The sequence below is a fragment of the Streptomyces sp. NBC_00670 genome (assembly GCF_036226765.1).
Taxonomy (GTDB): Bacteria; Actinomycetota; Actinomycetes; order Streptomycetales; family Streptomycetaceae; genus Streptomyces.
This window is the reverse complement of record NZ_CP109017.1, coordinates 7,298,197-7,520,497: the sequence shown is the minus strand read 5'-3', so window position 1 is coordinate 7,520,497 and position 222,301 is coordinate 7,298,197. Positions and strand designations below refer to the sequence as shown.

Genomic DNA, 222,301 nt, shown 5'->3' with positions numbered 1-222,301 from the left:
AACCCGCGGAGCGTTCCGCCGGCGCCGGAGGAACGGGCGTCGACGATCGCCGCGGCGACGTCGAACAGGGGATAGAGAACGAGCAGGGTGATGCCGAGGGCGCCGAGGTGCGACATGTCGGCGAACAGCAGGGCCGCCCAGACGACGGCGAAGCCGAACCGTACGAGGTAGAGCCGGCGCAGGGCCGGCGCGAAGCTGCCGACGGCCGCGGTGGGGCCGGCGGCCGGCACGTCCAAGGAGGGCACGGTGATCCTTTCGGGCTGTGACGGAGGGGGAATCGATACTGAACGTTCTGTCTTGACACAGCTTCATGGTTCGACTCCCACCTGTCAAGACCGAACGTTCTCCCCTCTTTCCGCGAAGACCGCCAGGGTGCCCCGGTGTGCCAGTTGGCCAGGTCTCCCCCGGCGGAGACCTGGTAGGCGCCCAGGACGCGGATGTCCAGGTGTCCGCCGCGCATCATGGCGAAGGAGTCCGCGTGGTGGAAGTACGCCGCCCCGGGCAGCTCGGTGACGGGCACCTTCCCGGCGTCGGTCAGGTCCGGGTCGATGTCGTCGCCCGTGGCGGCCGGGCCCATGTTGAGCATGCCGTTCTCGGTGTGCAGCACGACGCCCGAGCCGGGTCGCAGGTGGTCGGCGACGAGGGTGGGCCGGCCCATGCCCAGATTCACGTACGCCCCGGCGGGGATGTCCCGGGCCACCAGGGCCGCGATGTCATGCGTGCCCAGCGGGGCGTCACCGCGCGTGGGACGCGTGGTCGGATTCATGCCCGCTCCCCCTCCGGTACCACTCGGTCGACGTAGATGCTCGGGGTGACGACGGTCTCGGGGTCGAGCGCGCCGGTCTCGACGATCTCGCGGACCCGCGCGATCACCGTGGCCACCGCGGTCGCCATGACCGGGCCGAAGTTGCGCGCGGTCCTGCGGTAGACGAGGTTGCCCATGCGGTCGGCACGCTGGGCGCCGATGAGCGCCGCGTCGGCCGTGATCGGGTACTCCAGGACGTGGGTGCGTCCGTCGATCTCGCGCGTCTCCTTGCCCTCGGCCAGCAGGGTGCCCGCCTGGTGGAGGTCAGCGAGACGGCGACCCTGGTCGTGTTCGTCGCGGCGGGGCACGGTGTGGCGGTCGTCCCGCGGTCGGTGCGGAGCCTCAGCCTGGAGGGCGTGACCTATGTGCCGCTGACGGACGCCGAGACGGTCGGCCTCCTCCTGGCCCGCCGCACGGACCGCGTCTCCCCGGCGACGAGCCGCGTCGCGGCCCTGATCGAGGAGTGCGTGCGGGACTGAGCCCGCAGATCGGCGGCAGCAGGTCCTCCCGTGTCACCCATCACCGTGCTCAAGCGCCGGCTCAACGAGGTCTTCGGAGAGCTCCTCGACCGCGCACACGACGACCGCGCACACGACGCGGGCGCGGCCGACCTGGAACTTCCTGGCGGCGGACGTCTCGCCCGCGCCGATGCCGGTGGCGCTGGTCCACGGGACCGTACACGGTGCACGGGGCGGACGCACCGTCCCCGGCCGGCGCCGCGCGGCCCGGCGGTGCCGAAGGGGTGTCCGGGAGGACTTGATGCTGTTGACTTAACGCCGTCAAGTCAGGAGGCTTCCCCATGCCCATCACCGCGGCCGACATCTACGCGCTGGCTCCGTACGCCAAGACCCTGGGAGTCGCATTCGGAAGACTGGAAGCCGAGTTGGTGGAGGCGCGTCTCGGTCACGCCGTCGCGCTGTCGACCGGCGGCGGGGCGATGCACGGCGGGGCGCTGATGGGGCTGGCCGATGTGGCCGCCGCGTCTGCGCGGCGCTCAACGGCGGGGAGGGCGCCGTGCCGGTCCCGGCGACCATGGAGTCCGGCACGCACTTCCTCCGCCCGGTGCTCGGCGCCGGGGCGTTCGCGACGGCACGCCCCCTGCACGTCGGCAGATCGACCGTGACGGTCGACGTGGACATCCACGACGACCAGGGCCGTCTGTGCACACGCGTCACCCAGCTCGTCGCGCTCAAGAGGCCCTGATGACCGGATCCGGTGACTCCGGCCCCCCTCGCCCACGGCGCCGTCCACGGGCCCGGCGCGGCGAGGGAGGCAGGCTGTACGAGGAGATTCTCGACGCCGCGGAGACCCTGCTCGACACGTCGGGGGAGAGTGCCGTCACCATCCGCGCCGTGGCGCAGCGGGTGGGCGTCAGCAACCCCGCCGTGTATCTCCACTTCGCCGACCGCTCGGCCCTGCTGAGCACCGTCTGCCTCCGCGTCTGGGACCGGCTCGACACCTATATGACGGATGCCGGCTCGACCGCGACGGACCCCGCCGGCGATCTCAAGAACCGCTGCGTCGCCTACGTCAGGTTCGGCCTCGACCATCCGCTCCGCTACCGGCTCGTCGCCTCCGGACCTGCGACGGAGGCCACGGCCCGGGTGGCGGACGCCTGCTTCCGCAGCCTGCGGCACGCGGTGCGCAGGACGGCGGACGACGGTGTGCCGGACAGCGAGGTGACGGCGCTGACCCGCGCCGTCTGCGCCTGCCTGCACGGCGCCGTCTCCCTGCTCCTGCTGCAACCGGCGTCCGTATGGCCGGACGACCTGGACCGGTACGTGGACGACGTGGCGTCCCTGGCGACCAGCGGAGCCCTGCACCGGCTGGGCCGGTGGCCGGCAGCGTCGGCGTGACCGCTCAAGACTGAACGTTCTACCGTTTGGTAAGGTGGCGGGCATGAGTCGGAGTACTGAAGGCGGCGGCACCGTATCCGTGGCGAGGGCGCGGTTGCTCGACACGGCGACCCGGATCTTCTACGCCGAGGGCATCCACTCCGTCGGCATCGACCGGATCGTCGCCGAGGCGAAGGTGACTCGAGCCACCCTCTACCGGCACTTCGCGAGCAAGGAAGACCTCGTCCTGGCCTACCTCGACCAGGCCGACCGGGCCATACGGGAGCAGGTCGAGGCCGCTCGGGCGAGCAGCGCGTCCCCGACCGACCAGGTGCGGGCCGTGGCCAAGACGATCACCGAAGGAATCCAGTCCACCGGGTTCCGCGGCTGCGCCTTCCTCAACGCGGCCGCCGAATACTCCGATCCCACGCACCCGATCCACCAGGCCGTCCTCGCCCACCGGCAGTGGTTCCTCAACACCGTCACCGAACTGCTGGCCCAGACCAGCGAGGCGACGGCCGACGCCGCCGGCCGTCATTTCGTCATGCTGCGCGACGGCGCCATGTCCGCCGGCTGCCTCTTCGACCCGAAGCTCATCTCCGACACCTTCCTCCACGGCGTCGAAGGCATCATCAAGGCCCGCACCATTCCCGAACTCACCAACGCGTCCGGGTCCTGATCCCGTTCCTGGCTCAGCGGACCTGCAGCACGGTCCTGCCGCGCAGCCGCGCGGCCGGGAGGTCGCCGGTGAGGGCTCGTGGTACTTCCGAGAGGGGAAGCGTCGTGCCGATGACAGGCCGGATGCTGCCTGCGGTGACGAGTTCCATGAGTTCGCCGAGTCGCCCGGGCTTGCGGTCGAGCGAGTAGTGCGCGGCCTGGATGCGTGCGTCGGCCATGAGTTGGTCGTCGAGACCGAAGGCGGTCGACAGCAGTACACCGCCGTCCTTCACCATGCCGGCCAGGCCGCTGGTGAGTGAGCGGTCGCCGACGAGGTCGAGGACCGCGTCGAGGCCCTCGGGGGCGAGCCGGCGCAGAGCCCGGTCGAGGGGCCGCGCCGCGCGGTCGACGATTCCGGTGGCGCCGAGGCGCGTACCTGGTCGGCGTGCTGGGCGGACGCCGTGGCGAGGGTTCGGATTCCGCGGGCTGCCGCGGCCTGCACGGCGAACGTGCCGACGCCTCCCGTGGCGCCGATGACGAGGAGCGTGCCGCCCTCGGGCACCTGTGTGTGCTCGATCGCGCCGAGCGCGGTCATGCCGGCGGTCGGCAGCGCGGGCCAGCGGGTTGATTGCCGCCGCCTCGATGGCGACCTGTATCCGGCCGGGGCCGGGTTCGGGCCCGGGCAGCTCGCTGAGTTGCGGGGTGTCGCCGAAGCGCTCGATGCTGAGGGCTCGCACGTCTCTCTCCGTTCCGCCGTGGGCCGTTCGTCCCGCGGCGACACCAGCGTGCGGTCAGGGCGAGACGCGGGGGAACGACCGGTCCGGCAGCCATTGGGAACGAAAAGGCAGCAATCCTGATGCCGGGCGATCCGCACCCTTGAGCGCGAGCTCGGCGTACGCCTCCTGGAGTGGTCCACACGCGTGGTGGAGCTGACCGAACCCGGCGCGGTACTGCTGACCCATGCGCGACCCGCCCTGGAGGGGCCTGCTCGAACCCCTCGTCGCCGCGGTGGCCGCCGAGCCCGAGACCGGGCCGGTCGACGTGCGCCTGTGCGGCCGGCGGTGGAACCGTACGTGGCGGCGCTGCCCGCCGGCCATCCGCTTGCCGGAGCCGGCCGGGTACGGCTCGCCGACCTCGCGGTCGCCCCGGCGGACGTCCACGAACGGGTGGAGCGCGACATCGGCGAGCACGGCGTCGAAGGCCTCGCGCAACTGCTCGCGCTCATCGGCCTCGGCCGGACGACGACCGTGCTGCCGCGATCGGTCGCGGCCCGGTAACCGCGAGTCGCGCGGTCGCAGGGCATCGGTGCCGCGTCGGAGCGGACGACCGGACACCTCGCATCCCGCGGTGGCGCCCCACCGACCGAGCCATGACGGCCGCGCGGCGGCCGCTGTCAGAGGTGGAACAGGTCGGCCGCGTTGTCGTGGCACACGGCTCTTAGCCAGTCGTCGCCGAGACCCAGCCGTTCCAAAGACTGGAGTTGGTGGAGGTAGGGGTAGGGGATGTTGGGGAAGTCGGTGCCGAGCAGGATGCGGTCGCCGAGGGCGGCGAGGCGGGGCAGGGCCTTGTGGGGGAAGGGCATGAAGCCCTCGGTGAAGTCGGTGAACGCCATCGTCGTGTCGAGGCGGACCTGGTCGTGGCGTTCGGCGAGGTCGAGGAAGTCCTCGTACTCGGGCATGCCCATGTGGGCGACGATCAGGCGCAGTCGGGGGTGGCGGGCGAGGACGCGGGCGACGGGTTCGGGGCCGGTGTGCTTGCCGGGCGCGGGTCCGGAACCGCAGTGCATGACCACGGGAGTCCCGGTCTCGGCCAGCAGCCCCCATGCCGGTTGGAGGCGTTCGTCGGCCGGGTCGTAACCGCCCACCTGGACGTGGGCCTTGAAGATCCGGGCGCCGGCTTCGATGGCCTCGTGGACGTAGGCGGCGGTGTCGGGTTCGGGGTGGAGGGTGGCGGTGTGCAGGCAGTCGGGGGTACGGCGGGCGAAGTCGGCCGCCCAGTCGTTCAGCCACCGGGCCATGCCGGGCTTGTGCGGATAGAGCATGGACGTGAAGGCCCGCACGCCGAAGTCGCGCAGCAGCGCGGCACGTTCGGCCTCCTCCCGCCGGTAGGTGATGGGCCAGGCCAGACCGCCGATCAGAGGGCCGCTGGTGTCGAAGTAGTCCCAGACCTTGTGCAGGACCCGCTCGGGCATGAAGTGGGTGTGGACGTCGATCAGCCCGGGCAGACCCAGCCCGGTCCAGAAGCCGCGGATCTCGCCGGCCTCGTCTCGCCCGGCCTCGCACGGGGTGGTGCTCATCGGGTACTGCCTCCTACCGGTACGGCCCGCGATCGTTGGTGCTCGTTCCTGATCGATGAAGCCTGCCCGCTTTTCGTTCTCCGTAGCCGCCGCCGGGCGTTCACCAGGACCTCCGGCCGCTCGCGGGGACAGGCGGCCGGAGGTTTTGGTGGGTGCCGTGTCGTTCAGACGGCGAGGCGGCCGCCGTCGGCCACGAAGACCTTGCCGGTGACGAAGCCGGCGCGCTCGCTCGGCACGAACGTGATGACCTCGGCGAGTTCCTCGGGTGTAGCGTTGCGCTTGAGCGGATTGCCCCCGGACCAGGTCGTGAACCGGTCGGCGCCGATGAAGTCGACCACGTTGTCGCTGCTCACGTTGCCGGGGGCCACCGCGTTGACGCGAATGCCGTACTGGCCCCACTCCGCGGCCCAGCCTGGAAGAGGTCTCTGACGCGCACGCCGAGATCGGTCGGCGGCTTTCCGGCCCGCGTGGCCGTGCTGGCCGTGCTGGACGTGCTGGACGTGCTGGACGTGCACCACGGTAGGAGCGGCCTCGCATAGAGGCACCCGCACCCCGAGCGGGGTGACGGTGACCATGGCAGGGCGGGCGTTCCTCGAAGAGGCGAAGATCGCGACGACCGCGTCCCGGCGTGCCGTCACGGCCGTCCGCGCCGCCGACGGGGAGCTGGCGGGCGAGCTCTTCATGGCCGTCCACATGGGCCTGGGAGCACACCAGTTGCCCCACGTGCTGGGGCAACGGCGCGCCCGTCACCCCCAGTTGCAGGTGACCCTCTACGAGGAGCCCGACCCCGCGGAGCTGGAACGGCTGCTCCGTCAGGGAACCCTCGACATGTTCCTCGTGCACCGTCTCCCCGCCGGGTGCGCCTTCGACGTCCACACGCTGGGCGAGGAGGCCTGCGTCGCCGTCCTGCCGAAGGGGCACCCGCTTCTCGCCGGCGGCGGTGCCCTGCGCCTGGAGGACCTGGCCTGCCCGCTCCGGCCGTCCCCGACCGAGCCCGTCCTTGTCGGCGGGCGGCGCGGTCCGGGCCCGGCGGAGGCGGCCATGCTCGACCACCTCGGCCGGCAGAACTGGTGCGGCACGGCACTCCTGGGCCGGTCCGCGACCGACTGAGCGCGCGCCCGGCGCGTACGACCAGCGGCTGTCCGACCAGTGGCTGCTGGGCTTCCAGCAGCCACCCCACGGGGTTGTTGTCCACGCGGTCCGTGGCGGACCGCATGGCACGGCCCAGGCTGAGCTTCTCGGCTCCCTGCCCGGACCACCCCGCGCGTGCCACCGCCGGTAAGGACGTCACAGAAAGCGCGAACTCGGCACCGGACCCGCCGACGACAGGCCCGCCCTGTCGCCCCGCAGCCAGGTGTCGCGGACCGCGGAGACGAAGCCGGTCAGCCCTTCGAGCGGGTCGGCGGGCGTCGCGCCGTCCCCCTCGTCGGGCGCGGCGTCGGCGGCCAGGACGTCCGCGGCGATCTCCTCCTCCGGCCTGCCGTCGGGCGCACCGCGCTCCACCTCGCCGTTCTCTCCGACGCGCATACGCGCCTCCCAGGGCGCCGTCACCGACTGGTGCAGCACGGTGACGCTGTCGGCGGTGACCACCGGCGGGTCGGTCCAGTTGCTCGCGTGCTCGTGCAGGATCTGGCCCGGCGTCCGTTCGAGGAGCCGGCCGAGGATCTCCGGGCCCTGGTCCGCACCGGCCACCTCGTTCAGGTCGTAGGCGACGACGATCGTGTCCTCGCGGTCGGGCGCGAAGGGCTTTGCCGGCAGGTCCAGCAGCCGGGCCGCCGCGAGGCCGAGGATGCGGCTGCCGCGGTCGGGCAGCAGGGACACCGACGTGGGGTGCGCCCCGGCGGCGTCGAGGACCGCCTTCAGCCGCGTCAGTCCGCGCAGGCACTGGTCGTGGCTGTCCTGGAGCCAGGCGAACCGCCCGGTCATCCCCGCGTCGAACCCGTACGGGGACAGGGTGGTGAGCACGGTGCCGCCGATGACGTACTGCCATCCCCGCAGATCACCGGCGTCCAGCGGGCTCACCTCCCCGGCCTTGGCCGCCCGCTCCAGCAGCGCGCGCTGGCGGGCCCGCGCGGGCAGCCACACCGCGTCCTGCGGATCCGGCAGCCGCGCGTCGTGACGGCGGGCCAGGGCGAGGTCCCCGGCCATGACGGCGTTGAAGACCAGCAGATAGCGGTCCGGCCAGTCGGCGAGCCCGCTCTCGTGCGCGGTGAGCACCTCGACGGCCTCGCGGTGCCGGCCCTCGCGCTCGTACGCCGACACCAGTTCCCGCAGGATCCCCGCGGAGTCCGGCGCCTGCCGCAGCGCCGCGCGCAGAGCGGGTATCGCCAGGTAGGGCACGCCGCGCTCGACGCAGGCGTACCCGAAGTCGTAGCGCGCGCGGGTCCGTTCGGGGCGGGCGTTCAGGGCGTCGGCGGCGGTGCGCAAGTCGTCGAAGCCGGCGCTCCCGGCGGCCCGGGCGACCACGAGGGCCAGCTCGTCGAGCGGCAGGTCGTCGGCGCCCTGTCGCAACTGACGCAGGGCACCTGGGATGTCACCCTCGTCGAGGGCCGACCACGCCTTGAGGAGTTCCGGATTCTTCGGACGGCGACTTCTGCGCGAGAACATGCCGAAGATCCTCACCGATGAGGTCCGCCCCCCTCAACTGCATTGTTGGCCCAACCGTGTCGTGCCCGCTCAACCGCAGTGCCGGGAAGGCGTGTGCCGGACGTAGACGGTGACGCGTGCCCCGCTGACGCCGGTCGTCGCCCGCGCCCGGAAGTGACAGCGCAGGGTGTCCGTCTTCGCTTCCTGCCGCGGGCCGGACGGGACGGGCGCGCCCGCCGGGTCGCGGACGACGACGATCCGGTGGAAGCGCAGCATGCGTGCCGCGATGTCCCGGGCGGGGCGCTCGACGCCGGTGAGCGTGTCGGAGGAGACGGGGTCCCGGGCCAGGGCGAGGTCGGTCAGGGAGCGGGTGTCCTCGGGGTAGGCGGCGGTCCAGAGGCGGTGCTTGCCGGAGAGGTAGAGCAGTCCGTCGCCGGGACGGCCCGCCTCGCGGACGGCGGTGGCGAGGGCGGTGACGTCGTTGGTCCGGCTGCGCGGCGTCCGCAGCGACAGACTCGCCGGGACGAGCGCGGCCAGCACGGCACCCGCGGCCAGCACGGCGACCACCGGTATCCACGCACCGCGCGAGGAGCGCCACAGCCGGTGCACCCAGTCCACGCAGGCGCCCAGCAGCAGGGCGATGCCCAGGTTGCTGTAGAGCACGTACCGGTCGACGAAGAGGGGCTTGACCAGGGAGGCGGTCAGCAGCAGACAGCACGGGAGCACGGTCATCGGCACGGCCAGCGCGCGAAGCCGTACCGGCCCCCTCCCGCGCACGGGCGCCAGGGCGCAGACCATGCCCGCGGCCGCCATGGCCAGGAATCCGGGCAGCCGCACCGGCGACTCGATCCACGACACCTGCCCCGACTGCCCCGTGCTGCACAGGGCCAGGGGCAACAGCCCGGCCACCACCCCGGCGGCCGTCGCCGCCCACGCCCGCAGCACCGGTCGCGGCACACGGGAGACGGCCAGTGTGACGCCGTGGGCGACCAGGGCGAGGACCGCGAACTCATGGAGGAGACAGGCCAGGAGCATGACACAGCCGTAGACCGCCCACCGCCACCGGGCACGGTGCGTGACGCCGGCGACGAGCGCGTAGGTGGCCCAGGTGACCAGGGCGCAGACCATGGCGTAGGAGCGGCCCTCCTGCGCGTACTTCTGCACCTGTGGGAGGAGCGGGAACACCAGCCCGGCCAACAGTCCGGTCCGGGCGCCCGCCAGCCGCAGCCCCAGCATCCCGACTCCGGCCGCCGCCACGGCCGTCGCCAGCACCGAGGGCAGTCGCAGGGCCGGCAGCCCCGTGCCGAAGAGGGCGAAGATCTCGTGCATCACGGCGTAGTAGAGGGCATGGACCAGATCGACGTGCTGGACGGTGCGCCATATCTGCGACCAGTCGCGCTGCGCGAGCTGTTGGGTGACGGCCTCGTCCCCCCACATGGTGTTCCGTCTGCGGATGCCCCAGAGCCCCACGGCCAGGGTCAGCAGTGCGGGCGCGAGGGCGACGACGGCCGCGGCCCGGCCCGGTGCCTGCCGGCGGGCGGACGCCGGAGCCGGGAGCGCATCGGCGACGACTCCGGCGGCGGGGGCACGTTGATCGAGGGACATCGGTGGCAGGGCCCTTCCGGTGGCGGCGGAGAAACCCCGCCAGCCTGCCCGGGCCATGGTGACCGGACGCTGATCCAACCTGACCGGCCGATCAGGAAGGCGGCCCGGCGCTGTGCGAGGCTGCACCCCATGCGCATCCTGGTCGTCGAGGACGAAGTGGACCTCGCCCACACCCTGCACACCGGTCTGACCGCCGAGGGCTACAGCGTCGACCTCGCCCATGACGGCCGGCAGGGGCTGTGGATGGCCCGCGCCGGTGAATACGCCGTGGTCGTCCTGGACTTGATGCTGCCCGGGCTCAACGGCTACAAGGTGTGCGCCCAGTTGCGCCGGGAGGGCAACACGACGCCCATCCTGGTGCTGACCGCCAAGGACGGGGACTGGGACCAGGCCGAGGCGTTGGACACGGGGGCCGACGACTACCTGGCCAAGCCCTTCTCCTATCTGGTGCTCGTCGCCCGGCTGCGGGCGCTGGTCAGGCGGGCCGGCACCCTCGCCCCGCCCGTCCTCGCCGTGGGCGATCTCTCGCTGGACGTCGCCGGGCGGGTCTGCCGCCGGGCCGGGACCCGGATAGACCTCACGCCCCGGGAGTTCGCCGTGCTGGAGCTGCTGGCCCGCCGGGCGGGCCAGGCGGTCTCCAAGGCGGATCTGCTGTATCACGCGTGGCCCGACGAGGCCGAGGACCCCAATCTGGTGGAGGCGCGCGTCAGCGCGCTGCGCAAGAAGGTGGACGCCGCGTTCCAGCGGCAGTCCCTGCAGACGGTGCGGGGCACCGGCTACCGGCTGGTGGACGACCGTGAACGCGACTGAGCGGCGGCGCCATTGGCGGAGCCCCGCGAACGAGACGACGCACCCCACCGCGAACGGCACCGCGAACCCCACACGACCGCGCCGCCGCCTGCGGCCGCGTTCGGTACGTGCTCGCGCGGCGCTGGCCGCCGCCTCGGTCACCGCGGTCGCCCTGGCCTGCGTCGGCTGGTGGGTGCACCGCGACGTCCACCAGGAGGGCATGCGGATCGCCGAGGAGAAGGCCGAGACGCAGCTGAGGTCTCTCGCCGACCAGCTCGACCAGGGCGTCGTTCCGCTGAGCAAGGGGGCCGACGCGCCGTACGAGGTCGTCGCCACGGGCCGGCGCGCCGCCCTCTCCTACGGCGGGGGCATGGAGGAGTTCCGTCCCGGCTCCCGCCATGTGCTGCCCTCCCCCACCGACGCGTTGCACTCCGGCGTCCTGGCGACCCGTCCCCTGCGCATACCGGTGCGCCGCGACAGCACCGGAGACCGGCTCGGCATGGCCGGCCACACCTACCTGGTGATGTTCACCGATGTCGGCGCCGGCCGGCTCGGCCGCGCTAAGGCCGCCGCGCTGGGTCTCACCACCGGCGCCCACATCCGGGTGTACGTGGTGGTACTCCCCCGCACCGCCGACACCCTCACCGAGGTCACCAACCCCCTGCTGCTGCGGGCCGGGCTCCTCACGCTCGTGCTGACCGCCGCCATCGTCTACGTCGCCGTCCTCCTCGTGCTGCGGCCGGTCGAGGCCATCCGCCGCCTCACCGCCTCGGTCACCCCCAACGATCCCCGCGAACGCGTCACCGTTCCCGCCACGGGACACGAGATCACCGCCCTGGCCACCACTCTCAACACCACCCTCCAGCGCCTGGACGACGCCGCCGCCCGGCAGCGCCGCTTCGTGGCGGACGCCGCCCACGAACTGCGCAGTCCCCTGACCACGCTGCTGGCCAGTCTGGAGGTCGCGCTCGCCTACCCGGAACGCACCGACTGGCCCGCCGCGGCCACCACCGCCGCCCGGCAGACCCGCCGTCTCCAGGCCCTCGCCGAGGATCTGCTGCTCCTCGCCCGCCTGGACACCCGCGCCCCCGTGGCCGCCCCCGAGACCGTCGACCTGACGGCCCTCGCCTCCCGGCTGACCGAGCAGTACCCGCTCGACGGCAGGCCGTTGACCCTGGCGTGCGACAGCGACGCCCCCGCGTACGTCCGGGGAGACCCGGACGCGTATGAACGGCTGTTGCGCAACCTCCTGGACAACGCCGCCCGTCATGCCGCCCACCGCATTCAGGTCACCCTCCGGAACCAGGACGACCGGGTCGTGCTGACCGTGCACGACGACGGTCCCGGTGTGCCCCCGGAGGACGCCGAGCGGATCTTCGAACGGTTCGTCCGGCTCGACGACGCCCGCTCCCGCGACCAGGGCGGCACCGGTCTGGGCCTCGCCATCGCCCGCGACCTCGCCCACCGTCACGGCGGCACCCTCACCCTCACGCCCCGGACGCTGGGGGCGTGCTTCGAGCTACGCCTGCCCCGCGCCCCCGCCAAGGCGTGACGTGCCGGCGAGCGCGGTGGCGGTGTCGACGATGGTCTGTTCGGTGGGGCGGGGCTGCCGGCCGAGCGCGCGTGCCTTGCCGCTGTCGACGAGCCGCTCGCGGCCGAGTTCGGAACGCACCATCGCCAGCTGGGGGTCGACCGCGACTTCCTGTGGTAGGTGCCCGAAGCGAGGTAGCGCTGCCCCGCGGCGGGGCTCGTCATGGCGAACAGGTGCAGTGCGGCGACGTCACGGACGTCGACGACGTTCCAGCCGATGCGCGGGAGGGCGGGCATCTCGCGGGCGAGCAGACGGCGGACGATCACGGCCGTTCCCGTCCTGCTCGGCGACGTGGACCTCCTCGAAGGCCCGGTCCCAGCCCTCGTCGACGTGGGACACTCCGCGGGCGCCGTCGTGGCCCCAGGTCCTCGGGGAGTACGGGGTGCCGGCCTCCGTCACCGGCACGCTGTGGGCGCTCGCGCCGGGGACCGCCGACGATGCGAGAGGTGGCGGCCCGGTTCCGCTGCGATCCCCCGACCGTCAGCCTCGCCGCCGACAAGCTCCAGAGCGTGGGGCTCATCGCCCGCCGGCCCCACCCCTCCGACGGCCGCGAACGCACCCTGGTCCTGACGACCGCGGGCACGAACTGTGGGAGGCGCTCAGGGCACGGCTGCACGCCTCCGGCCTCTTCACCGGCCTCGACGCGGAGGAGCAGCGCACCCTGCCGGCGCTGCTCACCAGGATGCGGCCGCCGCGGTAGGGCGACTCCCCCGCCGGCCGTCCCCTCTTTCGGGAACCCCTTCCTCCGCAAGGGCGTTGACACGAGTTGCGGGCAGGGGCGAGGGGAGTGGCACTGTGACACAAGTGAACACGCGAGATCCTCAACGACTACTACTCGTCGAGGACGACCGGGAGCTGGTCGACATGCTCTCGGGGATACTGCGTGACGAGGGGTACGCGGTCGATGTCGCGACCGACGGTCAGCGGGGCCTGCACCTCGGCCTGTCCCGGCAGTACGACGTGCTCGTCGTCGACCGGCGCCTCCCGGCGCTCGACGGCCTGGATCTGCTGGGCCGATTACGGTCCCGCGCCGTCCGTACGCCGGTACTGCTGCTGACCGCGATGGGTACCGTGCACGACCGGGTCGACGGGCTGGACGCCGGCGCCGACGACTATCTGGTCAAACCGTTCGACCTCGACGAACTGAGCGCCCGGCTGCGGGCGCTGTGCCGAAGAGGGCTCGACGCCGCCGACGTGCTCCGGATCGGCTCGGGCTGCCTGTTCGTCGGCCGCCGTGAGGTCGAGCTGGCCAGCGGCGAGCAGATCGCCCTGGCCGCGCGGGAGTTCGCCCTGCTGTGGGTGCTCGCCTCGCGCCCCGACGCCGTGTACTCGCGGGCACAGCTGCGCCGGCTGGTGTTCCAGGAGGCGCCGGCCTCGTCCATCGTCGACACCTATGTGTACTACCTGCGGCGCAAGCTGGGGCGGCAGGTCGTGTGCACGGTCCGCGGGCTCGGTTACCGCCTGGGGGCGCTGTGAGGACGTCGTCCGGCGAGTGGGCGGCGGTGCGCCGGGCGCGGCTGCGGATCGCCGTGATCACCGGGGCGATCATCACGCTGCTGGTCACGGTCGTCGGCGTCGTCGCGCACACGGTGATGGTGCACGCGCAGGACGGCCAGGTGTGGCGCGAGGTGCGCTACAGCGCCGAGTACGGCGATCTGACCAGTCCCCCGGTGTGCACCTGGCTGTACGCGTCCGGGGTGACGCCCCTGGCCAACGCCCCGCGCGGCTTCCCGTTGCGCGCCGACGTGGACCGGGTGGACGCCACGCACCGGGCCGTGGAGCGCACGGTGCGGCGCGACGGCACGGTCTACGTGGTGCGGACACAGATCCGCACGGACGGCACCGTGGTGCAGGCGGTGTTCGACACCCGTTTCCAGCTGGCCGACCGCGACCACCTGTGGTTCGCGCTGGCCGTCGCCGAACTGGTGGGGCTGCTCGCCGCGGCCGTCACCGGGGTGGTGCTGGGGCGGCGGGCCGTGGCCCCGCTGGTGGAGGCGCTGACCCGGCAGGAGCGGTTCGTGACGGACGCCAGTCACGAGTTGCGCACGCCGATCACCCAGGTGTACACGCGGGCGCAGGTACTGGCCCGGCAGGCGGCCGCCCAGGAGATGCCGGACCCGCACCGCGACGGGCTGGCCCGACTGGCCGCGTCGGCCGGCCGGCTGGGCGAGGTGCTGGACGATCTGCTGCTGTCGGCGAGCCTCGCGGCGGACCCGGCGCGGCCCTCGGAGCGCCGGCCGGTCGATCTGGTCGCGCTGGCCCGGTCGGTGGTGGCCGAGGAGGCGGACCGGATACGGGCCCGCCGCCTCACCGTCGTCGTGGACGGACCGCCGCGGCCCCTCGTCGTCGACGGCATCGAGTCCGCGCTGCGCCGCGCCGTCGGCGAGGTGCTGTCCAACGCGATCAGCCACACCCCGGCCGGGGGCCGGATCGAGGTGGTCCTGTCGCACTCGGCCGGCATGGTGCAGTTGGCCGTCACGGACACCGGGCCCGGCTTCGACCCGGCCGCCGTCGACCAGTTGTTCCAGCGGTTCCACCGGGGCAGCGGCGACGGCGGCCGGTACGGGCTGGGTCTTGCGCTGCTGCGTGAGGTCGTCACGCGGCACGGCGGCACGGTCGCCGCCGCGGGCCGTCCGGGGCGCGGCGCCCGGCTCACCATCCGGCTGCCGGAGCACGTGCCCGCCGCACCCGTGCCGGCGCGTGCGGTCGCGGCACGTCCGCTCACGGCGCGTCCGCTCGCGGCGGCTCACGCGTGGCGAGCAGTCGGGCCGCGGCGCGGACGTCCGCGTCCAGCGGACGGTCCGGCTCCACCGGGGGGATCGTCTCGATGAGGGCGTCGAGGAGGTCCGCGCACCGGGGCGCGGTGGGCCGCCGGGCGCCGACGTGGACCGCCTGGCGCAGCCCGAGTGCGAGCGATCCGCACAGCAGGCCGAGGAGTTCGGCCATGTCGTAGGAGCGCAGGGCGGCCTGGGTGCCGAACGGGACGACGTCCTGGTTGTGCAGGTTCGTCGGCAGGCTCTGCATGCTCGCCGGTGTCGCGTTGCGGCGGATCTCCGCCACGAACGCGGTGCCGGCGAGCTGCACGCCCTGGAGTCCGTGCTGCTGCCCCGGCGCGGTGGCGAGCATCGGCGGCAGTCCGCCGTTGCGTGCCGGGTCCGTCAGCAGGTCGAGCTGGCGTTCGGCGAGGTTGCCGAGCTGGGCGGTGACGGAGGCGAGGAGGTCGGCGGCGAACGCGGCGGGCTGTCCGAAGAAGTTCCCGCCGTGCACCACCTTCCCCTTCCGGGCCCCCCGTGCGTCGCCGTCGCCGCCCTCGGGGAAGAACAGCGGGTTGTCGCTGATGCCGCCGAGGTCCGCGGCGACCACGCCGTCGACGTACCGCAGCGCGTCCTCGGCGGCGCCGAGCAGCTGCGGGGCGCACCGGATGCTGTAGGGCTCCTGCAGCGGCCGGGTGCCGGAGGGGGTGAGGCCGGTGAGCGTCTCTCTCATGCGTGCGCCGACGTCGCGCGCGCCGGGGTGGCCGTAGGCGCGCAGCAGGTCCGCGTCGAGGAAGCCGGGGTCGCAGCCGAGGAGGTCGGCCAGCAGACAGGTGAGGGCCGCCAGTGAGCGGTGTGCCGAGCGGACGGCGTCGCGGGCCAGGGCGGTGGCCGCGGTGGTGACGGAGGTGCCGTTGACGAGGGCGAGCGCGTCGCGGCCGTCGAGGGTGAGCGGGCGCAGTCCGGCGGCGGCGAGCGCCTCGCCGGCCGGCCTGCGGCGGCCGTCGAGGTAGGCGTGTCCCCGGCCGCGCAGTGCCTGGGTGGCGTAGGCGAGCGGGATGAGGTCGCCGCTCGCCCCGACGGAGCCGTAGCGCGGGACGGCGGGCGAGAACGTCGTGGCGAACATCGCGGCGAGCCGGTCGACGACCTCGGCACAGACGCCGGAGTAGCCCTGGGCGAGGGACCAGGTGCGCAGCAGCAGGGCGGCGCGGCAGATCTCGTGCGGCAGGTCCGGGCCCTGGCCCGCGCCGAGGTGGGCCAGGGTGTTGTCGCACTGGTCGGCCTCGTCGGAGCGGCCGGCGTACCCCACGAGGGCGCCGAAGCCGGTGGTGGCGCCGTAGATGCGAGGCGTTTCCCCGTCGCCGTGCCGCAGGTCGTGGAAGAAGCGGCGGCCGCGGTCCAGGCGTGCCCGGGCCTCGTCGTCCACGGTGACGGTGAGCGGGGCCGCCGCGCGGCGCAGGACGGCGGAGTCCGGGGGGCCGGTGAGGAGGACGGTGTCCGTGGTGGTGAGCACGTGACGAAACGTAGGCGGGGAATCTCAGAGCGCTCTGAAAACCGCCGGCTAGCTTCCGGAACATGACCCATGACCAGCTGACGCATCATGGCCGTCCGGCGACACCCGACCACCTGACGACCCATGACTATCTGATCATCGGCGCGGGCCCCGCCGGGCTGCAGCTCGCCGCCCTCCTGGAGCGGGACGGCGCGGACTACGTCGTCCTGGAGCGTGGCAGTGGTCCGGGTACGTTCTTCACGCGGTTCCCCCGCCACCGCTATCTGATCTCGAACAACAAGGTGCACACGGGGTACGACGACCCGGAGCTGCGGCTGCGGATGGACTGGAACTCCCTGCTCAGCGACGACCCCGAGCTGGTCTTCACCCGGTACAGCCCCCGCTACTTCCCGCCGGCCGACGACCTGGTGCGCTATCTGACGGACTTCGCCTCCCGCACCGGGGTCCGCGTGCGGTACGACACCGCCGTCGCACACGTCACCCGCGACGCCGGGGGCTTCACCGTCACCGACCACACCGGCACGGCCCGGCGGGCCCGGCACCTGGTGGTCGCCACCGGGATGCCCGTGCCGAACCTGCCGTCGGTGCCGGGCGTCGAACTGGCCGAACGCTACGACACGATCGACACCGACCCGCAGTCCTTCACCGATCAGCGGGTGCTCATCATCGGCCGCGGCAACTCCGCCTTCGAGACGGCCGAGAACCTGATGGAGACCGCGGCGGTCATCCACGTCGTCGGCTCGGGCTCGTTGAAGATGGCCTGGCGGACGCATTACGTGGGTCATCTGCGCGCGGTCTACAACAACTTCCTGGACAGCTACCAGCTCAAGTCGCAGAACGCCCTTCTGGACGGCCGGGTGCTCGCCATCGAACGGGGGCCGGACGGTTTCCGCGTCCAGGTCTCCTTCGAACGGGTCGACGAGGTCGTCAAGGAGATCCGCTACGACCGGGTGATCGTCGCGACCGGGTTCCGGTTCGACGGTTCGATCTTCGACGACACCTGCACGCCGGACCTGATCGTCGACGACCGCTTCCCGGCGCTGACGCCGCTCGGCGAGTCGGTCAACGTGCCCGGGCTGTACTTCGCGGGGACGCTGATGCAGGGCCGCGACTTCCGCAAGGCCACGACCGGCTTCATCCACGGCTTCCGCTACACGGTGCGGGCCCTGCACCGCGGGCTGCGGCAGCGTCACGACGGGGTGCCCTGGCCGACGACGGTGCTCGGGGACGACACCGAGCGGGCCGTCGACGCGGTGATCACCCGCGTCAACCGGTCCTCCGCGCTGTGGCAGCAGTTCGCCGTCCTCGGCGACCTGCTGCTGCTCGCCCCGGACGGCCGCCTGCGCTACGCCGAGGAGGTGCCCGTCGCCCATGTGCCGGGCGCCGTGCGCGCCGGGGACTTCGGCGAGGTGGCCGCCCACGCGGTGATCACCCTGGAGTACGGCGAGGACCACGATCTGGTGGACCCCTTCGACGTCTCCGCGGGCCGCAAGTCCCAGCAGGACGTGTCGGGTCTGGACGGCCGCTATCTGCATCCGGTCGTGCGCTGGTACCGGGACGGCGAGTTCGTCGCCGAGCACCATCTCACCGAGAACCTGGAGAACGAGTGGGACAGCGAGGAGGTCCACCGCGCCCCGCTGCGCGCCTTCCTCGCCGCGCACCGCAGCCCGGTCACCCCGGTGGCGCCGTGACCCTCCGCGAACTGCACGACAGCGCGCGCAAGACGCTGGATCCGGTCGTCTACGACTACGTGGCGGGCGGCGCCGACGAGGAGCGCGTGCTCGCCGACAACGAGCGGGCGTTCGACCGGTACGCGCTGCTGCCGAGGGTGCTGCGCGGCGGCGGCGCGCGGGACACCGCCGTCGACCTGCCCGGCGCACCGCGGACGGCACCGGTCTTCGTCGCACCCACCGCCTTCCACCGGCTGGTGCACCCGGGCGGCGAGCGGGCCACCGCCCGGGCCGCCGCGGCCGAGGGCGCCGTCCTAGTGACGGGGACGGCCGCGACCACCGCCGTCGCCGACGTCGCCGCCGCGGCGCGCGAGGCGGCCCCGGACGCGGCCGTGTGGTTCCAGCTGTATCCGCACCCGCGCGCGGAGGTCACCGCCGCGCTCGTCCGGCGCGCCGAGGACGCGGGCTGCACGGCGCTGGTGGTCACCGTCGACTCGCCGGTGTTCGGCCGGCACGCCAGGGACCTGCGCAACGGGTTCACCGATCTGCCGCCCGGCTACGCCGCGGAGAACATGCGCGACCTGCCCGGCGCCCCGCCGGGCGGTCTCACCGACATCCCCATGTCCTCGGAGCCGCGCTGGCAGGACCTGGCGGAGACGGTGCGCGGCACCTCACTGCCCGTACTGGTCAAGGGAGTCCTGCATCCGGACGACGCCCTGCTCGCCGTCGAGCACGGCGCGGCCGGGGTGCTCGTGTCCAACCACGGGGGCCGCCAGTGCGACGCCGTCCCGGCGGCCCTGGACTGCCTGCCCGCGATCGCCGGCGCGGTCGCGGGCCGGGTGCCCGTCCTGCTCGACGGAGGGGTGCGCCGGGGCAGCGACGTCGCGGTGGCGCTCGCCCTGGGCGCGAGCGCCGTCGGCGTCGGACGTCCCGTGGTGTGGGGACTGGCCGCCGAGGGGGAGGCGGGGGTGCGGCGGGTCCTCGCGACGCTGCGGGACGAGTACGACCACACGCTCGCCCTGTGCGGCGGGCGCCGGAACACCGATCTGACGGCCGGCATGGCCGTACGGAAGGGCGGGGCGTGGTGAGCGGCCGGACGGAGACGTGGTGGCTGCCGCGCACGGTGGTAGACCTGCGCGTCCGCATCTTCGAGAAGGTCAACGGCGACCGCGCGGTGACCCTGCCCAACGCCACCCACGGCCCGGAGGTGTTCGAGCGGGTCTACGCCCACCCGGCCGCGAGCGGGCGCAGCGAGGGGGCGGGCCTCTCCGACCTGTTCTGGTACTGGCTGGCGCCGGGCCCCGAGGTGCACCAGGAGCACCTGGAGCCCGGCGAGCGCTACGAGGACGTCGCCGCGACCACCCGGCGCATCGTCGCCGGAAGCGCGGCCGACCTCACGGCGGCCGCCGCCCGGGCCGTCGCCGGGGTCCTGGACACCCTGCCGGACTCACGTGTCAGCCTCGTCAGGCTGCGGGACCTGGTGATGCCCGCCTGGGCGGCGTTCGCCTACGAGCTGGTCTTCCAGGAGCCGTGCCCGCCGCGCGCCCGCGAGCTGATCGTCGCGCACGCCGACGACGTGATCACCGCCCTGAAGTGCACCGGACTGCGCCACCCGCGCCGCCGGGCCCGGCTGACGGCGTATCTGCGCGAGCGGGTCGCGGCCGGCGACGTGCCGCACCGCCTCCCGGCCTCCCTGTCGCTCCCCGAGCAGGTGCACTACCTCCAGGGGACCTTCTTCAACACGGCCGTCGTACAGCTCTCCGAGGCCACCGCGCACGTCCTGCTCGCCCTCGCCCACCACCCGCACGTGCAGGAACGCGTCGCGGCGGATCCGGCGGACGACCGGTACCTGACGCAGGTGCTCGACGAGACGATGCGGCGCTACCCGCTGTTCGGCATCGCCCACCGCATCACCACCGGCGAGATCCCCCTCGACGACGACACGGTGCTGCCGGCCGGCTCCGTGGTGTGCTTCAGCTACCCCGACTACCACGCCACCGGCTACGAACGGCCCGACGAGTTCGACCCCGACCGCTGGGCCCGGCCGGCCGCCAAGGACGCGCACCACATCCCGTACGGCGTGGCGAGGAACCGCCCCTGCCCGGCCTGGCGGCTCTCGCCGCTCGTGCTGCGCGCGGCGGTCCGCGAGGTGCTCGGCCGGTTCCGGCTGGACTCGACGGCCTCGCACACCCGCTCCATCCCGCACCGGGCGCCCTGCCTGCTGATCCCGCGCGGCCTGCCCGTCCGGCGCCGCGGGCTGGACGCCCTGCGGTACTTCGTGCGGCTGCGGGACGGGGTGGAGGACGTCACCCGGGGCGTACGCCAGCTGGTGCTCGGCACGGTCATGGTGCTGCACGCCCGCCGACTGCGCCCGGCGGCACGGTACTTCGACGAACGGCGGGCCGGCGGCTGCCCGGTCCCCCCTCCGGAAAGAGGTAACGCATGACTCCCACGGAGTTCGCTCCGGCGGTGGGCGGGGTGGGGAATTGACCCTGCCCGTCCAGCCGGTTTCGCTGATACCCAGGCCGCTGCTGTTCTGGACCGGTGTCGCCCTCACCTGCGCGGGCGTCGGCCAGCACGTGTGGATGTTCGTCGACTCCGCGTCCATGGACTTCCACATGGCCATGATGGGGATGTCATGGGTGATGTGGCTCGGCATGGCCGCCATCGTCGTGGGCGTCGTCATCTCCGGGTACTCCGTCGTGCAGCCGCCCGGCACGGGCCCCGCGGCCGCCCCCGCCCCGCCCCCGGCGGAGGTGAGCCGGGCGAGCAGCCACCGCCTCATCGGCGTGCTGAGCTTCGCCCTGATGGTGGACCAGATGAAACCGGCCACCCTCGCCTTCATCCAGCCCGGCATGCGCACCGAGTTCGGCCTCGGCGCCGCCGAGATCGCCTGGCTGCCCACCGTGGCGTTGAGCGGCACGGTACTGGGCTCGCTCGCCGGGGGCCGCGCCGCGGACCGCGTCGGCCGCAGGGCCACCATCCTCGTCGCGTCCCTGCTGTTCCTCGGTACCACGGTGTGCGGCGCCATGCCGACCTTCGCCGGGGTCCTGGTCATGTGCGCGCTGATGGGGATGGCGGCGGGCGGCATGCTGCCCGTCGTCTACGCCCTGATGACCGAGAGCCTGCCGCCCGGCCGGCGCGCCGCCATCATGGTGCTCCAGGCCGGACTCACCACCACCGGCGGCTACATGGCGGCCGCCGGCCTTGCCGCGGTGCTCATCCCGCTCACCGGGTGGCGCATCGCGTGGTTCGCCCAGCTCCCGCTGGTGCTGATCCTGATCGGGCTGAACCGCTGGATACCGGAGTCGGCCGCCTTCACCGCCCAGCGTGCACGCACCCGGCGGGTGCCCGCCTCGACCCTGTTCAAGCGCTCTCACCGGGTGAAGACACTGGTCGTCAGCGGCTACGCGCTCGCCTGGGGCCTCGTCTACTGGGGGTTCATCACCTTCCTGCCCAGCCAGTTGGAGGCCTCGCACACGCACGGCATGTCCGCCGCCACGCTGCTCTTCCTGTCCTCGCTGCTGTCGATTCCCACGTGCGTGGTGGCCGCGTGGCTCTACATGCGCTGGTCGGCGCGGGGCACCATGGTCGCCTACGCGGCGCTCACCGTCGTGGCCCTGCTCGCGCTGGCCGCCGTCGGGATGGACGGCGGCCGGACCGTGCTGCTGACCGCCGTGATGCTGCTGTTCGCCGGGACGGCCGGGGTCATCGCGCTCATCGGCCCCTACACGGCCGAGGTCTACCCGCTGGCCATCCGGGGCACCGCCGGCGGCTGGGCCGCGGCGGTCGGGAAGTCCGGCGGGGCCTTCGGTCCCCCGCTCGTCGCGCTGATCCTCTCCGCCCCGGGCGGCATGCGCACCGCCGCGGTGCTCGTCGCGCTCCCCACGGCCCTGGCCGGAATCGCCGTGGCCCTGCGCGGGAGCGACCCGCGCGCCGCGGGCCCGGGGCCCGAGGACGTCACGGTCCGGCTGGACGACGAACTCGACGAGCTGGTGCGGGACGAGGCGGTCGCGGCCGAGAAGAACGCGGCGGCACCGGGCGGGCCGGCGGCGCCCGCACCGCCCGCACCGGGAACGGGGGACGCTCCGGGAGGCGGCCCGGCCCACTGACGGCTGTGGGGGGAGTCCCGTCGGGCGCCCTTCGGGCGGACGACGGGACTCCCCCCACAGGCCCTAACTCCCGGCCACCAGACGCCGCTTGTCCGGCTTCCCGGCGGCCGTGAGCGGGACCTCGCCGATGACGGTGAGCCGCGTCGGCGCGCAGGCCTCCCCCAGGTCCGCCGTCACCAGCGCGCGCAGTTCGCCGAGGTCCGGGACGTGACCGTGCGCGGGGACGACGAAGGCGTGGACGGCCTCGCCCGTGGCGTCGTCGGGCACGGCGACGACGTATGCCTCCGCCACCGAGGGATGACCGGCGAGCAGCCGCTCGACGGGCCCGGCGTAGTACACGTTGGCGTTGACGATGATCACGTCCCGGATCCGCCCCGTGAGCCACAGCCGGCCCGACGCGTCGAACCGGCCGAGGTCGCGGGTGCGTACCCACCCGTCGGTGAACACCTCGGCGGTGAGGGCGGGTTCCTTCCAGTAGCCGGAGCTCTGCGACGGGGTGCGGACGAACAGTTCGCCGTCGGTGCCGGGCGGGACCGGGCGGCCGGCGGGGTCGCGGACCTCCACGTCGACGGGCGGCACCCCGAGGGAGCCGGCCGGCTCCTCCGGGGTGGCCATGGAGATCATGCCGGTCTCGGTCTGCCCGTAGCCGTGGAAGACGACCGGCCCGAGCACCTCGGCGGCCTCCCGCAGCCGCCCCGGTTCCAGCGGCGATCCGGACACCATCAGCGCCCGCAGTCCGCCGAGGTCCACCGGCGACGCGCGCTGGTGGGCCACGAGCGCGGTCAGCCGGGCGACCGTGATGACGCTGGCGGTCGCCCGGTGCCGCACCAGGGCGCCGGGGAGGTCCGGCGGGTCGGCGGTGACGAGGGTGCCGCCGGCGGCGAGGGCCAGCAGCCCGTACTCCATCATCACCTGGCTGGCCAGGGTGCCGAAGACCAGGAACCGGCCCAGGCGGCCGGCGAGTGCGCGCACGGCGGGCGGCCAGGCGTCCGGCCGGTGCGCCCAGCCCGCGGTCATCGACGCGTAGGTCTGGGCGCACGCCTTGGGTACGCCGGTGCTGCCGCTGGTGTGCAGCAGCCGGGCGACGTCCCCGGGCCGGGCCGAGATCCGCGGCCGGACGCCGTCGTCCGGGGCCGACAGCAGGTCGTCGAGCGCGAGGACGAGCCCAACCCCCGGGATGTCACCGGGCCGGTCGGTGACCCGCACGTCGACGTCCCGCAGCAGGTGCTCCCGCTGCCGCTCCGTCAGTCCGGGCCGTACGCCGACGACACGTGCCCCGACGACATGGGCGGCGAGGATCGCGGCGAACGCCCCCGGGCCGACGCCCAGCAGCATGGCGACGCCGTCGCCGGGCCCCACGCCGTGTTCCCGCAGACCGTGCGCCGCGCGTCGCACCATGCCGAGGAGCCGGGCCCCCGAGACCTCCCGACCGGCGTGTTCGAACACCGTCCGGTCGCCCGCCGCGTCCAGGAGGTCGAGTACGGGGCCGGGGAACTGCTCAGCCACGGCTCTTCCTCACGAAGGCGATGAGCGGCGTCCGGTGGATCGTCGGCAGGTTCCACTCGTTCTCCAGGTTCTCCGCCATGTGGTGCGTCCCGGCGAGCACGCCGTCCCGGTAGTGGCGGACGACGGGGTGGAGGTACGTGGACTCGCCGGCGTGGTCGACGTCGTTCTCCAGGACGCGCGGGACGTTCACGTCGAACGGGTCGGCCTCGTCGTGTTCGCCGTACTCCAGGTCGACGACGAACCGGTGCGGGGCGGGCCCGAGGCCGCCGTCGGCCACGTAGTCGAGCGGTACCTCTTCCTGGTACACGGCCCGGTTGCCGTCCACGCCGACCACGTCGCCGAGGAACGCGAACTGCTGCCACAGACCGGACGAGCGGTTGACGCGGCCGATGACGGCGTCGGCGATCGCCTCCGGTGTCGCCTCGAGCGTCCGGGCCGGCCAGGGCGTGTCGAGGTGGCGGGCGCTCAGGATGCGGTGCAGGGCGCGCGTGGCGTAGCGGAAGCCGTGGATGAAGCCGTTGGTGGACTTCTTGAAGTCCCGCTGCTGCATCAGGGTGCCGGCGAAGTACAGGTCCGGCACGTTGACCGACTCGAAGGACGACGTCTGCTCGGGGAACCGGTCCTTGATGACGAGGGCGGGGCGGCAGGACTCGTCGAAGACGGAGGCGTCGAAGCGGAAGCCGGTGCACGCGATGATCCGGTCGTAGCGCAGCTCACGCAGGGGTTCCGTGGTCCGTGTGTAGCGCAGCAGCACCCGGAAGCCGCCGCCGTCGGCCTTCTCGATGCTCTCCACGGTGCCGTCGAGGACCGCGTTCTGCGACTTGAGCTGGTAGGTGTCCAGGAAGTTGTTGTTCACCGCGCGCAGATGCCCGAGGTAGTGCGTCTTCCACGAGAGCTTGACCGAGTGGGGTCCGGCGACGTGGATGACCGCGGCCTTCTCGATGAGACTGTCGGCGGTCTCGAACGCCGAGTTCCCCTTGCCGATGACGAGCACCCGCTGGTTGGTGAACGACACCGGGTCGGTGTCGAAGGTGTCGTACCGTTCGGCGAGTTCGAACCCCGGGACGGGCGGCTCGTAGAGCCGGGAGACACCGGTCGCCATGACCAGCCGCCTGGACTGCCAGGTACGCCCGTCGCCGTCGCGGACGGTGAAGACACCGTCCGCGCGGGAGACCCACACGACCTCCGTCCCGTACTCGACGCGTATGCCGGTGCGTTCCGCGAAGTCTTTGAGATAGCGCACGAAGTCGTCCGCGGGCGGGAAGTAGCGCTCGCTGTACCGGGTGAAGAGCAGGTCCGGGTCGTCACTGAGCAGCGAGTTCCAGTCCATGCGCAGGTTGAGTTCCGGGTCGGTGAAACCCGTGTTGACCTTGTTGTTCGAGATCAGCTGCCGATGGCGGGGATACCGGGTGAAGGACGTCCCCGGCGCACCTCCCCGCTCCAGGACGACGTAGTCGCGCCCGTCGCGCTCCAGCAGAGCGGCAAGTTGAAGTCCGGCCGGTCCGGCCCCGACGATGAGGTAGTCGCGCACCATGGGCCGGACGCTAGTGACGCGAATTCAGAGGGCTTTGAGATTCGGACGGCTGTTCAGACGGCTGCGGAGTTCGACGGGACTGGCCGCGATGTGGGCCCGGGTGTGACCGCCTGGGGGATGGCGTGGACCTCGCGCAGCCGGTTCCGTCTGCGGTCGACGTGCGCGCGGTCGGTGAACTGGTGCCAGTAGGAGTGGTACTGGACGACGCCGACGGCGGAGCGGTGCGGGAAGGCGGTGGCGTGCGCGGGGCGGTCGGCGACCGCGCCGCCGAGGGCGCAGGTCGGCCAGGTGGAAGCGCTCGCCGGTGGTGACCGCGTGCGGGTAGCCGGTGGCCTGGGCGTACAGGACCCAACGGCCAGAAGGTGGACCGTGGTGTAGGTGGGCAGCCCCTGGGCGGGCATCGGGGCGGGAGTGTCCTCGCCGGTGAGGCGCAGGCCGCCCAGGAGGTGCAGCACCGCGTGCGGCATGCTCCGCTTGAGCCGGCCACGGCCGCCGACGCCGGTGCCTTCCGCTTCGCTGCCGGCGGTCTCGACGCCGACCGTCCCGAGACCGGCCGTTTTGAGGCCGGCCGTCCCCGTGCCCGGCCCGCCGGTCACGGTGCGGGCCGCGGTGGCCGCGTCCGCCAGCAGCGTGTGGGGGCGCAGGCAGCAGTCGATCAGCAGGCCGTCGAGCGGGTCGGCGCCCTCGCGCCTGCCGTCCAGCCAGGCGGTCAGCTCGCGCTGCTCCTCGGGGTGCCTGCCGCGCACCCGGAGCAGGGCCGGCAGCAGTGCCGTCTCCAGCACCAGGCCGGCGCGGTAGCGTCCGCTCTCGTGCTGCCAGGCGACCGCGCCGTACAGGAAGGTGCGGACCCGGTCGATCCGCGCACGGACGTCCTCCGCGTGCGCGTGACGGGCCGTCAGCCGTCCGGCGGCCCTCTCGAAGTCGTCCAGCCGCTCCGCGGTCATCTCCCGGACGAGCGCCGCCGCCTCTCCGCGGCCGAGGGTGCGCTCCCGGGCCAGCACGTCGACCAGCGTCGCCTCGCCCGCCGCCGGCCGCGGCCCGGCGTCCCTCAGGTCGTTCGTCCAGGCCACGACGTCCGCGCACACCTCGTGCAGGACGTCCGCCGGGGGCCACGCGCCGCGCAGCCGTTCGGCCACCAGCAGCAGCGGAGCGACGGTGAGGTTGCCCGCGCAGGTGGACGCACTCCTCCGTCGACGGCTCGTGGCCCGTCTCCCGCCACCGCGCCTGCTGGACGGTCGCCTCCGCGAAGGACGCGTAGACCGCCGCGAGCGCTTGCGCCACGCCGGATCGGTGCCGACGCAGTTCCGTTCCCACAGGTCCGCCAGCGCGGCGACGACCGGTGTGCCGCTCGCCTCTCCTCCGCTCGCGCCCGCGCCCGTGCCGGTGCCGGTGCCGGTGCCGGTGACGATTGCGACGCGGAGGGCACGGTCAGCCCGGCCATTCGTCCGTGTCCCGTACGGGCCAGCCGCCGCACCCGACAGGTAATGTGCCGCCGCGCCGCATCTCGCGCCCGCTGGAGCGAGCCACGGAACGACGTGCGCCGGGCGCCGCCCCCCTCCTTCCACTCACGGTGTCCGGGGGCCGCATGAGTGGGGCGAGTCGGGTTACCTGAGGGGCAGGCCGGAACGGCGGCGTTCCCCGAGGGGGCCGGGCCGGCTCAGGTTCCCCCGGTTCGGACAACGAGCCGGGGGAACCGCGAGGTCGCCGGTCCGCCGGTCCGCGGGCCTGCGATGCCTCTAAAGGGCGCCCTGCTCGCTGACGCGCCGGGCGACCTCGCGGAGTTTGACGTTGTTCTCCTGCGAGTAGCGGCGCAGTACGTCGAAGGCCTGCTCCTCGGTGAGGCGGCGGCTGCCCATCAGGACCCCCATGGCCTCACCGATGAGGTGGCGGGTGCTGATGGCCTGCTCCATCTGGGCGTGGGTGCGGGCGTTGGAGAAGGCGACCGCGGCGTGCGAGGCCAGCAGCCAGCCGGCCGTCTCCGCGTCCTCGGTGAACGCGCCGGGCCTGCGCGAGTACAGGTCGAGGGCCCCGAGCTCCTCGTCGTCCGTGTAGAGCAGGAAACCCATCATGCTGCCCACGCCCAGTTCATGGGCCCGGGGTGCGTAGGAGGGCCAGCGGGGCTGCTCCTTGGTGAAGTCCTGGATGCGGTACACCCGCTCCCCCGTTTTCGTGCGGGCGGCGTCGAAACAGGGCCCCTGGCCCAGCCGCTCCTGCAACCGGTCGCTGTCGACGACCAGTTGTCCCGTCGGGGCGAGCGAGTCCACCTTCTTTCCGCGCAGGCGGAGGATCCCCGCCTCGTCGCACTCCTCCACCAGTTCGGTGGCCGCCCCGGTGATCCGCGCGAGCGTGTCCTCCACGGACTTCTGCGCCAGCAGATCCCGCGCCAACGACGCCATCCGCTGTGCGAATACCCGCCAGTCCATGCCGGCCTCCACCTCCGCGCGCCCGGGAACGAGATCCTCCACCCAGCGTCGCACACACGGACCGTGCGACACCGTCACGGCGGGGAAGCGGCCGGTCATCTCGCCCCGTCCGTCGCCTCGAACATGCCCGGCCGCTGACGGAGACTGAGCCGCACACCCGGAACCCCGCACCCGCGCACTCACCCCGGAGGCCGGCCATGGTCACTGCCGACGAGCGGCACGTTCTGCTCTTCGACGTCAACGAGACACTGCTCGACCTCACCGCGCTGCGGCCCCGGTTCCGGGCCGTCGGCGCCCCGGAGCATCTGCTGCCGGTCTGGTTCGCGGGGGTGCTGCGGGACGGTTTCGCCCTCACGTCCACCGGCGCGCACGCCCCGTTCGCCGAGGTCGCCGAGGACGGACTGCGCGCACTGCTGACCGGGCTCGACGGTCTGCACGGCGACCCCGCGGCCGCCGCCCGGGAGATCCTGGCCGGCCTGCCGGAACTGCCACCGCACCCGGACGTCGCCGACGGCGTCCGCGCCCTGCACGCCGCCGGGCACCGCATGCTGACCCTGACCAACGGCTCCCGCTCCACCGCCGAGGCCGTGCTCGGCCGGGCCGGTCTGGCCGGCTGTTTCCAGGCCCATCTGGACGTCGAGGGACCGCGCTGCTGGAAACCGGGCCGTGCCTCCTACGCGTACGCCGTGGGGCGGGCCGGGGTGGAGGCGGCGCGGCTGATGCTCGTCTCGGTGCACCCCTGGGACATCGACGGCGCCGATCGCGCCGGACTCTCCACCGCCTGGATCAGTCGCGGGTCCACCGCCCCGTACCCCCGGGCGATGCGCCCGCCGACCTGCCGGGCCGACTCCCTCACCGGCCTGCTCCCGGCACTGGACGAGGCCCGCTGAGCCGCCCAGCCGTACCGGTTCACCGCGGAGGCCGAGCCGCCCTCCCTACGGGTCCACCGCGGCCGGTGCGCACCGCCGTCGGCCACCGCGGCGTGGCGCGCGCACGGGACCCGTCGGCTCATCTCGACGCGCGGCCGACCGCGTCCCCGTCCGGATTCTCGGCCGGCGCGACGGTCACGGTGATCCGCCTGCCCATCGGCTCCCGGCACACCTCGAAGCTGCGGCACGCGGCCGGCACGAGTTCCAGCGTGTGCCGGCCCATCCGACGCGGTTCCGAGCCCGGCACCGTGCGACTGCTGTCCCACACGGTGACCCGGACCGCCTCCGCACGGATCTCCACCGTCAGCAGACACGGCCCCGGAGCGCGGGCGTGGGCGCCGGTGACCAGCTCGGCCGCCGGCGACCGGACGAGCTCTCCCACGCGTTCCGGCACCGGAACACCACGCACGGTCCGCAACGACGTCAACAGATCCCCGGCCAGGGCACCCGCCTCGGCGAACCCCCCGCCGCCGGCGAAGACCGCGGAGGCCGTCCGCGAGGGCCCCCGGAGAGGATGCCGGCCCTCGCCCCGCCCAGTCGGTTCCCTACGCTCCACCTCGCTGCCCGGGAGCCCTCACGCACCACCGCCAGTGTCCCGGGAACTCCCCCGCGGTCCTACACACCAACGGGTGAATCACCCCGGTCCGCTTCTCTCCTCTCCCTGCTCGCCGTCGTCCCCGCCGATGAGCCATCCGGCCCAGGAGACCGACGAGGGCGTACCGCGGGCCCCACTCGCGGGGGCCCAGCCGGCTCCGCGAAGGGGTGCACGCCCGGCAGGACGGCAACGCCTCCCGATCACCGTGGGTGCACCGGCGTGCACGTGTCGTACGCGCGGTGTTCTCTGAGGGGGTACCGGGCCGTGCGGTGTCCGGCCCCTCGTGCTCCCCGTACGCGGGGCGGCCGGGCCGTCGGCGGCCGTCGTCGGCGCACCGACCGGGCCCGGCCCAACGAAGGAGTCACTGTCATGACGGATCACCCAGGACAGCAGCCGCCGTCCGGTCGCCCCGGGCAGCAGCCGCCGTCCGGATCGTCGGCCATACCCGGGCGGGACCCGGCCTCCCGGCCACCGTCCGGGCCGCCCACGTCGTACGGCCCCACGTCGAACGCACCGGGATCGAACGGACCGGGATCCGGCGGACCGGAACCGGAGGACGGACCGGAGGGCTACGAGGCCTGGCTCGGCCGCAGCCGTATGGTGCTCACGCCGATCGCCGCGCCGTCGATCCTTGGCCTGTTCGGCTTCGCCTCCTCGACGTTCATGGTGGCGTCCAACCTGGCCGAGTGGTGGGGGGACACCCTCGTGTCCCCGGTCCTCCTCGCGCCCCTGGTCATCTTCTTCGGCGGTCTCGCCCAGCTGGCGGCCGGCATGTGGGCCTACCGGGCGCGCGACGGCGTGGCCACCGCCATGCACGGCACCTGGGGGGCCTTCTGGCTCGCCTGGGGGATGATGCAGCTCATGGTCGCCAACGGCCTGCTGCCCCTGAGCGCCCCGCTCAGCCAGGCCTTCGGCTTCTGGTGGATCGTGCTCGCCGTGACCACGCTGTTCGGGGCGCTCGCCTCGCTGGGGCAGAACTTCGGGATGTTCCTCGTGCTGATCCTGCTCGCCGCCGGGTCGGCGCTGCTCGCGGCCGGGCTCCTCGGCACCACGCACAGCCTGGTGCTGGCGGCGGGCTGGGTACTGGTCGCCTCCTCGGCCGCCGCCTGGTACACGGCGGGCGCGATGATGCTGGAGCAGTCCTACGGCGGCCGGGTCATCCTGCCGCTGGGCCGGTGGAGTCTGCGCGGCAACCTGCCCGGGCACAAGCAGACCCGGCCCATCGAGTACCCGGGCGGCCTGCCCGGCGCCAAGGCCGGCCAGTAGCGCCCACGGCCGCCGGCACCGGCGGCGCTTCCCGGCGGAGGCACAGGCACAGACGGGGCGCATCGGCACCGACCGTTTAGGCGGTCGGCCATCGGTTCACCCCCCATGCATGGACCAGCGCGACATGACGGCGCGGGGCCCCGCCTGCTCGGTCGATCTCTCGCACCGCGTGCGCGGCCACTGCCCCGTCGGCAAGGGACCGGAGGCGGTCGTCGTCGACCCCGAGCGGCGGCGCGCCTTCGTGGCCTGCTCGCGCGGCAACGCGGTCGTGGCACTCGACCTCGACCGGGCCGCCCCGGTATGGCGGGCCCCGGTCGGCCGGGAGCCGATCCCGGTCGTCCTGGACCTGCCGACCCGGCGGCTGTTCTCGGCGGACGCCCGCTCCGACACGGTGACCGTGCTCGACGCCGGCACCGGGGCCCGCCTCGCCCGGATCGCCGTCGGCAGCTATCCCGCCGGACTGGGCCATGATCCGGCCGCGCGCCGGGTGTACGCGGGCAACACCGCCGACGGCACGGTGACCGCGATCGACGCGGACCGTCTGGAGGTGGTGGGAACGGTACCCGCCGAGCTGGGCGCGGGCAGCATCGCCGTCGACGCGGGGCGCGGGCGCGGGTACTGCGCCAACTTCATGGCGGGCTCGGTGACCGTCTTCGACACCGTCACCCTGCGCCCGCTGAGGACCGTCGCGGTGCGCGAGGGCCCCTGCAAGGTCGTGGCCGACCCGGCCGCCGGGCAGCTGTACGTGGCCAGTTCCCTGCACGGCACGATCAGCAGGGTCCCCCTCGACCTCGACGGCGGCACCGTGCGCGACGAGATACCGGTGGAGCGGGCCCCGGTCGGCATGTGCGCGGACCCCGCCGGCGGCCGGCTCTACGTCTGCAACCGGGGGGCCGGCACCGTCAGCGTCCTGGACACCGCGGCCGGCCGGGAGACGCACCGCATCACGGTGGGCAACGCCCCCGGCGACTGCGCGCTGGACCCCGTCACCGACACCCTCCTGGTGACCAACGCGGGCAGCGGGACACTGACCTTCGTCCACCGGCCCGCGCTCCCCGGCCCGGTACGGCCGCTCGTGCACCCCTTGGTGGGCAGGCCGCTGCCCGGCTTCGCGCTGCCGGACCTGCGCGGCGGCCGGCTCCGTACCTCCCGGGAGTGGGCCGAGAAGAAGTACGTGATCAACTTCTTCGCGAGCTGGTGAGGCCCGTGCAACGCGGAGGCGCCGGTCCTCGAGGGACTGCGCCGCCGTACGGCCCGGTCCGGGCTGGAAGTGATCATGATCAACGTGTGGGAGAACACCGATCCGCGCGAGGAGGCCGCGAACTTCGCCGCGATCTGGGACATCGGCGCGACCGTGCTCCTGGACGGCACGGGCGAGTACGCCGACCGCCTCGGCATCCGCGGCGTACCGACCAATGTCCTCGTCGACGCGGACGGCATCGTACGGACGGTCGGCGGCACCACGCCCGCCGAACTGCACACGGCCGTACGGTCGCTGCTGGCGCGGGGCTGAACCGTTCCCCGGCGGACGGGACGCGGGGCCGAGCCGGTCGCGGCGACGCGGCGGACGCGGGACCGAACTGGTCCGTGACGGAAGCGATCATCATTCTTTCGCGTGGGCGGCGCGCGCTCCCGGGGACACGGCGGCGCGGCTGCTTGGCTGGGCCGTCACCCGTCCAACCGGACATTTCCCCCACCGCGGTGAAGGAGTTCGCATGCCCACATCCACCGAGGCCCCGCCGCCGTCCGCGCTGAACGCGATGTTCGAGACGGTGCTGCGCGAGACCGTGCGGCCGCTCGCCGACGAGGTGGACCGCACCGGCCGGTTCCCCCGCGAGGGAGTCGACGCCCTGGCCGGCGCCGGGCTGCTGGGGCTGCTCAGCTCCCCGGAGCACGGCGGCGCCGGCGCGGATCTGCGGGAGGCCGCCGGCGTGGTGGAGCGGCTGGCCGGGGCTTGCGGCTCCACCGCGATGGTGCTGCTGATGCACTACGCGGCCGTCGCCGTCGTGGACGGTCACGGGCCGCAGGCGGTACGGCGGGACATCGCGCGGGGTCGGCACCTGAGCACGCTGGCCTTCTCCGAGAAGGGCTCGCGCAGCCACTTCTGGGCGTCCCGCGGAACCGCGTCCCCCGAGGACGGGGAGACGGTGCGGCTGGACGCGGAGAAGTCGTGGATCACCTCGGCCGGAGAGGCCGACAGCTATGTGTGGTCGAGCAAACCGCTGGCGGCCGACGGCGCCATGTCGCTGTGGCTGGTTCCGGCGGACAGCGCCGGCCTGGAGGTGCGGGGGGACTACGACGGCTTCGGGCTGCGCGGCAACGCCTCCAGCCCCGTCACCGCCAAGGGCGTCTCGGTGCCGCGGACCGCGCTGCTCGGCGCCGACGGCTCGGGTTTGGACGCGGCCCTGTCCCTGGTGCTCCCCCGCTTCCTCGTCCTCGGCGCGGCCTTCTCCCTCGGCGTGACCGAGGCTCTGCTGGACCTGGCCTCGGCGCAGCTGCGCGGCGCCCGGCTCGAGCACCTGGACCAGAGCCTGGCCGAGCAGCCGCTGCCCCGGCAGCAGTACGCGCGGCTGCGGCTGCGGGCCGACGCCGTACGGGCGTTCCTGGACGACACCCTCACCGCCCTGGCCACCGGCCGCGCGGATGCGCAGTTGCGGGTGTTGCAGGTCAAGGCGCTGGCGGGCGAGAGTGCCGCCGAGGTCGGGGACGGTGTCATGCGGCTGTGCGGCGGGTCGGCGTTCCGCCGGGAGCTGGGCGTGGAGCGGCGGTTCCGGGACGCGCTGGCGGCCCGGGTGATGGCACCGACCACCGAGGCCCTGTACGACTTCTGCGGCCGGGCCGGACTGGGCCTGCCGCTGTTCGAGGAGGGCCGGTGAAGCGGGAGGAGACCGGGGGCGCGGTGCTTCTGGGCGCCGTCGCCTACGACCCGAAGGTCGTCACCATCTGGAGCGGGTTCCGCTCCTGGCTGCTGCGCCACGGGCTGCCGTTCGACTTCGTGCTCTACGCCCACTACGAGCGGCAGGCCGAGGACCTCGTGCGCGGCCGGATCGACGTCGCCTGGCACTCGCCGCTGGCCTGGCTGCGCAGCGGCCGACTGGCGCGGGCGGCGGGGGTGGAGATCCGGCCGCTCGTCATGCGCGACACCGACCGCGACCTCACCTCGGTCGTGGTCGTCCGGACGGACGGACCGGCCGGCGTCACCGACCTGAAGGGGCGCACGGTCGCCGTCGGCGCGGTCGACTCCCCGCAGGCGACCCTGCTGCCGCTGCACCATCTGCGGGAGCAGGGCCTTCAGCCGGACACCGACTTCGAGGTCGCGCGCCACGACACCGGGGTCGGCCTGCACGGCGACCACATCGGCGGCGAGCGGGAGGCCGCCCGCGCCCTCATGGCCGGCGAGGTCGCGGCGGCCTGCATGACCGACGCCAACCATCTGCTGTTCGGCCAGGAGGGCACCCTCCTGCCGGGCGCCACCCGGCTGCTGGCACGCACCGCCCCCTTCGACCACTGCGTGCTGGCGGCGGGCCCGTCCCTGGAACCGCGACTCGGCGGCCTGCTCACCTCGCTGCTGCTGTCGATGTCCACGGCCGACCCCGAGGTGCGTCATCTGCTGGACCTCGAAGGGCTCACGCGGTGGCTGCCCGGCCGGGAGAGCGGGTACGCCGCCCTCGCGGCGGCGGTGGACGGGGCCGGGTTCTACGACGCCGACGGCCGCGTGACGGCCACCGAGTACCGGCCGTGACGCAGGACGTCTCCCGGCCTCCCGTCCCGTCGGATGCCGCGCCCGGGTCGCCGTCCGGCGTCCCGCTGCTCGACCTGGCCGGGCTCGGTTTCGACGAGGGCGCCCATCTGCTGCTGCACCGGGCGCTGCACCAGGTGGCGCCCGGCGAACGGGTGGCCGTCACCGGCACCGATCCGGCGCTGTTCACCCACCTCGCCGCCTGGTGCCGCCGCGAGGGACACACCGTGTGGCCCACGGCGTCCGACGGCACTCCGGTGCGGGCGCACGTGGCGCGCGGTGCGGCGGGCCCGGCCCGCGGGCAGGGCGCCGAACGGGCCGGGGACCCCCGGTCCGGTCGGGTGGCCGACCGGGCGCCGCTGCACTGGGGACTGGCGGCGCGCGGCGCGCTGGTGGAGGCCGGCGGTCCCGAGGTGCCGTTCCCGGTCACCGGCCGGGACACGGCCTGGAGTGCTCTCGCGCCCCGGCTGTACCGCCAGGCCGCCGCCGCCCAGTGGGACCCGCTGACCGCCATCGCATGGGACACCCCGTTCACCCTTCCGGACGAGGTGGAGGCAGCGGTCGTCCAGGTCATGACGTACCTGGTGGAGAACGAACAGGCGGCCCTGGTGGTGCCCGCCCGGCTGCTGGTCCAGGTGCACCCCCACTTCCGCGAGGTGCTCCAACTGCTCGCCGTCCAGGCCGCCGACGAGGCCCGGCACGTGGAGGTCTTCACCCGGCGGGCGCTGCTGCGGGGCGGCGCGATGGGCACCTCCTCGGCGGGCGGCCGGGCGTCCCTGGCGACGCTGCTCACCGAACCGGACTTCTCGATCGCGTCGTTCCTGCTGTCGGTGCTCGGCGAGGGCAGCTTCCTCAATCTGCTGACGTTCCTGGAGCGGCACGCGCCGGACCCGGTGACGCGCCGGATCTGCCATCTGGTGCGCCAGGACGAGGCCCGGCACGTCGCCTTCGGCCTCGGCCACCTCGAGCACCACGCGGGCGCGCAGCCACGGCTGCGCGGCCGGCTGCGGGCCGCCGTGGAGCGCCGGCACGACGTCCTGGCCGACACGGCGGGCCTGAACCGGGACGTGTTCGACGCGCTCGTCCTGCTCGCCGCCGGGTCGTGGGCGCCGGAGGCGATCGCCCGCGGCTGGCGGGCGGTGCGCCGGCTGCAAGCGGACATGGACGAGGGACGTCGGCACCGGCTGTCCCGGCTGGGCTTCTCCGACGGCGAGGCCGCCGGCCTGTCGGCGCTGCACACCCGCAACTTCATGTGACCGCGCCGGCCCCGGCGACCGGATGCCGGTCCGGCTCCCCGCCGGGCGCGCGCCGTCCGGGCTTCCGTGCGACGCTCGTCGCAGGCAACGGTGCGGGCGGGGGTGAGAACCGGACGAGGAGGTCGGAGCATGGCCGAGGGCGACACGACCGCGGTGCACACGGCGGGCGGCGATCCGCCGCCCCCGTCCGGCAACCTGCTGTCCGGGCCGCAGCCCAACGTGGCGCGGGCGGCCGGCTACCCCGACGCACCACCGCGCATGGGCTTCTTCACCGACACCTCCGTCTGCATCGGCTGCAAGGCGTGCGAGGTGGCGTGCAAGGAGTGGAACTCGGTTCCGGAGGACGGCCTGGAGCTGACCGGCATGTCCTACGACAACACCCAGGGGCTGGGCGCGGACACCTGGCGGCATGTGGCCTTCATCGAGCAGCGCAAGCCGCTGGGCGGCCAGGAACCCGGCGTCGACCACAGCGGTTTCGACGTGTTCGAGGCCGCCCGGAGCCTTGGCGACTCCCCCTCCTCCCCCGGCCCCGGCGCCACCGCTCCCGCGCCGCAGGCGGCCCCCGCCGGGGCGCCGGCCGGGGAGATCTCGCCGCTCTCGCCCGACGGGCGGACCGAGCTGCGCTGGCTGATGGCCTCCGACGTGTGCAAGCACTGCACGCACGCCGCCTGTCTGGACGTGTGCCCCACGGGGGCCCTGTTCCGCACGGAGTTCGGCACGGTCGTGGTGCAGGAGGACGTGTGCAACGGCTGCGGGTACTGCGTGCCCGCCTGCCCGTACGGCGTCATCGACCAGCGCAAGGAGGACGGCCGGGTCTGGAAGTGCACGCTGTGCTACGACCGGCTCGGCGTCGGGATGGAACCGGCCTGCGCCAAGTCCTGCCCCACCGACTCCATCCAGTTCGGCCCGCTGGACGAACTGCGCGAGCGGGCGGCGGCCCGGGTGGCGCGGCTGCACGCGGCCGGTGTCACCGACGCCCGGCTGTACGGCGAGAGTCCCGAGGACGGCGTCGGCGGCGACGGCGCGTTCTTCCTGCTGCTCGACGAACCCGAGGTCTACGGCCTGCCGCCGGACCCGGTGGTCACCACCCGGGACCTGCCCGCGATGTGGAAGCACGCGGGGATCGCGGCCGTCTCGCTCGCCGCGCTGGGCGTCGCCGGTTTCGTCAGGAGGCCGCGATGAGCGGGTCGGACGTCACCCGCGAGGGTGTACAGGGGGCGCGTCCGGGGCGCGACGCGCCGACGGGTGCCCGGGCGGGGCGTCACCGGCGGCGCCGCGGCCGGGGCGAGCAGCCGATGGTCCCCGACGCCCGGTTCTCGTCGTACTACGGCAAACCGGTCCTGAACAAGCCGACCTGGGAGCCCCTCGACATCGCCGGCTATCTCTACCTCGGCGGTCTGGCCGGCGCCTCCTCGCTCCTCGCGGCGGGCGCGCACACCACCGGGCGGCCGGGCCTCGGGCGGGTGGCGAAGCTGGGCGCGGCGGGCGCCATCACCCTGTCGCTGGCCGCGCTGGTGCACGACCTGGGGCGGCCCGCGCGGTTCCTCAACATGCTCCGCGTCTTCAAGCCCACCTCGCCGATGAACATGGGGTCATGGCTGCTGGCCGGGTACGCGCCACTGACCATGGCCGCCGCGGCCGCCGACGTCGCGGGCCGCCACCGCCTCGTCGGCACGGCCGCCACGGGGGCCGCCGCCGTACTGGGCCCGGCGGTCGCCACCTACACCGCCGTGCTGCTCTCCGACACGGCGGTGCCCTCCTGGCACGACGGCTACCGCGAGCTGCCGTTCGTCTTCGCCGGCTCCGCCGCGACGGCGGCGGCCGGGCTGGCGCTCGCCTGCACGCCGTCCGCGCAGGCGGGCCCCGCGCGCCGCATGGCGGTCGGCGGGGCCGCGCTGGAGCTGGGCACCTTTCAGCTGATGAAACACCGGATGGGGCTGACGGCCGAGCCCTACGAACACGGCAAGCCGCACCGGCTGCTGCGCGCCGCCGAACTGCTCACGGGCGGCGGCGCCGTGCTGGCGGCCTGTGCGGGCCGGTGGCGCGGGCGGACGCCGGCCGCGGTGGCCGGCGCGGCACTGCTGGCCGGCTCGGCGGCACTGCGGTTCGCGGTGTTCCACGCCGGGGTCCACTCGGCCGAGGACCCCAAGTACACCGTGGTCCCCCAGCGGGAACGGCTGGCGGCCCGCGACGGCTGACCCGCGACGCCGGTTCCCCCCTCCCGTCAACTGGTCCGAGCGGCACCACGCGTGCTCGTCCGAAAGGTCATGTCATGGGCGTACGTACCTGGATCGACTCCTGGCCGGTCTACCGGCAGCTCAAGGGCACCGACCCACTGGGCCGCGGGGCCGCCGCCAAGAGCGGGCCCACCGCGCGGCTCACCCCCCGGGTGGCCTCGGCCGAACGGGTCGTCAAGTCGATCTGCCCGTACTGCGCCGTGGGCTGCGGCCAGAACGTGTACGTGGAGGACGACCGGGTCACCCAGATCGAGGGCGACCCCGACTCCCCCGTCTCACGCGGCCGGCTGTGTCCCAAGGGCGCCGCCAGTCTGCAGCTGACCACGGGCGGCGCGCGTGAACAGCACGTCCTGTACCGGCGTCCGCACGGCACCGAGTGGGAGCGGCTCGGCCTGGACACGGCGATGGACATGATCGCCGACCGGGTCGTCAAGGCCCGTCGGGCCGGCTGGCAGTGGGAGGTCGACGGCACCCGCACCCGGCGCACGCTGGGTGTCGCCAGTCTGGGCGGGGCGACGCTGGACAACGAGGAGAACTACCTCATCAAGAAGCTGTTCACCGCGCTCGGTGCCGTGCAGATCGAGAACCAGGCGCGTGTTTGACACTCCTCCACCGTTCCCAGTCTGGGAACCTCGTTCGGCCGCGGCGGCGCGACCACCTTCCAGCAGGACCTGCAGAACTCCGACTGCATCGTCATCGAGGGTTCCAACATGGCCGAGTGCCATCCGGTCGGGTTCCAGTGGGTGATGGAGGCCAAGGCGCGCGGCGCCAAGGTGATCCACGTCGACCCGCGGTTCACCCGCACCAGCGCGCTGGCCGATCTGCATGTGCCGCTGCGCGCGGGCACCGACATCGCCTTCCTCGGCGGGATCATCAACTACGTCCTGGGCAACGACAAGTACTTCCGTGACTACGTGGTGGCGTACACCAACGGCCCCGTCGTGCTGACCGAGGAGTTCGAGGACACCGAGGACCTCGACGGCGTGTTCTCCGGTCTCGACCGGGACGGCCGCAGCTACGACAACGGCACCTGGCAGTACGAGGGCATGGAGGTGCAGGCGGCCTCCGGCCAGCGGGACGAGGAGTACGAAAAGCGCACCGGCGGCGGGTCCTCGGTGTCGGAGGCGGCGGGCGGCGAGTCGCACGGGTCCGGCGGTGCCTCCCTCGGCGAGGGCGAGCCCGAGCGCGACGAGAGCATGACGCACCCGCGCTGTGTGTTCCAGGTGCTCAAGCGGCACTACGCCCGCTACACGCCCCGGATGGTGGAGGAGATCTGCGGGGTGCCGCAGGAGCTGTTCCGGCAGGTGTGCGAGCTGGTCACGGAGAACTCCGGCCGGGAGCGCACCACCGCCTTCGCCTACGCGGTCGGCTGGACGCAGCACACGGTGGGCGTGCAGTACATCCGCGCGGCGGCCGTGCTGCAGACCCTGCTCGGCAACATCGGCCGGCCCGGCGGCGGCATCCTCGCCCTGCGCGGACACGCCTCCATCCAGGGCTCCACCGACATCCCGACCCTGTTCAACCTGCTGCCGGGCTACATCCCGATGCCGCACGCGCACAAGCAGGAAAACCTGGACAGCTTCGTGAAGGCGGAGGCCGCGGAGAAGGGCTTCTGGGGCGACATGCGCTCCTACCTGGTCAGCCTGCTCAAGGCGTACTGGGGCGACGCGGCCCGCCCGGACAACGACTTCTGCTTCGACTACCTGCCGCGGCTGACCGGCTCGCACTCCACCTACGAGACGGTCATGGCCCAGCTCGAGGGGACGTGCAAGGGCTACTTCCTGATCGGCGAGAACCCGGCGGTCGGCTCGGCCAACGCGAAGATGCAGCGGCTGGGCATGGCGAACCTGGACTGGCTGGTCGTACGGGACTTCTCCCTCATCGAGTCGGCCACCTGGTGGAAGGACGGCCCGGAGATCGAGACCGGCGAGCTGCGCACCGAGGACATCGCCACCGAGGTGTTCTTCCTGCCGGCCGCCGCGCACACCGAGAAGGACGGCAGCTTCACCAACACCCAGCGGCTGCTGCAGTGGCACCACAAGGCCGTCGACCCGCCCGGCGAGGCGCGCAGCGACCTGTGGTTCACCTACCACCTGGGCCGGCTGATCCGGCAGAAGCTCGCCGGGTCGGCGGATCCGATGGACCGGCCGGTGCTCGACCTGACCTGGGACTACCCCACCAAGGGCGAGGAGGCGGAGCCGGACGCGGAGACGGTGCTCGCCGAGATCAACGGCTACAACGCCGACGGCGAGCCGCTGACCTCCTACGAGCAGCTCGAGCCGGACGGCTCCACCGCGTGCGGCTGCTGGATCTACTGCGGCGTCCACACCGACGGCGTCAACCAGGCCGCCCGCCGCAAGCCGGGCAAGGAGCAGAACTGGGTGGCCAACGAGTGGGGCTGGGCGTGGCCCGCCAACCGGCGCATCCTGTACAACCGTGCCTCGGCCGACCCGGACGGCAGACCGTGGAGCGAGCGCAAGGCGCTGGTGTGGTGGGACGAGGAGAAGGCGGAGTGGACCGGCCACGACATCGCCGACTTCTCCAAGGACAAGTCCCCCCACCATCAACCGCCGCCGGACGCGAAGGGCCCCGAGGCCCTGTCGGGCACCGACGCGTTCGTGATGCAGGCCGACGGCAAGGCCTGGCTGTACGTGCCCGCAGGGCTCACCGACGGCCCGCTGCCGGCCCACTACGAGCCGCAGGACTCGCCGTTCCCGAACCTTCTCTACGGGCAACAGCGCAACCCCGTGCGGCAGTTGATGCCGCCGCATCCGGACAACCGCTATCAGCCCAGCGGGGGCGAGCCGGGTACGGAGGTGTTCCCGTACGTGGCCACCACCTACCGGCTCACCGAGCACCACACGGCGGGCGGTATGTCGCGCTGGCAGCCGTATCTCGCGGAGCTGCAGCCGGAGTTCTTCTGCGAGGTGTCGCCGGAACTCGCCACCGAGCGGGGTCTGGAGCACACCGGCTGGGCGACGATCGTCAGTGCCCGGGGCGTGGTGGAGGCGCGGGTGCTGGTCACCGACCGGATGGCACCACTGACGGTGCACGGCCGCACCCTGCACCAGGTGGGCCTGCCCTACCACTGGGGGCCCAACGGGTACACCACGGGGGACGCGGCCAACGAGCTGACCCATCTGTCCCTCGACCCCAACACCCACATCCAGGAGACGAAGGCGTTCGCGGTGGACATCCGCCCGGGCCGCCGCCCCCGGGGCCCGGCCTCGGTGGAGCTGGTCCGCTCCTACCGGGCACGGGCGGGCATCGACGAACACACGGGTACCGAGCCGTGATCCGCGGGCGGCGCCCGGCGCGTGGGCCTCACTTCAGGACGATCGAGTGGGGCCCGCGCGGGATCAGTTCGCCGATCACGGGGGCGCCCGGGATCTCCCCGGCGACGAGCAGGCCGCCGGAGGTCTGGGCGTCGGCCAGCAGCAGCCGGGTGTCGGCGTCCGTCCCCCCGAAGTCGGTGAACGGCGCCACCCAGTCCAGGTTCCGCCGGGTGCCGCCGCTGACGTAGCCGTCCCGGACGGCCTCGCGTGCCCCGTCCAGGTAGGGCACGGCGGCGGTGTCGAGCACCGCGCTCACGCCGGACGCCCGCGCGAGTTTGTGCAGATGGCCGAGGAGCCCGAACCCGGTGACGTCCGTGGCGCAGGCCGCCCCGGCGGCCAGGGCCGCCTCGGACGCCTCCCGGTTGAGGGCCGTCATGGTGGCCACGGCCTGCGCGAACCGCTCGCCGGTGGCCTTGTGCCGGTTGTTCAGTACACCGAGGCCGAGGGGCTTGGTGAGGGAGAGGGGCTGGCCGGGCCGGCCGGCGTCGTTGCGCAGCAGCCGCGCCGGGTCGGCGAGCCCGGTGACGGCCATCCCGTACTTGGGTTCGGGATCGTCCACACTGTGCCCGCCCCCGACATGGCACCCGGCCTCCGCGGCGGTCTCCAGACCGCCGCGCAGCACCTCGCGGGCCAGGTCGAGCGGGAGCAGGTCGCGCGGCCAGGCCAGGAGGTTGACGGCGAGGACGGGACGGCCGCCCATGGCGTACACGTCGGACAGGGCGTTGGCCGCGGCGACGCGCCCCCAGTCGTAGGGGTCGTCGACTACCGGGGTGAAGAAGTCGGCGGTGGACACCATCGCCTGCGCGGGCCCGCCGCCGGGCGTGGGGAGGAGGACGACGGCGGCGTCGTCCCCGGTGGCCGCACCGACCAGCAGGGGCGTGCCGGCCGGAAGCGGCACGGACAACCCGCCGAGCATGTCCTCCAGTTCACCGGGCGGGATCTTGCAGGCGCAGCCGCCGCCGTGGGCGAACTGGGTGAGCCGTACGGGGGTTTCGCGGGTGGTGGTCATGCCGGGGCTCCTCGGGGGACGGGTCGTGCGGGGCCGGTGGGGCGCGGCACGCGGGGCGGCGGGCGATACCGGGACATACAAGACCTTCCAGTACCGTGGCGGGAGGTGGAGGCGTGTGGGTGCCTGGTGGCCCTCCCGGTCTTCAAAACCGAGGTGCCCGAGGATCTCGGGCAGGCGGGTTCGATTCCCGTCCGCCTCCGTCCGCCTTCTCCTCCCCCTCCTCCATTTCCGTCCGCCCCTCCCTTTCCGGCCCTTCCAGCCCTTCCGGCTCTTCCGTTCCTTCCGGCCGGCAGCGTCTGCGCTGGTCGTCCACCCGTTCGGTGAGCCGGCGGGCGTCGAGGAACTCCAGGAGCGGCACGGCGACCCGGCGGGTGGTGTCGAGGGCCTTGCGGGCCTCGCTGAGCGTGAAGGGCCCCGGCAGCCGGCGCAGTACCGCCGCGGCCCGCTCGTCCGCCCCCGGCAGCAGCACGACGGCCTCGGCGATCCGCAGCAGCGCGCCCGCCCGCACGGCGGCGGCCAACGCCTTGCGGGTGAGCCCCAGTTGGGCGAGCCGATCGGCCTCGGGAGCGCGGAAGGGCGCCTTCTCCAGCTCGTGCCGCAGGGCGTCCACGGCGGCCCGCAGCGGCGGCGGCAGGGCGGGGCCTGCACTCTCGGGGCCGTACAACCTCCCGTCCCGGCACAGCAGTTCCTCCGTGCCGGGGGTGCGGGCGAGGGCGTCCACGAGGGCCCGGTCGGGCAGGTCGAGGAGCCGTCGGGCGGCTTCGGTGGGCAGGCCGGGCTCCATGGGGTGCCGGCGCGCGTGGCGTTCGGTCTCGACGGCCAGTCGTTCACGCAGCCGCGCCCAGTGGGAGTCGTCGGCCAGCCAGTCGCCGGTGACGGGCTCGACGGGCGCGGGCACGCCCATCGCCAGGAGCTCCGAGCGGCGGACGAGACCGCGTCGGCGCAGCTCGCCCGTGCCGTCGGGGCGGCCCGTCATCGTGGCGAGTTCGGCCGCTCTGGCCCGGCCCGCGCCCCGGCGGTGCAGGCGTGGCGGGCGCACGTCGAGCACGGTCACGGCGCGGGGCGGGCGCCCGCCGCCTGGTTCGCGCAGGACCGCGCGGTCCCCGACGCGCAGCGGCAGCCGCCGGCCGAGGGTCAGCCTGGCGGTGTCCTCGCCCAGGGGGCGGACGGTCACCGGGACGGCCGCCGTACCGAGGTGCAGCGTCACCGTCCGGGCCAGTTCGCCGGCCGGTTCGCCGGTGACGCGGACGTCGGCGAGATCCGTCAGCAGCCAGCGGTCCGGGGTCAGCAGCACCGTGCCGCGCCGCAGAGCGCCGTCCGGTGTGCCGTGGACGTTGACCGCGACACGGGCCACGCCGCTGACGGAGGTCCGCTGCTCCTGGAGGCACTGCAGCCCGCGCACCCTGAGTTCGGCCGGGCCCTCCCCGGTCACCAGGCGGTCGCCGACGCGCAGGGTGCCCGCGCCGAGGGTGCCGGTCACGACGGTGCCGTGCCCGCGCACGGTGAAGACACGGTCCAGCCACAGCCGTACGTCGGCGTCGGCGGGCGGCACGGGCAGGGCGCGGGCCAGCCGGCTCAACTCGCGGCGCAGGTCGTCCAGTCCGGCTCCGGTGAACGCGCTCACCGCGACGGAGGGCACGGCGCCCAGCGAGGTGCCGGCCAGCCGCTCCACTGCGTCCGCGCGTACGGGTTCGGGGTCGGCGAGATCGCTGCGGGTGACGGCGAGGACGGCGTGCCGTACCCCCAGGGCGTCGAGGAGCGCCAGGTGTTCCTGGGACTGGGGCTGCCAGCCCTGGTCGGCGGCGACCACGAACAGGACGGCGGGGACGGGGCCGGCCCCGGCGAGCATGGTGGGCACGAACCTCTCGTGTCCCGGGACGTCCACGAAGGCCAGGTGCTCGCCGTCGGCGTCGGGGGGCGTCCATACGAAGCCGAGGTCGAGGGTGAGTCCGCGGCGGCGTTCCTCCTCGTGGCGGTCGGGTTCCATGCCGGTCAGGGCCCGCACCAGGGCGGACTTGCCGTGGTCGACGTGGCCCGCGGTGGCCAGCACCCGCATGGCGTTCACCTCCCGTCCGGTGCGGCCGTCCGCACCGCCTCGGCGAGCCGGTCGTCGTCCTCCGGTTCCACCGCCCGCAGATCGAGCAGACAGCGCCCCGCCTCCAGCCGGCCCACCACGGGGGCCGGGCCGGTGCGCAGTGCGGCGGCGTACGGCTCGGGCAGGGACAGCGCCGCGCTGGGCAGTTCCACTCCCGGCGCGCCTCCGCCGCCGACGGTGGCGGTGCAGGTCACGGCCTGTACGTCGACGCCGCTGGCGCCCAGCTCGGCGGCGAGCCGCTCGGCGCGGTGCGTCAGTGCGCGGGGATCGGCGGCCAGGGCCCGGGCGGTGGGGGTCTCGGGGCCCGTGAGGGTGGCCTCCAGGGCGGCCAGGGCGAGCTTGTCCACCCGCAGGGCGCGGGCCAGGGGGTGCCGGGCCAGGGTGCGGACGAGGTCGCCGTCGCCGAGGAGGAGTCCGCACTGGGGTCCGCCGAGCAGTTTGTCACCGCTCGCGGTGACCAGCGCGGCGCCGTCCCGCAGTGCGGTCTCCGCGTCGGGCTCGTCGGGCAGCAGCGGGTGCGGGCCGAGCAGCCCGGAACCGATGTCGACGACCAGGGGCACGCCGAGCGCGGCCAGGTCACGGGTCGGGGCGGCGCGGGTGAAGCCGGTGACGCGGAAGTTGGAGGGGTGGACCCTCAGGACGAACGCGGTCTCCGGGCCGATCGCGTCGGCGTAGTCCGCGGCGTTCGTACGGTTGGTGGTCCCCACCTCGCGGAGCCGTGCTCCGGTGGAGACGAGCAGGTCGGGCAGCCGGAAGCCGTCCCCGATCTCCACCATCTCGCCGCGGCCGATGACGATCTCCCGGCCGGCGGCGAGCGCGGTGGCGGCGAGGAGGAGGGCGGCGGCACCGTTGTTGACGACATGCGCCGCGGCGGCGGACGGCACCCGTCCGCACAGCGCTTCCAGGGCGGAACGGCCGCGACGGGCGCGGACGCCGGTGCGCAGGTCCAGTTCGACGTCGGTCGGGCCCGCGGCGTCCCGGACCGCCTGCCGGGCCGCGGCCGACAGCGCGGCCCGGCCGAGGTTGGTGTGGAGCAGCACCCCGGTGGCGTTGATCACCGGGCGCAGCCCGCCGGCCGTGGGCGGCAGCAGCGCCACCGCCGTGTCCGCCACCTCCTCGGGGGCGACGGTGCCGTGGCGTGCGCGCCGCTGCGCCCGGTGGACCGCGGCCTTCACCGGTCGCGGCCCGAGCCGGGTGATCGCGGCCGCCAGCCGCGGGTCGGCGAGGAGGACATCCGTGCGCGGGATGCGCCGGCGCGCATCGCTTCCGTTCCGGTCGTTTCCGTTCTGGTCGCTTCCGTTCGGGTTGTGTCCGGCGGTGCGGTGGCCCGGTGCGGAGCGGTCGCGAAGGGCTTGCGGCGCTCCCGGCCCGGCGCCCTCCCCCGCTCCGGATGCCTCTCGCGTCCACCGCTCCGCGCCCCGCTGGTCCACGCCGACGCCGTTATTTCTCGTAGTTGGCCAGCGCCAGGCCCAGAGCGAAGAACGTGGGTGCCCACTCCCCGACGAAGAGCCCCCAGCGGTCCGCCCGCTCCTCGCCCTTCTTCTCCACCCGCAGCGACACGCTCCACGAGACGACGGTCAGACCGATGGAGGCGAATCCTGCCGCGTAGGCGTGCTCGGAGCGGATCCCGGAGTCGTGCAGCTTCTTGACGATCACGGCGGTGCTCGCTTTCGTGTCGGGGAGAGCGGATCTGCGGTCCACTTCAGCCGCACCCCGACGGCTGCGCCAATCGGCACAGCCATTCGGGCCCCTGCCCCGCGGCGGACCCGCCGGCTGCCGCGGGGGGGGCGGTCAGCCGCCGAGCAGTGGCCGCAAGTCCCCCAGCGCGCCCGTGAGGACGTCGCGGACGGTGAAGCGGCGCAGCGTGGCCGCCACCGCGTCGGCGACCGTCCGGTCGAGCGCGGTCAGGCTCCGCTGCACATGGCGGCCGGTGGCGCAGTCCGGGTCCGGCCCGTGCAGCCCGAGCACCGGGTCGGCGCCCTGGAGCAGCGACCAGACCTGTTCAAGAGTGATCACGGAGGGGTCCGCCGCCAGTTCCCAGCCTCCACGGACGCCGGGGCGCGAGCGCACGAGCGCGGCCTCGCGCAGCGGACCGAGGACGCGGCGCACATAGACGGGGTTGACGTTGGCGCTCTTGGAGAGCTCCTCGGAGCTCACCGCGTGCCCTTCGGTGACGCCCGCCAGGTACGTCAGCACATGGACGGCGACGGCGAACTGGGTGTTGGTGGATCGGGCCATGGGGCCATCTTGCCATTTCGTAACCGCCGTGGCTACGCTTACCGAAATCGCAATCAACATGATTACAGTTAGAGGACCCGCCGTGACCACGCACACCGCCAACGACACACTCCGTCTGCGCCGCCTGGGCTGGGCGGGGGTGGAGGTCCGACTGGGCGACACCAGGGTGCTGATCGACCCGCTGGAGAACGTCGAGCCGCTGGAGCCCGTGCTCGGGAAGCCCAAGCGGCCGCTGCCCCCCGTCGAGGCGTCCGCCGGAACCCACACCCTGATCACCCATCTGCACCCCGACCACTACGACCGCGAGCTGATCACGCGCCTCGCCGCGTACGGCACCGTCGGGTGCCACGCGCCGCTCGCGCCGGCGCTGGCGGAGGACGGCGTCGAGGCCACCCCGCAGGAACTGGGCCGGCCGCGCCGCATCGGCCCGCTGACGGTGACGCCCGTCGCCTCGCTGGACTGGCGGGGCACCGACTCCGACCAGGTGGCCTGGGTCGTGGAGGGCGCCGGTGCCCGGATCATCCACTGCGGGGACACCATGTGGCACGGCAACTGGTGGCAGATCGCCCGCGATCACGGTCCCTTCGACGTCGCCTTCCTGCCGGTCAACGGCGTCATCGCGAAGTTCGAGGGGTACGAGGTGGACGTGCCCGTCACCCTGACGCCCGAGCAGGCCGTCGAGGCCGCGGCGGCTCTCGGCGCCACCGCCGCCTGCGCCATCCACTACGAACTGTTCGACAACCCGCCCACCTACGTCGAACAGCCCGCCATCGCCGAGCGCTTCGCCCGCGCCGCCGCGAAGCGCGGCCTCACGGCCCACCTGAGCGGCGACGGCGAGACCGTACCGCTGACCACGGGGCCCCGGCAGGAGGCCGGGGTCGCGGAGACGACGGCCTGACTCCTCCGGCGGGCGGGCCGGCCGGGCCGCGCGCCCTCGACGAAGCCGCATTCTCTGCCCGGACCGGGCGTCCTACGGTTCGAGGGAGCTCGGCCGCGCGGTGGGGCGGAGGCCGTCCATCAGGAGGTTCAGGAGGCGGGCGGCCATGGCCTCGCGGCCGGGGCGGGGGGTCACGGTGAAGATGCCGATGAGCGAGGCGGCGACGTCCTCGGCGGTGACGTCGGGGCGGAGGTCGCCCGCCGCGCGGCCCGCGTCGAGGATCGTGGTGACGGCGGTCAGCAGCTCGGTCCGGGTCTGCCCATGGGTGATCTCGCCCGACTCGATCATGGCGAGGAGCGTGTCGAGCATGCCGTTCTTCGCGGCGATCCAGTCCCCGAACAGATCCATCCAGCGCCGCATCGCCGCCGCCGGGGGAAGCTCGCCGAGCAGTTCGCGGGCGCCGGTCGTCAGCCGTGCGACCTGGTCCTGGTAGACCGCGTCGACCAGTGACTCGCGGGTCGGGAAGTGCCGGTAGAGCGTGGCGATGCCGACCCCGGCCTCGCGGGCTATCGCGCGCATCGACGGCTCGGCGTCGGCCGACATGAAGACGCGGGTGGCCACCGCGAGCAGCTGGTCGCGATTACGGACCGCGTCCGCCCGCGGGGTGCGCACCACCCCCCCGGAGGAAGTGGAACGCGCTCCGTTTCTGTTACTGTCACTCATGAAACGGAGCATAGTCCGTTTCGGCGCTTCCCCCTTCCCGAGGAGACAGCCGCACATGCAGGCACAGAGTGAGCACACGCCCACGGGCGACAGCAGGGCGGTCCGGCTGGAGGCGTTCGGCGGCCCCGGCGTACTGGACGTCCGCGAGGTTCCCGCGCCGCAGGCCGGTCCGGGACAGATCCGGGTGCGGGTCACCGCGGCCGGACTGAACCCGATGGACTGGATCATGACCGCCGACGCGGACACCGCCGCCCGGTTCGGCCTGACCCTGCCGGCCGGGTTCGGGACCGACTACGCGGGCGTGGTCGACCAGGTCGGTGCCGGCGTGACGGGTTTCGCCCCCGGTGACCGGGTGTTCGGGGGCGCGCTGTCCCGCGCGGTCGCCGACTTCGTCGTCGTCGACCCGGCCGGGGACACCGCGGCGAACGAGGCCCACCACACGCCCGCAGGCGTCGACGACCGCACCGCCGCCACCCTCACCATCGCGGGGCGCACGGCGGCCGCCGCCCTCGCCGCGGTCGGCCCCGGCCCGGGCGACACGGTGCTGATCGGCGGCGCCGGGGGCGGGGTCGGGGTGTTCGCCGTCCAGCTGGCCCGGATCGCGGGAGCGCGCGTGATCGGGACGGGATCGGCGGCCTCGGCCGACTACCTGCGCGAGCTCGGAGCCGAGCCGGTCGCCTACGGCGAGGGCCTGGCCGACCGGGTCCGCGCCCTCGCCCCCGGCGGCATCGCCGCCGCCGTCGACCTGCACGGGGTGGAGACCGTGCACGTCGCGCGGGAGCTCGGCGTCCCCGACAGCCGCATCTGCACCATCGCCGCACAGGTCGACGGCGTGGCGGCGGCCAACGGGGCGAACGCGGCGCCCGGCGCCCTGGAGGAGATCGCCGGCCTGGTCGCGGCGGGCCGGCTGTGGGTGCCCGTCGCGGCCACCTTCCCGATCGAGGAGATCCGCCGCGCGGCCGAACTCCAGGCCGGCCGGCACGTACGGGGAAAGGTCGTCATCGACCTCGCCACCGCCTGACGGTGCCGCCGGGGCGGCACCGCGGACAGGGTGCGGGGCGCGTCCGCGAGAAGCGCTCGCGACCGCTGGACGTGCCCGCGCCGGCCGAGTGGGCGCGGCGCCGGTTACGCCTCGGGGGCCGCGTCGAGGGCGTCGAGGACCGCCTCGCCGTTCGCGCGCGCCCACTCGGTCAGCATATGGATCGGCTCGATCAACGTCGCCCCGAGGGGGGTGAGTTCGTACTCGACGCGGGGCGGCACCTCGGCGTAGGCGTGGCGGCGGATGAGGCCGTGCGCCTGGAGCCGCCGGAGGGTCTGGGTGAGGACCTTGCGGGAGATGCCGCCGATCAGTTCGATCAGCTCGCCGTGACGCACCGGACCCTGCTTGAGTCCGTAGAGCACGACCACCGTCCACTTGTCGGCGATCAGTTCGACCGCGAGGCGTGCCGGGCAGTCGGCGAGGAAGACGTCACCGCGACCGAATCCGCTCATGGCGCCAAAGGTACCTGGTGGTTCCTGTCGGATACCTAGCCTGGTTGATCTCTTCCTTTCCCCTTACTGCTCAGCCAGGAGAGTCATGCGAGTCATCACCCAGCACACGCTCGGCGCTCCCGAGGTGCTCACCGTCGTGGACGCGCCCGAGCCCCGGCCGCTGCCGACGGAGGTCCTCGTCCGGGTCCGGGCGATCGGGCTGAACCCGCTGGAGGCGCGGCTGCGCGCCGGCGAGTTCCCGCTGCTCGGCCGGCCCCCGTTCGTCCTCGGCTGGGACATCAGCGGCGTGGTCGAGGACGCGCCGGGGACCTGGCGGTTCCGGCCCGGCGACGAGGTGTTCGGGATGCCGCTCTTCCCGCGGGCGGCCAACGGATACGCCGAGCTCGTGGCGGCGCCCGCGTTGCACCTCGTCCGCAGGCCTGCCGCGCTCTCGCACGTCGAGGCGGCGGCACTGCCGATCGTCGGGCTGACGGCGTGGCAGGGCCTGGTCGATCTCGCCGGAGTGGGCGAGGGGGACCGTGTGCTCGTCCACGGCGGCGGGGGCGGGGTCGGCCATGTGGCGATCCAGATCGCCAAGGCGCTCGGCGCGCACGTGATCACCACGGCGAGCGCCGGCAAGCGGGAGTTCGTCGAAGGGCTCGGCGCCGACGAGGTGATCGACTACACGAGTGCCGACTTCGCCGGGGCGGTCCGCGACGTCGACGTCGTGCTCGACACCATCGGCGGCGACACCGCCGAGCGGTCGCTGAAGGTGCTGCGCCCGGGCGGCCATCTGGTGACGGCGGTCGCCGAGGAGGACACGGGGCTCATCGCCGCGTACGAAGCGGCCGGTCTGCGCTTCAGCGGCATCGCGGTCGACCCGGATCCGGTCGCCCTGCGAGGTCTCGTCGGCCTCGTCGAAGAGGGCGGGCTCCGGGTGCACGTCCAGGAGACGTTCCCGTTCGAGCGCGTCGCCGACGCACACCGGCTGCTCGACGACGGCCACCTCCAGGGCAAGCTCGCCCTCACCCTGTGACGGCGCCAAACCTCCCCGCGGCGCGCTCCGGCAGGGGCTGAGCCGGGCGCTTTCCCGTCACCCGCAGCGCACCCCGGTCAGCTCCTCGGAGCGTGCCCAGACCCGGCTGGCCTCGTCCGCGCTCCGCAGCCGGCTGTAGAGCTTCTGCGGCGCGGGCGGCCCGCCCAGGTGGCCGGGGCCGCTGGGGCCGTAGAACGCTCCGCGTTCCGCGTCGGGCGAGGTGGCGGCGTACAGCGCGGGGAGCTGTGCGGTGCGGACCGTGCCGAGGAGGATGCCGCGGGCGGACAGCGCCCGGATGACGCGTACGCCCACGGTGTCCTTGGCGCGGCCCAGTTCGGGGCGGGCGGCCAGGAGGCTGGTGGGCGCGACGCCCGGATGGGACAGATTGCTGGTGATGCCCCAGTCACCGGCCGCGCTGCGCCGGTCCAGTTCCAGTCCGAACAGCCCGAACGCGATCTTCGACTGGCTGTAGGCGCGCCCGCCGCTGTAGGAGCGTTCCCAGTTCAGGTCCTCCCAGTTGATGGCGTACTGGTTCGCCGCGACGCTGATCTGCGAGGTCACGCGGGCGCGGCCGGCCCGCAGCAGTGGCAGCAGGCGGGCGACGAGGGCGAAGTGGCCGAGGTGGTTGGTGCCGAACTGCAGCTCGAACCCGTCCGCGGTCGTCTGCCGCTCGGGCGGTGTCATGACGCCGGCGTTGTTGACGAGCAGGTGGATCGGACGGTCCTCCGCCAGCAGGGTCTCGCCCAGCGCCCGGACGGACGTCAGGGAGGACAGGTCCAGCGTGCGCAGGGACACGTCCGCGCCGGGGACCCGCGCGCGGATCGCGTCGAGCGCCGCCTGACCCTTGCGCGGGTTGCGGACCGGCAGCAGCACCTCCGCGCCGGCCGCCGCGAGGCGGGTCGCGAGGCCGAGTCCGATGCCGTCGCTCGCGCCGGTGACGACGGCGCGCTTGCCGGACAGATCGGGGACGGTGAGATCGAAGTCGGTTCGTGGCATGGCGGGAGCTCCCTCGTGGTGTCGTTGCTGCCACCGTGACCGAGTCCGGCGGCGGGGTGCAGGGCCTGCGGATCCACTGATCGCCGGGCCGTGGATACGGCGGACTTTCGCCATGTTCCCTGCTCAGGACACGTATCCCGGGGTTTCGCGGCCGGCTCGCGGGTCGGAGAGGGGGATCGACGATCCGTGGCTGCGCCGCCGTGCCGGCCGGCGGGAGGCGGTAGAAGTAGGAGGGCAAGCGGCACGGAGGAGAGCACCCATGGAGATCGACCGGGCCGGACTGGCGGCCTTTCTACGGCGCCGGCGGGAGCTGTTGCAGCCCGAGGACGTCGGACTCCCGCGGGGGTCCCGCCGCAGGACCAGCGGGCTGCGGCGGGAGGAGGTGGCCGCGCTGTGCCACATGTCGACCGACTACTACGCGCGGCTGGAGCGCGAGCGCGGCCCGCAGCCCTCCGCGCAGATGGCCGCCTCGATCGCGCAGGGGCTGCACCTCTCCCTGGACGAGCGCGACCACCTGTTCCGGCTGGCCGGGCACAACCCGCCCGTGCGCGGCTCGGCCGGCGCGCATGTCGGCCCCGGACTGCTGCGCATCCTCGACCGGCTGGCCGACACCCCCGCCGAAATCGTCAGCGAACTCGGGGAGACCCTGCGCCAGACCCCGCTCGGGGTGGCCCTGACCGGCGACACCACCGGGTTCACCGGTCCCGAGCGGAGCATCGGCTTCCGGTGGTTCACCCTGCCGGCCACCCGCGCGCGGTACGCACCGGAGGAACACGCCCATCTCTCGCGCATGTTCGCCTCCGGACTGCGGGAGATCGCCACCCTGCGGGGCCCGGGCTCGCGGGCGGCCCAGTACGCCGGCCTCCTCCTGGAACGCAGCGAGGAGTTCCGCACCCTGTGGCGGACGCACGAGGTGGGCGTCGGCCCCGAGAAGGTCAAGCGCTTCCTCCACCCCGAGGTCGGGCTCCTGGAGCTGCACTGCCAGTCACTCCTCGACACCGACCAGTCGCACCGCCTGCTCGTCTACACCGCCACGCCCGGCTCCGAGAGCCACGAGAAGCTGCGTCTGCTCTCCGTCATCGGCACGCAGGCGGTCGGCTGACCTCCGGGCACGGGGCCGTCAGGCCTGGCCCCCTTCCTGGCCGAGGAAGTCGGCGACCAGCGCGGCGAACTCGTCCGGGCCGGCCAGGCGGACGCCGAGACTCTCCGCCTTGGCGCGCTTGGCGCCCGCGCCCTCCCCGGCGACGACGAGGGTGGTCTTCCTGGAGACGCTGGAGGAGGAGCGGCCGCCGGCCCGTTCGACGAGTTCGTTCATCTGGTTGCGGCTGAGCTTCTCCAGGGGGCCGGTCATCGCGCCGGTGACGACCACGGTCATTCCGGCCAGTGGTCCGGACGCCCGCTCGGCGCCGTCGTCGATGCCGTCGCCGTCGGTGCCGTCGCCGTCGGTGCCCTCATCCGTGCCGGACCGGGCGGGCGGGGTGGCGCCGGGTTCGGTCATGTTGACGCCGGCGGCGACCAGTCTGTCGATGAGCGGGGCGAGTTCGGCCAGTTCGGCGACGATCGAGGGGGCCTTCTCGGTGCCGATGCCCTCCACCTGCCGCATCGCCTCCGCGTCCGCCGCGCGGAGGTGGTCCATCGTCGCGAAGTGCCGGGCGATACGGCGGGACATGGACCGCCCGGTGCCGCGGACGCCGAGCGCGCACAGCACCCGCGCCAGCGGCCGCCTCTTGGCCGTCTCCAGGGCGGCGAGGAGGTTGTCGGTGCTGGTCTCGCCCATCCGCTCCAGGCCCAGCAACTGCTCACGGGTGAGGGCGAACAGGTCCGCGAGGTCGCCGACGAGGCCGGCGTCCACGAGCTGGACGACGCGGGTGTGGCCGAGGCCCTCGATGTCGAGCTGGTCGCGCCCGGCCGCGTAGGACAGGGAGGCGACCAGGTGGCAGTTGCGCCCGTTCTCGCAGCGCCAACGCTGCTCGCTGGTGTCGATGCCGGACCCGCAGCGCGGGCACACCTCGGGGAAGACGATGGGCTGTTCGTCGCCGGTGCGCAGATGGGCGACGGGGGCTTCGACGCGCGGGATGACGTCGCCGGCCCGGTGCACCATGACGTGGTCGCCCAGGCGCAGATCGCGGCGGGTGATGTCGGCCGGGTTGTGCAGGGTGGCGTAGGTGACGGTGGCGCCGTCGATCTCGACCGGCTCCAGGACCGCGCGCGGCGCGATGATGCCGGTGCGGCCGACGTTCCACTCCACCTCGAGCAGCCGGGTGATCTTCTCGACGGCCGGCAGTTTGTAGGCGATCGCCCAGCGCGGGGCGCGTGAGCCCGCGCCCGCGGCGCGCTGGTCGGCGGCGAGGTCGGCCTTGATGACGATGCCGTCGATCCCGAACGGCAGTTCGGCGCGCAGGGCGGCGATCTCCCGCACCCGGTCCAGTACCTGCTCGACGGTGGTGGCGGTGCTGCCGGGGACGGCGGTCGTGGCGGTGGTGTTGATGCCGAACGCGGCGGCCTGTGCCATCAGTTCGCTGTGCGCGAGGTCCGTCAGCCGGGCGGCGAGCTCCGTGTCGGTGCCGGGCAGGGGCAGCAGGCCGTAGCCGAAGAAGGTCATCGGCACGGTGTAGGCACGCTCCTTGGCACGCAGGCTGCCCGCGGCGGCGCCGCGCGGGTTGGCGAAGGGCTGTCCGCCGTGCACGGTGCGCACCTCGTTGGCGTGCTCGAACTGGGCGGTGGTCATGAGGACTTCGCCCCGGACCTCCACGGTGACCGGTTCGGCGAGTTCGGCGGGCAGCCCCTCGATGGTGCCGATCGCGTGCGAGACGTCCTCCCCGGCCGTCCCGTCCCCGCGGGTGATCAGCCGGCTCAGCCGGCCGCCGGTGTAGCGGGCGGCGACGGCGAGTCCGTCCAGCTTCGGCTCGACGCCGAACCGTTCGGCCTCGTGGCCGAGGCGCCGGGCCAGCGAGGCGGTCCAGGCGGTGAACTCCTCCGGCGAGAACACGTTGTCCAGGCTCAGCATCGCCACCGTGTGCGGGACGTCGCCCTCGACGGCGCCGCCGGCGACCTTGCCCGTCGGGGAACCGGGCAGCACCTGCTCGGGATGGCCGGCCTCCCAGGCGGCGATGGTGCGCACCAGCCGGTCGTAGGCGTCGTCGTCCAGTGCCGAGGTTCCGTCCGCGTAGTAGGCGGCCGAGGCCGTCACGGCGTCCTCGACCGCCTGGGCGTAGGCGGCGGCGTCCATGAGCGAAGCTGCGGGTGTCGTCATGCGGGTCATCCTGCCTGCCCCCACTGACAACGCCCCGCCACGCGGTGGTACCAGCTGTTACCATCACGGTATGGCGAAGACGCAGAAGGGCTGGCGGGTCGACGACGAGATCGCGGAGCTGGCCACGGCCCGGGCCAAGGACCGCGGCATGAGTGTCGGCGACTACATCGCCGCGCTCGTGCGGGAGGACGCCGACGGGATGCGGCAGCGCGGCCTGGAGGCGGCGCGGCGCTTCCTCGACGAGCACCAGGCGGTGTTCGACGAGGCGGAGGACGCCGAGCGCCGCGCCCGGGGGGCGCACGCCGCGTAATGGACCTGCACATCGACGTCCCCTGGATTTTGCAGGTCGCCGAGGTCGCGGGCGCGGCGGACCCCGCTCCCGAGGACTACGGGGTGCCCGTGGCCGCGGTCGCCTGCCACCGCGCCGAGCTGCTGGAGACCCCCGTCTACGACGGCCCCTACGCCCGCGCCGCCGCGCTGGTGCACGTCCTCGGGCGCTGCCGCTGGCTGGAGCGCTCCAACCTGGCGGTGGCCGCCGCGACGGGCGTGATGTACCTGGAGGCCTCCGGCATCCCGGTCAAGCCGGCGCGGGAGGACGCGCTCGCCCTCCGTGACCTGCTGCGCGATCCGGCCTGCACCGCCGCCCGGATCGCCGCCCTGCTGCGCGGCTGGCCCCGGGCGAGCTGAGGCGCGGCCCGGGGCCTGTCGTCAGGCGGGCGGGTCGGGTTCCAGTTCGAGTGTGGTGTGCTGGGTCGACAGGGCCTCGACGTACACCAGCGCGCAGGCGAGGACCCTGCCCCGCCACACCCTGTTCACCGGGAGTTCCGGTCGCGGGGTCGGCGGATACCGGTTCGGCCGGTGGGCGTTGCCGCCGTTCGCGCCGGCGCTCGCGTGGACGTGGTTCATGAACCGGATGCCCGTGTCCACGTCGAGGAGCACCGGGTGCTGGAAGGCTTCGCCCAGGCCGGCCCCGCGGCGTTTCCTCTCGGGGCGGACGTCCTCGTACTCGGTCACTTCGACGAGGTGGCCGACCGGTATCGGCGCCGGGTAGTTGACTGCGACGAGCACGCTCATGGCGCGCACGCTACCCCGCGCCGGCCGCCCGCCGCGGCCGGCCCGGCGCCGGGAACGGGGCGGAGTCCAGGTTGCGGGCGGGTTCGGCCGGGTCGACGGCGGCGGCGCGCAGGCAGCGGTGGACCTCCCGTGCCGCGTCCGCCCCGGCCGGGTCCGCCGCCGCGGGACGCAGGAAGCCGTCCGTGGCGTCCGGGTCGTGGGCGTGGCGCAGGAGCCCCTCGGCGACGGCCGCCGCGCGGTGCTGGCCGAAGCTCTTCCCGGGCCGGCCGGGCCGGTTGTCGGCGGGCTCCCACGCCAGGGCGACGCCGGGGGCCACCTCGTGGGCGAAGACGGAGGTCTCCCTGCCGACGCCGGGCAGTCCCGTCACCTCGTCGGCGAGACCGGCCGCCGACGGGGCGTCCGCGCCCTCCAGGTAGACCACGAGCGCGTCCCGGCGCGGGTAGGACCACGGGCGGGAGAGCACCTTCGCCCGGTACCGCGCGGACCGGGCGGCCAGTGCGGCCAGCAGGGTCCGCCAGACGCCGGGGGCGGCGTCCGGGTCCGTCAGGTGGACGTACATCCGCAGGACGGGCCGGCCGGCCCCGCCGGACAGGCCGCCGCAGGGGCCGTCCAGCAGCAGGAAGCCGGGGGACAGCGCGGGGCGGACGGCCGGCAGGTCGAGGCGCGCGTGTCGGTCCGGTCCGACCGCTCCTTGCGTCCGGACGGATGCCGTGGGCACGCGGACGAGTACTCGGCCGAGTTCGGCGAGGAGCGTGTCTCCCCGGGGCTCCGGGCCGGGCCGTACCACCGCGTCGACGGGGGTGAGGGTGTGCGGGGTGGCGGCGGTGAGGCGGTCCTCGAACGCGCGGTCGCGGCGGGAGGAGGCGGGGCCGGCCGCTGCCCCGTTCCGGCCATCGCGGGCTTCCCGGGCCTCCGGGGTGAGGCCCGCGTGCCACTCGTCGTACAGCACCGCGCCCAGGGCCGCCCGCAGTTCGCGGGCGGTGCCGCCGGTGACGGGCCGCTCCCCCACCAGGACGGTGCGGCGGTCCTGTCCGATCCGCAGGGTGGCCAGGGCTTCGCGCAGCCGGGGGGCGAGTGCGGCCTCCGGCGGCGCGGTGGACGGTTCCCTCATGACTCCTCCAGTCCGGCGGTGCCGGCGCACAGTCCGACGGTCCCGGCGAAGCGTTCGGGGGCCAGCAGCGCGGTGCGGCCCACGCCCGCCGTGCCCTTCTGCACGGCGGTGAGCCGCGCCCCGAACGACGCGGCGGCGAACATCCGGTCGAAGAGGTGCCAGCCGGCGTAGGCCGTCGCGCGGGCGGCGAACCCGGGATCGACGGGGGGCGCGGCGCTGCGGTAGGCCTCCCAGAAGGCGGTCACGAGCGGTCGTACGGCGATGAGTTGGCGTTCGCCGTTCCCGACGAGGGCGGTGTGGGCGTCGTCGCCCGCGCCGGGGCCGTCGAGGTCGAGTGCGGTGAACATCCGCGAGGCCGCCCGGTACAGCCACTGGCCCACGAACCCGCCGACGTCACCGGCCGGGTCGTCGAGGTGGAACTCCTCCCAGTCCGTGAGATGCGGCGGGGCCGCGGGGTCTCCGTCGCCGCCGAGAAGGAACTGGTCGAGCCGCAGATCGCCGTGGACGGGGGTGTGCGGGGCGGCGGCGGACCACTCGTGCAGCCGGCCCAGCGCGGTGCGCAGCCGGGCGTCGTGGTGGAGCAGCGCCCACGCCTCCAGCTCGGCCCCACTGGCGTCGGCGTACTCGCGCACCGTCAGCCCGGTCAGGCGCGAGTGCCCCCGTACGGCGGCGGACGGGCGGGGGACGCCGACGTCCGGAAGGCGGTGCAGGGTGCCCACCGCGTGGCCGAGACGTGCGGCGAGCACGGTGTCGATACGGTCCTCGTCGGCGAGCGTGCTGCAGGGGACGGCGGCGTCGAGCCGGGTGTGGACCAGTACCAGGGTGTCCGGATCGGCGCCCAGGAACTCGGGTGCGAGCGGGGCGGGTTGATCCTGCCGGGCGGACCGCGCACGCTCGAAGGCGCGGGCCCGTTCGAAGCGGTCGCGCGCTCCGGGCAGGGTGGCGTCCAGCCGTTTGACGAAGACCTGGCGACCGTCGGCGGTGGGGCCGGCCCAGTTCTCGTTGCGGCCGGGGAGTGCGAGCGCGCTCCCGGGGACGAAGGGTGCGATGCCGAGCGTGGCCATGGCCCGCTCCACCCCGGCCGACGGGCGGTGGGGAGCGGGGCGCCGCGGTGCGGGGGCGTCGGGTGTCCGGGGGGCGGCCGGGGCGGGCTGGGCTGTTGGTGCGGGAGGAGATGCCGGTGCGGGCGGAGGCGCTGGTTCCGTGGTCGTCGCTGCCATGGCCGTGACGCTAGGCCGCCCGGCGCGCGGCGGAACAGTGACAGGAACGGACCTGGCGGGGCGGTCCGCCGACCCGGCAGGAACCTGTCGGTCCGGTCGCGGACAGACCGGTGCGGGCGCGTGGCGGGCCCGGGCGGCGGCCGGTCGCCGGCCCGGGCGCCAGTTACCTGCCACTGGGCGCGGACCGGCCGCGCTGGTGGGATCGGAGCACCGGCCACGACCGGGGCCGGTCCCGCCCCATGTCCGAGGAGAGAACATGCAGAGCGCCGATCTGATGGGCGGTTACGCCGCCTACACGAGCCCGCGCACCGCCGTGGAGGAACTGGCCACCACGCGCAACGAGCCCGAGGCGGAGGCGTCGCCGTGGATCGTCACCACGATCAGCCTCGTGGTCACCATCCTGCTGCCCCTCACCGCCTCCTGAGCCCCCTCCCGCACCCACCCGTCCGCCCTTCCACCCACCCCTCCGCCCACCCCTCCATCCGAAGGAGACCCGCATGAGCACCGAGGACCTGATGAGCGGCTACAGCGCCTACACGACGCCCGCCGCGGCGGTCGAGGAGTACGACGAGGACCGCGCGGAGGCCAGCTGGACGCTGATCCCGCTCACGCTCGTCACGATCACCATCATCGCCTGATCCGCGCCCTCGCCGGCCCGGCCCCCGGTGGAAGACCACTTCCGCCGGGGCCGGGCCCTGTCGTGTCCCGCTCCGCCGGTGTCAGGCGTCGTCCCCCTCGTCCGCCGCCCGGGCCTCGCGCCGGGCGATCACGTCGATGAGGTCGCTGACCGTGCCCAGCGCCTCCGGCGAGAGCTGGACGGCCCGCAGCGCCACGTCGCGCACCTCGGCGTCACGCAGGGCACCGAGGAGTTCGAGCTGCCGGGAGATCTCCGCACCCTGCGTGTCGTCGAAGAAGTAGGCGGGCGGCACCTCGAAGAACTGGGCCAGCGCCTCCAGATGGCGCTTGGTGGGGTTGTCCCGCCGTCCGGTGCGCAGCTGCCACAGATACGTGGTGGAGAACGACACACCCGTGCGTTCGCGGCAGGCCCGGGCCACCACCTCGTTGGTGTAGGGCCGGCGGTCGGGGTCGAGGACGAGGCGGAAGAGCGCGTCGATCCGCTCGGCCAGACCCGAGGGGCTGCTTTCCGTACCGGCCACGCTCACCTCACGCCTCCCGCCGGACGCCGACACAGCACAGCACAGCACAGCACAGCACAGCACAGCATCTGCGGAGATAGATCCGAACTTCCTGGCGATTCATCGTAGTTGACATGCGCCGGGTGGCGCCCCATCCTGAGCCGGTGAGCCAAGATGAATGGCAGTCAGGGTCCTATTCATTTGAGCAAACGCCGTTCCCCGCCGAGACCGTCGGCCGTGAACGGGAGACGGCCGAGCTGCTGACGCTGCTCACCCGGGAGGATCCCGGCCGCGGGGGCGTCCTGCTGTACGGGCCTCCGGGCATCGGGAAGACGCGGCTGGCGCACACCGTGGCCGTCGCGTACGCGGAGCAGACGGGGGGCCGGGTGACCCTCTTCGACGCCACCGCCCACGCGGACCCGGAGGCGGCACTCGCCCGGCTGCTCACGGCGGACCCGGCGCCGGCCGTCACCGTCGAAGCCGGTGCCGAGGCAGGGGCCGGCGCCGGGGCCTTCGCCGGCCCCGGCGCTCTGGTGCTCGCCGACGGGCTCGACCAGCCGGCCCCCGCCGCACCGGGCGCACCCGGCACGGACCACGGCCGACCGGGCGCGCGGGCAACCCGGTTACTGAGCGCGCTGGCGGCGGCCGCGCGTGCGGGTACGCGGGTCCTCGCCACCGCCCGGCGGCCCCTGGTCCCGGAGGGGTTCGCCGGGCGGCCGGTGACCGCGCTCCCCGTGCCCGTCGACTGCACCGCGCTGGACCCCGACGGCCTGTCCCGGGTGCCGTCCGTACGGCTCTATCTCGCCTGCCTGCGCGCCCTCCACCCGGGCCTGCCCGCGCGGGAGCACGACCTCGCGCAGACCGCGCGGATCTGCGCCGACCTGGGCGGGGTGCCCGGCGACCTGTGCCTGGCGGCGCGGGTGGCCGGATGGGAGGGTCCGGAGGTGCTGCGTGCCGCACTGGACTGCGGGCCGGGTCCGGCCGCCGCCGCGGGGGTGGTGCGCGCGTACCGGGGCGCCGGCGGGGCGGAGCGGCGACTCGGCCCCGTCGCACGGCGGTTGCTCGACCACGCGCGGCTGTTTCCGGGCGGGTGCGGGCCCGAGGCGTTGCGCGAGGTGTCCGGTGTGCCGCTCGCGGCGTTCCCGGCCGCGCTCGCCGAACTCCTCGACCATCACCTCCTCACCTCCTCCGGGCGCCCCTCGGGCCGACTCGGTGGCCACTCCCGCGCACGGCTGCACGTCCCGTTCGGCGGCCCGCCGCCCGGGCAGGGTCCGTCCGTGACGGCGGACGCACGGCAGGCCCACGCCCGTTACTACGCGCGCGTGGCACGCGACGCGGTCGCACGCGTCCTGGCGGGCGACCAGCTCGCCGGAGTCACCGCCCTGCGCGCCGAGGAGCGCAACCTCCGTCTGGCGCTGGAGACACTCGGCGCCCCACCGGCATGCGAGGTCCCCGGGCGTGCCGACGAGCCCCCCGGCAGGCGCGAGGACACCGACGACGGCACCGACGCGGCCCTGGACCTCGCCGAGCACCTGTACTTCTCCCTGTACACGGTGGCCGGTTCCGGTGTCGGCGCCGCGCCGCCGGCGGGGCTCCCCCGGCCCGTGACCGCCCTCGGCCGGGCCCGGCTCGGCCTGCTGCTCGCCGCATCGGCCGTCCGGGCCGGGGACTTCGACGCCGCCCTCAGCCGGCTCGGCCAGGTGGCGGAGGAGGTGGCCGCGCACCCCGCGGCCGACGCCCTGACCGGCCGCCTCCTCGCTCTGCGGGGCCTCGCGGCGCACCACGACGACCCCGGCCGGGGGCTGTCGCTGCTGCACCGGGCCGTGGTCCGGCATCGGGAGGACGGCGACGAGGCCGCCGCGTCCGGGGTGGAACTGGAGGTGTGCCTGGCCGAGTTCCTCGACGGGCGGACCGACGCCGCGACCCGGACCGCGCTGGCCGTCCTGCCGGGTGCGTTGCAGCGCCGGGACCTGCTCACCGCGGGCGCGGCCCTGCTGCGCCTGAGCCTCTTCGCCACCGCCGACGGGCGGACCGGGGACGCCGCCGCCTACTGCGAACGGGCGCTGGCCGCGCTGCGCGGGCTCGGCGCCCCGGCCGTGCTGGGCGCCTTCCTGAACCTGGCCGGCACTCCGCTGCGGCCGGGAATCACCGCCCGCGCCACGGCCGCCGCCCGGGTACTGGGCGCCTTCTCCGCCGCGCGTGCCGGGCTGCCCGGTGCGCCCGACGACCCGGACTTCGCCGGGTGTCTGCGGGAGAGCGAGGTGCGCGGGCCGCTGGCGGAGCGGGACTTCGTCACGGCGCTGCGCGAGGGGGCCGAGGCCGGACTCCCCGGTGTACTCGCGGAGTTGGCCGCGTACCGGGGCGGGCCGCCACGGCCGGAGAACCACGACGAGGCGGACGCGGGACGCACCGGTCCGCTCACCCGCCGGCAGACCGAGGTCTCGCTCCTCATCGCGGACGGGCTGAGCAACCGTCAGATCGCCCGCCGGCTGGAGATCTCGGAGTGGACGGTGGTCAACCACGTCCGGGAGACGATGAAGAAGCTGGGCTGCACCTCCCGGGTGGGCATCGCCGGCTGGGTCCACACCTCGGCGGCCACCGAAGCGCTCGGCACGGCGCCCGCGCGGCCGTTGCTGACGTCCTGAACCCCTGCCTACCCGCTGAACCCCTGCGTACCCGGGCCCTTCAGCCCCTTGAGCCCCTGAGCCCCTGAGCCCCTGAGCCCCTGAGCCCCTGAGCCCCTGAGTACCCTCCCCTGCCCCGAGAGGACTTCCCATGCGTTCCGCCCCCTTCCCGGCCGGTCCCCTGTCCGCGCTGGCGCGGCACCGCGGGCAGACCGCCGTCGCCGTTCCACTGATCCTGCTGTCGGTCGTCGCGTCCCTGTGCGTGCCGCTCGCGGTGCGCCGGCTCGTGGTCGACATCGGCGGTCACCGCTCCCCGCTCGTCTCCGTGCTCGTCCTCGCGGTACTGGCCCTGGGCGGGGCCCTGGCCGGGGCGTGGTCGTCCTTCCTCCTCGGGCGTGTCGGCGAGTGGACCGTGCTGGACGTGCGCGCCCGCGTCGTCCGCCACGTCCTGCGCGCCCGGCTGCTCGACGTACGGCGGGCCGGGACCGGCGACCTGGTCGCCCGGATCACCAGCGACTGTGCCCAACTGCGCTCGATGTTCGACGTGGGAGTCACGGCGCTGCCCGCGTCGGCGCTGGTCGCGGGCGTCTCCCTGGTGGTCATGGGCGTACTGGACTGGGTGCTGCTGCTGATCGTGGTGGCGACCTTCGCCGTGGCGGGGACCGCCATCGCGGTGTTCGTCTCGGGGATGCGCCGGGGCATCTCCGCGCAGCAGCGGGCGCTCGGCGAGGTGGCGCAGCGGTTCACCGCGGCGGTCTCCTCACTGGCGGTGATCAAGGCCAACCGGGCGGAGGAGCGCACCGCCTCGGGCATCGTGGAGCGGGCCGGGGCAGCCGCGGAGGCGGCGGTGTCGGCGGACCGGGCACAGGCGTTCATCACGCCCCTGATGACGGTCGGCCAGCAGATCGCCGTCATCGGGGTGCTCTCGGGCAGTGGCGTGCGGATGGCCTCGGGCGCGCTCAGCCCGGCGGACTTCGTGGCGTTCATGATGTACCTCTTCCAGCTCATCGCCCCGCTGACCGTGCTGGCGACCGGCATCGCGCGGCTCCAGGCGGGCATGGCGGCCCGCGGCCGGATCCGTACCGCGCTGGAGCTGCCGTCGGAGGCGCCCGGGCCCGACCGCGAGCCGGCCCCCGTGCCCGGCGCCCCCGCCCTCCGGCTGCGCGGGCTGACCGGCGGCTACGACGCGGAGCCGGTGCTGCGCGGGGTGGACCTGACGGTCGCCCGGCGCGGCGTCACCGCCCTGGTGGGCCCGTCGGGCGCCGGGAAGTCGACGGTCCTGAACATGGTCGAGCGCCTGCTGCCCGCCGCCGGGGGCACCGTCGCGCTGCACGGCACGCAGCTGGCCGACTGGCCGCTCGACGCGCTGCGCCGTCGGATCGCCTACGTCGACCAGTCGTTCACCCTGCTGGAGGGGACGGTGCGGGAGAACCTCGTCCTGGGCGCGCCCGGTCCGGTGGACGACACGGCGCTGCGCCGCGTGCTGGAGAGCGTGGGGCTCGCGGCCACGGTCGCCGGGCTGCCGGACGGACTCGACACTCCGCTGGGCGGCGGTACGGATCTGTCGGGCGGCCAGCGGCAGCGGCTCGCCCTGGCGCGGGCGCTGCTCAGTGACGCCGACGTCGTCCTGCTGGACGAGCCGACCTCGCAGCTGGACGGCGTGAACGAGCGGTTGCTGCGGGACGTGGTGGACCGGCTGGCGGGCGAGCGGGCCGTGCTGGTGGTGGCCCACCGGCTGTCGACGGTCCGGCACGCCGACCGGATCGCCCTCCTGCGGGACGGGCGGGTCGTGGACACCGGTTCGCACGAGGAGCTGCTGCGCACGAGCGCCGGGTACCGGGCCCTGGTGGAGGGGCAGTCGGGCGGCGCGGAGGTGGTGCGCGAGACGGTGTGAGCCCCCCGTCGCCCCTTCTCCGGCCCGTCAACAGCGTGACGGAACAGGCCCGTTGACTTTTCACTGGCTGGCTGTACAGTCAACGCGGGTCGAACGGCGAAGGGGAGTCGTTGGTGCGCGCAGAGGGGCTGTCCGTACTCACGGACCGGGCGGGAAGACACCACAGGCGGCGGCTGCACAGGCTCGTGGACGGCCTCGATCTGCCGGTTCCCTTCGACGCCGAGACGTTCATCGCCGCCCTCGCCGCCCGGCGCGGCCGGCCCATCGAGATCCTGGACGTCGCCCTGGACTCCCCCGGCCCGTGCGGGCTGCTCGTGGCGACCGACCGGGCCGACTACATCGTCCACACCGCGCACACCACCGCCCTGCACCGGCAGCACATCCTGCTGCACGAGGCCGCGCACCTGCTGTGCGGCCACGACCGGACCGGTTACGCGGCCTCCGCGGCGGCCCGCGCCCTCATGCCGGCGCTGCGTCCGGCCCTGATCCGCCGGGTCCTGGGCCGCACCGGCTACTCCGAACCGCAGGAGCGCGAGGCGGAGTTACTGGCCTCCCTCATCCAGCACCGGGCCCTGCGCGCCGGGCCGCCGCACCCCATCGACGGGCACGGGCGGGCAGGGGTCCTGGTCGGTACCCGTGGTGGGCAGCGGGCGCGTGGCTGAGGAACTGGCGTACGTCCCCGCGGCGGCGTCGCTCTCCCTGGGCTGGTACGAACTGCGCCCCGCCCGGCGCGGCACCGCCGTGGGGTGCCTGTACGGGTTCTGGCTGTGCATGGGGGCGGCGATGGCGCTGCTCGCACCCGGGACCGTCGCCGCCCTGCGGGCGCTGTCCGTGCCCGCAGGGTGCGTCCACCTCCTGGGCCGGGAGCTGGAGATGGCCGCCCTGTCCTTCCTCCCGCTCGCCGCGATGCGGCTCGGGCTGCCGCGGTGGCGGGCGGTGTCGGAGTGGTCGCACGCGTTCGTGGGCGTGACGGCCGGGACCCTGTGCGCGGTGCTCTTCCTGGCCGCCTCCGCCGGCGGGCGGCCACCGGCGGCTACGGCGGGCGGCGCGGCGGTCGTCGCCGGCGGCGGCCGGGCCGACTGGGCCGCCCTGGCCGCGTTCGACACGGTGTTCACCCTCTACAGCCTGTGGTGTCTCGTCCTGTTCGCGCTGCCGGTGCACCGCTGTGCGCGGGGGCTGCGGCCGGGGGCGCTGCGGACGGGACTGCGGTTGGTCGCCGCGGGCACCGCGGTGGGCGCGCTGTGGGCGGTGTGGGGGGTGAGCGGCATCGTCAACATGGCCGTGGTCCACCGGCAGGGGGCCGGGATGGACCCGGTCGCCATGGCCCTGGCCAGTGGGTGCCTGCTGCTCGCCGCCCTCGGTGCGACGGCGGCGCTGTGGCATCCGCTGGTGGCCGGGGGACGGCACCGGCTGCGGGCCTGGCGCGCCCACCGGGCGCTGGAACCGCTGTGGGCGGCCCTGCACGCGGTGGTGCCGGAGACGGCGCTGTCGGTGCCGGGGCCGAGGGCGGTGGCCCTGGCCCCGGGCGGTGCGCGGTTCGCCCTGTACCGGCGGGTGATCGAGATCCGCGACGGCTATCTCGCGCTGCGCCCCTACTGGCCCGCGCAGACGCCCTCGTGGACGGCCGCGGCGCTCGCGCGGTTCCCCGTCGATCCCGGTCGCAGGCCGGTGGTGGAGGAGGCGGCCGCGGTGGCCGCGGCGCTGGAGGCGGCGCGGGCGGGCCGCCGGTGCGCGCCGGGGCGGGCGGCGCCCGGGCCGACGGGTGAGGGCCCGGGCACCGTCGAGGAGGAGGCGGCCTGGCTGGTCGCGGTGGCCGAGGCGTTCACCGGGGACCGCGCGGTGGCGTACACCCGCCGGCTGGCCCGGCACGCCGAGGGGTGAGCCCGGCCGGCGGGCGACCCGTCCCGGTCCGGTCCGGGTCGCCTCACGGCCTGGGCGTCACACCACCGTCCGCGTCAGCAGGGTGAGGACGAGGGTCAGGGGTTCGCTGGCGTCCTGGTCGACGGCCGTCCGGGCGGCGGCCTCCTCGACGGCGGCGCCGACGGTGGTGTAGGCGGAGTAACCGCCCATCAGGTCCGAGGTGTTCACGAGGGGTCCCTTCGGGTCCGGGCGCGGCCGCTCCGTGCACGCGCCGTACCCCTCGATCACAGCAGGGCGCCCACCGCTCCCGCCACGGCAGGAAACCGCCGCCTCCGGCCGGGCCGGGGCCCCGTGGCCGCTCACCGGGCTGCCGGTCGACAGGCGGACGGGGGCAGGAACCTGCCACTGTCCGCGCCCGCCCGGCGCAACCTACCGTGTCGGCGTGCCCACCCGGCCGGGGGCCGACGGGAGCAGGAAGAAGCGATGCGCACAAGGGAGCCGCGATGACGAGCGGGGAACATGTCTCGGTGCTCTTCCCGCACCACGTGGAGGAGCTGGACGAACTGACCGGCATGGCCGCGCTCGTCCGCGACGGTGCCGCACGGCGTCTGTGGCTCGGGCAGTCGCTGACCGTCGAGAGCCATCAGGCGCTCGCCTGGCTGGCGGGCGCCGGGTTCCGGGTGCCGGTGGGCCTGTCGGTGGCGCTCACCGCGCTGCGGCACCCCTTCGACGCCGCCGCCCAGGCCCGCTCGCTCGCGCTGCTCACCGGGCATCCGCCCGTCATGGGCTACGGGGCGGGCGAGCCGGCCTTCGTCACCGCGCTGCACGGCGCGCACTACGCCGCGCCTGCCTCGGCGGTCGCCGAATACGTGGGCGTGGTGCGGGAGTTGCTGCGCGGCGGGGCGGTACGTCACGAGGGTCCGGTGTTCCGGGTCGGCGGGGCCGCGCTGCCGCCGGTGCGGGACGCACCGCCCGCCGAGGTGGGCGCGGGAGTGCTGCGGCCGGGCATGGCGCGGGCGGCGGGCCGGACGGCGGACGTGGCGATCAGCTGGATGACGCCGCCCTCCTACATCCGTGAGGTGCTGCTGCCCGCCCTGGAGGAGGGCGCCGTCGCCGCCGGCCGGCCGCGGCCCCGGCTGGTGACGGTGGTGCACGCGGCGGTGGCCCGCCCCGGGCGCAGCCCGCTGCCGCTGGCCCAGCGCGGCACCGACAAGCATCTGCGCGTCCACCACTACGCCGACATGCTGCGCCGGGCCGGGCTCGACGTCGACGTCAGCGATCCGGTGTCGGGCGCCCGGGAACTCGTGGAGGCCGGTGTGTTCCTCTACGGCAAGCCGGGCGACCTGGTCCCGGAGGTGCGGCGCTACTTCGCGGCGGGCGCCGACGAGGTGGTGCTCAACCCGGTCGCGGTGGCCCAGACCTACGGATTCGCCGCGGCCCTGGCCGATCTGCGGGAGCTGCTCGCCGCCCACGGGTGAGCGGGGCTCAGGCCGCCGGTGCCGTGAGGTAGTCGCCGTGGGCGAGGTCGTCGAGCAGGGCGGGGTGGCGGGGCGACCAGCCGAGCAGTTCGCGGGTGTGGAAGCTGGTGGCGGGACCGTCGAAGGCGTAGACGCGGGCCATGAACGGGCTCACGAAGTGGCCGGCGGCCTCCTCGGGGGTGAGTGAGGCGGTGGGCAGGCCGAGGCCGCGGGCGATCGTCTCCGCGATGCTCCGCAGGGTGACGCCGCTCTCGCCGACGCCGTGCAGCATGCTGCCCGCGGGTGCCTTCTCCAGGGCCAGCCGGAACAGGACCGCCGCGTCGCTCCGGTGCACCGCGGGCCAGCGGTTGGCGCCGTCCCCGACGTAGGCCGAGACACCGGTGCGCCGTGCGGTGGTGACGAGCATGGGGATGAAGCCGTGGTCCTCGGGTCCGTGGACCGTCGGGGCGAGGCGGACCACACTCGCGCGGACGCCCCGGGCGGCGAGGTCCAGGCAGGCCCGCTCCCCCGCGAGACGGAAGGCGGCGAACCCGGTCCGGTCGGGTTCGTCCCGCTCACCGCTCTGCCTGCCCTCGGGCAGGACCAGCGTGCCGGAGGTGACGACGAGCGGCTTGCCGGAGTGCTCCAGCGGCCGGCCGAGGGTCTCGATCGCGGTCCGGTCGCGCCGCATCATGTCGTCGAGGTCGGAGAAGTCGCCGCCGTAGGCCATGTGCAGCACACCGTCGGCGGCCTCGGCGCCACTGCGCAGACTGTCGAGGTCGTCCAGGGAGCCGCGGTGCGGCACCGCTCCCAGCAACTCCAGTCTGGCGGCAGCGCTGTCGGAACGCGCCAGAGCGGTGACGGTGTGGCCGCCCGCGATCAGCTCGGTGACGACTGCGGGGCCGGTCTGGCCGGAACCGCCGGTGACGAACACATGCATGGAACACTCCCTGGATACGCCAGTGACTGGCACTTCTTAGCGCCAGTCACTGACATTATGTAGCGCCAGTGAATGGCGTCAAGTAACGCCAGTCACTGACATGTGTGTATGCTCACCGGGTGCCACGCAGCGGAGCAGAAGCGCGTCGACGTCTTCAGCAGGCGGCCCTGGAGCTGTATCGGGAGCGCGGATTCGACCGGACCACGACAGCGGAGATCGCCGCCCGCGCCGGCGTGAACGAACGGACGTTCTTCCGGCACTTCCCGGACAAGCGCGAGGTGCTCTTCGACGGCGAGGCCGACCTGCGCGAGGTGATGGTCGAGGCGGTGGCCGAGGCGCCCGGCGACCTGCCGCCGCTCGGCATGCTGCTGTGCGCCTTCCGGGTCGCCGCGGGGATGCTCGAGGAGAGGCGCCCCTTCTCCGAGCCCCGGCTGGCGATCATCGCCGAGACCCCGGCACTCCGCGAACGCGATCTCGCCAAGGCCGCGTCACTCATCGAGGCGCTGACACAGGCGCTGCGGCAGCGCGGTGTCCCCGGCCGGCTGGCCGGCCTGGCCGCCCAGACCGGCTGGGGCACCTTCCACCATGCGGCCCAGGCCTGGATCGACGACCCCTCGGAGGACCTGGACAGGCACCTCGACCGGGCCTTCGACGACCTGCGCGCCCTGTCCACGACGGCTCGGCCGGCACAGGGGCGGGGACAGGCACAGGGGCGGGCGCGCAAGCAGACGTGAGGCCCGTCGGACGGGCGGCTCACGCCAGTACGTCGTCCTTCCGCCAGTCCTCGATGCCTTGGTTGCTTATCGCCAGGTTGACCATCATCGTCCCGGCCTGTTCCGGGTCCACGGGGAAGGTGAGGCCGATGTCGTCCGCGAGGGGGACCGCGAGCAGACGGTTCCCGGGTGCGCTCAGCGTGACCGCGTCGGCGATCAGGACGACGTCGGAGACGGGCCCGGCCTCGTCCTCGCGCGGGCGGATCTGCGCCATCACCTGCTCCGGGGTGGCGCCAGCGAAGGCCGGGTCGTCCACGAAGCGGAGGTAGTCGCCGTAGTCGTCGATCACGTCCGCACCCTTCGGGTGGCGCACCTGCGCGACCAGGGCGGACCAGGCCGCGTCGTCGGTGAAGTCGGTGCGCACCAGCAGATCGACGTCCTGTTCGAGCACGGGCAGTGCGCGGGGCGGCCTGGTGTAACGGGGCGGTGCGCTCAGCCGCTCCAGCGCGACGCCCACGGGCTCGTAGAGGTCCTCCTCCTCCAGCTCCTCGCCCTCCTCGAGCTCGTACTCCACGTCGGCGGGGGCCCGCTCGGCGAAGTGGTCGAGGGTGAACGAGAGGCAGGAGCGGTTCAGCACCAGGTACGTCATGGCCACCTGCCGGGGAGTGATCCAGAACGCGTCCCCGCCCCGGAGGGCCAGCAGCGGGCGCGTCTCCGGGTTCCACCCGGTCCGCTCATCGGTGAGCACGACCAGGTCCGGTCTCCAGACGCCGGGCCGGTCCAGCGCGGCGGCGACCTCCTCGGCGGTGGCGCCGCGCCATGCGGGGTCGTGCGCCACGACCAGCCGCCGGGCGGCCGCCGTCCGCGGCCCGGAATCGGGGGCGGTCGCGGGGACGGTCGCGGGGACGGTCGCGGGGACGGTCCCCGGGGCGGTCTCGGGAGTGGTCTCATACCCGGGACCCTGCATGCCGGGCAGTTCGCCCAGCCGCGACAGGACGTCCTCCCAGACGTCCTTGTCGTCACCGGTGTTGAGCAGCAGCACTCCGTGCACGCGGTCCGCGTCGTCGTCGGAGGGCAGGGGCAGTGGGGGTCGCATGGAATGACACCTCGTCAGGTCGTTTGCCAACGACTCAAGTCCTATCAACCACCACTGACAATCGCCCTCAGCCCAGTCGGCGGGCGAAGCAGACCGCCATGGGGTGGCCCTTGTAGGGGCCGTAGCCGTCGGTGCGCCGGTAGCCCTCGCGGTCGTAGAAGCGGATCGCGTCGGGCTGCTTCACCCCCGTCGAGAGCTGCACGGTGGTGATTCCCCGTCGGCGTGCGTGATCCTCGAGTGCGCGCAGGATGTCCGTGGCCACGCCCGTGCCGCGGGCGTCCGGGGACACGTACATCCGCTTGATCTCGCCGCTGCCGTCGGGCAGCAGGCGCAGGGCGCCGCAGCCGGTCGCGTCGCCGGCGGCGTCCCGGGCGACCAGGAACACGTCGACGTTCTCCGCGGTCGGTTTGTCGGTCTCCTGGTCCGGGATGCCGTAGCGGGCGGCCAACTCCCGCTCCATGGCCGCGCGGAGGCGGTCGCCGTCGGCACAGTCCCAGGGCTCCTGCGAGAGGGTGAACATCACGGCACTCCAGTCGTCGTCACGTCGTACGGGCCCGCCGGTCAGGCGGATGACGCGTCCGCGCGGCACCGTGGCCCGTCGGCGCGGCGGACGTTCTCCGGTGATCCAACCAGCGTCACCGGCCCCGCCGGTAATGCCGATGCGGCAGCGCCGGGCATGCCTCACCGGCATGCCACGACCGCGTGACACCACGCGGCACGCAGTACGCTCAGGCGGTCAACTGCCCGCCGCTGCCCATCGGTTGCGCGCATGGTCGACGAACTCCTCGGCGATCGGGTGTGCGCCGTGCGACGGCACCCCGATCTCCAGGACGCTCCCGGAGAGGCCCTCGACCGGCCGGACGCCGAGTCCGGGGAGACCGGCGTCCGGCAGAGTCGAGCCGTGGACGAAGGCGATCGCCCGGCCCAGCACGACGGCGGCGAGCACGTCGGTGGCGTTCCGTACCAGGGGACCGTGCCGGCGGGGGCGCCGGTCGACGTCCGCGCCCGTCCAGTGGTCCGCCTCCTGCGGGGACATGCCCGCCCAGTGGGTGACCGGCTCGTCCCGCAGGTCGGACAGGGTCAGCCTCTCCCGGGCCGCCAGGGAATGGTCCGCGCGCAGCAGGACCATGCGCGCTTCGCACGCGAGCCGGTCGACCGTCAGCCCCTCCCGGTCGTGCCGGTCCCGCAGGAACGAGACGTCCGCGCCGCCCGCCCGCAACTCCTCCACCGGCGACAGCCATTCACGCGGGACGACGTTCACCCGTACGCCCGGGCGGTCCGCCTCGAAGGACCGGCTCGCCGCCGTCACGGCCACCATGTCGCACAGCGGGGCGGTCACGGTGAGGGTCTCCGCCGCGGTCCGCATGCCGCGTACACGGTCGAGAGCCGCCCGGGAGCGGTCCACCAGCGCATACGCCTCGGTGAGCAACGCCGCTCCCGCGGCCGTGAGTTCGGTGGCGCGGGAGCGGCGCACGAAGAGGGGGACGCCGACCGTGCGCTCCAGCGTCCTGATCGACCGCGACAGCGCGGGCTGGGTCATCATGAGCCGCTGTGCGGCCCGTGTGATGCTGCCGGTCTCCGCGACGGCGATGAGGTGGTTGAGGTGTCGCAGCTCGAGGTCGGGCACGGCTCGGACGATACCGGCTCACCTCACGACGTAGCCCTCCCACAGGGGGCCGCCGGCGGTGTCCAGTGCCCGGGTCACGGCGGCGTCGAAGCCCTCGATGTCGCCGCCGACCGCCTCCGCGGCGGCCTCGTGCAGCGCCCGGTGCAGTGCGGGGTCGGCGGCGGCCAGCCGACGTGACAGCCACTTGCCGCCGCCGAGCCAGTGGCCGCCGGCCAGGAGGACCAGCTCCGAGGCGCGCTGGAGCAGCTGCGCGACCAGGTAGACCCGCTCCGCGGGGTCCGCGCAGCCGCGCAGGTCGTCGAGCAGGTCGGTCACGACGTACCGCAGGTAGTCGCGCTCACGCTCCGAGAGCGGCGGCGGGCCCGCGGCCCAGCGTCTGCGCGCCTCCTCCTGGAGCGAGGCGCCCAGCCCGTCCGCGTCCACCAGGAGCATGCCCTCGGCACACATCGAGAGCAGCGGCGAACTCCGCTTGGCGGTCTCCTTGTCGGCGAAGTCGCGCCAGACGGCCTCGGTCTGCAGGAACAGCTCCACCGGCCAGCCGCGGTGCACCAGCGTCTCCCGGCCCGGGGCGGGCGGCCCGTCCATGACGACCACGATGTCCAGATCGGACATGGGCGTCCGGCGCTCGGTCAGCACGCTGCCGGCGAGGAAGGCCGCCCGGGCGTCGGGGCAACGGTCCCGCACGAGGGCGCGGGCGGTGAGGATGGGATCGTCCATCCCCACAGCCTATGCGGCGGCGACTGGCCCGTGGTGTGCCGCCGTCAGCAGTCGAGGGGCGCGGAGCCGACGGCGACGTCGTCGAACCAGAGGGTGTCGTCGCCCGACGCGTAACTCTCCCACCCCAGGCGCAGGGCCGTCGGCTTGGGCGGTGTGGTCCGGGAGAGCCACTGCTGGTCGACGTCCTGCGTCGGTACGCCGTCGGCGTGCAGCCCCGGTACCAGCTCGTCGCCGAGCCAGGTGTCGAGCTCCGGCGCGGTGGTGTCCACGGCGAACCGCAGGCACTGCCAACTCCCGGTCGGCAGCGGTCTGCTGAGCGCCACGCCGGCCGGGCTCTGGGCGGGCAGGGTGGCGTCGTCGCTCTCCCGGTTCCACTGGAGGGCCCCGTTCTGACCGCCGACGCGCAGCGCCCGGCCGTTCTGCGAGGCGTCCGGCAGCGACACGAAGGCGACGTGCGAGGCGGGCAGTGCGGTGGTGTGCCGTACCCACATCCGGAAGTACAGCACCGGGCCCGCCGTGGAGAGGTCCGCGTCGGCGGCGGCGAACGCGTGGTTGCAGTAGCCGGCCCGGCCGTCCACCCGCAGCGACTTGGCGCCGCCGTGCGCGACCTGGCTGTCGACCGCCACGGTTCCCGAGCCCTGGCAGTCGGGGGCGGTGAACTTCCAGTGGCCGGAGGGGCCTTGGCCGTCCTGGTCCTCGAAGTCGGCGCAGACCACGGCGCCGTCGCCGCAGGACGCGGGAGGCTCGGTGGTGGGCGGTTCGGTCGTGGGCGGTTCGGTGATGGGCGGTTCGGTGGTGGGTGGCTCGGTGGTGGGCGGTTCGGTGGTGGGCGGGGCCGTGTCGCCGTCGCCGCAGGACACACCGTTGAGCGCGAAGTCGTCCGGCGTGGGGTCGGCGGAGCTCCAGGTGCCCTGGAGGCCGAAGTCGGCGGTGCCGCCGCTGCCGAGGGAGCCGTTCCAGCCGGCGTCGACCGCGGTCACCGAGCGGCCGCTCTGGGTGACGGTCGCGTTCCAGGCCGAGGTGACCCGCTGGTCGCCGCCGTACGTCCAGGTCAGCCGCCAACCGCTCAGCGCGGCCCCGAGGTTGGTGACGCGGACCTGCGCGGTGTAGCCGCCGGCCCACTGGTCGACGGTGTAGTCGACCCGGCATCCGGCCGCCGTGCCGTCGCCGCTCGCGGGGACCGCCGCGAGGAGCGGTACGGCGAGCGCGAGGGCGGCCATGAGCACCGCCCAGGGTCTGCGGAGCAGGCGTGCGAGAACGGCGGTCATGTGCGCCTCCGGGGCAGGGGGGAGCCGTCGGATGTGCGGGAGGGTGGTGCGGGAGCGGTAGTGCGGGGGTGCGGATGCGAACGCGTCATGGGAGCGCTCCCACCCACACTTCCCTCCATAGCAGCGACGAACCACCTTCCTGTCAAGAGCGGGCGCGTGCGGCCGGCGCGTGGTTCCTAGCGGAAGAGTGCGACGGGGACGGCCTCGGCCAGGGCGCGGTAGCCGGCCGGGTTGAGGTGGAGGTGGTCGCCGGTGTCGTACGCCGGCCGCAGCCGGCGCTGGTCGTGCGGATCGCGGACCGCGCGGTCGAAGTCGACGACGGCGTCGAACCGGCCGCCGGTGCGGATCCACCGGTTGACCGCCTGCCGCGCCTTCTCGCGGACGCCGTCCGGGTCGTCGTAGCTGTTGCCGCCGAACGGGGTGAGCGTGGCGCCGTAGACACGGAGGCCCTGGGCGTGGGCGCGGGTGACGATCTGCCCGTAGGCGCCGATGAGGTCGTTCGTGACCTGCTCGGCGGCCGCGGGCGTCGCCCCGGCGGTGCCGATGTCGTTGACGCCCTCGAAGACGAGCAGGCGGTCCACGCCGCTCTGCGCGAGGACGTCGCGGTCCAGCCGGGCCAGCGCGTTCGGGCCGAGTCCGTCGCGCAGGACGCGGTTGCCGCCCGCGGCCTGATTGATGACGGCGATGCCGCCCGTGCCCTTCGCTACGGAGCGGGCGCGCAGCCGGTCCTGCAACTGGTCGGGCCAGCGGTCGTTGCCGTTGGTCGTGGAGCCGCGGCCGTCGCTGAGCGAGTCGCCGAGGACGACGGTGGCGGAGGTGGACCGCTTCGCCCACACCTCGAGGCCGCTGAGGAAGTACCAGTGGTCGGCGGTGGTGGCGCCGGGCAGGTCGCCGTCGGTGAGGTGGTCGCCGGCGAGCAGGTACGACGTCGTGCGGGAGCCGGGGTGGGAGGTGATCGACGTGGAGGCCTGGCCGTGGGCGAGGTGGACGGTCACGGTGAGGTTGGTGCCGGGGCGGACGTCGAGGTCGAGCGGGTCGCTGACCGCCTGGGCGCCCTGCGGGACGTCGAAGCCGGGCCGGCCGCCGAACCTCACCCGGTGGGTGCTCCCCGGCACGATCTCGTCGACGCCCGCCTTCCCGTCGGCGGGGCGGGCCACGGTGACGCCGGTGATCGGCAGGTCGGTGCCGCCGAAGGCGTTGGAGAAGCGCAGCCGCAGCCGCTGTCCGCCCACCGTGACGTGCACGGTCTGGCGCAGAGTGGCGTCGTCGAGCACGCGGTCGGCCCGGGTGAACGGTGCGGGCGGCATGTTGCCGGGCTCGGTCAACTGGGGCATGGACGCCCAGGTGTCGACCCAGTGGCCGCCGGTTCTCGCCGCGGCCACGGAGCGCGCGGTCGCGGAGGTGCCGCTCTCGGCGCCCTGCACGCCGGGCGCCTGGCAGACGGCGAAGCCCGCCGCGAGGAGGGCGGCCGCGACGCCGCCGAGGAGCGGCGCTGATCGCTTCATGAAGGGGAGCCTCCTTGTGCGTTCGGTGTGCCGCGCGGTCGCCGAAAGTTTCGCGCCCACGTCCTCACCGAAGCCGTACGACGAGCCGCCTCAATCAGCGGCCCGGAGGAATGTACGAGCGGTCACTCGTCGGGGTCAAGGCATGCGCAGTACGCCGCGCCTTACTGCCGACGCGGGGCGACAGTTTCGAGCAGATTGAGGGCCTGGTCAGCGTGCCAGGGACGCCGCGTCGCCCATGACGATCATCGGCCTGCGGGACGGGTCCAGGGCGCGCAGCAGTTCCTTCATGTGGTTCCTGGCGATGCTGACGCACGCCTGGGTGGGGCCGTGGTGGTCGACGTGGATCCAGATGCCGCCGCCCTTCTCGGCGCCCTGCGGACGGGTCCAGTCCAGCGGGGTGGTGCCGGGCTCGCGGTTGTAGTTGATCGCGACGACGTAGTCGAAGGCACCTTCCAGCGGTTCGCCCCGCGAGCCGGTGCCGGAGATCCGGAAGCCCGTGGACCGGTCGTAGGGCAGCCGGGTGCCCGGGTCGGGCAGCAGGCCGCCCGCGTCCGTGAGGGTGAACGCGCCGATGGGGGACCGCAGATCGCCGATGCGGTGGTCGTCGGTCCAGCCCTTGAGCGCGTTGTGGGCGGGCCAGGACCCGGTCGTGGGCTCCCAGCCGTCGGCGGTGCGCTCGTAGAGGCGGACGGCGGCGGTGCTGCCGTCGCGGTCCTCGCCGGTGACGAGGAGGACCTGACCGGTGGAGTCGGGGACGCGGGCGAGCAGGGCGGGACCCACGCCGGGCAGCACCCGCCGGGTGCGGACGGTGTTCTCGGTGACCCCGGGCCGTCCGGCGGTGGTCGTGGACGTCGCGTGGTCGGCGGGCCGGTCCGCCCCGTCGGTGCCGGCCGAGGGGCCGGCGCAGCCGCACAGGAGGAGCACGGCACCGGCCGTGACCGCGGTGCCGTGGCGGACCGGGCGGGAAGGAAGGTGGGCGGGGCGGTACAGGGGCATGACGTGGGGGGTCCTTCGGGGGGCGGTGGGTGCGGTGGGGTTGCTGTCGGGTCGTTCCGGGCGCATGTCGGGTGTGGTCGCTGTCGGTGTTTCCGGAGGAAGTCAGGTGTGCCGGCGGCACGTTGTCCGCGAGGAGGTCAGCTGTCGCGGGCCGAGCCGATGAGTGTCTTGACCTGGGCGAGCACGTCGTTCCAGGCGTCCGCGGAGCCGTCCGGGACGGCCTCGATGTCGAACGCGTGCTCGCTGTCGTAGCGGGGGTCGACGGTGGAGGACGGCGCGGGGCCGTGGTCGTCCCGCCCCGCCGGGTCGGCCGGGGGCTCACCCAGGCACATGCTCACCTGGAGGGCGGGGCGGTCCCGCCCCGGTGTCCACAACGGGCGGGCGGCGTACTGGAGTCGGCCTCCCAGGCTCCGGCAGGCGGCGCCGGGTGTGCGGGCCGAGGCGTGCCGGGAGGCGGGCGGTGCGGTGGGCGTCGTGCCGTCGAGGGCTTCGAAGGCGACGAGGGCGCCGCCCGGCTCCAGCGCGGACAGCGGCGCGCACGCGAACGTGTCCACGGCGCCGGTGGTTCCCTCGCCGCATGTCCCGGCGACGCGGTCGGCGTCGAGGGGCTGCCCGGCGGCGTAGACCACGGCCCCGTCGTCGCCGCGGGGCACGGCGAGCGCCTGCCACCCGGCGGGCACCTCCAGGGTGAGCCCCGAGACGGTGGCGAACCGCTGGAGGCGAGCGTCCGTCTCCGCCGGGGCGGTCGCCGCCGGGGGTGCGGTGTCCGGCCGCGCGCCGGACGAGCCGGTGCCCAGCCAGAGCCCGAGGCCCGCGGCGGCCAGCGCGCCCGCCGCCGCGGCCCGCATCCGGCGCCGGCGCCGCACCCGGCGCCGTACCTGCCGCATCCGGTCGGCCGGCGCCTCCAGGTGCGGGACCACCCGTTGCAGCAGCACCCGCAGTTCGGCGTCCTCGCCGGTGTCCGTCACCTCGTGGTCAGGCACGCGACTGCCCTCCGCCCGCCGTACAGGCCGACAGTGAACCGTCGTAGCCGGGCGGGGGTGCCGTGCCGTCCAGGGGCCGGTCGCCGAGCACGGTGCGCAGGGTGCGCAGTGCCTTGACGCTCTGGCTCTTGACGGTGCCGGGCCGGCAGCCCAGAATGCCCGCGGTCTCCTCGACCGAGAGGTCCTCCAGATAGCGCAGCACCAGCACGGCACGCTGCCGCCGGGGCAGGTGCCGGACCGCGTCGGCCAGCGACTGTTCCAGGTCCACGGCGGCGAAGGGGTCGCCGGACGAGGCCCGGTCGGGCAGTTCGCCGTGGGGCACCTCGCCCTTCCAGCGGCGCTGCCACCACGAGGCGTGCGTCGTGACGAGCGTCTTGCGGACGTACGCCTCCGGGTGCTCGTCGGCGATCCGTGGCCACTTGGGCCACACCTTCGCCAGTGCGGTCTGCAGCAGGTCCTCCGCGAGGTGCGGGTCCGCCGTCAGCAGCCACGCCATGCGCAGCAGGCGGGGTCCGCAGGCCGCGACGAACGCCTCGAAGTCCCGCGCGCTGCCGCTGTTGCCCATCGCGCCGGTCATGCCCCCGCCATCGTGCCTGTGCGATTCGTGTGTCGCTCACACCAAGTGAACCGGGTGGGGACCGCTTCCGGTTGCCCCGCACGCCGGGGAAAATTCGTGCGGGGGGCGATCGGGTCGGCGGACGTGCGGCATCCGGTGGGCGCGGTGGTCACCTTCCTCCTGGCCCGTTGGCCGCTCAGCGGCCTGATCCGGGGTCCGGTCGGGGACCTGGGCGTGGTCCTTCGCCGGCCCCGGCGGCGGAAGCCCGGTCCGACGCGCCACCGTTGAGGACGATCACATGAGTCGGCATCGCGCCGGAACAGGGTCCGCGGACGGGTACCGCCCGGGGTCCGGCGGCGGTGTTGGAGCGAAGACGAACGAGAAGAGAGAGGGCCCTACCATGACCTACGGCTGTACGACCTCGATGAAGACCCGGCCCGGCTCCCGGGAGGAGGTCGTGGCCCTTCTCCTGAGTGCCGTCGACGGGCTCCGCGAAGCGGGATGCGATCTCTACGTCGTGGGGCTCTCCCACGACGACGACGTGACGATCCGGGTGACCGAGGTGTGGAGGACCAAGGACCACCACGACGCCTCCCTGCGGCTCCCGGAGGCGAAGGCGGCCATCGGCGAGGCCATGCCGATGCTGACGGGTGAGTTCACACCAAGCAGGAGTTCTCGGTGGTGGGCGGCCTGGGGGTGTAGGGCCGGTCAGCCCCTGCCGCGGAACGTGGCGCGGTACGCCGTCGGGGAGACGCCCAGTTCGGCCTGGAGGTGCAGGCGCATCGAGCCGGCGGTACCGAAGCCGGCGTCGGTGGCGATCTCCTCGACGGGGAGGTCGGTGCGCTCCAGCAGCGTGCAGGCGCGTTCCACGCGCTGCCGGGTCAGCCAGCGGCCCGGCGAGGTGCCGATCTCCTCACGGAAGCGCCGGGTGAACGTGCGCGTGCTGGTGGACTCCTGGGCCGCCAGCTCCCGCAGGGTGAGCGGCCGGTGGAGGTTGGCGAGCGCCCAGGCGCGGGCCCGGGCGGTGGAGGAGACCGCCGGTTCGGGCAGCGGCCGGGTGATGTACTGCGCCTGGCCGCCCTCGCGGTGCGGCGGGACGACGGTGCCGCGGGCCACCTCGCCCGCGACGTCGGCGCCGTGGTCGGAGCGGATCATGTGCAGGCACAGGTCGATGCCCGCGGCCGCGCCCGCCGAGGTCAGGACGCCGTCGTCGTCCGTGTAGAGGACGCCGGGGTCGAAGGCCACGTCCGGGAAGCGCTCCCTGAAGCGTGCGGACGAGCGCCAGTGGGTGGTCGCCCGCCGCCCGGCGAGCAGTCCGGCCCGGGCCAGGACGAACGAGCCCGTGCAGATCGACGCGACCCGGGCGCCGGGCCGCACCCGGGCCAGCGCGGCGGCCAGCGCCGGTTCGAGCGGGCCGGCGCCGGGCGCGCGGTCGCTCTCCGCCCCGGGGACGAACACGGTGTCGGCCTCGGCGAGCGCCTCGGGACCGTGCGCGACGGTGACGGTGAAGTCGGTGTCCGTGCGGATCTCACCGGCCACGAGCGCGCAGGTCACCACCTCGTAGAGCGGCTCCCCGGCCGCGGAGCGGGCCTGGCCGAACAGCCGGTGGACAATGCCGAGTTCGAACGGCAGCATCCGGTCGCGGACCAGGACGGCCACCCGGTGGCGGCCGTCGCCTGCGAAGACGGTCATGGCCCGATCTTCGCACATGTTGTCCATCGGGCCAGTCGTGGCGGTGCCGCCGCCGTCACATGATCGACGCCATGAACATTCTCTGGGTCATGGCCCACCCCGATTCCCGTTCCCTCACCGCCTTCCTCGCCGCCGAGGGCCGGCGCGCGCTCCTGGACGCCGGCCACGAGGTCGAGGTCTCGGACCTCTACGCGATGGGCTGGAACCCGGTGGTCGACACCGCGGACTACGCCCACGATCCCGCCGAACGGTTCCTGGTCGCGGCCGCCGCGAAGCGCGCCCACGGCGCCGGCACGCTGAGCGCCGACATCCGGGCCGAGCAGGACAAGCTCGACCGGGCGGACGCGCTCGTCGTCCAGTTCCCGCTGTGGTGGTTCCAGATGCCCGCGATCCTCAAGGGCTGGTTCGACCGGGTCTTCGTCCAGGGTTACGCCTATGGTCTGCAGGCACCGGACGGACGGCCGCTCGGTTACGGGGACGGTTTCCTCTCCGGCAAGCCGGCGCTGGTCGTCGCCGGCGCGGGCGGACCCGCCCGGTTCTACGGCGGACGGGGCATCCACGGAAGCCTCGACGAACTGCTGTTCCCGCTGCTGCACGGCACGCTCTTCCACTCCGGCGCGACGGTGCTTCCGCCGCTGCTGGTCCCGGGCGCCGACCGGTACACGCCCGAGGACGCGGAGAGCGCCGCCAAGGAGCTGCGCGAGCGGCTGCGCACCCTGTGGACGACCGCGCCCCTCCCGTACCGCCCGCAGGACGGCGGGGACTACGACGACGACCGTGTCCTGCGGCCGGACGTCCTGCCCGGGCGGACCGGACTCGGCGTGCACCTCGCCCGGCGCCCGTAGGTCCGCCCGGGCTACTTCCCGTGCGGGTCGGCGGCGTTGAGTGCCCGGACGACCTGGTCGTAGTCGCCGCGGGACTCGCCGTGGCGGAGGAACTTCACCTGTTCCACCAGGATCTCCTCGGCGTCCGGCTGCGTCTCCAGCAGGGTGACGGTCTCGGTGACGTACGCGTCGAGCGGCATGGCGAGGGCGTTGTCCTCCTGGCCGGGCAGGAGTGCGGTGCGGACGGACGGCGGTACGAGTTCGACGACCTTCACGGTGGTGCCGTCGAGCTGCAGCCGCAGGGACTCGCTGAGCATGTGGATCGCGGCCTTGGACGCGTTGTAGCTCGGTGTGATGCGGAGCGGGGCGAACGCGAGGCCGGAGGAGACGGTCATGATCGTGGCGTCCGGCCGGGTCCGCAGATGCTCGACGAAGGCGGCGATCAGCCGGATCGGGCCGAGCACGTTCGTCGTCACCGTGGCCTCCGCGGTGGCGAGGAACGTCTCGGGGGCGCGCCAGTCCTCGACGCGCATGATGCCGGCCATGGTGACGAGGACGTTGAGGCCGGGGTGGCGCGCGAGCACCTGCCCGGCGGCGGCGGTGATGCTCTCGGGGTCGGTGGTGTCGATCCGCACGGTGTCGATGCCGGGGTGCTCCGCCGCGATCCTCTCCAGCAGGTCGGTGCGCCGGCCGCCGACGATGACGGTGTTGCCCCTGGTCCGCAGCCGGAGGGCGAGGGCGAGCCCGATGCCGCTGGTGGCGCCGGGGATGAAGACGGTGTTTCCGGTGATGTTCATGCCTTCGACTCTCACGCGTCGGGCCGCGCCGGTGCAGAGACCGTTTGTCGGGGGACCGCCGATCCCTGGCCGGCGGCACGGCGGGCGGTGACAATCGTGGACATGGACCGTGAAGCACTGGCCGACTTCCTGCGCCGCCGCCGCGAGGCGCTCCAGCCGGCGGACGTCGCGCTTCCCGCGGGCGTACGCCGCCGGACCCGGGGGCTGCGGCGCGAGGAGGTCGCGTCGCTCGCCGTGATGTCGACCGACTACTACACCCGGCTGGAGCAGCGGCGCGGCCCGCAGCCCAGCGAGCAGACGCTCGCCTCCCTCGCCAGGGCCCTGCGGCTGACGAACGGCGAGCGCGACTACCTGTACCGGATCGCCGGGCACAACGCCCCCGCGTCCCTGTCGGCCTCCACGCATGTCGCCCCCGCGCTGCTGCGGGTCATGGACCGCCTGGAGGACACCCCGGCGCTCGTCCTGTCCGACCTGTTGGAGACGCTCGTGCAGAACAGGATGGCCGACGCCCTGTTCGGTGACGTGTCCGGCCACACCGGACCGGCCCGCAGCGCGATCCACCGCTGGTTCACCGACCCCGCCGAGCGGCTGCTCTACCCCGAGGCCGACCGGGACCGGCAGAGCCGCGCCCAGGTCGCCTGCCTGCGCGCCGCCTACGGGCTGCGCGGCCCCAGGTCCCGGGCCGGCGAACTCGTGCGCGCCCTGCGCGGGACGAGCACGGAGTTCGCCGAGCTGTGGGAGCGGCACGAGGTCGCCCCGCGCTTCGAGGATCACAAGACGCTCCTCCACCCCGAACTCGGCGCCCTCGAACTGGACTGCCAGGCCCTGTTCACCGAGGACCAGTCGCAGACCCTCCTCGTCCTCACCGCCCCGCCCCACACGGAGAGCCACGAGAAGCTGCAACTGCTCGGCGTACTGGGCCTGAACCGGTTCGCCGGGGCGGACGGCACGAACTGAGCCCGAACCGGTTCGCCGGGGCGGACGGCACCACCGGGCCGTGCCCGGGCACCGGCCGGCCTCGGCGGCACCCGCGCGGCGGGCAGAGGAACGGATCGGGAACGAAAAGGGAACCCGGGCCTCCACTATCGACGATGCGCGGGGATGGTTCCCGCCGAGGCGGTGCCTCGGAACCCCCACTCCCGGCGTGACGGTCGACTCTCGCACCAGCCGACACGAGGGGAGGAGCCGGTATGACCCGCATCGTTCTCGTCTCCGGCAGCCTCAGGCGTCACTCTCTGAACAGCGCGTTGCTGGCCACGGCGCGGCGCGTCCTAAAGGAGCGCGGCGCGACGGTCCGCACGTCCGCGCTCGACCCGCGGTCCCTCCCCCACTTCGATCACGACCTCGACGTCGACGGCGGTCCGTCGCCGGTCGCGGCGGCGCGCCGGCTGGTCGCCGCGGCGGACGGTCTGCTGATCAGTACGCCGTCGTACAACGGCGCTCCCCCGGGGGTGCTGAAGAACGCCCTGGACTGGCTGTCCCGACCGCAGACCGACAGCGTGCTCGTCGGCAAGCCGGTGGCCGTCATCAGTGCCTCCCCCGGGTTCCACGGCGCGGCGGAGGCGCAGGAGGTACTGCGGGAGGTGCTCGACTGCGCCGGTGCCACCGTGCTCGCACACCCGGCGCTCGCGGTCGCCCGCGCCGACGAACTGCCATGCCGTGGCGGCGAGTTGGCGGACCCCGCGCTGCTGCCCCCGCTGCGGTCGATCGCCGACGCGCTGCTGTCCGCCGCCCGCCCCGCGCCGGCGGAACCGGCCGGTGTGTCCCCCGAGAGCCGGACCCGAGGCCCCGCCACCCCGGCGCGCTGAGCCCGGCCGGCCGCCCGTACCACTCACCGGATGCCGGAGTGATCCGCCCGGTGAGCCGGAAGAAGCGATGCGAGGAGGGAGGTGACCGACATGACCAAGCCCGTGCGCCGTTACGCCAAGGCCGTGCGCTAGGAAAACGGGTGCTCGGGGGTGTTCAGCCGGAAGAACATCCCCGAGCACTGTCCCGACCGCCGGCCGGAACTCCCGGGCACCCCCCACCACTTCGCCCCACCGCACGCAGGCCTGGAGGACTTACACCATGGACATGCCCAGCCGGACGGTCAGAATACTGCACATCGGAGACGGCACACTCCTCGCCACGGACGTCGCGGGCCGGATCCATCTGCTCGACGAGGACCTGAACCTCCTGCGCTCCTCCCCGGTGGTGCCGGACGGTCAGCCGGTCTACGCCGTGGCGGTCTCCGGCGACCATGTCGTCACGAAGGACAAGTACGGCGGGATCGGCCGCTGGTCGCTGCCCTCCCTGGACCTGCTGGACCACATCGACGCCACCCGGCTGTGCGACGACTCGCGGATGCCGGGAGAGGTGCCCTCACCCGTCGTCAACCGCGGGCTCGGCATCCGGAACGGCAAGGTCTACGTCAACAACGGCTATCTGCAACTGGTGGTCATCGACCTGCAGACCTTCCGGGTGGACCGGATCGTGCCGTCGATGAGCTCCGACTACCTGGAGTGGTTCGACTTCGGCCACCCCACTCTGCACGCGGTCACGGACAAGAAGGGGCAGCTCTTCCTCGGCGACGTCGAGAAGCGGGAGTTCCCCGTGCGGGTCCAGGTGGACGACCACTCCAACCTGCACCGTGTCGTCTGGGACTTCCGCCACCGGCGCTTCTGGGTCACGCAGGACAACGGCGCGGGCGAGACGGGGAACAAGTCGAACGGCATCGTCACGCTCACGGACGACGGCCGGGTCATCGAGAGCGTGGCGTTCGCGACGGACGACGTGGAGGTCATGACCTTCTCCACGGACCACCGGTGGGTCTACACGGGCGGGTTCGACGGCGATCTGTACGCCTTCGACAACAGCGGTCCGGACCTGAGGCTGGACCGCAAGGTGGCCTCGTTCGCCCACAACATCAACGACTTCGCCGTCTCGGACAGCTCCGACCGTCTGTTCGTCCTGACCCAGGACGGCGTCATCACGGCGCTCACCCCCGACGGCACCCGGGTGGCCCGCTCCTCCTTCCGCCACCAGTCCTTCTGGGACCTCCAGGTCCACCCGGACCGGCCCGACCGGCTGCTGGCCGCCGTGGACGAGGGCGTGGCCGAGCTGATCGTCGAACGCACCGGTCCCCCCGGCGAGATCGGCGTACGGGTGGCCGCGCAGCACGACCACCGCCTCGGCCTCACCCGCCGTGTCGTGCCGTTGAAGGACGGCGGCTGGCTCGGGGTCACCCGGGAGAACGTGGCCTTCCGGGCCGGGCCGGACGGCGCGCTGGTGTGGCAGGCGGCGCCGGGCGGCAGGCTGTCCACCGTCTCCCTCGACCCGGACGGCACACGGGCGCTGGTCACCTGCAACATCGGCGCCTACGAGCTGGACGCCGCGACGGGCCGGACGGTGGACACCTACGAGGTCGACAACGCCCCCGTCTGGGCGGGGACGTACACCCCGGACGGCGACCTGCTCCTCGGCGGCCGCAACGCGGTGGTGCGCAGGATCGACCGCGCCTCGCACACCGACCGCTGGGTCTCGTTCATCGGCGAGGAGGCGTACTGCAAACGCTTCCGCTTCGACGGCGACCGCGTCTTCGTCATGGGCGGCGCCGGCGTGCACGAGATCGATCCGGAGACGGGGACCGTGCTGCGGGTCTACTCGGAGCTGCTGGAGAACACCGCCGAGGACGCCGTCGTGGTGGACGGCCGGCTCTACACCACCACCTACGGACAGCAGTTGGGCGTGTTCTCCGATCCCCTGCCGCCGGGTCCCGCCGAACCCGAACTGCTCGGGCTGCTGGAGCCGTTGCCCGACTTCGCCAAGGCCGCGCACGCCGTGCGCAGCGCCGACGGCACGCCGTACCTCCTGGTCGGCGGGCGCGGCGGCTGGCTGCGGACGTACCGCCTCACCAAGGAGGGGCCCGAGCGGGTGCGCGACCAGTACCTGCGGCCCGTGGACCCCAGCCGCCTGGAGCGTGCGTGACGCTCGAGGAAGACGCGGGACCGTCCTCGCTGTGGCGACGACCGCGGTTCGTCTCCTTCAGCGCGGGGGTGTTCGCGAACAACCTGGGTGACGGCATCTACGCCGTCACCCTGCCCCTCCTGTCGTACGACCTGACCGGTTCCCTGCACGTCATGGCGCTGCTCAGCGCGGTGACCCCCGTCGCCCTGCTGCTCAGCGGGCCGCTCCTCGGGCACCTCGCCGACCGGTACGGGACGCGCGGACTGGTGCTGTCGGGTCTTGCCGTCCAGTTCCTCGCCGTACTGGTGCTGATCGTGGTGCTCGGCGGCGACGTCCGTCCCGGTGCCTGGCTGCTGGTGGTGTGCGAGCTGAGCGTGCAGTTCGGCGGCGCGACCTACCGCAGTGGCTGGTTCGCCAGTCTCCCCGCGCTCTTCCCGGACCAGCCGGGACAGGCGCGGGGCGTGCAGTCGGCGTCGTTCCGCGTCACCACGGTGCTCGGACCACTGCTGGCCGGCGCCCTGCTGGGGCCGCTCGGCTATGTGGGCCTGCTCTGGCTGAACCTGGGCACCTTCCTGGTGCCCGCCGCGGTGTGGCTCGCAGGGGTGCGGCCGCCGCGGAAGACGGACGGCGGCCGGGCGCACGACGGGTTCGCCCGGTCGGTCCTGGCCGGCTGGCGCGTGCTGCGCGGCAGCCGGGTGGTGTTCACCACGATGGTGCTGGTGGCGTTCGTGGAGGTGCTCGGCGGCACCGGGAGCCAGGCGCTGTCGGTCTTCTACCTGCGGGACGAACTGCGGCTGTCGGGCGGCCGGGTGGAGTTCGTCCTCACGGTGGTCAACCTCTGCGCCACCGCGGGCGCGCTGTGGGCCACCCGGATCGCCGGTGAGGGATCCCGGCTGCGCATCGGCCATGTCGCGCTGGGCGCACTGCTGACCACGGCGGGCAGCCTGGCCCTGATGACCTCCGGGTCGCCGGTGCTGGTGACGCTGGCGATGACCGGGCTCTTCGGTTCCTACAGCGTCCTCAACGTCGCGGCCGAGGTCCTGCTGTACCGCATGATGCCCGCCGAGTACATCGGACGGCTGTGGGGACTGTGGCGACTGGTGTGCGGCGGCGCGGAGGCGCTGGGACCACTGGTGATCAGCGTGAGCAGCGGTGTACTCCCGGTCAGGGGCGTATTCCTCGTGCTCGGGGCGATTGCTATGCTCCCGCTGTGCTGGCTGCTGCTGCGTATCCGTACCGGCTGGGACACCCTTCCACCCCCTCCCGCCGCGCGGCACGCCACCACGGTCCCCGGCCCGGCGGACACGGCATAGCCCCCGTGGGCGCACCCCCACTCCGTGCGGCGGCCGACCCCGCCGCCACGGACGCCCGCCTCCCGCGCCGCCCCGCACCTCCCCCACAGCGAAGACGCCCGGCGCCGCTGCCCGGCACGCACGCGGCGCCTCCCGTCCGCACCAACGGGGATCCGGACGAAAGATAAGGTCGTTACGTGACACTTCAACAATCCGGTATCCGCTTCCTCTTACTCGGGCCCCTGGAAGCATGGGACGAGGAACGGCGGATCCGCCTCGGGGGCACGCTCAACGAGCGGGTACTGGCCGTTCTGCTCCTGGAACGGGGCCGGGTCGTCCCGGTCTCCCAACTGGTACAGGCCGCCTGGGCCGGCGACCCCCCGGCGACGGCCTCCCACCAGATCCGCAAGGCCGTCGGCGAACTGCGCAGGCGCGTACCCGGCGGCGGTGACCTCATCGCCACCGAACCGTCCGGCTACCGGATGCTCCTGAACGAGGAACAACTCGACCTCAGCCTCTTCGCCGCCCACGAGGACGGCGCCCGTCAGTCACTGGCCGCGGGGAACCGGGCCGAAGCCGCCCGGCAGTGGGAGGCCGCCCTCGCCCTCTGGCGCGGCCCCGCCCTCCCGGACTCGGGCAGCGCCACCATCGAAGCGGCCTGCGCCCTGCTGGAGGAACGCCGGCTGAGCGCCCTGGAGTCCCTGGCCGACCTGCGGCTGTCCACCGGCCGGGCCGCAGGACTCATCGGCGAGTTGCGGCACGCCATCGCCGCCCACCCCTACCGCGAGTCGCTGCGCCACCGGCTGCTGCTCGCCCTGTACCGGGCGGGCCGCCAGGCGGAGGCCATCAACGAGTACGCCCACACCCGCACCCTGCTCGCCGAGGAACTCGGCATCGACCCGAGCCCGGAACTCTCCGAGCTGTACCAGGCGATCCTGCGCAACAGCCCCGAACTGTCCGTCCCGGCCGCGCCGGAGCGGCCGGCGGACGTGCCCTCCGGTGCGGCCGGGCACCCGCGGGGCACCGAACGGCCCTGTCCCTTCCCCCATGTGCCGGACGACTTCACGGGCCGTACGGCGGAGATCGACCGGATCCTTCGCGTCGCCGCCCGCGTCGGCGACCGCTCGCCCCGCATCGCGGTGATCGACGGCATGGGCGGCTCCGGCAAGACGGCACTGGCCGTGCGCGTCGTCCACCTCCTGGCGGAACGGTTCCCCGACGGTCTGATCTACCTCGACCTCAAGGGCTACAGCGAGGACGAGGAGGAACTCGGCCTGTCCGCCGCCCTCGACGTGCTGCTGCGGTCCCTGGGGCTGCCCGGCTCGGAGATACCCGAGGATGCCCGCGGACGCCGTGCCCTGTGGCGTGCGCGGACCTCCTCCCTGAAGCTGCTGGTGCTCTTCGACCACATCGGCGACCCCGCTCTGGTGCACGCGCTGCTGCCGCCCTCGCAGGACAGCTTCGTCCTCGTCACCAACCGCTCGCAGCTCCTGGACCTCGACGGCGCCGAGAACATCTCGCTGGGACCGCTGTCCGAGCGGGAGAGCGTCGAACTGCTGAGCAGTTCCATCGGTGACTCCCGGGCGGAGGCGGAGCCGGCGGCCACGGCCGAACTGGCCGCGCTCTGCGGGCACCTGCCGCTGGCCCTGCGGATCGCCGGCGCCCGGATCCGCAAGCGGCGGCACTGGACCGTCGGCTACTTCGTGGACCGGCTGCGCACCGCGGACAACGTCCTCGACGAACTGCGCAGCGGCTCCCGCAGTGTCACGGCCACGCTGGCGACCTCCTACGAGGCCCTCCCGCCCCGCATCCGCGCCCACTTCCGGCTGCTGAGCCTGCGTCCGGTCCCCGACGTCGACGTGGCGGCGGCCGCGACGACGCTGGGCACCGGCCCGGTCGTGGCCGAACGGTCCCTGGAGTACCTGGTGGACATGCATCTGCTCCAGCAGAAGGGGCTCGGGCGCTACTCCTTCCATCCCCTCGTCCAGGCCTTCGGCCGGAGCCTGCCCGACGACCGGAGCGGCCGGATGCCGCCGAACGGTTCCCCGGTGCTGCTGAGCCGCATCACCATACGTCCGGCCTCGTAGGCCCCGTCCTGGCCCTCCCTCCCGTCCCGCCGTGGTGTGCCGTGCCGCACCACGGCGGGACGGGATCGGGAACCGCTCGGGACCGCATCGGGAGGCCGACACCGGAACGTTGAACTCCGCCAGCGCTTCACGTCATGGCCCCGCCCGCGCGGCGGTGTTGTCCCCGGCGTCGAGGAGACCAGATGACCAGGATCGTTCTCATCTCAGGCAGCCGGCGGCCCCGCTCACTCAACACGGCGGCCCTCGCCACGCTCGAAGGAATCCTCGCGGAGGATCCCGAGCCTGCCGACACCCACGTACTCGTCCCCGACGGTCTGCCCTTCTACGACGAGGACGCCGACGCGGAGGGCCGGACCGGCGATGCCGTGCGCCGGGTCCGTGAACTGGTGGCGTCCGCCGACGCGGTGGTGATCAGCACCCCGTCGTACAACGGACTGATCTCCGGTCTGCTGATGAACACGCTGGACTGGCTGTCGCGCCCCTGGCACGCGGGGGCCCTGGCCGGCAAGCCGACCGCCGTGCTGAGTGTCTCCCCGGGCGCCCGCGGCGCCGTGGACGCCCAGCCCGTGCTGCGCTCGGTCCTGGAACGCGCCGACGCGGTGGTGATGGACGGGCCGCGGCTGGCGATCCCCTTCGCCGCGGCCCTCCCCCAGGCCGGGGGCCGCTTCACCCACCAGGGCGTGCGCGCCGAACTGACCGCGTTCGCGCACGCGGTGCTCGCCCACGCGCGCCGGCGCCCCGACACCGCGGGGCTCAGCCAGGAGCACGTGACCGTCGCACCGCTGCCGGCCCCCTCCGGTGCGGCCCCCGCCGCCCCCGCCGACCGGGCCGCCTCGGGAAGTGCGCCGTCCGGGCACGCCTGGAGCGTGCCGAGCCCGGCCAGGATCCGGCAGAGCGTCCAAGTACCGCTGCACCACGGGCTGGGCGCGGTCCTGCAGGCCGACCTGATGACCTTCACCGGCCTCGCCGACGTGGGTGAGCACCTCGCCGTGCGGCTGGGCCCCCCGGCCGAGGTGCCGCTCGTGCGCGTGCACTCGGAGTGCCTCACGGGTGAGGTGTTCGGCTCGGCGCGCTGCGACTGCGGGCCCCAGCTCACCGAGGCGCTGCGCGCGATCGACGCCGCCGGAGGGGTGCTGCTGTACCTGCGCCAGGAGGGCCGGGGCATCGGCCTGTACAACAAGCTGGACGCCTACCGCCTCCAGCAGCAGGGCCTGGACACCTACGAGGCCAACCGCGCCCTGGGACTGGACGAGGACCTGCGCGACTACGCGGTCGCGGCCCAGATGCTGGGCGCCCTCGGGCACAACGAGATCGACCTGCTGACCAACAACCCCGACAAGCGTGAGCAGTTGCTCAGGTACGGCATCAAGGTCCGTGACACGGTCTCCACCGGGGTCTTCGCCAACCCGTACAACACCGGCTACCTCCGGGCCAAGGTCGTCCGCACCTCGCACACCATCCAACTGAAGGGCTCGGCATGATACGTCACCATGGTCCCATCAGCGGCATCGCGGCCTTCGGCGGAGCACTCGTGGCGACGGCCGGCTACGACAACCAGGTCATCCTGTGGGACGCCGGCGAGCGCCGCCCCCTGGCCCGCGCCCACCACGACCACCTGGCCAACCACGTCGAGTTCAACGCGGACGGCACCCTGCTGCTCACCGCCTCCAGCGACTACACGGCCCGGGTGTGGTCACTGCCGGACCTGAAGCTGCGGACCGTGCTGAGCGAGCACCGGGACGACGTCGACATGGCGGCCTTCCACCCGAGCAGGCCGCTCGTGGCGACCGTCGCCCGGGACCACCTCATCCGCGTCCACGACCTCGACACCGGGACGGTCGTCGCCCGGCTGAAGGGGCACACGGCCGACATCCTCTCCGTGGCCTGGCTGGCCGACGGCACGGAGCTGGTGACCTCAAGCGACGACGGCACGGTCAAGCGGTGGTCCCTGGAGACCCACGCCATGACGGGCGACGTCGACCTGGGGGACGCGGAGACCGACACCATCGCCCTCAGCCCCACCGGGGTCATCTACGCGGGCAACGACAACGGCGAGATCGTCACCATCAACGGGACGCGCACCACCCAGCACCTCGCCCACGAGGCCGGCATCAAGCGACTCGTCCACCACGCGGCCACCCAGTCCCTGGTGAGCCTCAGTTACGATCGCACGCTGCGGGTGTGGGACTGCTCGGGCGCCGACGGCGCACCGGTCCTGACCCACACCACGGAGTTCCCGGCGGAGGTCTGGCCCCGCTCCTGCGCGTTCCTGGACGACCGCACCATCGTCTTCGGGACGTTCGGCACCTCCTACGCCACCTACGACCTGGACAGCGGGACGTGGGATCTGACCGGGGTCGGGCGGACGCGCTGCCTGAACGCGATCACGGCCGCCGCGGACGGGGTGTGGACCGTCGGGGACGCGGGCGTCGTGTGGCGGGACGGCCGGGAGGTCGCCACCACGGGCAGCCTGTGCAACTTCCTGATCGCGGTGGGCGACCGCATGCTGACCGGCGGGCAGCTCGGCCGGCTCTTCGACGCCGCCGACGGCGAGACCCTGCACCAGCACCGTTCGCCGCTCAACTGCGCCGCGGCGTTCGAGCGGGACGGGGTGCCGCACGTCGTGGTGGGCACCTACACCGGCGAGGGACTGGTCTTCGCCGTCGGGGAGCGGGTCCGGCACGTGGCGACGCTGCCGCTGCACACCAACCCGGTCAAGGACGTGGCGATCTCCGGCGACACCCTGTTCGCCGTCTGCGCCGACACCTCGGTGTGCTGGTTCTCCCTGACCGGCCTCCGGGAGACCGGGCGGGTCGAGAAGGCGCACGACCAGATCGCCAACGGGTGCGCGGCGCTGGACGAGGGCGCCTTCGCCAGCGTGGGCAGGGACCGCACGCTGCGCGTCTGGCGCGGGCGCGCCGGCCACGCGATACCCACCCCGCACGACCACTCCATCAAGTGCGTGGCCGCCTCGGACGACGGCCGGTTCGTCGCCAGCGGCTCGTACGCGGGCACCGTCGCCGTCCGCGACCTGCGCACCGACACCTGGTCCCACCTCGGCAGGCCGACCGCGGCCGGCATCTCCTGCCTGTGCTACGACGCCGCGAAGGGACGCTTCCTCGCCTCCTCCTACGACGGTTCCGTGCACGAGGTCCCGGTCGGCGGGAGGATCGCCGCATGAGCACCCTCACCCCGCCGCCGGTCGATCCGCACGCCGTCGACGACCGGGCCACGATGGGCCTTCCCGCCTCGTTCGTCCCCCGGGTCGACGAGGCCGAGGTGAGCGGCCGGGCGCGGCTGCTGGCCTTCCGCGGCGCGCGCGACCTCGCCCGCACCGTCGAGGACCCGGCCGCGGAGTTCCTCACCCGGCTCGCCGCCGGACGGCTGCTGGCCCTGCTCGGCGACCCCCGGATCGTCCCCGACGACCCCGCGATGTGCGACGTGCCCGCGGCGCGCGTACGGCTCGGGCTGCCCGCGGAGCGGGTGGACGCGGTGACCGCGCGGTGGCGCCACGTGGGGGTGGTGCGGGACTGGATCGCCAAGGAGGCCCCGAGTTACGAGGTGGACGTCCCGGCGTTCCGGATCGGCCGCTACCCCGTCACCAACCTGGAGTACCACGCCTTCCTGGTGGCGGAGCCGGACGCCGCTCCCCCGCCCTCGTCCTGGCGGTTCGGCGGCTACCCGGCGGAACTCGCCAACCACCCGGTGTGGACCGTCGCCCCGCGGGACGCGGAGCGCTACGCGGCCTGGCTGGCGGCGCGCACCGGGCGGTCCTTCCGGCTGCCGACGGAGGCCGAGTGGGAGTACGCGGCGAGCGGCGGGGACGGACGGGCCTACCCCTGGGGCGAGGAGATGGACCCCGAACGCGCCAACACGGTCGAGCACGGCCCCCTGTCCACCACCCCCGTCGGCATGTACCCGGCCGGCCGCTCCCCCTTCGGCGCCGCCGACATGGGCGGCAACGTGGAGGAGTACGTGGCCGACGACTACCGCCCCTATCCCGGTGGCGAGACGGTCGAGGACGACCTGGGCGGCCGGGTGCCCTACCGGGTCGCCCGCGGCGGCGGCTTCACCCGCTTCGCGGACCTGGCCCGCTGCCGCCGCCGGCACGGCTGGTACCACCGGGACATGTACGCCATGGGCTTCCGGCTGGCCGAGTCCTGACGCCGGCGGGTCCGCCGCGCGCGGCCGGCGGGCCGTCGCCGCCCTCGCGAGGGGTCCTCGTTCAGGCCCCCGCGGGGGCGAGCACGAGGTCGAAGCGCACCCTGCTCCAGGTGCCCTCGACCACCCGCCCGTCGGGCGTGGAAGTGCCGGCCGGCTGCCGCGCGAAGTGCTTGACCAGTGACTCCTTGACCCCGAAGACGGAGTCGTCGCGGCCGATCGGATCGCCCTCGGGGAAGAGGTGCGTCACCAGCGTGCGCGCGCCCTCGTGGGCGACCCGGAAGTGCAGATGCGCGGCGCGCAGCGGGGAGCGGCCGACCGCGCGCAGGAGCTGCCCGACGGGGCCGTCGTCGGGAATCGGGTACGGCGTCGGGGTGAGCGCCCAGAACCGGTAGCCGCCGTCCCCGTCGGTGAACAGGTGGCCGCGCGCCGCGCGCCGGGCCGCGTCGTACTGGACGTCGTAGCGGCCGTCCTCGTCGGCCTCCCACACGTCGATCCGCGCCCCCGCGAGCGGCGTGCCGTCGGTGCCGGTCACCGTGCCCTCGACCCAGCAGGGTTCGCCGGGCGCGCCGGAGGAGAGGTCGCCGCCGAGTGCGACGTGCGGGGCGTCCTCGACGAAGAAGGGCCCGAGAACGGTCGCCTCGGTGGCTCCCGCGTGCGCGGTGTGGTTGACGTTGACGGTCTGCGTGGAGGCGCCGAGGACGTCCGAGAGCAGGATGAACTCCTGGCGCACGTCGTCGGTGAGACGGCCGGCCCGGGTGAGGAACCGGATGGCGGCGCCCCACTCGTCCTCGGTGGGCCGCGTCTCGCGCAGGAAGGCGTGCAGATGCCGGGCCAGGGAGACCATCAGCTCCTTGAGCCGGGGGTCCCGGCAGGCGTCGAAGGAGGCGACGACGGCGTCCACGAGCCCGGCCTCGACGGCCTCCTGCTCCGGGTCCGGCTCGCGGGCGACGGCCCGGTGGACGTCGGTCCGGGCCGCCGGGTCCGGGTTCACCTGGGTACTCATCGACGCTCTCCTCTCCAGGCGGCGCACAGCAGGGCGGTGAGGTTCTCCTCGGTCACGGGCGCCGGGTTGCCGGCCGGTACGGCGGCCAGGATCGCCGGGACCGCCCGTGCGATGCCGTCCGCGGGCATTCCGTGGTCCCGCAGCGCGCGCGGGGCGTCGACCGCCGTGCGCAGCGCCGCGAGCCCCTGGACGGCGGTGGCGGCGCCGAAGGCGGCCGCGAGGCGCCGTTCCGCCTCGGGCGCGTGGGGGGCATTGAGGGCGAGGACGTGCGGCAGGACGACGGCGTGGGTCTGGGCGTGCGGGAGGTGGAACATGCCGCCGAGGACGTGGCAGATCCTGTGGTGCAGCCCCGAGCCGGCCGACGCGAACGCGACCGCGGCGAGGTGGGCGCCGTACAGCGTCTGTTCGATGCCGGCCAGGCCGTCGGCGCCCCGGCTGCCCTCGGCGGGCCCGCCGTTCCCGGCGACCGCGGGCAGTCCGGCGGCCAGGGCCCGGATGCCCTCCCCCGCCAGCGCCCGGTCGATGGGGTCCGCGCGCGGGCCCCACATCGAGTCGACGCAGTGGGCCAGCGCGTTGAGCCCCGAGGCGACGCTCAGGGCGGCGGGCAGCGTGGTGAGCAGCGCGGCGTCGTACACGACCGCGCGCGGCAGGACCGCGTCGTCGGTGCCGGTGGTCTTCGTGCCGCCCTCCGTCAGCCCCCAGACATTGGTCGCCTCGGACCCGGCGTAGGTGGTGGGCACGGCGACGACGGGGAGGCCGGTGGTCAGTGCGACGGCCTTGCCGAGCCCGGTGGTGGAGCCGCCGCCCACGGTGACGACGGCGTCGGCCCCGGCGTGCGCGGCGGCCGCGCGGGCCCGTTCGGCCACCTCGGCCGGAACGTGCATGACGACCTCCTCGTGCCGCAGCACGACCGGCAGCCCGGCCGCGATCGGGTCGGCGAGCGCGGCCGCGCGGCGGGAGGCGATCAGCATGACGCGGCGGGCGCCGAGGCGGGCGGTCTCGCGGGCGACCGCCCGCGGCGAGGCCCGGGGCGCGAAGACGACGCGCTGCGGCAGCGTCGTGTGGAGGAACCTCATGTGCGCAGAGTCCACCACGTGCGCGGCGTCAGGTCCATCGGCGGTGCCGGACGCGTCCCCTGTGCGACCGGCTTGCCGAAACCGCAAGAGGGCGTGCGGGGGCGTGGCGGACCGGTGACACTGACCGCGTTCCGCCAGGGCCGCACCCCCGTCGCTTTTGGAAAGCAGGCAGGCACCATGACCGCTCCGTCCCGCCGCACCCGCCGCTCCGACACCCCGCCGCCGCGCACGGGGAACAGCGAACTGGAGGTGCTGCGCGGCTTCCTGGACTATCTGCGCGCCTCGGTCGCCGCGAAGGTCGAGGGCGCTCCCGAGCCGGGGGCCCGTACGGCGGCGGTGCCGTCGGGCACCAATCTGCTCGGCCTGCTCCACCATCTGACGCACGTGGAGCGGGCCACGTTCCTCGGCGCCCGGGTCACCGACTGGCAGGCCACGTTCCGCGCCCCGGCCGGGGCCGGCGCCGACGAGGTCGTCGCCCGTTACCGGCGGGCGGTCGCCGAGGCGAACGAGGTGCTCGACGGCTGTACCGATCCCGGTGCGCCGCTCCCCCACCCGCAGCCGGGCAGGCGCCCGCCGGCCGTCCGCTGGGCGCTCACCCATCTGATCGAGGAGACCGGCCGGCACGCCGGTCACGCCGACATCCTCCGCGAGCTCGTCGACGGCTCGACCGGCCGCTGACGCCGGGCGGCGCGCACGGTTGCCCGGGCAGCGCTCAGGGCACCAGCACGCTCCTGCCGAACACCGCGCCCTCGTCCATCGCGCGGTGGGCCGCCGCCGCCTCGTCCAGCGGCAGCACGTCGTGCACGACCGTGCGCAGCTCGCCGCGTGCGGCGTCGGCGAACTGCGCCGCCCGTACCGTCTGCCGGTCGGGGCCGGGCACGGTGTCGAGGCTGAGGGTGGCGAACGTGACGGAGCTGCGGAAGTTCTTGATCAGCGGGGTGCCGAAGTCCGCCGGGAGCTGTCCGCCGACCACGCCGACGACCACGAACCGTCCGTTGGGGTTCAGCCTGTCCAGGAAATGGGGCAGTTGGGGGCCGCCCACGACGTCGATCACCACGTCGTAGCCGCTCGGCGCGTCCGCGTCGCCCTCGCCGGAACGGTCGAGGACGTGTGTGGCGCCCAGCTCCCGCAGGCGCTCGCCGCGCTCCGCCGACGAGGTGGTGACGACCACCGCGCCGGCGCCGCCCCTGGCCGCGAGCTGGACCGTCGTGAGCCCGATGCTGCCCGCCGCACCGCGCACCAGCACGCTCTCGCCGGGGGCGAAGCGGGCGCGGTCCAGGGCGAAGTGGGCGACCACGCCGGAGCTGCCGAGCGTCACCGCGTCGTGGGCGGTGAGGCCCTCGGGCAGCGGGAGGACGTCGTCGAGGGCGGCGACGGCCTGCTCGGCGTACGCGCCGGTCAGCCCGGTGAACGCCCATACGCGGCGCCCGATCCAGGAGGCGTCCACGCCCTCCCCCACCGCGTCGACGGTGCCCGCGGCCTCGCTGCCGAGGAGGTGGCCCTCCTTGAAGCCGTAGGTGCCGAGCGTGCCCCGGCGGATCACGGCGTCGACGCCGCCCACCCCGATCGCCTCGGTCGTGATCCGCACCTGTCCCGGGCCGGGGGCGGGCACCGGCAGGTCGACGACCTCCAGCCCCTCGGGCTTCCCGAACGTCCCTATCACCACGGCCTTCATGTCACCACTCCTCGTTCGACGGGACGGCGGACCCGCGCGGGCCCGCCGTCCTCGGAACGTAACGGACGCCCCCGTCCGGTTGGCTAAAGTGAGAAACGATGACCGACCAGTTGACTCACCCCGTCCGCTCCGACGCCCGCGACAACCGGGCCCGCATCCTGGACGCCGCCCGGGAGGTGTTCGGCGAGGAGGGTCTGGGCGCGCCGATGCGCGAGATCGCCCGGCTCGCGGGGGTCGGCCCCGCCACGCTGTACCGGCACTTCCCGACCAAGCGCGATCTGGTGCTGGCGACCTACGCCGAGCAGCGGCGTACGTGCCATTCCCTGGTCCGCGACGCCCTGGACGACCCGGACCCGTGGCGGGGCTTCCGGGGCGCGGTGCAGGGCGTCTGCGAACTCCACGCCGAAAGCCGGGGGTTCGCCGACGCGTTCATGGCGGCGTTCCCCGAGGCCATGGACTTCGCCGCCGACCGGGAGCAGATGGCACACGCGGTCGCCGAGCTGACCCGCCGGGCCCAGCGGGCCGGCCGGCTGCGTCCCGGGTTCGTCGTCGACGACCTGATCCTGATGCTGATGGCCCACCGCGGCATCCAGGTTGCCCCGCCCGCCGTCCGCCTCGCGGCCTCGCGCCGCTTCGCCGCGTACGTCATCGAGGCGTTCCGCGCGGTTCCGGAGGGGGAGGTTCCGTCGCCTCCGATGCCACCGGCGCCGCGACTGCGCGGCTGAGGCGCCCGCCCGGCGCCCCCTTCGGCAGGGGGCGGCTCAGTCCGCCGCGACGGCCCTGCGCACGCAGTCGCGCAGCAGGGCCCGGCGCCGCTCGTGCACCTCGTCGGGCTCCTGGTCACTGGCCGCGTACACGTTGCTGACGGGCGACCAGGCCATGGACATGGCGATGACCATCGCCATGAGGTCGAACGGGTCGCCCTGCCGGATGCGCCCGGCGGCCTGTGCCTCGGCGAGGGCCGTCAGCTTGCGGTCGTCGTAGTGCTCGTGGGTCTCGACGAGATGCCCGGTGGGCCGGCGCTCCAGCCGGGTCCAGGTCGCGAGCCGGATGAGGTCCGGGCGGCGCAGATACTCGTCGTAGAGGCGTACGGCCCAGTCCGGGAGGTCGTCCGCGTCGATCGGAACGACGTCGGTGATGCGCTCCAGCGAGCCGAGGAAGATCGCGTCGAAGAGCCGCTCCTTGTCGCCGAAGTAGGCGTAGAGCTGCGCCTTGTTGGTGCGCGCCGCCGTCACGATGCGTTCGATGCGCGCGCCCGCGATGCCGTGCGCCGCGAACTCCTCGGTGGCGGCGTCCAGGATGCGCCGGTACGTCGCGGCACCGCGGGGGGTCTGGGGTTGTTCCGGCATGGTGCCCACCCTACCAAACAGAACGGTTGGTTTGCCTCGACGGCAGCTCCACGCCTACGCTGGCCGCCAATAGACCGAACAGTTTGTTTGTTGGAGGCGAGGACTGTGCGAACGACCGTCGGATGGCAGGCCACCGGACCCGGCACCCTGCGACGCACCCCGCTGCACCGCCGTGACCTGCGCGCGGACGACCTCGCGGTACGGGTGGACCACTGCGGGCTGTGCCACACGGATCTGCACGCCGTACGGGGGTACGACCCGCGAGCCGAGGCCCCCCTCGTCCCCGGGCACGAGTTCACCGGCGTGGTGACCGCGACCGGTCCCGGGGTGACGGCCTTCTCGCCCGGCGACCGTGTCGCGGTCGGCAACATCGTCGACTCCTGCGGCACCTGCGCCATGTGCGAGGCGGGGCAGGAGAACTACTGCTGCTCCTTCCCCACCCTCACCTACGGCGGGACCGACCGGCAGGACGGGTCGGTCACTCTGGGCGGCTTCTCCCGCGAGTACGTCGTGCGCGAGGCGTTCGCCCACGCGCTCCCCGCCGGCCTGGACCCGGCCGCGGCCGCCCCGCTGCTGTGCGCGGGCGTCACCGTCTGGGAGCCGCTGCGCGCCCTCGGCGTGGGCCCGGGCAGCCGGGTCGCCGTGGCCGGGCTCGGCGGCCTCGGGCACCTCGCGGTGAAGATGGCGGTGGCGCTCGGCGCGGAGACGACCGTCCTCAGCCGCACGGACGCCAAGCGCGCGGACGCCCGCCGCCTCGGCGCGAAGGAGCTCATCGCCTCCTCGGACACCGCGCGGACGGCCGCGGCGCGGGACAGCTTCGACGTCGTGGTCGACACCGTCTCCGCGCCCCACGACCCGGCCCCGTATCTGAGGCTGGTGGCGATGGACGGCACACTCAGCCTCCTGGGCCATCTGGGTCCGGTCACCGTCGAGGTCATGGACCTGCTCGTGGGCCGCAAGCGGCTCGGTTCGGCGGGCAGCGGCGGCCGCCCCGCGACGGCCGCCATGCTGCGCTTCTGCGCCGACCACGGCATCACCGCCGACGTCGAGGTGCTGCCGTCCGCCGAGATCCACACGGCGCTGGACCGTCTCCGCCGCAACGACGTCCGCCACCGGTTCGTCCTGGACATGTCCGATCTGGACCGCGATCCGGACTGAGAGGGGGGTGTACGGCCTCGCGCTCAGCGTGCGACGCCGCGCATCAGCGTCTCGAGGTCGCGTTCGCCGGTCAGTGTCTGCGCCCCGTCGCGCAGGCCGCCGACGATCAGGTGCTGAGCGGCCGGCCGGGCGAGGGTGGCGGCCCAGGCGTCGTTCTCCCGCAGGAGTCCCTCCGTGAGGTCGTCGGCGGGCAGCGCCCGCTTGGCCGCCGCGACGACGCCCTCGGGCAACGCGGCGATGTTCCGGGCGATCCGGTCGACGTACGCGTCGAGTTCGGCGGCCGGCAGGGCCCGGTTGATCCAGCCGTACGACGCGGCCGTCGCGGCGTCGAACAGGTCGCCGGTGAGGATCACCTCCAGGGCGCGGTTGCGGCCCACCCGCTCCCGGAGGTACTGCGTTCCGCCGCCGCCGGGGACGATGCCCATGAGCGCCTCGATCTGGCCGAGTCCGGCGGTCTCGGCGGCGGCGAACGCCATGTCCGCCGCGGCCACGAACTCGGCCCCGCCGCCGCGGGCCTTCCCGGCGAGCTTGACGATGGTCACCTGCGGCTGGTGGCGGAGGAGTTCGCCGACGGCCTGGAACACATTGACGTCCCCCGGCGCCGACGCGGCGAGCTCCCCGAGGGCCTCCATGTCCTCCGCGATGCGCATGTCCACATGGGCGAGGAAGAACTCGGGGTCGGCGCTGGAGAAGACGATCACGCGGACCGACGGGTCGTCCGCGAGCGCGGTCAGCACGGTGCGCAGCTCACGCATCATCACGACGCCGAGCACGTTCACCGGAGGGTTGTCGAGGACGACGTGCGCGACACCGTCCGCGCTGCTCACACGCAGGGTGGAGCAGTCGTCGGGCGTGCGGTGGACGTCGTTCGTCACGGAGGGCATGAAGGCTCCCTGGGTTACCGGAAGGCAGGTAGGTTTGCGATGCATACCTACCGTCGGCGGTGCCGCGGTGATCGTCAAGAACGCACTTCGGAGGTACCAGGGCACATGAAGGACACCGACCCCTACGGCGTCCACGCCGGCACACCCGTCGTCTTCCGGGCGGACTGCCCCAGCCGGCCGATCCTCGACCAGATCGCGGACAAGTGGTCGATGATGGTCATGGCGCTGCTGGAGCGGCCCACCCGCTTCAACGAGCTCAAGCGCGGCCTGGAGGGTGTGACACAGCGCGTCCTCACGCAGACCCTGCGGCGCCTGGAGCGCAACGGCATGATCCGCCGCACGGTGCTGCCGACCTCGCCCGTCGGCGTCGAGTACTCCCTCACCCCGCTGGGCGAGTCGCTGCGCGAGCCGTTCGGTCATCTCTACCGCTGGACCGTCGAGCACAGCGAGGAGATCAGCGACTGCCGGCGGGAGTACGACAGCAGGGCCTGACGCCCGCCCTCCCGAGCCCGTCCCGCGGCGGCGCGCTCAGGGCAGCCGGCGGCAGAGCAGCGCCGCCGGGCGCCCCGCGCTGCCCACCCGGGTGGTGAACGCGATCCCGGCGGCGTACTCGTCGTCGGCGCACTGGCCCTTGTAGTGGCCGGAGGCGAAGTCGCCGCCGGAGTCGGGCCGGTTGTCGGAGCGGTCGAACCAGACCGTACGGCCCGTGGTGCCCAGCGGGGTGCGGGCGGGGGCGCACAGGGCCGCCGAGGTGCGGCTCCCGCGCCGGCTGTAGCCGATGAGGTACGCGTCGGCCGGGCACTGGAACTTGGTGTAGCCGGAGGCCCAGTCACCGCCCTGCGGGACATACCGTTCGTCGGTCACCACCGTCTGGCCGCCGCTCGCGGCGCGCAGGTCGCCCGCGGTGACGTCGGTGCACAGCCCCCGGCCCCCGGTGTGGCTCAGGCCGGTCAGCCGCAGCCCGTCGGGGCAGGCGGCCTTGGACGCGCCCGGGTCCCAGTCGCCGGTGGCCCGCACCCGCAGTGACTCGACGTGGTCGCCGTGGTCGGTGGTGAGCATCCGCCAGACGGGCACCGGGGCGACGGGGCCGGTGCGGCTCGGCGCGGTCATCAGCCGGTCCCAGCCGGTGCGTCGCCAGTCGGCCTGGTCGAGCAGGCCGTAGCGGCGGCCTTCGGTGTCGTAGCGCAGCAGCGCCCAGTCGTCGTGCCCCTCCCAGCCGACCAGCGGCCAGTAGGCGAAGTCGGCGTCGTGATCGGCGAAGTAGTCGGTGACGCGGCCGAACCAGGTGCGGGCGGCGGCGCCGGTCTCGCCCGCGCCGATGCCGAACTCGCTGATCCACACGGGTGCCGTGAAGTGCCGGCCGCTCTCCTCCGACACGAAGAAGGCCTCGTCGTGAAGGGCCTGCCGCAGTTCGTCCTCGGTGAGGTCCTGGTAGCGGGGGTCGCTGGTCTCGCCGAGGCCGGTGGCCCCGCTGTGGTGGGGGCCGGTGTAGCCATAGAAGTGGGCGGAGTAGACCAGTTTGTCGCTCGCCACGAGGGTGTGCGAGAGGGTGCGGACGGGGGTGAGCACCGGGCGGCCGTGCGCGAAGCCGTCGACGGGCAGGCCGGTCCAGTTGATGCCCTCGATGACGATGAGCAGATCGGGGTTGGCCTCGGTGAGGATGCGGTCGGCGGCCAACTGGGCGGCGGCGTACCAGTCGTAGTCGTCACCACCGCCCCAGTCGGGGTCGTGCAGGATGTCCCGGCGCACCTCGTTGTAGAGGTCGGCTCCCACCACGCGGGGGTCGTCGGCGTAGCGGCGGGCCATGAGGACCCAGTCGTCGGCCCAGCGCCGCGTGTCCTGGCCGCTGTTCCAGCGTTCGTTGCCGTCGACGCCGCAGCACCAGCGGGAGGTGTTGGTGTGGTTGTTCAGTACGACCGCGAAGTCGTCGGCGGTGAGGGCGGACACGACGGCGTCGAAGACCTCCAGTGGCGTCTTCCCGCGCAGTCGGGGGTTGGCCGCGACGGCGGCGTCCGGCACGGGGCTCGTGGCGTGGATCATCTCGTTGGAGAAGGGCAGCCGGACGCTGTTGACGCCGAGCGCGTGGAAGTCGGCGAGCAGGGTGGCGAGGGGCACGCGGTCCAGACCGAGGGGGATGCCGTGGGAGTCCTGCCCGGCGTGGTGGTTGGCGGGGTCCGCCGTGTCCCCGCTGCCCGTCCAGGAGCCCTGTGCACCGTCCCAGTTGGCCGACTTCAGCCGGAACCGGTCGCCGGCCGCGTCGACGATGTAGCGGCCGCGGGTCGACAGGGGCGGCTGCCAGGTGGCGGCGGGCGCCGCCGGGTCGGACGCCGGTGGCCGGTCGGGGGTGGCGGCGAGCGCGCCGGGGGCGGTGGCCGTGAGGAGCACGGCCGACACCGCGCATGTCAGGTACTTGACAATCCGTAGCATCGACATGATCCCCTACCGGTGACGGGAAGACGGCGACCGCGAGGCAACGTGCTTTTGCGCATGGCCAGTTGACTGCGGATACTAATCCTCCCACCAGAGGGCGTCGACCACGCCGGGGGCACCTCCGTGACGGGATCAGGAGGTTCCGGCACGTACGGCCGTGATCGCCAGCGTGGTGTAGCGCATCGTGAAGCGGCCGCCCAGCGCGTCGACGGCACGGCCCACCGCGCCCAGCACCTCGGCCAGTTGACCGGGAGCGAGCCGGGTGAGGCCGCCGGTGGTGGGGAGCAGGTCCAGCCACTGGTCGCGGGTGTAGGACCGCTCCCAGTCGAACCGCCACTGCTCGGGTTCGCCGAAGCGCCCGGTCTCGCGGAGGGTGTCGGCGATCTTCGCGTACCCGGCCCGGTAGGTCTCCAGCGGACGCCGGGCCGGCTGCGCGGCGAACGGGGAGTCGGGGGCCACCCGGCGGTAGGCCGCCGCGAACGACTCGGCCACCTCGGCGGGCGGCTCGAAGACGTGCCCGAAGACGGCCAGGTGCCCGTGCGGGCGCAGCACCCGGGCCGCCTTCGCGGCACCGGCGGCGGGGTCCACCCAGTGCCACGACTGGGCGGCGATCAGCGTGTCGAACGTCCGGTCGGCCGGCTCCCATGCCTCGAAGGTGGCCACCTCGACCGGCAGGCCGCGCTCCCGCGCGAAATCCGCCATCCGCGGATCCGGTTCGACACCGAGCACGGCGCAGCCGGCGGCCTGGAACTGCCGGGCCGCGATGCCCGTGCCGCAGCCGACGTCGAGCACGTCCGGCCCAGGGCTCCCGGCGACCACCCGGGCCACCAGGTCGCCGGGGTACTCCGGCCGGGCCTCGTCGTAGCGCCGCGCGTCCGTACCGAAGGACTCGGCCAGTTGCCGGAGGTGGTGCGGCTGGGGCGGTTCGGGCTGTTCCCGCGATAGAGTGGGCATGCGGTCACTTTAGTGGGCAGGCGCCCACTTGCCAATGGCCGCCGCCCGAACCCGCGAGAGGAGCCGACAGTGCCGACCGGGGTGCACCTTCGCGACGCGCGGCAGCAGCTCTTCGACGCCGCCGAGCGCGTACTGCTGCGGGACGGCCCGAACGAGCTGACCAGCAGGGCCGTCACCGAGGAGGCCGGCTGCGCCAAGGGCGTCCTGCACCGGCACTTCGCCGACTTCGACGCCTTCCTCACCGAGCTCGTGCTCGACCGGACCGGTCAACTGCGTGCGCTGGCGCGGGAGTTGCGCGAGACCGTCGGCACCGGCACCGTGGCCGGCAACCTCACCGAGGCGCTGACCGCCCTGTTCGGCCCGGTGCCGGTCGCGATCATCCCGCTCATCACGTTCCGCGACGAGCTGCGCGCACGGCTGCGGCGTGCCGAGCCCGGAGGCGGCGGCCTGGCGATCCTCGCCCAGATCACGAGCGCGGTCGCCGCCTACCTCACCGACGAGCGCGCCGCGGGCCGCATCGCGGCCGACGCCGACATCGACTCCCTCACCCTGTCGCTGGTCGGGGGCGGACATCTGCTGTTCGCGGACCGCGACCCCGGCCCCCCGGCCACGGCGACCGTGCACAGACTGGTGACCACGGTCCTCGCCGACGTCGTCCAGCGAGGGACCCGGTAGGACCGGCGCCGGTGCTCAGCGGGCCGGGGCGGACTCGGTGAGTTCGATGATCGTGCCGGTGGTGTCCGTGACGAAGGCGATGCGGCGGCCGATCTCCGCAATGGTCATGGGGCCGCCGATCAGCGGTACCCCGCGGTCGTCCAGCCGCGCCAGAACCTCGTCGAGGTCCGTCACGGCGAGGCAGAAGTGGTGCAGCCGCTGTGGATCCATGCTGGTGAGCACGTCGGTGACCGGTTCCGGTGCGCGGCCCGTCGCGCCCGAGAGGAGCTCGATGCGGACGTCACCGGCGACGAGGAAGACGAACGTGGTGCCGTGGGAGGCGAACCGCTTCTCGACGGTGAAGCCGAGCGTGTCCGCGTACCACTCGACGGCCGCTTCCAGGGTGTCCGGGGTGACGGTGATGCCCACGTGGTCGTGGGAGAGGGTGAACGTCATGGCCCCCACGTTCGCCGGGGCGTGCCGCGGTGACCAGTGAGGATCCTTCCCTGGGAACAGCGTTGCCACCCTCGCGCGGCCGGCGCCGCCCGGGGCGGCGGGCCCGGTGGGACAATGGCGGGCATGACCGCTGGTGACGCACTCGGACCGACGCTCCGCGCCTGGCGGAACCGTGTACCGCCCACCGCGGTCGGGCTTCCCCAGGGGCGGGGGCGGCGGGTCGGCGGACTGCGCCGGGAGGAACTGGCCGAGCTGGCGGGGATCTCCGTCGACTACGTGGTGCGCATCGAGCAGGGCCGGTTCACGCGTCCCTCGGCGCAGGTGACCGCCGCGCTCGCCCGCGCCCTGCGGCTCACCGACGCCGAGCGGGACCACCTGCACCGGCTGGCCGGGCTCGCCCCGCCGTCCGGCGGCGAGGTCCCCGACCACGTGCCGCCCGGGCTGCGCCGCGCCCTGAGCAGGCTCGGGGGCACCGCGGCCGCGGTGTTCGCCGCCGACTGGCAGCTGTTGTGGTGGAGCCCCGCCTGGGCCGCGCTGCTGGGCGATCCGGCGCGGAAGCCGCCGAGGCTGCGCAACTTCGCCCGGGACACGTTCCCGGCCGAGGGCGACGGCCCGCATCTCTCGCACTGGCCCGTGACCTCCCACGGCCCGGCCGCGGTGGAGGCCGCCGTCGTCTCCGACCTGCGGCGCGCCACCGGCGGCTTCCCCGGCAGCCGCCGGCTGGCCGGTCTGGTCCGGGAGCTGGACGCGCGCAGCCCGCGGTTCGCCGAACTGTGGGCCGCCGGCGCGGTCGGTGCCCACCAGGAGGACCGCAAGATCGTCGCGCACCCGGTGGCCGGGCCGGTCGAGGTGGACTGCGACGTGCTGAGCGACGGTGACGACCTGCGCAAGGTCGTCCTGCTCACCGCCGCCCCGCACACCGCCGACGAGGACGCGTTCAGGCGGGCCGTCGAGCCGCACTCCGCGCCGGCGGCCGGCCGCTCGTGACCTGTTCCGGCGCGCTCCGGGCGGCGCTGCGCCAGGTGGAGACGCCCAGGGCGAGCAGCCAGTAACTGAGGATCGCGCCCATCAGGGCGGTGGTGGCCCAGCCGTTCGCCGCGTAGAAGTGCGCGGGGGTGTTGCCGAAGAACAGGGACGGCACGAAGGCCAGGTTGACCCCCGCCAGGACGAAGGCGGACCGGTGGGTCCAGCGCGGCAGCAGACGCGTACGGGAGAGCGTGTAGCCCACGGCGGTCAGGAACAGCGCGAGCAGGAGGCGGTCGATCGACCCGTAGAGGATGTAGGTGCCGCTGACGGTGATGGTCGGGTCGATCGGGTGGTCCGCGGCGATGACCGCGCCGGCCTCGAGGCCGCTGGAGACCAGGGTGATCGTCGTGTAGACCAGTCCGGAGGCGAACGCCAGCGTGCCGGCCCATTCGTGGGCGGGGCTCACGGTCTTCACCAGCTCGCGGAAGGCCGTCACGAACACGATCAGGAACGTCAGCGCGAAGATGCCGATCAGCAGCCTGGCGAGCACGTTGGCGTCCGGTGGCGGGCCCGAGTAGAGGAAGTACAACGGTACTTCGACGATGAGGGCGACGGCGGCGGCAAGGCAGGCGAAGCCGGTCAGACGCCTGGCGGCGGTCTCGGTCATGGGTGTCTCCCCGTGGGTGGTGTTCCGGTTCTTGCGGGTGGTGTGCGGTGTTCCGGTTCTTCTTCTGGATGGTGTGCGGTGCCTCGGTCCTTCCGGGTGGTGTGCGGTGTCCCGGTCGTTCGGCGCGGTGCTGACCGGCCGCGCCCGGTCAGCCGCCGCCCATGCCGCCGCGGGCGGCGATCATGGTCGTCGGCAGGGCGCGGACGGCCTTTTCCAGGCCGGGTGCCAGGGCGCCGAGCCGCTCCGTGCAGGCGTCGACGCGGGACCGGTGGGCGCTGCGGTCCCGCCGGGGGACGACCGAGCGGACGCCGCCCGCCGCGGCCAGCGCCAGCAGCGCCGCGTCGGCGGCCGGGAGCGCGGCCACGGGGCCGTCGCCGTGCAGCGCCGCACGGACACGGGCGCGGACGGCGAGGGCCGCCGGGTGGTCCGTGACGGTCGAACGCCGGGCGCCGGCACGGGTACGGGGTGCCGCCAGGGCGAGGACTCCGGCCGCGGCGAGCCTGTCCTCCACCTCGGCCAGGGTCCGACGGCGGTGCCTGCGCACGAGGTGCTTCCAGCCGTGCCCGGCCGCGTCGCGCAGCACCCCGTCCAGGACGGGGGACCCGGTGGGCCCCGTGCCGTGCACGGTGACCGTGCCGGCGTCCTCGCGCAGCCGGCCGCGCAGCGCGAGGTCCGTCAACGCGGCGGCGCGCACCAGCAGCGCGGTGCGGGAGCGGTCGTAGGGGCCCTCGGCGCCCTCGTCGTGGGCGAGCAGGTACATGAGGCAGGCCAGGTCGTCGATCACACCCCGACGCTAGGTCCGGGCACCCCGGCCGCGGATCGGCCGCGCGGAGGTACCGGCACTGGGAGCACGGGCGGACGGCGGACCGTTCTCCTCCCTGGGGAGGAGACGGCGCATCAGGGGACAGGGGCGGCCGACGAGCCGGGACGGCCGGTCGGGTCAGGGGTGCCTGGGCCGCACCAGGCCGTGGTCGTACGCCGCGACGACCGCCTGGACGCGGTCGCGCAGGCCGAGTTTGCGCAGCACCGCGGTGACGTGGTTCTTGACGGTGGCCTCCGACAGGGACAGCCGGGCGGCGATCTCCGCGTTCGACAGGGCCTGTCCGATCAGGGTGAGCACTTCGCGCTCGCGCCCGGAGAGCTCCCGCAGGGAGGGCGGCGGCGCCGGGTCGGGGGTGGTGCGCAGGAACCGGTCGAGGACGCGGGCCAGTACGGTCGGCGCGAGCAGCGCGTCGCCGCGCGCGGTGAGGCGGAGGGCGTCGACGAGTTCGGCGGGGCGGATGTCCTTGAGCAGGAAGCCGCTCGCCCCGGCGCGCAGCGCGTCGACCACGTGCGCGTCCACGTCCCAGGTGGTCAGCACGAGGACCCGGGCCCGGCTGCCGCCCGCCGCGATCCGCCGGGTCGCCTCGATGCCGTCCAGGACGGGCATGCGGACGTCCATCAGCACCACGTCCGGGGCCAGTTCGCGGGTCAGCCGCACCGCCTCCCCGCCGTCGGACGCCTCGCCGACCACCTCCAGGTCGTCCCGGGCGTCGATGATCATGCGGAATCCGGTGCGGACCAGCGCCTGGTCGTCGGCCACCACCACGCGCAGGGTCATGACACGCGCTCCACCGGCAGCCGGGCCGCCACCTCGAAGCCGCCACCCGGCAGCGGCCCGGCGCGCAGGGCGCCGCCCAGCAGTCCGGCACGCTCCCGCATCCCGACGAGGCCACGCCCCGCACCCGCCGTGAACGGACGGCCGTGCCCCGTCCGCCCGTTGTCGGTCACCGTGACCCTCACGCAGTCCCCCTCCGCCGTCACCCGCACGCTCACCTCGTCCGCGCCGGCCGCGTGACGCAGCGCGTTGGTGAGAGCTTCCTGGACGATCCGGTACGCCGCCAGGTCCACGGCGGCCGGCAGCCCGGCGGAGGTGCCCTCCTCGTGCACGTGGACGGTCATCCCGGTCGCGCGCACGGTGTCGGCCAGCTCCGCCAGGCGGGCGAGTGAGGGCCCCGGGTCCCGTTGGCCGGGCGTCGGCTCCTCCCCCGCCTCGGGCCGGAACGCCCGCAGGATCAGGCGGAGTTCGGCCAGTGCCGAGCGGGCGCCCGTCTCGATGGTCCGCAAGGCCTGGCGGGCCTCTGCGGGCTGCTCGGTGAACACGTCGTCGGCCGCGCTCGCCTGAATGACCATCACCGACAGGGTGTGCGCCACCACGTCGTGCACCTCACGTGCGATGCGTGCGCGTTCCTCCGCCACGGCCCGGCGCAGTTCGGCCCGCGCCCGCTCCTGCTGCGCCCCGCGCCACTGGCCCAGGGTCCAGGCCAGGGCGACCGACAGCAGACAGAGCACGAGCCCCGGGGTGCCGCCCGTCAGCAGTGCCAGCGGCGCCGGGAGGCACATCGCCGCCAGGGCCCGCGCCGACGTGCGCGGCGGGCGGGTGGCCGACAGCACACACAGCGTGATCTGCGCGGCGAGCAGCGCGCCCGTCAGGGTCACCGAGGGCAGCAGCGCCCACACCGCGAGCCCCGTCGTCGCGTTGGCGGCCAGGACGGGAACCGGGGCGCGCGTCTGCCATCGCAGGGCGCCGACCTGCGCGAGGACCAGGGCCTCGGCGACGGGCAGCCGGTGGCCGCGCCCGGCTCCGGCGACGAGCACGGCGGTCCCGAGGACGGCCAGCACCAGCCCGGCCGAGCCCCACCACAGCACCCGGGCCTCCCGGGCTTCATGACCCGGCAACTCGCCCCGCTCGTCCCGCGGTTCCCCCGCGCACGCGTCGTCCGGCTGCGTCGTCCTGTCGCTGCGCCCCACGTCCCGACCCTACCGGTGCCGGGGGTCAGGTGGCCCCGGCCTCCGAGTTCTCGTCGTCGTCCTCCTCGGTCCCGGCGGCCTCCCGGGCCGCCGCGGTGGCGGGCGTGGTGAGGAGGTGGTCGAGGACGTTGGTGAGGTGGAGCATGCGCTCCAGGCACTCGGGTCTGTTGCGCAGGCGCAGCCGGGCCCCGGCGGCGGAGGTGTGCCGGTGGACCATCAGCAGGGCCGACAGGCCGGAGGAGTCGATCCAGGTCAGTTCCGCGAAGTCCAGGCACACCTCGCGGTGGACGACGGGACCGGCGAGGTGGCCGACGACGGCGCGGACCAGGTCCTCGCTGGTGTCGTAGTCCAGTTCGCCGGTCACCCGCACGGTCAGCGTGGGCGGCTCGTCGGCGGTGGTCAGGGCGAACTCGGTGGCTGTCGGTTCGGTCATGCGTGGGTGCCGGCTTCGGGGACGGGGTGGGCGGGGTGGTCCCGCACGGCCTCGGTGCCCTCGTGGAGCAGGCGCAGGGTGCGGGGGAAGTCGCGGAGCCGGCCGGCGAGGAGGCCGAGGCCGGCGGTGAGCGAACGGGCGGGGACGCCGCGGGCCTGGAGGATGCCCGCGGTCCAGGTGAGGAAGTCGGTGAAGACCTCGGCGTCGTCCATGTAGAGGGCGGTGGCGAGGAAGTCGACGATGTGGGCGAGGTCCTCCGCGGTGCGCTCGCGCTGCGCGTCGCTGTAGTGGCGCGCGGCGGGGAAGGCGTCCTCGAGGTCGACCAGGGTCTGCTTGACGAGCTGGGCCCGGGACCGGACGATCAGCGTGTACTCCTGGTCGGCCAGGTGCGGCAGGTCGTCCACGGCCTGGCGGCTGACCGACGGGTCGGGCCCGGAGAATCCCTTCTCCAGTATCCCGGCCGCGCCGCGGGCGTCGGCCGCCCATCCGTCGGCGCCCAGTGCCCGGGCGTGCCGGCCGTCGGGGCCGAAGGCGCGTCCGCCCGCCAGGACGGGGACGCCGACGGCCTGGCAGGCGGTGATGGCGGCGTGCGCGGCCGGCAGGTGGGTGGGAAGCGAACCGGACAGCAGCAGCGCGTCGGTGTGGGTGTGGTGCAGATGGGCGACGAGGTGCGGGGTGGGGGTCTGCGCGCCCAGGTAGTCGACCCGCCAGCCACGCAGCCGCAGCACCTCGGCGACGAGCCGGGCGGGGAAGGCGTGCCACTCGCCGTCGACACAGCCGACCGTCACGCGTCCGCGTCCGCGTGCGGTGGCCGGGCGCGGCGCCGCCGGCCCGTGGTGGGCGAGCGCGGCGACGACGCGTTCGTTGATCGCGGTGGCGGCGTGCTCCTGGGCGACGGTGAGCCGGTCGGCGGCCCATTCGGTGCCGATGCGTTCCTGCACCGGGGCGATCACGTCCAGGAGCAGCGTCTCGTCGTCGACGTGCCCGGCCGAGGCCTCCTGGACGAGGGCGACGGCGGTGTACTCGTCGCCGCCGGCCACGGCCTGCCACAGCGCGTCCCGGAGTCCGGCCGGTGTGGTGAGGTCGCTCACCCGATCCTCCCGCTGTTCTTTCCGCTGACGACCGCCAGCGGTCCGGTCCTCGCCGCGCCGATCGCGACGACGGCCATGTCGTCGTGGCGCCCGGAGTGCAGCCATTGGGAGGCGAGCATCTGTACGTGGTCCACGACGGCCTCCGCCGGCATGCCCGCGCAGCCGGCCAGCGCCCGCCGCAGCCGGTCCTCGCCGAAGAGTTCGTCGCCGAGCGGGCCGCCGCGGGCCTCGGTGATGCCGTCGGTGTAGAGGAGACAGATCTCCCCCGGGCCGAGCGCCGTCTCGACCGTGCGGGCCGGCACCTCGGGCAGCGCGCCGACGAGGGTGCCGTGGGTGGGCACCTCCTCCACCGTGCCGTCGGACCGGACGATCAGCGGCGGCAGATGGCCGGCGCTGGTCAGCCGCAGCAGCGCACGGCTGCCGCGGCGGCGCACGGAGGCGAGGACGAGGGTCGCGAAGCGGGTGTGGTGGGAGGACAGGAGCGCCCCGTTGAGGAGGTCGAGGACCCGCTGGTGGTCGTCGGCCAGCGGCAGCAGGGCGTGCAGGGTGTTGCGGATCTTGCCGGTCAGCACCGCCGCGTCCAGTCCCTTGCCCGCGACGTCGCCCAGCACGACGAGGGTCTCCCGGGAGGGATCGGGGCCGGGGTGGACGTCGTAGAAGTCGCCGCCGACGCGCTCCTGGTCGGCCGCGGCACGGTAGTTGCCCGCGTACTCCACGCCGTTGACGCCGCCGAGCATGGGCGGGAGCAGCTCGCGCATCAGGGTCTTGGTGAGGGCGGACTGCTCGGCGTAGAGGCGGGCCGCGGACAGCGCGGCGCCGGCCCGGGCGGCGAACAGGTGGGCGAAGACCTCCTCGCCCTCGGTGAAGGCGTTCTCGGTGCTGGAGCGCAGCAGTACGAGGGCCCCGGCGGGCACCCCGTGGCCGGGCAGCGGGGTGACGATGACCGAGCCGACCGGGCCGGCGAAGCCGTCGGGGATGAGCCAGTCGGGGATGTCGTCGGGGTTGAGCCAGCGGGCCGGCACCGGCGGGAATCCCTGCAGCGCCTCCGCGAGCCCCGGCACGCCGGCGACGTCGACCTGGCGGGTGACCTGGACGACCGCCTCGCCCCGTGCGGCGTAGGTGAGTTGGTGGCGGCGCCCCTGGGGCGGGGAGATGAGGACGGCGGCCTCGGCCATGTGCTGTGCGGCCATGGAGGCGGTCACCTCCATGCAGCGCGGCACGTTGAGGGTCGACAGGAGCGTGGAGGAGATCCGCGAGAGCATCTCGGAGCGTGCCCGCGCGCTGCGCAGGGCCGTCTCCGCCTGCCGGCGGTCGGTCTCGTCGACCAGCCACCAGACCACGGTTCCGTCGGCCGCCGGGGTGGGGTGCGCCGCGAAGAAGCGGTCGCCGAGGTGTCCGGCCGGGGCGTCGCCGCCGGTGTCGTGCGGGGCGGCGGTGAGGCGGTGGTGGGCGTCCGACAGCCAGGGCGGCACCGTCGCGCGCAGCAGGTCACCGCGTGCCGCGTCGGGCAGGAGCCGACGGGCGGCCCGGTTGAGCCGCGTGAGGCCGCCGTGCCGGTCGACGACCAGCACGGGGTACGGGGCGTCGCGCCACGCCTCGCCCACCGGGACGCGGGCATCGCCGGTGCCGGTGGACGGACCGGGAGGGGAGCCGGTGGGACTGAGGGAAGCACACAAATCGGCAGGCACGCGCCGTGCGTACCCCACCACCTCTCTGCTGGGCGGAGAATCGTCGAACGTTCAGAGTTCCTCACCGCACCGGTCGGGCGCAACCCACCCCAGAACGCCGGTGTCAAACACCGTTTCCCTCACCCGCGGGGAGATGTCCGTCACCTTCGGGGAGGTGCGGGCCGCGGACCTCAAGGAGGTCGGTGAGACCGGAGACCGTCAGAACGGGGGCAAGCAAGGGGTTGGCGACGAGTTCCGGACGGTCGGCGTGGACGAACAGGGCGCTCAGGCCCGCGCTGTCAAGGTACTCCACCGCGCTCAGGTCGAGCACGAGGGGGCCGGGGGTGTCCTCCAGCGCCCGGACGAGGGCGTCGACGTTGCTCATGTCGATCTCGCCCGACGCCGTCAGCCGCGGCCTGCCGTCGGGGTGCCGGCCCGGGGTGAGGGTGAGCGGGGTGGTCATCGGGCGATCCTCGTGTGCATGTCGACGGTGGTGCCGGCCGGGCCGGGGGTGATGGTGACCTCGCGCATCATGGCGCGCATCAGCGTGATGCCGCGGCCGCGGTGGGTGTCGCGCTCGGGCCGCGGCGTCTTCCAGCTGCCGGTGTCGGCGACGGTCAGCCGCAGGTCGTCGACGAGGGCCTCGGCGCGCAGCCGGACGCCGTCGCCGGGGCTGTGCCGGTGTCCGTGCTCGATGGCGTTGGCGCATGCCTCGCCCGCGGCGACCAGGACGCTCTGCGCGGTACCGGGCGGCAGGTCGCACTGGCCGAGCCGGCCGCGCAACGCCTTGCGGACCGGGGCGAGTTGGGCTGACTCCGCGGGGAAGGTCAGCTCCAGCGGGGCGGGGTGCCGGTAGAGCAGCAGGGCGACGTCGTCGTAGCCGCCGGCCGGGGCGAGGCGTTCCATGACGTGCGTGGCGAGGTCGTCGAGGGCGGTGTCGCGGCCGTCCCGCACCGCCGCTCCGGCCCGGCCGATCCCGGCGTCCAGCGGGCGGCGGCGCCGTTCGACGAGTCCGTCGGTGTAGAGCAGCAGCGTGGCCCGTGCGGGCATGACGCACTCGGCCTCGGGGCGCGGCCGGCCCGGCCGTACGGCGAGCGGGATCGCGCGCCCGTCCTCCAGGAGCCGGACGGTGCCGTCGGCGAGGACGAGGATGCCCGGCGGGTGTCCGGCGCTGGAGTAGGTCAGGCGGCCGGTGCCGGGGTCCAGGACGCCGCAGAAGACGGTGGTGCACCGGGCGCCGGGGACGGTGGCGGCGAAGTGGTCCAGCGCCATGAGGGTCCCTGCGGGGCCGGCGTCCTGGAGCAGCAACGCGCGGCAGGCGCTGCGCAGTTGGCCCATGACGGAGGCGGCCTGAAGGCCCCGGCCGACGCAGTCGCCGACGACGATGCCGATGCGGCCGTCGGGCAGGGTGAGGGTGTCGTACCAGTCGCCGCCGACCTCCAGGGGCCGGGTGGCGGGCTCGTACCGCACGGCGAGCCCCGCGGGCAGCCGGGGCGGGCCGAGGATGGCGCGCTGCAGGGCGAGGGCGGTCTCCCGCTGCTGGTCGATCCGGTGGGCGCGGGCGAGGCCCTGCGCCGGCCGGCGGACGGAGGCCGCGGGCGCCCCGTTCGCCCTCGCCGGGCCCGGCGCCGATCTGCGGCGCGTCTGCCAGGTCACCGGGATCGACCAGTTCGTCACCGTGTACCCCGACCGCGCGCGGGCCGCCGAGGCGCTGGCGCACCCGGGAGACGCCCTGAACGGGTGAGCGACGACCCGGCACCGGGGCGCCGAGGCCGTCAGGGTCCGCCGACGAGCGGGTCGTCGACAACGCAATCGTCGACGAGCGCGATCCGGGCCGTGATGCGCTTGCCCGTCGGCTCGCGCGTCGCTTCGAGGTCGCGGGCGATGGCCTTGACGATCTCCAGCCCGTGCTGGCCGATCCGGTCGGCGTCGGCCGGCCGGGCGACCGGCAGCTGCGGATCGCCGTCCCGTACGACCACCTCCAGCAGCCCCGCCGCGACCCGCAGCTCCAGGGAGACCGGCCCGGGGGCGTACTTGCGCGCGTTGGTGACCAGCTCGCTCACGACGAGCTGCGTGTCGCCCACGACACGCGCGGACACGGGCATCCCCAGCTCGTCCCGGACCCGGCCGAGGAAGGCCGTCGCGAGGTCCCGGGCCCGCGCGATGTTCACGCCCTCCTTCTCCAGCCTCACCGTCACCCGTATCGGTGTCCCCGTGAGCGGGGAGGGGCGGCCGTCGCCGCCGGTAACCGACTCCATACGCCCTCATTCGCACTCGACCCGCACCTGTCCCGGCCACGGACGGGTACACCCACTCGCCGGCTCAGCCGTCCTCTCAGGGTAGAGCAGATGTTCGTGCGGTCCGGTCAGGAGGCGGGGCCCGGCGAGCATGCTCGGTCCGCCGCGCCGTCCGTGTCGAGGCCCGGGGCCACCATGCGCGCGTCGACCAGGTGCTGGGCGGCCTCGCGCTCCCGGTGGTCCGCGAGTCCTCCACGTCCGGCGCCGGCAGCACGTGCAGGGAGCGGACACGGCTCACCCACGACACCCGGCGGCAAAGGAGTTCTCCCTGCGCGTCATCGCCACGACTCCGCCGGACGGCTACCGGTTCCGTGCGGCGACGCGGGGCAGCAGGCGGGTGGCGTTGGCCGTGGTCAGCGCGCGCCAGGTGGTGGCGCCGGGCTGGTCGGCGGTGTCGAGGGAGGCGACCTGCTGGGCGACCGCGCCGACCGGCGTCCAGCAGTAGTCGCTGCCGTACAGGATCCGTGCGGGGCCGAAGGCGCGTTCCAGGGCCGGTACCTGGTGCGGGAAGGGGGTTCCGGCGAGGTCGAACCACAGCCCGGACACCTGCTCCCGGACGGACGGTTCGTCCGGGGAGCCGCCGTCGAACGCGGTGCGGAAGAGTTCCATCCGGTCGACCAGCAGCGGGAGCGTGCCGCCGCCGTGGGTGAAGATCCACCGCACGCCGGGGTGCCGGGTGAGGACCCCGTTGAAGACCAGGTCGGAGACGGTGCGGGTGGAGTCGAAGAGGAATTCCAGCATCGGCCGGGGCCGGCCCACCGAGACCGTCTCGGGGTGGACGGGAGAGGTGGGGTGGACGAAGACCACGGCCTCGCGGCGGCCGAGTTCGGCCCACAGCGGCTCGAACCGCTCGTCGCCCAGGTAGCGGCCGTGCGCGTTGGACTCGACGGTGACGCCGTCGCTGCCCAGCTCGTCCAGCGCGTACGCGAGCTCGGCGAGGCTGCCGTCGACGTCCGGCAGCGGCAGCGAGGCGAAGTGGCCGAAGCGGCCGGGGTGGGCGCGGACGACGCCGGCGGCGTACTCGTTGACCTCGCGGGTGAGCGTACGGGCCGCCGCGTCGTCGCCGAAGTGCGTGCCCGGGGAGGAGATGGTCAGCAGCGCGGTGCGGATGCGGTGCTCGTCCATCAGCCGCAGGTGTTCCTCGGGACTCCAGGAGGGCCAGCCGGGCATCCCGTCCGGACGGGTGTGCCCGGCGGCCCGGGCCGCGCGCACGTAGGAGTCGGTCACGAAGTGGGCGTGGACGTCGATCAGTTCGCCGGGGGCCGGGTCGGCCATGGTGCGTCACTCCTCACGACTCGGGGGCGCGGGAAGCGCCCCCGGACACGATAGTGATCCGTCGCGGCCGGGCCCCGCCGGCTCGGGGCCCGGTGGCCGGTTTCAGTGGCTCGCGGTGAGTTCGCCGCTCAGCCTGCCGTGCAGCCGGGCGCTGGAGGTGTTCAGGCCGATGATCTCGACGGTCTTGCCGCGCTGGGCGTACTTGGTCTCGATGGCGTCCAGTGCGGCGACGGAGGAGGCGTCCCAGACGTGGGTGTCGGTGAGGTCGATGACGACCTTGTCGGGGTCGCCGGCGTAGTCGAACCGGGTGACGAGGTCGTTGGAGGAGGCGAAGAAGAGCTGCCCGGTGACGGCGTAGACGACCTGGCTGCCGTCGGGGTCGGTGACGGAGGTGACCTCGGTGAGGTGGGCGACACGGCGGGCGAAGACCACCATGGCGGTCAGCGAGCCGACGACCACGCCGATGGACAGGTTGTCCGTCGCCACGACGACCACGACCGTCACGACCATGACGGCACTCTCGCCGACCGGCATCCGCTTGAGCGTGGCCGGCTTGACCGAGTGCCAGTCGAAGGTGCCGACGGAGACCAGGATCATGACGGCGACCAGGGCGGCCATCGGGATCCGGGAGACCACGGGGCCCAGCACGATGCACAGGATGAGCAGGAAGAATCCGGCCAGGAACGTCGACAGCCGGGTGCGGGCACCGTTCTTCACATTGATCATCGTCTGGCCGATCATGCCGCAGCCGCCCATGCCGCCGAAGAAGCCCGTGACGATGTTGGCGATGCCCTGGCCGACCGCCTCGCGCGTCTTGTCGGACCGGGTGTCGGTGAGGTCGTCGACCAGCTTCGCGGTCATCATCGACTCCATGATGCCCACGAGTGCCATCGCGAAGGCGTACGGGGCGATCACGGTGAGGGTGTGCGTGGTGAACGGCACGTCGGGGAGGCCGGGCACGGGGAGCGACGAGGGGAGCGTGCCCTTGTCGCCGACGGTCGGCACGGCGATGCCGGCGGCGACGGTGAGCACGGTCAGGATGACGATCGACACGAGCGGTGCGGGCACCGCCTTGGTCAGCCTGGGGAACGTCAGCATGAGGACCAGGCCGCCGGCGACGAGCGGGTACACCGGCCAGGGCACGTCGCGCAGATTGGGGATCTGGGCGGTGAACAGCAGGATGCCGAGGGCGTTGACGAAGCCGACCATCACGCTGCGCGGGACGAACCGCATCAGCTTGGCCACTCCCAGCGCGCCGAGCACGATCTGGAAGACGCCGGCGAGGACGACGGTGGCGACCAGGTAGCTGAGGCCGTACTGGCGGGCTACGGGGGCGACGACCAGGGCGACGGCGCCGGTCGCGGCGGAGATCATCGCGGGCCGGCCGCCGACGAAGGCGATCACCATGGCCATGGTGCAGGCGGCGAACAGGCCGACCTCGGGGTCGACGCCGGCGATCACGGAGAACGAGATCGCCTCCGGGATCAGGGCCAGGCCGACCACCAGGCCGGCCAGGGCCTCGGTGCGGAAGACGGCCGGCGACAGCCAGACGGGCCGGCCGGGCCGGCCGAGGCGGCGCGGCAGCCCGGCGAAACGGGGACGGGAGGAAGGCGCGGGTGCGGGAGTGGGCAAGGGAGGCGGTACCTGTCTGGGCTCGGGCGCGCCCGGGCGGCGGGGCGCGGGGGGACGGACACGGCGGGCCGGACGGCGGGCCGCGGTCGGCCCGCGGTACGCGGGCCGGAAGTCTGGGGCGGGGGCGGCGATGGACTGCTGTCCGCGCGGCCCGGCCGCTGTCAGGGCCGGTAGGTCACGGCGGACAGGCGTCGGCGCCGGGCGTCGTCGGCTCGCGCACGCGTGTCTCCCGGAACTCGGAACGGTTCGCCGGGAACGGCGTCGGCCCCGGTACGGCGGTGGCGGAACCCGTCCGGGCCCGGTCCTCGCCGCGCGGGCCAACCTTACCGCGCGGCGCCGGAGCGGCGGTACGCCGACGGAACGCGTGGGCTCCCGCTGAGAGGGGCGCGGGGAACCGCGCATCTTTCAGGGGGGTCCGGGGGCGCAGCCCCCGGGGACGATGGGGGTCCCCCCTGCTCATGGGGGTCCCCCCTGCTCGAGCGCAGCCGAGAGCTTGGGGGAGGAGTTGAGAGCTTGGGGGAGGGCAGGGGCGGCGGGGGCGAGGAAACCTCCGCCGCCTGCCGGAGCGGAGTCAGGCCCCGGTGAGCGCCTGGATGACCCGGGTGATCTCCGGTGAGGGCCGGCCCGGGAGGCGGGCCGCCAGGACTCGGCGGAGTTCGGGCGGCGCGCCGTCGACCCGCAGCAGGGTCACCCCCTGCGGCAGCGCCGCCGACATCCCGCGCGGAACCGTCGTCACGCCGAAGCCCGCGGCGACCAGGCGCAGCTTGGTCAGCCAGTCGCGGGCGGTGTGGACGACCCGTGGGCGTCCGGGCAGGCCGGGCCAGACGCCGAGCAGGGGTTCGGCGCCGGAGGACGGCGTGGCGATCCAGGGGGCGTCGACGAGTTCACCGGCGTGCACGGACGTGCGGCCGGCGTACACGCCGGTGGTCGGCACGGCCACGCACAGCTCCGTGTCCTCGATCCGTTCGAGGTGCAGCGCGGGGCTCTCCCCGTCGGAGGGCCGGTGCGGTGGGCGGGAGGTCAGCACGGCGAGGTCGAGCGAGCCGGCCCGCAGGGACCGGATGAGGCTCGGCGTGGTGCCCTCCCGTGACGTCACGGCCAGGTGCGGATCGGTCTCGGCGAGCCGGGTGAGCGCGAGGGGCAGGAGCATGGCGCCCCCGCTGGGGAAGATCCCCAGCCGCACCGGTTCCGCCCGCCCGGCGGAGCCCGTGAGGTCCTGCTCGGCCTCGTCGAGGCAGGCCAGGATCGTGCGGGCGTGCCGCAGCAGGGTCAGCCCGGCCGGGGTGAGCCGCACCCCGTCGAAGTGCCGTTCGAACAGCACCGCGCCCGCCCCGCGCTCGAGCGCCGCTGCCTGCCGGGAGACCGCCGACTGCGTGTAGCCGAGCCGGACGGCGGCCGCGGTGAAGCTCCCCGACTCGGCCACCTGGCGCAGCACCCGCAGCGCCGTACTGGAGAAGTCCATGCCGCCTACGCATACCAGACGGACCGGGTTGTCGCTTCACGCATGCCCGTGCCGCCCGCGCGCACCGGGTTCCCGAGCCCGGCTCACAGATGCCCGGTCAGGAACTGGACGCCCAGGCTGGTGGCCGACACCACCAGCCACAGGCAGCCGCCGAGCAGCAGGGGCGCGGGGCCGGTCCGGCGCAGGGCGGCGGGGTCGGTGGACAGTCCGACGGCGGAGAGGGCGACCGTGATGAGGAAGGCGGCGAGCGTGCCGAGCGGGGCATGCGCGGCGGAGGGGACGAGCCCGGCGGTGTTCACGGCCGCCAGCGCCAGGAATCCGACGAGGAACCACGGGACCAGCCGGCCGACGCGCACACGGGCGGGCCGGTTCCCCTCGACGCCCGCGTCGGCGCCCGTACCCGCCCTCCGGCGCACGACCGCCGCCAGCCCGAGGCAGATCGGGATGATCATCAGCGTGCGGGCCAGTTTGACCACCACGGCGTAGTCGGCCGCCGGGCCGCCGTACGTCGTGGCGGCGGCGACCACCGACGACATGTCGTTGACGGCGGTCCCGGCGAAGAGGCCGAAGGCGTGCTGCCCCATCCCCAGCAGATGCCCGAGGACGGGGAAGACCAGCACGGCCGCGATGTTGAAGACGAAGATCGTGGAGACGGCGTAGGCCACCTCCGCCCCGACCGCCCCGATCACCGGCGTCACCGCCGCGATCGCGGAGGCCCCGCACACCCCGGTGCCCACGCCGATCAGCGTGCGCAGGTCCCGTACGACACCGAGCCGGCGCCCGATCCCGTAGGCCGCCGCCAGGCAGACCGCGAGGGTCACGAGCATCACCGGCAGCGAGCCGGCCCCGACCCGCAGCACCTGGCCGAGGGAGAGCTGCGCGCCCAGGACCACCACCGCCGCCTGGAGCACCCAGCGCCCGGCGAAGGCGACGCCCGGCCGCGTCCGCTCCCCCGGGCGCACCGCGACGGCCACCAGCACCCCGAGCGTGATCCCGCTCACCGGCCCGCCGACGACGGGCACGAGCCGGCCCAGCACCGTCGCGACGGCGGCGATCCCGACGGCGAGCGCGAGCCCGGGCAAGCGGGTGGCGGCAGCGCGGAACGGCGAAGCGGCGGGAGCCGTGCCGCGCCCTGGCACGGCGGGGTCACGCGGGGCGCGGGTTCTCCCCGGGCGGGAGACGCTGGCGTTCTTCATGATCACCACCTTGCGCGGCCCCGCCCCCGCCCTGTAGTCCCCGCTCGGTGAGGAGGTCATAGCGCGGACGTATGACCGGTGCCTACGCTGGCGCTGTGACAGACGCATCCGGGCCGGCGGACCCCCGTACCGCTCCCCTCCCCCTGCGCACCCCCGATCTGGAGTCGCTGCGGCTGCTCGTGCTCGTGGCCGAGCTGGAGAGCCTGGGCCGGGCGGCCGAGCGGCTGCGGATCTCGCAGCCGTCCGCCAGCCGCCGGCTGACCACGCTGGAGCGCGGGCTCGGCCTGGTGCTGGTGGACCGCACCCGGCGCGGCTCGCGGCTGACGCTGGCCGGGCAGATCGTCGCCGGGCACGCCCGCCGGGTGCTGGACGAGCTGGACGACCTCCTCGCCGGGGCCGGGAAGCTGCGCGACCGGCGGGAGGCCGAACTGCGGGTCGCGGCGAGCCTCACGATCGCCGAGTACCTGCTGCCCGGCTGGATCAGCGAGCTGCGCGCCCGCCGACCGGAGCTGTACATCGGATTGCAGGTGACCAACAGCGCGCACGTGCCCGAACTGGTCGAGTCGGGCGAGGCCGATGTCGGGTTCATCGAGGGGCCCCGGCTGTCCCGGGTGATGTCGACCCGGCAGGTGGCCGAGGACCGGCTCGTCGTCGTGGTCGACCCCGGTCACCCGTGGGCGCGGCGCCGGGAACCGCTCACCGCGCGGGAGCTGTCCCGTACGCCGCTGGTGCTGCGGGAGAGCGGTTCCGGCACCCGGCAGACCCTCGACCGCGCCCTGCACCTGGCCGGCTGCGAGCGGGCCCGGGCCCTGGTGGAGCTCGGCTCGACGACGGCCGTGCGCGGCACGGTGATCGCGGGCTCGGGACCGGCGGTGCTGAGCGAGCTGGCCGTCCGCCGTGACCTCGACGAGGGGCTGCTGGTCGGTGTCGAGGTCACGGGCGTGGACCTGACGCGCGATCTGCGCGCGGTCTGGCCCACCGGACGGCGTCTGGTGGGCCCGGCGGCCGAGCTGGTGGCGGTGGCCCGCCGCACCCTCACCCGCCGGCCGCCCGGTCCGACAAAGTGAGCGTGCCGAGCCAGTCGCCGACGGTGCGGGTGAGGCCGTCGCCGTCGGCGGCGCGCGCGTCCACGTTGTCGGCGTGCAGTTCCAGGACGGGGATGCCGGCGGCCTCCAGCGCGCGGGTCGTGAAGTAGCTGCCCCGGGAGTCCTCCGACACCAGGTGCACGACGCCGTCGACGCCGTGGTGCCGTGCCTCCTTGACGTACCACTCCGCCGACCAGGGCGGGGTGTAGAGCTGGTCGGGGAAGGCGGCGAAGCGGGCGGCCAGGGCGCGCAGCGGGTCGTCGCCGTAGCGGAGATAGCCGTCGGCGGCGATCGCGAGGTACATCGACCAGACGAACACGGCGCCGTGGCTCTCCTCGAAGCGCCGGTAGAAGTCGAGGTCGAACCAGAGCCCGCGGCCGATCCACATCAGACGCAGCCGCTCGTCGGGGCGGACGGCCGTTCCGGAGGCCACCCGTTCGGCGACCTCGTCGTGGAAGGCGCGGGCGGCGTCGCGCGCCCAGGTGGTGCCCCGGTGCCACTGCGGGATCATCACGCTGGGGATGGAGTCGTTGACGGGCAGCGGGCAGGGACGGGCACGGGCGATCAGGTCGCGGGTGCGGCGGTTCCACTCCTGCTGCTCGTTGACCAGCTCCATGACCTCGGCGAAGCGGGTCTCGGAGAAGACCCGGCCGGTGGTCTGTTCCAGGAACCGTATGAGGCCCTCCAGTTCGCCGGTCATCAGGTCCAGGCGGTCGCTGCCGACGGCCCGTTCCCAGTCGCGCGGCATGAGTTCCCACCAGCGGGTGGGGACGTCGTTCTCGGCGGCGCTCTCCAACGGGTAGAAGGAGACGCCGGGTTGGTCGCCCCAGAGGTCGAAGATCTTGCGGGAGGCGTCGCCCGTGGTCTCCGCGAGCACGATGGTGGGCCGGGGCAGCCCGCCCCAGGGGGCGCTTGCCGGGTCCGGGTCGAAGGCCGAGGCCAGGGGGATGGAGCTGTACTGCTCGCTGTCGTCGGGGAGCCCGCGGGCGCGCAGCAGTTCCAGGTAGTCCTGGGCGCGGCGCTTGGCGGTGACGATCGAGGACCACCACTGGTTGACGACGTACGGGATGCCCATGGTGCGGAAGATCTCCTGCGGGGCGTCGGCGTTGACCAGCGCGAAGTCGCCGCCGTCGGCCAGGTCCGCGCGGAGGCCGGCGAACCACTGCCGCTGGTGGGCGGTGGCGGCCGACGCCGAGTTCAGCCGGGCGTTCACCGGGTCACCTCCGCGTGGGGGCACAGTGCGGTCAGCGCTTCGGCCGCCCCGTCGTCGAGTGCGCCGTAGGGTTGCCGGCCGAGCAGGACGGACGGCAGGCCGGTGGCCGCCTCCTGGGCGGCGTAGTCCCAGCGCGGGGCCTCGTCGTGCCGCCGGGCGTAGCTCACCAGGGCCTCGGCGCCGCAGTCCCGTGCGGCCCGGCCGGTGTGTGCGGCCCGGGCCCGGATCGAGGCGCGCGGGGCGGTGGGGCCGTTGTACTGGTACCGCTCGGCGAGCGCCGCCTCGGTCGGTGCTCCGGTCGGACGCAGGTGGAGCAGGTCGCCCCGGTCGTGGTCCTCACCGACGATCAGGAGCCCCTTGTCCTCCAGCGCGGCATAGACGTGGGGCGTGTCGTGCGGGCTGCCGGTGAGGAACACCCGCAGCCCCTCGTGCTGGGGCAACTCGCCCGCCTCCTTGAGGAGTTGTTCGAGCAGGGCGGTGGCGCGGCCGACGGGGAGAGCCGTCGTCGCGGCCACCACGGTGAGCATCTCGGTGCCGGTGAGCCGGGCGGGCCGCTGCCGGCGCAGCGAGGCGACGCGTGTGAGCAGGGCGCGGAGCCGGTCGTGGGCGGCGATGGCGTCGGCGAGCGCCGCGTCGTCGACGGTCCGGCCGGCCCAGGTGCCGACGGTGGCGCGCACCTGGGCGAACTTGGCCCGGACGTACCGGGTGGTGGTCCGGTGCGGCAGATGCAGCACGTCGACCAGGTGCACCGGCGGCAGGGTCAAGGAGGGTTCTACGCGGCGCAGTTCGCGCAGTGCGTAGAACAGGCGCAGGGAGGCCTCGCAGTCCCGGGAGACGAGGAGGCCGTCGAGCGGTCCGTAGTCCTGGTCGAGGAGGCGGGTGAGGACCGAGCGGGCCGCCGGGTCGAGGCCGGTGCCCAGGTAGCGGTCGCCGGCCGTGTGGGGTGCTTCGGGGTTCCCGGACAGGCGCAGGGGGTGCAGTCCGGCGGCGGTGAGGTACTCCACGGGTACGTCGGCGCCGACGTACCCGATCACCGGGGCGGGGCCCCAGGCTTCCCCGGGGCCGGTGCCGAGGGCGAGGAGCTGCGCGAGGGCAGCGGGCATGGGTGTTCCTCCAGGTGGTGCGAGGACGTGGGTCCGGGCGCGGCGGGTCAGATCACCGACTCGGCGGCCAGCCGGGCGACGTCGTCGGCGCTGTAGCCGAGCCGCTCGCGGTAGACCGCGTCGTTGTGCTCGCCGAGCCCGGGAGCGGGTTGGTCCAGGGCCACGTGGGCGGCGGAGAACCGGATGGGGACGCCGGTGGTGGTGAGGCCGGGCACGACGCCGTGCTTGGGGTGGGTCACGGGGACGACCTCCTCGCGCGCGCGCACCAGCGGGTCCCGTACGGCCTCCCGGGGGTCGCGCACCTCGGCGGCGGGGACGCCTTCCGCGGTGAACGCGTCGAGGATCTCGGCGGTGGGGCGCACCCGGGTCCACTCCCGGATGAGGGCGTGGATCTCGTCGGCGTGGCGGACCCGCTGGTCACGGCTGTGGAAGCGGCCGTCGTCGACGAGGTCGGGACGGCCTATCGCCCGCAGGACGCCGTGCGCGAAGGCGTCGGTGGGCGCGGACAGCGCGAGGTGGCCGTCGGCGGTGGGCAGGATGCCGAAGGGGGCGAGCCGGGGCACCATGGCGCCGGTCCGCTGGGGCATGCCGACCTGTGCGAAGGCGTCGAAGGGTTCGCAGGCCACCAGGGAGGTGAGCGCCCCGAGCATGGAGACGTCCACGTGCTGGCCCTCGCCGGTCTGGTCGGCCTGCATCAGGGCCGACAGGGTGCCGATGACCGCGAACAGCGGGGCGAGCATGTCCCCGACGGGCAGTCCGAAGCGGACGGGGCCCTCGTCGGGTTCGCCCGCGGTGAGCATGACGCCGGACAGCGCCTGGATGATGGAGTCCATCGCCTTGCCGGAGCCGGGTCCGCCCTGGCTGCCGAAGCCGCTGATGGAGGTGTAGACGAGGCGCGGGTTGAGCGTCCGTACGGCGTCGTAGTCGATGCCGAGCCGGCCGGTGACGCCGGGGCTGTAGTTCTCCACCAGGATGTCGGCGTCGCGTACGAGGTCGGCGAAGACGCGGTGGGCGCGCGGGTCCTTGAGGTTGAGGGTGACGCTGAGTTTGTTGCGACCGCGGGCGAGCATGGAGACCGACATGTCGTCGGGTGCCTGCCGGGCCATGGACAGGCCGTCGCCGCCCACGTAGGGGGCGTTGTTGCGGGAGGAGTCGCCTCCGGTGGCCGGGTTCTCCACCTTGATGACGGTGGCGCCCAGGCCGGCCAGCAGCAGGGTCGCGTAGGGACCGGCCAGTGCGGTGGTCAGGTCGATGACGGTCCGCCCGGCCAGTGGCTGGTCGCTCATGATGCCCTCTCGGCGTGCAGCTGGATCAGTACGCGGCCGTCCTCGCGGACGAGCCGGCCGTTGAGGCCCGCGGTGCGGGTGATGCCCTCGATGTAGTCGGTGACGCGGCGGCCCTGTGCGGTGTCGCCGCAGGGCATGGGGCGCCCCAGGTCGTCGATCCAGCAGGGTTCGAAGCCCGCCTGGATGCCGCCTTCGCCGTCGAAGCGGCAGAGGGCGACGGCGGTGTTGCGGCTCTCGGGGTGGAAGGGGTAGGCGGGCATGTCCGGGTCGGGGGCGAAGCCGTAGAGCTCCTTGCGCCGCCGGGCCCACTCGTTGAGTTCGGCGCTGGAGCGGCTGCTCGCGTCGGGGGTGAGGGCGCGGGTGACGGTGACGAAGTTGCCGAGCCCGTGGAAGATCGGCCGGCCGCGGTGGACCTCGATGCCGCGCATGATGTGCGCGTGGTGGCCGAACACGGCGTCGGCACCGGCGTCGATGGCGGCGCGCGCCACCGGCCCCTCGTACATGGCGACCGTGGCCGGGGTGTGTCCGACGCCCTTGTGCAGTCCGACGAGGACGACGTCGGCGCGCTCGCGCAGGGCTGCCACGTCCGCTTCGAGGGCGGCCAGGCTGTCGGGGTCGGCGAAGGTGTAGGTCTTCGGCGGCCCGCCGGGGCTCGCGTGGTCGAGTTCGTAGTGGGTGAGGACGTGGACGTAGGCGCAGCCCGCCTTGCGGGAGGTGGCCCAGGACTCGCGTGGGCCGACGCAGTTGTAGGACAGGACGCCGACGCGCAGTCCGCCGCGTTCGACGACGGCGGGGGTGCGGGCCTCGTCGAGTGTGGCGCCGGCGCCGACGGGCACCAGGCCGGCCCGGCGGGCGTGGGCGACGGTGTCGGCGACGCCCACGTCACCGGCGTCGTAGACGTGGTTGCCGGCCAGGGTGACGACGTCGAAGCCGGCGTCGGCGAGCGCGGTCAGGGCGGCCGGGTCGGCGGGGGGTGCGGGCACGTCGGTGCTCTGCTGGACGGTGGTGGTCGAGTGCGGCACCTCGACGTGTCCGACGGTGACGTCGGCCGAGGTCAGCAGGGGGGCCGCGGGGGCGAGGAAGGAGGCCGGGTCGGGTTCGTCGAGGATGAGGTCGCCGACCGAGGCAACGGTGATCACGTGAGGTGCTCCTGTGGGGGTGCGAGGCTGTCGCGGTGCCGGGCGAGGAAGGCGCGCAGGCGTGCGGTGCGCGGGTTGGTGAGCATGTCGTCGGGCGGCCCGCTCTCCACGATCCGGCCGGCCTCCATGAAGACGCAGCGGTCGGCGACCTCCTTGGCGAAGGCGATCTCGTGGGTGACGACGACCATGGTCATGCCGTCGGCGGCGAGGCCGCGCATGACGGCGAGGACCTCGTCGACCAGTTCGGGGTCGAGGGCGCTGGTGGGCTCGTCGAAGAGCATGACGCGGGGCCGGGCGGCGACGGCGCGGGCGATGGCCACGCGCTGCTGCTGTCCGCCGGAGAGCTGGCGCGGGTAGTGGTGCGCGCGGTCGGCGAGACCGACCCGCTTCAGCAGTTCGTGCGCCTCGGCCTCGGCGTCCTGCCGGGTGCGGCCGTGGACGCGTACGGGGGCCTCGGTGATGTTGCGCAGCACCGTGAAGTGCGGGATGAGGTGGAACTGCTGGAAGACCATGCTCATGCGGCCGCGCTGGGCGGCGACGCGGCGGGCGCCGAGCGGCCGCAGGGTGCCGCGGTGCCGTTCGTGGCCGAGCAGTTCGTCGTCGAGGTAGATCGCGCCGGCGTCGATGGTCTCGAGCTGGTGCACGCACCGGATCAGTGTCGACTTCCCCGAACCGGAGGGGCCGATGACGGTGACGACCTCGCCGTCGGCGACGTCGAGGGTGACACCGTCCAGGGCGACGTGGTCCCCGAAGCTCTTGCGGACGCCCCGCACGCGCAGGGCGGGCTCACTGGTCATGCGGACGCTCCGTTCTTCGGACGGCGGCCCCGGCCGGCCGGGGTGCGACCGCTCGTCGCGTGGCCCCGTGAGAAGTGGCGCTCCAGCCGGCGCTGTCCGACGGTGAACAGGGTGACCACGACGAGGTACCAGAGGCAGGCCACGAGGAGCAGGGGGACGATCTGGTAGGTGCGGTTGTAGATGACCTGCACCGAGTGCAGCAGATCGGCCATGGCGATCACCGAGACCAGCGCGGTCCCCTTGAGGACGCTGATGAACTGGCTGCCGCTGGGCGGGATGATGACGCGCATCGCCTGCGGCAGCACGACCCGGAAGAACGTCTGGGCCGGGGTGAACCCCATCGCGCGGGCGGCGTCGCGCTGGCCCTGTTCCACGCTGAGCAGCCCGCTGCGGATGATCTCCGCCATGTACGCCGACTCCACCAGTGACAGGCCGACCACGGCCGCCGTGACGGGGGTGATGACGTCGTTGGCGTTCCAGGAGGCGAACGCGGGGCCGAAGGGGATGCCGATCGAGATGCGCGGCAGGAGATAGGCGAGGTTGAACCAGAAGATGAGCTGCACCAGCGGCGGGATGCCGCGGAACACGCCGATGTAGAGGGCGGCCGCCCAGCGGACCGGCGCGAAGTCCGAGAGCTGGGCCGCCGCCAGGGCCGCGCCGACGACGGAGCCGATGGCGATGGCGGCGACGGCCAGCCACACCGAGGTGCCGAGGCCGGACAGGACGCTGGGGTCGAAGAGGTTGTCCGCGACCACGTCCCATTCCAGCCGCGGATTGGTGAACAGGAAGCGGAGGAGCAGCGCGGCCACGACGGCCAGCACGACAGCGGCCACGATCCGCCAGGGCCGTACGCGCCGCGCCGCGTGGGCGACGTCGTCGGTGCCGGGGACGGCGGCGGTTTCCTTCAGGGAGAGGGATCCGGACACGGCTCAGCCCTCTTCGGCGGCGATGTTCAGGACGGGCTTGTCGACCATGACGTCCGTCAGTCCCCAGTGCTTCATGACCCGGCGGTACTCACCGTTGTCGAAGAGCTTCTGGAAGGCCTTCTGGACCACCGGGCCGAGGCCGCTGTCCTTGGGGACAAGGAGGGCGAGGTTGTCGGTGGTGGCGCCCTGCTCCTCGCTCTGCGTGACGTAGACGTAGGTGTCCGACTGGGACTTGGTGACGTCGATGGCGGCGGCCTGGGTCATGCCGGCGGCGTCGGCGCGGCCCGACTTGGTGGCCAGCAGGGTGGCGTTGGTGTCGTCGAGGCCGATCGACCGCGCGGGGTCCTTGCCGTGGGCGGTGCAGTACGCGGAGAGCTTCTTCAACTGGCCCTCGACGATGCTCGACTTGACCACGGCGACCTTCTTGCCGCACAGCCCGGCCGCCGAGGAGACCTCGCCCTTGGAGTCCTTGGAGCCCTTGGGCAGCACGTAGGAGGTGCGGCTGGTCATCCAGGTGATGGTGTCGAACTGGCGCTCGCGCTCGGTCGTCGCCTCCACCGGTCCGTTGAACGCCTGGTAGCGCCCGCTGAGCATCCCCTGCAGCGCCGCGGGCAGGTTGCTCACGATCGTCACCTCGGTGCGCACCCCGAGTACCTGACCGAGGGCCTTCTGCAGGTCGCGGTCGATGCCGGTGACCGTGCCGTCCGCGCCGACCGACCGGAAGGGCGGGTGCGAGTCACCCGCGAAGCGCAGGACGCCCGAGTCCTTGACGGACTCCGGCAGGGCGTCGTGCAGCGCCGGAACCTTGGCCACGGACGGGGAGGAGCTTGCCTCCTCCCCGGAGGAGCCGCAGCCGGCGAGGGCGAGGGCGGAGAGCAGCGCGGTGGTGAGTGTGGCAGGTGTTCGCCACCGGCGGTGGGATGAGGAGTTGCGCATGAAGGCATTCCCTTGCATGAAATGAGATCCGCACCATTGTCGGTATCGCTGCCGAGCGTCGCACGAGGTGTCACCTATGACAAGGGTCGTGCCATACTTTCGACCGACCCGAATGGTGCGCGAGAATCCGAGGTGTCATGGGGAAGGACCTGTCGAAGGCCGAGCTGCCCCGGGATCGGAGCGGGGCGGAACCCCAGCTCCTGCTGACGTCCCTGCTGGGCGATTTCTGGTACTGGCGCGACGAGCACATTCCGGCTACCGCGCTGGTCAGACTGCTTGCCGACTTCGATGTCACCTCGGACGGCGCCCGCGCGGCGATGCGCCGCCTCGTGGCCCGCGGACTGCTGGACACCTCGCGCAGCGGACGCACCACGGCGTACGGCATCCCGGCCCGCACCTCGGAGGTGATCGTCGAGCGCACGTACCGCATGCTGACGTTCGGCACCGTCGCCCCTGAGTGGGACGGACAGTGGACGGTCGTCACGTTCTCCGTCCCCGAACAGGACCGCGGCGTACGCACTACGCTCCGTTCCCGGCTGCGTCTGCTGGGGTTCGCCGCGCTCTACGACGGGGTGTGGGTGTCACCGCGCGACCTCGGCGGGGACGCCCAGGAGCTGCTGCGGGAGCTCGGCATCAGGACCGCGACCGTGCTGCGGTGCACCCAGGTGCCGGGCGGCACCCCGCAGGGCTCCCTCACCTCCGCCTTCGACCTGACGGAACTGGTGCGCGAGTACCGGGAGTTCGCCGAGCGCTACGAGCCCGTGCTGGGCAGTCTCGACGCCGGTCTCATCAGCCCGGCGCAGGCGCTGCGCACCCGCACCGAACTGCGGGTCGCCTGGCGGCGGTTCCCCGAGACCGATCCCGACCTCCCGGCCCCGCTGCTGCCGCCCGACTGGGACCGCCCGCGCGCCCAGCGGGTCTTCGTGCAGATCTACGACCGCCTCGGCCCGCTCGCCGAACTGCGGTTCCGGCAGATCCTCGCCACGGTCTCGCCCGAACTGGCGGAACTGGCCACCCACCACGACACCGCCGCCATAGCGGAGCTGTACGCCTCCCTGGGCGACCGCAAGGCGCACGGCGACACCCCGTTCGAGCAGGCCGCACGGGCCCGCAGGCTGGACGAGGTGTCACGGGCGAAGCGGTAGTTCTCCCGCGTCCCGCCCTGCCGGCGTCCCGCCCACCGCTCACCTCAGGACAGTGACCGGTGGGCGCTCTTGAGGTAGTCACGGAAGCGCTCGACGTCGGCGGGTTCCAGCTCGCCGACCATGCGCTCCTCCAGCAGCCGGGCCGGTTCGGCGTACCGCGCCAGCAGCCGGCGCCCCGCGTCCGCGAGCAGGATCACCTTCTCGCGCCGGTTGCCGGGGTTCGGCTCGCGCCGGACCAGCCCCCGGTTCTCCAGCGCGCGGACCATGTCGGCCATGGACTGCGCCGTGACGAACGAGTCCCGGGCGAGCTGCGCGGCGGACACCCCGTCGCGCCGCTCCAGCACGGTCAGCGCCGTGTACTGGAGCGCGGTCACCCCGGCCGGCTTGAGCAGCTCCTCAAGCCGCGCCCGCACGACGAGTTCCGTCCGTTTGAGCAGATAGAGCAGCGAGGGGCTCGGCTCCACGCCGTCCGCCACCGCGGACCGGCTCGTCTCCGTCATGCCGTGCCTCCCCCGGCAGTCACCTGCCTCGTTCTGACCACGTCGAGACGCCCACCCTAAGCCATTGACAGGAATCCTGTCGAAGGAGAACACTGAGCGAACCAACAGGATTCCTGTCGATCAGGGAGAGGGACAGCCATGGATCTGCACGGAAAGGCCGCCGTCGTCACCGGGAGCGGGCGCGGGCTCGGGCTCGCCTATGCCCGGGCCCTCGCCGCGGCCGGCGCCGCCGTCGTCGTCAACGACGTGGACGCCGACGCGGTCGACGCCGCCGTCGCCTCCATCACGGCGGACGGCGGCCGGGCGGTCGGCGTCGTGGCCGCCGTGGGCGACAGCGAGGCCGCCGAGCGGCTGACGGAGACGGCCGTACGGGAGTTCGGCAGCCTGGACGTCCTCGTCACCAACGCCGGCATCCTGCGCGACCGGGTGCTGTGGAAGATGACGGACGACGACTTCGACGCCGTCGTCCGGGTCCATCTGCGCGGCACCTTCACCTGTGCCCGCGCGGCGGCGGTCCGGATGCGCGAGCAGGGCACCGGGGGCCGGCTGATCCTGATCTCCTCCCCCGCCGGCCAGCGGGGCAACTTCGGCCAGACCAACTACGCCGCCGCCAAGGCCGGCATCGTGGCGATGGCCCGCACCTGGGCGCTGGAGCTGGCCAGGGCCGACGTCACCGCCAACGCCGTCGTGCCGGTCGCCGCCACGGAGATGACCAAGACCATCCCGGCCTTCGCCCCGGTCCTCGAAGAGGCAGAGCGCACGGGCGCGCCCCTGCCGGACTGGCTGCGCAAGGACGAGGGCCTGGGCACCGTCGAGGACGTGGCGGGCCTGATCACCTTCCTCGCCTCCGATGCCGCCAAGGACATCACCGGTCAGGCCATCGGCATCGGCGGCGACCGCCTGGCCCTGTGGTCCCATCCCGCCGAGAAGACCGTCGCCTTCGCCGACGGCGGCTGGAGCGCGGACGCCCTCGCCAAGGGATGGTACGACGGTGTCGGGGCCGAGCCCGAGACGTACGGCATCCCGGCCCCCAAGGCCCCGGAGGCATGACATGAGCGACCCGGTCCTCGACGTCGACGCCCTGACCGCCATCGACGTCCACACCCACGCCGAGATCTCCCGGTCCGGCCACGGGGCGCTCAGCCCCGAACTGTTCGGCGCCTCCGAGGAGTACTTCAAGGCGCACGGCCACCGGCAGCCGACCATCGACGAGATGGCCACGTACTACCGCGAACGCCGGATGGCCGCCGTCGTCTTTACCGTGGACGCCGAGCACGCCACCGGCCACCCCCGCATCTCCAACGAGGAGGTCGCCGAGAACTGCGCCGCCCACCCGGACGTGCTCATCCCGTTCGCCGGCGTCGACCCGCACAAGGGCCGGGCGGGCGTCCGCGAGGCCCGCCGGCTGGTGACGGAGTACGGGGTGCGCGGCTTCAAGTTCCACCCGAGCATCCAGGCCTTCTCCCCCGACGACCGGATGGCCTACCCGCTCTACGAGGCGATCGAGGAGCTCGGCGTGCCCGCGCTGTTCCACACCGGGCAGACCGGCATCGGCGCCGGGGTGCCCGGGGGCGGCGGCATCCGGCTGAAGTACTCCAACCCGATGCTCGTGGACGACGTCGCCGTGGACTTCCCCGAGCTGCGCATCATCCTGGCGCACCCCTCGTTCCCCTGGCAGGACGAGGCGCTCGCGGTGGCCACGCACAAGCCGTACGTGTACATCGACCTCTCCGGCTGGTCGCCGAAGTACTTCCCGCCGCAGCTGGTGCGGTACGCCAACTCGCTGCTCAAGGACAAGGTGCTGTTCGGCTCCGACTATCCGGTCATCACCCCGGACCGCTGGCTCGCCGACTTCGAGAAGCTCGACATCAAGCCCGAGGTGCGGCCGAAGATCCTCAAGGACAACGCCGCCCGCCTGCTCGGCCTGCGCGGGGAGTGAGGGAGACGCCGTGTTGAACCAAGGGATCGGTTCCTGGCCCGCGCGCCGGGCCCGCAAGACACCACAGCGCACGGCGATCGTCCACGGGGACACCCACCTCACCTACCGCGACCTGCACGCACGGGTGCTGCGCCTGGCACACGCGCTGCGCGCGCTCGGCGTCGCCCGCGGCGACCGCGTCGCCCACCTGGGCCCCAACCACCCGGCCTTCCTGGAGACGCTCTTCGCGACCGGCGCGCTCGGTGCCGTCTTCGTCCCCCTCAACACCCGGCTGGCCGCACCGGAGCTGGCGTACAACCTGTCGGACTCCGGCAGCACTGTGCTGGTGCACGCCGCCGAACACGCCGGGACGGCCGCCGCGGCCTGCGCGGACGCTCCCGCCCTCCGCCGCATCACCCTCGGCACGGGCGGGGACGACGACGCCCTCGGCTACGAGGAACTGCTGACCGGCGGACGTACGGACCCCCTGGACGAACCCGTCGCCCCGGACGACCCCTGCATGATCATGTACACCTCGGGGACGACCGGCCGGCCCAAGGGGGCGGTGCTCTCGCACGCCAACATCACCTGGAACAGCCTCAACGTCCTGGTGGACACCGATCTGACCGGTGACGAGACCACCCTCGTCGTCGCCCCGCTCTTCCACACCGCCGGGCTCAACATGACGTGTCTGCCGACCCTCCTCAAGGGCGGCCGGGTGGTGCTCCACGAGGCCTTCGACGCCGGGCGCGTCCTGGAGGCCGTCGCCGCGCACCGGGTGACGTACATGTTCGGCGTGCCCACGATGTACGACGCCATGGCCGCGCACCCGCGCTGGCGGGAGACGGACCTGTCCAGCCTGCGCTCGGTGAGCTGCGGCGGGGCGCCGGTGCCCGCGCGCACCATCGAGACGTACCTCGCGCGCGGGCTGGCCTTCAGCCAGGGGTACGGCATGACGGAGGCCTCGCCCGGTGTGCTCTTCCTGGACCGGGAGCAGGCCTCCGCCAAGGCCGGGTCCGCCGGGGTGCCGCACTTCTTCACCGACACCCGGGTACGGGCGGCCGACGGCGGCCCCGCCGGGCCCGGGGAGAAGGGCGAGGTCCTCGTCCAGGGCCCGAACGTCATGTCCGGCTACTGGGGCCGTCCCGAGGACACCGCGGCGGCCTTCACCGAGGACGGCTGGCTGCGCACCGGCGACGTGGCGCGGACCGACGAGGACGGGTACGCCTACATCGTCGACCGGGTCAAGGACATGTTCGTCTCCGGCGGCGAGAACGTGTATCCGGCCGAGGTGGAGGACGCGCTGCTCGGTCACCCCGCCGTCCGCGAGTGCGCGGTGATCGGCGTGCCGGACCCCGTGTGGGGCGAGGTGGGCCACGCGGTCGTCGTCCTGGAGCCCGGCGCCGACGCCGGAGCCGACGGCTCCGAGATCCTGGACCGGCTGCGCGGCCGGCTCGCCAAGTACAAGATCCCGAAGACCGTGGCGTTCGTGGACGCGCTGCCGCGGACGGCCTCGGGGAAGATCGTCAAATCGGCCGTGCGGAAGGCCTACGCGCCCGGCCCGGCCGACCGGCCCTGAACAACCCCTCCCCTTCCTCCGACGAATTCCTCCGACGAGTTCCTTCGACGAAAGGCAGCACACCATGTCCGCCACCACCGCCAAGGGCCTCGACGGCCTTCTCGCCCTCGCCGGCCGCGACCTCGGCCGTACCGACTGGCTGGAGATCACGCAGGAGCGCGTCAACACCTTCGCCGACGCCACCGGCGACCACCAGTGGATCCACACCGACCCGGAGCGGGCGAAGGAAGGACCCTTCGGCGGGCCCATCGCCCACGGGTACCTCACGCTCTCCCTGATCATCCCGCTGTTCGGCGATCTCCTGGAGATCGAGGGCACGTCGATGAGCGTCAACTACGGCCTGGAGAAGGTCCGTTTCCCGAGTCCGGTGCCGGTCGGCGCGCGGATCCGGCTGCACGGTGCCGTCGACTCCGTCGAGGAGGTCAAGGGCAACGGGGTGCAGATGGTGCTGACGTTCACCGTCGAGGTCGAGGGCAGCGCCAAGCCGGCGTGCGTGGCCCAGGCGGTGTACCGGCACTACGCCTGACCGCACGTCGCACGTCGCACGTCGCACGTCGCACGACGGTCGGGGCGGGGGCGCTACTTCTTCGGGAGGCGGAAGCGGCCGAACGTCTTCGTGAGGGTGTCCAGCGGTGAGCGGTCCGCCCTGGCCGTGCCGGTCGCGGGCGGCCCGGGCGTTCCGTCGCCGCCGGTGAAGTCGGCCAGGGCGGCCTGTGCCGCCTCGGCCGCCTCCTTGTAGAGGTCGCAGGACTTCGTCATGGCGTCGAGCGCCTCGGCGTACTTGACGACCATGGCCTGGGCGTGGACCAGTTCCTCGTCCCGGGTCAGCAGGTGCCAGCCCTGGCGCAGCCGGGCCAGGGCTCGCTCGGCGTCCTCGGGCAGCGGCCGGGGCAGCGCCGCGAACTCCGTGAGGGTGCGCAGCAGGTCGGTGGGTTCGGAGCCGTCCAGGAAGACGCTGTGCACGGTGAACCGCTCGGCGTCGTACACGTCGTACTCGGGGCTTCGCGGTTCGGCGGGCAGGACGACGGCGCCGCCGCGCGGCATGCGCACGTTCAGCTCGCGCTTCATCTCGAAGTCGGCGATCTGCGCCTGCTCCGGGGTGGCCCGGTGCTCGACGACGCGGTGCCGCAGGCTCGGCGGCAGGAAGCCGGAGAGCGGCCGCTGGCCCCGTGCGTCCGGCGTCATCGCCTCGTGCACCACGAGGTGGACGAACCAGCTTCCGCGGACGCAGTCCCGCAGCCGGTGGCGCAGCGCGTCGCCGTCCTTGGGCAGGTGGTTGACCGTGCGCAGCCGGACGTCCGGCACGGTGTCGTGGTCCCAGGGGACCTGGTCGCTGTCGGGCCAGAACATGGTGGCGGGCGAGGGCCAGTGCGGGTTCCAGGCGCGCTCGGCCTCGGCGGCCAGCACCCAGGTGACGCCCTCGCCGTCCTTGCGGCGGCTCTCGGGGTCGTACGTGGTGAGCTGCGCGCGGACGGTGACGTCGTCGGCGACGCGCCAGCGGGCCTCGAAGAGGCGGCGGGCGTTCGGGCCGGGGTCGGCGGCGGCCTCGCGGGGGTGCAGGACGGTGGAGCGGGCCGCCTCGACGGGGTCGAGGTCGAGGAAGTCGTCGAGCACCCCGGCCGCCTTGAGGGCGATCAGGTTGCGGCGGACGTCCTGCTCGGGCTCGGGCCCGGGGTGGCGGCCGCGGGCCAGCCACACGGTGGCGGGGACGAGCGTCTCGGAGCTGTTGTTCTTGGCCATGGAACCGTTCTGTTCAGAACCCGGGGGACTCGACCAGTATGGTCCCCACCGAACGGATGCCCACGTCGGACCCGCGCGACACGGACCCGCCCGCCCGAGCTGTTGCCGCGCCCGCGCCTCAGGGCGCCTGCTGGACGTCCCCCCGCGTGGAGGAGGCCACCGTGTCCCCGTGGGCGAAGTCGCCGGGCGGGATGCCGGGGTGGTGGCCCGGGTGGTGAGCGGGCGCCGGCCCGGCCGTCGTCGCGGCGGTGGGGCCGAGGGTGAGGCGCGAGACGATGCGGTAGCGGTCGCCGCGGTAGAGCGAGTGGACGTACTCCACGGGGCGCCCCCGCACGTCCGAGGTGAGCCGTTCGAAGAGCAGCGCGGGCGACAGCTCCGGCACGTCGAGCAGCTCGGCCTCGGCACGGGTGACGACGGTCGGCTCGATGCCCTGTACGGCTTCGCGGACGTGAACGTCGTGGTGCCGGCGCAAGTGCTCGTAGAGGTCGCCGCTCTCCAGTTCCTGCGGGGTGAGCCCGGGCACGAGGTCGGCGCGGATGTGCAGGTGCTCGATGGCCATCGGCTCCCCGTCGACGAGGCGGAGCCGGGCCACGTAGACAATCTTCGCCGCGGGTGAGAGGCGCAGCCGGTGGCCGATGCGGGCGCCCGCCTGGATGGTGGTGAACTCCAGCAGCCGGCTCGACCAGGCGCCGTCGGCCTGGGGCACGGTCATCGCCTGTTCCTGGGCGACCAGCTCCTGGGTGATCTTCTCCGGGGCGACGAACATGCCGCGGCCGTGTTCGCGGACGAGAAGCCCGGCGGCGACGAGTTCGTCGACGGCGGCGCGCAGCGTGGGCCGGGACACCCCGAGGCGGGCGCACAGGGTGCGCTCGGAGGGGATCGGGTCGCCCGGGCGCTGCGACTCGATCAGCTCCAGGATGTGGTCGCGCACCAGCTCGCGTTTGAGCACCGGTCCCGGCTCACGTCTGAGCACCGGTTCCGGCGCGCGTTCGAGCACCGGCTCCGGCGCGCCGCCGTTCGCGTCGGCGTCCACGTCACTCCCCCGTTCCGTCCCACGTCCGTACGACCAGTTGCCTGACCAGTTGACCACGGGCCGCCCGTGATCCACAACTATTCGCTGTTCATTGAGGGTTGACGGCCGCATTGGTCTATGCCACCTTTCTCCACCAGCAGAGGTCATCTGACCAGTTCGCCAACTGGTCAGGTACGACTCCAGGCGCGACTCCCAGAGGTGACCCGTGAAGCACCGCTTGCTCGCCGGCCTGTCGCTCGTCGCGGCCGTCGGAATCAGTGCCTGCAGCTCGTCCGGCTCCGACGGGGGCTCCGGGGCCGGCGGGCGGACCACCATCGACGTGTGGCTGATGCGCGACAGCGTGTCCGCCGCGTTCCAGAAGGAGTTCGAGAAGGGCTTCGAGAAGGCCCATCCCGACATCGACGTCCGGGTGCAGATCCAGGAGTGGGACGGCATCGGGGAGAAGGTCACCGCCGCGCTGGCCAGCAACGACGCCCCCGACGTCATCGAGACCGGCAACACCCAGGTGGCCCAGTTCGCGGCGAGCGGCGGTCTGCTGGACCTCAGCGACAAGGTCTCCGAGCTCGGCGGTGCCTCCTGGCTCAAGGGCCTCGCCGAGCCCGGCGCCTACGAGGGCAAGCAGTACGGCATCCCGTACTACGCGGCCAACCGCGTCGTCATCTACCGCAAGGACCTGTTCGCGAAGGCCGGGATCGACGCCTCGAAGATCAGGACGCGCGCGCAGTGGATCGACGCGACGAAGAAGCTGGACAAGGGCGGCCAACAGGGCATCTACCTGCCCGGACAGAACTGGTACACCCTCTCCGGCTTCGTCTGGGACGAGGGCGGCGACCTGGCCGCCGAGTCCGGCGGCAGCTGGCACGGCACCCTGGACACGCCCGGGGCACTGCGCGCGATGGCCTTCTACGAGAAGCTCCAGGCGCTCGGCAAGGGGCCCAAGGACTCCGACGAGGCGAACCCGCCGCAGGCGGAGGTGATGGCCAAGGAGCAGGTGGCCCAGATCATCAGCACCCCGGGCGGCGCCAACGTCGTCACCCAGAACGCCCCCGCCCTCAAGGGCAAGCTGGGCTTCTTCCCGATCCCGGGGAAGACGGCGGACACCCCGGGCGCGGTCTTCACCGGCGGCTCCGACCTGGTGATCCCGGTGGTTTCGCGGCACCACGACGCCGCCTACACGTTCGTCAAGGAACTCACCGGCGACGCCTGGCAGAAGAAGCTCGCGGCCGCGATGAGCTACGTGCCGAACAAGACGACGCTGACGGCGGCGGTCGCCGGTGACCCGGGCGCCTCCGCGATGGCCGTCGGCGCGGCCCAGGGGCACGCCACACCCAATACGCCGGGCTGGGCCGCCGTCGAGGCCAAGAACCCGATCAAGGACTACATGACGGCGGTCCTCACCGGAGGAGATCCCGCCCGCGAGGCGAAGAAGGCGTCCGACGCCATCACCCGGGCCATGAAGTCCGGCACCTGAGCCGCCCAGCAACGACCGCCACCCACCCAGGACCGCCGACCGCCGGCCGTCCGGTGAAAGGAGTGCGCTCATGTCGGTCGTCCGTGAGCGGGCCGTGCGCCACCGCCCCCTCGTGCCGCCGCCCCGCCGCCCGCCGGGCCCCGCCCGCCGCACCACCATGGCCGGCGTCTGGCCGTATCTGCTGATCGCGCCCGCCGTCCTCGGCATGCTGTACCTGCTCGTCTATCCGCTGGCCCGCGCGGTGCTGATCTCCTTCCAGGACTTCGGGCTCCGCCAGCTCATCCTCGGCGACGCGCACGTCGTCGGATTCGCCAACTACCGCACGCTGCTGACCGATCCGCGGTTCTGGACGGTCGTGCGCCGCACGTTCCTGTTCATGGCGGTCAACGTCGTCCTGATCATGGTGCTGTCCACGCTGGTGGCCCTGATGATCGAGCGCCTGGGCCGCCGCTGGCGCACGGCGGTGCTCAGCGCGCTGGTACTGGCCTGGGCGATGCCCGTGGTCGCGGCGACGACGGTGTTCCAGTGGCTGTTCCACTCACGGTTCGGCATCGTCAACCACGCCCTGACCGGGCTCGGGTTCACCTCGTTCAAGGACTACCCGTGGCTCGCGCACGGTCCCGCGGCGTTCGCGATCCTGGTGGCGCTCGTGGTGTGGCAGTCGGTGCCCTTCGCGGCGATCACCCTGTACTCGGCGCTCACCACCGTGCCCTGCGACCTGTACGAGGCGGCGCGGCTGGACGGCGCCTCCGGTGCCCGCATCTTCCGGTCGGTGACGCTGCCGATCGTGCGGCCCCTGTTCATGCTGGTGCTCTCGCTCGAAGTCATCTGGACGTTCAAGGCGTTCGTGCAGATCTGGGTGATGACCCGCGGCGGCCCCGGCGACGCCACCACGATCCTGCCGGTGTACGCCGTGCAGACGGCGCTCAGCCAGCAGCGCTACGACCTCGGCTCGGCGGCGTCCATGCTCACGGTGCTGCTGATGTCGGGCGTGCTGGTCCTCTACTTCCGGCAGATGTTCCGTCAGGAGGCCGAACTGTGAGCACCCGACGGGCACTTCGCCGGCTTCCGCTGCACCTGGCCGCGACCGTGACGGTGGTGGTGTGTCTCTTCCCGGTCTACTGGATGATCACCACCGCGTTCACCCCCAACCGTGACATCCAGTCCGCCCATCCCCGGCTGCTGCCCCGCACCTGGACGCTGGACCACTTCCGGCGGGCGGTCGACGCCGACGGCTTCGGCCTGTTCTGGCGCAACAGTCTGCTGGTGACGCTGGGCACGGTGGTGCTCGCGCTGCTCGTGGCACTGGGCGCCTCCTTCGCCGTGGCACGGATGCGCTGGCGGGGCCGGCGGCAGTTCATGCTGGCGGTGTTCGTCGCCCAGATGGCGCCGTGGGAGTCGCTCATCATCCCCGTGTACATCATCGCGCGGGACACCGACATGCTCGACCGGTTGCCCACGCTGACGCTGGTCTACTTCATGATGACCCTGCCGTTCACCATCGTCGTCCTGCGCGGCTTCCTCTCCACGATCCCGCCGGAGCTGGAGGAGTCCGCCCAACTCGACGGCTGTACACGGCTGTCGGCGTTCCGGCACGTGGCCCTGCCGCTGCTCGCGCCCGGGCTGATGGCGACCTCCCTGTTCGGCTACATCACGGCGTGGAACGAGTTCGCCTACGCCAACTTCCTGATCATCAAGCAGCAGGACCACCGCACGCTGCCGGTGTGGCTGTCCTCGTTCCACAACGTCTTCGGCACCGACTGGGGCGCCACCATGGCCGCCTCCACCCTGTTCTCGCTGCCCGCGCTGGTGGTGTTCCTGCTGCTGCAACGGCACGTCACGTCCGGCTTCGCGGCCGGCGCGGTCAAGGGCTGATCCGCCGCCACACCCCGCCCCCCACTCCCGTCCCCTCTGGAGGACAGCGGTGCCCGCATCCCGACGCGTACTGATCCCCCAGCCCACCCAACTCGCACACAGGCCCGGCTTCTTCACCCTGCGCCGGGACACGTCGCTGCGGATCTCCCCCGGCGCCGAGCCCGCCGCCGCCCTGCTGCGCACCCTCGTCGGACCGCCCACCGGTCTCGCCTTCCCGCCCTCCCCCGACGGCCCCTTCGTACTGGCGCTCGACCCACAGCTGACGGGGCTCGGCGCGGAGGGGTACGGCCTCACCGTCGCACCCGACGCCGTCCTCCTGCGGGCCGGCCAGGTCACCGGGCTGCTGCGCGGCATCCAGACGCTGCGGCAACTGCTGCCGACGGAGGCCCTGACCGGGCGCCCCTCGCCCGGTGCGGTCCGGCGGCTGCCCTGCGTGGAGATCACCGACGTGCCCCGGCATCCCTGGCGCGGGTTCATGCTCGACGTGGCCCGGCACTTCCAGCCCGTGTCACTGCTGCGCCGGTACGTCGACCTGCTCGCCCTGCACAAGCTCAACGTGCTCCAACTGCACCTCACCGACGACCAGGGCTGGCGGATGCCGGTCGCGGCCTACCCCCGGCTCACCGAGGTGGGCGGGCGGCGTGCCGAGTCGATGGTGGGGCCCGCCGGGTCCACGGTCTTCGACGGTGTGCCGCACGAAGGCGCCTACACCCGCGAGGAGTTGACCGGTCTCGTCGCCTACGCCGCCGCGCGCGGGGTCACCGTCGTACCGGAGATCGAGATGCCGGGGCACTCCCGGGCCGCGATCGCCGCCCTGCCCGAGCTGGGCGCGGTGCCGGGGCGGCGGGTGGACGTGTGGACGGAGTGGGGGGTGTGCGACACCGTCCTCGGCGTCCACGAGCCGGTCTTCGACTTCGCCCGCACCGTCCTCGACGAGGTCCTCGACGTCTTCCCCTCCCCCCACGTCCACCTCGGCGGTGACGAGTGCCCGACGACCGAGTGGGCGGCGAGCCCGGTGGCCAGGGCACGGGCGGCGGCCGAGGGGCTGGCGGACACGGAGGCGCTGCACGGCTGGTTCCTGCGCCGCGTCGGCACACATCTGCTGGAGCGGGGCCGCACCCCGATCGCCTGGGCGGAGACCGGCGAGGGACTGCCCCCGGAGTTCACGGTGATGACCTGGCGCGAACCCGAGCACACCCGGATCGCCCTCAAACGCGGACACGCGGTGATCAGCGCGCAGCACCGTGCCGCCTACCTCGACTACGCCCAGACCGACTCCCCCGCCGAACCGCCGGCGCAGCCCGGAGCCGTCGTCGACCTGCGCGCGGTCCACGAGCACGCCGTGCCGGACAGCAGCGGCACGACCGGTGAACTCATCGGCGTACAGGCCGCGTTGTGGACCGAGTTCGTGTCCGCCCCGGAACACCTCGACCATCTGGCCTTCCCCCGCCTGTGCGCGTTCGCCGACCGGGCCTGGTACGGCGCCGCGTCCTGGCCCCACTTCCACCACCGCCTGACGGCACACGCCCCGCGCCTCACCGCGCTCGGCGTGCGCCACGGGCCGCTCCATCCCCACCTCCCCGCCCCCCACAGTTCCGGAAAGGAACAGCCATGACAAGGACGACCCCCGGCAGAACCCTCACCTGCGCCGTCGCCGCCGTGCTCGGCGCCGTGGGCCTCGTCGCGCTCCCGTCGAGCGCCGGCGCGGCCACGAGCGGGGTGAGCGTGCAGTACCACACCGGCTCCACGGGTTCCGACCAGGCGGAGCCCTGGCTGAAGGTGCGCAACACCGGTGACTCGGCGGTGTCCCTGAGCGCGGTGAAGGTGCGCTACTACTTCAGGGCCGACTCGGCGTCGGCGGGCTACCGGTTCGCCTGCTCGTGGGCGGTCAAGGGCTGCGGCAACGTCACCGGCACGTTCGGCACCCTCGCGCACCCCACCGCGAACGCCGACCGCTATCTGGAGATCGGCTTCACCTCCGGCGCGGGCACGCTCGCCCCGGGCGCCGACTCCGGCGATCTGCAACTGCGGTTCTACCGTTCCGACTGGCAGCCGCTCAACCAGAGCGACGACTACTCCTTCGGCGCGGGCCAGACGTCGTACGCGAACTGGACGAAGGTCACCGCCCAGGTCGGCGGCGCGACGGTGTGGGGGACGGCGCCCGAGGGCAACGACCCCGGCGACCCGGGCGATCCCGGAGACCCCGGGGACCCGGGCGACCCGGGTGACCCCTCCGCGGGGACGGCCCTGTTCGACGACTTCAACTACTCGGCGTACAACGACCCGAAGATCTCGGCCAACGGCTGGAGCGTGCGCTCCAACTCCGGCGGCCCCGGGATCCCGGGGGCGACCTGGGCGCCGCAGAACGTGACGTTCTCCTCCTCGGGCGGCAACTCCGTGATGAACCTGGAGACGTCGACGGCGGGTGCGGGCGAGAACACGAAACAGACCGAAGTCCTCACCAAGGCGCTGAAGTTCAAGAACGGCACCTACGCGGCGCGGGTGCGGTTCAGCGACGCCCCGAAGAGCGGGCCGGACGGTGACCACCTCGTCCAGACGTTCTTCACCATCAACGACCTCAAGGCGCCCATGGCCGACGACTACTCGGAGTACGACTTCGAGTACCTGCCCAACGGCGGCTGGGGCGAGTCGTCGAACATCCTGTACACGACGTCCTGGGAGACCTACAACCCGGACCCGTGGCAGGCGGTGAACCAGCACACGGAGGGCCGGCAGAGCTACGACGGCTGGCACGACCTGGTGCTCACCCTCGACAACAGCGTCATCCGGTACTACATCGACGGGCAGCTGTTCGGCACGCATGACGCGCAGTACCTGCCCGAGCGGCCGATGTCGATCAACTTCAACCAGTGGCTGATCGACTTCGGCGGACAGTCGAGCACGAGTGCGCGGGCGTACGACGAGAAGATCGACTACGTCCTGCATGTGAAGGACCAGGTGCTGACGCCGGCGCAGGTGGCGGCGAAGGTCGCCGCGTACCGGGCGGCGGGGACGGTGTTCGAGGACACGGTGCCCGGGGCGTGACCGCCGGGTGAGGACGGGGCCCGCGCACGCGGTGTGCGCGGGCCCCCGCGGCCGAGCCGTGCCCCGGGGGGCGCGGTTACGGAGCCGGCGCCGGGTCGGGACGGCGGCCGTCCCGGGCCGCCCCCCGGCGGGCCAGTGCCGCCGCGCCGACCGGGACCGCGTCGGCGCCGAGGCCGGAGCGGACCAGGCGGACCGGGTGGCCGCTGACCGGGGGTTCCTCGGCGAGCCGTGCGCGTATCGCCGGCTCCAGCAGGTGCCAGGCGCGGCTGACGCCGCCGCCGATCACCACCGTGGTGAGGTCCACGAGCCCGGCGGTCATGACGACCGCCCGGGCGAGCCCGGCACCGGCGGCGTCGTACACCGCGCGGGCGTCCTCGTCGCCGCGGCCGGCCGCGTCCGCGACCTCGTGCGCGGTGAGCGTACGGCCGGTCCGGTCGGCGTACCGGGCGGTGAGCGAGCGGCCGGAGGCCAGGGTCTCCAGATGGCCGCGGCCTCCGCAGGTGCAGGGCAGGTCGCCGAAGCCGGGGATGTGCCCGATCTCGCCGGCCGCGCCGTGCGGTCCGGTGAACAGGCGGCCGCCCGTCCACAGGGCGCCGCCCACCCCCGTACCGAGGGTGATGCCGAGGACGTCCGGTTCGCCCCGGACCGCGCCCGAGGACGCCTCGCCGCGCAGGAAGGCGTTGACGTCGTTGTCGAGGTACGCCGGTACGCCGAGGGCGTCCGCGACCGCGGCGGTGACCGGGAAGCCGGACCAGTCGCGGAAGGAGTCACTGGCGACCAGGATGCGGCCCTCGGCGGGGTCCACCAGGCCGGCCGCGCCGACGCCGGTTCCGGCCAGCCGGCCGGGTGTGCTCCGCAGCAGCGGGGCCAGTGCGCCGAGCGCGGCGTCGATCATCGCCCGGCCGCCGCGGGCGGCCGGGGTGGTGGTCTCGGCCCGGTCCAGGACCGTGAGCGTCTCGTCGCAGAGGACGACCTGGGTGGTGGTGCCGCCGATGTCCACACCGGCGTACAGGATGCGGTCGCTCACGCCCCGCCCTCCGTACGTCCGGCCGCGAGGGCGGCCAGGCGTTCGGCCCTGCGGGCACGCTGGACCACCGGGTCGGGGACCGGGGCGGCGGCCAGCAGCCGTCGGGTGTAGTCGGTCTCCGGGTGCAGCAGCGTCTCGCCGGTGGGTCCCTGCTCCTCGATCCGCCCGGCCCGCATGACGGCGACCCGGCGGGCGAAGTGCTGGACGACGGCGAGGTCGTGGGAGACGAACAGGCAGGCGAAGCCGAGGTCCTCCTGGAGCTCGGTGATGACCTCCAGGACGGACTCCTGAACGCTCACGTCGAGCGCGCTGGTGGGTTCGTCGGCGACGAGCAGCCGGGGTTCGAGCACGAGGGCGCGGGCCAGGCTGACCCGCTGGCGCTGTCCGCCGGACAGCTCGCCGGGGGCGCGGCGTGCCAGGTCGCGCGGCAGCCGGACCCGTTCGAGCACGTCCTCGACGCGGGCGCGCCGCTCCCGCGCGGACAGCTCCCGGCGGTGCACGCGCAACGGCTCGGCGACGCACTCCCCGACGGTCATCCGCGCGTCGAGCGAGGCGACCGGGTCCTGGAGCACCACGCCGATTCCGGCCCGCAGCTCCCGCCGGGCGCGGGCGCGGCTGCGGCCGAGGTCGGCACCGAACAGGGAGACGGTCCCGGAACTCGGGCCGATCAGCCCGAGCGCGACCCGCGCCGCGGTGGACTTCCCGGACCCCGACTCCCCCACCAGCCCCAGGGTTTCCCCGGGCCGCACGACGAACGACACGCCGTCCAGCGCGCGCACGGCACGCTTGCCCCGCCCGAACACGACGGAGATGCCGTCGAGCTCGACCACGGGCACACCGGCCGAAGCGACGTCGGGGCCCCCGCCCTCCCCAGCCGAACGCGCGGCCACGGCTTCCGTCCGTACGCCGTCGAACGTGGCGGCCGGACGCCCGTCGGTGACCGCGGACTCCGCCGCGGCCGGGCGGGCACCGCCGGTCGGCCCGTCGCCGCGCTCCGGACGTGCGGCCCTGTCGTGCGGCCCCGCGGCCGCAGGGCGCGCCGCCGCCTCCGGCGGCACGCCGCTGGGTGCGGGTGCCGTCGTATCCGGGCTCGCGCCGGCGTCCGGACTCACCGAGCCCGCGGCCGTCGTCTCCGGACGCACGGACGAGCCGTCGGCCGTCGTCTCCGCGCCGTCGGAGTGCCCGGCCGCATCGTCCGGGCCGGCCCCCGCACTGTGGGCCGGGGGCGCCGGGGCCTTCCCGGGCGCGCCGTCGGTCCGGGGCCGGGCCGGGACCGGCCGTGGCGTTTCGTCGGCGGGTGCGACCGACAGTCTCGGGACCGCCGCGAGGAGGCGGCGGGTGTAGTCGTGGGTGGGGTGGAGGAGGACGTCCTCCACCGAGCCGGTCTCGACTATCTCGCCGTGGTACATCACGGCGACCCGGTCGGCGAAGTCCGCGACGACGCCCATGTTGTGCGTGACGAGCAGGACCCCCGTGCCGGTCTCGGCGGCGAGGCGGCGGAGCAGGTCGAGGATCTCGGCCTGCACGGTGACGTCGAGTGCGGTGGTCGGCTCGTCGGCGATCAGCAGGGCGGGGTCGTTGGCGATGGCCATGGCGATGACGACCCGCTGGCGCTGGCCGCCGGAGAGCTGGAAGGGGTAGGCGGCCGCGCGCCGCTCCGGCTCGGGGATGCCGACCCGGCGCAGCAGGTCGACGGCGCGGGCGGCGGCGTCCCGCGCGGAGACGTCGTGGTGGTTGCGGATCACCTCGGTGATCTGCTTGCCGATCCGGGTGAGCGGGTCGAGCGCGGTGGCCGGCTCCTGGAACACCATGGAGACGGTCCGGCCGCGCAGCCGGGCGAGCCCGGCCTCGTCCGCGCCGACGACGTCGGTGCCGGCGACGGCGGCCCGGCCGGTGGCGCGGGCGTTGCCGGACAGCAGCCCCATCGCGGCGAGCGCGACCGTGGACTTGCCCGAGCCCGACTCGCCGACCAGGGCGAGGGTCTCGCCGGGCCGGACCCGCAGGGACACGCCGCGCACGGCGGGCACCTGCCCGGACTCGGTGGTGAAGACGACGCCGAGGTCGTCGAGTTCGAGAATCGGCTCGGCGGCCGCAGCGGCGCCGTTGCGGTGGGCGGCGGTCATCCTCGTCCCCTCACGTCGAATGCGTCACGGAGCCCGTCCCCGATCGCGTTGAACGCCCACACCACCAGGATGATGGCCAGGCCCGGCGGCAGGATGAGCCACCAGTAGCCGGAGTAGGCGGCGTTGAGCCCCGCCGAGAGCATCCCGCCCCAGTCGGTGGCCGGCGGCTGTACGCCGAGGCCGAGGTAGGAGACGTAGGCGACGAGGAGGATGGCGTCGGCGATCTGGAAGGTGGTGGCGACGACGATGGTGGAGACGGAGTTGGGCAGGATGTGCCGCAGGATGGCGCGGGCGTGGGTGCCGCCGATGGCGCGCAGGGTGAGGACGTAGTCGCGGTTCTTCAGGCTCAGGGTCTCGGCCCGGATGAGCCGGGAGGGCACGAGCCAGGACACCAGGCCGAGGATGAGGATCATCCCCGCCAGCCCTGGCGTGGTGATCGCGGAGACGACGAGCAGGATGAACAGGGCGGGGATGGCGATGCCGGCGTCCACGATCCGCATCATGACCGCGTCGATCCACCCGCCCGCGTACCCCGCGGCGGCGCCCCACAGGGTGCCGATGACGGTGGCCAGGATGCCCGCGGCGAGGCCGACCACGAGGGAGACCTTGCCGCCGTACATGAGCCGGCCCAGTTCGTCGTGGCCGACGGCGTCGGTGCCGAGCCAGTGCGCGCCGCTCGGCGAGAGGTTGACCTGTCGCAGCGCGGTGTGGGTCTGGTCCGTGGAGTACAGCAGCGGGCCCACGAAGCAGAACAGGACGAAGAAGACGACGACGCACAGCCCGGCGACGGCGAGCCGGTTGCGCAGGAAGCGCCGGACGGCGAGCCGGACGCCGGAGGCGGCCTCGGTGGGGGTCTCGGTCGCGCCGGGCAGTTCGGCCGGCTGGAGGATGGCGCTCATGCCCTGCCTGCCTTCACTCGGGGGTCGATGATCCGCTGGACGATGTCGGCGAGCAGGGTGCCGACCACGGTGGCGATGGCGATGACGAGGACGCAGCCGAGCAGGACCGGGTAGTCCGAGGCCTGCGCGGCGGACCAGAACAGCAGCCCCATGCCGGGGTAGTTGAAGAGCTGCTCCACCACCAGCGCACCGCCGAAGAGGACGGGCACGTAGTAGCCGAGCATGGCGACCACCGGGGTCAGGGAGTTGCGGAAGACGTGCTTGCGCAGGATGGCGCGGGAGCGGGCGCCGCCGGCCCGCGCGGTCCTGACGTAGTCCTCGGAGAGGTTCTCCAGGGTGGCGGCGCGCATGTAGCGGCTGAACACCGCGATCATGGAGGCGGCGCCGGCGACCACCGGCAGGACGAGGGCCTGCGGATCGGAGAACACGTCGGCGAGGGAGTCGCCCTGGGGTGCCTGGGAGGGGAACCAGGGCAGTACCTGGCTGAACACCAGGACGAGGATGAGTCCGAGGAAGTAGACGGGCGTGGAGTAGGCGATGAAGCTCAGCGTGGTGATGACGTAGTCCACCGGCCGGTTGCGCCGCACGGCCTGCCACATGCCGAGCGGGATCGCCAGGAGCAGCCCGATGACGGCGGACAGGACGGTGAGGACGAGGGTCTTGGGCAGCCGCTCCTGGATGAGCTGGGAGACCGGCGCGTTGAGGGTGTACGAGGTGCCGAGGTCACCGTGCACCAGCTGGTTGAGGTAGTAGAGGTACTGGACGGGCAGCGGCTTGTCGAGGCCCTGTTCGTGGTTGAAGCGGGCGATCTGCTGGGCGGTGGCCTGGGGGCCGAGGATGCCGCGGGCGGGGCCGCCGGGCAGGGCGTGCAGCAGGGCGAAGACGACGATCGTCACGATGACGACGACGGCGAGTGCCTGGAGGACGCGTCTGATCAGGAACGTGGAAGTGCTCATGTGGTTTCCGGTCGCTTCGGCTCAGGGGTGCGCGGGGTCACCGGCCGGGCTCACTTGCCGGTCCACTTCCACATGGCGGGGTGGAAGTTGGCGAGGGAGTCCTGGGCGAAGCCGCCGAGCCCGTTCTTGACCACGGAGACCTGGTAGTCGGGTTCCGGCAGCCAGATCACCGGGAGGTCCTTGGCCAGGGCGGCGCTGTACTCCTGGACGGCCTCGGTGGACTCGGAGGTGGTGGTGCGGCTGATCAGCTTGTCCACCGCGGGGTTGGAGTAGCTGCCGAAGTTGGAGCCGCCGCCGGTCTGGAAGAGCGAGTCGCCGCTCGGGTAGGCCGGGAAGTACCAACTGCCGGCGGTGCCGAAGAAGGAGAGCTGCCACTTGCAGCCGGAGTCCTCGGGCTTGCACTGACCGGACTGCGAGAGCACGGAGTTGACCGGTGCGGTCTTGATGGAGAACTTGATGCCGGTCTTCGCGAAGGAGGACTGCAGGGCGCTCATCATGTTGTCGGTGACGGCCGAGCCGGACTGCGACAGCACCTGCATACGGAACGTGGTGCCCTTGTCCACGCCCTTGCCGCACTGGTCGTCGCCGCTGCCCGGGTCCGTGCACACCATGGTGCCGCCCTGCTCGGTCCAGCCGTGCGAGGTCAGCAGCTGCTTGGCCTTGGCGGTGTCGAAGGGGTAGGGGTTGTTCTTCTGCACCGGGGAGACGAAGTCGGAGGTCTGCCCCTGCGGGATCGGGCCGAAGGTGGGCACGGCCGTGCCGTTGAAGATGACCTTGGACAGGCTCTTCTGGTCCACCGACATCTGGATCGCCTGGCGGGCGTAGAGCTGCTTGAAGACGGCGCCCATGGCGGGGTTGTTGAAGTTGTAGGGCATGTAGGTGATCGCCCAGCCCGCCCACGGCTTGATGCTGTAGCCCCGGGACTTGAAGGAGGCCTCCTGGCCGAGGTCGGTGGCGTTGATGTAGCCGTAGTCGACCGTGCCGGCCCGCAGCGCGTTGGCCTCGGCGTCCGTGGTGGTGAACGGCAGGAGGTTGACGTTCTTGATGTGGGCCTTGCCGCCGCCGTCGTACTTGGCGTTGGCGGTGAGCTGGACCTTGCCCGCGGTGGAGAAGGACTTGAGGGTGTACGGCCCGCTGACCGTCTTCCAGAGCGGGTCGCTCGCGTAGCCGGAGATGTTCTTGGCGGCCTTGTTGAGGTACGCCCACACCTTCTTGGCGCCGGCCGCGGTGCGGTCCTGGTCGGAGACGGTGGCGGAGTCGCCCGTCTTGTCCCAGACGTGCTGCGGCATGGGGCGGATCATGCTCAACTCGTTGGCGAGCATCCACTGTTGGTTGTACGCCTTGTCGAAGGTGAGGGTGAAGTGCGTGTCGTCGACGGTCTTGAATGAGGTCCAGTTGTCCGGTGCCTTGCCCGGGCTGTAGCTTGCCCAGTCGGCCTTGTCGGCCTTGACCAGGTTGAACCAGAACTCCACGTCGCGTGAGGTGACCGGCTTGCCGTCGCTCCAGTGCCGGTTGCCGAGGGTGATCGTCACGCTTCGGTTGTCCTTGGCGAACCGCGCCGCCGTGGCGAGGGAGTTGTCCTTGTTCCAGCCGACCTCACCGGTGGAGCCGTCGTAGGCGATGAGCGGCTCCCAGAGAACCTGGGATATGGAGGAGTTGTTGGTGTTGAGGTGCGCGGCCGTGCCGATCGGCAGTATCCAGTTCGGCGTGAAGTTGGCCGGGAGCGCGTAGTTGATGCTGTCCGCCGAGTGTCCGCCGGACGACGAGTCGCCGCCCCCGGAACAACCGGTGAGCAGCGCGCCGGAGATGACGGCGGCACCCGCGACCAGGGCCCAGCGGCGGCCGGTCGCCGTGCGAGCAGGAAACATGACTCTCCTCGAAGTGGAAGGACCCGTGAGGGGCCCCGACGACAGCCGGGGCGGGCGCCGCGGGAACCGGCGCTGCATGCACGACAGTCAACGTCCCACATGCCGAACGAACAAACAAGGATCGGTAAAAACTAAGTTTCTGCGGGCTCGACGGAAGTCTCACGAGTCCATGCCCCGTTGCAATTTCGCCGTGTTTATAGCGATTCACACCGTTTCCCACCCTCGTATTGCCGTCCGGAAGACGGTTCCCGTCCGCGTCTCGCGGGCGTACTGTCTTCGCCACACCCACCGTTGCGGAAGTTACTTCGTACATGACTGAAATAAGTGCGCGGAACCGCCGGCCCGTGAAGGAACAGCCCGGGAGGGACCAGCCCGTGAAGGGGAAGTCCGTGAAGGGGAACTCCCCGCTCGCCGCCCGGGTCCTGGAGCTCGTGGCCTCGGGCCAGGCCTCCTCACGCGCGGAACTCGCCGCCCTGCTCGGCGCGGCCCCCTCGACCATCTCCCTCACCGTGGGGCAGTTGGTGGAGCGCGGGCTGATCGCGGAGGAGGGCACCCACTCGTCCACCGGCGGGCGTCCGCGCAAGGTGCTGCGCCTCGGCGGGACCGACGAGTTCGCGGTCGCCGCCGACCTCGGCGGCCGGCACGCCCGGATCGGCGCGGTGCTGCCCGGCGGCCGGCTCGACCGGGTCACCACCGTGCCGTTCGTCATCGCCGACGGCCCCGAGGAGGCGCTGCCGCGGCTCGCGGACACGCTTCAGGCGCTGGCGGAGGAGCAGGGCCTCGACCGGCTGTGCGGTGTCGGACTCTCGCTGCCCGGACCGGTCGACGCCCGGTCCAGGACCGTCATGCTGCCCTCCCGGATGCCGGGCTGGAACCGCTTCCCCGTCGCCGACTGGCTGCGCGACCGCTTCGGCGTGGCGACCGCCGTGGAGAACGACGCCAACTGCATGGCGATGGGCGAACACACCGTGCGGCCCGCCGAACACCGCCAGTCGATCATGGTGAAGATCGGCTCGGCGATCGGCGCCGGTGTCATCGTCGACGGCCACCTCTACCGGGGCGCCACCGGCGCCGCCGGCGACATCACCCACATCCGCATCGACGGCGCCGCCGACATCCCCTGCTCCTGCGGCAAGACGGGCTGTCTGGAGACGGTGGCCTCCGGGGCGGCGCTGGTGCGCATCCTGCGCGAGCGCGGCGCCGACGTCGACAGCCCCGAGGACGTGGTGCGGCTCGCCGCCGACGCCGACCCCGAGGCGACGCGCGCGGTGCGCCGGGCCGGGGAGCACCTCGGTCAGGTCCTCGCCGCCAACGTCAACTTCTTCAACCCGGACGCCGTGTACCTGGGCGGCATCCTCTCCACCCTGGAGCCCTTCGTCGCCGCCGTCCGCAGCCGGCTCTACGAGAGCTGCCATCCGCTGGTCACCGAGCACCTCACCATCGAACGCGCCCGCCTCGGCGCGGACGCCGGTGTCGTCGGCGCCGGACAGTTCGCGCTCCAGCGCGCGATGGCCGACGCCCTGCGCGGCTTCGGCGCCGGCGGATCCGGCACCGGGCGGCCCGACCGCCTCGCGCCCCGCATCCCCTGAGCCACCCACGTCCCGTACGGAGAACCATGTCGGAAACTTCCGCCGCCCCCGTCACCTCCGCCCGCCCCGTCATCGCCGTCGCCGGGCTCGGCATCGAGTCGTCCACCTTCTCCCCGGCCCGCACCGAGGCCGCCGCCTTCCACCCCTCGCGCGGCGACGCAATTTTCGACCGCTACCCCTTCCTCGCCCCGGGCGAGGAGCTGCGCGAGGCGGCCGACTGGCACGGGGCGCTGGTGGGCAAGTCGCTGCCCGGCGGCACCGTCACCGCCGCCGCCTGGTCCGCGCTCACCGACGAGCTCATCGACCGCCTGGCCGCGCTCCCCCGGCTCGACGGCCTCTGGTACGACATCCACGGCGCGATGACCGTGGAGGGCGTCGACGACGCCGAGGCCGTCCTGCTGGAGCGCATCCGCGCCACCGTCGGCTCCGACGTCCTCGTCTCCACCTCCATGGACCTGCACGGCAACGTCTCCCGCGAACTGGCCCACCGCAGCGACCTGATCACGTGTTACCGGATGGCCCCGCACGAGGACCACCTGGAGACCAAGGAGCGCGCCGTGCGCAACCTGGTCGGCCTGCTCGCCTCCGGCGGCCCGCGGCCGGTCAAGGCGTGGGTGCCGGTGCCGGTGCTGCTGGCCGGGGAGCAGACCTCCACCCGCATCGAGCCCGCGCGGAGCGTCTACGCGGCGGTCGACGAGGTCGAGGCCCTGGACGGCGTCATCGACGCGGCGATATGGGTGGGCTACGCCTGGGCCGACGAGCCCCGCAACCGCGCGGCCGTCGTCGTCACCGGAACCGACCGGGACGCCGTGGCATCCGGTGCCGAACGCCTCGCACGCGGCTTCTGGGACGCCCGCCACGACTTCGCCTTCGTCGCCCCCACCGGCACGTTCGACGCCCTCCTCGACGAGGCCCTGGACTCGCCGGACCGGCCGTACTTCATCAGCGACACCGGCGACAATCCGACCGCGGGCGGCGCCGGCGACGTCACCTGGGGCCTGACCCGTCTCCTTCAGCGCCCGGAGTTCCAGAAGGACGACGGTCCGACGGTGCTCTACGCCTCGGTGCCGGGCCCCGCCGCCGTGGACGCCGCCGTCGCCGCCGGGGTGGGAGCCACGGTCACCGTCACCGCCGGGGCGGAGGTGGACGACCGGCGCGCCGGGCCCGTCACCCTCACCGGCGTGGTGCACGCGATCCGGCACGGCGACCGTGACGCCGGGACGGAGGTCGTGATCCGGGTCGGCAGCGTGTACGCGATCCTCACCCGGCTGCGCAAGCCGTACCACCACGAGCACGACTTCACCGACCTGGACCTGGACCCGCGCTCCGCCGACCTCGTCATCGTCAAGATCGGCTATCTGGAGCCGGAACTGTTCGACATGGCCGTGGGCTGGAAGATGGCGCTCACCCCCGGCGGCGTCGACCAGGACCTGCTGCGGCTCGGCCACCGCCGCGTCCGCCGCCCCCTGTTCCCCTTCGACCGCGACATGGCAGAGCCGGACCTGACGGCGCGGATCATCCCGGCCTCCGACCTGCCGCTCACCGGGGAGGACGAGTGACCGGCGCCCCGCTCGGAGCTCCGGCGGGTGTCCCCCGCGTCGCCGGGACCGCGCCCGTGTCTCTGGAGATCGCCGTCACCTCCCCGGCCGGTGCCCGGACCGCCCGCGCGCACGGCGCCGACCGTGTCGAGCTGTGCACCGGGCTCGAACTGGGCGGTCTGACACCGTCGGCGGCCACGGTGGAGGCGGCCGCGGCCGTCGGACCACCGGTGCAGGCCCTGGTGCGGTGCCGCCCCGGCGACTTCGTGTACGACGCGGAGGAGATCGCCCTCATGGTCGCCGAGGTCCGCTCCGTCGTCGCGTCCGGCGCGGCCGGAGTGGTCGTCGGCGCGCTCACCGCCGAGGGCGTCCTCGACACCGATGCCGTCGCCCGCCTCGCCGACGCCGCCCACGACCGGGGAGGCTCCGTCGAGGTCACCCTGCACCGGGCGGTCGACCAGTCCGCCGACCCGGTCGCCACCGCCGCACTGCTGCTCCCGCTCGGTGTCACCCGGGTGCTCGGCTCGGGGGGTGCGGCCACCGCCGCGGAGGGGCTGACCACGCTCGCCGGGATGGTCGCCGCGGCCCCCGGGCTGGAGGTCATGGCGGGCGGCGGCGTGCGCGTCGAGGACATCCCCGCGCTGGTCGGCGCGGGGGTCGCGGCGGTGCACCTCTCGGCCAAGGCCCGCGCCGAGCCCCGCCGCGCGGGCGCCTGGACTCCGCTCGGCGCCGCGGGGACCTCCCCCGACGAGGACACCCACTTCGTCACCGACCCCGCCCTCGTGGCGGCGGCCCGACGGGCGCTGGACGGGGCGGCGCGGGCGCGGTGACGACGGCGGCTACGGCCTGTCGTACAGCACGGCGAACACCCCCCGGACGGGATCGCCGTTCGGCGGCTGCCAGCCCGCGGTGACGTGACCGGCCGCCTCCGGGAACGCGGAGGGCGACTCGGCCGGGGTGGGCCGCAGTACCCGGTGCAGGTGCAGCGTCGTGCCCCGCGGCGCGGTCAGTACGGTCCGCTCCGGTTCGTCGGTGACGGTGAAGTCGGCGGGGAGGGGCCTGTCGGCGGTGTGGGAGACGAGGACGTCCGGGTCGGCGGTGTCGCTGACGCTCTGCATCTGCGGCTGCGCCCGCCCTTCGAGCAGCGCCGTCAACTGGCGGACCAGTACGGGGTCGTGACAGCCGTCGTACACCCAGCGCCGTCCGAGCACTCCGTGTTCGGTGGTGCCGAGGAGGGCGTGCTCCGCGCCGTCGAGCGGGGCACCGCGGTAGGTGAGCGGCACCAGGTAGGTGACCTGGTGCGCGCTGTCGGTGTCGGTGTCGGTGTCGGTGTCGGTGACCACCATGAACTCGATGCCGACCTCGCCCTCCGGATCGTCCAGCCGGAAGCCGCCGGCCTTCGCCAACTCCGGCTCGGAAGTGCCTCGTTGGTACCAGGGCCGGGTGGGCAGCCAGGAGATGAGCAGTTCCAGCTTGGTGGGGGTGAGGGTGGTGCGATGGATGACGGACATGCGGGAGTGCGCCTTTCGGTCGAGTGCTCGTATGCGGTGGTCGGGTGGCGGGGGTCAGTGCGGTGCGGGCGGTGTGCCGGTGTCCAGCAGTGCGAGGAACGCGGCGGCAGCGGGCGGCGGTGGCAGGCGGCTCCAGATGAGGTGTTCGACGCGTACCGGGCCGTCGGTGAGCGCGACGCACCGCACACCGTGCAGTTCGGCGGTGAACGGCTCGGGCAGCAGGGCGATGCCGAGGCCGTGGCGGACCATGCGGACCATGAGTTCGACGCCGGACACCTCGAAGGCGACCTCGCGCCGCAGGCCCGCCGCCGCGAAGGCCCGGTCCGACTGGGCGCGGGCGGCGCTGCCGTCGGCGAAGTCCACGAACACCTCGTCGGCGAGGCGGTGCAGGTCCACCTCGCCCTCCGCCGCCAGCGGATGGCCGGGGGCGACCACGGCGACGTGCCGGCCCTGGCCGAGCTCCCGGTCCCGCACGCCCCGCGGCCGGAATCCCGACGGTACGCCGAGCAGTGCCGCGTCGAGTGTGCCGTCGCGCACCTGCTCGACGAACCGCTCGCTGGAGCCCGTGCGCAGGCTGATCCGGACGTGCGGATAGCGCAGCCGGTAGTCGCGGAGCACCGCCGGGAGGTCGACGGCCGCGACGGTGGGGATGGAGCCGAGGGTGAGCGTGCCGCGTATCTCGCCGGCGGCCGCAGCCACCTCCGCACGGGCGCGCCCGGCCGCCTCCAGGGCCTGCCGGGCGGCCGGCAGGAAGGCCTCACCGGCGGGGGTGAGCCGCACCCGGCGGCTGGTCCGCTCGAACAGCCGGGCACCCAACTCCCGCTCCAGTTTCGCCACTTGGTGGCTGAGCGCGGACTGCACGACGTGGCACCGCTCGGCGGCGCGGGTGAAGCCGCCGGTCTCGGCGACCGCCACGACGTAGCGCATCTGCTGGAGGTCCATGCGACTGATCGTGGAACACGATGGATCGGATGACAAGCATGTGTTGGACCGATGGACGGCCGCGCGGCCATGCTGAACACGGCGGCACACTTCCGCCGTCACCGCTTCGGCGCCCCACTGTCACCCGGGAGACCTCCATGCGCGTGATCGCCTTCGACCACCTCGTCCTGAACGTCGCCGACATCGAGCGCTCACTCGCCTTCTACACCGGGCCGCTGGGCCTGGCCCCGGTACGGGTGGAGGAATGGCGGGCGGGCCGGGCGCCGTTCCCCTCCGTGCGGATCAGCCAGAACAGCATCATCGACCTCGTCGAGGCGCCCGCCGGGCAGCCGAAGGGCTCGTCCAACGTCGACCACCTCTGTCTGGTGGTCGAACCGCTCGACTGGCAGGAGGTCGTCGACTCCGGGGTCTTCACCGTGCTGGACGGCCCCGGCGAACGCTTCGGCGCCCGGGGCACGGCCCTCTCCCTCTACGTCGAGGACCCGGACGGCAACACGGTGGAGCTGCGCTGGTATCCGCAGGACGCCTGAGCGCGACGCACGCACGTTCTCACGCGGAGTCGCGCACGACCAGCTCCGGGGCGAAGACCACCGACGCCGGTTCGGTGCGCTCGCCCCGCACGTGCTCGTCGAGGAGGCGGGCCATCCGGGCCGCCATGTCCTCCACGGGCTGCCGGACCGTGGTCAGCGCGGGGCGGGACGTCCTGGCGACGGCGGAGTCGTCGAACCCGACCACGGCGACGTCCTCGGGCACCCGCCTGCCGTGCTCGCGCAGCACCTCGCAGGCGCCCTGCGCCATCAGGTCGTTGGCCGCGAAGACACCGTCCACGTCGGGTACTTCGGCGAGCAGCCGCGCCATGGCGGCGACGCCGCTGTCGTGCGTGAAGCCGCCCTCCGCGACGGGGACCGTCTCGTGTCCCGCGTCGGCGAGTGCCTCGCGGAAACCGGCGAGGCGCTCCCGGCTCGCGCCGACGTCCAGCGGCCCGGACACGGTGGCCGGCCGCCGGCAGCCGCGCGCCAGGAGGTGCCCGGCGGCGAGCCGGCCGCCGGCGCGGTGGTCCAGGTCCACGTGGCTGAGCGGCACCTGGCGCGTCGGGCGGGCGAACAGGACGGCGGGGAGGGCCTGTTCGGCCAGGAGCGCGGGCAGCGGGTCGTCGGCGTGGGTGGAGACGACGAGGGCGCCGTCGGCGCGGCCCTGCCGCAGATAGGTCAGCACCTCGTGCCGGTCCTGCGGCGAGTCGGCGAACATCAGCACCGGGTACATCGAGTGCGGTCGCAGATAGCCGACGACGCCGGCCACCACCCGGCCGAAGAAGGGATCGGTGAACACCCGGGCGGCGAACGCCTCCTGGGTGTCGTCCGGGGGCTCGCCCGCCCCGGACACCACCAGGGCGACGGTCTCGGCGCGCCGCGTCACCAGCGAACGGGCCGCCCGGTTGGGGGCGTAGCCGGTGTGTGCGATGGCCCGGCGCACCACGTCCTGGATCGCCGGGTCCACATTGCGGATGCCGTTGACGACCCGGGAGACGGTCGCCCGGGACACCCCTGCCTCCCGGGCGACGTCCTCCAGCGTGGGAGCCCTCCTGCTCATGCCACGCACCTTAACCGCGTGACGATCACTTGGCACAGAGCGCTCCCCCGGCCGCCTCTCAGGCGTAGACGCCGAACTCGTACAGCGAGTAGCCGTAGCCGGTGCCGCGTGCCGTGCCGTTGACGCGGACGTAGCGGCCGGTGCCGGTGACGTCGAAGTCGTCGACGCCGCCGTTGCCGTCCGTCACCGTGCGCACGGTCCGCCACGACTGTCCGTCGTCGGAGGTCTGGACGGTGTACGCCTTGGCGTAGGAGGACTCCCACACCAGTTGTACGTGCCGGAACGAGGTGCGGGTGCCGACGTCGACCTGGAGCCACTGCGGGTCGCTCCAGTCGCTGGCCCACCGGGTGGCGGGGTCGCCGTCGACCGCGTTGGCGGCCGTGCAGGGGCAGTCGCCGTAGCTCGGCTGGAAGGAGGAGGCGGTGGCGGGCCTGCGCAGTGCCAGGTTGGTACCGCCGACCTCGGGCGGGACGACGCGGATGGAGCGGGTCTCGACGCCGACGTTGCCGTGTCCGTCGGTCGCCTTGACGTACACCTTCCACACGCCCGGCCGGTCGGGTGCCGTGAACGTGAGCCGTCCCGTGCCCGGGCTGGTGAACAGCAGGGAGTTCAACTGCTTGCTGCCGTCGAGGTAGTTGCTGTTGTCCAGGACCTCGTAGGTGATCGGATCGCCGTCGGGGTCGCTCGCCCGGACGTCCAGGGTCACCGCGCGTCCGGCCGGCACCGCGCCCGCGCCGCCCTCGACGGACAGGTCGCCGATGACGGGCGGGGTGTTGTCGTGTGAGGTGTCCTTGCCGTAGGCCCGCTTCACCGCGTAGTACGACAGCCGCTTCTGCCCGGCGGGCAGCAGGTTGAACCAGATGCCGCCGAAGTCGTACTCGGTGCCGTAGTGGAACATGGTGGCGCCGAGCGCGACGCCCTCGTGTCCGGTGACGCAGCCCCACGCCCTGGTGTAGCCGTCGGCCTTGGCCCGGTCGCCCGGCTCCTGCGGGACGCCGTTGGCGTCGTCGGGCACCTCCCACTCCCCTGCCGGACCGGTCTCGGTGACGAGGTAGGGCTTGGTGTAACCCCCTTGCTCCCAGGCGGCCTTGACGTCGCAGACACCGTTGTAGGAGTTGACGGCGTACAGGTCGAGGTCGGGCGCGTTCTTCCTGTAGTACGGCCAGGCGCCGACCCAGGCGTCGGTGGAGGTGACCGGGTGGTTGGGGTCGACGGCGTGGATCTTCTTGGTGATGTCGTTGACGAGGGTGGTGTAGGCGTCGCGCTGACGCTCCAGTTCGGCCCCGCTGTAGCAGTTCTGCAGACCGAGCACGGACTCGTTGCCGACGTCCCACATCAGGACGCCGGGGTTGTCCTTGTAGGTCCGCGCCCACTGGGGGAACTCCTCGAGCACCTGGTTCTTGTACGAGGTGTCGGTGAGGTAGTCGACGCAGCCGCCGGAGCCGGGGCCGCCGCCGGGCTGGAGCCAGAACCCGGCGACGACCTTGATGCCGTGCGCGGCGGCGGCGTCGAACAGGGGCTTGCTGGAGGCGTCGGTGCCCCAGGTGCGGATCGTGTTGACGCCCATGGACCGCAGATCGGGCAGGTACTTCTCGGCGTCGGCGACGGCCGGGCCCCAGGTGAGGCCCTTGACCTGGTACGGGCTTCCGTCGACGGTGAGCTGCCAGTGTCCCTGGGAGCCGGTCACCTTGACGACGCTGCCGGCGGCGTGCGCCGCGGTCGCGGGGAGTGCCGCCAGGGCGCCGGCCAGGAGGGCGCCGACGGTGAGGGGGGTCAGGAGGCGGCGGGTACGGGTGCGTGGTGGGGTCACGGTGTCCTTCTCGGGGGTTACGGGAGCCGGTAGTTCTCGTCGAGCGCCGCTCCCGCCTCCGGGTGCGTCTGGTCGTAGCCGCGTGCGTCGCACTGCAGTCCGCCGACGAGGCAGTGGTCGACCAGGGCCTTCAGCGTGGCGTCGTCCCAGGCGTTGAAGAAGTCGTAGTGGAAGCTGTGCCCGGAGCCGCTGGCCAGCGTGACCCGTGACATGTCGCCGTTGACCGGGAACGCCATCTTGAACTCGATCATGGGCAGCGCCACGGGGTGGTCGGCGGGGCAGACGTTGTCGTTGGTGCCGGGCTTGACCACCGGATAGGCCATGTGACTCTTGTGATCGGGCGTGTCCAGGTACGTGCCGTCCCAGCAACTGGGCGCCTGGAAGCGGATGTTGAGCTGGACGTCGGCGCGGCTCGGGCAGCTCGCCGGGAACTCGGTGTTGAAGTAGCTGTCACCGCACTCCCAGCCCTCGACGAAGCCGGGGTGGTCGCGGAACTCGGCGGCACTCTGCATCGGGCTGCCGACCACGAACCGCAGGCCCTTGGGGAAGGGACGGACGCTGGTGTAGTCGGTGACTCCGGCCTTGTAGTAGATCGTCTGGGGGCCGACCGGCAGCACCGGCTTGCCGTCGTTCAGCAGGGTGGGCATCCAGTAGCCGGAGAGGTCGCCGGGTGCCTTGCAGGTGGTGCCGCCCGCGGCCAGCGAGGCGGTCGAACTGTAGGCGTCGGTGGTGGTGTTGCCCATGAACGTGTGGTCATGGGACTTGCCCGGCTGCTGCGGGAAGACGATCGGGTCGTCGGGAGCGGTGTGGGTGACGCCGCAGTTGGCCTGGAACTCGTGGAAGTAGCGGTGCGGCGGGTCCTGCGTCGACGGGGTGACACCGGTGACCGGCGGGTTCGCCGGGATGTAGCCGTCGCCGTCGGGGTCGTCCGGGGAGGCCGCGGTGAACTTCATGGACGCGGCCATGGCATGGCTCGAGCCGCCGGGATGACCCGAGTGGGCAGCGGTGTGCGACGCGGGGGCCGTCGTGCCGGGGGCCGCCGCCCCGGCGGTCGCGGCGATGCCGCCGGCGCCGAGCGTGGCGCACAGCAGCGCGCCCGCGATCAGCGTTCCGGAGAGGGCCTTGGATCTGCGTGGCATGGAAACCTCCTGGAGTGGGGGTGGTGGAGGTCGTGAGGGGTCGTGGGGGAGCGCGGGAGAAACTGGGAGAGCGCTCTCCCACGCACGGAGTGTCCGGGCGGTCATGACAAGGTGTCAAGAGACGCGGCAGAAGCTGTGGCAGCGGGAGAGCCCGCGGGCCCGGCGGCCGCCGGGGCGTTGTCAGTGGTGGGTGGCAGCATCTGGAGCATGACGGAGTTCCCACCCGCCTCCGAGGAGCGGATCACCGCCATGGAGGCGCGCCTCGGCCGTCGGATGCCTCCGTCGTACCGGGAGTTCCTCGCCGTCACCGACGGCTGGCGGCACGCGGGCGGCTTCGTCTGGCTGCTCGCGGGCACGGCGGAGGCCCGCTGGCACGACAACGACTCCGGACTCGCCGACGACTTCGCGGAGTACCTGGAGGAGGACGCCACTGCCGAGGAGCGGCGGGAGGCGGCCATCTGGCGGAGCGGGCTTCAGCTGGACGTCGAGTCCGACGCCCTTTACGTGCTCATGGATCCCGAGGACGCGGACGAGCATGGCGAGTGGGCCGTGTACACCTGGGCGGGCTGGCGCGCCGCCCCGCCCGTACGGCACGCGAGCTTCTGGGAGTACATGCACGACATGCACATTGGCCCCTCAGGTGCCGGACCCGCAGGTGCCGGACGCACAGGCTCCGCCGGACCCGCAGGCGGCTGACGGACGCCGTCCGGAGGGAGCCGGTCCCGGGCCGCCTGACGGCACCGGCCGGCCGGCGGGGGGCCGGCCGGGCTCGTCCTCCTCAGCGCCAGGGCAGCTCCAGGCTCCGCCCCTGCGCGCGTCCCGCCTCGGCGGCCGGTGCCCGGGTGGTGGGGTCCAGGGGGTTGGTGCCCATGGCCGTGAGCGACGCCTCGTCGGGCTCGACGACCAGGACGTCCGTGCCGTGCGCGCGCAGTTCCGCCACCGTCGCCTCCAGCGGGGCCTCGCTGGGGAACAGCTCGGCGCCGCCCATCGGCACGATCACCAGTACACGCGAGGCGCCGGCCGCGTAGTCGGCGTTGGCGAGCGAGCGGACGCCGCCGTCGACGTACCGGAGCCCGTCGATCGTCACCGGCGGCCACACGCCGGGCACGGCACAGCTCGCGGCGACCGCGTCGACCAGGCCCACCCCGGACGTGCGGTCGAACACCCGGGGTTCGCCATTTCCCGCCTCCACCGCGACGACGTGCAGGGTGCGACCGGGCCACTCGTGCGACGGCAACCGTGACTCGATCACCGCCCGCCGCTCGGGCTCCGGCACGGTCACGGCGTCCAGCGCCAGCTTCCCCACCGCGCGCCGCATCGCCGGGATGTCGGCCGCGTCGGCGAGCACACCGGCCAGTTCGGCGCCGAAGGACTCCATGTCCCAGTCGGCCATGATCTCGGCGGACTGCCGCGCGGGGTCGGTCTGCCGGGCGTAGAGCTCCTCCAGGGGCAGTCCGCTCCCGAGCTGCGCCGCCACGGTGGCGCCCGCCGACGTTCCCACCAGCAGGTCGGCCCCGGTGACGTCGCGCCCCGCGTCGGCCAGTCCGGCAAGCACCCCGGTGGTCCACGCGATCCCGGCCACGCCCCCGCCGCCCAGCACCAGCGCCTCGCTCATCCGTCGCTCCCCCTCGTCGTACGGCATGTATTCCGCACCGTAATACAGGCAGTGAGCGGGCGTCGGGCCGGCCGCCCGGGCATGGACACCGGGGACACGCCGCTCACCAGGGCACGGTCCCGCCCGTCCGGTCCAGGTAGGCCAGGCCGGGCGTGCCCAGCCGGGAGAGCAGGACGTCGACGATCAGCGGGGTGCTCTCCTCGAGGGTGTACGGCGCGTCGGGTCCGCCGAGCGCGGTGCGGATCCAGCCCGGTGCCATGAGGACGAGGGCGCGGTGTGTCCCGGACTGCCGGACGGCGAAGCCGCGCATGAACATGTTGAGGGCGGCCTTGCTGCCCCGGTAGACCTCGCGGCCGCCCTTGGTGTTGTGGGTGATGCTGCCCTGTCCGGAGGACATCGCCCCGATGAGACCGGTGTCGGACACGAGGTCCTCCAGTGCCTCGATGACACGCATCGGGCTGAGGGCGTTGGTGACCATGATGTCGACGAAGTCGGCCGTCGGGACCGCGCCGATCGGGGTGTCCACGTTGTTGGTGGTGCCCGCGTTGACGAGGAGCAGGTCGAGACGGCGCGGGGCGAGGCGTGCGTGCAGGGGTGGCAGGTGGGCGGGTTCGTTGATGTCGAGGTGTTCGACGGTGACGCGCCCGCCGGACCGGTCGGCGAGGTCGTGCAGGGGGGTGCGGGCGGTGGTGTCACGGACGGTGCCGATGACGTTCCATCCCCGGTCGAGGAGTTCGGCGGCGATCGCGTGGCCGAGGCCGCGCGAGGCGCCGACGACGAGTGCGGTGGGTGTGTGCGGGCTCGGCGGGTTCCCGGTGGTCGACGGCATGAGGTGTCCTGTTCGTTCGGCGGCCGGTGGTGTGCGGCCAGTCTGTGCGCGTCCCTGTCGCCGGAACGAGCCGGAGGGGCACTTCTGTAGGATTCCCGTCATGCCGGGTGCCTCAGTGTCGGAATCCTTCGCAGTACAGCCCGAGGACGTGCGGATCATCCGCGCGTTGCAGATCGCTCCGCGGGCGTCCTTCGCGGCGATCGCGGGCGCGGTCGGTCTTACCGAAAGCGCTGTCAATCGCCGGTACCGGCGGCTGCGTGCCGAGGGTGTCCTGCGGGTGGCCGGGGTGGTCAATCCGGGGGCGCTGGGGCAGAGCAGGTGGCTGGTGCGGCTGCGCTGCCGGCCGGGCAGCGTCGCGGCGATCGCCGACGCGCTGGCCGGACGCGAGGACGTCAACTGGGTGGCCCTGAGCGCGGCCGGTTACGAGATCACGTGCGCGATCCAGTCACGCAGCCGTGAGCAGCGCGAGGAGCTGCTCGGCCGGCGGCTGCCGCGCACGGCGGCGGTGCTCGACATCAACGCCTTCGCGATGCTCCGTCAGTTCCTGGGCGGCCGCGGCCACTACTGGGCGGCGTTGCACGGCGTGCTGTCCCCGGAGCAGGAGGCGCTGCTCGGCAGCGACGGCTCCCCGTTCGCCGAGGTCCCCGTCGTCGCCCGGGAGCCGGCGGTGCTGACGGCCGGGGACGAACGGATCTGCGCGGCCCTCGCGGCGGACGGCCGGGCCAGTCTCGTCGACCTCGCCGCGGCGGCGGACTCCACGCCGGGGCGGGTCTCCCGCCGCCTGGACGCCCTGCTGCGGCGCGGGGTCGTCCACATCGACGTGGAGATCGCCGCGGCCGCCCTCGGGTATCACGCGCGGGCCAATCTGTGGCTGCGGGTGCATCCGTCGGCGGTCAAGGAGGTGGGGCGGGCCCTCGCGCGGGAACCGGGGATCGCCTTCGCCGCGGCCGTCTCCGGGCCGTCCAACGTCCACGCCGTGGCGCACTGCCGGGATCTCGACGAACTCTTCGAGTTCACCTCGGACCGCGTCGGCTCCCTGGCCGGCCTGCAGAGCATGGAGGTCTCCCCCGTGCTGCGGCACCTCAAGCAGGCGGGCACGCTGCTCTCCGGCGACCGCCTGGTGGGGCCGTCGCACGGGCGCCGTGTGTGAGCGCGGGTGCCGTACGTGAGGCGGGGTGCTCCGAGCGGGCCGGGCTCGGCGGGGGTCATCACACGGCGGCGCGGCGGCGGCGTCGCGGGTCGGCCAGGATGTCGGCCGCGTAGCCGGTGTCCTCGGGGTTGAGGTCGGTGCCCGGTGCGACGACGCGGTCGATGCGGTCCAGGACCGCGGGCTCCAGGACGATGTCGGCGGCGCTCAGTTGGCCCTCCAGTTGTGCGGCGGTGCGCGGGCCGATGATCGCCGCGGTGACCGCGGGGTGGGTGGTGACGAAGGCGAGGGCGAGCTGGATCAGGGTCAGTCCGGCCTCGGCGGCGATGCCGGCGAGTTCCGTGACGGCGTCGAGCTTGGCGCGGTTGCCCGGGATGCCGAGATCGTAGTGGGAGAGGGTGGTGCGGAACGGCATCGTGCGGGTGCGGTGGCTGGACAGGACGGCCGCGTCCTGGTGCAGCCGGCCGGAGAGCCAGCCGCCGGCCAGCGGACTCCAGGCGAGCACGCCCATCCGGTACGTCTCGCAGGTGGGCAGGACGTCGGCCTCGATGCCCCGGGCCAGCAGGGAGTACGGCGGCTGTTCGCAGACGAAGCGCTCGCGCTGCCGTCGTTCGGCGGTCCACTGCGCCCGGACGATCGCCGAGGGGGCGAAGGTGGAGGAGCCCGCGTAGCGGATCTTTCCCGCGCGGACGAGGTCGGAGAGGGCGCCCAGGGTCTCGTCGAGGTCGGCCGTGGGGTCGGGCCGGTGCACCTGGTAGAGGTCGATGTGGTCGGTGCCGAGGCGGCGCAGGCTCGCCTCGCAGGCCTTGACGATCCAGCGCCGCGAGGCGCCGCGCTCGTTGCGGCCGGGGCCCATGGGGCTGGACACCTTGGTGGCGAGGACGACGTCATCGCGCCGTCCGGCGATCGCCTTGCCGACGATGACCTCCGACTCGCCGCCGGAGTACACGTCGGCGGTGTCGATGAGGTTGACGCCCGCGTCGAGCGCCGTGCGGACGATGGCGGCCGCGTCGTCGTGGTCGGGGTTACCCCACTGGCCGAACATCATCGCGCCCAGGCAGAACGAGCTGACCTGGACGCCGGTACTGCCCAGCGTGCGGTACTGCATGGCGTGGACCCTCCGGTGGGTGCGGTGGTGGCATGGGAGCGGCGGGTGGCCGGCTGCTACCGTGACACCCAAACGGAGTCGGCTCCGCTTGAGCCGTCAGACTAAGCGGAGCCGACTCCGCATAGCAAGCCGGACATCGAGCGAGAGCCGAGAGCCGTGAGCAGTGAGCAGTGAGCGGGGGAAACACCCGCATGCCGAACGAGAGCCCAGAGGGAGAACACCCGCATGCCTGAGTCATCCGGCCGGCCCGTCCGTGCCGACGCGCGGGCCAACGAGGACAAGCTGCTGGCCGCCGCCGCGCGGGCCTTCGCCCGGGACGGCGCCGCCGCGACACTCAAGGCAATCGCCAAGGACGCGGGCGTCGGAATCGGCACGCTGTACCGGCGCTTTCCGACCCGCGAACAGCTCGTCGACGCGACCTACCGCTACGAGACGGCCCGGCTCGCCGCCGGTGCGCCGGACCTGCTCGCCGAACTCCCCGCCGACCGCGCCCTGCGCACCTGGATGTCCCGCGTACTGGACTACCTCGTCGCCAAGCACGGCATGGCCGACACCCTCAACGCCCTCCTGCGGGACGACGAGCGCCTGGGCTCCCGCACGCGCGAGCAACTGACCGGCGCCATCGAGGAGTTCCGCCTGGCCGGCGTCGCCCAGGGGGTACTCCGTGACGACGTCCCCTCCCCCGACATCCTCATGGCCCTCGCCGGCGTCACCCTGGTCACCGGCGCCCCCCACCAACGCCCCCAGGCCGAGCGCCTCCTCGACCTGCTGCTGGCCGGCCTGGTCCGGTGATCCGCGCGTCCGGAGCGTTCACGCTCCGCACTCACGCGGACCGGGGCCGGCCACCGCGCCGTCCGCCGCTAGCGACGCGGGCCCGTGAGGGCGTAGGCCGTCGTGCCGGTGAGGGTGAGGGCTGCCGCCGTCCAGGTGGCCGTCGGGGTGCCGGGGGGTTGCAGGAGCCAGGTGGCGATCCGGGCCGGGGTGCTTGTCGCCGGCGGGGCGAAGAGGGTGAGAACGAGCCAGGTGAACGGGAGGGTCCAGGCGTACTGGGCGCCCGCCAGTGCCGCGCCCAGGGCAGCCAGCCCCAGCAGGCCCGCGGCGTCGCGGACGGCGAACTCCGTGGTGGCCGGGTCACCGGCCGCCAGTACCGCGCCGACGGCCGCGGCGGCGAGCAGCACGTGCGCCGCCCGGCGGGGAGCCCAGCGGATCGCGGCCGTCCGGTCCAGTGCGAGGTCCTGGCCGCCGAGGCCGACCGAGGCCGCCATCGCCCCCGTGGCGAGGACGAGCAGGGGCAGTCGCGGGTCCCCCGCCGTGTCCTGGGCGAGCACCGGCACCGCGACGGCGCTCACCAGCAGGACGGCGAGCGAGGCCGGCACCCGGCGCGAGCGCGCGTACAGCGTCAGCCATCTCACCGGGACCCACCGCCCTTGAGCGCCTCGAACGCGTCGCCGCGGCAGGAGAACGCGGCGGTGCGCATGGCGTTGATGCGCGACAGTTGTTCGGCCCGGGGCAGTGCCTCCAGCCTCTTCCAGACGGGGCGGGCCTGGGCGTCGACCTGGCGGCGCAGGACATCCGACTCCCCGGCGGGGAACGGTTTCAGGTCCCCGAGGACCCAGCCCACCGCGACCGCCTGCGCGTACAGGTCCCCGCCGACGCTGCTCCAGCCGACGGGGGTGCACCCCGGTGCCATGCCCTCGGCGATCAGGGCCCGGGTGAGTTCCTCACCCTTCGCCGCGCCGACGAGGTCGTCGTCGAAGCCGAACAGCACGGTCTCGCGGGACCACCGCGGTGTGGTGCCGTCCGGCAGGACCGTGGTGTTCTCCCGGACGGTGTCCGGGGCGCGGTCGCCCAGGGCCCGGCGCAGCAGGCGCAGCGCCTCCTTGCCGGGGCCCGCGAGGTCGTCGAGCCGCGTTCGGTGTGTCCGGGCCACGCACACCGGTCCGTCGCACACCGGTGCCGCGGCGCTCTCGTCGACGACGTACATCCGGTGCGGGTCGGTGGGCAGGACGAGCAGGGCGAGCACCGCGCCCGCCAGGGCGGGTGTCACGGCGAGCAGCCGGGTGCGCGCGGTCGCGGCGACCAGCAGGGCGAAGCCGGTCGCGGTCAGGCCGAGCAGCCAGAGCGTCTGGCCGACGTGCACGGAGGCGGAGAGCGTGACGAAGACGCTGTGCACTTCGTCCACCGTCGGTGACAGCAGGGAGACCCGGTTCGGCTCCGAGTTCGTGACGCCGGCCGCGGTGGTCGTCCGCGTGCGGCCCAGGGAGGCGTTCATCAGGACGGTGAACGCGAAGGCGGCCATGGCCAGCGCGGGCGGGGTGAGGACGGAGGGCAGGGTGCGTGCGACGCCCATGCCCAGGACGGCGCCCGCGACGAGGAACAGCACACCCACGAACGTGATCGGCAGCCACCGCAGGTGCGTGTAGTCGGTGTGGGCGAACACCTGGGCGCCGCCGACGAGGACGAGGAGGGCGAAGGCGCAGGCGAGGGTGAACGTCGTCGCGCCGGTCAGCACGGCCGCGCGGTGCCGGGCGGGCCGCGGTGTGCTGGTCAGCAGCTCGGGCATCTTCGCGCGGTGGTCGCGCAGCCCCTGGAGCGCACCGAGGCCCACGGTGAGCGGCCACAGGTAGAAGAGGAGGGCGCGGGTCCACAGGGCCAGCGACGTCCACTGGGCCGTCCACGCCGTGCTCCCCCGCCACCAGGAGCCGTCGATCAGGTACAGGAACGCGAGCGCGCCCGTGAGGACGACGGCGCCGGCCCAGGGCGCGACGGAGCGCCTCAACTCGGTGCGCAGGACACGGGCGTTCACCAGGAGCCCCCTTCCCGGCCGGACCTTCCGGACGTGCCGGACCTTCCCCGGCCGGAGTCGAGCAGCAGCGCCGAGTAGCCGCGTTCCAGCGGGGTGTCGCCCACGTGTTCGGGGCCGCCGGCCGCGGCCAGTCCCTCCGGGGTGCCCTGGAAGACCAGCCGCCCCTCCGCGAGGAGCACCACATGGGTGCAGGCGGCGCCCACGTCCTCGACCAGGTGGGTCGAGACGACGACGCACGTGTCGGTGCCCAGCTCCTGGAGCAGTTCGCGGAAGCGCAGCCGCTGCGCCGGGTCCAGGCCGACCGTCGGCTCGTCCAGAAGCAGGACCGCCGGGTCGTTGACGAGGGCCTGGGCGATGCCGACCCGGCGCACCATGCCGCCGGACAGCGTCTTCAGCCGGGCGTCCGCGCGGTCGGCGAGGCCCACGCGCTCGACCGCGCGCTGCACGGCGGCGGGGATGTCCGCCTTGGGCACCTCCTTCAGCCAGGCCATGTATTCGACGAACTCGCGCACCGTGAAGCGCTTGTAGTAGCCGAACTCCTGCGGCAGGTAGCCGATCCGGCGGCGCAGCGCCCGGTGTTCGCCCCTGCCGCCCACGGACTGGCCGAGCAGTTCCAGGGTGCCGCCGGCGGGGCGCAGCACGGTGGCCAGCGCCCGGATGAGAGTGGTCTTGCCCGCGCCGTTGGGGCCGAGCAGGCCGTGCACGCCGGTGCCGAGGGACAGGTCGAGCCCGTCGACCGCCATGCGCTTCCGGCCGGCCCTGACCTTCAGTCCGGCGGCCCGGATCTGCCAGGCGTACGCCGTGGGGGCGAGGTCGGCCGCGCTCACTGCGGGCGTCATGCGGGGGTCCTCCTTGTCGTCGTCGTAGCGGTGGTCGTTGTCGTAGCGGTGGTCGTTGTCGTAGCGGTCGTCGTCATCGATGTCGTGGTCATTGATGTCGCGTCATTGATGTCGCGTCATTGATGTCGCGTCATTGATGGGCCCCCAGCTCGGCGTACGCGCCCCTGCGGGCGAGTACGACCGCGGTGCCGAGGGCGAGGAGCAGTGCCCACACGGGCAGCGCGTCCGTCCGCAGGACGGCGGCGGTGCGGCCGGCGGCCAGGGTCGGCGCCGCGATCACGGCGGTCCACACGGCCACCAGGGACACGGCGGCACGGGTCACGCCGATGACGCCGCCGAGCGCCAGGGTCGCCGTGGTGAACGCGAGGCAGGGCAGCAGCCACTGACCTGCCGTCACCCCCGTCGCCCCTCCGCCCACGAGCAGCGCGGGGACGACCACGGCGAGCACGGACGCGGTGCGTCGCAGCACGAGCCGCAGTCCCGCCCTCGGCACGGAGGCCGTCAGCTCGTACGCCGGGTCCAGGCCGCGCGACCACGACGCGGCGACGCCGAGCACGGGCAGGACCGGGGCCAGCAGCAGGACGAGCGGTGCCTCGCCGGTGCCGGTGCCGATCCGGTCGAGCAGCAGCGCGAGCAGGGTCACGCTCACCACCATGGCCAGCCACGGCACCATCACCGGGGTCATCCAGCGCGAGAGCCGGGCGGACCACCGCCGCCGGTACGGCATGACGGGCGTGGCGGCCAGCCGGGGTTGGAGCCCCGACCACACGGTGTCGACCAGTGCCGCCACGGCCGGGGACCGCGCGGCCACGGTGTCCGCCAGCCGGTCGCGGCAGACCCGGCACCCCTCCAGATGGGCCTCCAGGGCCCACACCTCGTCGTCGGCGAGGGCGTCCGTGACGCCGCGCGCGTAGGCGTCGATGCTCCGTACCGACGCGTGTTCCCCACTCATGTCAGTGCCTTCCGCATCGCGAGCCGGGCCCGGCGGGCGCGGGTCTTGACGGTTCCCTCGGGCAGCCCGAGCAGGACCGCGGTCTCGCGGACGGACATGCCGTCGAGCACCAGGGCCTGCAGTACCTGCCGGAGCTCCGGCGCGAGGCGCCGCAGCGCGTCCCCGACGTCGCCGTCGACGGTCGCCGCGAGCGCCTCCTCCTCGGCGGCGGGCGCCGCGGTGCGCGGGGCGGCGGCGGGCGGCGGCTCCGCGTGGTGGGCGCGGCGCCGGAACGCGTCGACGAGGCGGCGCGCGGCGATCGTCCACAGCCAGCCGACGGCGGTGCCGCCGGCCGCGCTCCCGGCGAACGCGCCCGCCGCGCGCCACACCGCGAGATACGTCTCCTGCATCACCTCGGCGACGATCTGCTCGTCCGCACACCGCCGGCGCAACCGCACCGCCAGCGACGGCGCGGTCCGCCGGTACAGCTCCTCGAACGCACCACGGTCACCCTTGGCCACGAGCCGGACGAGCCCCTCCTCGTCCAGCTCACCCGGCGCCTTCCTTCCTGATCTCACGCCTTCTAGACGCGGGGCGACGGCGACAGGTTTTCCGTCTGGAGTGATGCCGGTCACATCGCGGGACGGGTCGTGCGATCTCGAAGCCGCGAGCGATATCGTTGATCGCATCTTGGCGCTTCCGCTGTTACTATCACCGGTAACGCAATAAGGGTTTCAACGGTAACAACGAGGAGAAGCGTCATGTCCGACCGTTTGCGGATCATCGGAGTGGAAGAGACCGTCGTCGTACCGGCCGTCCACGAGGCGTACCAGCGGGCCGGATCGCCCCAAATCTTCTCGCGGGGCTTCGGGGACAGCCCGATCGCGAAGAACCTGCGCGACGTCGGTGCGCGGCGGCTGGCGCACATGGACGATCAGGGCATCGACGTCGCCGTGCTCTCCCTGTCGTCCCCCGGCGTGCAGGACCTGCCGGAGACCGACGCCGTGGCGGTGGCGCGCGAGGCCAACGACCAGCTTGCCGAGATCGTCGCCTCCCGGCCCGATCGCTTCCAGGCGTTCGCCGCGATCCCCACCCAGTCGCCGGCCGCGGCCGCGGCCGAGCTGGAGCGTGCCGTGTGCGAGCTGGGCTTTCCCGGGGCCATGGTGTACGGGCGCACCGGTAACAAGCCGGCCGACCACCCGGACAACGACGAGCTGTACGCGATGGCCGAGCGCCTCGCCGTGCCGCTGCACTTCCACCCGCAGACACCGGTCCAGCCCGTCATCGACGCCTACTACTCCGATCTCCCCGAGCCCATCGGCCCCCTGCTGGCCGGCGCCGGGCTCGGCTGGTACTACGACCTCGGCGTCCAGTACCTGCGCATGATCTTCTCAGGTGTCTTCGACCGGTTTCCCGAACTGCAGGTGATCGCCGGGCACTGGGGCGAGGTCGTGCTCTTCTACCTCGACCACACCGGCTTCTTCGGCGAGGCGGGCCGCCTGGGCCGGCCGCTGGCGGACTACTTCACGCGCAACTTCTGGGTCGCCGGCAGCGGCACCAACAGCCCTCGTTACCTGCGCTGGACCGCCGAAGTGATGGGCACCGACCGGATGCTGTACTCCACGGACTACCCCTTCACCTACGGCTTCCGCCCCGGTGGTTTCCCCTACGTCGACACCAGCGACGGCGAGGCCCGCTCCTTCCTGGAGAACTCGCCCTTCACCGACGAGCAGAAGGCCGACATCGGCCACCGCAACTGGGAACGTCTCACCGCCCGCGCCAGGCGCCTGCCGGTCTGAGGCGCCACCATGCGTGGGGCGGCACCTCATTTCGTGTCCGCTAGGCTGCCCGGAGAGGTACCCCACGTGGCAAAGGCGGGAAGTGACCGTGCCCGACACCGCAGCGCGACGGCCCGTGCGCGCCGACGCCCGGCGCAACCACGAGCGCATCGTCGCCGCCGCCCACGAGGCGTTCGCGACCCATGGAGCCGGCGCCTCGCTGGAGGAGATCGCCCGCCGGGCGGGCGTCGGCTCGGCGACCCTGCACCGCCACTTCCCCTCCCGGCGGTCGCTGCTGGACGCCGTCTTCCACGACCGCGTCGAGGCCCTCTGCGCCAAGGCGCACCAGTACGCGCGGGAGAGCGAGCCCGGCACCGCCCTCTTCTCCTGGCTGCGGGACTTCAACGCCTACGCGGCCACCTGCCGCGGTCTGGCCGCCTCGCTCGTGCACGACGGCCGGGACCGGGAGCCGGAGCCGGTGCGGCAGAAGGACGGCTGCACGACGATGATCACCGCCGCGGCCGGCGAACTGCTGCGCCGGGCGCAGCAGTCGGGCGCGGCCCGCCCCGGCATCCGCGTCGAGGACCTGCTCGCCCTCGTCAGGACCATCTCACTGGCCACCGAGCACCAGGACGACGACGAGCAGGCGCGCCGGCTCCTGGACATCGCGATCGACGGCGTGCGCGCGGAGCACCGGGAGCACTGAGCCGCGCCGGGGCGACCCGGGTCACCGGACGGCGTCTTGACCCTCACACCGTGTCAGGCGGTCGACTCGGAGACATCATGTTCACCATCGGAGACTTCGCCCGGCACGGCCGCGTCTCGGTCCGGATGCTGCGTCACTACGACGCGACCGGTCTGCTGCGCCCGGCCCACGTCGACCCCGTCAACGGCTACCGCCACTACACCGCCGGCCAACTCGCCCGCCTCAACCGGATCATCGCGCTGAAGGGCCTCGGCTTCACCCTGCGCCAGGTCCGGGACATCGTGGACGAGAAGGCCGGCGCCGAGGAACTGCGCGGCATGCTGCGGCTGCGGCGGGCGGAACTGGAGGCCGCCGTGGCCGCCGCGCGGGCGCGACTGGTCCAGGTCGAGGCGAGACTCCGAGCGATCGAGAGCGAGGGGCACATGCCCACGAACGACGTCGTCCTCAAAACCGTCCCCACCCCCCGGGTGGCGGATCGGCCCTGACCCCCGCCTCGTCCAGCGGATGCGGGGCCTCCCGCATGGTGCGCGGCCATTCCGGGTCGGTCATGTCCACCGGTCGCGTGGCGATGGGCTCGACGCACGCGTCAAGGAGCGCGACCCATTCCGCGAGCTCTGCCATTTCCCTCAACCCTGCCTCCGCACCCCCGTGTTCGCCGGACGTGGCACGGCGCCGTCGTGCCTGGTCCTCCCCTGTCTCGCGCCCTCTCAACCGCGCTTCGTGCCGCGCCGTCGGTGCGCCCACGCACTGTTTCGGGGTGGGCCGATGGTGTCTAGGATGCGGGAGTCGTCACAGAGGCCCGGAACGGATCCGCCCCATGGCCCGCGCGCAGATGACCGCACCCGTCCGCTCACGTCGGAAGGCACCCCCATGCGTCCACTGTTCGCCCGCGTGCTCCGCCCCGTCCGGACCCGCCGCACCAGACGTGTCGCGGCCGCGCTGGCCCTGACCGTCGCCTCGTCGGTCATCGCCACCTCCGCGACCACGGCGGCCGCCCCCGCCACCGGTCAACACGGCCGCGACCACGGCTGGTTCACCTCGTGGGCCACCTCCCAGCAGCATCTGTCCGGCACCCCGCTGCGCGAGCAGTCCCTGCGCATGATCACCCACCTGAGCCAGGGCGGTGACGCGCTGCGCGTGCGCATCCAGAACACCTTCGGCGACACCCCCCTCACCGTCGACGCGGCCACGGTGGCGCGCACCACCGGCAAGAGCGCCGCGACGGAAGGCACCCCGCGCACCGTCACGTTCGACGGCCGGCGCACGGTCGTCGTCCCGGCCCACGGCGAGGTGTGGAGCGACAGCACCCGGCTCACCACCAGGGCCCAGGGCGACGTCGCGGTGTCGCTGTCCGTCTCCGGCACGGCGCCCGCGGGCCGGCACGACAGCGCGTTCCGCACCAACTACCTGACCCCGCCCGGCTCCGGCGACCACACCGCCGACGCGAGCGGCGAGGCGTACACCGAGAAGACGGAGTCCACCTACCTGGTGAGCGCCGTCGACGTGCACAACACCCGGCTGCGCGGCAGCCTCGTCGCCTTCGGCAGCTCGGTCGTGGACGGCACCGGTTCCACCAGCTGCGGCCCGGGCTGCGAGCGCCCGGGCGAGAACCTGCGCTGGACGGACGATCTGGCCCGGCGCATCACCGCCGAACTCCCCGCCTCGCGTCAGTTCGCCGTCGCCAACGAAGGCATCGGCGGCACCACCAGCGCCTCCACCTGTCCCGGCATCGGCGACTCCCTCCGCGGCCTGGACGCCGCCTCCCGGCTGGAGCGGGACGTCCTCGCGCTGCACGGGGTCACCGGCGTCCTCTACTACTACGGCACCAACGACCTCGCCGACGGCTGCGACGCCGACCAGATCCTCGCCAGCTACCGCGAGGTCTTCCAGCGGCTGCGGGACGCGGGGATCAAGGTGTACGTCACGCCCATCACCCCCCGCCCCGGCTACAGCGACCAGAACAACCGCGACCGGCACACCGTCGGCACGTTCGTGTCGACGTGGAACAACTGCTCCGGCACCTGCGACGGCGTCCTTCCCTTCGACCAGGTGCTGGCGGACCCGGTGAAGCCGAACAGCATCAACCCGGCGTACGACCTCGGGGACGGCATCCACGCGAACATCGCCGGCCAGCAGGCCCTGGCCGATGTCGTCTCGCTCCCGATGCTGGCGGCCTCGGCCCGCCGCTGACCGCCTATTCCGAGAGCCCTCCGCCCGGCCCCCTCCTGGTTTCCAGGCGGGCCCGGGCGGCGGCGCCGTCGTCCCCGTCGTCTGCGAGCGCCTTGCGCGCCGCCACCCAGGCCGCGTCGTCGATCCCGAGGGCGTGGCGCAGATAGGCCCAGGTGACGCGTTGGAGCAGGGCGACGCGGGCGGGATCGGCGTCCGTGGTCTCGGCGGCCTCGTAGCCGGGGATCCCGCCCAGCGAGTGCTCGGCCCCGACCAGGGTGAGCAGGCTCTTGTCGCCCGGGCTCAGGGTGTAGGCGTCGGTCATCCAGTCCGGCCCCCGGTGGGACAGCGGGGAGTCGTCCCGGTCACCGACGACCACCAGGGCCGGAGTCGTCATACGGGCGAAACTCGGGTTCAGGAAGGGGAAGTTCTCAGCGGCGAAGGGGGTCAGGTCGGCGCCGCCCTTCCCGGCCGTGGCGAGGAGGACTCCGGCCCTGATCCGCGCGTCGGACAGGTCGTCCTCCTCCTTCCCGGTCACCGGGTCGAGGACGCGCAGTCCGAGGAGGTTGCCGGTCGTCTGGCCGCCGAAGGAGTGCCCGGCCGCGGCGACACGGTCCCGGTCGACGCGTCCGCGGAGGCCGGGGACGGCGGCCTCCAGCACGTCGAGGTGGTCCAGGACGCGCTTCATGTCCTCGACCCGGAACCGCCACAGCCGCGGTGTGCGGGGGTCGTCCTGGGGCAGGCCGACGGTACGGGAGTCGAGGTGGGTGGGCTGGACCACCACGAAGCCGTGCGCGGCCCAGAAGTCGGCCAGCGGCCCGTAGCCGTCCAGCGAGGAGCCGTAGCCGTGGGAGAAGAGGACGACGGGGAGCGCGCTCCCGGTCACCGGGGCGGAGATCCTGACCTGGAGATCGATGCCCCGGTCGGGTGATTCCAGCGTCACCGGCTTGACCGAGACGACGGGGACGGCGGCGGCGAGATGCGCATCGATCACCGGCATGACGGATATGTCGTTTTCAGTCACGGGAAGATCCTCTTTCGGACGCGGAAGCGGAAGGGAGAGCCGGCGCCCGGCGGCCCCGACGGGGCGGGCGCGGCGAGGACTACGCTAAAAGCTCACGTCGGCGTCAGGAGCAAGCGCCGGCGTCCGTCCGCCCCGGAGGCATCGATGCGCATCGGCGAACTCGCCGCCCTCACGGGCGTCAGCGTGCGGGCCCTGCGGTACTACGAGGAGCAGGAACTGCTCGCCGCCGAACGCGGTCCCGGCGGCCGGCGCCGGTACCCGGACGACGCGGTCGACCGCGTCCGGCTGATCCAGCGGCTGTACGCGGCGGGTCTGTCGAGCCGGACGATCAGGGAGCTGCTGCCGCGCGCGGCGGACGGCGATGCCACACCGGAGCTGCTTGAGCGGCTCTCCGCCGAACGGCGGCGGCTCGACGGGCGGATCGACGAGCTCCTGACCACCCGGGGCGAGCTGGACGAGGTCATCGCCCTCGCCACCGACAACTGGCGGACGGGCCACCGCTGCCCGAACCACTGACCGCCGCGCGGCCGGCCGTCCCGCGCCTACCAGCCGGACGGCTTCACCGTCCCCATGACCCGGTCGACGGCGACCTCGATGACCACCCGCTCGGGGTTGGGCCGCGGCGGCTTGTACCGCTCGGCGTACCGGCGTTCGGCCTCGGCGACCGACGCGGCGTCGTCGCGCACGACGGCGACCCCTTCCAGCGTGCACCACCGGCGGCCGTCGACCTGGCTGAGGGCGACCCGTGTGCCCGCCGCCCCGGCGGCGCGGACGTTGCGCACCTTCCTGCTGCCCCCGCTGCTGATGACCCGGGCGATCCGCGTCGCGGGATCGTAGGTGACGCCGACCGGCACCTGGTGCGGTGTCCCGTCGGGACGCGGGGTGACGAGGAAGCAGACCCGGCGCTCCCGCCAGAACGCGTCACCGGATGCGGACGGGCTGTCGGCGGACACGTGATCTCCTCGTGCGAAGGCGAGCGGTACGGCGGGCGGTGGACCGCCCGGCCGAGCCGGGACGACCGCGTTCATCCTAGGCAGCGCAAGAACGGATCCGTCCCGCCGCCCGGCTGTTTTAAAGTGACGTCGACCCATACCGGTGACCCGACCTGTGAGGTGAACGCCAGCCATGCCGGCCGAAACGTTTGAGTTCCAAGTAGAGGCCCGTCAGCTGCTCCAGCTGATGATCCACTCGGTCTACTCGAACAAGGACGTCTTCCTGCGCGAAATCGTCTCGAACGCCTCCGACGCACTGGACAAGCTGCGGCTGGAGGCGCTCCGCGACGACACCCTCGACGCCGACACGAGCGATCTGCACATCGAGATCGAGACCGACCCGGACGCCCGGACGCTCACCGTGCGGGACAACGGCATCGGAATGTCGTACGACGAGGCCGGACGGCTCATCGGCACCATCGCCAACTCGGGGACCGCCGAGTTCCTGCGGGAGCTGCGCGAGGCCAAGGAGAGCGCCGAGGCAGGCGCCAAGGAGAGCGGCGGTGACGCCGACGGCGCCGAAGGGCTCATCGGCCAGTTCGGCGTCGGCTTCTACTCCGGCTTCATGGTGGCCGACGAGATGACCGTGGTGACCCGCCGGGCAGGCGAGTCGCAGGGCATCCGCTGGAGTTCGCGCGGCGAGGGCACGTACAGCCTGGAGAAGGTCGACGAGGCCCCGCAGGGCACCGCCGTCACCCTGCACCTCAAGCCGGCCGACCCCGACGACCAGCTCCACGACTACACCTCCCCGTACACGATCCGCGAGATCGTCAAGCGGTACTCCGACTTCATCACCTGGCCCATCCGGATGGCCGGGGAGAAGCCGGAGGGCGGCGAGGCGGGCGAGGACGGGGACGCGCAGGCCACGCCCGAGACGCTGAACTCGATGAAGGCGCTGTGGGCGCGTCCGCGGGACGAGGTGTCCGACGACGAGTACCACGAGCTGTACAAGCACATCGGCCACGACTGGCGGCCCCCGCTGGAGACCATCCGCTTCCAGGCCGAGGGCACGTTCGAGTACCAGGCGCTGCTGTTCCTCCCGGAGCACGCCCCGCACGACCTGTTCACGCGCGGCTACCGGCACGGACTGCAGCTGTACGTGAAGCGCGTCCTCATCATGGACGACTGCGAGGCGCTGCTGCCGTCCTATCTGCGGTTCGTCAAGGGTGTCGTGGACGCGCAGGACCTCTCGCTCAACGTCTCCCGCGAGATCCTGCAGCAGGACCGGCACATCCGCATGATCCAGCGGCGGCTCACCAAGAAGGTGCTGTCCTCGCTCAAGGACATGAAGGCCAAGAGCCCCGAGCGGTTCGCCACGTTCTGGCGGGAGTTCGGGACGGCGGTCAAGGAGGGGCTGGTCACCGACTCCGACAGCCGGGACGCGATCCTCGCCGTCACCACCCTCGCCAGCACGCACGGCGAGGAGCCGACCACCCTCCAGGAGTACGTGGAGCGGATGCGGGACGGCCAGGACGACATCTACTACATGACCGGCGAGTCCCGGCAGAGCATCGAGAGCTCCCCGCACATGGAGGCGCTGCGCGCCCGGGACGTCGAGGTGCTGCTGCTCACCGACCCGGTCGACGAGGTGTGGGTCGACACCGTCGGCGAGTTCGAGGGCAAGCGGCTGCGGTCGGTCGCCAAGGGCGAGGTCGACCCCGTCCCGGACGAGAAGGGCGAGGAGGAGCGCGAGAAGCAGGGCGAGGAGTACGCCGCGCTGCTCGGCTGGATGAAGGAGCAGCTCGAGTCGGAGGTCAAGGACGTCCGGCTGTCGGCACGGCTCACCACCTCCCCCGCCTGTGTCGTCTCCGACTCCGACGACCTCTCCCCCGCGCTGGAGAACATGTACCGCGCGATGGGCCAGGAGGTGCCGAAGACCAAGCGCATCCTGGAACTCAACGCCGGGCACCCGCTGGTGAGCGCGCTGAACCGGGCGTACGGGGAGCGCGAGGACCGCAGCGGTCTGGTGGAGACCGCCGAGCTGCTGCACACCCTGGCCGTGCTCGCCGAGGGCGGGCGGCCGGAGGAGCCCGGACGGTTCGTCAGGACGGTGGCCGACCGCCTGGCGAACACGCTGTAGCTCCTCCTGCCGTTCCGACGCGGCCCGCCGTACCGGCTCACCCGGTACGGCGGGCCGTGCGCGTGACCGGGTGAGTGGCAGCCGTGGGGACGGCCGCCGGTATGCGTTCCAGGACGCCGCCCGCGAAGACGTCGTACAGCGGCAGGGTCTCCAGGTGGACGTAGCCGATGTGGCAGTCGCACACGGCGAGCGGGCACGGGCGGGGGCGCAGCGCGGCGCGGTAGGAGCCGTCGTAGAGGTTGCCGAGTTCGGCGCGGACGAAGTGGCAGCGGCGGACGGTGCCCTCGCCGTCGACGGAGATCACCGACTCGCCGGTGCGGCAGGGCAGTCCGGCGCTGGCGTGCGGGTGGCGGCTGTAGGGGAACAGGGGGTCCAGGGCCGTCCAGTGGCCGGCCTCGGCGTCGGTATAGGTGTGGTCCTCGGCCGCGTTGATCCACAGGTAGACATGGTCGGGCAGGTCCGCGCGGAGCCGGCGGGCGGCGTCCAGGTGTGCGGGCAGGCCGACGACGCCGACGCTGAACCGGACGCCCCGGTCGGCCAGTTCGCGGCACTTGCCGAGGAAGCGGTCGTAGGGCGTCTGGCCCGGGTGGTACGTGCACCACAGGGCGAGGGTGTCGGGGTCGGCCCCGGCGAGCCAGTCGGTGCGGCAGCTGAGGTTGGTCTGGATGGCGACGCGGCGGATGTGCGGCAGGTGCGACAGCTCGGCGAGGGTCCGCCGGTACCAGGAGCGGACCAGCCCCTCTCCCCACGGGGTGAACAGCAGGGAGAGTCGGTCGTCCTTCCGGTCGGCGGCCCAGTGCGCGAAGCGTTCCAGGGCGGCGCGGTCGGCGCGGAGCTGGGCGGTGGAGTCGCGGCGCTTGGCGAACGGGCAGTACGGGCAGTCGTAGTCGCAGGAGGCGAGCGGCCCCCGGTACAGGACGGTCAGGTCCATGGGCGGCGGGTCACTTCCTCTCGTACGCGGCCATGGCGGCACGCACGGCCGGGGAGAACAGCAGCGGTCCGACGGCGTCGGAGTGGGCCAGTCCCTCGGGGGTGAGCCGCAGCCGGCCGTCGGCGGCGGACAGCCAGCCCCGGTCGGCGAGTACGTCCAGCTCGGTGCCGAAGTCGTCGGCGGGAGCCTGTCCGAAGCGGGTGCGGTAGTCGCTCTCGGTCAGGCCCTCGGCCTGGAGGAGGGACTGCAGGAGGTGCCGGCGGCGGGCCTCGTGGGCGTCCATCCGGTGGCCGACCTCGGCGCGGGTGAAGTCCTCGGTGGCGACGTAGTCGTCGATGATGCCGCGGATGGCGTGCATGCCGACGGCGTAGTCGAAGGAGTAGTGGAGCCCGGCGGTGTACGAGCGGGCGCCGCAGCCGAGGCCGATCATGCCGTCGGTCTGGCAGGCGTAGTCGTCCGCGCCCTGGGGCGGGGCGTCCGCGCGGCGGAACATCCGCATGGACTGCTGGGTGTAGCCGCGGGCGAGCAGGTGGTCGCGGCCGGCGCGGTACAGGCGCAGCCGCTGGGCGTCCCAGGCCGGGTCGCCGCCGGGTCCACAGGCGGCACGGTGGCGGTCCAGGCCGGTGAGGGGGCGGACGTAGAGCGGGTAGAGGTAGAGCTCCTCGGGTTCCCAGGCGAGGGCGGCGTCCAGGGACCGGCGCCAGGTGTCCTCGGTCTGGCCGTCGATGCCGTAGATCAGGTCGATGTTGAGCACCGGGACGCGGGCGTCGCGGATCCGGCCGAGCGCCGCCTCGACGTCGGCGCGGCGCTGGGGGCGTACGGCGGCACGGGCCTCGGCCTCGACGAAGCTCTGCACGCCGAGGCTGAGCCGGGTGGCGCCCCGGCCGGCCAGGACGGCGAGGCGGTCGGCGGTGGCCGTGGCGGGTGAGGCCTCGACGGAGAGGGGTATCGCGTCGAGCCGGGCGCCCATGCGCGACTCGGCGATGTCGCACAGGCGGTCGAGCTCGCGCGCGGTCAGGAAGGTGGGCGTTCCGCCGCCGAACGCGGCCGTGGCGAACCGGATGTCCTCGCTCTCACCGAGCGCTTCGCGCACGGCGTCGGCCTGGCGTTCGAGGGCGTCCAGGTAGGCGCCGGTGAGCCCGTCGGGGGCGCCGATGCGGGTGAAGAGGTTGCAGAAGCCGCAGCGTACTTCGCAGAAGGGGATGTGCAGATAGAGGGAGAGGGCGCTCTTGTCCTCCGCCGCCCACAGGGAGGTGAGGGAGGGGCGGTCGGGGAGCCGGCGGTAGGCGCTCTTGTGCGGGTAGGCGTAGACGTAGTGCTGGTAGGGGGTGGCCGGCGGTGCGGTGGTGGCCGGGGTGGTGCGGGTCGGGGCTGTCGTCATCGGTGGGCCTCGGCGGGGTCGAGGAAGAAGTGGGCGTAGGGCACGGTCCACACGCAGGGGTGGCCGAGGCGGTGACCGGTGTAGCCGTCGTCGCCGTAGGCGGTGCCGTGGTCGGAGCAGACGATGGCGAAGCAGCGGCGGCGGGAGGCGGCGGCCGCGAACAGGCGGCCGATGTGCCGGTCGACGTACTCCAGGGCGGCGGCGTGCGTCCGCCGGGTGTCGCCGGCCTCGCGGGTGCCGCCGGGCAGATGGAACCAGTTGGGCTGGTGCAGCGCGGAGACGTTGACGAAGAGGAACAGCCGCTGTTCGGCGGGGAGCCGGGCGACGACCTGCTCGGCCCGGTCGATCTGGTGCTCGAAGGAGTGGGGCGAGGTGACGCCGAACTCCGGTTCCCAGTGCGCCTCCTGGAAGAGACCGGGGAGGACGGAGCCGAGCGGGCCCTGTCCGTTGAAGAAGCCGACGCCGCCGATGCACACCGTGCGGTAGCCCTGCCCGGCCAGCCCGGAGACGAGGTCGGGGGTGTCGTAGACGAAAGTGCCGGGCGCGGTGCTCTCGCTGCCGGCGAAGCTCGCCGCGAACAGCCGCGGGTGCGGGCCGGGTCCGGCCGGGGTGGGCAGGAAGCCCGCGAAGATGGCCTGGTGGGAGGCGTAGGTGAAGCTGCCGGGCGCGTGCCGCTCCTCCCACCGGCCGTCGGGCAGGTGGCGGGCGAGGTTCGGCAGCCGGCCCTGTTCGGCCAGCTCGACGGCCACGTCGTGGCGCAGGGTGTCGAGGGTGACCAGCAGGATGTCGTGAGCGCCGACGATCGCGTTCATGTCGGGAGAGGGTGGGCCGGGCGGAACGGGTGTGGCCGGTGGGCCGGGCGGTCCGGATGTGGCCGGTGGGCCGGGTACGGCGGATTGGTGCATGGGTGGTCCTGTTCGTTACGGGTGGTGCTGGTGGTGCGGGTGTGCCGCGCTGCCGAGGGTGGGGGCCGCCGGGTCGTGGGTGCCGTGGCCGCGCAGGACGGCCGCGACCTGAGCCGCGTACGTGTCGGCCCCCTCCGCGCCGCTGCCGGGCAGACCGGTCAGCCCGGGCAACAGGTCGCCGAAGGCGTTGACCTCGCCGACGAAGGCCCTGCGCCAGCCGATCGCCGGCAGCAGGTCCACGCCGACGCACAGGGTGCGCGGGAAGCAGGCCGCGGCCCGCTCGCACACCTGGAGCACGTCCGCCCAGCGGGCGCCCGCGGTCTCCACCGCCTCGCGCACCGCGTCGAGATCGCCGCGCCGGCCGCCGAGGTGGAGGTTGGTCATCGGGGTGCGGCTGGTGCGGACCACGGCGTGGGTGGCCCGGCCGGCCACCACGACCACCCGGAGGTCGGCCGCGCGGCCCTGCTGGGAGGCCTTGGGCAGCCAGCGTTCCAGGTGCAGCCCGTCGGGTGCGAGGGCGTCGACGATCGCGGCGATCTCCTGTTCGCTCTCGTAGCGGCGCACCTTGAGGGAGTTGTACAGCAGGCCGTCCGGGGTCCTTTCCACCGAGGTGGTGGCCCGGATCCGGCCGCCGCCCGTCTCGACGGCCAGGACCCCCGAGGCGGACGAGCCGTGCGCGAGCTTGACGAACGCGCGCGGCATTCGGTGAACACGCATCAGCGACCGTACGTCGTCCCAGCCGCGCACCGGGGCGGCGTCCGGGCCCGAGGTGGGCGAGGCGGGGACCGGAACGCCGGCCGCCCGGAGGACGGCGTGGCAGCGGCGTTTGTCGAACAGCACCGCGAGGTCGTCGGGGTCGTCCAGACGGACGCCGCCGCGCAGGGTGCCCACCGCGGCCGTGAAGCGCGCGTACCAGCGGGCCGAGCCCTCCACCCGGGCGGGGTCCTCGGCGTCTCGCAGCAGGCGGTCGGCCTCGGGGTCCTCGCCCGGCGAGTCGAGGCGCACGATCTCGTCGGCGGCGAAGTCCGCGCCCCCCTCACGCAGCACGTCGAGCCACGGCACGACGCGCGGACCGGGCAGCCCGGCCGCGCGCACCGCCTGTGCGAACAGGGTCACCCGGCGGTTGCCGGGGTTGCCGACCACCGCCAGGCGCCGGCCGTGCGGCGGCGGCACGGCCGGTGACCCGGCCGGCGGGACCGCGGACGGCGCCCGGCGCGGCGCCCTCGGTCCCGCCGTGTCGGAGAGGCTCATTCGCCCACGGCGATGTAGCGCCACACCGTGCCGTCGTCCTCCGTGTCCTCGTCGGCGTCGCCCCGTTCCAGTTCGAGCTCCACGCCCGCCGGCTCCAGCACCTGGCGGAGGCGGTCGCGCATGGGCTCGCTGAGGTAGTTGTGGTGCAGGTCGAGCCGGCGCAGGTGGGTCAGCGGCTGTCCGCCCAGGAGCGCGCCGGCACCCTCGTCCGTCAGTACGCCCATGGACATGTCCAGTACCTCGAGCCGGGCCACGACCGGGGCGGCGGCGACGGCCGCGGCCACCGCGTCCTGCATCTCGCTGTTGCGCAGGGCGAGATGGCGCAGCTTCGGCAGGCGCGCACCGGAGAGGATCGGCTCCAGGTCGGCGACCTCGCTGTCGCCGCCGTAGTCGGGGGTGCCCAGCCACAGGTCGAGGTGCTCGAGGGCGGGCAGGTCGCTGGCGCCGACGCCGCGCACCATCGCGGCGGGCAGTCCGCCGGCCTGCGCCTCCAGCCGGCGCAACCCCTCATGGCGCAGGGCGGGGAACTCCAGTCCGCTGCCGCCGCGCACCCCGAACTCCTCCAGCGCGGGGTAGGCGGCGAGGAGCGGGGTGACGTCGCTCTGGCTGATCCACGATATCTCGGCCTCCTCCATCGAGATGTCGCCGAGGAAGACCGCGCGCAGCGCCGGGAACCGGCCCCGTGCGGCCACCAACGTCTCGACGACCTCGGAGGAGTCGCCCTCGTACGCTGCCGCCCACGCGCCCACGACCAGCGCCCGCACCCGAGTGGTGTCGACGCCCTCGCAGAACCGCCCGAACGCCTTGGGCCACTCCTCGTCGACCTCGTACAGGCGGCTGCTGACGCGCCAGGCGACCGAGTCGGCGGCGGGCAGGCCGTCCAGGGGCTCGTCGGGGGCCGGGAAGTCGTGGGCGGGCAACCCGTACAGCGTCTCGATCTCGTCGGCGTCGTACACGCGCATGCTCCTTGGCAGTTGATTGCGGCAGTCCCGCGATTGCCGCAGTTCTACCAAGAGCCACTGACACTCGCCGTCGGCGGGGCGGACGGAGCGCGGTGCGGGGACGGATCGCGCGGCGGTGCGGGGGGCGTTGTCAGTGGTGGGTCCTACGGTGTCGTTCATGAGGCCGGTGCACGGTGCACCCGGCCGGAGGGGAGAGCCATGTACCGGCAGGGAGACGTACTGATCGTGCCCGTCGCGGAGGAAGCGGTCCCGGCTCATGTGGCGCACGCGCCGAGGGAGCGGCGGGACGCGCGGGGCCGGCTCGTGCTGGCGCTCGGCGAGGTGACGGGGCACGCCCACGCGGTCGTCGGGCCGGGCGAGTTGATACGTGAGCCGGGCCCGTTCGGGCCGATGCTGCTGCACCTGCCCCGGGGCGGCCGGGTGGTGCACGAGGAGCATGCGGTGATCACGCTGCCGGAGGGTTGGTTCCGGGTCATCAGGCAGCGGGAGTACGTGCCCGGGTCCGTGCGCATCGTGGCGGACTGAGCGGGTCCGCGGCGCCGGCAGGGACCGGACGGACGCGGGTGTGGGCGCAGGCGTGGGTGTGGACGCCGGCGCGAGGCCGGAAGACATGAGGGACACGAACATGAGCGGGAACGGAACGGACATGAGCGGGGCGGGCATGAGCGGTGCGGGCGGGGACAGCGGGGCGGACGGCAACGGCGCGGCGGACACCGCCGGAACGGAGCCGGCGGACGGCGTTGCGACGAACGACGGTTCCGTGAAGCCCACTTCGGCGCGCGGCGACTCGGCGGACACCACTTCGGCGCACGGCGACTCAGTGGACACCACGTCGACGGACGACGGCTCCGTCGACGGGCTGGGCACGTGGCGTACGTGGGCGCGGGCCATCGTCCCCGCCGACCGTGCGGCGGCCGAGGCGGGCGTCCGGGCGGCCTACCGGGCGGCCGGGCTCCCCGAGCCCGAGCGGATCGTGTGGGCCGGGTCCCCGCGCGCGGCCGTGTCCTTGATACGGGAGCTGACCGACCGGGGCGCCTGTGTCCGGGACGTGGTCCGCGACGCCCCCTGGGCCGCCGAACGCGCCCGACTGCACGCCGAGTTGGGCGCCGGCGGCTGGTCGGAGCACTGGGCGGCGACGGGCGGCCGGCTGTGGGAGTCCACGCAGGCCCTGGTGGACCGGATCAGGACCGGGGTGCTGGAGGATCTGGCCGGCGGGACGACGGGCAAGGAGGCGACCGCGGTGCGGCTGCTGCTCCTGGAGGCGGTGCTCGGGCAGCACGACGCGCCGTGGCTCGCCGCGTTCGCCCCGGCCGGCGGTCCGTTCGAGGCGCTGACCGAGGTGTGCCGCAGCGCCGGCTGGTGGTGGCCGTACGCCCGGGTCGCCGTCATGTCGGAGCGGCCCGTGGCGTTGCACCAGGACGAGGCCGGGCGGCTGGACAACGGGGAGGGCCCCGCCCTGGCCTACCCGGACGGCTTCGCCCTGCACGCCTGGCGCGGCATGCCGGTCCCGGCCGACTTCCTCACCGAACTGGCGACGCTGACGCCGGTCCGGATCCACAAGGAGGAGAACGCCGAACTGCGGCGCGTGATGCTGGAGTACTACGGCTACGACCGCTACCTCAAGGACTCCGACGCCAAACCCCTGCACCGCGACGAGACCGGCACCCTGTGGCGCATCGACCTCGTCGGTGACGAACCGCTGGTGATGGTGGAGGTACTCAACTCCACCCCCGAGCCGGACGGCACGCACCGCACCTACTGGCTCCGCGTGCCCCCGAGGACCCGCACGGCGAAGGAGGGGGTGGCCTGGACGTTCGGTGTCGACGCGGAGGTGTACGCGCCGTCGCAGCAGACCTGACGCGCGGTCAGTCCCGGGCGCCGGGCGGGCGGCGCCCGTCGGCGAGGAACCGCGAGATCAGCTCGTGCAGGACGCCGGGCCGTTCCAGCTGCAGGTCGTGTCCGGTGCCGGGGACGCTGACGGACGTCATGTCGGGGCGCTGCCGCAGCAGTTCACCGATCTCCGCGGGCGGGAGGAGGCTGGACCGGGCCAGGACGAGCAGGGTGGGGCAGGCGACCTCTCGCCACTCGTGGGCGAAGGAGCGCCGGGCCGGCTCCGCCAGTGAGCCGACCATGACGTCCCGGTCGAAGCGCGGCCACAGCAGGCCGTCGCGCTCCTCCAGGCCGTCCGCCCAGCCCTCGCCGACGGGCCCGCCGCCGAAGAACCGGACCGCGGTGTCGCGCGAGCGGAAGGGCACCGGCCACGAGTCCAGCCACGCCCCGATGCGGGCCGGGGCGTCCGGGTTCGGCTCGCCCGCCCCGGCCTCGACGAGGACGAGCGCGCGGACCAGCGCGGGGTGCCGCGCGGCGGTGAGGACGGCCGTGTGCCCGCCGAGCGACTGACCTACCAGGACGGGTGACTCCAGGCCCAACCGGTCCGCCACGGCGACGACATCCGCGACGTACGCGGAACGGGAGACGTCCGGCGGGAGCCGTTCGCTCGCGCCGTGCCCGCGCTGGTCCACCGCGACGACCCGGTGCGTGGCGCTCAGCCGCGCGGCCAGGGCGTCCCATTCGCCGGCGTGGCCGGCCAGCCCGTGCAGCAGCACCACCGGCGGCCCGCTGCCGCCCCAGTCCCGGCAGACCAGCCGTACGCCGTCCCGGACGACCGTGCGCTCCGTCCACGTCATCCCCCGCCCCTTCCCTCTCCGTCCCGACGCCCCCTGCCCTCAGCCCTGTTCCCGCAGGCCCGCGACGAGGAGGGCGACGAGCCGGCGCGCGTCGTAGTCGGGGTCGCGCTCGGCGCCGATGCAGAGGTTGCCGATGCCGTGCAGGAACTGCGGCGCGTCGAGGCCCGGGCGGATCTCGCCGGCGGCCACGGCCGCGTCGAGGAGGTCCGCGCACACCGGCAGCAGCCGGTCGAGGAAGTAGGTGTGCAGGGTCTCGAAGCGGGTGCTGTCGGTGCGCAGTGCGGCGGCGAGGCCGTGCTTGGTCACCAGGAAGTCGACGAAGAGGTCCACCCAGCGTGCGAGGGCGGCGTGCGGTGTCGGAGCGGAGGCCAGCAGGGCGGGTCCGGCCTCGACACAGGCGTCGACCTGGTGCCGGTAGACGGCGATGACGAGGTCGGCCCGGGTGGGGAAGTGCCGGTAGAGCGTGCCCATGCCGACGCCGGCCCGGGCCGCGATGTCGCGCACGGGCGCGTCCACTCCCGAGGCCACGAAGACCTCGGCGGCCGCGTCCAGCAGCGTCTGCTCATTGCGCCGGGCGTCCTTGCGTCTGCCCCCGGCCACCCGTGTGGCGCCGTCGTTCACCGTGGTGCTCCTTTTCCGCACGTGGCCGTTCCCGGGAACATTGCGAAGCGGAGCAATGTTCCGTATCGTGAGCGGAGCAACGTTCCGCTTCTGTCCATCCTGGCAGCTCCACGGCGTGGCGTCCATCCGCGCGCCCCGGCGCTCCCTGGGGACGCCTCTCACCACCACACATACCGAACGGAAGGCTCGACCCATGCCGAACACGGCCGACCTGCGGGAGACCGCTCCCCCGCCCACCCCGGTGATCTCCCTGCGCCCGGTCCTCCTGCCCGCCCCGGGACGCGGCGACGACCTCCAGGTCCGCGTCTCCGCCCCCGCGAGCGGCGGTGACTTGCCGATCGTCGTCTTCTCGCACGGCTTCGGCGGATCGATGAACGAGTACGGTCCGCTGGTGGACTACTGGGCCGCCTCCGGTTTCGCGGTCGTCCAGCCCACCCACCTCGATTCCCGGACGCTCGCCCTTCCCCCCGAGGACCCCCGCACACCGCGCATCTGGCGTCACCGCATCGAGGATCTGGTCCGTGTGCTGGACCACCTCCCCCTGCTGGAAGCCGCGGTGCCGGGCCTCGCCGGGCGGCTCGACCACGGCAGGATCGCCGTGGCCGGCCACTCCTGGGGCGCACAGTCGGTGAGCACCCTGCTGGGTGCGCGCGTGCTGGACGACGAGGGCGTGCCCGGCGAGGACATGACCGACAGCCGGGTCACGGCTGGCGTCCTGCTCGCGCTGACCGGCCTCGGGGACAGCCTGACGCCGTTCGCCGCCGAGAACTTCTCCTTCATGAAGCCCTCGTTCGACGGGATGACCGCGCCGGCCCTCATCGTCGCCGGGGACAACGACCAGTCCCTCCTCTCGACCCGCGGTCCGGACTGGTTCACCGACCCCTACTTCTACAGCCCGGCCCCGAAGAGTCTGCTCACGCTGTCCGGGGCGGAGCACTCGCTCGGCGGCATCTACGGCCAGGAGGTGACGTCGACAACGGACGAGAGCCCCGCGCGTGTCGCGCTGATCCAACGGCTCACGACGGCCTTCCTGCGCGACGCCCTCGTTCCGGGCGACACCGGCTGGCAGGCGGCGGCCGCCGCTCTGGAGGAGGGGCGCGACCCACTGGGGAAGTTGCAGAGCAAGTAGGACCGACTGCCGCGCCGCCACGCCGCTCGCGGACCGGGCGCTCCGGGAGCGGCGGGCGCGCAGGCGTTGCCGGTGCGGCATACGATGCTGCTCATGACGCAAGACACTGACGGCGATCTGGACAGTCTGGTGCGCAAGCGCATCCGTGCCCTGCGGATGGCGCAGGGGTGGTCCCTGGAGGAACTGGCCGCCCGGGCCAGGCTCAGCCAGTCCACGCTCAGCCGGATCGAGACCGGACGGCGGCGGCTGGCCCTGGACCAGCTCGTCACCCTCGCCCGCGCGCTGGACACCTCCCTCGACCAGCTGGTCGAGACCGCCGCCGACGACGTCGTCTCCCACCCGGCGATCGACGCGGCCCGCGGGCAGCAGAGCTGGCCGCTCAAGGCGCAGCCCGGCGTGACCGTCGTACGGCAGCGCATGACCAACCCGCCGCCCGGCAACCCCTCCCGGATGCGGGCCCACCCGGGCCACGAATGGCTCGTCGTGCTGTCCGGCACCGCGACCCTGCTGCTGGGCAACCGGCGGCTGCGGATCGAGACCAACCAGGCGGCGGAGTTCCCCACGATGCTGCCGCACGCGATCGGGGCGGAGGGCGGACCGTGCGAGATCCTGGGCATCTTCGACCGCGATGCCCGCCGCGGCCACCAGCGCGGCGAGGACACCGGCCGGCCCGCGCGCCCGTCGTCCTGACCACTCCTCGGCGCCCGCTTCTTGCGCGTGCGGCAGCACGGTCCGCCTCTTCCTTGCCCAGGCGGGGAACGGCCGGGCCGTACGCGGCCGGGCCGCTTAGCGTGGCCGTATGAACCCCCCTTCCCCGCACGCGACACACCACCACGCCGCCCACCAGGAGCACGAGCACACGCACGAGCACACGCACGACTCCGACGACCAGTCGGAGCTGCTCGACCTGGACGCGGAGGTGCTCGCCGACCACCTCGCCTCCCTCATCGACTGGCTGCCCGTCGGGAGCGGCCCCCGCCGCATCGTCGATCTCGGCTGCGGCACCGGCGCCGGCACCTTCGCCCTGCTCAGGCGCTTCCCGCAGGCGGAGGTGACGGCCGTCGACTCCTCGGCCGCCCATCTGCACCGGTTGCGGGAGAAGGCGGCCGCGGCGGGCGTCGCCGACCGGGTGCGCGCCGTGACGGCGGACCTCGACGCCGCCGAGTGGCCCGACCTGGGCACTCCCGACCTGGTGTGGGCGTCGGCCTCCCTGCACCACATGGCCGATCCGGAGCGCGCGCTGCGCCGGGTGCACGGTCTGCTGGCCCCGGGCGGGCTGCTGGCGGCCGTCGAACTGGCCGGCTTCCCCCGGTTTCTGCCCGCCGACGCCCCCGAGGCGGCCCCGGGCCTGGAGGACCGCTGCCATGCCGTGCTCGACCGCCACCACGCCGCACACCTGCCCCACCGCGACGCCGACTGGGCGACCCTGCTGACGGGCGCCGGGTTCACCGTGGAGGACGAACGCACCCTCGCCGTCGACCTGAAACCGGGCACGGACATCCCGTCCGGCGACGACGCGGTCGCCCGCTACGCGCTGGGCAGTCTGCGCCGGATCCGCGACGGTGTCGCCCCCGAACTGTCGCCGCGGGACCTGGCCGCGCTCGACGAACTGCTCGACCCGGACGGGCCGCGGTCCCTGCCGCGCCGGAAGGATCTCGGGGTGCGCACCACGCGCACGGCCTGGGCGGCCCGCCGCACCGCCTGAGCCGCCAGGCTGCTTTGCACCGCCCGCCGCACAGGACGTGTGGGGGAACGCCGAAGCTGCGGCGTTCCCCCCGCTCCTGGTGGTGCCCGCTGTACCACGAGGTGGGCAGCGCATGGGTTGGTGGGCGCGGGGGCGCGCGCGGGAGTCTGAGGCCATGACACGACGCACGGCCATCCTCATCCCCTCGGCACTCCTCACGCTCGCCACCCTCGCCCCGGCCACACCGGCCCTGGCGGACACGGCGACCCACTCCCCGGCGCAGGTCTCGGCGGCGGACAGCTCCGGCCGCGCCGCCGACCGGGTGGTGCGGGGCATCGACGACAGCGCCCACACCCTGCGCACCACCGACCCCGAGAGCGGTCTGCGGGACCTGCGCGCACTGAACCCCATGATCGGGAACGCCCAGGTGGTGGGGCTCGGCGAGGCCACCCACGGCTCCGCCGACTTCTTCCGCATGAAGCACCGGGTGCTGCGCCACCTCGTCCAGGAGAAGGGCTTCCGCGCCTTCGCCCTGGAACTGCCCTGGAGCAGCGGGCTGCGCCTCGACGACTACGTGGTGCACGGCAAGGGCAACCTGGAGGACATCGCGCACGACGAGTTCCAGGGCTCGTACGACCTGTGGAACAACCAGGACTACCGCGACCTCATCGAGTGGATCAGGGCCTACAACGTCCACCACCCGCACGACCCGGTGCACTTCGTGGGCGACGACATGGGCTACGCCGGTCCTGAGCTGTACGACCGGATCACCGACTACGTGGCCGACGCGCACCCGGAACTGCTGGACCGGGTCACGTCCCTCTACTCAGGCCTGAGGCCCACGACCGACGCCGCGACGTACGGCAAGCAGTACCTCGAACTGTCCCTGGCCGAGCGCGAGGACCGGGCCGAGCGCACCGGGAAGGTGCTCGACCTGCTGGCGAAGCAGCGCCCGGGGCGCGGCGCGGACGCCCGCGCCCGCCTGTGGGCGGTGCAGAACGCCCGGGCCGTGCATCAGATGGCCCAGGTCTTCTCCTTCGACACGAACGACGACGCCCAGGTCGTGCGGATGATGAAGTACCGCGACCGGACGATGGCCGAGAACACGCTGTGGTGGCACCGGCACACCGGCGACCGGATCCTGCTGTCGGCGCACAACACGCACGTGTCCTACGACTCGTTCGACCCGCGCTACCCCAAGACCGAGGGCGCGTTCCTGCGTGACGCGCTGGGCACGGACTACGTCAGCATCGGCTTCACCTTCTACGAGGGCAGCTTCAAGGCGTTCGGCACGGACGACGGCGTGGTGCGGACCCGCACGGTCGGCGGCGCGCGGCCGGGTTCGAACGAGTACACCCTGGACCGGGCCCGCCGGCGCGACTACATCCTCGACACGCGCACCGCCCCGCCCGCCGTGCGGGCCTGGCTGGACCAGCGGCACACCACCTACAACATCGGCGCGGGCTGGCCCGACACCTACCAGTACGAGATGGCGCTCGGTGAGGCGCACGACGTCCTCATCCATCTCCACGAGATCCACGCCACCACGTATCTCGGCGCCTCCTGACGCACGGCGGAGGCGGCCCGGGCGGCGCGCTCCCGTCAGCGCCGGCGGGGCTCGTTGCCCGCTTCGTCCTCGTGTCCGGGGTGCGGGAGCGCGGGCCCGCGCCAGCCGAGCCGCGGGTCCGGCACGGACCGGCCGGCGCCGCGGGCGAGGTCCCGCATCTGGATCCGCACCGTGTGCGCCTCGTGGGGGTTCAGCCGCACGGTGTCCGCGTCGGGCGACACGGGTGCCCCCGGCCCTACGTGCTCCACGGCCTCCTGGTGCCGCATCCCGGAGAAGGGGTTGCGCCAGAAGTGCGAGCGCGGGCTGCGCCAGCCGTAGCGCAGGGCGAGCAGCCGCAGGGAGATCGCGAACACCGACGCGCCGACGGCCGTACCGACGTCGAGCAGTCCCGCGAGGTGGAGGACGGCGGTCGAGCCCGCTCCGACGAGGGCGGGCAGTGCGTACAGGTCGCGGTCCCAGCGCAGCAGGGACGGCACCTCCATGGCGAGGACGCTGGCCAGTACGCCGCCGCCGACGGCGCTCGCGGCACCGAGGGTGACGGCGGCGGGGAGGTTGAAGCCATGGACGAGGGCCTTGATGGTGCCGGTGACGCTGAACAGTCCGAGGGCCCCGGCGTCGGACACGTCGAAGATGACGCTCTTGCTCACCAGGAGGTCGTCGTAGAGCCGGTGGCCGAAGTAGACGACGGCGGCGGCCACGACGGGGGTGAAGTAGTAGCCGAGGTCGGTGAAGGCGGCCGGCGGCACCTGGAGGACGAGGTCGCGGAAGAGGCCGCCGCCCAGTCCGGCGGCCTCGCTCAGGATGACCGTGCCGAAGACGTCGAAGTCCCGTCGTACGGCGATGAACGCGCCCGACAGGGCGAAGGCGAAGATACCCAGGAGGTCCATGACGTACTGGGTCGCGCCGCTCAGTTCGTTGATCGGCATCGGGAGGGGCCTCCGGGGCGGGTGAGCAGGTGCGAGAGGTACGGCGGAGCCCGGCCCGGGGACGAGGCACCCGTGAGGCGTCCGAGACCACAGACGCCTCAGGTGCCGCTCAAGTTCCCGTACGGATACGGGAGTTACGCAACCGAGTCAGTCCCGTGCCGCCTCGTTGACGGCGGCGGCGCGCTCCAGCAGGGCGGGGTCGGCCAGGGTGGCGGGGTGGCGCAGCATGAACGAGACGTCGTTGAAGGCCCGGGCGAGATCGCCGTCGTGGAGTGTCGCGGCCGTCAACTGGCCCATCGCCCAGCGCTGTCGGCGGACCTCCTCGGGCACCTCGGCGCCGGTGAGCGCGTCGTGGCGGGCGGCGTCGCCACCGGCGGAGACCGCCCAGGCCGCGTCGACCACGATCCGCTGGAGCGCGAAGAACTCCGCGGCCGCCGCCGCGAGGTCGGGCTTGCCCGTCAGATACGCGGACAGGCAGGAGGCGTGCAGGGTGGCGGAACTCAGTCCCTGTCCGTGCACCGGGTTGAAGGAGGCGACGGCGTCGCCCACGGCGACCAGGCGGGCGGGGAAGCGGCCCGGTCCGGTGAAGGTGCGCCGTCTGCTCTCCGCCTGGTGGTAGGTGACGATGTCGCGGGTGACGGCACCGCTCACGGCCTCGGCGAACAGGGGCGGCAGTTCGGCGCACGCGGCGCGGAACGCGTCGAGTGTCCTGCCTGGCCGGTCCTCGCCGTATCCCATCAGCATGACGATCCACTGGTCGTCCTCGATGGCGTTCACCGCGGCGACGGAGACGCCGCCCGCGTCGTACCCGGGCGAGTGGATGCTCAGCGCGAGGGCGACGTCCAGGTCGGCGGTCCTCGTGCGGCGTGCGAAGTGGGCGGTCGCGTAGTTGATGGGGGCGGGCAGGCGTTCGAGCGGCGGCTCGTCGTAGCCGTCCTGCCGTACCCAGTCCGGGAGCCGGCTCGCGCGGCCCGTCGCGTCCACGACGAAGTCCGCGTCCGCCACCCGCTCGGTGCCGTCCTCGACGAGGCGGACGCCGTCGACGGCGCCGTCGCGGTGGCGCAGCCCCGTGGCGCGGGCGTGCCGGGCGGAGACGTTGGGCAGGGCCAGGACCGCGGCCCGGATGCGGGACTCCAGGAGGGGCCGGCCGATGCCCAGCACCGTCAGGTTGGCGCCGCTGGGTGCCTGGGGGTGCCCGTCGAGGACGGTGCGGGCCCTGTCGATCCCGGTGAGGGTGGCTCCTCGTTCCCGCACGTCCTGCGAGAAGCCCGGCAGCCAGCGTTCGATCCACCGCAGGCCGGCGGGCAGCAGGGTGTGCACCTGCTGGTCCTGCGGGACTCCCCGGCGCGGCGTGCCGTCCGTGGTGACCTCGTCGCGTTCGACGACGACCACGTGGCGGGCGTGGTCGGCGAGCACGCGTGCGGCGAGCAGGCCCGCGACGCTGCCGCCCAGGACGTACGCCGTCTCGAACAGGACGGGTGCGGCGGTGGGCGGCCCGGCGTGGACGAGCCCTTCGAAGACGGAGACGACGGGGACGTCGGAGATGACGGGGTCAACTGATGCGGACACGGGATGCACTCCCCCAGGGATCTGTGGCGAACGACAGGAGTCTTGTCCGTCCGGCACGCGCCGCATTGCACGTCCGTGCCAGGAAACGGCATCCTCGTGCCGTCGTGACCGTACGGAAGAGGGGGAACCAACTACCCCTGCAGCCAACGGTGTTGTCCATTGAGTACGAACAGTGAAGAAGAGGCGGGACGACCCATGCGTGACGAGGGCGGCCCGGCGCCGTGGCCGAGCGACGACGCCTCGGGCGGCTTCACGATCGACCTCGCCGTCCCCTACGCCGACAGCGGCCGCGACCATGTGCTGCGGGAGCGGTGGCGGCGGCAGGCGGGAGAGCTGGTACCGCCCCCTCCCCTGACGCTGCCCCGGCGGAGCGAGGGCGCGTACCGGGTCCGCATCCGGCTGCGGAACCTGGGTGACCTCCGCCTCGAGGACCAGTACAGCGACGCGGTCGCGGGCAGCACCGGCGGGCTGCACGGCCACCACGAGGACCGGATCATGGCGCATCTGACGGTGCGCGGCGAGTGGCGGTTCACCTCGGCGGGGCGGACGTCCGCGGCGGGTGCCGGGCTGCTGTGCGTCCGCCGGAACGACGAGCCGTGGGACTTCACGGTGGCGCGGGGCACGCGGGCGGTCGCGCTCGGCCTGCCCGCGCGGGACATCCGCTTCCCCGCCCGCAGGAACGTGGTGACGGCCGAGCACCGCGCCCCCGCCGTACGGCTGCTCTTCGCCCACCTGCGCGCCTGGGCCGACGTGGCCGACGGGCTCGGCCCCGCCGCTTCGGGGGCGGCCCGCGACGCCGCCGTCGAACTGTTCCACGGGGTGCTGAGCGACCGGGTCGTGGACGACCCCCCGTTCTCGCCGGCCCTGGTGCGGGCCGCGACGGAGTACGTTGAGCGCCGGCTCACCGACCCGGACCTGGATCCCGGGGCGATCGCGGCCGCGCTGCACGTGTCCGTCCGTACGCTGCACCGCGCGTTCGCCCAGGAGGCCACCTCGGTCATGGGACATGTGCGCGAGCGGCGGCTGGACCGGGCCAGGGCGGAGCTGCTGTCCACGTCGCTCACCGTGTCGGAGCTGGCGGCGCGGTGGCACTTCACCGACAGCAGCCACTTCATCAGGACCTTCCGCACACGCTACGGCGCGACACCGAACGCCGTCCGCCGCGCGTGAGCGGACGGCGGGGCGGGCGGCGGACACCGGGCGGGGCGGGCCGCCGTCTGCCGGGCCGCCCGCGTCAGCCGGTGATGGACGCGCGGAAGTGGTACCGGTCGCCCCGGTATATGGCCGCCGTGAGCTCCAGGGGCTGGGAGTACTGGTTGAAGGCGAGCTGCGTCGCCACCAGGACCGGCGTGGCGTCCGTGATCTCCAGCAGCTCGCGCTCCACGTCCGTGGGCTGCCGCGCCTCCACCGAGTAGTCGGCGACGCGCGGCAGTTGGGGCGGGTCCGCGCGGCGCAGGGTGGCGAAGAGGGAGTCCTTGGAGAAGTCCGTCTCGGCGAGCAGCGGGCACAGTTCGAGGGGCAGCCGGTTGTGCTCCAGTACGACGACACGGTCGTCCAGGTAGCGGACGCGGCGCATCTCGAAGAGGTCGGCGCCGGGGCCGATGCGCAGCCGCTCGGCCTCCCGGACGGTGGCCGGGCGCACCTCCGACTCCAGGACCTCCGCACGGATGCGGAAGCCGTGCTGTTCGGCGTAGTCGGCGAAGCCCTGCACCGTGCGGCCCCCGGCGGGGCCCGTGGCGCCCGCAGGGCGGCGCGGTGCGGACAGGACGCGGGTGATGCCCTCGGCGAGGAACCAGCCGCGGGCCGGTGCGGAGGCGATGACGTCGCGCGAGGCCAGTTCGTTGAGCGCCGCGCGCATCGTGACGCGGGAGACGCCGTAGCGGCCGGCCAGCGCGCGCTCCGAGGGGAGGCGGTCGCCGGGCCGGGCGCCGTCGCCGGAGATGTCGTCGAGGAGGCGCGCGGCGACCTGGGCGTACAGCGGGAGGGCGTCGTTGCTGAGGAGTCCCTGCGGGAGGGCGGAGTCCGAGGCGGCCATACCAGTACCGTACCAGTGAGTTGCCATACCAGATAAATACCAGAGGCAGACCATTGACGGCCAGTTTTCAGGCCAGTATCGTTCCAGTTGGCTTCTCCGGGGGCGATTCGGCGGGATTCGCCGGTCCCGCCCGACTTGTGCGACCGTGGGGTGAATCATGAGCAGTGCCTTGGACGAACTGGTGCGGCACCAGAAAGGTGGTGACGCACGGGGGATCACGTCGGTCTGCTCCGCCCATCCGCTCGTGATCGAGGCGGCGGTGCTCCAGGCGCTGGAGTCCGGGGGCGAGGTCCTGGTGGAGGCCACCTCCAACCAGGTGGACCAGTACGGCGGTTACACCGGCATGCGGCCGGACGACTTCCGTTCCCTGGTGCTCGGCATCGCCGAGCGGCTGGGCCTGCCCACCGACCGTGTCGTCCTCGGCGGCGACCATCTGGGCCCCAACCGGTGGCGCGCGCTGCCGCCGGAGGAGGCCATGCGGGAGGCGGAGCAGCTGGTCGCCGCGTACGTCCGGGCCGGCTTCACCAAGATCCACCTGGACTGCAGCTTCTCCTGCGCCGGTGACCCCGCGCCGCTGAGCGACGACGTGGTCGCCGACCGGGCCGCCCGCCTGGTCGCCGTCGCGGAGGCGACGGCACGGGAGACAGGGGCGGAGCGGACCGCCGCGCTCCGGTACGTCATCGGCACTGAGGTTCCGGTGCCGGGCGGCGCACACGAGACGCTGGACGGGGTCCGTCCCACCACGGCGGACGCGGCCCGGCTGACGCTCAAGCGTCACCACGAGGCCTTCGCGGAGCACGGGGTGAGCGGGGTCTGGCCCCGGGTCATGGCGCTGGTCGTCCAGCCGGGCGTCGAGTTCGACCATCTGAAGGTCGTCGACTACGCCCGGGAGCGCACCGAGGAGCTGCGCTCGGTGCTGGACGCCGAGCCCGGCATGGTCTTCGAGGCCCACTCCACCGACTACCAGACCCCCGAGGCGCTGGCCGCGCTGGTCGAGGACCACTGGGCGGTGCTCAAGGTCGGCCCCGGCCTGACCTTCGCGCTGCGCGAGGCGCTCTACGCGCTGGCCGGCATCGAGGAGGAACTGGTCGACACCGCGCGCCGCTCCGGCCTCCCGGAGGTCGTCGAGCGTCGGATGCGCGCCGAACCGTCCTGGTGGGAGGGGTACTACGAGGGCGACGACCGGGAGCGGCGGCTCGCCCGGCGCTACAGCTACAGCGACCGGGTCCGCTACTACTGGCCCGACCCCGCGATAGAGGAGGCCGTGACGGCCCTCTTCGACAACCTCTCCGCCACCGGCATCCCTTTTCCCCTGCTGAGCGCCCGGCTGCCCGAGCAGTACCGGCGCGTGCGGGCCGGCCTGCTTCAGGCGAGCCCGCGGGCCCTGGCCGTCGACCGCGTCCGTGACGTCCTGCGGGACTACGACCGCGCCTGCCGCACCACCACACGCCACGACAAGGAGTACGCGTGACCACCACGACCGACACCCTCCCCTCCCGCCAGGACGGCGCCGAGCACACGGTGGCCGAGATCGGGCAGCAGCCGCGGATGTGGCGCGAGGTCGGCCGGATCCTGACGGACGGCCGGCAGTCGCTGGACGCCTTCCTGGCGCCCTTCCTCGCCCGTGAGGACCTGCGGATCGTGCTGACGGGGGCCGGCACGTCGGCGTTCGCGGGACAGCTGGTCCGCGGGGTGCTGGCCCGTCGCACCGGCCGCCGCGTCGACGCCGTGGCCACCACCGACATCGTCTCCGACCCCTGGGGCGCCTTCGGCGAGGACGTGCCCACCCTGCTGGTGTCCTTCGCCCGCTCCGGGGACAGCCCCGAGAGCGTCGCGGCGGCCGAACTCGCCGGCCGGTGCCTCACCCGGGTCGGCCATCTGGTCATCACCTGCAACAGCGAGGGCCGGCTCGCCCGCGAGCACGCCGCGGACCCCGGCTCCCACGTGTTGCAGATGCCGGCCGCGTCCAACGACCGCGGCTTCGCCATGACGTCGAGCTTCACCTCCATGGTGCTGGCGTGCCTGCTCGCCTTCGGCGCCGTGACCGGCGAGGAGGAGGTCGAGACGCTCGCGAAGGCCGCGGAGCACCTCACCACCGGCGGGCTGGACGACGGCATCGACGCCCTGGTCGCCCGCCGCCCCGAGCGGCTGGTCTACCTCGGCAGCGGTTCCCTGAAGGGGCTGGCGGAGGAGTCCGCGCTGAAGCTGCTCGAGCTGACCGGCGGCGCCGTCGTCGCCTCCTCGGAGTCGGCGCTGGGCTTCCGGCACGGCCCGAAGGCGGTCCTCGACGACCGTACGGCGGTGCTCGTCTACGTCTCGAACGACCCCTACACCCGCTCCTACGACCTGGACATCCTGAGCGAACTGCGGGCCGGGCTCCCCGAGGGCACGGTGATCGCGGTCGCGGGCCGCCCGGACGGGCTGCCCGAGGACGGCTCCTGGCTCGTTCCCGGCGCCGGGGCGGTCGAGGACGCGGCGCTGGCCCTGCCCGCCGTGGTGTGCGCGCAGCTCATCGCGCTGCGCTCCTCCCTCGCCCGCGGGATCCGCCCCGACAACCCGTTCCCCTCCGGCGAGGTGAACCGGGTGGTGCAGGGCGTGACCCTGCACCCGCTTCCGGAGCGCGGCAGCGACCGCGCGTGACGACGACGTGCACACCGAGCCGATAGGAGGAACGACGATGTTTCTGGGTGTGGATGGTGGAGGCACGAAGACCGCCTTCTGCCTCGTCGACGGCGCCGGGACCGTCCGGGCCGAGGCCCTCGGCGACGGCGCCTACTACTTCGCGGAGAACGGCACGGGCGGCGTCGAGCATGTCGTCCGGGTGCTGGAGAAGGGCATCGCCTCGGTCTGCGCCGAGGCCGGCATCACGACGGACGGCATCGACTACGCCTTCCTCGGCCTGCCCGGCTACGGCGAGGCGCCCCGCGACCTGCCCGCGCTGGACGCCGCCCCCGGGAAGGTCCTGGGCAGCGACCGCTATGCCTGCGACAACGACATGATCTGCGGGTGGGCGGGCTCCCTGGGCGCCGTCGACGGCATCAACGTCATCAGCGGCACCGGCTCCATGGTCTACGGCGAGCGGAACGGCGCCGGGGTGCGGGTCGGCGGCTGGAGCGAGATGTTCAGCGACGAGGGCTCCGCCTACTGGATCGCCGTCCAGGGGCTCAACGCCTTCACCAGGATGAGCGACGGCCGGCTGCCGGAGGGCCCCCTCGCCGACGTGCTCCGCACCCACCTGGAACTCACCGACGACCTCGAGGTCATCGACGTGGTCCTCAACCGCTGGCACGGGCGGCGCAGCGACATCGCCGGCCTGAGCCGCAGCGTCGCCAAGGCCGCCGACCTCGGCGACGAGGCCGCCGCCGGCATCCTCGCCGACGCGGGCCGGGAACTGGCCGCGCTCGTCGACACCGCACGGCGCCGGCTGGGCTTCGCCGCCGAGGAGACGGTCCCCGTCTCCTACTCGGGCGGGGTCTTCGGCTCCGCCGCCGTCCGGGACGCCTTCACCGCGCGACTGCGGGACGGCGCCGGGACGTACGACCTGCGCACGCCCCTGTTCACCCCGGTGGTCGGGGCCGCGCTCTACGCGGCGAAGCGGGCCGGGACCCCGCTGGACACCGCGGCACTCACCGCTCTGCGCACCGGCGCGGGCGCTCACCCCACGGAGGACAGAGATGACGTCTTCTGACCTGGCCGGTGCGACCGGCACCTCCGACAAGAGCCGGAGCTGGATCGTCTACGCCGGACTGCTGGTGCTGTTCTGGGGCGTCTGGGGGGCGACCTCCAGCCAGCCCGTCGAACGGTACGACTACCCGGACGAGATGATCTACATCATCTGGGCCTTCACGATGCTCGTCCCCGCGGGCTTCGCACTGCGGCGTGAGCGCTTCGACCGCCGTCCGGTGGCCGCCGTGTACGGCCTGCTGGCCGGACTCACGGGCGCCGGCGGGCAGTTGCTGCTCTTCCAGGCCCTCGCGGACGGCCCGGCCTATCTGATCTTCCCGGTGGTCTCGCTCTCCCCCGTCATCACCGTCCTGATGGCCGTGGCGCTGCTGCGGGAGCGGATAGCGCGGCTCGCCGTGGTCGGCGTGATCGCCGCGACGATCGCGATCGTGCTGCTCAGCATTCCCGCCGGGGCCGGCGGTGACGTCGACAGCGGCTCCTGGATGGTGCTCGCCGTCATCATCTGCGTGGCGTGGGGCGCCCAGGCGTTCTTCATGCGCAAGGCCGCGCTCGCGGGCGTCAACGACGCCACGACGTTCGGCTGGATGACGATCAGCGGTCTGCTGCTGGTCCCGGTGGCCTATCTGATGATGGGCAGCCTGCCGTCGGCGCCGTGGCAGGCCCCGGCGATCACGGCGGGGACCCAGGTCCTCAACGCGGTGGGCGCGCTGTTCCTCGTCATGGCGCTCAGCCGCGGCAAGGCGAGCGTGGTGGCACCCATCACCAACGCGCTGGCACCGGTCCTGACGATCGTGCTGTCGCTGATCATCTATCAGACCCTGCCCACGATCTGGGGCACGATCGGCATCGTCCTCGCCCTCGCCGGTTCGACGCTCATGGTCTACACCGACGAGAAGCGCGAGGAGAGCACCGTGGCCCCCGGGGCGACGACGGGCGTGACCGGCTAGACCGGCGCCCCCACCCCCTGCCCACCCCGTCTGCCGTCGGAGGAACACCAACATGCCCCTGGTCCCCACCGGAGAACTGGTCGCCCGGGCCGCCGCCGCGCGGCGGTGCGTCGCCGCCTTCAACGTGATCACGCTGGAGCACGCCGAGGCGATCGCGGACGGCGCACAGGCCGCCGGACGTCCGGTGATCCTCCAGATCAGCGAGAACGCCGTGCGCTACCACGGCGGCCGGCTCGCGCCACTGGCGCGTGCCACCGCCGCCGTCGCCGAGGCGAGCGAGGTGGAGCTGGCGCTCCACCTCGACCACGCCACCGACATGGAACTGGTGCGCCGGGCCGCGGACAACGGCTTCTCCTCGGTGATGTTCGACGCGGGCGCGCTCCCCCACGACCGCAACATCGCCGCCACGGCCGAGGCCGCGCGGTGGGCGCACGGGGCGGGGCTGTGGCTGGAGGCCGAACTCGGCTACGTCGGCGGCAAACCGGACGCCCCCGCGAGCGCCCACGCCGCCGGGGTGCGCACGGACCCCGCCGAGGCCGCCGACTACGTCGCACGCACCGGCGTCGACGCGCTCGCGGTCGCCGTCGGCAGCAGCCACGCGATGACGGAGCGCACGGCCTCCCTGGACCACGGGCTCATAGCCCGTCTGCGCGAGGCCGTGCCGGTTCCCCTGGTACTGCACGGTTCCTCGGGCGTCCCCGACGCGGACCTCCGCGCGGCGGTGGAGGCGGGCATGGCCAAGGTCAACATCGGCACGGCCCTCAACGTGGCGTTCACCCGGGGGGTGCGCGACACCCTGGCCGCCACGCCCGCCCTGACCGACCCCAGGAAGTACCTGGGCCCGGCCCGGACGGAAGTGACGGAAACGGTCACCACCCTGCTGTCGGTACTGTCCGCGCCCCGCTAGGGGAGCCGCGGGGCCGTCACCAGACCCGGTACGTCAGGCCGGTCTGCGCCCCCTCTATCGAGCGGACGTAGGCCGTCGCCACACGGGCGACCGGGGCCGGTTCGATGCCGGGGAAGAAGGGGCCGTAGAGCGGCAGGGACTCCTCGACGACGGTCGGGCTGACCGCGTTGATCCGCTGCGGCGGCAGTTCGAGCGCCGCGGCGCGGACGAAGGCCTCCACCGCGCCGTTCGCCGCCGCGGCGGCCGCGCTCGCGGGTACCGGCTGCTCGCCGAGGATGCCGCTGACCAGGGTGAAGGAGCCGTTCGGCGCCACGTGCCGGGCGCCCTGGCGGACCAGGTCCAGCTGGCCGAGCACCTTCCCGCGGAAGGTCGTCACGACGTCGTCGGCGGTGAGTTCGCCCAGCGGCCGGAACACCCCCTCCCCCGCCGCGACCGCCACCGCGTCCAGCGGGCCGGCCTGCGCGTACAGCCGGGTCACCGCCTCGGGGTCGGTCACGTCGGCGATCAGGTCACCGCCGGACCGGCCGACGCCGATCACCTCGTGCCCGCGCTCCGCCAGTGCCCGGCGCACCGCGCCGCCCAGCGTGCCGCCCGCGCCGATCAGAAGAATCCTCACGCTCGCTCCACCGTTCTCATGCCCGTCGAATCCGCAGTCGCGTCCCGGGGTTCCTCCCCGGTGCCTGCGACGCTACGGACGCCGGTACCGCGTACGGAAATGCCGTTTGGGCAGGGTCTATGCTTGGCAGGCATGGATGACGTGGAGCTTCGCCATCTCCGTGCGCTGGACGCCGTGGCCGAGGCGGGCACCGTGACCGCGGCGGCGGCCCGGCTGCACATGACTCAGCCCGCCCTGTCCCGCACCCTCGCCCAGCTGGAGAGCCGCGTCGGCGTGCGGCTCGTCGACCGTTCCAGCCGGCACCTCGCCCTCACCTCCGCCGGGACCACCCTGCTCGGGCACGGGCGGGCGATCCTCGCCCGGCTCGACGCGGCGCTCGCCGACACCCGGACGGTGGTGCGCCCGCTGCGGCTCGGTTACACCTGCGCGGTGCTGGGGCGGCAGACCGTGCCGCTGCTGCGCTCGTGGCGCCGTACGCACCCGCGTGTCCCGCTCGACGTGGTCCGGCAGGACAACAGCACCGCCGGGCTGGCCACCGGCGACACCGATGTGGCCGTGCTGCGCACCCGCCCCGCCGGCCCGCTGTTCCACACCGAGGCCCTCTACACGGAGGACCGCGTCGCCGCCCTCCCCGACGACCACCCGCTGGCCGACCGGGAGACGGTACTGATGGCCGAGCTCACCGCCCGGCTCGCCGCCCCCGGCTCCGACCTCCCGCTCGCCCTGTGTCCCGACACCGGCACCGCCGCGCCCGAGCTGTGGCCCCCGGGGCAGCGGCCGGCCCGTACGGTCGAGGTCGGCAACGTGGACCAGTGGCTCAACCTCATCGCCACCGGTGGGGCGTTCGGCCTCGGCACCTCCGGCACGGCGCAGAGTTTCGGCCACCCGGGGGTCCGGTTCGTCCCCGTCCGCGACGCCCCCGCCGCCACCGTCTATCTGGCCCGCCCGGCCCACCCCACGCATCCGCTCACGGAGGAGTTCGCCGCGGCGGTCCGGGAGACCGTGAGCGCCTGAGCACCACGGGCCGCCCGCGGCGGGCGCGTGCGGAATACCCGTGGAGCACGGCTGGTTGGCCCGGCATGGCCACCCTGGGACTCATCGGCAGCGGACGGATCGGCGGCACGCTCGCGCGGCTCGCCGTGGCGGGCGGACTGGACGTCGTCCTCAGCAACTCGCGCGGCCCCGGCACCCTCGCCGGTCCGGTCGCGGAACTCGGCCCCCGGGCCCGGGCGGCGCCCCCCGCCGAGGCCGCGGCGGCGGGCGACTGGGTCGTGGTGAGCGTCCCCGTGAAGGCATACGAAGCCCTGCCGCGCGCGTCCCTGGCGGGGAAGACCGTCCTGGACACCGGCAACTACTCACCGCAGCGCGACGGCGGGATCGAGGCCCTGGCGGACCGCTCGCTCACCAGCGGCGAACTGCTCCAGCGTCACCTCGGCGCAGCGGCACACGTCGTCAAGGCGTTCAACAACATCCACCACCAGCACCTCGCCGTCCTCGGCAGGCCGGCGGGCGCGCCGGACCGCACCGCGCTCCCCCTCGCCGGCGACAGCGCCGAGGCCAAGCGGCACGCGACGGAACTGCTCGACGTCCTCGGCTACGACGCCGTCGACGCGGGACCGCTGGAGCACGGCAGGCTGTTCGCCCCGGGCACGCCCGCGTACGGGGCTCCGTACTCGGCGGCGCCCGGCGACTCGCTCGGCTCCCTGGCGGCCGGTCCCGCCTCGGCCGATTTCCTGTCCTTCGGGGCGGGCCCGGCCTCGGCCGCCGAGATCCGCGCACTGCTGGCCAAGGCCTGACGGGCGCACCTCAGCCGACGGCTCGGCGGGCCCTCCGCGCCGCCCAGCTCAGCTCGGCGACCACCAGCGTCCCCGCGGCGAGCACCACGACGGCGGCCACCTGCAAGGCCGTCTGGGCGCTCGCGGTGTAGGCGGCGACGATCGCCCGGTGCCGCCCCGGCGCGACCGCCAGTGCCTCGGCGACACTGCTCGGTGTGTGGCCGGGAGCGAAGGCGCCGGGCGCCCGGCCCGGCAGCTCGTGGACGAAGCGCCCGGTGAGGACCGTGCCGATCACGGCGACGCCGAGCGCGCTGCCGAACTCCCGTGTCGTCGCCTGCAGTCCGCCCGCGACACCGGCCTGTTCGCGCGGCAGCGCGCCGGCGATCGCCGCGGTGAGCGCCGGCAGCGCCAGGGTGACTCCGGTGCCGACGACGACGAGCCAGACCGCGTAGGCGGCGTAACCGGCGCCGACGGTGGCGGCGAGGCCGAGGAGGCCGAGTCCGGTGACGGTGAACGAGGCAGCCAGCACGCTCCGGTCGCCGAACCGGGCGACGAGGGCGGGCACGTACCGGGTGCCGGCCAGCAGCGGCACGGTCATCGGCAGGACGGCGAGCCCGGTCCGCAGGACGGAGTACCCGCGGCCGTACTGCATCAGTGAGGCGTTGAGGAAGAAGAAGCCGAACATCCCGAAGAAGACGACCAGCATCCCCAGACAGGCGGCGCGCAGGGCCGGCACGGCGAACAGCCGCGGGTCCAGCAGGGGTTGCCGCACGCGCAGTTCACCGGCGGCCCACAGGCCGTACAGGACCAGGGAGCACCCGAAGGCACCGAGCACCACGGCGCTCCCCCAGCCCTGTTCCGGCCCCTGGATGATGCCGAGCAGCAGGGCGAGGGTGGCCAGGGTCAGCAGGACGGCGGCGCGCAGGTCCAGGTCGCGCCGGCCGCGCGGGCTGCGGGGCGCCGCCACCGCCACCCACAGCGCGCACAGCAGGGCGAGGGGCGCGACGGCGGCGAAGAGCAGCCGCCAGGACCCGGCGCCGAGGACGGCGCCGCCGCCCACGTTGCCGATCATTCCGCCCAGACCGGACATGGCGGCCCAGACGGCGATCGCGCGGGAGCGGCGGGCCGGCTCGGTCGCGTGCAGCAGTACGGCGAGCGCGTTGGGCAGGACGCAGGCGGCCCCGATGCCGGTGACGGCACGGCCGACGAGCAGCACGCCCACACCGCCGGCGGCGGCCGAGACGACGGCCCCGGCGGCGAGCACCAGCAGGCCGCCGAGCAGCACCCCCTTGCGTCCCACCCGGTCGCCGAGGGCGCCGGCCGGGATCACGAGACACGCGAAGAGCACGACGTAGCTGTCGACGATCCACAGGAGCTGCGCCGACGAGGGGTGCAGGCTCCCGGCGGCCAGCGGGGGTATCGCGAGGTTGACCGCCGCGACGAAGCCGACGACGAGGACGGTGCAGAGGCAGACGCAGGCCAGCACGTTCCGCGCCCCGCCCGCCGGGGCGGCGCCGGACGGCGCCGCCCCGGGGGCCGGGGGCCGCGGGGACACGAGACCTCCCGGCTCAGACGAGGGCATACGCACCGGCCTCGATGTCCTCGACCAGGGTCGGTCCGGTCGGGGTCCAGGACAGCGCCGCGCGGGTGAGCTCGCTGGACGCGGTCATGGTCTGCGCGAAGAAGCCGCCGACGAACCCGAAGTGCGCGCCGGCGTCCTCGGGGGCGACCCGGACGACCGGGACGCCGAGATACCGCCCGATGGCCTCGGCGATCGCCCTGGTGGTGACGGCCTCCTCGGCGCACACATGCAGCCGGGTCCCGGCGGGAGCCTTCTCCAGGCCGAGCCGGAGCAGCCGGGCCGCGTCCGAGCGGTGCACCGCCGACCAGGTCGTGGAGCCGTCGCCGATGTAGCCGGACACGCCCTGCTTGCGGGCCGCGTCCGTCAGGAACTTGACGAAGCCCCAGTCGCCCGCACCGTGCACGCTCGGCGCGAAGCGGCCCACGACCGTGCGCACGCCCCGGTGCACGTAGTCCAGCGCGAGGTTCTCGCTGCCGCCCCGGTTCGAGCCGGGCCCCACGGCGGGCGAGACGTCCGTCTCCAGGACGGGCCGGCCCCGGAAGAGGCCGGAGAGCACCGACGCGACGACGAACGGGCGGTCGCTGCCCGCGAGTTCGCGGGCGAGGGTGTCCACCGAGGCCCGCTCGGCGCGGTCCGACCCCGCGGGGTCGGACCAGTCGTGTTTGTTGGCCAGGTGGATGACGCCGTCCGCCTCCGCCGCTCCCCGGCGCAGCGCGCCCAGGTCGTCCAGGTCGCCGCGCAGGACGCCCGCCCCCTTCCGTTCCAGTGACCGCGCGGACCTCTCCGAGCGGGCGAGGCCGACGACCTCGTGGCCCGCGGTCAGCAGGTCGTCGACGACGGCGGATCCGATCCAGCCGCTCGCTCCGGTCATGAACACACGCATGCGTGTGGCCTCCTTCTCGCCCTCTCCAGGGCGGTCGCAACGGGCACGGCGCCCCGAATCCGAGTTACGGAGCACCATGTCCAGAAAGCTAACAGATACGAGACACCGTGTCCATGTATAGAATTCCGGGGTGACGGAAGCAGCGAAGAGGGCCAGGGCCGGGCTGGGCGCGGACAAAACCGGCGCGAAGGAGTCCGGCACCGGCGGACGGCCGCGCAGCGAGGAGGCGCGCATGGCCGTGCTGCACGCCGTCGACGACCTGCTGCTGGAGGTCGGCTATGCGGGCGTGACGATGAAGGGCATCGCCGAACGGGCGCGGGTCTCGCGCCAGACCGTCTACCGGTGGTGGTCCACCAAGGCGGAGATCCTCTTCGAGGCCAGCGTCAACGACGCCACCGAGGAACTGGCCGTCGAGCCCACGGACGACCCCGTGGAGGATCTGACGACGTATCTGGAGGCGCTGGCCCGCTTCCTCGCCCACTCGCCGGCCGGTGCGGCGTACCGGGCGCTCATCGGGGAGGCGCAGGGCGACTCGGCCGTCGCGGCGCTCCTCGCGCACAAGGACGTCCTCGGCGACAGCGCCCGCGCCGTCGTCACGCGGGTACTGGGGAAGGGACCCGGCGCGCTCCCCCTCGAACAGGCCACGGCCCTGCTGGTGGGGCCGACGTTCTTCTGGATCCTCAGCGGCCGCGACCCCGGCCGGCTCGTCGCACGCGAGCGGGCCGAGGCGTTCCTGCACGAGGTCCGGGCCGGGGAGATCATGGGCACGGCGTGAGACCCGGCGTGGCACGGCATGAGACCCGGCGGGGAACGGAGGAGCGTATGGACGCGACGGTGAAGTGGGTGGACGCCCGGGAGGGGTTCCCCGACGACGGGGCGCCTGTGGCGGCGGCGGTGACCGGCACCTACCCGCCCGGGGAGGACGAGGACGGCCCGATCGGCCCCGAGGACTACTGGATCGTGCTGCCGATGCACTTCGAGCGGCGCCATTTCGCCGAGGACGGCACCGAGTACCACGACTGCTTCGTCGACTCCGACGGTGTCGTCCGCTTCCCGTACGGCGGCCCGCCCTGCGAGGAACCCGTCACCCACTGGGCGGCGCTGCCCACCCTGCCCGGCCTGTCCGTGCACCTCGTGCTGGGCGGGACGGCACCGGTCCTGGTCCGGGAGACCCTGGAAGCCGGCGACGTGGGCGGGGACGGGGACGGTCAGCCGCGCTGATTCCCCGGTCCGGGCACCCTGCCCCGCACCCGCGCGAACGACGGAACGCCCTGCGCGTCCTGCGTACCCTGTGCGCCCCGCAACTCGGCCAGGGCCTGGCGGTGACGGTCGGAGAGGCGGTAGACACCGTCCTCGCCGAGGGAGCCGGACTCGAGGTAGTCGTCGAAGCTCTGGTTCTGGATCGCCAGATTGCCGAGGACGGAGGCGAACGCGTCGGGAACGGCCACGCGCAACGTGCGGCCCGGCTCCTCCTGGACGTCGATCAGGAGCAGCGTGCGCTCCTCGGCGGCGAACGTCTCGCGGTCGGCGACGACGAGCGTCGGATACCGGCTGCCGTCCGGGACCAGGGCGAGCAACTCCGGTACGGACAGGCCCTCGTGGGCCCGGTCCGCCATGACCGTGAGCCAGCTCTGCTCGATCTCCTCCAGCAGCGCCCGCCACGCCGCGTCGTCGGTGAAGTCCGTGCGCAACAGCGGGGAGAAGTCGGTCCCGCTCAACGGTGCGGCGCTCATGTGTCCTCCGGCGTCCGGGAAGCCCCGAGTGTACACACGGCCCGCACCGGGGCCGTGCGGTCCGTGCGCGTCAAGTGGGCGCCGACGGAGCTTCGTTGACGTCCTCCCGGCCCGCCGGTGCGGTGGGCGTTGTCCCCGGTTTCCCGCGGAATTGTTCTTGATCGGTAACAGCGGGATCCCTCGGGCCCGTTCTGCCGTCTGCTGGGGTGCAACGGGAACGACGAGGACACCACGAACGGAGCGGCGGACATGAGCAGGCAGGGTGGACGGGGTTGGCACGGCCGGGTGCTCGCGGCGGCGGTCGGGGTGACGGCGGCGGTCACGGCCACCGCGTTGTGGACCGCGGGGACCGGCTCGGCCGAGGGACACGGTGTCACGGCGCACCCGTCCGCCACTGCCGACCGCGCCCCGAAGAAGGTGTCGGTGGAGATCGCCCACGCCTCGGACAAGGGTGACCGCGGCGTCAACATCACCATCGACGACGGTCCCGACCCCACCTGGACGCCGCAGGTGCTGAAGGTGCTCAAGGAGAACGGGGTGAAGGCCACCTTCTGCATGGTCGGCACCCAGGCCCAGGCCCACCCGGACCTGGTGAAGGCGGTCCTGGCGGACGGGCACCGGCTGTGCGACCACACGGTGTCGCACGACGTCACCATGGACAAGAAGTCCGAGGCCTACCAGTCGCAGCAGATCCTGGACGCCGAGAAGATGATCACCAAGGCGTCCGGGGGCGTGCGCCCGCAGTACTACCGGGCGCCGGGCGGCGCGTTCACCCCGTACAGCCGCGACCTGGCCGCCTCCCGTGGGATGCGGCCGCTGGGCTGGAACGTCGACACCAAGGACTTCGAGCACCCCGGTACGGCCGCCATCGTCGCCACCGTCAAGCAGGAGATCTCCAACGGCCCGACGGTGCTCTTCCACGACGCGGGCGGCGACCGCTCCGAGACCGTCGAGGCGCTGCGCGAGGTGCTGCCGTGGCTCAAGCAGCAGGGGTACAGCTTCGGGTTCCCGGTGCGCTGAGCGGGGCGCGCCCGTCACCCACCCGTCCCGCGCCCGCCGAGCGCCCCTCACCCACCCGTCCCGTGCCCGCCGCGCGCCTGCCTCAGTTTCCCGTGCCGAGGGCGGCCATGAAGGCGGACGGGTAGCGGTCGCCGCGGGCCGCGCCCCGGGGGACCGCCCGCTCGATCGCGGCGAGGTCGTCCGCGGTCAGGTCCACCTCCAGCGCGGGCAGCGCCTCGGCCAGCCGTTCGCGGGTGCGCGCGCCGACGAGCGGCACGATGTCCTCGCCCTGGGCGGCCACCCAGGCGATGACGAGCTGGGCGACCGTGCACCCCTTCTCCTCGGCGACCGCGCGCACCGCCTCCACCAGTGCGAGGTTGTGCTCCACGTTCCCGTCCGCGAACCTCGGGCTGTGGGCACGGAAGTCGCCCGGGCCGGCCCGGTGGCCGGCCTTCCAGTGGCCGGAGATGAGGCCCCGGCCGAGGACGCCGTACGCCGTCATGCCGATGCCGAGCTCCCGCAGCGTGGGCAGGATCTCCGCCTCCACCCCGCGGGAGAGCAGCGAGTACTCGATCTGCAGGTCGGCGACCGGATGCACGGCGTGCGCCCGGCGGATCGTGGCCGCGTCCACCTCCGAGAGGCCGAGGTGACGCACGTATCCGGCGTCGATCACCTCCTTGATCGCGCCGACCGTCTCCTCGATCGGCACCTTCGGGTCCAGCCGGGCCGGGCGGTAGAGGTCGATGTGGTCGGTGCCGAGCCTGGTCAGGGAGTGGGCGAGGAAGTTCTTCACCGCCTCGGGGCGGCAGTCCTGCGTGCCGGGCCCGGGCACGGGGCTGCGCAGCTCGCCGAACTTCACACTCAGCAGGTAACTGTCCCGGTCCCGGCCGCGCAGTGCCTCCGCGAGCAGCATTTCGTTGTGGCCCATGCCGTAGAAGTCGCCGGTGTCGATGAGCGTGACGCCGGCGTCCAGTGCCGCGTGCACGGTGGCGACGCTCTCCGCGCGGTCGGTCTCGCCGTACGGTCCCGACATGCCCATCGCGCCCAGGCCCAGCGCGGAGACGGTGGGGCCGGTGCTGCCCAGGGTTCGCGTCTGCATCGTGTTCTCCTCACGTCGTCGGTGCACTGTCCACTGTGACCGTGCGCGGCGGGACGCGGGAGCGGAGCGTTCATCGTGGGAGAGCCGCTCCCTGGATGGCACCGGCCGCCGGGAGGGACGATGGACGGCATGGAACGTGAGCAGCTCGCCGACTTCCTGCGCCGCCGCCGGGAGGCGATCCGCCCGGCCGAGGTGGGGATCACCGACGGCCCGCGCCGCCGTACCGCCGGTCTGCGCCGGGAGGAGGTGGCGATGCTGGCGGGGATGTCGGTGGACTACGTCGTACGGCTCGAACAGGGCCGCAGCAGTCAGCCCTCGCCGCAGCTGCTGGGCGCGCTGGCCCGGGCGCTGCGGCTGTCCGACGACGAGCGCGCGCACCTGTTCCATCTGGCCGGGCACCCGCCGCCGCCCGCCGAGGGGGTGGCCCGGATGGCCCGCGCGGGGCTGATCCGCATGCTCGACCTGCTCGGCGACGCGTCGGCGCTGGTCATGTCCGACCTGGGCGAGATCCTCGCCCAGAACCGGATGTCGGTACTGGTGGGCGGCGACCGTACGGGGTTCACCGGCGACCGGCGCTACCTCGTGCACCGCTGGTTCACCGAACCCGCCGAGCGGGCGGGCCGGCCGCCCGAGGAGCACGCGCACCATTCCCGGCAGCTCGTGGCCGACCTGCGCGCGGCGGCCGGCCGCCGTGCCGGCGACCCGGTGGTCGCCGGGCTCGTCGCACGGCTGCGGGCGGCGAGCCCCGAGTTCCGCGAGCTGTGGGAGGCCCACGAGGTGGCGGTACGCCGCGCCGACCGCAAAACCCTGCTGCACCCGAGGGTGGGCCCCCTCCTGATGGACTGCGAAACCCTGATCACCCCGGACCAGGGCCAGCAACTGCTGGTCCTCACCCCGGCGGACGCGGAAACCCGCGAACGCCTGGAGCTGCTACGCGTCCTGGGGGTCGAGGAGTTTCCCACGAGACCGTGACTCCGCGCCCGAAACGGGCGAAGCCCCGCGAAGGGACGGGAAGGGACGGGGCGGGGCGGGGCGGGGCGGCGGCGAAACAAACACCCCGCCCTCCCACCGCCTCACAAACCGATCAGCCCCGCCGCCGTCTCCCCGAACCCGCACGCATCCAGGTAGAACCCCCGCAGAGGTTCCTCGAAGTCGACATGCAGCCACTCGCACCCGGCCGCCCGCGCCCGCTGCACGGCGACGGCGACGAGCCCCGCCCCGACCCCCGCCCCCCGCTGCCCCCGGCCGACCACCGTGTCCAGGAGGAACGCGTGGGACCCCCCGTCCCAGACCACGTTGACGAACCCGATCAGCGAGCCGTCCCGTCGCGCACAGACCCAGCCGAGGCTGTGGCGTGCGAGCCGGCCACGCCAGTCCGTGTCGTCGACGGCGTGCCCGAACCCCTCGGCATGGAGCGCGTTGAGGGAGGCGTTGTCGAAGGCCCCCCGCCACTCGTACTCGACAACTGTCACGGGAAGGAGCGTAAGCCCCACCCGCCACCGGGCAAACGTCGTTTCAGCCGCGCGGCAGCAGCGCGCGGGAGAGCGCCGCGGTGGCGAGCAGCAGCGCCGCCACGGCGAGCAGCCCCACCCGCATGCCCGGCAGGGAGAACGCGCCCCCGGAACCGGCCACCAGGCTGCCGAAGAGGGCGACGGCGAGGGCGCCGCCGGTCTGGCGCAGGGAGTTGAGCAGCCCCGACGCGGTCCCCGCCCGCTCCCCCGGGACGGCGTCCATCAGCAGCGCGGTGAGCACGGGCACCACCACCGCCCCGCCGATGCTCAGCGGCAGCAGCAGGACCAGTACGAGCCACACCGGGGTGTGCGCGGCCAGCGGCAGCATGGTCAGCATCGCCCCCGCGAACACCACCTGCCCGACCACGAGCACCGGCCGCCGCCCGTACCGCTCCGCCAGCCGCGGCGAGAGGAGGTTGGTCGCGGTCACCACCACCGACATGGGCACGAACATCAGCCCGGCCGCGGTCCCCGACATCCCGCGCAGCTGCTGGTAGTACAGCCCGAGGACGAAGATCCCGCCGTAGAAGGCGGCGTTGAGTGCGAACCCGACGACGAGCGGCACGGACACCCGGCGGTCGGTCAGCATGCCCAGCGGCACCATCGGCCGGCGGTGCCGGGCCTCCACCGTACGGAAGGCGACGGCGGAGACGACGGCGAGCGCGGCGGCGCCGAGCACGGGCGCGCTGGTCCAGCCCAGACGGCCGCCCTCGATCACGGCGAACGCCAGCCCCGCGAGGGCGAGTACGGCGGTGAGCTGGCCGCCGGGGTCCAGGGCCGCCGGCCGGGACGGGGAGCGCGGCACCCGGGCCAGCAGGCCGAGGATCACCACGCCGACCGGGAGGTTGAGGAGGAAGACCGCCCGCCAGCCGGCCGCGTCGGTGAGCAGTCCGCCGAGCACCGGGCCCGCGGCCATGGCCACCGAACCGCCGACCGTCCACACCGCGAGGGCGCGGGCCCGGGCCCGGGGGTCGTCGTAGGCCTGCCGGATCAGGGCGAGGGAGGCCGGCATGACGACGGCGGCCGCGGCGCCCTGTGCCACGCGCGCGGCGACCAGTGCGCCGATGCCGGGCGCGAGGGCGCAGCCGAGGGAGGCGAGGGTGAACAGGGCGACGCCCCAGGCGTAGGCGCGGCGGGCGCCGGCGCGGTCGGCGAGGGCGCCGGCGGAGAGCATCAGGGCCGCGAACATCAGGGTGTAGGCGTCCACCACCCACTGCAGTCCGGCCATGCCGCCGTGCAGGGAGTTCCCGATCGCGGGGAGGGCGATGTTGACGGCCGAGACGTCGATGGTGATGACCGTGAAGCCGAGCAACGAGGCGAGGAGGCCCGGCGTGCGGCCGTGGCTGCCGCCGGGCCGGCGGCCCGGGGGCCGTTCCCGTGGTCCGGGCCCCGGGGGCGGGGCCTCGTCCCCGGCGGAGGTGCCGTCGGGCAGGGGCACGGCCGGGGAGTGGGTGGGGACGGAGGGCGGGGTGGACGGCATGGTGGCTCCTCTGGTGGCCGGTCGGCCGGTACGGACGTGGGTGGTGCGTGCGCGGGTACGGGAACGGCGGGCGGCCTCGGGCCGTCGGGGACGCGGTCCGGTGTCGCGCACCCCCTGGGCCCCGGCGGCCGGGCCGCCCGCTCCGGGGTCAACTCTGCGCTCCCGCGCCGCCGTCCGGCAGACCGCGCCGTTCCCGGGGTGCCGCGTTCCTGGCCCTGACACGGCCCCCCACCCACCTTTCCCGCCTGCGACAATGGGCGGATGGCAGCAGCGGACGTACGGGGCACCGAACTCGGCAGATATCTGAAGGCCCGCAGGGCACAGGTGCGCCCGGAGGACGTCGGGCTCCCGGCCGGGGCGGGGCTGCGCCGCACGCCGGGGCTGCGCCGGGAGGAGCTGGCCGCGCTGGCCGGGGTCAGCGTCGACTACTACATCCGGCTGGAGCGCGGCCGGGAGACCAACCCCTCCCCCGCCGTCGTGGACGCCCTCGGCCGCGCCCTGCGGCTGCGCGGCGACGGCTACGAGCGGCTGCACGAGCTCGCGGAGCTGGCCTCCGGGCGGGTCGGCGAGCTGCCCGCCTCCGCGGACCACACCGTGCGCGACTCGGTGCTGCGGATGCTGGAGTCGGTGCGCCCGCTGCCCGGGTACGTGGTGAGCCGCTACAACCGGGTGCTGGCCGCGAACCCGCCCGGCCGGCGGCTGCTGCCCGGGCTGTGGGACTGGCCGGAGGAGCAGCGCAACATCACCCGCTACCTGTTCCTCCACCCGGTCGGCCGCACGCTCTACGAGCCGTGGGAGGACACGGTGGCCTCCTCGGTGGCGCATCTGCGGGCGGTCGCGGGAGCCGATCCGGACAACCCCGAGCTGACCGCACTGGTCGGCGAACTCACGGTGAAGTCACCGGAGTTCGCGCGGCTGTGGGAGCGGTACGACGTGTGTGAGCGCGGCGGCGGGCAGAAGTGCTTCCGGCATCCGAAGGTCGGCGCGATGACGCTGACGTTCGAGGTGATGCGGCTGGCCCGGACGGGCGGCCAGCGGATGGTGGTCTACCAGGCGGTGCCGGACACGCCGGACGAGCGGGCCATGCTCCGCCTGGACCCCGCGGACGCCCGGGACTACGCGGACGCGCGGTAGTGGCCCGGGGTGTGGCCGAAGTGGCGTTTGAAGGCGTGTGAGAAGGCGAACGGCGAGCCGTATCCGACCTGTCGTGCGACGGCGGCGAGGGGCTGGTCGCCCGTCCGGAGCAGCCGTGCCGCGCTGGTCATCCGCCACCAGGTGAGGTAGGTCATGGGCGGCTGCCCGGTGAGCGCGGTGAAGCGCCGGGCCAGGGTCGCGCGCGAGAGGCCGACGCGGGCGGCCAGCTCCTCCAGCCGCCAGGGGGCGGCGGGGTCGGTGTGCAGCGCCTCGAGGACCGCCGCGACCTCCCGGTCGCGCAGGGCGCGCGGCCAGCCGCCGTCCGGATGGTCGTCGAACCAGGCGCGCGCCATGTAGACGAGCAGGAGGTCGAGGAGACCGGAGACGACGGCGTCCCGGCCGGCCCGGCCGCCGCTCACCTCGGTCGCGAGCAGGTCGACGGCCGCGCGCAGCCCGGGGTGGCGGCCGGGCCCCGCGGGCAGGTGGACGACGTCGGGGAGCGCGGCGAGCAGGGGGTGGCCGCGGGTGTGGTCGAGGCGGTACTTGCCGCACAGGAACTCGGTGCGGCCGTCCGGGTCGGCCACCGCCCCGTCGAGCGGGACCGCGCCCTCGGCCCGGGGCGCGTGGGAGAGGACGTGGGCGCTGCCGTGCGGGACCAGGACGACGTCTCCGGTGCCCAGCGGCACGGGTGCGGCGCCCTCGGCGAGCAGCCAGCCGGTGCCGCGCAGCAGGACGTGGAAGCCGGCGCCCTCGTAGCGGTCGAACCGGTAGCTCCAGGGCGGGTCCACCCGGAGCCGGCTGGAGGAGGGCCGGCCGGTGCGCATGGTGGTGATCACGTCGCTGAGTACGTCCACCCTTTCACCGTAGCCCAGGGGCGCGGGCACCGGAACGGGCAGCGGTGAGACGTCCGCGCAACGAGGTGAGCCATTCACGCATGGATCGGCTCACTGCGGCGTCGTAGCGTGGTCGTATGCAACGTTTCGTTCTCGGCGAGGTCGAGGTCACCAAGGTGGTCGAGTGGCAGGGCGAGATCGCGCCCGCCCGGTTCATGGTCCCGGACAGTCCGCCCGGGATCTGGCGGGACAACGCGTCCTGGCTGGCGCCGGACCACTGGCGGCCGGAGACCGACGCGTACCACGGTGCCGTGCAGACCTGGGTGCTGCGCAGCGAGGGCAGGGTGATCCTCGTCGACACGGGCGCGGGCAACGACCGGACCCGGCCGCAGGTGCCGCTCTTCGACCATCTGCGGACGGACTTCCTGGACCGGCTGGCGCGGGCCGGTGTCCGGCCCGAGGACGTGGACGTCGTGATCAACACACATGTCCACTACGACCACGTCGGCTGGAACACCCGGCTGGACGGCGACTCCTGGGTGCCGACGTTCCCGAACGCCACGTATCTGATCCCGAGGACCGACCAGGTGTACTTCGACCCGCGCAACGCCCACCGCCGCCCCGCGCCCCGGGACGAGTACGAGCAACGGCGGCGCGAGGGCAGCCACTTGGTGTACGCGGACAGCATCACGCCGGTCCTGGACCGGGCCGTGCTGTGGGAGGGCGGGCACCGTATCGACGCCCATCTCACCCTGGAGCCGGCGCCGGGACACACCCCGGGCTCCTCGGTCGTCCGGCTGTCCTCCGGCGGTGACCGCGCGGTGTTCGTCGGCGACATGCTGCACAGCCCCGTACAGATCCTCGAACCGGAGTACAACAGCTGCTTCTGCGAGGACCCCCGGGCGGCGGCCGCGACCCGCCGCTCCGTACTCGAACGCGCCGCCGACCTCCGCGAACTGGTCGTCCCCGCCCACTTCGCGGGCCCCGGCGCGGCCGAAGTCCGCCGCGACGGCACCCACTTCGCGATCGCCGGCTGGGCCCCCGGCGGCAACTGACGTCCGGCCGAGTGGCGGTGTGGAGGCATGCGGAGCGTGACGCTTCGTCAGTAGACGTGCTCGCCCGGGGTACCCGAAGGACGACAGAGCGGCATTCGTCGTCTTCGAGGAGGTACGTACGTGCGCGCCTTCAAGCGCTGGCTCGACCGGAGCCTCGTCGGGCAGGCGGCCCTGCTCCTGGTGCTGTGCATCGGGATCTCGGCCCTGTTCCGCCGGGGCGGACACCCCCTGTCGTGGGTGGTCAACGGCGTCCTCTACACCGTCGTCGCGCTCGCGTTCGTGATCGCGCAGCGCCGCAGGGCCACCCGCGCGGCGGGTACCGATGCGCGCGGGGTCGCGAGGCTCAGCCGCATGATCCGGCACCGCGAGGTACCGGAGGAGCCCGAGGAGCGGGAGGCCATGCGGGGGCTGGTCACCGACCAGTTGGGGCGGCTGGAGAAGGGCCGCCGGTGGCTGCCGTACTGGATCGCCCTCATGGTTCTGGCGGCGGCCGTCACGGTCGTCGCCGGTGCGATGAGCGGCTCCCTGGTCTTCCCGCTGTGCTTCGCCGCCGCCGTGGCCGTGTACTGCGTCTGGGTGCTGTGGATGCGCCGCGTGGCCATGGACCGTTTCCGTTTCATGCGTGCGGCGTTGGGGGGCCGGGGCGAACCGTCGGGTGCGCTCGGGGCGTAGCGGGTGGCCGGGGCGGTCGGGTGGTGACGGCCGCCTGATTCTATTGGTCTATACCTTGACTGGTACATACCAATGCGCTTGAGTGGGTGTCACACCCCCCACCGCGGCCGCACCGTGGCGACCGCCGGCCCTGTCGGCGCGTGCACGGCAGGCTCCGTCCTGCCCTCGGTGCGGCCCGTACGCCAAGGAAGTGGTCACCCGTGCCCAAGCGCCGCCTCTCCGCCCGACTCTCCGCCCTCCTGGCCACGCTCGTGATCGGCACCGCCGCCCCGCTGCTGACGCCGGCCGCCCCGGCCTCCGCGTCCGCCGCCGCCTCCTGTTCCAGCTACCCGAGCTGGGCGGCCGGCCGGAACTACGTCACCGGCGACATCGTCCGCTACACCGACGGCAAGGCCTACATCGCCGAGCACGACAACCCGGGCTACGACCCCACCATCAGCACCTGGTTCTGGGAGCCCTACGCCTGCGACACCGGCGGCTCCACCAACCCCTCCGGCTTCGTGGTCGGCGAGGCGCAGTTCAACCAGATGTTCCCGAACCGGAGTTCGTTCTACACGTACAGCGGGCTGAAGGCCGCGCTGAGCGCCTACCCCGGCTTCGCCAACACGGGCAGCGACACGGTCAGGAAGCAGGAGGCGGCGGCGTTCCTCGCCAACGTCAGCCACGAGACCGGCGGACTGGTCTACGTCGTGGAGCAGAACACCGCCAACTACTCGCACTACTGCGACTGGAACCAGCCCTACGGCTGCCCGGCCGGACAGTCGGCCTACTACGGCCGCGGCCCCATCCAGCTCAGCTGGAACTTCAACTACAAGGCGGCCGGCGACGCCCTCGGCATAGATCTGCTCCACAACCCCGACCTGGTGCAGACCGACGCCTCCGTCGCCTGGAAGACGGGCCTGTGGTACTGGAACACCCAGTCGGGCCCCGGCACGATGACCCCGCACAACGCGATGGTCAACGGCGCCGGCTTCGGCCAGACCATCCGCAGCATCAACGGCTCGCTGGAGTGCGACGGCCGCAACCCGGCCCAGGTCCAGAGCCGGGTCGACGCCTACCAGCGCTTCGTCCAGATCCTGGGGACGTCGGCGGGCGGCAACCTGTACTGCTGACGGGCCGTCCGGCGAAGTGACGACGCCGCCCTGCCGTCCCCGAGGGGATCAGGGCGGCGTCACCCGTAGCGCCAGCAGGGCGATGTCGTCCGTGCTGTCGGCGCCCAGGCCCAGGAGCAGTTCGTCGCAGAAGACGTCGAGCGGTGCACGGGCGAGGGACGCGGTGCACTGGCGCAGCCGGGTCATGGCGTCGTCGAGGGACTCGCCGCGCCGTTCGATGAGGCCGTCGGTGTACAGCAGCAGCGTCGAGTGCGGCGGCAGCGTCTCGTGGCCGGTGGGGCGGGGCAGTCCGGGGTCCATGCCGATCAGCACGCCCGCGCCGGCGTCGAGGAACCGGGTACCGCCCTCCTCGGTCGTCAGCAGCGGCGGCAGATGACCGGCGGTCGCGTAGCGCAGGCTCGCGGTGCCGTCCGCCGAGGGATTCCCGTCGAGCACGCCGTAGATGCAGGTGGCGGTCGCCTGCCCGTACAGGGTCTGGCTGGCGAGGTCGAGGCGGCGCAGTACCTCTCCGGGCGGTTCCTGGCGGTCGACGCCGATGCCGCGCAACATGTTGCGCAGGGAGCTCATGGCGACGGCGGCCTTCAGGTCGTGCCCGGTGACGTCGCCGATGACCAGGACGGGGTCGCCGCCGGGTAGCCGGAAGGCGTCGTACCAGTCACCGCCGACGTGGGCGGTGGTGGAGGACGGCGCGTAGCGGGCGGCCAGTTGCAGGTGTCCGAGGTCGGGGAGCTCGGGCAGCAGGGAGCGCTGGAGGCGCTCGGCGATCTGCCGGGTCTCCTGGTAGAGGCGGGCGTTGTCCACGCCGAGCGCGAGCCCGCCGGCCACGTCCGTCAGGAGCGGCAGATCCTCCTCGGTGAACGGGCGCCCGCCGCCGGTGCGGGCGACGGTGAGGGCGCCGAGCACCTCCCGGCGGGCCCGCAGTGGTGCGACGACGGCGCTGTGCGCGCCCAGTTGCGCGAACAGTTCGAGCTGCCGGGCGTCCAGCGCGCTGGTGGCCCGGCCGGGCGGCGGGATCTCGGTGAGCAGCAGCGGGCCCGCGCCGCGCAGCGCCCGGGGCAGGGGACCCTGCGCGGTCTCGGACACCGGCGGCAGCCCGCCCTCGTACGCGGCGGCCGGCAGCGCGGCGGCGCCGCGGTGGACGACGCAGACCCGGTCCACCTGGTCGCGCTCGTCGAGAAGGTCCACCGCGTACCAGTCGGCGAGCCGCCCGACCAGGATCTCCCCCACCCGGCGCAGCCGCTCGTACAGGTCGGGGGTGGCCGCGAGGGCGCTGTGGACGTCCGCGAGCAGGGCGAGCCGTTGCAGCGCGGTGCGGGCGAGGGGGCCCTGGTGCTCCTCCACCGGGTCCTCGGCGCCCGGTTCCGTCCGTCTCGGCTCCGGCTCGGGCGCCGGCCGGTGCCCGTCGCCCTCGTCGTACGGCGGCGCCAGGGTGCTGCTCCTGGGGATGAGCTGGGCGACGAACACGGTACGGCCGTCGGCCGCCTCCTGGGTCTGGATGAACAGCCGTACGGGGACCAGCCGGCCATCGCTGTGCAGGGCCGGGAGCGGTACGGAGCGGCCGAGGATGCGGGGCTCGCCGGTGCGCAGCAGGGCGGTGAACGCCTGCACATGACGGTCGCGCAGGTGTTCGGGGATGAGGGTGGTGAGGCGCTGTCCGACGAGGTCGTCGGGGTGCCGGCCCAGGAGGTCGGCGGCCGGTCCGTTGGCCGCGACGATGCGGTCGGCGTCGTCGGCGGCAATCGTCGGGACCCGGCTGGCCATGACCTGGCCGGCGTCCCAGGGGTTCAGCTCCGAGGGCCGGGCGCTGGACTCCCGGGGGACCAGGGTCCATGCCTCGGGGATGCCGCCGGCGAGTTGGCCGGTGATCTCGTCGAGCAGCCAGCGGTGGAAGGCGCGCAGATGCGGCAGGGCGGGCCGGCTGAGCAGGCGTTCCCGGCGTGCGGCGGTCTCGGCCAGGTCGAGCACCCGGCGCAGGGTGTGCACGGCCGGGGCGGCCTCGGGCGGGATTTCGAGGAGGAGGGTGCGGATGTCCGTGCCCGCGTACCGGCCCTCGGCCGCCGCCGCGACAGAGGCGCCGATCATGTTGTTGGCGTCCTGGGCGGTGGCCAGGTCCCGCGGCGCCACGCCGTACCGGTCGCCGGTGGCGGCGGCGAGCGCGAGTTCGCGCAGGAGGGTGCGGCGGTGCGCCTGCGAGGCGGAGTACAGCGCGAAGGGCAGGTCGACCAGGGTGACGGTGCCGTCCGAGCCGGAGGCCGGTACGGAGAAGCCGGCGGCGGGCGACACCGGCGCGCTCTCCTCGGGCGGCAGTTCGAACCAGACCGTCTTGCGTTCCTCGTCGGTCTCCACGCCGTGGCGGGTGGTCAGCTGCTCGACGAGGGTGAGGCCCCAGCCGGTGGCCGTGTAGGGGTGCTGCCGCTGGGACACCAGGTACCGGTCCGGCCGCCGGTCGGCGACCCGTACGAGGATCGTTCCGCCGGTGGTGCGCACCTCGACGTCGGCCTCGGTGCGCGCGTGCAGCACGACGTTGGTCACCAGCTCGCCGGTCAGCAGTTCGGCGGTCCGGGCCCGTTCCGGCGCCACCCCCGCCGCACCCGCCAGCGCGGCCCGCACGAACCGCCGGGCCCGCGTGGCGCTCTCGGGCCGGGGCGGGAAACGCCGTGCCCGGTGCCGGTCGTCAGGGGTGCTCATGTCCCCCAGTGTGCGGCACACCGGAACGGGCGGCTCCGGTGGCCGCGAGCCGGGCGAGGGTGGGGCGGCAGATCTTGCCGGTGGGGCCGAGCGGCATTTCGGGCACCCGCAGCAGCAGTTCGGGCAGTTTGCGGCGCTCCAGTCCGCAGGCGGTCTCCAGGAAGCCGGTGAGGTCCCCCAGGGTGACCGCGGGCACGCCCGGTGGCTCCCGCACACAGGCGCACAGGCGTTCGCCCAGCTCGTCGTCGGGTACGCCGACGCAGGCGGCCTCGGCGACCGAGGGGTGGGCGGCGAGCGCCTGTTCGACCTCGGCGGGGCTGATGTTGTATCCGCCGCGTACCACGATCTGCTTGAGGCGGCCGAGCACATGGAGCCTGCCGTGCGCGTCGAGGCGGCCCCGGTCGCCGGTGCGGACCCAGCCGTCCGGGGTGCGGTAGCGGGCGTCGAGGTCGGGCGCCGCCACGTAGCAGAGCGGGGTCATGGGGCCCCGGGCGTGGATCTCGCCGGTGCCGGGAGCGACGCGGATGTCGGCGACGGCGGGGTCGGGCAGGCCGGTACCGGTGTCCGGGGCCAGGCCGGTGGCGGCGGTGTGGCAGTTGACGCCGTCGGAGGAGCCGTAGACGGTGACGACCGGCCGACCGAACCGGCGCGCGCACAGCTCCGCCGTGGCCCCGGGAAGCGCGGCGCCGCTGGAGACGAGGGCCCGCAGCCCGCTCAGGTCCTCACCGGGCGCCGGGGGCCGCTCGGCGAGCCGGCGCAGCATGGTGGGGACGCCGAAGACGTGCGTCGGGCGGTGCGCGGTGAGCATCCGCAGCGCCTCGCGCGGATCGAAGGCGTCCTGGACGAGCAGGGTGGCGCCCAGCGCGGCCACCGTCACGGACGTGCCCAGCGAGCCGAAGGAGGAGGCGAGCGGGACGAGGACGAGGTTGCGCATCCCGTCCGCGTCGCCGCCGGCCAGGGCGCGCAGATAGTTGGCGCGGCCGCCGGCCATCGCGTTGTGCGAGTAGGCAACCATCTTCGGCTCCGCCTCGGAGCCGGAGGAGACCAGGATCCGCGCGGGCGCCTCCGCGTCGACCGGCCGCGGCCGGAACGGCCGGCGCGCGGGGGCGGTGAGACAGACGCCCGCCGGGTGGTGCGGCTCTCCCCAGCTGAACACCGCCTCCAGGTGCGGCAGGCGCGCCTCCGGTACGGCGTCGCGGGCGTCCTCGACGATCACCGCACGGGCCCGGGAGCGGGCCAGGAGGCTCGCGGGGCCCCGGCTGCCGTGTCCGGGCGGGTAGGGCAGCGCGACGGCGCCGAGTGCCGCGACGGCGAGTTCCGCGGCCACCGCGCGGCGCCCGTTGGGCACGCGGACGGCGATGACGTCCCGTGCGCCGAGCCCGTGCTCGGCCAGCCGGGCGGCGAGGTGGCGCACGTCGGCGTCCAGGCGGGCGTAGTCCACAGAGCCCTCCGTGTCGACGACGGCCGTGCGGGTGGGGTGGGCGCGGACGTGGGCGGCGAAGAGGGAGTAGAGGTCGCGGTCCGGGCAGTGGCCGCGTGCGACCCAGGAGCGGCGCAGCGTGGCGGGCACCAGGTCGCGGATCTCCACACCGGCGGACGAGGTCCACACGGAGGCCGGCACACGGGTCATGCGAACTCCCAGGGGGCGCGGGGGAAGACGTACGCGCCGGTGCCGAGCGCGGGCGCGAGGCGCGGGTCGTGGGCGAGGGCGGTGAGGTCGGTGCAGACGGGGGTCGCCGTGACGCCGCATCGCGTCAGCACGGGCAGCAGTTCGGCGCCGGGCAGGGTGCGGGCGCGGGCGGCCGGGTCCGTGGCCGGTCCGGCGCCGAGAGCGCGGGCGACGCGCTCCGGATGGGCGCGCGCCTCGGGGCCCAGCCACAGGTGGCCGTCGCCGGTGGCCAGCGGACGGTCGTACGGGCCCCAGCGGACGCGCCGTTCCCCGCGTGGGACGAGGAGGGAGGCGGAGTACAGCGAGGAGTCCGCGCGCCGGCCCTGTCCGGTGCGCGCCCGCTCCAGCAGCGCCGCGAGCACGGCCTGCGCGCAGACCAGTCCGCCGAGGACGTCGGTGAGGGTCATCAGCGACGGCGCGGGCGGTTCGTCGGCGGGCCGGAGGGCGGCGGCGAGGCCGCTGTGGGCCTGGACGAGGTAGTCGGTGCCGAGCGGGGGACGGGGTCCGAGGGTGTCGCCCCAGCCGGAGGCCCACGCGTACACCAGTGCGGGCCGTACGCGGCACAGGTCGTCGGCGTCCAGGCGGAGTCGGGCCGCCTTGCCCGGAGCCCAGTTGTGCAGGAAGACGTCGGCGTCACGGACGAGGTCGCGGACCTCCGCGCGGCCCGCGGCCGTGGTGATGTCGCACTCCACGACGGTCTTGCCCGCGTTGAGGGCGGCGAACCTGGCCGAACAGCCCTCTGCCATGGGCGGGATGCCGCGCATGGGGTCGCCACCGGGGGGTTCGACGCGGATCACCTCCCCGCCGAGCAGGCGCAGGACGTGGCCGGCGAGGGGGCCCTGGACGCGGCGGGTCGATTCGACGACGCGGAGGCCGGCGAGGGGCGGGGTGGGGTGTGATGCGGCGGGTGGGGGGGTGCCGGCGTTTCCCGGGAGCGGGGTGAGCGTCCATGGGGGTACGTCGGTGGGGGGTGCGGGGTGCTCGCGTACGGGCAGGAGGCTGGCGCCGGATGCGGTGGCGGCTGCGTGCAGTTCGGTGAGCGGGGTGC

General features: G+C 73.7%; 209 protein-coding genes, 1 tRNA gene and 9 pseudogenes (2 of these 219 running past the window's edge). 103 read left to right on the top strand and 116 right to left on the bottom strand.

Annotated elements, in window-relative coordinates; translation table 11 throughout:
• The 3 genes and pseudogenes from OIE12_RS33155 to OIE12_RS33145 all read right to left on the bottom strand — a co-directional run.
• Positions 1–245, bottom strand: partial view of a DUF308 domain-containing protein gene (locus tag OIE12_RS33155; protein ID WP_443054006.1) — the beginning only. The gene continues 337 nt to the left of window position 1, outside the view; the window shows 245 of its 582 coding nt (coding positions 1–245); the start codon lies at positions 243–245; its stop codon lies beyond the left edge, outside the window.
• Between the two features lie 125 nt (positions 246–370).
• Positions 371–766 (bottom strand): annotated as a pseudogene (locus tag OIE12_RS33150) (CoA-transferase); the annotation flags it as partial.
• Positions 763–1,056: pseudogene (locus OIE12_RS33145) on the bottom strand (CoA transferase subunit A); the annotation flags it as partial. The pseudogenes OIE12_RS33145 and OIE12_RS33150, both read right to left, overlap by 4 nt.
• On the opposite strand from OIE12_RS33145, the gene OIE12_RS33140 reads away from it, so the two are divergent.
• The 4 genes from OIE12_RS33140 (at position 1,003) to OIE12_RS33125 (ending at position 3,319) form a co-directional block, all read left to right on the top strand.
• Complete coding sequence (locus OIE12_RS33140) at positions 1,003–1,284, top strand: LysR substrate-binding domain-containing protein (RefSeq protein ID WP_329141647.1); 282 nt, start codon at positions 1,003–1,005, stop codon at positions 1,282–1,284. The pseudogene OIE12_RS33145 and the gene OIE12_RS33140 overlap by 54 nt on opposite strands.
• A 535-nt stretch (positions 1,285–1,819) precedes the next feature.
• Complete coding sequence (locus tag OIE12_RS33135; protein ID WP_329141646.1) at positions 1,820–2,008, top strand: PaaI family thioesterase; 189 nt, start codon at positions 1,820–1,822, stop codon at positions 2,006–2,008.
• Positions 2,008–2,661, top strand: a complete 654-nt coding sequence (locus OIE12_RS33130; protein ID WP_329141645.1) for a TetR/AcrR family transcriptional regulator — start codon at positions 2,008–2,010, stop codon at positions 2,659–2,661. Before OIE12_RS33135 ends, OIE12_RS33130 begins: the two co-directional genes overlap by 1 nt.
• Positions 2,662–2,704: 43 nt before the next feature.
• Positions 2,705–3,319 (top strand): TetR/AcrR family transcriptional regulator, encoded by a 615-nt coding sequence (locus OIE12_RS33125; RefSeq protein ID WP_329141644.1) that lies wholly within the window; start codon positions 2,705–2,707, stop codon positions 3,317–3,319.
• Between the two features lie 13 nt (positions 3,320–3,332).
• Here the strand turns inward: OIE12_RS33125 and OIE12_RS33120 are convergent, their stop codons facing one another.
• Positions 3,333–3,674: a zinc-binding dehydrogenase gene (locus OIE12_RS33120; RefSeq protein ID WP_329142378.1), complete on the bottom strand. Its 342-nt coding sequence runs from the start codon at positions 3,672–3,674 to the stop codon at positions 3,333–3,335.
• Positions 3,587–3,892, bottom strand: a complete 306-nt coding sequence (locus OIE12_RS33115) for a hypothetical protein (RefSeq protein ID WP_329142391.1) — start codon at positions 3,890–3,892, stop codon at positions 3,587–3,589. The genes OIE12_RS33120 and OIE12_RS33115 overlap by 88 nt, the downstream gene beginning before the upstream one ends.
• Before the next feature lie 478 nt (positions 3,893–4,370).
• Between OIE12_RS33115 and OIE12_RS33110 the strand changes: the two genes are divergently transcribed.
• Positions 4,371–4,574 (top strand): hypothetical protein, encoded by a 204-nt coding sequence (locus tag OIE12_RS33110; protein WP_329141643.1) that lies wholly within the window; start codon positions 4,371–4,373, stop codon positions 4,572–4,574.
• Positions 4,575–4,690: 116 nt separating this feature from the next.
• Here OIE12_RS33110 and OIE12_RS33105 read toward each other — a convergent pair whose 3' ends face one another.
• Both OIE12_RS33105 and OIE12_RS33100 read right to left on the bottom strand, forming a co-directional pair.
• Complete coding sequence (locus OIE12_RS33105; protein ID WP_329141642.1) at positions 4,691–5,593, bottom strand: amidohydrolase family protein; 903 nt, start codon at positions 5,591–5,593, stop codon at positions 4,691–4,693.
• A 164-nt stretch (positions 5,594–5,757) separates the two neighbouring features.
• Positions 5,758–6,168: an SDR family oxidoreductase gene (locus OIE12_RS33100; protein WP_329141641.1), complete on the bottom strand. Its 411-nt coding sequence runs from the start codon at positions 6,166–6,168 to the stop codon at positions 5,758–5,760.
• Here OIE12_RS33100 and OIE12_RS33095 point away from each other — a divergent pair.
• A complete protein-coding gene (locus OIE12_RS33095; protein ID WP_329141640.1) occupies positions 6,167–6,703 on the top strand; it encodes a LysR family transcriptional regulator substrate-binding protein in 537 nt (178 codons plus the stop codon). The genes OIE12_RS33100 and OIE12_RS33095 overlap by 2 nt on opposite strands.
• 177 nt (positions 6,704–6,880) lie before the next feature.
• Here OIE12_RS33095 and OIE12_RS33090 read toward each other — a convergent pair whose 3' ends face one another.
• Both OIE12_RS33090 and OIE12_RS33085 read right to left on the bottom strand, forming a co-directional pair.
• On the bottom strand, positions 6,881–8,200 hold the full coding sequence (locus tag OIE12_RS33090; protein WP_329141639.1) for a tetratricopeptide repeat protein: 1,320 nt from the start codon (positions 8,198–8,200) through the stop codon (positions 6,881–6,883).
• A 69-nt stretch (positions 8,201–8,269) separates the two neighbouring features.
• Positions 8,270–9,784, bottom strand: coding sequence for a glycosyltransferase family 39 protein (locus OIE12_RS33085; RefSeq protein WP_329141638.1), 1,515 nt, complete (start codon positions 9,782–9,784; stop codon positions 8,270–8,272).
• Between the two features lie 129 nt (positions 9,785–9,913).
• On the opposite strand from OIE12_RS33085, the gene OIE12_RS33080 reads away from it, so the two are divergent.
• Complete coding sequence (locus OIE12_RS33080) at positions 9,914–10,594, top strand: response regulator transcription factor (protein ID WP_329141637.1); 681 nt, start codon at positions 9,914–9,916, stop codon at positions 10,592–10,594.
• Between the two features lie 88 nt (positions 10,595–10,682).
• Positions 10,683–12,125, top strand: a complete 1,443-nt coding sequence (locus OIE12_RS33075; RefSeq protein WP_329142376.1) for a sensor histidine kinase — start codon at positions 10,683–10,685, stop codon at positions 12,123–12,125.
• On the opposite strand, the gene OIE12_RS33070 is transcribed toward OIE12_RS33075, so the two are convergent.
• Complete coding sequence (locus tag OIE12_RS33070) at positions 12,093–12,248, bottom strand: hypothetical protein (RefSeq protein WP_329141636.1); 156 nt, start codon at positions 12,246–12,248, stop codon at positions 12,093–12,095. The two genes, OIE12_RS33075 and OIE12_RS33070, sit on opposite strands and share 33 nt — an antisense overlap.
• A gap of 353 nt (positions 12,249–12,601) precedes the next feature.
• On the opposite strand from OIE12_RS33070, the gene OIE12_RS33550 reads away from it, so the two are divergent.
• Genes OIE12_RS33550 through OIE12_RS33060 form a run of 3 tightly spaced genes read left to right on the top strand, consistent with a single transcriptional unit; the run spans position 12,602 to position 14,995 of the window.
• On the top strand, positions 12,602–13,051 hold the full coding sequence (locus tag OIE12_RS33550) for a MarR family winged helix-turn-helix transcriptional regulator (protein ID WP_443054004.1): 450 nt from the start codon (positions 12,602–12,604) through the stop codon (positions 13,049–13,051).
• Positions 12,969–13,640, top strand: a complete 672-nt coding sequence (locus tag OIE12_RS33065; RefSeq protein ID WP_329141635.1) for a response regulator transcription factor — start codon at positions 12,969–12,971, stop codon at positions 13,638–13,640. Before OIE12_RS33550 ends, OIE12_RS33065 begins: the two co-directional genes overlap by 83 nt.
• Positions 13,637–14,995 (top strand): sensor histidine kinase, encoded by a 1,359-nt coding sequence (locus OIE12_RS33060; protein WP_329141634.1) that lies wholly within the window; start codon positions 13,637–13,639, stop codon positions 14,993–14,995. Before OIE12_RS33065 ends, OIE12_RS33060 begins: the two co-directional genes overlap by 4 nt.
• On the opposite strand, the gene OIE12_RS33055 is transcribed toward OIE12_RS33060, so the two are convergent.
• Positions 14,886–16,430, bottom strand: coding sequence for an aromatic amino acid ammonia-lyase (locus OIE12_RS33055; protein WP_329141633.1), 1,545 nt, complete (start codon positions 16,428–16,430; stop codon positions 14,886–14,888). The two genes, OIE12_RS33060 and OIE12_RS33055, sit on opposite strands and share 110 nt — an antisense overlap.
• Positions 16,431–16,492: 62 nt before the next feature.
• Here OIE12_RS33055 and OIE12_RS33050 point away from each other — a divergent pair, with 62 nt between their 5' ends.
• Genes OIE12_RS33050 through OIE12_RS33035 form a run of 4 tightly spaced genes read left to right on the top strand, consistent with a single transcriptional unit; the run spans position 16,493 to position 22,212 of the window.
• Positions 16,493–18,121 carry an NAD(P)-binding domain-containing protein gene (locus tag OIE12_RS33050; RefSeq protein ID WP_329141632.1) on the top strand — a complete coding sequence of 543 codons (1,629 nt, stop codon included), beginning with the start codon at positions 16,493–16,495 and terminating at the stop codon, positions 18,119–18,121.
• Complete coding sequence (locus tag OIE12_RS33045) at positions 18,118–19,188, top strand: alpha-hydroxy acid oxidase (protein ID WP_329141631.1); 1,071 nt, start codon at positions 18,118–18,120, stop codon at positions 19,186–19,188. Before OIE12_RS33050 ends, OIE12_RS33045 begins: the two co-directional genes overlap by 4 nt.
• On the top strand, positions 19,185–20,546 hold the full coding sequence (locus OIE12_RS33040) for a cytochrome P450 (protein WP_329141630.1): 1,362 nt from the start codon (positions 19,185–19,187) through the stop codon (positions 20,544–20,546). Before OIE12_RS33045 ends, OIE12_RS33040 begins: the two co-directional genes overlap by 4 nt.
• Before the next feature lie 40 nt (positions 20,547–20,586).
• Positions 20,587–22,212 (top strand): MFS transporter, encoded by a 1,626-nt coding sequence (locus tag OIE12_RS33035; protein WP_329141629.1) that lies wholly within the window; start codon positions 20,587–20,589, stop codon positions 22,210–22,212.
• A gap of 63 nt (positions 22,213–22,275) precedes the next feature.
• On the opposite strand, the gene OIE12_RS33030 is transcribed toward OIE12_RS33035, so the two are convergent.
• From OIE12_RS33030 to OIE12_RS33015, 4 genes are all read right to left on the bottom strand, one after another.
• Positions 22,276–23,718 carry a class I adenylate-forming enzyme family protein gene (locus OIE12_RS33030; RefSeq protein ID WP_329141628.1) on the bottom strand — a complete coding sequence of 481 codons (1,443 nt, stop codon included), beginning with the start codon at positions 23,716–23,718 and terminating at the stop codon, positions 22,276–22,278.
• Positions 23,711–25,252 (bottom strand): NAD(P)-binding domain-containing protein, encoded by a 1,542-nt coding sequence (locus tag OIE12_RS33025; RefSeq protein ID WP_329141627.1) that lies wholly within the window; start codon positions 25,250–25,252, stop codon positions 23,711–23,713. The genes OIE12_RS33030 and OIE12_RS33025 overlap by 8 nt, the downstream gene beginning before the upstream one ends.
• 53 nt (positions 25,253–25,305) lie before the next feature.
• Positions 25,306–26,388, bottom strand: coding sequence for a hypothetical protein (locus OIE12_RS33020; protein WP_329141626.1), 1,083 nt, complete (start codon positions 26,386–26,388; stop codon positions 25,306–25,308).
• A 600-nt stretch (positions 26,389–26,988) separates the two neighbouring features.
• Positions 26,989–27,675: a GAF and ANTAR domain-containing protein gene (locus OIE12_RS33015; RefSeq protein WP_329141625.1), complete on the bottom strand. Its 687-nt coding sequence runs from the start codon at positions 27,673–27,675 to the stop codon at positions 26,989–26,991.
• A gap of 197 nt (positions 27,676–27,872) precedes the next feature.
• Here OIE12_RS33015 and OIE12_RS33010 point away from each other — a divergent pair, with 197 nt between their 5' ends.
• Complete coding sequence (locus OIE12_RS33010) at positions 27,873–28,565, top strand: haloacid dehalogenase type II (protein WP_329141624.1); 693 nt, start codon at positions 27,873–27,875, stop codon at positions 28,563–28,565.
• A 118-nt stretch (positions 28,566–28,683) separates the two neighbouring features.
• Here the strand turns inward: OIE12_RS33010 and OIE12_RS33005 are convergent, their stop codons facing one another.
• Complete coding sequence (locus OIE12_RS33005) at positions 28,684–28,986, bottom strand: ATP-binding protein (RefSeq protein ID WP_329141623.1); 303 nt, start codon at positions 28,984–28,986, stop codon at positions 28,684–28,686.
• Positions 28,987–29,568: 582 nt separating this feature from the next.
• On the opposite strand from OIE12_RS33005, the gene OIE12_RS33000 reads away from it, so the two are divergent.
• From OIE12_RS33000 to fdh, 9 genes and pseudogenes are all read left to right on the top strand, one after another.
• On the top strand, positions 29,569–30,465 hold the full coding sequence (locus OIE12_RS33000; protein WP_329141622.1) for an acetate uptake transporter: 897 nt from the start codon (positions 29,569–29,571) through the stop codon (positions 30,463–30,465).
• Between the two features lie 109 nt (positions 30,466–30,574).
• On the top strand, positions 30,575–31,666 hold the full coding sequence (locus OIE12_RS32995; protein WP_329141621.1) for an SMP-30/gluconolactonase/LRE family protein: 1,092 nt from the start codon (positions 30,575–30,577) through the stop codon (positions 31,664–31,666).
• Positions 31,667–31,678: 12 nt separating this feature from the next.
• Positions 31,679–31,978: pseudogene (locus OIE12_RS32990) on the top strand (TlpA family protein disulfide reductase); the annotation flags it as partial.
• Between the two features lie 202 nt (positions 31,979–32,180).
• Positions 32,181–33,341 (top strand): acyl-CoA dehydrogenase family protein, encoded by a 1,161-nt coding sequence (locus tag OIE12_RS32985; protein ID WP_329141620.1) that lies wholly within the window; start codon positions 32,181–32,183, stop codon positions 33,339–33,341.
• Positions 33,338–34,207 (top strand): phosphate/phosphite/phosphonate ABC transporter substrate-binding protein, encoded by an 870-nt coding sequence (locus OIE12_RS32980; protein WP_329141619.1) that lies wholly within the window; start codon positions 33,338–33,340, stop codon positions 34,205–34,207. The genes OIE12_RS32985 and OIE12_RS32980 overlap by 4 nt, the downstream gene beginning before the upstream one ends.
• Complete coding sequence (locus OIE12_RS32975) at positions 34,204–35,460, top strand: ferritin-like domain-containing protein (protein ID WP_329141618.1); 1,257 nt, start codon at positions 34,204–34,206, stop codon at positions 35,458–35,460. The genes OIE12_RS32980 and OIE12_RS32975 overlap by 4 nt, the downstream gene beginning before the upstream one ends.
• Positions 35,461–35,589: 129 nt before the next feature.
• Positions 35,590–36,642: a 4Fe-4S dicluster domain-containing protein gene (locus OIE12_RS32970; protein WP_329141617.1), complete on the top strand. Its 1,053-nt coding sequence runs from the start codon at positions 35,590–35,592 to the stop codon at positions 36,640–36,642.
• Positions 36,639–37,658 (top strand): NrfD/PsrC family molybdoenzyme membrane anchor subunit, encoded by a 1,020-nt coding sequence (gene nrfD / locus OIE12_RS32965; RefSeq protein WP_329141616.1) that lies wholly within the window; start codon positions 36,639–36,641, stop codon positions 37,656–37,658. The genes OIE12_RS32970 and nrfD overlap by 4 nt, the downstream gene beginning before the upstream one ends.
• A 74-nt stretch (positions 37,659–37,732) precedes the next feature.
• Positions 37,733–40,993 (top strand): formate dehydrogenase, encoded by a 3,261-nt coding sequence (fdh, locus tag OIE12_RS32960; protein WP_329141615.1) that lies wholly within the window; start codon positions 37,733–37,735, stop codon positions 40,991–40,993.
• A gap of 28 nt (positions 40,994–41,021) precedes the next feature.
• On the opposite strand, the gene selD is transcribed toward fdh, so the two are convergent.
• A complete protein-coding gene (gene selD / locus OIE12_RS32955) occupies positions 41,022–42,041 on the bottom strand; it encodes a selenide, water dikinase SelD (RefSeq protein WP_329141614.1) in 1,020 nt (339 codons plus the stop codon).
• A gap of 107 nt (positions 42,042–42,148) precedes the next feature.
• Here selD and OIE12_RS32950 point away from each other — a divergent pair.
• Positions 42,149–42,241: transfer RNA gene (locus OIE12_RS32950), tRNA-Sec, on the top strand.
• 80 nt (positions 42,242–42,321) lie between these two features.
• Here OIE12_RS32950 and OIE12_RS32945 read toward each other — a convergent pair.
• From OIE12_RS32945 to OIE12_RS32930, 4 genes and pseudogenes are all read right to left on the bottom strand, one after another.
• A pseudogene (locus OIE12_RS32945) lies at positions 42,322–44,097 on the bottom strand (SelB domain-containing protein); the annotation flags it as partial.
• A 5-nt stretch (positions 44,098–44,102) separates the two neighbouring features.
• A complete protein-coding gene (gene selA / locus OIE12_RS32940) occupies positions 44,103–45,383 on the bottom strand; it encodes an L-seryl-tRNA(Sec) selenium transferase (protein ID WP_329142374.1) in 1,281 nt (426 codons plus the stop codon).
• Between the two features lie 193 nt (positions 45,384–45,576).
• On the bottom strand, positions 45,577–45,792 hold the full coding sequence (locus tag OIE12_RS32935; protein ID WP_329142372.1) for a hypothetical protein: 216 nt from the start codon (positions 45,790–45,792) through the stop codon (positions 45,577–45,579).
• Between the two features lie 135 nt (positions 45,793–45,927).
• Positions 45,928–46,374 carry an Rrf2 family transcriptional regulator gene (locus OIE12_RS32930; protein WP_329141613.1) on the bottom strand — a complete coding sequence of 149 codons (447 nt, stop codon included), beginning with the start codon at positions 46,372–46,374 and terminating at the stop codon, positions 45,928–45,930.
• Positions 46,375–46,456: 82 nt separating this feature from the next.
• On the opposite strand from OIE12_RS32930, the gene OIE12_RS32925 reads away from it, so the two are divergent.
• Positions 46,457–47,272, top strand: coding sequence for an MBL fold metallo-hydrolase (locus OIE12_RS32925; protein WP_329141612.1), 816 nt, complete (start codon positions 46,457–46,459; stop codon positions 47,270–47,272).
• A gap of 72 nt (positions 47,273–47,344) precedes the next feature.
• Here the strand turns inward: OIE12_RS32925 and OIE12_RS32920 are convergent, their stop codons facing one another.
• Entirely contained in the window at positions 47,345–47,974 is a 630-nt protein-coding gene (locus OIE12_RS32920; RefSeq protein ID WP_329141611.1) for a TetR/AcrR family transcriptional regulator, read from the bottom strand.
• Between the two features lie 55 nt (positions 47,975–48,029).
• On the opposite strand from OIE12_RS32920, the gene OIE12_RS32915 reads away from it, so the two are divergent.
• Positions 48,030–48,995 carry an NADP-dependent oxidoreductase gene (locus OIE12_RS32915; protein WP_329141610.1) on the top strand — a complete coding sequence of 322 codons (966 nt, stop codon included), beginning with the start codon at positions 48,030–48,032 and terminating at the stop codon, positions 48,993–48,995.
• Between the two features lie 104 nt (positions 48,996–49,099).
• On the opposite strand, the gene OIE12_RS32910 is transcribed toward OIE12_RS32915, so the two are convergent.
• Positions 49,100–49,465, bottom strand: a complete 366-nt coding sequence (locus OIE12_RS32910; protein ID WP_329141609.1) for a winged helix-turn-helix transcriptional regulator — start codon at positions 49,463–49,465, stop codon at positions 49,100–49,102.
• An 85-nt stretch (positions 49,466–49,550) separates the two neighbouring features.
• On the opposite strand from OIE12_RS32910, the gene OIE12_RS32905 reads away from it, so the two are divergent.
• Positions 49,551–50,480, top strand: coding sequence for an NADP-dependent oxidoreductase (locus tag OIE12_RS32905; protein ID WP_329141608.1), 930 nt, complete (start codon positions 49,551–49,553; stop codon positions 50,478–50,480).
• 57 nt (positions 50,481–50,537) lie between these two features.
• Here OIE12_RS32905 and OIE12_RS32900 read toward each other — a convergent pair whose 3' ends face one another.
• Positions 50,538–51,476 carry an SDR family oxidoreductase gene (locus OIE12_RS32900; RefSeq protein ID WP_329141607.1) on the bottom strand — a complete coding sequence of 313 codons (939 nt, stop codon included), beginning with the start codon at positions 51,474–51,476 and terminating at the stop codon, positions 50,538–50,540.
• Between the two features lie 259 nt (positions 51,477–51,735).
• On the opposite strand from OIE12_RS32900, the gene OIE12_RS32895 reads away from it, so the two are divergent.
• Positions 51,736–52,578, top strand: coding sequence for a helix-turn-helix transcriptional regulator (locus tag OIE12_RS32895; RefSeq protein ID WP_329141606.1), 843 nt, complete (start codon positions 51,736–51,738; stop codon positions 52,576–52,578).
• A gap of 18 nt (positions 52,579–52,596) precedes the next feature.
• Here the strand turns inward: OIE12_RS32895 and ligA are convergent, their stop codons facing one another.
• On the bottom strand, positions 52,597–54,729 hold the full coding sequence (gene ligA, locus OIE12_RS32890) for an NAD-dependent DNA ligase LigA (RefSeq protein ID WP_329141605.1): 2,133 nt from the start codon (positions 54,727–54,729) through the stop codon (positions 52,597–52,599).
• Positions 54,730–54,799: 70 nt separating this feature from the next.
• Here ligA and OIE12_RS32885 point away from each other — a divergent pair, with 70 nt between their 5' ends.
• Both OIE12_RS32885 and OIE12_RS32880 read left to right on the top strand, forming a co-directional pair.
• Positions 54,800–55,039 (top strand): hypothetical protein, encoded by a 240-nt coding sequence (locus OIE12_RS32885; RefSeq protein ID WP_329141604.1) that lies wholly within the window; start codon positions 54,800–54,802, stop codon positions 55,037–55,039.
• Positions 55,039–55,416, top strand: a complete 378-nt coding sequence (locus tag OIE12_RS32880; protein ID WP_329141603.1) for a fic family toxin-antitoxin system, toxin component — start codon at positions 55,039–55,041, stop codon at positions 55,414–55,416. Before OIE12_RS32885 ends, OIE12_RS32880 begins: the two co-directional genes overlap by 1 nt.
• A gap of 21 nt (positions 55,417–55,437) precedes the next feature.
• Here the strand turns inward: OIE12_RS32880 and OIE12_RS32875 are convergent, their stop codons facing one another.
• Genes OIE12_RS32875 through lxmK form a run of 3 tightly spaced genes read right to left on the bottom strand, consistent with a single transcriptional unit; the run spans position 55,438 to position 58,134 of the window.
• The gene (locus OIE12_RS32875; protein WP_329141602.1) at positions 55,438–55,803 is read right to left on the bottom strand and encodes a hypothetical protein; all 366 of its coding nucleotides are present in this window, start codon (positions 55,801–55,803) and stop codon (positions 55,438–55,440) included.
• 10 nt (positions 55,804–55,813) lie between these two features.
• The gene (locus OIE12_RS32870; RefSeq protein WP_329141601.1) at positions 55,814–56,914 is read right to left on the bottom strand and encodes a T3SS effector HopA1 family protein; all 1,101 of its coding nucleotides are present in this window, start codon (positions 56,912–56,914) and stop codon (positions 55,814–55,816) included.
• A complete protein-coding gene (gene lxmK, locus OIE12_RS32865) occupies positions 56,911–58,134 on the bottom strand; it encodes a class V lanthionine synthetase subunit LxmK (protein ID WP_329141600.1) in 1,224 nt (407 codons plus the stop codon). Before lxmK ends, OIE12_RS32870 begins: the two co-directional genes overlap by 4 nt.
• Positions 58,135–58,390: 256 nt before the next feature.
• Between lxmK and OIE12_RS32860 the strand changes: the two genes are divergently transcribed.
• Together OIE12_RS32860 and OIE12_RS32855 are read left to right on the top strand one after the other, a co-directional pair.
• Entirely contained in the window at positions 58,391–58,558 is a 168-nt protein-coding gene (locus OIE12_RS32860) for a hypothetical protein (RefSeq protein ID WP_329141599.1), read from the top strand.
• 73 nt (positions 58,559–58,631) lie between these two features.
• Positions 58,632–58,772, top strand: a complete 141-nt coding sequence (locus tag OIE12_RS32855; RefSeq protein WP_329141598.1) for an LxmA leader domain family RiPP — start codon at positions 58,632–58,634, stop codon at positions 58,770–58,772.
• Between the two features lie 81 nt (positions 58,773–58,853).
• Here the strand turns inward: OIE12_RS32855 and OIE12_RS32850 are convergent, their stop codons facing one another.
• On the bottom strand, positions 58,854–59,291 hold the full coding sequence (locus OIE12_RS32850; protein WP_329141597.1) for a helix-turn-helix domain-containing protein: 438 nt from the start codon (positions 59,289–59,291) through the stop codon (positions 58,854–58,856).
• Between the two features lie 143 nt (positions 59,292–59,434).
• Here OIE12_RS32850 and OIE12_RS32845 point away from each other — a divergent pair, with 143 nt between their 5' ends.
• From OIE12_RS32845 to OIE12_RS32830, 4 genes are all read left to right on the top strand, one after another.
• A complete protein-coding gene (locus OIE12_RS32845) occupies positions 59,435–61,915 on the top strand; it encodes a LuxR C-terminal-related transcriptional regulator (protein ID WP_329141596.1) in 2,481 nt (826 codons plus the stop codon).
• A 130-nt stretch (positions 61,916–62,045) separates the two neighbouring features.
• Positions 62,046–63,788, top strand: a complete 1,743-nt coding sequence (locus OIE12_RS32840) for an ABC transporter ATP-binding protein (RefSeq protein ID WP_329141595.1) — start codon at positions 62,046–62,048, stop codon at positions 63,786–63,788.
• A 113-nt stretch (positions 63,789–63,901) separates the two neighbouring features.
• Complete coding sequence (locus tag OIE12_RS32835) at positions 63,902–64,450, top strand: ParH-like protein (protein WP_329141594.1); 549 nt, start codon at positions 63,902–63,904, stop codon at positions 64,448–64,450.
• The gene (locus tag OIE12_RS32830) at positions 64,443–65,669 is read left to right on the top strand and encodes an MAB_1171c family putative transporter (protein ID WP_329141593.1); all 1,227 of its coding nucleotides are present in this window, start codon (positions 64,443–64,445) and stop codon (positions 65,667–65,669) included. The genes OIE12_RS32835 and OIE12_RS32830 overlap by 8 nt, the downstream gene beginning before the upstream one ends.
• A 57-nt stretch (positions 65,670–65,726) precedes the next feature.
• Here the strand turns inward: OIE12_RS32830 and OIE12_RS32825 are convergent, their stop codons facing one another.
• Positions 65,727–65,876 (bottom strand): hypothetical protein, encoded by a 150-nt coding sequence (locus OIE12_RS32825; RefSeq protein WP_329141592.1) that lies wholly within the window; start codon positions 65,874–65,876, stop codon positions 65,727–65,729.
• A gap of 275 nt (positions 65,877–66,151) precedes the next feature.
• Here OIE12_RS32825 and OIE12_RS32820 point away from each other — a divergent pair, with 275 nt between their 5' ends.
• The gene (locus OIE12_RS32820) at positions 66,152–67,126 is read left to right on the top strand and encodes an LLM class flavin-dependent oxidoreductase (protein WP_329141591.1); all 975 of its coding nucleotides are present in this window, start codon (positions 66,152–66,154) and stop codon (positions 67,124–67,126) included.
• A 7-nt stretch (positions 67,127–67,133) separates the two neighbouring features.
• On the opposite strand, the gene OIE12_RS32815 is transcribed toward OIE12_RS32820, so the two are convergent.
• Positions 67,134–68,045 (bottom strand): SDR family oxidoreductase, encoded by a 912-nt coding sequence (locus tag OIE12_RS32815; protein WP_329141590.1) that lies wholly within the window; start codon positions 68,043–68,045, stop codon positions 67,134–67,136.
• Between the two features lie 119 nt (positions 68,046–68,164).
• On the opposite strand from OIE12_RS32815, the gene OIE12_RS32810 reads away from it, so the two are divergent.
• A complete protein-coding gene (locus OIE12_RS32810) occupies positions 68,165–68,779 on the top strand; it encodes a TetR family transcriptional regulator (RefSeq protein WP_329141589.1) in 615 nt (204 codons plus the stop codon).
• A 19-nt stretch (positions 68,780–68,798) separates the two neighbouring features.
• On the opposite strand, the gene OIE12_RS32805 is transcribed toward OIE12_RS32810, so the two are convergent.
• The 9 genes from OIE12_RS32805 to OIE12_RS32765 all read right to left on the bottom strand — a co-directional run bounded on the left by OIE12_RS32805 (position 68,799) and on the right by OIE12_RS32765 (position 77,527).
• A complete protein-coding gene (locus OIE12_RS32805; protein ID WP_329141588.1) occupies positions 68,799–69,854 on the bottom strand; it encodes a DUF6924 domain-containing protein in 1,056 nt (351 codons plus the stop codon).
• A 67-nt stretch (positions 69,855–69,921) separates the two neighbouring features.
• Positions 69,922–70,443, bottom strand: coding sequence for a GNAT family N-acetyltransferase (locus OIE12_RS32800; protein WP_329141587.1), 522 nt, complete (start codon positions 70,441–70,443; stop codon positions 69,922–69,924).
• A gap of 147 nt (positions 70,444–70,590) precedes the next feature.
• Positions 70,591–71,481 carry a LysR family transcriptional regulator gene (locus OIE12_RS32795; RefSeq protein WP_329141586.1) on the bottom strand — a complete coding sequence of 297 codons (891 nt, stop codon included), beginning with the start codon at positions 71,479–71,481 and terminating at the stop codon, positions 70,591–70,593.
• Positions 71,482–71,499: 18 nt separating this feature from the next.
• A complete protein-coding gene (locus OIE12_RS32790; RefSeq protein ID WP_329141585.1) occupies positions 71,500–72,198 on the bottom strand; it encodes a nucleotidyltransferase domain-containing protein in 699 nt (232 codons plus the stop codon).
• Positions 72,199–72,242: 44 nt separating this feature from the next.
• Positions 72,243–73,466: a cellulose-binding domain-containing protein gene (locus OIE12_RS32785; protein ID WP_329141584.1), complete on the bottom strand. Its 1,224-nt coding sequence runs from the start codon at positions 73,464–73,466 to the stop codon at positions 72,243–72,245.
• Positions 73,467–73,642: 176 nt separating this feature from the next.
• A complete protein-coding gene (locus tag OIE12_RS32780; RefSeq protein WP_329141583.1) occupies positions 73,643–74,971 on the bottom strand; it encodes an SGNH/GDSL hydrolase family protein in 1,329 nt (442 codons plus the stop codon).
• Between the two features lie 207 nt (positions 74,972–75,178).
• Positions 75,179–75,967, bottom strand: coding sequence for a hypothetical protein (locus OIE12_RS32775; protein WP_329141582.1), 789 nt, complete (start codon positions 75,965–75,967; stop codon positions 75,179–75,181).
• 137 nt (positions 75,968–76,104) lie between these two features.
• Positions 76,105–76,950, bottom strand: a complete 846-nt coding sequence (locus OIE12_RS32770; protein ID WP_329141581.1) for a hypothetical protein — start codon at positions 76,948–76,950, stop codon at positions 76,105–76,107.
• On the bottom strand, positions 76,943–77,527 hold the full coding sequence (locus tag OIE12_RS32765) for a SigE family RNA polymerase sigma factor (protein WP_329141580.1): 585 nt from the start codon (positions 77,525–77,527) through the stop codon (positions 76,943–76,945). Before OIE12_RS32765 ends, OIE12_RS32770 begins: the two co-directional genes overlap by 8 nt.
• A gap of 277 nt (positions 77,528–77,804) precedes the next feature.
• Here OIE12_RS32765 and OIE12_RS32760 point away from each other — a divergent pair.
• Positions 77,805–78,071: pseudogene (locus tag OIE12_RS32760) on the top strand (putative quinol monooxygenase); the annotation flags it as partial.
• Here OIE12_RS32760 and OIE12_RS32755 read toward each other — a convergent pair.
• Complete coding sequence (locus OIE12_RS32755; protein ID WP_329141579.1) at positions 78,017–78,166, bottom strand: hypothetical protein; 150 nt, start codon at positions 78,164–78,166, stop codon at positions 78,017–78,019. The pseudogene OIE12_RS32760 and the gene OIE12_RS32755 overlap by 55 nt on opposite strands.
• Before the next feature lie 48 nt (positions 78,167–78,214).
• Positions 78,215–79,225 (bottom strand): GlxA family transcriptional regulator, encoded by a 1,011-nt coding sequence (locus tag OIE12_RS32750; protein ID WP_329141578.1) that lies wholly within the window; start codon positions 79,223–79,225, stop codon positions 78,215–78,217.
• A gap of 44 nt (positions 79,226–79,269) precedes the next feature.
• On the opposite strand from OIE12_RS32750, the gene OIE12_RS32745 reads away from it, so the two are divergent.
• Positions 79,270–80,043, top strand: a complete 774-nt coding sequence (locus OIE12_RS32745) for an NAD(P)H-dependent oxidoreductase (protein ID WP_329141577.1) — start codon at positions 79,270–79,272, stop codon at positions 80,041–80,043.
• An 11-nt stretch (positions 80,044–80,054) separates the two neighbouring features.
• Here the strand turns inward: OIE12_RS32745 and OIE12_RS32740 are convergent, their stop codons facing one another.
• On the bottom strand, positions 80,055–80,819 hold the full coding sequence (locus OIE12_RS32740; RefSeq protein WP_329141576.1) for an SDR family oxidoreductase: 765 nt from the start codon (positions 80,817–80,819) through the stop codon (positions 80,055–80,057).
• A gap of 102 nt (positions 80,820–80,921) precedes the next feature.
• Between OIE12_RS32740 and OIE12_RS32735 the strand changes: the two genes are divergently transcribed.
• The 9 genes and pseudogenes from OIE12_RS32735 to OIE12_RS32695 all read left to right on the top strand — a co-directional run bounded on the left by OIE12_RS32735 (position 80,922) and on the right by OIE12_RS32695 (position 92,307).
• Complete coding sequence (locus OIE12_RS32735; protein ID WP_329141575.1) at positions 80,922–81,776, top strand: helix-turn-helix transcriptional regulator; 855 nt, start codon at positions 80,922–80,924, stop codon at positions 81,774–81,776.
• Positions 81,777–82,009: 233 nt separating this feature from the next.
• The gene (locus OIE12_RS32730; protein ID WP_329141574.1) at positions 82,010–82,627 is read left to right on the top strand and encodes an NADPH-dependent FMN reductase; all 618 of its coding nucleotides are present in this window, start codon (positions 82,010–82,012) and stop codon (positions 82,625–82,627) included.
• A gap of 259 nt (positions 82,628–82,886) precedes the next feature.
• Positions 82,887–84,785 carry a WD40 repeat domain-containing protein gene (locus OIE12_RS32725; RefSeq protein WP_329141573.1) on the top strand — a complete coding sequence of 633 codons (1,899 nt, stop codon included), beginning with the start codon at positions 82,887–82,889 and terminating at the stop codon, positions 84,783–84,785.
• The gene (locus tag OIE12_RS32720; RefSeq protein ID WP_329141572.1) at positions 84,782–86,077 is read left to right on the top strand and encodes an MFS transporter; all 1,296 of its coding nucleotides are present in this window, start codon (positions 84,782–84,784) and stop codon (positions 86,075–86,077) included. The genes OIE12_RS32725 and OIE12_RS32720 overlap by 4 nt, the downstream gene beginning before the upstream one ends.
• 176 nt (positions 86,078–86,253) lie before the next feature.
• Positions 86,254–88,143 carry an AfsR/SARP family transcriptional regulator gene (locus tag OIE12_RS32715; protein ID WP_329141571.1) on the top strand — a complete coding sequence of 630 codons (1,890 nt, stop codon included), beginning with the start codon at positions 86,254–86,256 and terminating at the stop codon, positions 88,141–88,143.
• 134 nt (positions 88,144–88,277) lie between these two features.
• Positions 88,278–88,769, top strand: a pseudogene (locus OIE12_RS32710) (NADPH-dependent FMN reductase); the annotation flags it as partial.
• Between the two features lie 240 nt (positions 88,770–89,009).
• Positions 89,010–89,624: a GTP cyclohydrolase II gene (locus tag OIE12_RS32705; protein ID WP_329142369.1), complete on the top strand. Its 615-nt coding sequence runs from the start codon at positions 89,010–89,012 to the stop codon at positions 89,622–89,624.
• Entirely contained in the window at positions 89,621–91,324 is a 1,704-nt protein-coding gene (locus OIE12_RS32700) for a WD40 repeat domain-containing protein (protein ID WP_329141570.1), read from the top strand. The genes OIE12_RS32705 and OIE12_RS32700 overlap by 4 nt, the downstream gene beginning before the upstream one ends.
• The gene (locus OIE12_RS32695) at positions 91,321–92,307 is read left to right on the top strand and encodes a formylglycine-generating enzyme family protein (RefSeq protein WP_329141569.1); all 987 of its coding nucleotides are present in this window, start codon (positions 91,321–91,323) and stop codon (positions 92,305–92,307) included. Before OIE12_RS32700 ends, OIE12_RS32695 begins: the two co-directional genes overlap by 4 nt.
• Before the next feature lie 61 nt (positions 92,308–92,368).
• On the opposite strand, the gene OIE12_RS32690 is transcribed toward OIE12_RS32695, so the two are convergent.
• Together OIE12_RS32690 and OIE12_RS32685 are read right to left on the bottom strand one after the other, a co-directional pair.
• Entirely contained in the window at positions 92,369–93,310 is a 942-nt protein-coding gene (locus OIE12_RS32690) for a dioxygenase family protein (RefSeq protein WP_329141568.1), read from the bottom strand.
• Positions 93,307–94,386: a maleylacetate reductase gene (locus OIE12_RS32685; protein ID WP_329141567.1), complete on the bottom strand. Its 1,080-nt coding sequence runs from the start codon at positions 94,384–94,386 to the stop codon at positions 93,307–93,309. The genes OIE12_RS32690 and OIE12_RS32685 overlap by 4 nt, the downstream gene beginning before the upstream one ends.
• A 177-nt stretch (positions 94,387–94,563) precedes the next feature.
• Between OIE12_RS32685 and OIE12_RS32680 the strand changes: the two genes are divergently transcribed.
• Positions 94,564–95,064, top strand: a complete 501-nt coding sequence (locus OIE12_RS32680) for a DinB family protein (RefSeq protein WP_329141566.1) — start codon at positions 94,564–94,566, stop codon at positions 95,062–95,064.
• 34 nt (positions 95,065–95,098) lie between these two features.
• Here OIE12_RS32680 and OIE12_RS32675 read toward each other — a convergent pair whose 3' ends face one another.
• Positions 95,099–96,061 carry a zinc-dependent alcohol dehydrogenase family protein gene (locus OIE12_RS32675; protein ID WP_329141565.1) on the bottom strand — a complete coding sequence of 321 codons (963 nt, stop codon included), beginning with the start codon at positions 96,059–96,061 and terminating at the stop codon, positions 95,099–95,101.
• 98 nt (positions 96,062–96,159) lie between these two features.
• Between OIE12_RS32675 and OIE12_RS32670 the strand changes: the two genes are divergently transcribed.
• Positions 96,160–96,786, top strand: a complete 627-nt coding sequence (locus OIE12_RS32670) for a TetR/AcrR family transcriptional regulator (protein ID WP_329141564.1) — start codon at positions 96,160–96,162, stop codon at positions 96,784–96,786.
• Between the two features lie 36 nt (positions 96,787–96,822).
• On the opposite strand, the gene OIE12_RS32665 is transcribed toward OIE12_RS32670, so the two are convergent.
• Entirely contained in the window at positions 96,823–97,410 is a 588-nt protein-coding gene (locus OIE12_RS32665; RefSeq protein WP_329141563.1) for a TetR family transcriptional regulator, read from the bottom strand.
• A gap of 105 nt (positions 97,411–97,515) precedes the next feature.
• Here OIE12_RS32665 and OIE12_RS32660 point away from each other — a divergent pair, with 105 nt between their 5' ends.
• Positions 97,516–98,568 carry an NAD(P)-dependent alcohol dehydrogenase gene (locus tag OIE12_RS32660; protein WP_329141562.1) on the top strand — a complete coding sequence of 351 codons (1,053 nt, stop codon included), beginning with the start codon at positions 97,516–97,518 and terminating at the stop codon, positions 98,566–98,568.
• Between the two features lie 23 nt (positions 98,569–98,591).
• Here OIE12_RS32660 and OIE12_RS32655 read toward each other — a convergent pair whose 3' ends face one another.
• A complete protein-coding gene (locus OIE12_RS32655) occupies positions 98,592–99,452 on the bottom strand; it encodes an enoyl-CoA hydratase/isomerase family protein (RefSeq protein ID WP_329141561.1) in 861 nt (286 codons plus the stop codon).
• A gap of 105 nt (positions 99,453–99,557) precedes the next feature.
• On the opposite strand from OIE12_RS32655, the gene OIE12_RS32650 reads away from it, so the two are divergent.
• Positions 99,558–99,944: a winged helix-turn-helix transcriptional regulator gene (locus OIE12_RS32650; protein ID WP_329141560.1), complete on the top strand. Its 387-nt coding sequence runs from the start codon at positions 99,558–99,560 to the stop codon at positions 99,942–99,944.
• Positions 99,945–99,980: 36 nt separating this feature from the next.
• Here OIE12_RS32650 and OIE12_RS32645 read toward each other — a convergent pair whose 3' ends face one another.
• Together OIE12_RS32645 and OIE12_RS32640 are read right to left on the bottom strand one after the other, a co-directional pair.
• Positions 99,981–101,885 (bottom strand): glycoside hydrolase family 5 protein, encoded by a 1,905-nt coding sequence (locus OIE12_RS32645; protein ID WP_329141559.1) that lies wholly within the window; start codon positions 101,883–101,885, stop codon positions 99,981–99,983.
• 129 nt (positions 101,886–102,014) lie between these two features.
• On the bottom strand, positions 102,015–102,836 hold the full coding sequence (locus OIE12_RS32640) for a class I SAM-dependent methyltransferase (protein ID WP_329141558.1): 822 nt from the start codon (positions 102,834–102,836) through the stop codon (positions 102,015–102,017).
• A gap of 69 nt (positions 102,837–102,905) precedes the next feature.
• Between OIE12_RS32640 and OIE12_RS32635 the strand changes: the two genes are divergently transcribed.
• Positions 102,906–103,511, top strand: coding sequence for a TetR/AcrR family transcriptional regulator (locus OIE12_RS32635; protein ID WP_329141557.1), 606 nt, complete (start codon positions 102,906–102,908; stop codon positions 103,509–103,511).
• Between the two features lie 15 nt (positions 103,512–103,526).
• Here OIE12_RS32635 and OIE12_RS32630 read toward each other — a convergent pair whose 3' ends face one another.
• Positions 103,527–103,946 carry a VOC family protein gene (locus OIE12_RS32630; RefSeq protein WP_329141556.1) on the bottom strand — a complete coding sequence of 140 codons (420 nt, stop codon included), beginning with the start codon at positions 103,944–103,946 and terminating at the stop codon, positions 103,527–103,529.
• A gap of 123 nt (positions 103,947–104,069) precedes the next feature.
• On the opposite strand from OIE12_RS32630, the gene OIE12_RS32625 reads away from it, so the two are divergent.
• Positions 104,070–104,933 (top strand): helix-turn-helix transcriptional regulator, encoded by an 864-nt coding sequence (locus OIE12_RS32625; protein WP_329141555.1) that lies wholly within the window; start codon positions 104,070–104,072, stop codon positions 104,931–104,933.
• On the opposite strand, the gene OIE12_RS32620 is transcribed toward OIE12_RS32625, so the two are convergent.
• From OIE12_RS32620 to OIE12_RS32555, 14 genes and pseudogenes are all read right to left on the bottom strand, one after another.
• The gene (locus tag OIE12_RS32620; RefSeq protein WP_329141554.1) at positions 104,884–105,579 is read right to left on the bottom strand and encodes a hypothetical protein; all 696 of its coding nucleotides are present in this window, start codon (positions 105,577–105,579) and stop codon (positions 104,884–104,886) included. The genes OIE12_RS32625 and OIE12_RS32620 overlap by 50 nt on opposite strands.
• A gap of 148 nt (positions 105,580–105,727) precedes the next feature.
• On the bottom strand, positions 105,728–106,363 hold the full coding sequence (locus tag OIE12_RS32615; RefSeq protein WP_329141553.1) for a GPP34 family phosphoprotein: 636 nt from the start codon (positions 106,361–106,363) through the stop codon (positions 105,728–105,730).
• 156 nt (positions 106,364–106,519) lie between these two features.
• The gene (locus OIE12_RS32610) at positions 106,520–107,179 is read right to left on the bottom strand and encodes a response regulator transcription factor (RefSeq protein ID WP_329141552.1); all 660 of its coding nucleotides are present in this window, start codon (positions 107,177–107,179) and stop codon (positions 106,520–106,522) included.
• Positions 107,176–108,369: a sensor histidine kinase gene (locus OIE12_RS32605; protein ID WP_329141551.1), complete on the bottom strand. Its 1,194-nt coding sequence runs from the start codon at positions 108,367–108,369 to the stop codon at positions 107,176–107,178. Before OIE12_RS32605 ends, OIE12_RS32610 begins: the two co-directional genes overlap by 4 nt.
• A gap of 25 nt (positions 108,370–108,394) precedes the next feature.
• Positions 108,395–108,802 carry an STAS domain-containing protein gene (locus tag OIE12_RS32600; RefSeq protein ID WP_329141550.1) on the bottom strand — a complete coding sequence of 136 codons (408 nt, stop codon included), beginning with the start codon at positions 108,800–108,802 and terminating at the stop codon, positions 108,395–108,397.
• Positions 108,799–109,893, bottom strand: coding sequence for a cobalamin B12-binding domain-containing protein (locus OIE12_RS32595; RefSeq protein ID WP_329141549.1), 1,095 nt, complete (start codon positions 109,891–109,893; stop codon positions 108,799–108,801). The genes OIE12_RS32600 and OIE12_RS32595 overlap by 4 nt, the downstream gene beginning before the upstream one ends.
• Positions 109,890–111,497, bottom strand: coding sequence for a SpoIIE family protein phosphatase (locus tag OIE12_RS32590; protein WP_443054084.1), 1,608 nt, complete (start codon positions 111,495–111,497; stop codon positions 109,890–109,892). Before OIE12_RS32590 ends, OIE12_RS32595 begins: the two co-directional genes overlap by 4 nt.
• Positions 111,498–111,684: 187 nt before the next feature.
• Positions 111,685–112,023 carry an STAS domain-containing protein gene (locus tag OIE12_RS32585; protein ID WP_329141548.1) on the bottom strand — a complete coding sequence of 113 codons (339 nt, stop codon included), beginning with the start codon at positions 112,021–112,023 and terminating at the stop codon, positions 111,685–111,687.
• Positions 112,020–113,135, bottom strand: a pseudogene (locus OIE12_RS32580) (ATP-binding SpoIIE family protein phosphatase); the annotation flags it as partial. The gene OIE12_RS32585 and the pseudogene OIE12_RS32580, both read right to left, overlap by 4 nt.
• 200 nt (positions 113,136–113,335) lie before the next feature.
• Positions 113,336–113,818 carry an ATP-binding protein gene (locus OIE12_RS32575; RefSeq protein WP_329141547.1) on the bottom strand — a complete coding sequence of 161 codons (483 nt, stop codon included), beginning with the start codon at positions 113,816–113,818 and terminating at the stop codon, positions 113,336–113,338.
• A 339-nt stretch (positions 113,819–114,157) separates the two neighbouring features.
• Complete coding sequence (locus OIE12_RS32570) at positions 114,158–115,132, bottom strand: amidohydrolase family protein (protein WP_329141546.1); 975 nt, start codon at positions 115,130–115,132, stop codon at positions 114,158–114,160.
• Positions 115,133–115,234: 102 nt separating this feature from the next.
• Complete coding sequence (locus OIE12_RS32565; protein WP_443053998.1) at positions 115,235–116,764, bottom strand: SulP family inorganic anion transporter; 1,530 nt, start codon at positions 116,762–116,764, stop codon at positions 115,235–115,237.
• 571 nt (positions 116,765–117,335) lie between these two features.
• Positions 117,336–118,226, bottom strand: coding sequence for a LysR family transcriptional regulator (locus OIE12_RS32560; protein ID WP_329141545.1), 891 nt, complete (start codon positions 118,224–118,226; stop codon positions 117,336–117,338).
• 83 nt (positions 118,227–118,309) lie between these two features.
• Entirely contained in the window at positions 118,310–119,422 is a 1,113-nt protein-coding gene (locus OIE12_RS32555; RefSeq protein ID WP_329141544.1) for a YeiH family protein, read from the bottom strand.
• Positions 119,423–119,493: 71 nt separating this feature from the next.
• Between OIE12_RS32555 and OIE12_RS32550 the strand changes: the two genes are divergently transcribed.
• Positions 119,494–120,489 carry a LysR substrate-binding domain-containing protein gene (locus tag OIE12_RS32550; protein WP_443053996.1) on the top strand — a complete coding sequence of 332 codons (996 nt, stop codon included), beginning with the start codon at positions 119,494–119,496 and terminating at the stop codon, positions 120,487–120,489.
• Here OIE12_RS32550 and OIE12_RS32545 read toward each other — a convergent pair.
• From OIE12_RS32545 to OIE12_RS32515, 7 genes are read right to left on the bottom strand one after another with little or no spacing between them, the layout of a single operon-like run.
• Positions 120,458–121,720 (bottom strand): 2-hydroxyacyl-CoA dehydratase family protein, encoded by a 1,263-nt coding sequence (locus tag OIE12_RS32545; RefSeq protein ID WP_329141542.1) that lies wholly within the window; start codon positions 121,718–121,720, stop codon positions 120,458–120,460. The two genes, OIE12_RS32550 and OIE12_RS32545, sit on opposite strands and share 32 nt — an antisense overlap.
• A complete protein-coding gene (locus OIE12_RS32540) occupies positions 121,717–122,823 on the bottom strand; it encodes a 2-hydroxyacyl-CoA dehydratase family protein (RefSeq protein ID WP_329141541.1) in 1,107 nt (368 codons plus the stop codon). Before OIE12_RS32540 ends, OIE12_RS32545 begins: the two co-directional genes overlap by 4 nt.
• A 47-nt stretch (positions 122,824–122,870) precedes the next feature.
• Positions 122,871–124,109, bottom strand: coding sequence for a CaiB/BaiF CoA transferase family protein (locus OIE12_RS32535; RefSeq protein ID WP_329141540.1), 1,239 nt, complete (start codon positions 124,107–124,109; stop codon positions 122,871–122,873).
• On the bottom strand, positions 124,106–125,248 hold the full coding sequence (locus OIE12_RS32530) for a CapA family protein (protein WP_329141539.1): 1,143 nt from the start codon (positions 125,246–125,248) through the stop codon (positions 124,106–124,108). Before OIE12_RS32530 ends, OIE12_RS32535 begins: the two co-directional genes overlap by 4 nt.
• Complete coding sequence (locus tag OIE12_RS32525; RefSeq protein WP_329141538.1) at positions 125,245–126,045, bottom strand: amino acid ABC transporter ATP-binding protein; 801 nt, start codon at positions 126,043–126,045, stop codon at positions 125,245–125,247. The genes OIE12_RS32530 and OIE12_RS32525 overlap by 4 nt, the downstream gene beginning before the upstream one ends.
• On the bottom strand, positions 126,042–126,971 hold the full coding sequence (locus OIE12_RS32520; protein ID WP_329141537.1) for an amino acid ABC transporter permease: 930 nt from the start codon (positions 126,969–126,971) through the stop codon (positions 126,042–126,044). Before OIE12_RS32520 ends, OIE12_RS32525 begins: the two co-directional genes overlap by 4 nt.
• A gap of 3 nt (positions 126,972–126,974) precedes the next feature.
• Complete coding sequence (locus OIE12_RS32515; RefSeq protein WP_329141536.1) at positions 126,975–127,907, bottom strand: transporter substrate-binding domain-containing protein; 933 nt, start codon at positions 127,905–127,907, stop codon at positions 126,975–126,977.
• Between the two features lie 137 nt (positions 127,908–128,044).
• Between OIE12_RS32515 and OIE12_RS32510 the strand changes: the two genes are divergently transcribed.
• Positions 128,045–129,052 carry a PaaX family transcriptional regulator gene (locus OIE12_RS32510; protein ID WP_329141535.1) on the top strand — a complete coding sequence of 336 codons (1,008 nt, stop codon included), beginning with the start codon at positions 128,045–128,047 and terminating at the stop codon, positions 129,050–129,052.
• A gap of 44 nt (positions 129,053–129,096) precedes the next feature.
• Here the strand turns inward: OIE12_RS32510 and OIE12_RS32505 are convergent, their stop codons facing one another.
• Entirely contained in the window at positions 129,097–129,552 is a 456-nt protein-coding gene (locus tag OIE12_RS32505; RefSeq protein WP_329141534.1) for a MarR family winged helix-turn-helix transcriptional regulator, read from the bottom strand.
• 138 nt (positions 129,553–129,690) lie between these two features.
• Here OIE12_RS32505 and OIE12_RS32500 point away from each other — a divergent pair, with 138 nt between their 5' ends.
• The 4 genes from OIE12_RS32500 (at position 129,691) to OIE12_RS32485 (ending at position 133,575) form a co-directional block, all read left to right on the top strand.
• Positions 129,691–130,602 (top strand): SDR family oxidoreductase, encoded by a 912-nt coding sequence (locus OIE12_RS32500; protein WP_329141533.1) that lies wholly within the window; start codon positions 129,691–129,693, stop codon positions 130,600–130,602.
• Between the two features lies 1 nt (position 130,603).
• A complete protein-coding gene (locus OIE12_RS32495) occupies positions 130,604–131,491 on the top strand; it encodes an amidohydrolase family protein (RefSeq protein WP_329141532.1) in 888 nt (295 codons plus the stop codon).
• 10 nt (positions 131,492–131,501) lie between these two features.
• On the top strand, positions 131,502–133,049 hold the full coding sequence (locus OIE12_RS32490) for an acyl-CoA synthetase (RefSeq protein WP_329141531.1): 1,548 nt from the start codon (positions 131,502–131,504) through the stop codon (positions 133,047–133,049).
• Positions 133,050–133,113: 64 nt separating this feature from the next.
• Complete coding sequence (locus OIE12_RS32485) at positions 133,114–133,575, top strand: MaoC family dehydratase (RefSeq protein ID WP_329141530.1); 462 nt, start codon at positions 133,114–133,116, stop codon at positions 133,573–133,575.
• A gap of 53 nt (positions 133,576–133,628) precedes the next feature.
• Here OIE12_RS32485 and OIE12_RS32480 read toward each other — a convergent pair whose 3' ends face one another.
• Together OIE12_RS32480 and OIE12_RS32475 are read right to left on the bottom strand one after the other, a co-directional pair.
• A complete protein-coding gene (locus tag OIE12_RS32480; protein ID WP_329141529.1) occupies positions 133,629–134,789 on the bottom strand; it encodes a hypothetical protein in 1,161 nt (386 codons plus the stop codon).
• Between the two features lie 118 nt (positions 134,790–134,907).
• Positions 134,908–135,762, bottom strand: a complete 855-nt coding sequence (locus OIE12_RS32475; protein ID WP_329142363.1) for a GntR family transcriptional regulator — start codon at positions 135,760–135,762, stop codon at positions 134,908–134,910.
• A 265-nt stretch (positions 135,763–136,027) separates the two neighbouring features.
• Between OIE12_RS32475 and OIE12_RS32470 the strand changes: the two genes are divergently transcribed.
• From OIE12_RS32470 to OIE12_RS32450, 5 genes are all read left to right on the top strand, one after another.
• Positions 136,028–137,293 (top strand): extracellular solute-binding protein, encoded by a 1,266-nt coding sequence (locus OIE12_RS32470; RefSeq protein WP_329141528.1) that lies wholly within the window; start codon positions 136,028–136,030, stop codon positions 137,291–137,293.
• Positions 137,294–137,363: 70 nt separating this feature from the next.
• Positions 137,364–138,335 carry a carbohydrate ABC transporter permease gene (locus OIE12_RS32465; protein WP_329141527.1) on the top strand — a complete coding sequence of 324 codons (972 nt, stop codon included), beginning with the start codon at positions 137,364–137,366 and terminating at the stop codon, positions 138,333–138,335.
• Positions 138,332–139,168, top strand: a complete 837-nt coding sequence (locus OIE12_RS32460; RefSeq protein WP_329141526.1) for a carbohydrate ABC transporter permease — start codon at positions 138,332–138,334, stop codon at positions 139,166–139,168. The genes OIE12_RS32465 and OIE12_RS32460 overlap by 4 nt, the downstream gene beginning before the upstream one ends.
• Before the next feature lie 49 nt (positions 139,169–139,217).
• A complete protein-coding gene (locus tag OIE12_RS32455; protein WP_329141525.1) occupies positions 139,218–140,783 on the top strand; it encodes a beta-N-acetylhexosaminidase in 1,566 nt (521 codons plus the stop codon).
• Positions 140,780–142,213: a cellulose binding domain-containing protein gene (locus tag OIE12_RS32450; RefSeq protein WP_329141524.1), complete on the top strand. Its 1,434-nt coding sequence runs from the start codon at positions 140,780–140,782 to the stop codon at positions 142,211–142,213. Before OIE12_RS32455 ends, OIE12_RS32450 begins: the two co-directional genes overlap by 4 nt.
• A gap of 76 nt (positions 142,214–142,289) precedes the next feature.
• Here the strand turns inward: OIE12_RS32450 and OIE12_RS32445 are convergent, their stop codons facing one another.
• The 5 genes from OIE12_RS32445 to OIE12_RS32425 are packed head-to-tail and all read right to left on the bottom strand — an operon-like array spanning position 142,290 to position 149,086.
• A complete protein-coding gene (locus tag OIE12_RS32445; RefSeq protein WP_329141523.1) occupies positions 142,290–143,240 on the bottom strand; it encodes an ROK family protein in 951 nt (316 codons plus the stop codon).
• Positions 143,237–145,363 carry an ABC transporter ATP-binding protein gene (locus OIE12_RS32440; protein WP_329141522.1) on the bottom strand — a complete coding sequence of 709 codons (2,127 nt, stop codon included), beginning with the start codon at positions 145,361–145,363 and terminating at the stop codon, positions 143,237–143,239. Before OIE12_RS32440 ends, OIE12_RS32445 begins: the two co-directional genes overlap by 4 nt.
• Positions 145,360–146,262 carry an ABC transporter permease gene (locus tag OIE12_RS32435; protein WP_329141521.1) on the bottom strand — a complete coding sequence of 301 codons (903 nt, stop codon included), beginning with the start codon at positions 146,260–146,262 and terminating at the stop codon, positions 145,360–145,362. Before OIE12_RS32435 ends, OIE12_RS32440 begins: the two co-directional genes overlap by 4 nt.
• Positions 146,259–147,218 carry an ABC transporter permease gene (locus OIE12_RS32430; protein ID WP_329141520.1) on the bottom strand — a complete coding sequence of 320 codons (960 nt, stop codon included), beginning with the start codon at positions 147,216–147,218 and terminating at the stop codon, positions 146,259–146,261. The genes OIE12_RS32435 and OIE12_RS32430 overlap by 4 nt, the downstream gene beginning before the upstream one ends.
• 50 nt (positions 147,219–147,268) lie before the next feature.
• Entirely contained in the window at positions 147,269–149,086 is a 1,818-nt protein-coding gene (locus OIE12_RS32425; RefSeq protein WP_329141519.1) for a peptide ABC transporter substrate-binding protein, read from the bottom strand.
• Between the two features lie 389 nt (positions 149,087–149,475).
• Here OIE12_RS32425 and OIE12_RS32420 point away from each other — a divergent pair, with 389 nt between their 5' ends.
• The 3 genes from OIE12_RS32420 to OIE12_RS32410 are packed head-to-tail and all read left to right on the top strand — an operon-like array spanning position 149,476 to position 153,043.
• Entirely contained in the window at positions 149,476–150,675 is a 1,200-nt protein-coding gene (locus tag OIE12_RS32420; RefSeq protein WP_329141518.1) for an ROK family protein, read from the top strand.
• 26 nt (positions 150,676–150,701) lie between these two features.
• On the top strand, positions 150,702–152,234 hold the full coding sequence (locus tag OIE12_RS32415) for a M81 family metallopeptidase (RefSeq protein ID WP_329141517.1): 1,533 nt from the start codon (positions 150,702–150,704) through the stop codon (positions 152,232–152,234).
• Positions 152,235–152,290: 56 nt separating this feature from the next.
• Positions 152,291–153,043 carry a copper homeostasis protein CutC gene (locus tag OIE12_RS32410; protein ID WP_329141516.1) on the top strand — a complete coding sequence of 251 codons (753 nt, stop codon included), beginning with the start codon at positions 152,291–152,293 and terminating at the stop codon, positions 153,041–153,043.
• Between the two features lie 9 nt (positions 153,044–153,052).
• Here the strand turns inward: OIE12_RS32410 and OIE12_RS32405 are convergent, their stop codons facing one another.
• Together OIE12_RS32405 and OIE12_RS32400 are read right to left on the bottom strand one after the other, a co-directional pair.
• Positions 153,053–153,724, bottom strand: coding sequence for a maltokinase N-terminal cap-like domain-containing protein (locus OIE12_RS32405; protein ID WP_329141515.1), 672 nt, complete (start codon positions 153,722–153,724; stop codon positions 153,053–153,055).
• A gap of 54 nt (positions 153,725–153,778) precedes the next feature.
• Entirely contained in the window at positions 153,779–154,666 is an 888-nt protein-coding gene (locus OIE12_RS32400) for a LysR family transcriptional regulator (protein ID WP_329141514.1), read from the bottom strand.
• 137 nt (positions 154,667–154,803) lie between these two features.
• Here OIE12_RS32400 and OIE12_RS32395 point away from each other — a divergent pair, with 137 nt between their 5' ends.
• Entirely contained in the window at positions 154,804–155,196 is a 393-nt protein-coding gene (locus OIE12_RS32395) for a VOC family protein (RefSeq protein ID WP_329141513.1), read from the top strand.
• A gap of 19 nt (positions 155,197–155,215) precedes the next feature.
• Here the strand turns inward: OIE12_RS32395 and OIE12_RS32390 are convergent, their stop codons facing one another.
• The 3 genes from OIE12_RS32390 to OIE12_RS32380 are packed head-to-tail and all read right to left on the bottom strand — an operon-like array spanning position 155,216 to position 159,205.
• Positions 155,216–156,256 (bottom strand): LacI family DNA-binding transcriptional regulator, encoded by a 1,041-nt coding sequence (locus OIE12_RS32390; RefSeq protein WP_329141512.1) that lies wholly within the window; start codon positions 156,254–156,256, stop codon positions 155,216–155,218.
• A 58-nt stretch (positions 156,257–156,314) separates the two neighbouring features.
• Complete coding sequence (locus OIE12_RS32385) at positions 156,315–158,066, bottom strand: discoidin domain-containing protein (RefSeq protein WP_329141511.1); 1,752 nt, start codon at positions 158,064–158,066, stop codon at positions 156,315–156,317.
• Positions 158,067–158,083: 17 nt separating this feature from the next.
• The gene (locus OIE12_RS32380; RefSeq protein WP_329141510.1) at positions 158,084–159,205 is read right to left on the bottom strand and encodes a DUF1996 domain-containing protein; all 1,122 of its coding nucleotides are present in this window, start codon (positions 159,203–159,205) and stop codon (positions 158,084–158,086) included.
• Between the two features lie 219 nt (positions 159,206–159,424).
• Here OIE12_RS32380 and OIE12_RS32375 point away from each other — a divergent pair.
• Positions 159,425–159,832 (top strand): annotated as a pseudogene (locus tag OIE12_RS32375) (SMI1/KNR4 family protein); the annotation flags it as partial.
• Between the two features lie 151 nt (positions 159,833–159,983).
• On the opposite strand, the gene OIE12_RS32370 reads toward OIE12_RS32375, so the two are convergent.
• Both OIE12_RS32370 and OIE12_RS32365 read right to left on the bottom strand, forming a co-directional pair.
• Complete coding sequence (locus tag OIE12_RS32370; RefSeq protein WP_329142361.1) at positions 159,984–160,820, bottom strand: patatin-like phospholipase family protein; 837 nt, start codon at positions 160,818–160,820, stop codon at positions 159,984–159,986.
• Between the two features lie 103 nt (positions 160,821–160,923).
• A complete protein-coding gene (locus tag OIE12_RS32365) occupies positions 160,924–161,649 on the bottom strand; it encodes an SDR family NAD(P)-dependent oxidoreductase (protein ID WP_329141509.1) in 726 nt (241 codons plus the stop codon).
• 100 nt (positions 161,650–161,749) lie between these two features.
• Between OIE12_RS32365 and OIE12_RS32360 the strand changes: the two genes are divergently transcribed.
• Entirely contained in the window at positions 161,750–162,799 is a 1,050-nt protein-coding gene (locus OIE12_RS32360; RefSeq protein WP_329141508.1) for an Lrp/AsnC family transcriptional regulator, read from the top strand.
• Between the two features lie 58 nt (positions 162,800–162,857).
• Here the strand turns inward: OIE12_RS32360 and OIE12_RS32355 are convergent, their stop codons facing one another.
• Positions 162,858–163,904, bottom strand: coding sequence for an aldo/keto reductase (locus OIE12_RS32355; RefSeq protein WP_329141507.1), 1,047 nt, complete (start codon positions 163,902–163,904; stop codon positions 162,858–162,860).
• Positions 163,905–164,129: 225 nt separating this feature from the next.
• On the opposite strand from OIE12_RS32355, the gene OIE12_RS32350 reads away from it, so the two are divergent.
• Complete coding sequence (locus tag OIE12_RS32350; protein WP_329141506.1) at positions 164,130–164,696, top strand: TetR/AcrR family transcriptional regulator; 567 nt, start codon at positions 164,130–164,132, stop codon at positions 164,694–164,696.
• Positions 164,697–164,764: 68 nt separating this feature from the next.
• Here OIE12_RS32350 and OIE12_RS32345 read toward each other — a convergent pair whose 3' ends face one another.
• From OIE12_RS32345 to OIE12_RS32325, 5 genes are all read right to left on the bottom strand, one after another.
• Positions 164,765–165,316: a hypothetical protein gene (locus OIE12_RS32345; protein ID WP_329141505.1), complete on the bottom strand. Its 552-nt coding sequence runs from the start codon at positions 165,314–165,316 to the stop codon at positions 164,765–164,767.
• Positions 165,313–166,710: a hypothetical protein gene (locus tag OIE12_RS32340; RefSeq protein WP_329141504.1), complete on the bottom strand. Its 1,398-nt coding sequence runs from the start codon at positions 166,708–166,710 to the stop codon at positions 165,313–165,315. Before OIE12_RS32340 ends, OIE12_RS32345 begins: the two co-directional genes overlap by 4 nt.
• Entirely contained in the window at positions 166,707–167,549 is an 843-nt protein-coding gene (locus OIE12_RS32335; RefSeq protein WP_329141503.1) for an ABC transporter ATP-binding protein, read from the bottom strand. The genes OIE12_RS32340 and OIE12_RS32335 overlap by 4 nt, the downstream gene beginning before the upstream one ends.
• A gap of 130 nt (positions 167,550–167,679) precedes the next feature.
• Entirely contained in the window at positions 167,680–168,501 is an 822-nt protein-coding gene (locus tag OIE12_RS32330) for a zf-HC2 domain-containing protein (protein WP_329141502.1), read from the bottom strand.
• Complete coding sequence (locus OIE12_RS32325; RefSeq protein WP_329141501.1) at positions 168,498–169,058, bottom strand: RNA polymerase sigma factor; 561 nt, start codon at positions 169,056–169,058, stop codon at positions 168,498–168,500. The genes OIE12_RS32330 and OIE12_RS32325 overlap by 4 nt, the downstream gene beginning before the upstream one ends.
• Before the next feature lie 183 nt (positions 169,059–169,241).
• Here OIE12_RS32325 and OIE12_RS32320 point away from each other — a divergent pair, with 183 nt between their 5' ends.
• From OIE12_RS32320 to OIE12_RS32305, 4 genes and pseudogenes are all read left to right on the top strand, one after another.
• Entirely contained in the window at positions 169,242–170,279 is a 1,038-nt protein-coding gene (locus OIE12_RS32320; RefSeq protein WP_329141500.1) for an amidohydrolase family protein, read from the top strand.
• An 88-nt stretch (positions 170,280–170,367) separates the two neighbouring features.
• On the top strand, positions 170,368–170,964 hold the full coding sequence (locus tag OIE12_RS32315) for a TetR/AcrR family transcriptional regulator (protein WP_329141499.1): 597 nt from the start codon (positions 170,368–170,370) through the stop codon (positions 170,962–170,964).
• A 77-nt stretch (positions 170,965–171,041) separates the two neighbouring features.
• Positions 171,042–171,440: pseudogene (locus OIE12_RS32310) on the top strand (MerR family transcriptional regulator); the annotation flags it as partial.
• Between the two features lie 394 nt (positions 171,441–171,834).
• The gene (locus OIE12_RS32305; protein ID WP_329141498.1) at positions 171,835–173,154 is read left to right on the top strand and encodes a GDSL-type esterase/lipase family protein; all 1,320 of its coding nucleotides are present in this window, start codon (positions 171,835–171,837) and stop codon (positions 173,152–173,154) included.
• 4 nt (positions 173,155–173,158) lie between these two features.
• Here the strand turns inward: OIE12_RS32305 and OIE12_RS32300 are convergent, their stop codons facing one another.
• Positions 173,159–174,130 carry an alpha/beta hydrolase family protein gene (locus tag OIE12_RS32300; RefSeq protein WP_329142359.1) on the bottom strand — a complete coding sequence of 324 codons (972 nt, stop codon included), beginning with the start codon at positions 174,128–174,130 and terminating at the stop codon, positions 173,159–173,161.
• Between the two features lie 168 nt (positions 174,131–174,298).
• Between OIE12_RS32300 and OIE12_RS32295 the strand changes: the two genes are divergently transcribed.
• Positions 174,299–174,670 carry a MerR family transcriptional regulator gene (locus OIE12_RS32295; protein WP_329141497.1) on the top strand — a complete coding sequence of 124 codons (372 nt, stop codon included), beginning with the start codon at positions 174,299–174,301 and terminating at the stop codon, positions 174,668–174,670.
• 26 nt (positions 174,671–174,696) lie between these two features.
• Here the strand turns inward: OIE12_RS32295 and OIE12_RS32290 are convergent, their stop codons facing one another.
• Positions 174,697–175,107 (bottom strand): TIGR03618 family F420-dependent PPOX class oxidoreductase, encoded by a 411-nt coding sequence (locus tag OIE12_RS32290; RefSeq protein WP_329141496.1) that lies wholly within the window; start codon positions 175,105–175,107, stop codon positions 174,697–174,699.
• A gap of 172 nt (positions 175,108–175,279) precedes the next feature.
• Between OIE12_RS32290 and htpG the strand changes: the two genes are divergently transcribed.
• Positions 175,280–177,226, top strand: a complete 1,947-nt coding sequence (htpG, locus tag OIE12_RS32285; RefSeq protein ID WP_329141495.1) for a molecular chaperone HtpG — start codon at positions 175,280–175,282, stop codon at positions 177,224–177,226.
• A gap of 37 nt (positions 177,227–177,263) precedes the next feature.
• Here htpG and OIE12_RS32280 read toward each other — a convergent pair whose 3' ends face one another.
• The 5 genes from OIE12_RS32280 to OIE12_RS32260 all read right to left on the bottom strand — a co-directional run bounded on the left by OIE12_RS32280 (position 177,264) and on the right by OIE12_RS32260 (position 182,656).
• Positions 177,264–178,157 carry an STM4011 family radical SAM protein gene (locus OIE12_RS32280; protein ID WP_329141494.1) on the bottom strand — a complete coding sequence of 298 codons (894 nt, stop codon included), beginning with the start codon at positions 178,155–178,157 and terminating at the stop codon, positions 177,264–177,266.
• A 10-nt stretch (positions 178,158–178,167) separates the two neighbouring features.
• Complete coding sequence (locus OIE12_RS32275) at positions 178,168–179,538, bottom strand: STM4012 family radical SAM protein (RefSeq protein ID WP_329141493.1); 1,371 nt, start codon at positions 179,536–179,538, stop codon at positions 178,168–178,170.
• Complete coding sequence (locus tag OIE12_RS32270) at positions 179,535–180,350, bottom strand: STM4013/SEN3800 family hydrolase (protein WP_329141492.1); 816 nt, start codon at positions 180,348–180,350, stop codon at positions 179,535–179,537. Before OIE12_RS32270 ends, OIE12_RS32275 begins: the two co-directional genes overlap by 4 nt.
• Positions 180,351–180,458: 108 nt before the next feature.
• Entirely contained in the window at positions 180,459–181,694 is a 1,236-nt protein-coding gene (locus OIE12_RS32265) for an STM4014 family protein (RefSeq protein WP_329141491.1), read from the bottom strand.
• Positions 181,691–182,656: an STM4015 family protein gene (locus OIE12_RS32260; protein WP_443053991.1), complete on the bottom strand. Its 966-nt coding sequence runs from the start codon at positions 182,654–182,656 to the stop codon at positions 181,691–181,693. The genes OIE12_RS32265 and OIE12_RS32260 overlap by 4 nt, the downstream gene beginning before the upstream one ends.
• Positions 182,657–182,854: 198 nt before the next feature.
• On the opposite strand from OIE12_RS32260, the gene OIE12_RS32255 reads away from it, so the two are divergent.
• Together OIE12_RS32255 and OIE12_RS32250 are read left to right on the top strand one after the other, a co-directional pair.
• Positions 182,855–183,181 (top strand): hypothetical protein, encoded by a 327-nt coding sequence (locus OIE12_RS32255; RefSeq protein WP_006140196.1) that lies wholly within the window; start codon positions 182,855–182,857, stop codon positions 183,179–183,181.
• A 100-nt stretch (positions 183,182–183,281) separates the two neighbouring features.
• On the top strand, positions 183,282–184,514 hold the full coding sequence (locus OIE12_RS32250; RefSeq protein WP_329141490.1) for a DUF6745 domain-containing protein: 1,233 nt from the start codon (positions 183,282–183,284) through the stop codon (positions 184,512–184,514).
• Positions 184,515–184,521: 7 nt separating this feature from the next.
• Here OIE12_RS32250 and OIE12_RS32245 read toward each other — a convergent pair whose 3' ends face one another.
• Positions 184,522–185,343, bottom strand: a complete 822-nt coding sequence (locus tag OIE12_RS32245) for an alpha/beta fold hydrolase (RefSeq protein WP_329141489.1) — start codon at positions 185,341–185,343, stop codon at positions 184,522–184,524.
• Between the two features lie 39 nt (positions 185,344–185,382).
• Positions 185,383–185,964, bottom strand: a complete 582-nt coding sequence (locus tag OIE12_RS32240) for a TetR/AcrR family transcriptional regulator (RefSeq protein ID WP_329141488.1) — start codon at positions 185,962–185,964, stop codon at positions 185,383–185,385.
• Positions 185,965–186,157: 193 nt separating this feature from the next.
• Here OIE12_RS32240 and OIE12_RS32235 point away from each other — a divergent pair, with 193 nt between their 5' ends.
• The 4 genes from OIE12_RS32235 to OIE12_RS32220 all read left to right on the top strand — a co-directional run bounded on the left by OIE12_RS32235 (position 186,158) and on the right by OIE12_RS32220 (position 190,344).
• Positions 186,158–187,093, top strand: coding sequence for an alpha/beta hydrolase family protein (locus tag OIE12_RS32235; protein ID WP_329141487.1), 936 nt, complete (start codon positions 186,158–186,160; stop codon positions 187,091–187,093).
• Positions 187,094–187,186: 93 nt separating this feature from the next.
• Positions 187,187–187,783 carry a helix-turn-helix domain-containing protein gene (locus OIE12_RS32230; protein ID WP_329141486.1) on the top strand — a complete coding sequence of 199 codons (597 nt, stop codon included), beginning with the start codon at positions 187,187–187,189 and terminating at the stop codon, positions 187,781–187,783.
• A gap of 109 nt (positions 187,784–187,892) precedes the next feature.
• Positions 187,893–188,798 (top strand): class I SAM-dependent methyltransferase, encoded by a 906-nt coding sequence (locus OIE12_RS32225; protein ID WP_329141485.1) that lies wholly within the window; start codon positions 187,893–187,895, stop codon positions 188,796–188,798.
• A 154-nt stretch (positions 188,799–188,952) separates the two neighbouring features.
• The gene (locus OIE12_RS32220; protein ID WP_329141484.1) at positions 188,953–190,344 is read left to right on the top strand and encodes an erythromycin esterase family protein; all 1,392 of its coding nucleotides are present in this window, start codon (positions 188,953–188,955) and stop codon (positions 190,342–190,344) included.
• 35 nt (positions 190,345–190,379) lie between these two features.
• Here the strand turns inward: OIE12_RS32220 and OIE12_RS32215 are convergent, their stop codons facing one another.
• A complete protein-coding gene (locus tag OIE12_RS32215; RefSeq protein ID WP_329141483.1) occupies positions 190,380–191,270 on the bottom strand; it encodes a trimeric intracellular cation channel family protein in 891 nt (296 codons plus the stop codon).
• Between the two features lie 147 nt (positions 191,271–191,417).
• Positions 191,418–192,839, bottom strand: a complete 1,422-nt coding sequence (locus OIE12_RS32210; protein ID WP_329141482.1) for an FAD-dependent oxidoreductase — start codon at positions 192,837–192,839, stop codon at positions 191,418–191,420.
• A gap of 195 nt (positions 192,840–193,034) precedes the next feature.
• Between OIE12_RS32210 and OIE12_RS32205 the strand changes: the two genes are divergently transcribed.
• Positions 193,035–194,009 (top strand): helix-turn-helix transcriptional regulator, encoded by a 975-nt coding sequence (locus OIE12_RS32205; protein WP_329141481.1) that lies wholly within the window; start codon positions 193,035–193,037, stop codon positions 194,007–194,009.
• A 64-nt stretch (positions 194,010–194,073) separates the two neighbouring features.
• Here OIE12_RS32205 and OIE12_RS32200 read toward each other — a convergent pair whose 3' ends face one another.
• A complete protein-coding gene (locus OIE12_RS32200) occupies positions 194,074–194,874 on the bottom strand; it encodes a GntR family transcriptional regulator (protein WP_329141480.1) in 801 nt (266 codons plus the stop codon).
• A gap of 157 nt (positions 194,875–195,031) precedes the next feature.
• Between OIE12_RS32200 and OIE12_RS32195 the strand changes: the two genes are divergently transcribed.
• Genes OIE12_RS32195 through OIE12_RS32175 form a run of 5 tightly spaced genes read left to right on the top strand, consistent with a single transcriptional unit; the run spans position 195,032 to position 200,412 of the window.
• A complete protein-coding gene (locus OIE12_RS32195) occupies positions 195,032–196,345 on the top strand; it encodes a D-tagatose-bisphosphate aldolase, class II, non-catalytic subunit (protein ID WP_329141479.1) in 1,314 nt (437 codons plus the stop codon).
• Positions 196,342–197,514, top strand: coding sequence for an SIS domain-containing protein (locus tag OIE12_RS32190; protein WP_329141478.1), 1,173 nt, complete (start codon positions 196,342–196,344; stop codon positions 197,512–197,514). Before OIE12_RS32195 ends, OIE12_RS32190 begins: the two co-directional genes overlap by 4 nt.
• A 49-nt stretch (positions 197,515–197,563) precedes the next feature.
• Positions 197,564–198,562, top strand: a complete 999-nt coding sequence (locus OIE12_RS32185; protein WP_329141477.1) for an N-acetylglucosamine kinase — start codon at positions 197,564–197,566, stop codon at positions 198,560–198,562.
• Entirely contained in the window at positions 198,549–199,505 is a 957-nt protein-coding gene (locus OIE12_RS32180; RefSeq protein ID WP_329141476.1) for a DMT family transporter, read from the top strand. The genes OIE12_RS32185 and OIE12_RS32180 overlap by 14 nt, the downstream gene beginning before the upstream one ends.
• A gap of 52 nt (positions 199,506–199,557) precedes the next feature.
• Positions 199,558–200,412 (top strand): class II fructose-bisphosphate aldolase, encoded by an 855-nt coding sequence (locus tag OIE12_RS32175; RefSeq protein ID WP_329141475.1) that lies wholly within the window; start codon positions 199,558–199,560, stop codon positions 200,410–200,412.
• 16 nt (positions 200,413–200,428) lie between these two features.
• On the opposite strand, the gene OIE12_RS32170 is transcribed toward OIE12_RS32175, so the two are convergent.
• The gene (locus tag OIE12_RS32170; protein ID WP_329141474.1) at positions 200,429–201,028 is read right to left on the bottom strand and encodes a short chain dehydrogenase; all 600 of its coding nucleotides are present in this window, start codon (positions 201,026–201,028) and stop codon (positions 200,429–200,431) included.
• A 132-nt stretch (positions 201,029–201,160) separates the two neighbouring features.
• Here OIE12_RS32170 and OIE12_RS32165 point away from each other — a divergent pair, with 132 nt between their 5' ends.
• Together OIE12_RS32165 and OIE12_RS32160 are read left to right on the top strand one after the other, a co-directional pair.
• A complete protein-coding gene (locus tag OIE12_RS32165) occupies positions 201,161–202,042 on the top strand; it encodes a LysR family transcriptional regulator (RefSeq protein ID WP_329141473.1) in 882 nt (293 codons plus the stop codon).
• A 65-nt stretch (positions 202,043–202,107) separates the two neighbouring features.
• On the top strand, positions 202,108–202,824 hold the full coding sequence (locus tag OIE12_RS32160) for an NADPH-dependent F420 reductase (protein WP_329141472.1): 717 nt from the start codon (positions 202,108–202,110) through the stop codon (positions 202,822–202,824).
• A gap of 10 nt (positions 202,825–202,834) precedes the next feature.
• Here OIE12_RS32160 and OIE12_RS32155 read toward each other — a convergent pair whose 3' ends face one another.
• Positions 202,835–204,358, bottom strand: a complete 1,524-nt coding sequence (locus OIE12_RS32155) for an MFS transporter (RefSeq protein ID WP_329141471.1) — start codon at positions 204,356–204,358, stop codon at positions 202,835–202,837.
• A gap of 13 nt (positions 204,359–204,371) precedes the next feature.
• Complete coding sequence (locus OIE12_RS32150; RefSeq protein ID WP_329141470.1) at positions 204,372–205,268, bottom strand: SDR family oxidoreductase; 897 nt, start codon at positions 205,266–205,268, stop codon at positions 204,372–204,374.
• Between the two features lie 130 nt (positions 205,269–205,398).
• On the opposite strand from OIE12_RS32150, the gene OIE12_RS32145 reads away from it, so the two are divergent.
• The gene (locus OIE12_RS32145) at positions 205,399–206,043 is read left to right on the top strand and encodes a TetR/AcrR family transcriptional regulator (protein ID WP_443053987.1); all 645 of its coding nucleotides are present in this window, start codon (positions 205,399–205,401) and stop codon (positions 206,041–206,043) included.
• A gap of 47 nt (positions 206,044–206,090) precedes the next feature.
• On the top strand, positions 206,091–206,489 hold the full coding sequence (locus OIE12_RS32140) for an AQJ64_40280 family protein (RefSeq protein WP_329141469.1): 399 nt from the start codon (positions 206,091–206,093) through the stop codon (positions 206,487–206,489).
• On the opposite strand, the gene OIE12_RS32135 is transcribed toward OIE12_RS32140, so the two are convergent.
• Positions 206,477–207,001, bottom strand: a complete 525-nt coding sequence (locus tag OIE12_RS32135) for a DUF6924 domain-containing protein (protein WP_329141468.1) — start codon at positions 206,999–207,001, stop codon at positions 206,477–206,479. The two genes, OIE12_RS32140 and OIE12_RS32135, sit on opposite strands and share 13 nt — an antisense overlap.
• Positions 207,002–207,250: 249 nt before the next feature.
• Here OIE12_RS32135 and OIE12_RS32130 point away from each other — a divergent pair, with 249 nt between their 5' ends.
• Positions 207,251–208,021: a polysaccharide deacetylase family protein gene (locus OIE12_RS32130; protein ID WP_329141467.1), complete on the top strand. Its 771-nt coding sequence runs from the start codon at positions 207,251–207,253 to the stop codon at positions 208,019–208,021.
• Between the two features lie 82 nt (positions 208,022–208,103).
• Here OIE12_RS32130 and OIE12_RS32125 read toward each other — a convergent pair whose 3' ends face one another.
• Positions 208,104–209,099, bottom strand: a complete 996-nt coding sequence (locus tag OIE12_RS32125) for an aldo/keto reductase (RefSeq protein WP_329141466.1) — start codon at positions 209,097–209,099, stop codon at positions 208,104–208,106.
• Between the two features lie 129 nt (positions 209,100–209,228).
• Between OIE12_RS32125 and OIE12_RS32120 the strand changes: the two genes are divergently transcribed.
• A complete protein-coding gene (locus OIE12_RS32120) occupies positions 209,229–210,071 on the top strand; it encodes a helix-turn-helix transcriptional regulator (protein WP_329141465.1) in 843 nt (280 codons plus the stop codon).
• Between the two features lie 101 nt (positions 210,072–210,172).
• On the opposite strand, the gene OIE12_RS32115 is transcribed toward OIE12_RS32120, so the two are convergent.
• Together OIE12_RS32115 and OIE12_RS32110 are read right to left on the bottom strand one after the other, a co-directional pair.
• Positions 210,173–210,571, bottom strand: a complete 399-nt coding sequence (locus OIE12_RS32115; RefSeq protein ID WP_329141464.1) for a GNAT family N-acetyltransferase — start codon at positions 210,569–210,571, stop codon at positions 210,173–210,175.
• A gap of 43 nt (positions 210,572–210,614) precedes the next feature.
• Positions 210,615–212,090 carry an MFS transporter gene (locus OIE12_RS32110; protein WP_329141463.1) on the bottom strand — a complete coding sequence of 492 codons (1,476 nt, stop codon included), beginning with the start codon at positions 212,088–212,090 and terminating at the stop codon, positions 210,615–210,617.
• Between the two features lie 261 nt (positions 212,091–212,351).
• On the opposite strand from OIE12_RS32110, the gene OIE12_RS32105 reads away from it, so the two are divergent.
• Positions 212,352–213,224 carry a helix-turn-helix domain-containing protein gene (locus tag OIE12_RS32105; RefSeq protein ID WP_329141462.1) on the top strand — a complete coding sequence of 291 codons (873 nt, stop codon included), beginning with the start codon at positions 212,352–212,354 and terminating at the stop codon, positions 213,222–213,224.
• Here the strand turns inward: OIE12_RS32105 and OIE12_RS32100 are convergent.
• Positions 213,206–214,078 carry an AraC family transcriptional regulator gene (locus OIE12_RS32100; RefSeq protein WP_329141461.1) on the bottom strand — a complete coding sequence of 291 codons (873 nt, stop codon included), beginning with the start codon at positions 214,076–214,078 and terminating at the stop codon, positions 213,206–213,208. The two genes, OIE12_RS32105 and OIE12_RS32100, sit on opposite strands and share 19 nt — an antisense overlap.
• Positions 214,079–214,194: 116 nt before the next feature.
• Between OIE12_RS32100 and OIE12_RS32095 the strand changes: the two genes are divergently transcribed.
• The 3 genes from OIE12_RS32095 (at position 214,195) to OIE12_RS32085 (ending at position 216,896) form a co-directional block, all read left to right on the top strand.
• Positions 214,195–215,112, top strand: coding sequence for an MBL fold metallo-hydrolase (locus OIE12_RS32095; RefSeq protein ID WP_329141460.1), 918 nt, complete (start codon positions 214,195–214,197; stop codon positions 215,110–215,112).
• 120 nt (positions 215,113–215,232) lie between these two features.
• A complete protein-coding gene (locus OIE12_RS32090; RefSeq protein ID WP_329141459.1) occupies positions 215,233–215,784 on the top strand; it encodes a hypothetical protein in 552 nt (183 codons plus the stop codon).
• 251 nt (positions 215,785–216,035) lie between these two features.
• A complete protein-coding gene (locus tag OIE12_RS32085; protein WP_443054083.1) occupies positions 216,036–216,896 on the top strand; it encodes a glycoside hydrolase family 19 protein in 861 nt (286 codons plus the stop codon).
• 48 nt (positions 216,897–216,944) lie between these two features.
• Here the strand turns inward: OIE12_RS32085 and OIE12_RS32080 are convergent, their stop codons facing one another.
• The 3 genes in view from OIE12_RS32080 to OIE12_RS32070 are tightly spaced (each overlapping or abutting the next) and all read right to left on the bottom strand, a layout consistent with a single transcriptional unit that may run on beyond the window.
• Positions 216,945–219,584, bottom strand: coding sequence for a SpoIIE family protein phosphatase (locus OIE12_RS32080; RefSeq protein WP_329141457.1), 2,640 nt, complete (start codon positions 219,582–219,584; stop codon positions 216,945–216,947).
• Positions 219,571–221,214, bottom strand: coding sequence for a class I adenylate-forming enzyme family protein (locus tag OIE12_RS32075; RefSeq protein WP_329141456.1), 1,644 nt, complete (start codon positions 221,212–221,214; stop codon positions 219,571–219,573). The genes OIE12_RS32080 and OIE12_RS32075 overlap by 14 nt, the downstream gene beginning before the upstream one ends.
• A protein-coding gene (locus OIE12_RS32070) for a CoA transferase (RefSeq protein ID WP_329141455.1) crosses the window boundary here: on the bottom strand, positions 221,211–222,301 show its 3' portion. The gene runs 679 nt beyond the window's last position; the window shows 1,091 of its 1,770 coding nt (coding positions 680–1,770); the start codon falls outside the window, past its right edge — the gene reads right to left on this strand; its stop codon occupies positions 221,211–221,213. The genes OIE12_RS32075 and OIE12_RS32070 overlap by 4 nt, the downstream gene beginning before the upstream one ends.

What these genes read in the sequence shown, in the direction of transcription:
- OIE12_RS32585 (WP_329141548.1), bottom strand. Translation starts at nt 112,023, where the DNA reads ATGACCACCCCGCTCACCCTCACCCCGGGCCGGCACCCCGACGGCAGG.
- OIE12_RS32390 (WP_329141512.1), bottom strand. Translation starts at nt 156,256, where the DNA reads ATGAGCAGGAGGGCTCCCACGCTGGAGGACGTCGCCCGGGAGGCAGGG.
- OIE12_RS32725 (WP_329141573.1), top strand. Translation starts at nt 82,887, where the DNA reads ATGGACATGCCCAGCCGGACGGTCAGAATACTGCACATCGGAGACGGC.
- OIE12_RS32080 (WP_329141457.1), bottom strand. Translation starts at nt 219,584, where the DNA reads ATGAGCACCCCTGACGACCGGCACCGGGCACGGCGTTTCCCGCCCCGG.
- OIE12_RS32095 (WP_329141460.1), top strand. Translation starts at nt 214,195, where the DNA reads ATGCAACGTTTCGTTCTCGGCGAGGTCGAGGTCACCAAGGTGGTCGAG.
- OIE12_RS33025 (WP_329141627.1), bottom strand. Translation starts at nt 25,252, where the DNA reads ATGGTGCGCGACTACCTCATCGTCGGGGCCGGACCGGCCGGACTTCAA.
- OIE12_RS33095 (WP_329141640.1), top strand. Translation starts at nt 6,167, where the DNA reads ATGGCAGGGCGGGCGTTCCTCGAAGAGGCGAAGATCGCGACGACCGCG.
- OIE12_RS32885 (WP_329141604.1), top strand. Translation starts at nt 54,800, where the DNA reads ATGGCGAAGACGCAGAAGGGCTGGCGGGTCGACGACGAGATCGCGGAG.
- OIE12_RS32205 (WP_329141481.1), top strand. Translation starts at nt 193,035, where the DNA reads ATGCGTGACGAGGGCGGCCCGGCGCCGTGGCCGAGCGACGACGCCTCG.
- OIE12_RS32560 (WP_329141545.1), bottom strand. Translation starts at nt 118,226, where the DNA reads ATGGACTTCTCCAGTACGGCGCTGCGGGTGCTGCGCCAGGTGGCCGAG.
- OIE12_RS32855 (WP_329141598.1), top strand. Translation starts at nt 58,632, where the DNA reads ATGAGCACCGAGGACCTGATGAGCGGCTACAGCGCCTACACGACGCCC.
- OIE12_RS33130 (WP_329141645.1), top strand. Translation starts at nt 2,008, where the DNA reads ATGACCGGATCCGGTGACTCCGGCCCCCCTCGCCCACGGCGCCGTCCA.
- OIE12_RS32135 (WP_329141468.1), bottom strand. Translation starts at nt 207,001, where the DNA reads ATGAGCGCCGCACCGTTGAGCGGGACCGACTTCTCCCCGCTGTTGCGC.
- OIE12_RS32820 (WP_329141591.1), top strand. Translation starts at nt 66,152, where the DNA reads ATGACGAGCGGGGAACATGTCTCGGTGCTCTTCCCGCACCACGTGGAG.
- OIE12_RS32280 (WP_329141494.1), bottom strand. Translation starts at nt 178,157, where the DNA reads ATGGACCTGACCGTCCTGTACCGGGGGCCGCTCGCCTCCTGCGACTAC.
- OIE12_RS32765 (WP_329141580.1), bottom strand. Translation starts at nt 77,527, where the DNA reads ATGACCGGCGCGATGGGCAACAGCGGCAGCGCGCGGGACTTCGAGGCG.
- OIE12_RS32930 (WP_329141613.1), bottom strand. Translation starts at nt 46,374, where the DNA reads ATGGCCCGATCCACCAACACCCAGTTCGCCGTCGCCGTCCATGTGCTG.
- OIE12_RS32350 (WP_329141506.1), top strand. Translation starts at nt 164,130, where the DNA reads ATGCCTGAGTCATCCGGCCGGCCCGTCCGTGCCGACGCGCGGGCCAAC.
- OIE12_RS32495 (WP_329141532.1), top strand. Translation starts at nt 130,604, where the DNA reads ATGAGCGACCCGGTCCTCGACGTCGACGCCCTGACCGCCATCGACGTC.
- OIE12_RS32220 (WP_329141484.1), top strand. Translation starts at nt 188,953, where the DNA reads ATGACACGACGCACGGCCATCCTCATCCCCTCGGCACTCCTCACGCTC.
- OIE12_RS32995 (WP_329141621.1), top strand. Translation starts at nt 30,575, where the DNA reads ATGGACCAGCGCGACATGACGGCGCGGGGCCCCGCCTGCTCGGTCGAT.
- OIE12_RS32195 (WP_329141479.1), top strand. Translation starts at nt 195,032, where the DNA reads ATGAGCAGTGCCTTGGACGAACTGGTGCGGCACCAGAAAGGTGGTGAC.
- OIE12_RS32510 (WP_329141535.1), top strand. Translation starts at nt 128,045, where the DNA reads ATGGGGAAGGACCTGTCGAAGGCCGAGCTGCCCCGGGATCGGAGCGGG.
- OIE12_RS32180 (WP_329141476.1), top strand. Translation starts at nt 198,549, where the DNA reads ATGACGTCTTCTGACCTGGCCGGTGCGACCGGCACCTCCGACAAGAGC.
- OIE12_RS33015 (WP_329141625.1), bottom strand. Translation starts at nt 27,675, where the DNA reads ATGGACTGGCGGGTATTCGCACAGCGGATGGCGTCGTTGGCGCGGGAT.
- OIE12_RS32610 (WP_329141552.1), bottom strand. Translation starts at nt 107,179, where the DNA reads ATGACCCTGCGCGTGGTGGTGGCCGACGACCAGGCGCTGGTCCGCACC.
- OIE12_RS32305 (WP_329141498.1), top strand. Translation starts at nt 171,835, where the DNA reads ATGCGTCCACTGTTCGCCCGCGTGCTCCGCCCCGTCCGGACCCGCCGC.
- OIE12_RS32435 (WP_329141521.1), bottom strand. Translation starts at nt 146,262, where the DNA reads ATGAGCGCCATCCTCCAGCCGGCCGAACTGCCCGGCGCGACCGAGACC.
- OIE12_RS32505 (WP_329141534.1), bottom strand. Translation starts at nt 129,552, where the DNA reads ATGACGGAGACGAGCCGGTCCGCGGTGGCGGACGGCGTGGAGCCGAGC.
- OIE12_RS33085 (WP_329141638.1), bottom strand. Translation starts at nt 9,784, where the DNA reads ATGTCCCTCGATCAACGTGCCCCCGCCGCCGGAGTCGTCGCCGATGCG.
- OIE12_RS32775 (WP_329141582.1), bottom strand. Translation starts at nt 75,967, where the DNA reads ATGCCCCTGTACCGCCCCGCCCACCTTCCTTCCCGCCCGGTCCGCCAC.
- OIE12_RS32260 (WP_443053991.1), bottom strand. Translation starts at nt 182,656, where the DNA reads ATGCGCGTGTACGACGCCGACGAGATCGAGACGCTGTACGGGTTGCCC.
- OIE12_RS32405 (WP_329141515.1), bottom strand. Translation starts at nt 153,724, where the DNA reads ATGTCCGTCATCCATCGCACCACCCTCACCCCCACCAAGCTGGAACTG.
- OIE12_RS32230 (WP_329141486.1), top strand. Translation starts at nt 187,187, where the DNA reads ATGACGCAAGACACTGACGGCGATCTGGACAGTCTGGTGCGCAAGCGC.
- OIE12_RS32480 (WP_329141529.1), bottom strand. Translation starts at nt 134,789, where the DNA reads ATGGCCAAGAACAACAGCTCCGAGACGCTCGTCCCCGCCACCGTGTGG.
- OIE12_RS32680 (WP_329141566.1), top strand. Translation starts at nt 94,564, where the DNA reads ATGACCGCTCCGTCCCGCCGCACCCGCCGCTCCGACACCCCGCCGCCG.
- OIE12_RS32540 (WP_329141541.1), bottom strand. Translation starts at nt 122,823, where the DNA reads ATGCCCGCTGCCCTCGCGCAGCTCCTCGCCCTCGGCACCGGCCCCGGG.
- OIE12_RS32600 (WP_329141550.1), bottom strand. Translation starts at nt 108,802, where the DNA reads ATGACCGAACCGACAGCCACCGAGTTCGCCCTGACCACCGCCGACGAG.
- OIE12_RS32875 (WP_329141602.1), bottom strand. Translation starts at nt 55,803, where the DNA reads ATGAGCGTGCTCGTCGCAGTCAACTACCCGGCGCCGATACCGGTCGGC.
- OIE12_RS32555 (WP_329141544.1), bottom strand. Translation starts at nt 119,422, where the DNA reads ATGAAGAACGCCAGCGTCTCCCGCCCGGGGAGAACCCGCGCCCCGCGT.
- OIE12_RS32500 (WP_329141533.1), top strand. Translation starts at nt 129,691, where the DNA reads ATGGATCTGCACGGAAAGGCCGCCGTCGTCACCGGGAGCGGGCGCGGG.
- OIE12_RS32745 (WP_329141577.1), top strand. Translation starts at nt 79,270, where the DNA reads ATGAACATTCTCTGGGTCATGGCCCACCCCGATTCCCGTTCCCTCACC.
- OIE12_RS32130 (WP_329141467.1), top strand. Translation starts at nt 207,251, where the DNA reads ATGAGCAGGCAGGGTGGACGGGGTTGGCACGGCCGGGTGCTCGCGGCG.
- htpG (WP_329141495.1), top strand. Translation starts at nt 175,280, where the DNA reads ATGCCGGCCGAAACGTTTGAGTTCCAAGTAGAGGCCCGTCAGCTGCTC.
- OIE12_RS32215 (WP_329141483.1), bottom strand. Translation starts at nt 191,270, where the DNA reads ATGCCGATCAACGAACTGAGCGGCGCGACCCAGTACGTCATGGACCTC.
- OIE12_RS32105 (WP_329141462.1), top strand. Translation starts at nt 212,352, where the DNA reads ATGGCAGCAGCGGACGTACGGGGCACCGAACTCGGCAGATATCTGAAG.
- OIE12_RS32395 (WP_329141513.1), top strand. Translation starts at nt 154,804, where the DNA reads ATGCGCGTGATCGCCTTCGACCACCTCGTCCTGAACGTCGCCGACATC.
- OIE12_RS32700 (WP_329141570.1), top strand. Translation starts at nt 89,621, where the DNA reads ATGATACGTCACCATGGTCCCATCAGCGGCATCGCGGCCTTCGGCGGA.
- OIE12_RS32335 (WP_329141503.1), bottom strand. Translation starts at nt 167,549, where the DNA reads ATGACGCCCGCAGTGAGCGCGGCCGACCTCGCCCCCACGGCGTACGCC.
- OIE12_RS32625 (WP_329141555.1), top strand. Translation starts at nt 104,070, where the DNA reads ATGACCGCTGGTGACGCACTCGGACCGACGCTCCGCGCCTGGCGGAAC.
- OIE12_RS32910 (WP_329141609.1), bottom strand. Translation starts at nt 49,465, where the DNA reads ATGAGCGGATTCGGTCGCGGTGACGTCTTCCTCGCCGACTGCCCGGCA.
- OIE12_RS32075 (WP_329141456.1), bottom strand. Translation starts at nt 221,214, where the DNA reads ATGACCCGTGTGCCGGCCTCCGTGTGGACCTCGTCCGCCGGTGTGGAG.
- OIE12_RS32880 (WP_329141603.1), top strand. Translation starts at nt 55,039, where the DNA reads ATGGACCTGCACATCGACGTCCCCTGGATTTTGCAGGTCGCCGAGGTC.
- OIE12_RS32465 (WP_329141527.1), top strand. Translation starts at nt 137,364, where the DNA reads ATGTCGGTCGTCCGTGAGCGGGCCGTGCGCCACCGCCCCCTCGTGCCG.
- OIE12_RS32895 (WP_329141606.1), top strand. Translation starts at nt 51,736, where the DNA reads ATGGAGATCGACCGGGCCGGACTGGCGGCCTTTCTACGGCGCCGGCGG.
- nrfD (WP_329141616.1), top strand. Translation starts at nt 36,639, where the DNA reads ATGAGCGGGTCGGACGTCACCCGCGAGGGTGTACAGGGGGCGCGTCCG.
- OIE12_RS32570 (WP_329141546.1), bottom strand. Translation starts at nt 115,132, where the DNA reads ATGGCCGACCCGGCCCCCGGCGAACTGATCGACGTCCACGCCCACTTC.
- OIE12_RS32550 (WP_443053996.1), top strand. Translation starts at nt 119,494, where the DNA reads ATGACCGGTGCCTACGCTGGCGCTGTGACAGACGCATCCGGGCCGGCG.
- OIE12_RS32110 (WP_329141463.1), bottom strand. Translation starts at nt 212,090, where the DNA reads ATGCCGTCCACCCCGCCCTCCGTCCCCACCCACTCCCCGGCCGTGCCC.
- OIE12_RS32265 (WP_329141491.1), bottom strand. Translation starts at nt 181,694, where the DNA reads ATGAGCCTCTCCGACACGGCGGGACCGAGGGCGCCGCGCCGGGCGCCG.
- OIE12_RS32380 (WP_329141510.1), bottom strand. Translation starts at nt 159,205, where the DNA reads ATGCCACGCAGATCCAAGGCCCTCTCCGGAACGCTGATCGCGGGCGCG.
- OIE12_RS33125 (WP_329141644.1), top strand. Translation starts at nt 2,705, where the DNA reads ATGAGTCGGAGTACTGAAGGCGGCGGCACCGTATCCGTGGCGAGGGCG.
- OIE12_RS32125 (WP_329141466.1), bottom strand. Translation starts at nt 209,099, where the DNA reads ATGCAGACGCGAACCCTGGGCAGCACCGGCCCCACCGTCTCCGCGCTG.
- OIE12_RS32900 (WP_329141607.1), bottom strand. Translation starts at nt 51,476, where the DNA reads ATGCCACGAACCGACTTCGATCTCACCGTCCCCGATCTGTCCGGCAAG.
- OIE12_RS32650 (WP_329141560.1), top strand. Translation starts at nt 99,558, where the DNA reads ATGAAGGACACCGACCCCTACGGCGTCCACGCCGGCACACCCGTCGTC.
- OIE12_RS32255 (WP_006140196.1), top strand. Translation starts at nt 182,855, where the DNA reads ATGTACCGGCAGGGAGACGTACTGATCGTGCCCGTCGCGGAGGAAGCG.
- OIE12_RS33000 (WP_329141622.1), top strand. Translation starts at nt 29,569, where the DNA reads ATGACGGATCACCCAGGACAGCAGCCGCCGTCCGGTCGCCCCGGGCAG.
- OIE12_RS32860 (WP_329141599.1), top strand. Translation starts at nt 58,391, where the DNA reads ATGCAGAGCGCCGATCTGATGGGCGGTTACGCCGCCTACACGAGCCCG.
- OIE12_RS32360 (WP_329141508.1), top strand. Translation starts at nt 161,750, where the DNA reads ATGCCGGGTGCCTCAGTGTCGGAATCCTTCGCAGTACAGCCCGAGGAC.
- OIE12_RS32785 (WP_329141584.1), bottom strand. Translation starts at nt 73,466, where the DNA reads ATGACCGCCGTTCTCGCACGCCTGCTCCGCAGACCCTGGGCGGTGCTC.
- OIE12_RS32485 (WP_329141530.1), top strand. Translation starts at nt 133,114, where the DNA reads ATGTCCGCCACCACCGCCAAGGGCCTCGACGGCCTTCTCGCCCTCGCC.
- OIE12_RS32675 (WP_329141565.1), bottom strand. Translation starts at nt 96,061, where the DNA reads ATGAAGGCCGTGGTGATAGGGACGTTCGGGAAGCCCGAGGGGCTGGAG.
- OIE12_RS32245 (WP_329141489.1), bottom strand. Translation starts at nt 185,343, where the DNA reads ATGACGTGGACGGAGCGCACGGTCGTCCGGGACGGCGTACGGCTGGTC.
- OIE12_RS32695 (WP_329141569.1), top strand. Translation starts at nt 91,321, where the DNA reads ATGAGCACCCTCACCCCGCCGCCGGTCGATCCGCACGCCGTCGACGAC.
- OIE12_RS32200 (WP_329141480.1), bottom strand. Translation starts at nt 194,874, where the DNA reads ATGGCCGCCTCGGACTCCGCCCTCCCGCAGGGACTCCTCAGCAACGAC.
- ligA (WP_329141605.1), bottom strand. Translation starts at nt 54,729, where the DNA reads ATGACGACACCCGCAGCTTCGCTCATGGACGCCGCCGCCTACGCCCAG.
- OIE12_RS32620 (WP_329141554.1), bottom strand. Translation starts at nt 105,579, where the DNA reads ATGACCGAGACCGCCGCCAGGCGTCTGACCGGCTTCGCCTGCCTTGCC.
- OIE12_RS32840 (WP_329141595.1), top strand. Translation starts at nt 62,046, where the DNA reads ATGCGTTCCGCCCCCTTCCCGGCCGGTCCCCTGTCCGCGCTGGCGCGG.
- OIE12_RS32140 (WP_329141469.1), top strand. Translation starts at nt 206,091, where the DNA reads ATGGACGCGACGGTGAAGTGGGTGGACGCCCGGGAGGGGTTCCCCGAC.
- OIE12_RS32150 (WP_329141470.1), bottom strand. Translation starts at nt 205,268, where the DNA reads ATGCGTGTGTTCATGACCGGAGCGAGCGGCTGGATCGGATCCGCCGTC.
- OIE12_RS32225 (WP_329141485.1), top strand. Translation starts at nt 187,893, where the DNA reads ATGAACCCCCCTTCCCCGCACGCGACACACCACCACGCCGCCCACCAG.
- OIE12_RS33070 (WP_329141636.1), bottom strand. Translation starts at nt 12,248, where the DNA reads ATGGTGCGTTCCGAACTCGGCCGCGAGCGGCTCGTCGACAGCGGCAAG.
- OIE12_RS32640 (WP_329141558.1), bottom strand. Translation starts at nt 102,836, where the DNA reads ATGCCCACTCTATCGCGGGAACAGCCCGAACCGCCCCAGCCGCACCAC.
- OIE12_RS32870 (WP_329141601.1), bottom strand. Translation starts at nt 56,914, where the DNA reads ATGAGGGAACCGTCCACCGCGCCGCCGGAGGCCGCACTCGCCCCCCGG.
- OIE12_RS32750 (WP_329141578.1), bottom strand. Translation starts at nt 79,225, where the DNA reads ATGGACAACATGTGCGAAGATCGGGCCATGACCGTCTTCGCAGGCGAC.
- OIE12_RS32275 (WP_329141493.1), bottom strand. Translation starts at nt 179,538, where the DNA reads ATGACGACAGCCCCGACCCGCACCACCCCGGCCACCACCGCACCGCCG.
- OIE12_RS32535 (WP_329141540.1), bottom strand. Translation starts at nt 124,109, where the DNA reads ATGAGCGACCAGCCACTGGCCGGGCGGACCGTCATCGACCTGACCACC.
- OIE12_RS32665 (WP_329141563.1), bottom strand. Translation starts at nt 97,410, where the DNA reads ATGCCGGAACAACCCCAGACCCCCCGCGGTGCCGCGACGTACCGGCGC.
- OIE12_RS32790 (WP_329141585.1), bottom strand. Translation starts at nt 72,198, where the DNA reads ATGGACGATCCCATCCTCACCGCCCGCGCCCTCGTGCGGGACCGTTGC.
- lxmK (WP_329141600.1), bottom strand. Translation starts at nt 58,134, where the DNA reads ATGGCAGCGACGACCACGGAACCAGCGCCTCCGCCCGCACCGGCATCT.
- OIE12_RS33115 (WP_329142391.1), bottom strand. Translation starts at nt 3,892, where the DNA reads ATGACCGCGCTCGGCGCGATCGAGCACACACAGGTGCCCGAGGGCGGC.
- OIE12_RS33105 (WP_329141642.1), bottom strand. Translation starts at nt 5,593, where the DNA reads ATGAGCACCACCCCGTGCGAGGCCGGGCGAGACGAGGCCGGCGAGATC.
- OIE12_RS32270 (WP_329141492.1), bottom strand. Translation starts at nt 180,350, where the DNA reads ATGAACGCGATCGTCGGCGCTCACGACATCCTGCTGGTCACCCTCGAC.
- OIE12_RS32175 (WP_329141475.1), top strand. Translation starts at nt 199,558, where the DNA reads ATGCCCCTGGTCCCCACCGGAGAACTGGTCGCCCGGGCCGCCGCCGCG.
- OIE12_RS33010 (WP_329141624.1), top strand. Translation starts at nt 27,873, where the DNA reads ATGGTCACTGCCGACGAGCGGCACGTTCTGCTCTTCGACGTCAACGAG.
- OIE12_RS32440 (WP_329141522.1), bottom strand. Translation starts at nt 145,363, where the DNA reads ATGACCGCCGCCCACCGCAACGGCGCCGCTGCGGCCGCCGAGCCGATT.
- selD (WP_329141614.1), bottom strand. Translation starts at nt 42,041, where the DNA reads ATGACCACCACCCGCGAAACCCCCGTACGGCTCACCCAGTTCGCCCAC.
- OIE12_RS32780 (WP_329141583.1), bottom strand. Translation starts at nt 74,971, where the DNA reads ATGAAGCGATCAGCGCCGCTCCTCGGCGGCGTCGCGGCCGCCCTCCTC.
- OIE12_RS32120 (WP_329141465.1), top strand. Translation starts at nt 209,229, where the DNA reads ATGGAACGTGAGCAGCTCGCCGACTTCCTGCGCCGCCGCCGGGAGGCG.
- OIE12_RS32740 (WP_329141576.1), bottom strand. Translation starts at nt 80,819, where the DNA reads ATGAACATCACCGGAAACACCGTCTTCATCCCCGGCGCCACCAGCGGC.
- OIE12_RS32425 (WP_329141519.1), bottom strand. Translation starts at nt 149,086, where the DNA reads ATGTTTCCTGCTCGCACGGCGACCGGCCGCCGCTGGGCCCTGGTCGCG.
- OIE12_RS32235 (WP_329141487.1), top strand. Translation starts at nt 186,158, where the DNA reads ATGCCGAACACGGCCGACCTGCGGGAGACCGCTCCCCCGCCCACCCCG.
- OIE12_RS32970 (WP_329141617.1), top strand. Translation starts at nt 35,590, where the DNA reads ATGGCCGAGGGCGACACGACCGCGGTGCACACGGCGGGCGGCGATCCG.
- OIE12_RS32670 (WP_329141564.1), top strand. Translation starts at nt 96,160, where the DNA reads ATGACCGACCAGTTGACTCACCCCGTCCGCTCCGACGCCCGCGACAAC.
- OIE12_RS32645 (WP_329141559.1), bottom strand. Translation starts at nt 101,885, where the DNA reads ATGTCGATGCTACGGATTGTCAAGTACCTGACATGCGCGGTGTCGGCC.
- OIE12_RS32365 (WP_329141509.1), bottom strand. Translation starts at nt 161,649, where the DNA reads ATGCCGTCGACCACCGGGAACCCGCCGAGCCCGCACACACCCACCGCA.
- OIE12_RS32690 (WP_329141568.1), bottom strand. Translation starts at nt 93,310, where the DNA reads ATGAGTACCCAGGTGAACCCGGACCCGGCGGCCCGGACCGACGTCCAC.
- OIE12_RS32905 (WP_329141608.1), top strand. Translation starts at nt 49,551, where the DNA reads ATGCGAGTCATCACCCAGCACACGCTCGGCGCTCCCGAGGTGCTCACC.
- OIE12_RS32525 (WP_329141538.1), bottom strand. Translation starts at nt 126,045, where the DNA reads ATGACCAGTGAGCCCGCCCTGCGCGTGCGGGGCGTCCGCAAGAGCTTC.
- OIE12_RS33090 (WP_329141639.1), bottom strand. Translation starts at nt 8,200, where the DNA reads ATGTTCTCGCGCAGAAGTCGCCGTCCGAAGAATCCGGAACTCCTCAAG.
- OIE12_RS32300 (WP_329142359.1), bottom strand. Translation starts at nt 174,130, where the DNA reads ATGCCGGTGATCGATGCGCATCTCGCCGCCGCCGTCCCCGTCGTCTCG.
- OIE12_RS32320 (WP_329141500.1), top strand. Translation starts at nt 169,242, where the DNA reads ATGTCCGACCGTTTGCGGATCATCGGAGTGGAAGAGACCGTCGTCGTA.
- OIE12_RS32400 (WP_329141514.1), bottom strand. Translation starts at nt 154,666, where the DNA reads ATGGACCTCCAGCAGATGCGCTACGTCGTGGCGGTCGCCGAGACCGGC.
- OIE12_RS32735 (WP_329141575.1), top strand. Translation starts at nt 80,922, where the DNA reads ATGGACCGTGAAGCACTGGCCGACTTCCTGCGCCGCCGCCGCGAGGCG.
- OIE12_RS32450 (WP_329141524.1), top strand. Translation starts at nt 140,780, where the DNA reads ATGACAAGGACGACCCCCGGCAGAACCCTCACCTGCGCCGTCGCCGCC.
- OIE12_RS33100 (WP_329141641.1), bottom strand. Translation starts at nt 6,168, where the DNA reads ATGGTCACCGTCACCCCGCTCGGGGTGCGGGTGCCTCTATGCGAGGCC.
- OIE12_RS32730 (WP_329141574.1), top strand. Translation starts at nt 82,010, where the DNA reads ATGACCCGCATCGTTCTCGTCTCCGGCAGCCTCAGGCGTCACTCTCTG.
- OIE12_RS33050 (WP_329141632.1), top strand. Translation starts at nt 16,493, where the DNA reads ATGACCCATGACCAGCTGACGCATCATGGCCGTCCGGCGACACCCGAC.
- OIE12_RS32515 (WP_329141536.1), bottom strand. Translation starts at nt 127,907, where the DNA reads ATGCGCAACTCCTCATCCCACCGCCGGTGGCGAACACCTGCCACACTC.
- OIE12_RS32685 (WP_329141567.1), bottom strand. Translation starts at nt 94,386, where the DNA reads ATGAGGTTCCTCCACACGACGCTGCCGCAGCGCGTCGTCTTCGCGCCC.
- OIE12_RS32330 (WP_329141502.1), bottom strand. Translation starts at nt 168,501, where the DNA reads ATGAGTGGGGAACACGCGTCGGTACGGAGCATCGACGCCTACGCGCGC.
- OIE12_RS32415 (WP_329141517.1), top strand. Translation starts at nt 150,702, where the DNA reads ATGTCGGAAACTTCCGCCGCCCCCGTCACCTCCGCCCGCCCCGTCATC.
- OIE12_RS32165 (WP_329141473.1), top strand. Translation starts at nt 201,161, where the DNA reads ATGGATGACGTGGAGCTTCGCCATCTCCGTGCGCTGGACGCCGTGGCC.
- OIE12_RS32915 (WP_329141610.1), top strand. Translation starts at nt 48,030, where the DNA reads ATGCAGGCACAGAGTGAGCACACGCCCACGGGCGACAGCAGGGCGGTC.
- OIE12_RS32920 (WP_329141611.1), bottom strand. Translation starts at nt 47,974, where the DNA reads ATGAGTGACAGTAACAGAAACGGAGCGCGTTCCACTTCCTCCGGGGGG.
- OIE12_RS32370 (WP_329142361.1), bottom strand. Translation starts at nt 160,820, where the DNA reads ATGAGCGAGGCGCTGGTGCTGGGCGGCGGGGGCGTGGCCGGGATCGCG.
- OIE12_RS32430 (WP_329141520.1), bottom strand. Translation starts at nt 147,218, where the DNA reads ATGAGCACTTCCACGTTCCTGATCAGACGCGTCCTCCAGGCACTCGCC.
- OIE12_RS32815 (WP_329141590.1), bottom strand. Translation starts at nt 68,045, where the DNA reads ATGCATGTGTTCGTCACCGGCGGTTCCGGCCAGACCGGCCCCGCAGTC.
- OIE12_RS32575 (WP_329141547.1), bottom strand. Translation starts at nt 113,818, where the DNA reads ATGGAGTCGGTTACCGGCGGCGACGGCCGCCCCTCCCCGCTCACGGGG.
- OIE12_RS32630 (WP_329141556.1), bottom strand. Translation starts at nt 103,946, where the DNA reads ATGACGTTCACCCTCTCCCACGACCACGTGGGCATCACCGTCACCCCG.
- OIE12_RS32805 (WP_329141588.1), bottom strand. Translation starts at nt 69,854, where the DNA reads ATGCGACCCCCACTGCCCCTGCCCTCCGACGACGACGCGGACCGCGTG.
- OIE12_RS33080 (WP_329141637.1), top strand. Translation starts at nt 9,914, where the DNA reads ATGCGCATCCTGGTCGTCGAGGACGAAGTGGACCTCGCCCACACCCTG.
- OIE12_RS32355 (WP_329141507.1), bottom strand. Translation starts at nt 163,904, where the DNA reads ATGCAGTACCGCACGCTGGGCAGTACCGGCGTCCAGGTCAGCTCGTTC.
- OIE12_RS32985 (WP_329141620.1), top strand. Translation starts at nt 32,181, where the DNA reads ATGCCCACATCCACCGAGGCCCCGCCGCCGTCCGCGCTGAACGCGATG.
- OIE12_RS32655 (WP_329141561.1), bottom strand. Translation starts at nt 99,452, where the DNA reads ATGCCCTCCGTGACGAACGACGTCCACCGCACGCCCGACGACTGCTCC.
- OIE12_RS33550 (WP_443054004.1), top strand. Translation starts at nt 12,602, where the DNA reads ATGCGAGAGGTGGCGGCCCGGTTCCGCTGCGATCCCCCGACCGTCAGC.
- OIE12_RS32160 (WP_329141472.1), top strand. Translation starts at nt 202,108, where the DNA reads ATGGCCACCCTGGGACTCATCGGCAGCGGACGGATCGGCGGCACGCTC.
- OIE12_RS32295 (WP_329141497.1), top strand. Translation starts at nt 174,299, where the DNA reads ATGCGCATCGGCGAACTCGCCGCCCTCACGGGCGTCAGCGTGCGGGCC.
- OIE12_RS32250 (WP_329141490.1), top strand. Translation starts at nt 183,282, where the DNA reads ATGAGCGGGAACGGAACGGACATGAGCGGGGCGGGCATGAGCGGTGCG.